This window comes from Rhizobium sp. B21/90 (assembly GCF_019355815.1).
Taxonomy (GTDB): Bacteria; Pseudomonadota; Alphaproteobacteria; order Rhizobiales; family Rhizobiaceae; genus Rhizobium; species Rhizobium rhododendri.
Genome location: NZ_CP072162.1, coordinates 1,403,430 through 1,632,320, shown reverse-complemented (window position 1 = coordinate 1,632,320; position 228,891 = coordinate 1,403,430). Strand labels below are relative to the sequence as shown.

Here is a 228,891-nt window from a genome sequence, read left to right as displayed (position 1 = left end):
ATCTTTACTTGGGCGCTTCGCCTCAATGACAGCAAGGGAGGTATTTTCGTCTTTTATTGGACCGCAATATACGACGAAATCCGCTTCAAACGGCCGCCCCTTTTTTACTTGCCCCTGATGAAATTCGACACTTTTTTTTGGAACTATGTCATCATCTTTGTCGTACCCCAGCGCATGCAACAATGGAGTTACTAGCCGAGATTCGACAACGGCCTCGGTGTCATCCGGATCAAAAATGATAGCTCCAACCGAACTCCAGAAGTCGTTCATAGACAGACCCCAAACACCAGCATCATCCCCCCTCACCCCCGCCCAATCACCGCCAAAAACGCATCCCCATAGCGCTCCAGCTTCGCCTGCCCCACGCCCGAGATCGCCAGCATCTCGTCCGCACTGCCCGGCCGTTCGCTGGCCATGGCGATCAGCGTCGTGTCCGGAAACACGACATAGGGCGGCACGCCCAGCGTCTTGGCGATCTTCATGCGCTCGGCCCTCAATTCCTCGAACAGCGCCGCATCCGCTGCCGACAGGCCGGCCGTCCTCGGCGCGCCGCCGCTGGCAGCGCTCGCGCCGGCACCGCGCCTCGCGGACTTGGCCGTGGCCGGGCGGTCCTTGCGGAACTGGATGCTGCGTTCCTTCTTGAACACGGCCTTCGCATCCGGCGTCAGTTTCAGCGCGCCATAGGCTGCATGATCGACGCTGACGAGGCCGGCGGCGAGCAGCTGGCGGAAGACGGATTGCCAGGTGCGGACGGGGATGTCCTTGCCGACGCCGAAGACCGGCATGTCGGCATGGCCGAAGCGCTGGGTCTTCTCGTTGACGTTGCCGACCAGCACGTCGATGACGTGGCCGGCGCCAAAACGTTCGCCGGTGCGGTAGATGGCCGCCAGCGCCTTGATCGCCGCTTCCGTGCCGTCCCAGGTTTCCACCGGCTTCAGGCAGGTGTCGCAATTGCCGCAGGCGCCAGCGTGGCTTTCGCCGAAATGGGCAAGGATTGCCTGGCGGCGGCAGCCGGAGGTCTCGCAGATGGCGAGCAGCGCGTTCAGCTTGGCGCGCTCCACCCGCTTGATTTCAGGTGCCGACGCGCCTTCGTCGATCATCTTGCCGCGCTGGATGACGTCGGCCATGCCATAGGCCATCCAGACGTTGGATGGCAGGCCATCGCGGCCGGCGCGTCCCGTTTCCTGATAATAGGCCTCGACGGAGCCCGGGATGTCGAGATGGGCGACATAGCGGACGTTCGGCTTGTCGATGCCCATGCCGAAGGCAACCGTCGCAACAAGGCAGAGGTCTTCCTCCTTCAAAAATGCATCCTGGTTGGCATCGCGCACAGACCGGTCCATGCCGGCGTGATAGGCGAGCGCCCGGATGCCCTGCCCGTTCAGCCATTCGGCGGTGTCCTCGACCTTGGCGCGCGACAGGCAGTAGACGATGCCGCTGTCGCCCTTGTGGCCGGAGAGAAAGCGCAGCAGCTGCTGGCGCGGCTGGTCGCGCTCGACGATCTCGTAGGCGATGTTGGGGCGGTCGAAGCTGGTGGAGAAGATTTTTGCGGTGTCGAGCTGCAGCCGGGCGATGATGTCGTCGCGGGTGTGCGGATCGGCCGTCGCCGTCAGCGCGATGCGCGGCACGCCCGGAAACTGCTCGGCGAGCTTGCCGAGTTCGCGGTATTCCGGCCGGAAATCATGTCCCCACTGCGACACACAATGGGCCTCGTCGATGGCAAACAGCGCGATCTTCGCGTCGCCGATGGTCTGGCGGAAATTGTCGGTAAGGATACGCTCGGGCGTCATGTAGAGCAGTTCGAGCGTGCCGTTGCGGATGTCGCGATAGATGGCTTGCGCCTCTTCGCGCGAGATCGACGAGTTCAGCGCCGCGGCGTTGACGCCGAGCTGCTTCAGCGCCTGCACCTGGTCGCGCATCAGCGCAATCAGCGGCGAGACGACAATGCCAATGCCGTTGCGGCAGAGCGCCGGGATCTGGAAGCACAACGACTTGCCGGCGCCGGTCGGAAATAACACGACCGCATCGCCGCCGGAAACGACGTGCTCGACCACCTGCTGCTGCTTGCCGCGAAAGGCCGGATAGCCATAGATCCGCTTCAGCACCTCGAGCGGCCCCTGCCCGGCGGACGACCTCGGCAACGCCCGCGAAGTGTGCGGCTCTGGCGCAGCAGACGGCTCGCCGTAGGGCTCCCATCCGGCCGCTTGATCCGGCTCAAAGACATCCCTCGGCGGTTCGAGGCCGAACAGCGCCTCGTCGGTGGAAAACCGTGGATCGTTCTTCTCCGGCTTCGACATTATCTTCCTTCGCTCGGCAGGTCTTCACGCCCGCCCTGACCATGATCGGCCTGCTGTTTCATTTCGGTCGCCGCCGTCGAATCGACGGGTTGGAGGCACCCCCGAGGCTGGCCCACCATGGCATGTTTCGAAGTCGACTGCACCCGCTGCACTTCCCTTCTCCCCTCGGGGAGAAGTGCCGAGCGAATGCGAGGTGATGAGGGGGTCTTCGCGCCGTCGCCGTCGGCTCAAGGCCCCTCATCCGCCCTTCGGGCACCCTCTCCCCCGAGGGGAGAAGGGGAAACGTCCTTCCCGATCAGATCAGCGGCGGCAGCAGGTTCATGAGCAGCACCATGACCAGCCCGACCACCGAGACGATGGACTGGACCACGGAGATCGTCTTCGTCGCTTCGCCCATAGACATGCCGAAGGATTCCTTCACCAGCCAGAAGCCGGCATGGTTGGCATAGTTGAAGAACAGCGAGCCGCAGCCGATCGAGAGCGCCAGCAACGGCACATTCAGCCCCTCGCCGCCCGCTAGCGGCCCGAGCAGGCCGGATGCTCCGACAATGCCGACGGTGGCCGAACCCGTCGACACCGACAACAGCATCGAGATGATCCAGCCGAGGATAAGCGGCGACAGAGAGAACTGCTGGCTGAGATGCATGATCGCGTCGCCGACCTTGGCGTCGGTCAGGACGTGCTGGAATGCGCCGCCGCCAGCGATGATCAGGAGCACGTTGGCGACCGGCTTGACGCTCGCCGACATCGAGCTGCGCAGCGTCTCCGTGTTTCCATTTCCGATGTAGACAAGCATCAGGGCGGCAAACAGCACGCCGATCAGCATGGCAATGGCCGGCTCGCCCAGAAACCCGGTGACATGCACGAGTGCCGCGTCCTTGGGGAACACCAGTTCGGCAATCGCGTTCGCCAGCATCAGCAGCGCCGGCAACAGGGCGGTGAGCAGGCTGAGCGCGAGGCCAGGCGGTGTATGGTCTGCACCGTCGACGGGGCCTTCGGACGAGAACTGGTCGATGAGCGCCTGATCCGGCCGAACGGACAGTCGCGGCGTGATGAAGGCGCCATAGACCGGTCCGCCGAGAATGATGGCCGGGATTGCGGCGAGAAAGCCATAGAGCATTGTCGCGCCGATATTCGTATGCAGCGAGGCGATGGCGGTGAGCGGTCCCGGATGCGGCGGCACCATGCCGTGCATGGCGGCGAGCGCAGCGATCACGGGAACGCCGACATAGACATAGGCCGAGCCGCGAACGCTGGAGGCCGCATCGAGCTTGCGCGCCACGCTGAAGATTAGCGGCAGCAACACGACCAGCCCGACCTCGAAGAACATCGGGATGCCGATGATGAAGGCCGCCCCGGCCATCGCCCAGGGAAGCAGGCGCACGGAGGTCTTGCGGATGATGATATTGGAGATGCCCTCGGTCACCCCGCCATCTGCCAGTATCCTGCCCAGCATCGCCCCCAGCGCAACGACGAGACCGACAGCGCCAAGCGTGTTGCCGGCACCCGACTCGATGGACTTGATCAGCTTGTCCGTCGGCATCCCCGTCAGCAGTCCGACAGCGATGGAAGTGATGATCAGCGCGATCAGCGGATGCAGACGCGCGCGGGAAACGATGAGAACGACGAGAAAAATGACGCCGCCAAGGGCGGTCAGCAAGAGCGCAATGTCCGAGTTTTGCATGGTCTGTTCCAGCGCCCCCACGGGCCTCGGCGGCTGTCCGCCCGGGCTCGGGAAGCGAATCCTTGATGCCTCGACGATAATGTCGGCCCCTCTTCGCAGAGAGCCCGGTTTCTGTAAACCGTAGTTGCGCGAACGATCTATTCCGACTTCGAGCTTTCCGCATCGGAGGCGCCACCGCAGAAACTGCGGCACAAACGGCGTGTCAACGCTGGTGAGCTGAGCCACAGACCGATCGGGATCGTCGGTGATCGAAGGGAACGGGAGACGCATGATGATGGGGCGGTGACCGCAATGGATTGTGAGTTTGCGGCGGCGCCCCCCTCTGTCCCACCGGGACATCTCGCCCACAAGGGGGAGATTGGCCGAGAGGCCCGAGCCCGCAAGCGAAAAGAATGATCTCCGCCCTTGTGGGGGGAGATGTCAGCGCAGCTGACAGCGGGCGGTGAAGCCCATAGTCATCAGCCGCCGTGGGTGACGGCTGCCTTGACGCGGCCCGACAGCAGGCCGAAGCCGTCGATGATGGCTTCCTGGTTTTCCATGCGGGAGATTTCCAGCTGGATCTCGTTCAGCGCCCGCATCAGTTGATCGATGTCATCCTCGGCACCGGCCTCGGTGGCATCGGCAATCTCGCGCTCGAGCTCGATCTTCTGCCAGCGCAGTGCCTTGGTGCGCTTGTGCAGCCCGAGCGCCTGACGATATCCCTCGCGGGCATCCTCGATGGCGGCCTCCTCGGTGGCAGTCCAGAGCCGCGCATTGCGCACCTGCTGGTCCAGCCCCTTGATCAGCGCCGCAAACCCCTGCGCCTCCAGCCTCTCGACCAGATGCTCGCGGGTCAGGTGCGGGCCAGCCAGTGCCGCCGCGGTGCCGAGCATGGCCGACCACAGGCGCTGCAGATCACGGTTGTCGTAGTCGATCGAGGCGATCTCGTCATATTCATCCTGCAGCAGCAGCGGATGGTTGACGATGGTCAGCGCCAGCACGCTTTCGCGCAATGCAGGCGCAGCGCTATGGCCGCGCACCATGCCGGAGCCGGTCAGCCGGTTGGAAATGGCATTCGGCGCCTTGGTGCTGGCAGGTCCGTTGCCACGCGGATCGTTGCGGCCCGCCCGGCCACCGCTGGCGTTGCCGCTCCTGAAATTGCGGCCCTGCTGGTTGCCGCCGTTGCGAAACTGCGGCTGGAAGAAAGCATTCAGCCGGTCGCGGATATCCTGCTGGTAGTGGCGGCGGACATTTTCGTCGGCAATGACCGATACCATCTGCTTCAGTCGCGCCTCGAGCTCGGCGCGGCTTTCCGGCGTGTCGAACTTGCCGCTCGAGACCTCGCGGCTCCAGACCATCTCGGCCAGCGGCCGCGCCTGCGACATCACCTTGTCGAACGGAGCCCTGCCCTCGTGGCGGACCATGTCGTCGGGGTCCTTGCCGTCGGGCAGCATGGCAAAGCGCACCGAATAGCCGGGCTTCAAACGCGGCAAGGCCAGGTCGACACCGCGGTTGGCAGCGCGGATGCCGGCGGCATCGCCATCGAAGCACAGCACCGGCTGCGGCGTCATGCGCCAGAGCAGCTCCAGCTGGTTTTCGGTCAGCGCCGTGCCGAGCGGCGCCACGGCATTCTCGATGCCCGCCTGATGCAGCGCGATGACGTCCATGTAGCCTTCGACGGCAATGATCGTGCCTGATCCATCAGCGCCCTGGCTGGCGCGCCGGGCGCGATTGAAATTATAGAGCACGTTGCCCTTGTGGAAGAGCTCGGTCTCGTTCGAGTTCAGGTACTTGGCCGGCGCATCCGGCGCCATGGCGCGGCCGCCAAAGGCAATCACCTTGTCGCGCGACGACAGGATCGGGAACATGATGCGGTCGCGAAAGCGGTCGTAAGCAACCGGGATGTCCGACCCGTGGACGACGAGCCCGCAGGCCTCGATCTGGTCCTTGGGCACGTTCTTTCCAGCCAGATATTCCTTCAGCGCGTTGCGGCTGTCGAGCGCAAAGCCGAGCCGAAAGGTCTCGATGGTCCGGCCCGTCAGGCCGCGGTCACGAAGATAGGCCCGGGCCCGCGCGCCGCTTGGGCTCTGCAGCTGCTCCTGGAAATACTGCGTTGCCATCTCCATCACGTCGAGCAGCGAGGTCTGCTCGCGCTGGCGCTTCTCGGCAACCGGATCGGCCGCCGGCATGGCGATGCCGGCCATATCGGCCACCTGCTGCACCGCCTCGGGAAAACTCAGGCCCTCGAGATCGGTCAGGAAACGAAAATGATCGCCGGTGACGCCGCAGCCAAAGCAATGATAGCGGCCCTTGCGGTCCTCGCAGTGGAAGCTCGGCGACTTCTCGCCGTGGAACGGGCAGCAAGCCCAGTAGTCGGCCCGCGACACGTTGGTCTTGCGCTTGTCCCAGCTGACGCGCCGCGCGATCACGTCCGATATCGGAACGCGGTCGCGGATCTCGTCAAGAAAGGTCGGGGAAAATCGCATGGACACCTCTGGCTGATGCTTCTCCTATAAGCCCTAACGTCCGCCATTGCCATGAAACTCGTGGGGGTCAGTGCTGATCCACAGGATTGACAAAGCGGGTGCTGTATATACAATTTGAAATACAACAATCGAGTTTAGCGGCTGTGAGGGACGAGAGAACTCCATGCCGCTGATCCGAATACGATTTGCCTCCCACGAATGGGACGATGACAAACGCCAATCGAATTTGCGCAAACACTGAATAGATTTCGAAGATGCCGTTCTCGCTTTGCGTGAACCGCATATCGAATACGGCTTTGACAGAGAAGGAGAAGTCCGCACGGTGGCAATCTGCACCGACTCCGGAAAACTGATCGCCATTGTCTATACGATGAGAGGCGAGATATGCCGGATCATTTCAGCCCGTGCGGCACGAAAGAATGAAATCAGAGAATATCACCAGAATAACCACTGACGAAATCCTTGCGAAACGCGCCCGTGGCGAGGTGAGCGAGACAGACTGGGCGCGCGTCGATGCCATGACCGATGAAGACATCGAGCGTGCCATGCGCGACGATCCCGATTGGGCTGACTTCATCGACATCGACTGGTCGAAGGCCGAGTGGATGGTTCCCGTCGCCAAGAAAGCCGTGTCGATCCGGCTTGATCAGGATATCGTCGATTTCTTCCAGGCCAGCGGCAAGGGCTACCAGACCCGGATCAATGCTGTCCTGCGTCACTACATGAGCGAGGAAAAGAAGCGGCGCGCCAAATAGTGGCGGCATCGGTCGCAACAAGGATGCAGATCGCCGCTGCCGACACCTCGATCACGGCGCATTTGCGGCCGAACTTGCCGCGCGAAACATTATTTTTTTGTAATTTGAAAAGCATGCTGCAGCGCAATAGCTTGCAGGTACGGGCTAGGACATGCCGGCAGAGTTGATATCTTTGCGACGCGACATGTCCGGACAGCCCCGCCGAACCGGAAGCCGAGGAGAGCTTCCTGTTTAGGAGAATGGCATGCGAATACTGATCGTCCCCTTTGCCGCCGCAGCCATCTTCGCGATGGCAAACTACAGTGCCTCGGCCATGAACGACAGTCAGGCAAATAGCCTGAAATCTTTCGACCAAGCTGTCATGGCTTGGCAGATGGCGCATCACCCCGCGACACAAACGAAGGCCTCGACAAACCGCTGATTTTTCGAATTCCCGTGTGAGACACCATCCCTACCCCCGGCGCGGTCTCACATGGGTGGCTTTGCTATAGACGTCTGATTTTGGGCCCCACCCTGCGTCATCAGACGGCTGCAAAGTACAAAGGCAGGAGCTCCCCCCAGCTCCTGCCTTTTTTATGTCCTTGGGCTCGTTGGCATTATTTCAGCAAATCCTTCAGGATCCCGGAGGCTTTGGCGAAATCCATCTGGCCCGCATAGCGCTCCTTCAGCACGGCCATGCACTTCCCCATGTCCTTGATGCCGGCAGCGCCGGTCTCGGCGATAACCCCGGCAATGATCTCCCGGGCCTTGTCGTCGGAAATCTGCTCCGGCATGTAGCCTTGGATAATGGCGATTTCCTCGCGCTCCTTGGCAGCCAGTTCCGGGCGCTTGCCCTCGTCGTAGATCTTGGCCGATTCGTCGCGCTGCTTGATCATCTTGGCGAGGATCTGCAGGATCTCGTCGTCGCTGGCCGCCTCCTTGGCGACGCCGCGATTGGCGATGTCGCGGTCCTTGATGGCCGACAGGATCAGCCGCACGGTCGAAAGCCGGGCAGCATCCTTGGCGCGCATCGCATCTTTCTGGGCGTTGGCAAGCGTTTCGCGGATCATGGTACACTCCTTCAACGGGCCAGCCGCGAAAATCGGCCGCCCCTCATCTGTTTGCATGTCTCTTAGACTATCGGGTCGCGACCGATCAACGCAATTGCACGGGAATTGCCCTAGATAGATTGACCGGCGGGACACATTTGGCTATTGACCGGGACCTGCACACACATCGATATCAGGACCTGATACAGCGCGACCTTTGTCGTGCGCTCCTGTCCGCGAACCAGAATGGCGACTGCGGCCGACCTTTGCAAGGTTTGGCACGCGCACGCCGGAAACGGGATAACAATGACCGCGACTGCCCCCTGGACGACCGAACTGCCGACCGCCATGCTGGTTCTTGCTGATGGCACCGTGATCGAGGGCAAGGGCATCGGCGCCACCGGCAAGGTGCAGGCCGAAGTCTGCTTCAACACGGCGCTGACCGGCTACGAGGAAATCCTCACAGACCCCTCCTATCTCGGCCAAATCGTCACCTTCACTTTCCCGCATATCGGCAATGTCGGCGCCAATGACGAGGACGTCGAGGATCTGACGCCCGCCGGTCGCCACGGCGCCGTCGGCGTCATTTTCAAGGCCGACATCAGCAACCCTTCGAACTATCGCTCGCTCAAGCATCTCGATGCCTGGCTGAAGGGCCGCGGCATCATCGGCATGTGCGGCATCGACACAAGGGCGCTGACCGCCTGGATCCGCGAGCATGGCGCGCCCAACGCCGTCATCGCCCACGAACCGACCGGCACCTTCGACATCGACCAACTGAAGGCCGACGCCAAGGCGTGGAGCGGCCTCGAAGGCCTCGATCTCGCCAAAGTCGCGACTTCGGGCCAATCGGCCCAATGGGCGCAGACCCCTTGGGTCTGGAACGAAGGCTATGGCGAACTCGGCCCCGAAGAGGCAAAATACCACGTCGTCTGCCTCGACTACGGGGTCAAGCGCAACATCCTCCGGCTGTTTGCCGGCCTCGACTGCAAGGTGACGATCCTGCCGGCCAATGCCTCGAGCGAAGATGTGCTTGCCCTCAAGCCGGACGGCGTCTTCCTGTCGAACGGCCCCGGCGACCCGGCAGCAACCGGAGAATATGCCGTGCCTGTCATCAAGGACCTGATCGACAGCGACATCCCGATGTTCGGGATCTGCCTCGGCCACCAGATGCTTGGCCTGGCGCTCGGCGGCAAGACCGAAAAGATGCATCAGGGCCACCACGGCGCCAACCATCCGGTCAAGGACCACACGACAGGCAAGGTCGAGATCGTCTCGATGAACCATGGCTTCGCGGTCGACGCGAAGTCGCTGCCGGAAGGCGTTGAAGAGACTCACGTATCTCTGTTCGACGGCTCGAACTGCGGCCTCAGGCTTTCCGGTAAGCCGGTGTTCTCCGTCCAGCACCATCCGGAGGCTTCGCCCGGCCCGCAGGATAGCCACTACCTCTTCCGCCGCTTCATCAACATGGTGCGCGAGAAGAAGGGCGAACCGGCCCTGACTGAACGCTAAACCTTATTAAGGAACATCGATCTGAGCCCTGGCTGAATTTTCAGTCCGGGGCTTTTTTGTTGCCAGGGGCCAATTTCAGCTGGAGGTCGAGAGCGTTGAGCACGCCAAGCAGCGTGCTCAGCTTCGGATCGCCGTCGGCGCTGAGAGCTTTGTATAGCGCTTCGCGGGTGATGCCTGCCGTTTTCGATACTTCCGTCATGCCTTTGGCGCGCGCAATGACGCCCAACGCCACCGCGACATAGGATGCGCTCCCGGAATTAAAAGCATCGCTCAGCAACTCAAGCTGGGATTGGCCGCTCTGCAAATGATCTGCAGCATCGAAAGGTAGCGTCTTCACTGGCAATCAAATCTCCAAATCATTCGCCATGGCCTTGGCTTTCCGTATATCGCGGGTTTGAGAACTCTTGTCGCCGCCCCACAGTAAAATGACCAGGACAGATCCGCGCTGCACAAAATAAACCCGATACCCAGGCCCATGATCGACGCGCAACTCGCCGATGCCATCGAAGAATTTTATGTCTCCAAACAAACCGGCTTGCAGTCGAACGATACGCTGGGTGATCCGCTCAACCGCACGCTTGTCTTTCAGGCCATCGAACCAACGCCTGAACAAGATCGTCTGCCGAACTTCGGGCATCGACACAATGTAGAGACAGCTCACAGTTTTGTAAACTGTAGATTACAGCTTCTTCACAGGATTCATCCTCCGAGCCGCAAATTCAGTCAGCCAACTCGTCGCGCCCTTCCGCCTTCACCAGCAGATAAAACCGGACGCACAGCATCGTTGCTGCTGCGGCGAGACCTAGAAGGAAGCCGAGCCAGATGCCTATGCCACCGAGACCGAGCGGAAACGCCAGCACCCAGGCGAGCAGGAAGCCGATCGGCCAGTAGGCGACCAGTGCGATGATCATCGGTACCCGCGCGTCCTTCAGACCGCGCAAGAGGCCGCTGGCGATAGCCTGCAACCCATCCACCAGCTGGAAAATTCCGGCAACGACGATTAGCGGCGCGGCATAGGCGAGCACCTGCGGCGCCTCGGCGGAGGTTACATCGAGGAACCAGCTGCCGAAATATTCAGGCATCGTGGCAAACAGGATCCCGCCTATTACGGACAGCGTCGAGGAGATGATGAGCACGGTAATCGCCGCGCGTATGAGTGCGGTGCGGTCCCCACGGCCATGGGCGACACCGATCAGGACGGTGGCCGCCTGCGAAAGCCCGAGCGGGATCATGAAGGCGATGGATGCCCATTGCAGCGCGATGCCGTGGGCGGCAAGCTCGATGGTGCCGATCCTGCCGATCAGCAACGAGGCTGCGGTAAACAGGCTGACTTCGGCAAGGATGGTGATGCTGATGGGCAGGCCGAGCCGGACGACGTCCCACAAGGCATGCCAGTCCGGCCGCCAGAGGCGAACGAAAATCTCATAGCGGCGTGTCTCGGCAATGCTCTGCACATAGCCGACGATGAACAGGAATCCAGCTGTCTGCACCGCAAGCGCCACATAGGCGGCACCCCGCAGACCCATGGCAGGCAGGCCGAAATGGCCGAGCACCAGCCCGTAGGCCAGCAGCGCATTCATGGCGAGCATGGCGATGGTGACGTAGAGCACGATACTCGCCCGCCCGATGGCGCTGACCAGCGAGCGGATCACATTGTAGAGCGACGCCGGCAGCAGCGCGAAGTGGCCGATCGCGATATAGCCTGCGGCAAGTCTGGCGACATCCGGCTTCTGCCCGGCGGCAAGCAGAATGTCCTCGGCGTAGTAAAACGCCGGTTGCATGATTAGCCAGTAGGCAACGGCCACCCACAGCCCCATCCGCAGAGAGCGGCGAACGCTGATGACGTCGTCGCGCCCATAAGCCTGCGCCACCATCGGAATGACGGCGATGGAAAAGCCGGAGCCGAAGATCAGGATGGTGAACAGGAACTGGCCCGAAAGCACCATGGCGGCCAGTTGCTCGGCCCCGAGCCTGCCGACGATCATCACATCCGTCGTGTTTATACCGAGCTGCGCCAGCTGTGCGCCGATCAGCGGCACGCCAAGCATGATTGCAGCGCGGAAATGCGCTGGCCAGGAATTGTCGTCGTTATGCGCAAAACGCTGCGCAAGCAAAGGCGTATCCATGTCGAAAGTCTCGTCGTTCGCTGCGCCGGTCGACCGGATGGGTCGCAAGCGTTTCGGGCGCTGGTAGCGCAAATAGGCTTCATAAGCCAGTCGCGAGCGCAATTTTGACGAAGAATGCGGCAGATTCCATGAGGAATGACTAAGCCTTAGGCATTTTCTTCAACGTCTCGCGCTTTCGAGCGCACCCTGACCACAAAGACCAGAAGCGCCACCAGCAGGAAGACCGATGCCAGCGCATAGGGAGCCCCGGCAAAGACGATGGGTGCACTGGGCCCGGTGAACCAACCGAACAACTGGGTGAAGATCAGCGGTCCGATGATCGTCGTCAGGCTGGAAAGGCTGCTCATGGCACCCTGCAACTCACCCTGCGCCGAGGCCGGCACAGAGGCTGAGGCAATGCTGCGCAGCGGCGCATCCGCCACGCTTTCCAACGCTGTCGCAACGATGACCGCATAGACCATCCACCCCTCCCAGGCGGAGGCATAGCCGGCAAGACCAGCGGTACAGAAGGCAAGACCGACCAGCGCCGTCCGCCATTCGCCGAGGACGGGCACCAGGCGCGGCATGACGAAGCCCATGACGACGGCGCTGCCGATGCCGAACACGCCGAGCGACAGACCGATCTGCCGCTCGTTCCAGCCGTACCGGTCGGCGCTGACGAAAGGCCAGACGGCGGGATAGACGGTGTGAGCCAGCCAGTAGAGAAAAAACACCAGGCCGATCCAGCCGATACCGGGATAGCTGCGCATCTGCTTCAGCGCACCGAAAGGGTTGGCCCGCGAGAGGTCGAACCGGCGGCGGTTCTTCGCTTCCAGCGTCTCCGGCAACATGAAGCAGGCGAGCACGAAGTTGACCAGCGACACGAATGCAGCGCCGAAAAACGGCACGCGCGCACCGAACCCGCCGAGAAAACCGCCGATGATCGGCCCGAGCACGAAACCCACGCCGAAAGCGATGCCGATCAGCCCGAAATTTTTCGAGCGGTTCTGGTCATTGCTGACATCGGCGATGTAGGCCGAGCATGTGGCGATGCTGGCACCGCTGATGCCGGCCAAGATTCGGCCGACGAACAGCATCCAGTAACTTGTCGCCAGCGCGCAGATCAGGTTGTCGATGGCAAAGGTCAGTACCGACGCCAAAAGGACGGGCCGGCGCCCGAACCGATCCGAGAGATTGCCGATAAACGGCGCAAACAGGAACTGCATGCCGGCATAGGCGAGCAGCAGCCACCCCCCTTCCACCGCAGCCTCGCTGATGGAGGCCCCCGTCAATTCCTCGAGATAGGCCGGCAGCACCGGCATGATGATGGCTATGCCGATGATGTCGAGGAGCAGGATGACAAAAACGAGGAAGAGGCCGCGGCGTGCAAATGTCGGATCGATCATGAAAGGCGCCTGTGTTGATAGGCCCGGGCATCTGAAGAGACAGAACGGGAACGCAAAACCGCAGTACTTGTGAGCGCTATCGTAGCGCAGAAACAATGGGTGAACAGATCAAATTTATTGATCGATAAATCGCCAAAATTCGTTCCAGACCAGAACATTAGATATTGATTTCACGGCTGCACGGCCCGTTTCTGGTCGGCCTTCAGAAAATCCACGAAGGCGCGCAGCGGCCCGGGCATGTGGCGGCGGCTGGCATAGTAGAGAAACGGTCCGGGAAAACGGCTGACCCATTCGTCGAGAATAAGGACCAGTTCTCCCTTTTCGACGGCAGGCGCGACTATCTCCTCGAAACAGCGCAGCACGCCCAGTCCGCGCACGGCGGCACCGACCTCGATCTCGAGCGAATCGGTGATCAGCGAGGCCGGCGGCGAGAGGACGAGGCTCTCCTCGCCTCGCTCGAATTCCCAAAGTCCTACCGAACGGCTGACGAAACGGTGTCGGATGCAGCGGTGCTCGAGCAGGTCGCTCGGATGTTGCGGCGTGCCATTGGCTTCGAGATAGGCCGGAGACGCGGCGGTCACATAACGCTGCTCGCGCGGCCCGAGCGGTACCGCGATCATGTCCTGTTCCAGCCGCTCGCCATAGCGCACACCGGCGTCGAAGCCGGCGGCCAGCACGTCGATGAAGCTATCGTCGGCCGCCACCTCCAGCCGGATATCCGGATAGAGCGCCATGAAACGACCAAGCAGCCCAGGCATGATATAACGGGCAACGATGGAGGGGATGTTCAGCTTCAACGTGCCGGCCGGGTTATCGTCGGAACTGTTGATCTGGTCGAGAGCGGCAGCAACGTCGCTGAAGGCAGGCGCCAGCCGTTCCATTAGCCGCTCACCGGCTTCCGTCGGGGTAACGCTGCGGGTGGTACGGTTCAACAGCCGCAGGCCGAGCTTTTCTTCCAGCCGGCGCACCGCCTCGCTAAGCGCCGAAGGCGAGACGTTGCGGTTGCGAGCGGCGGCGCGAAAACTGCGTTCTCGGGCAACGGCATGGAAGGCGGCGAGATCGCCGAGCGGCAGGTCGTCCATTGTGCAAAATTCCGTACGGCCTGTTTCTCAATATACCGATTATCGCACAACGCGCGAGGGAGTAAACGTCTTTCGAAGACTTCAGACGGAAGTCCGCCATCAAGGAGAATGAGCATGGAAAAGGTTCGTCTGGGCACCACCGGCCCGCAGGTATCGTCAATCGGCCTCGGCTGCATGGGCATGTCCGGCATGTACGGTCCATCGGACCGGGCAGAAAGCATCGCCACCATCCACGCGGCTCTCGATGCAGGCGTCAACCTGCTCGACACCGGTGATTTCTACGGCATGGGCCACAACGAGATGCTGATCGGCGAAGCCATCAAGGACCGCAATCGCGACGACTTCCTGCTCAGCGTCAAGTTCGGTGCGCTCCGCGATCCCGCCGGCGGCTGGAGCGGCTATGACTGCCGGCCTGCGGCAATCAAGAACTTCGTCGCCTACACGCTGCAACGGCTCGGCGTCGATCACATAGACATCTACCGCCCTGCGCGGCTCGATCCGAACGTGCCAATCGAAGAGACGGTTGGCGCCATCGCCGACCTCATCAAGGCGGGATATGTCAGGCATATCGGCCTTTCGGAAGTCGGTGCAGATACCATCCGCCGGGCCGCAGCCGTGCACGAGATCGTCGACCTGCAGATCGAGTATTCGCTGATCTCGCGCGGCATCGAGGAGAAAATCCTGCCAACGTGCCGCGATCTCGGCATTGCCGTCACCGCCTATGGCGTCCTTTCCAGGGGCCTGATCAGCGGCCACTGGCAGAAGGATGGCGGCAAGTCCAAAGGGGATTTCCGCGCCTTCAGCCCACGTTTCCAGGAAGGCAATATCGATAAGAACCTCGCACTGGTAGAGGCGCTTCGCACAATCGCGAAAGCCCGGAATGCCTCGGTGGCGCAGATTGCCATTGCCTGGGTGACGGCCAAGGGCGCGGACATCGTCCCCCTCGTCGGCGCCCGCCGTCGCGACCGTCTGAGCGAGGCGCTCGGTTCGCAGGCCGTGCATCTTTCCGCCGACGATCTGGCCGACATCGAGACAGCCGTTCCGAAAGATGCTGCCGCCGGCGACCGTTACCCGACCGCAATGCTGGCACACATGGACAGCGAAAAGAGCCAGCGCTGAATTCACCAATGCGCTGGTCAGCTTCAAACAAGACTGAATTGGCAATGAGACAACGGGGCAGAAACTACGATTACCGCGTCTCTTGAAAGCCGATTTTATGAACCAGTACGTCGTGCCTTTGTCTCCCGAGCCGTCAGCCCTTTCCGCCATCCTCGGCCGAACGGCGGAATTGCTGGGCGCGGCAGACTATGATGGTGCCATTGCCCTCCTGCAGTCGGAGCACAGGCTCGTCACCGGCGAACCTGTCGCCTGCAATACGCTCGCCTATCTCCTGATCCAGGTCGACAGGCCATTGGAAGCCGTTTCCTGGTTCGAAGCATCCCTGCGCCTACGGCCGGACGACATCCAGGCGTTAAACGGCCTGGCGATGGCACTGCGATCGACGGGCGATGCGGCAGGTGCCTTGCAATGCTACGACAGGCTCGTGACCTTGAGGCCGGACGATGCTGCCTGCTGGTATAGCCGCGGCGAGTTGCAGGCCGAGGGCTGGCATCTGCAGGAAGCCCTCTCCAGTCTCGACCGGTCGATTACACTGAAAAACGATCATGCCCCTGCCTTCGTCAAGCGCAGCCATGTGCTGGAATCGCTGGGCGATCTGCCGGCGGCGATCGATGCCGCTGCCCGCGCCTGCACGCTTCAGCCGGCCGACGTCTCGTCCTGGTCGTTGCTCGGCGATCTCCTGCAGAAGGCAGGCAATCTTGGCCAGGCGATTGCGGCCTACGAACGCGCCCTGACGCTCTCGCCCGATGATATCTCATGCATGACGAACCTCGGTGTAGCCCTGAAGGCTGCGGGAAAGATGGATGATGCCCTGCTGGCCGCTCGTGCGGTTCTGGCACTCGAACCCGGCAATCAGGACGCGCTGCTTCTCTGCGGCAACGCCGAACTGCACCTCGGCAACACCGATGCCGCAAGGGCGAGCTTTCTTGCTGCCGCCAAGGCTGGCGTGGCCTGCAGCTATCCGGCATCACAGCAGCCGGCAGCCTTCCGGGCGCTGATGCTGTTCTCGCCCTTTGCCGGCAATACACCCTACGAAGATCTCATCCGGAATGTCCGCTTCGATACGGACCTCGTGATCGTGCTGGAGAACCATTACTACGATGTCGCGGCACTCGCCAAAAATGCCGACGTCGTCGTCAACCTCATCTCCGACGCCGACCTCGGCCTCGACATGATCGGCGCTCTCGGTGAACTCGTCGCTTCTCTGCGCAAACCGGTAATCAATCATCCGGCGCTGATCGTCGGAACCGACCGCCAGACAATCTCGCGGCGCCTGGTCGCCGTCCGCGATACCGTCGTGCCCGCTACCAGCCGTATCGGCGCGGCCGAACTCCTGCGCCGCCTTGCCGATGGTGAGAGCCACGCCTTTCCGCTGATCGTGCGCCATGCCGGCACGCATGGTGGCGAGATGATGGAAGTTGTGGCCAGCCGGCAAGAATTGCGGACTTTTGCCGAGCAAGCCGGCGATCAGCCGCTCTATCTCACAGACTTCGTAGACTATCGCTCGCAGGACGGTTTCTTTCGAAAATACCGGCTGATTTTCGTCGGCGACGAGATCTTTCCCTACCATCTGGCGATCGGCGAAAGCTGGAAAGTCCATCATATCTCGACACGCATGACGGAACTCGAATGGATGCGCCGGGAGGAACAAGCTTTCCTGGAAAAGCCGACGCATGTCTTCGGCCCATCCGCCATGGCAGCCCTCGAGACCATCAGGCGCATCGTCAATCTCGATTATTTCGGCATCGACTGCTCCATCGATGCAAGTGGCAAGGTCGTGGTCTTCGAGGTCAATGCCACCATGCTGGTCCATCTCCACAATGAAGGCTTCGAATACAAGACGCCGCATGTCATGAAGATCAAGGCGGCTTTCGAACAGCTCCTGGAGAAGCGGGCGTCCGCCGGCTGAAACGTCTCTCAGGCTATTCCGGCGGCGTTCAGATCGACTTTCCCTCACGAGCACGTTGACGGTCCGCGGCAAGCACGCGGATGCGGTCGGCGATACCTGGGTCGACTGGATTGTAGATGAACAGGCTGAGATCGGGCCGGCCATCGACGGCGAAGGCGGAGTATTCCAGTTCAACCAGGCCGAGGATCGGATGATGGATCCGCTTCAGGCCATCGCCGTGGATCTTGACGTCGTTTTCCCGCCATAGCGCCGTGAATTCGGGGCTGGCCTGACACAGTTCCTCGACGAGATCGGCAACCTCGGACACCGCACCTGCCCGCGCCACATCGGCCCTGAAGGCGCTGACGACAACGCGCGCGACACTTTCCCAGTCGTGCTGCTTGCCCTTAATGGCTGGGTTGCAGAACATCAGGCGCAGGATATTGCGCTGCTCGGCCGGAAGTGCGCCGTAGTCCGTCAAAACGACCGCAGAGGCCTGGTTCCAGGCGACGACATCCCAGGTGGCTGTCTTGATGAACGCAGGACTGGCGTCGAGCGTATCCAGCAGTCGTTGAAGACGGGGAGAGACGCCCTCGACCGATTTGTAGCAGACCTCGGGTGGCCGCCCGAGACCAAGCATGAACAGATGCTCGCGTTCCGGCTCTGTCAGCATCAGCCCGCTGGCAATCCGGTTCAGGACGTCGGCAGACGGTGCGCCACCGCGCCCCTGCTCCAGCCATGTGTACCATGTCGGACTGATATTGGCGCGCTGGGCAACTTCCTCCCTGCGCAATCCGGGCGTCCGCCTGCGCCCGGAGAACCCGAACGCTGCCGGGTCGAGCCGTGTGCGACGATCCTTCAGGAAGGACGCCAGTGAACCTGCGGCATTTGTCGGCATGGCGATCCCGTTATAGTTTATACCCTGATAAGGTCACTACTTTAACAGGATAAATATGTCGGCGATAGTGATTGCAACCAACAAGGAGGTCTATCGTGCGTATATTTCTGACCGGTGCTACCGGCTTCATTGGTTCGGCCCTCGTGCCCGAACTCCTCAAGGCAGGCCATCAGGTGATCGGCATGACGCGCTCGGATGCAGGTGCTGCGGCTTTGGCTGCAGCAGGTGTCGAAGTCCACCGTGGAACGCTGGAGGACACCGACAGCCTGCGCAGCGGAGCGGCAAAGGCGGACGGCGTCATCCACGCCGCCTTCGACCACGACTTCTCGCGATTTGTCGAGAACTGCGCAAAAGACGGGCGAGCCATCGAAGCGCTGGGATCGGCGCTTGCCGGTTCGGACCGGCCGCTGGTCATCACATCAGGCACCGGCATCGGTAGCCGCGGCCCTGGCGAGCCTGCCACCGAAGACGTGTTCGATGTCAGCCATCCCAATCCACGCATTGCCTCGGAGTTTGCCGGCAACGCGCTTCTGGAACGGGGGATCAACGTCTCGGTGATGCGGTTGCCGCAGGTCCACGACACGCACAAACAGGGCCTGATCACGCCGCTACTTGATATAGCGAGGCAGAAAGGCGTCTCGGCCTATGTTGGCGATGGCCGCAATCGCTGGCCTGCCGGCCATCTCCTGGATGTCGCGCGCCTCTATCGGCTCGCCATCGAAAAGGCTGAACGGGGAGCGCGCTATAACGCCGTTGGCGAGGAAGGCATCGAGAGCCGTGCAATCGCCGAAGCCCTCGGGCGGGGTCTCAACGTGCCGGTCGTCTCGATCGCACCTGAAAAGGCGTCGGAGCATTTTGGCTGGATGGGCATGTTTGTCGGCATGGACATGCCCGCATCGAGCGCCCACACGCAGGCAGCGCTCGGCTGGCGCCCAACCGGCCCGACGCTGCTGTCGGACCTCAATGCCATGAAATACGCTTAAAAAGCAAAAGGCCGGCATCGCAGTATCCCTGCAATGCCGGCCTTTATCGATACCAAACCGGACAGCGAGCGTTCGCTCAGACCGGGTTCGAAAACGTGTCGCAGGAGGTCAGCTTGCCGCTGTCGAAGCCCTGCTTGAACCATTTGACACGCTGCGCCGATGTGCCGTGGTTGAAGCTGTCAGGCACGACATAGCCCTGGCTCTTCTTCTGCAGCGTGTCGTCGCCGATCTGCTGGGCTGCGTTCAACGCCTCCTCCAAATCGCCACTGTCGAGAATGCCCTTTTGCTGCGTAAACTTGCCCCAGATCCCGGCAAAGCAGTCAGCCTGCAACTCGATGCGAACGGACATCTTGTTGCTGTCCACCTCGTTCATCTGGCTGCGCGCCTGATCGGCCTTCGGCAGGATGCCGAGCAGGTTCTGGACGTGATGGCCGACTTCGTGCGCGACGACATAGGCCTGCGCGAAATCGCCTGAAGCACCGAACTTGTCCTTCATCTCCTGGAAGAATCCCATGTCAAGATAAATCTTGCGATCGGACGGGCAGTAAAACGGCCCGGACGCGGTGGAAGCTAGGCCGCAGCCCGAGTTCAGCCTGTTGGTGAACAGCACCAGCTTCGGGTCCTCATAGGTCTTGCCCATGGATTTGAAGATGCCGCCCCAGGTATCCTCGGTCTCGGCAAGCACGGTGGCGACGAACGCCTTTGTTTCATCGTTGCCCGGGTTCTGCGGCGCCGAGTTGCTCTGCTGGTAGCTGGAGCCGGTATTGCCGGTATCACCCTGGCTGAGGATCTGCAGCATGTCGATGCCCATCGCCTTGAGAATGAGGTAGATCACCACCAGGACGACGATCGTGCCAATGCTGAGGCCGCCGCCGGCCCGCCGCATGCCACCGCCCGGAAAGTTGAAACCTCCACCACCGCCGCCAAGCGGTCCGGTGCCTCCTGAAGAGCCACGCTCATCCTCGATATTGTCGGACTGTCGACGTCCCTTCCATTCCATGACCTGTCTCCCCGGCTGCGCTCACGGATATCCCGTTAAAGCCTATATATCCGCCGCATGCCCGATGACCAGTCGCGAAGGCCAACATCGCACATCAGACGGGAATGCTCCGGGCGCCCCAGGCGGCCCATGCAAGGAATAATGCCATCGCCACCAGCAGCAGCAGGGGCATCGTCTCGTGACCGGTAAAGACCACAGCGTTCATGATCCGGTGCGGCAGCAGCGTGAAGGCGCCGGCACCCCCGATACCACCAAAATAAAGTCCCAGGACAACACGACGATGACGCGCAATGTCATGCCGGCGAGCAGCGACAATCGCCTGGACGCAGGAATAGAGGACGAAGACCGACAGAAGATGGATCGGGCTGAAGCCATGAAAGACGTTTAGTTCATGGATGAAGAAGCTGGAAAACGCCCCGACGGCCATCAGCAAAAGCCAGATCTTACCAAGCAGCCGATGCAGCCACGTCCCCTTGCGCCGCAACAGCAGGTAGGCGCCGAGCAGCGCTGATGTGACCACGGCAACCACATGGATGTGAATGGCGGGCGAAGCCGACAGCAGCGGTTCGAGGGTCATGGCACGGCACCTCACAAGGCCACCGATCCAACGTCGGCTGGCTCGATCATACCCGACGGCTGCCCGAAGTCGAGAGGCCGACGCGGACGAGAATTTGGTTATAATAGCAGCAGATAGCCTTGACGCGGCAAGGCTTTTGACGACCATTGCCCGCCAGTCCATATATCTCTCTGGGAGGAGACATCGATGCAAGCCATACGTCTCGACGCCATCGGCCAATTGACCGTCAGCGAGATCGAAAAGCCGGTGCCCGGTCGAGGCGAACTGCTCGTCCGCGTCGAGGCTTGCGGCATCTGCGGCACGGATCGCCATATCCTCCACGGCGAATTCCCGTCCGCACCGCCGGTGACGCTGGGCCACGAATTTGCCGGCATCGTCGAGGCTGTCGGCCCAGATACGACAGGCTTTGCGCCCGGTATGCGCGTCACCTGCGATCCGAACATTTCCTGCGGCCTCTGCAGCCAGTGCCGCAGCGGCCGCGTCAACCTCTGCGAACGGCTGCAGGCGATCGGCATCCACCGCGATGGCGGCTTTGCCGACTACGCGATCCTGCCCGTCTCCCAGGCCTTCGAACTGCCGCTCGGGCTCGACCCGCTGCACGGCGCCTTCTGCGAGCCTCTCGCCTGCTGCCTGCATGGCGTTGACATGGCGAAAATCGAAACCGGTGCCTCGGTGGTCGTGCTCGGCGGCGGCGTCATCGGCCTTCTGGTCGTGCAACTGGCACGGTTGGCCGGCGCCACCCGCGTCGTCCTAGTTACCCGTCACAAGGACAAGCGCGCCCTTGCCGAGCGCCTCGGCGCCACCGCGACGCTCGATCCCAGCCTCAGCGACCCCATCGCCGCCATATCGGGGCCGGATGGCCTGCTGCCCGGCGGTGCCGATGTGGTGTTCGAATGCGCCGGCGTCGCCGAGACGGTGCAGCAATCGACGCGCATGGCAAAGAGCGGCGGCACCGTTGTCATCCTCGGCGTCATGCCGCAGGGGCAGACCGTGCCGATCGAGCCCTTCGACCTTCTGTTCCGCGAACTGAAATTCATCGGCTCCTTCATCAACCCGTTCACCCACCGCCGCGCCGCCGATCTCATTGCCTCGGGCGCCGTCGACGTTGCCCCACTCATCTCCCGCGTCGTCGGCATGACAGACGGTGCCGAAGCCATCCGCCAGCCGGCCCGCCCCGGCGAAATCCGCGTCCTGGTGGTGCCCGATCACGCCGCAAGGTAGGCAGCAATCGGAATCCTGTCGATTGGACGATTTATGGGGTTCCGTTTGCAAAAACATTTGCCTATAAGCCGCTTCTAGCCTTTTGAGATGCAGAGCGCGCGCCCGGCCGGTGGACACACCTGGCTGGTTTTTGGCGCACGCAGAAAATGGATAGAGATCATGCCGAAGCGCGAAGACATCAAATCGATCCTCATCATCGGCGCGGGGCCGATTGTCATCGGTCAGGCATGCGAATTCGACTATTCAGGCACCCAGGCCTGCAAGGCACTGAAAGAGGAAGGCTACCGCGTCATCCTCGTCAACTCTAATCCGGCGACGATCATGACCGACCCGGATCTGGCCGACGCCACCTATGTCGAGCCGATCACCCCTGAAGTCGTCGCCAAGATCATTGCCAAGGAGCGTCCCGATGCGCTGCTGCCGACCATGGGCGGCCAGACCGCGCTCAATACTGCGCTCTCCCTGAAGAGAATGGGCGTGCTCGATCGCTACAATGTCGAGATGATCGGCGCCAAGCCGGCCGCCATCGACATGGCCGAGGACCGCGCGCTGTTCCGCGAAGCCATGGCCCGCATCGGCCTCGAAACGCCGAAGTCGCTGCTGGCCAACGCCACCGACATCAAGGAACTTGATCGCAACCGCCACGAAGCAGCGCGCGACGAGGTCAGGTCCCGGTTGAGTGGCGCCGAGCTCGACACAGCGCTTGACGACCTCGAAAACACCTGGAACCTCGGCGAAACGGACCGCAAGCAGCGCTACATGAGCCACGCCATGGCTCTGGCAGCCCAGGCGATCGACGTCGTCGGCCTGCCCGCCATCATCCGTCCGTCCTTCACCATGGGCGGCACCGGCGGCGGCATTGCCTACAATCGCTCGGAATTCTTCGAGATCGTCGGCTCCGGCCTCGACGCCTCGCCGACCACGGAGGTGCTGATCGAGGAATCGGTGCTCGGCTGGAAGGAGTATGAAATGGAAGTCGTCCGCGACAAGGCGGACAACTGCATCATCATCTGCTCCATCGAGAACATCGACCCGATGGGCGTCCACACCGGCGATAGCATCACAGTCGCGCCTGCCCTGACGCTGACCGACAAAGAATACCAGATGATGCGCAACGCCTCGATCGCCGTTCTGCGCGAGATCGGCGTCGAGACCGGCGGCTCAAACGTGCAGTTCGCCGTCAACCCGGCCGATGGCCGCCTCGTCGTCATCGAGATGAACCCGCGCGTTTCGCGCTCATCGGCGCTGGCCTCCAAGGCGACCGGCTTCCCGATTGCGCGCGTCGCCGCCAAGCTCGCGGTCGGCTACACGCTCGACGAACTCGACAACGACATCACCGGCGGCGCGACGCCTGCTTCGTTCGAACCGTCGATCGACTACGTCGTCACCAAGATCCCGCGCTTTGCCTTCGAGAAATTCCCCGGCGCCTCGCCTGTGCTGACGACCGCGATGAAGTCGGTCGGCGAAGTCATGGCCATCGGCCGGACCTTTGCCGAATCCCTGCAGAAGGCGCTTCGCGGCCTTGAAACCGGCCTCACCGGCCTCGACGAGATCGAGATCCCCGGCACCGAGGAAGGCGAAGGCAGCCGCAACGCCATCCGCGCCGCCATCGGCACGCCGACGCCGGACCGACTGCGCATGGTGGCCCAGGCGCTGCGCATGGGCATGAGCGCCGAAGAGGTGCACGAAGGCTGCAAGATCGACCCATGGTTCATCGCGCAACTCAAGGCCATCGTCGACATGGAAGCCCGTGTTCGCGAACACGGCCTGCCGGACGATGCAGTCAATCTGCGCATGCTGAAGGCCATGGGCTTTTCCGACGCGCGCCTGGCGACCCTCACCAACAAGCGTCCGAAGGAAGTGGCCGAGAAGCGCAATGCCCTCAACGTGCGTCCGGTTTTCAAGCGGATCGACACCTGCGCTGCCGAATTCGCCTCGCCGACTGCCTACATGTATTCGAGCTACGAGACGCCCTTCGTCGGCGAAGCGCGCTCCGAAGCCAATGTGACGTCAGCCAGGAAGGTCGTCATCCTCGGCGGCGGTCCGAACCGCATCGGCCAGGGTATCGAGTTCGACTATTGCTGCTGCCACGCCGCCTTCGCGCTGCAGGATGCCGGCTATGAAGCGATCATGATCAACTGCAACCCGGAAACCGTGTCGACCGACTACGACACCTCGAACCGGCTCTATTTCGAGCCGCTGACGGCCGAGGACGTGATCGAGATCCTGCGCGCCGAGCAGGAAAGCGGCGAAGTCGTCGGCGTCATCGTCCAGTTCGGCGGCCAGACGCCGCTGAAGCTTGCCGAAGCGCTGGAAAAGAACGGCATCCCGATCCTCGGCACAGCGCCTGACATGATCGATCTCGCCGAAGACCGCGACCGCTTCCAGAAGCTGTTGATGAAGCTCGACCTCAACCAGCCGAACAACGGCATCGCCTATTCGGTCGAGCAGGCCCGCGTCGTCGCCTCGGAAATCGGCTTCCCGCTCGTTGTCCGCCCGTCCTACGTGCTCGGCGGCCGCGCCATGCAGATCATCCATTCGGAATCGATGCTGCAGACCTACCTGCTCGACACCGTGCCGGGCCTGGTGCCCGAGGACATCAAGCAGCGCTATCCGAACGACAAGACCGGCCAGATCAACACGCTGCTCAGCAAGAACCCGCTGCTGTTCGACAGCTACCTGTCGAATGCCATCGAGATCGACGTCGATTGCCTGGCCGATGGCGAGAATGCCTTCATCGCCGGCATCATGGAACATATCGAGGAAGCCGGCATCCACTCCGGCGACAGCGCCTGCTCGTTGCCGCCACGCACGCTTTCATCGGAGATGATCGACGAACTGGAACGCCAGACCAAGGCGATGGCCAAGGCGCTGAATGTCGTCGGCCTGATGAACGTCCAGTACGCCATCAAGGACGACGTCGTCTACGTGCTCGAAGTCAATCCGCGCGCCTCGCGCACCGTGCCTTTCGTTGCCAAGGCCATCGGCGCGCCGATCGCCAAGATCGCTGCCCGTATCATGGCTGGCGAAAGCCTCGACGCAGCTTTTGCTGCCTACGGTGAAAAGCCCGATCCGCGCAACCTCAAGCACATTGCCGTCAAGGAAGCCGTTTTCCCGTTCGCCCGCTTCCCCGGCGTCGACACACTGCTCGGCCCTGAAATGCGCTCGACCGGTGAAGTCATCGGCCTCGATACCGACTTCGCTCTCGCCTTCGCCAAGGCTCAGCTCGGCGCCGGCGTCGAACTGCCGCGCGGCGGCACGGTTTTCGTAGCCGTGCGCGACGACGACAAGCCGCGCGTCCTGCCGGCCATCCGCATGCTCGTCGAACAGGGCTTCAAGGTGATGGCAACCGGCGGCACGGCCCGCTTCCTCGCCGAACACGGCATCGCCACGACCAAGATCAACAAGGTGCTGGAAGGCCGCCCGCACATCGAGGATGCCATCCGCAACCGCCAGGTCCAGCTCGTCATCAACACGACGGACAGCAACAAGGCGATCTCGGACTCCAAGTCGATACGCCGCGCAACGCTGATGCAGAAGGTGCCCTATTACACCACCATGGCCGGCGCCGAAGCCGCCGCCATGGCGATCCAGGCCCTGAAAGCCGGCAATCTGGAAGTCCGGCCGCTGCAGAGCTATTTTCGTTGAAGACACCCGAAGCATGACTGCGGTGCAGTCAGCATAAATCGCCCTGCGCAAAAACGCCTCCGATGCTATTAGCTTTGCTATAGCTTCGGAGGCGTGCGACATGGCCAAAAACATAGTCATATTATTCGACGGCACATCCAACGAGATATCGGCCGACCGCACCAATATACTGCGGCTCTTCGGCATCTTGCGACGCACCGACCGGCAGATCGTATATTACGACCCCGGCGTGGGAACGTTTGGAGCGGCAAATGCCTGGTCCAAGGCATACCGCAGGGCCGTCGAGATATGGGGTCTGGCCACGGGGTGGGGGTTCGACCAGAACGTCAAGGACGCCTACCGTTTCATCGTTGATAATTATCAACGCGCACCCCGAGGGCCGGATGGCAAACGGGTTGGTGAAGACGACCGCATCTATATTTTCGGTTTCAGTCGCGGTGCCTATTCTGCACGCGTTCTTGCTGGCTTCATTCACGCCTTGGGAATTGTCAGCAAGTACCATGTCAATCTCATCGACTACGCATACCGGACCTATAAGGGCATCCCCGACATCGAGCAGACAGTCTGTACGCCCGCCGAACGCGCGACGGACGATGCCCCATCTGCGTTCACCAGCATGCGTCTCTACGAACGGACATTGAAGACCTACAGGCCCAAGATCAAATTACTGGGCCTCTTCGACACCGTAGCCTCGATCATCGAGTCGGGAAAATGGATGCCGCAGCTTAAAACCCTGCCTTTTACCAATACCAACCCCAGTGTCGAATGGGTGCGACAGGCATTGGCGATTGACGAGCGTCGAACGATGTTCAATCCGATGCCCTGGGCCGCCGGCCAGGAATATTGGGGTGGTCCATTCCGGCCTGCGAACCCCGAGATGCAGAATTCCAAGGAAGTCTGGTTCACGGGCGTGCATGGCGACGTCGGTGGCGGATACCCGGAAAAAGAGAGCGCAATTATCAAAATACCGCTCGAATGGATGATCCGCGAAACTATGCCTACTGGGCTGGATTACAGCCAGCCAACGATTGACAAAATAGTCCTCGGAGACGATCCGAAGGAGGTTTACGTCAAACTGGATCCCTTGGCGAAAATGCACGACTCGATGACAGCCATGTGGAAGGTCCTCGAATGCGTCCCTCGCCGCGTGCCGGAGACTTCCTGGAAAAGACGCGGAAATACAAAAGGCATTTACATACCGTTTTGCGATCATCGTCTCATTCCGGACGGCGCGATCATCCATCAATCAGTCATCGAGCGAAAAGAGGGGCGACCTATGGATGGTCCATATGCACCGCTGAATTTTCCATCCCGCTATGGCGTGGAACGCGGACCAGCCTCCATCACGTCATGAGGGCCCTTATAGAACGAATCTCCGCTTGAAACCGCGCCAGTTCCTCAGCCTTGCGCCCCGCGTCGGGAATGCGCAGCAGATAGGACGGATGGACGGTAACAAACAGTTTGCTGCCATCTGCCAGCGGAACCGGACGGCCCCTCATATCCTCGAGCTTCTCCCGGCTGTCGGTTAGCGCGAACAGCGCCGTAGCGCCGAGTGCCACGGTCAGTTTCGGGCGGATCAGCGCACGCTCTCCGTCGAGCCACCAGCGGCAGTGGCGGACCTCGCCCATCGTCGGCTTCTGGTGGATGCGCCGCTTGCCCCGCAGTTCGTATTTGAAATGCTTGACGGCATTGGTCACGTAGAGCGTCGTCCGGTCTATGCCGGCATCGTCGATCGCCTGGTTGAAGACCTTGCCGGCCGGGCCAACGAACGGGCGGCCTGCAAGATCCTCGTGATCGCCCGGCTGCTCGCCAACCACCATCACCGATGCGTCGACAGGCCCCTCACCGAACACCGTTTGCGTGGCGTGGCAGTGCAACTCGCAGCGGGTGCATTGGCGGGCCGCCTCCCGCAGCCCTTCCATGCTGCCCGCTGGCGCCGCCGATACGGGCATTTGCTCGGCAGCTGCCGCCGCCTGCAGCCTCTGGTGAAACGGCAGCGGCTCGGTTGCCGCGCGCCTTGCCATCGCCAGCACGCTGGCCTCGGCGCCGGCGATGAGACCGGGAATGAGATCGGCCTCCGGCAGGTTTTTCCAATATTTTTTCGGCATCTCGGCCTGCATGGCCTTCACCTTCAATCGTGCAGGATTGAAGATATTGCTGAAATAGGTGCGCCACAGCGTGTCCGCCTCGTCTGTCAGCGATGGTTTTTCAACCGGCAGATCGGAGATCGTCAATTGGGTGCCGTCCCAGGCGGCCGAGCCGCGCGGCGTGGCGATCAGCCAGTCCATGTCGTTAAACCGGCGCTGAAAGAACGGCGCGCTGCGGGCGACGATATGATGGTCCGGCTCGAACCAGGCAACGAAGCGCCGCCGCGGCAATGCCAGCGCGGTATCCACCTCCTTGAATCGCACAAAGGCGGTCATCTTGTGACAGTCCCGACGGACAGACTTCTGCAGCATCAGCGCCCGGTGAACATCGACATCCGAGACCATGCCGAGCAGATGGCGGTCGCTGCAAAGACGAAACAGGATGCGGTAAAGCAGCGCAAAACGACCGGGATCAGAATGACAGATCACGGCCTCCGCCAAGCTGATGAAGGCTGGAGGCACGGAAACGGGTGATGAGCCTGCAGGCCTGACGCCCGCCTCGCAACCTGATGGAAGCTCCGTCGGCTCCAGCAACAGGCGCTCGCCAGCAGTGCCAAACAGGTCTCCGCCCAACGTGGCCTCGTGCCAGTCGATGGCCTCGGGCAACACACCTTCCGCAAGCAGCCGCCGCGCCACGTCGCGCCATTCGGCCAAGTCACCCCTACCCTTCAGCGTTACACGACGCATCGCTGCCGAACCCATCAGAGCAGCGTCAACTGTACGGGCTTGGGCGCAAACATGGCACGAAGATCCTGCCGGTCGGCCAGCTTTCGCGGGCTCCAGCCCTCGGCAACGATGAAAGCCTGCACCTTCTTCACGGACACTCCGAGGCGCGCGAGGTCCTCGATCCGAAGCCGGCAAAAACCACGGGCCGACAGAATGGCCTTGACCGTCTTCGTGCCGAGCCCCGGCACCCGCAGCAGCGTCTCGCGCTCAGCGGAGTTAATGTCGACCGGGAATGCGTTTCGGTTGCCAAGCGCCCAGGCCAGTTTCGGATCGAGATCGAGATCCAGCATGCCACCCGCCTGTTGGCCGGTAATCTCGGCGATCCCAAAGCCGTAAAATCGATACAGCCAGTCCGCCTGGTAAAGGCGATGCTCGCGCATCAGCGGCGGCTTGATCAGCGGCAGGTTCTTCGACGAATCGGGGATCGGGCTGAATGCCGAATAGTAGACCCGCCTCATCCCGTAGCTGCCGTAAAGCCGTGCGCTGGTCCCGAGAATGGTTGCATCGTTCGCATCGTCGGCGCCGACGATCATCTGAGTGCTCTGGCCGGCCGGCGCGAAGCGCTTGCGCTTCTTGCTCTGTAGCGTCGGATCGCTGGCTTCCTCGATCTTCAGCCGCAGCGCACCCATCGCCTGGCGGATGCCGGCAGGCTTCTTTTCCGGCGCCAGACGGGTGATGCCGACATCGGTCGGAAGCTCGATGTTAAGAGACAGGCGGTCGGCATAAAGCCCCGCCTCCTCGATCAGCTTCGGCGACGCCTCCGGAATGGATTTGAGATGGATGTAGCCCCGAAAATTATGCGTGGTCCGCAGTTCACGTGCGATCCGGACCATCTCTTCCATCGTGTGGTCGGAGGAGCGGATGATGCCGGAGGACAGGAACAGGCCCTCGATGTAATTGCGCCGGTAGAATTCCATCGTCAGCCAGACGACCTCCTCGACCGTAAACCGGGCTCTCTCGACGTTGCTTGAAGATCGGTTGACGCAATAGGCGCAGTCATAGATGCAAAAGTTGGTCATCAGGATTTTCAGAAGCGAAATGCATCTTCCGTCCGGCGCATAGGAATGGCAGATGCCGGAGCCTTCCGTTGACCCCAATCCGCCGGACTTCGCCGAACTGCGCGTCGAGGTACCGCTGGAGGCACAGGACGCATCATACTTGGCGGCATCGGAAAGAATGGCTAGACGATCGTTCAGCGACTTTTTCATATCATGTTCACTATATGTTCTATCACTAATCGTCAAGACGGACCGCTTCGGATTGTCGATAAAGTAAGCAGGCTAACGAAAAGAACCACATGCACTTGCACCGTTGCGGTGCGAATTCTCTGGAAATCGGCGGTCGTATTCTGTTATAAGTGCCCCATATAGCGGCTATTGCACGGTTCCGAAGTTTTCCTTCGGGACCTGTTTTCTTTTGTGTCGGCAGCTACGACATAGGACTGAAGGACAGAGACATGGTTGACAAGGTACCGATGACGCAGAGCGGCTTCGCCAATTTGCAGGAAGAACTGCGCTGGCGCCAGCAGCAGGAACGGCCGCGGATCATCGAGGCAATTTCCGAGGCTCGCGCCCACGGCGATCTGTCGGAAAATGCGGAGTATCATGCCGCCAAGGAAGCCCAGAGCCACAACGAAGGTCGCATCGGCGAAGTCGAGGATCTTGTGGCTCGTGCCGAAGTCATCGACCTGTCGAAAATGTCCGGCACCACAGTCAAGTTTGGCGCCCGCGTCAAACTGGTGGATGAGGACACCGAGGAACAGAAGACCTACCAGATCGTCGGCGACCAGGAAGCCGACGTGAAGGCCGGCCGCATCTCCATATCTTCGCCCATCGCACGTGCGCTGATCGGCAAGGAAGTCGGCGATTCCATCGAGGTCAATGCCCCCGGCGGTTCCAAAGCCTACGAAATTCTCTCCATCACCTGGGGCTGAGCCCGGTGGCAGCAGACCTGCGCGAGACCGAGATCGTCGCGCCGAATTTCAAGCGGCGATTGTCGGGGGTCACCTCGACCATCGTGCAGCTCATTCCCAAGCAGGTCGCGCTCGGCACCCGCATCGTAACGCTCGGCCCAGGCTTGCCGCCGCACCTGCCGAAACTTGGCTGGAGCCAGTTGCCGAGCCTCTGGGTGCGGCCACGCCGATACAAGGTTCGCGTCTGGCATGCCCGCCGCAACAATGAAATGCTGTTTGGCCTCTTGTTGCGGGCTGTGTTGCGCATGCCGATCAAGCTGCTGTTCACATCGGCAGCGCAACGGCGCCATTCGGCTTACACGCGTTTTCTGATTCGCCGCATGCACGCCGTCATCGCCACCAGCACCCGTTCCGGCAGCTTCCTGCAGGTGCCCCACACTGTCATCCAGCATGGTGTCGACCTAAAACTGTTCCATCCGCCGGAAGGGCCGGCCGACCGCATGGCCGCGACGGACCTCCCCGGCCGATACCTGATCGGCTGCTTCGGCCGCGTGCGCCACCAGAAAGGCACAGATCTTTTCGTTCAGGCAATGATTGAGCTGCTGCCCAACCATCCCGATTGGGTAGCGATCGTCTGTGGCCGTGTGACACCGGAGCATAAGGTGTTTGCCGACGGTTTGACCAAGGCCGTCGCTGACGCCGGCCTGTCGGATCGCATCCGCTTCATGGGAGAAGTCAACGACATCCGCCCCTGGTATCGCCGCGCAACGCTCTACGTGGCGCCTTCGCGCAATGAGGGTTTCGGCCTTACGCCGCTGGAAGCCATGGCCTCGCAGACGGCGGTCGTCGCCTCCGATGCCGGTGCCTATGCCGAGATGATCGTGCCGGGCGAGACCGGCATGGTCGCTCCGGCGGGCGACGGCCCTGCCCTCACGGCAGCCATCGAAACCTATCTGGCCGATCCCGACGAGGCCCGCCGCCAGGGCCAGAACGCTGTCGTCCATGTTCGCAGCAATTTTGCGCTGGAAAAGGAAGCCACCGCTATCGCCGCCGTCTATGCAGGCCTGCTGGGCGAAAAACGGTCGTCATAGCCGAAGCCGGCACCGGCCAGTGCCGACACCGGCGAATAATTGACGATCTCGATGCCCCGCTCAGCCGCAACCGCCCTGGCAAGCACGAAATGTGCAACGATGCGGGCTTCCGCGTCCGCAATGCCGGATGAAGCGGTTTCGCCAGTGGTCTCGTAGAAGCGCGGCTGATGGGCGTTGGATATGTCGATGCCGAACAGCCCGACTGTCTTCGGTTCACAATAGAGAGCAAACTGCAGGGCAGACACGGCAACCGAGCCACCACGAAAAACCCCGCGATCCGGGTCGAACGAAAGGCCGGCATTGACCGCCGCATCCCTGCGAATGAAATCGAAGGCCTGGATCGTATCGTACCGCCGCCGCCTTGCACCGTAGGGTTTACGGATATCATCGATCAGCACGATGATCCGGTCGCGCAGGAACCCCAAGTCTATCTCGCAAATAGCCCGCAACACCTCGACGGAAAACAGGCAGGGCGTATCGTCCTTCACCCGCTGTTTCAGGAGATCGAAGTGTCGCCAGATGAACCGCTCGTCCTCGACGGCAACGGCCAGCGCGTCTGCGACCGGCTGGCCGGACAGGCTGATGGCCCCGTTCAGCAGAATGGCAGTTTGCGGCGGCAGACGGGAGAGATCGTTACCGGCTATCGAGGGGCCGGAGCCGACGATCGCCACCGTGTCGCTGGAGCGGCTTCGGAGGATAGAGGCGCTCGACAGCGCCGCGACAGCAGCGCCACGATAGCGAACCTCACCCGGCGCATCCACGGTTGCCCGTGCGACGGACAGGCCCGGAAACGCATCCTGGAAATGCGCGCGCGCGCTGCCGAGCAGCAGGCGCGTGCCCGTCTTGATCAGTGAACGGTGCCAGGGGCGATCGGACATGCCTAGAGTTCCACCAATCCCAGCTTCTTGACCTGGCGGATGGTGAGCATGGTGCGGACGGTGTCCACATGCTCGTTGGCCGTCAAAACCTCGATGACGAAATCCTGGAAAGCGGTGAGGTTCTGGGCGACGCAATGCAGCAGGAAATCGCTGTCTCCGGATACCATCCACGCCTGGCGCACCAGCGGCCATTGCAGCGTGGTGGCGGCAAATGCCTTAAGATTGGTTTCCGACTGGTGCTTCAGCCCGACCATGCAGAAGGCGACAAGATCGAAGCCGAGCCGCGGGCTGTTGAGCATCGCATGGTAACCCTCGATGATGCCTGCTTCCTCGAGCTTGCGCACCCGCCGGAGACAGGGCGGCGCCGATATTCCGACTCGGTCGGCGAGCTCGACATTGGTCATGCGGCCGTCCTGCTGCAGTTCGCGAAGAATTTTTATGTCGATGGCGTCAAGTTCTGCCCGCAGCACGGTCATGCCTTTCTTTAATTCCTCCGTCGCACCTTCTATATAAAGAGCAGAAATTCGCAACAATGTTTCCCGCGCACGCCTGAATCTTGCCCGTTGGCCATTTGCCCTGTTGGTAATGCAAGGCTGCCCTTGAATAAATGCATGCGACAATCATAAATGAGGCAGCGCATGGGAAAGATCGACGGCAATGCCGCTAGCAGGCAGGGCCACCATCCCATCGCTGCCATTGAAAGGACTTCCCTCATGTCTGCCCGCCACACGAAGGTGCTCATCATCGGTTCCGGCCCCGCCGGCTATACGGCTGCAGTCTACGCTGCCCGCGCCATGCTGAAGCCGGTGCTGATCGCCGGCATGGAACAGGGTGGCCAGCTGATGATCACCACCGATGTCGAAAACTATCCGGGCTTTGCCGATCCGATCCAGGGCCCCTGGCTGATGGAGCAGATGCTGCAGCAGGCCAAGCACGTCGGCACGGAGATCGTCAACGATCTCGTCACCGAGGTCGACACATCGCGCCGCCCCTTCGTCCTCAGCACCGATTCCGGCACCGTATGGACCGCCGATACGCTGATCATCGCCACCGGTGCAAAGGCCAAATGGCTCGGCATCGAAAGCGAGCAGCATTTCCAGGGGTTCGGCGTTTCCGCCTGCGCTACCTGCGACGGCTTCTTCTATCGCAACAAGGACGTCATCGTCGTTGGCGGCGGCAATTCGGCCGTCGAGGAGGCGCTTTATCTTTCGAACATCACCCGCTCGGTGACAGTGGTTCATCGTCGCGATTTCTTCCGCGCCGAGAAAATCCTTCAGGAGCGGCTGTTCGAGAAGCCCAACGTCAAGGTTCTCTGGAATTCGGAAATCGCCGAAATCACCGGCACGCCAGCCAAACCGCCAATGCCGCCATCGGTGTCGGGCGTCAGGCTGCGCGACATCAAGGCTGGCACTGTCACCGACATGGCGATTGATGGCGTCTTCGTCGCCATCGGCCATGCGCCCGCGACCGAACTCTTCAAGGGCAAATTGAAGCTCAAGGACAACGGCTATCTCTGGACGGCCCCTGATTCGACTGCCACCGACGTGGAAGGCATCTATGCCGCCGGCGACGTGACCGACGATACGTTCCGCCAGGCGATCACCGCTGCCGGCATGGGATGCATGGCGGCGCTGGAGGCAGAGCGCTACTTGACCGGGCTTATGCCGGTCGCGATGGCTGCGGAGTGAAGCAGCCAATGAGGGGGAGCGGAATGCCATTGGATTGGGACAAGCTGCGAATTTTTCACGCGGCTGCCGAAGCCGGATCGTTCACCCATGCGGCAGACAAGCTGCATCTGTCCCAATCCGCCATCAGCCGCCAGGTCAGCGCCCTCGAGCAGGACGTCGGCATCAAGCTGTTCCACCGCCATGCCCGTGGCCTCATCCTCACCGAGCAGGGCGAACTGCTCTATCGAACCGCCCATGACGTGCTGTTGAAGCTCGAAACCGTCAAGATGCAGCTGACGGAGACCACCGACAAGCCAAGCGGCAAGCTGCGCGTCACCACGACCGTCGGCCTTGGCCAAGGCTGGCTGACGGACAAGATTCAGGAGTTCCTGCAGCTTTATCCTGACATGCAGATCCAGCTGATCCTCGACAACGAGGAGCTGGACGTCAACATGCGCCACGCCGACTGCGCCATCCGTCTTCGACAGCCGCAGCAATCGGACCTGATCCAGCGCAAGCTGTTCACCGTCCATATGCACGTCTACGCCGCCCCCTCCTACATCAACCGCCACGGCGAGCCGCAGTCCGTCGACGATCTCGACGATCACAGGATCATCTCGTTCGGCGAACCCGCTCCGCAATACCTGCTCGATATCAACTGGCTGGAAGTCGCCGGGCGCTCGTCCGATAACAAACGATTGTCGCACCTGCAGATCAACAGCCAGACCTCGATCAAGCGTGCCTGCCTGCTCGGCATCGGCATTGCCGTGCTGCCGGATTACATCGTCGGCCGCGACCCTGGCCTGATCCAGTTGTCGCTGAACGCCGACGTGCCATCCTTCGACACTTACTTTGCCTATCCGGACGAAATGAAGAACGCAGCGAAGCTCAAGGTCTTCAGGGACTTCATCGTCGCCAAGGCTCGGAACTGGAACTTCTAGCAAAGGGCAAAATCATTAGCCGCGCTAACGAGCCATGTGCCTGCCACATGGCCGATATGCACAAACAGTCATTGATGCCTGCCCATTTTACGACCATATCGATTATAGCTGATGCATACGGTGGCTTTTCCTCCCAGTTCCACCGCAGAAGCTGTTCCCCTCTGGAGGTTTTTGACCTTCATACCTACAGGGCCCTGGTTTCGACCGGCGGCCCTCTTTTTTTGCCAATTTTCCGGATTTGTCGCTGCGACGCACAAACGCATAGCTGCCGTGCACAAAAAAACATTGCCACCTGCACAAATTGAAGACATATTGCCCACAGCTGATGCACATGGTGGCTTTTACCTCCCAGTTCCACCGCAGAAGCTGTTCCCCTCTGGAGGTTTTTAACCTTCATACCTATAGGGCCCCGGTTTACCGGTGGCCCTCTTTTTTTGCCTATTTTTTAGCCTTTCTCGATCACGCCCATGTGATCGCGCCGTCCTATTGCATCGTGTCCAGCCGATATACATATCGTCTCAACACGATGCAGGTCTGGATCATGGACAGAGATGAAATTCTGAAAGCGCTGGCTCACCCCACCCGGCTGGAAATTCTCAGCTGGCTGAAAGAGCCGGAAAAGCATTTCGCGACGCAGGATCACCCGCTTGAACTCGGGGTCTGCGCCGGCCAGTTTGAGCGCTGCGGCCTCTCCCAATCGACAGTCTCGGCCCATCTCGGCACTCTGCACCGCGCCGATCTGGTGACTACCAAGCGGCTTGGCCAATGGGTCTTCTACCGACGTAACGAGGCCATCATCGCCGAGTTCCTCGCGTCGCTTCAAAAGGAACTCTAGAATGCCTTTAGCCCTATTCATCCTCGGGCTGAGCGCTTTTGCGATCGGCACGACGGAGTTCGTGGTGCTTGGCCTCCTGCCCGACGTCGCCAGCGACCTCGCGGTGACCATTCCACAGGCCGGCTGGCTGGTGACCGGCTACGCGCTGGCGGTTGCAATCGGCGCACCGATCATGGCCGTCGCCACAGCGCACCTGCGCCGCCGCTCCGCACTTATCATGCTGATGGGCGTATTCATCCTCGGCAACGTGATGTGTGCGCTTGCTCCCGACTACTGGATCATGATGATTGCCCGCGTCGTGACGGCGCTCTGCCATGGCGCCTTCTTCGGCATAGGTTCGGTTGCCGCGGCAAACCTCGTCGCCAGCGATCGCAAGGCGAGTGCCGTTGCACTGATGTTTACCGGCCTGACGCTTGCCAACGTGCTCGGCGTACCGCTCGGCACCGCCCTCGGCCAGGCCTATGGCTGGCGTGCACCCTTCTGGGCCGTCGCCATTCTCGGCGTCGCATCGATCATCGGCCTGATGCTCGTTTTGCCGAAAACGGAAACCGCCCCAAAGAGCAATATTTTGGGAGAAATCTCTGCGTTGCGCGGCGCCGGCCTCTGGCTATCGTTGCTGATGACGGTGTTCTTCTCGGCGGCAATGTTTGCGCTGTTCACCTATATCGCCCCGATCCTGCGCGATGTCACCGGCGTCTCGCCCCAGGGCGTGACATGGACCCTGTTCCTGATAGGCCTTGGCCTGACGGTCGGTAATCTCGTCGGCGGCAGGCTTGCAGACTGGCGCCTCGGTACCAGCCTTGCGCTTATCTTTGCCGCCATAGCGCTGACATCGGCGATCTTCAGCGTCACCAGCGAAGCGCTTGTTCCAGCCGAGATTACCCTGTTTGTCTGGGCTTTCGTCACCTTCGCCGCCGTCCCTGCCCTGCAGATCGGTGTGCTCCGCTACGGCAAGGACGCACCGAACCTTGTCTCGACCATCAACATCGGCGCCTTCAACGTCGGCAATGCACTCGGCGCGTGGGCCGGTGGCGTGGTGATCGCAAACGGCTTTGGGCTGACCCGCGTACCCCTCGCCGCTGCAGCGCTGGCGCTGGTCGGCCTCGGCATCGTCGCCCTCATCTTCGCAACCCCACGTGCACGTCGCAACGCCATTGCGGCTGCCGAATAAGTCACTACCTCCCAACCACCAACAACGAGGAAATACCATGACAAAACTGTTCGAACCGACCAAGCTCGGCGATATCTCCATCGCCAACCGCGTCGTCATGGCACCGCTTACCCGCAACCATTCCCCGGGCGCCGTACCCAATGACCTGAACGTCACCTATTACGTGCAGCGCGCCAGCGCCGGCCTGATCATCACAGAAGCCACCGCCATCACTCAGCAGGGTCAGGGCTACGCCGACGTACCGGGCCTCTACACCAAGGACGCCCTAGATGGCTGGCGCAAGGTCAACGACGCCGTCCATAAGGCAGGCGGCAAGATGGTCGTGCAGCTATGGCACGTCGGACGCATTTCCCACGACAGCCTGCAGCCGAACGGTGGCAAGCCGGTCTCCTCGACTGCCAAGCAGGCCGACGCCAAGACCTTCATCATCCAGGACGGCAAGGGTACCTTTGTCCCGACGTCCGAGCCACGCGCACTGGAAACCTCCGAGCTCCCCGGCATCGTCGAGGACTACCGCAAGGCTGCACGTGCCGCTATCGATGCCGGCTTCGATGGCGTCGAGATCCATGCCGCCAACGGTTACCTTATCGACCAGTTCCTGCGCTCGGGCGTCAACGACCGCACCGACCAGTATGGCGGCTCGATCGAGAACCGCGCCCGCTTCCTCTTCGAAGTCGTCGAGGCCATCACCAAGGAAATCGGCGCCGGTATCACCGGCATCCGTCTCTCGCCCGTCACCGCCGCCGGCGACAGCAGCGACCCGCACCCGCAGCCGCTCTTTACCTACGTGATCGAGGGACTGGCGCAATACGGCCTGGCTTATATCCACGTCATCGAAGGCCAGACCGGCGGCCCGCGCGACTTCCAGCAGGGCGAGACACCGTTCGATTATCAGGCACTGCACGCCGCCTACAAGGCTGCGGGCGGCAAGGCTGCCTGGATGGTCAACAACGGCTACGACCGCGAAATGGCGATCGAAGCTGTCGACAGCGGCAAGGCCGATATCGTTGCCTTCGGCCGTCCCTTCATCTCCAACCCCGACCTCGTTGCACGGTTGAAGCTGAATGCCGAGCTGACGCCGATGGATCCCGCCAAGCTCTACGGAGCCGTCAACGGCGCTGAAGGCTATACGGACTACCCGACGCTCGACAGCGCCGCCTGATCGCAAACCATATACAAGGAAAATCCCGCCGCGATGGCGGGGTTTTTTTTTTGGCGACCGGCTCAAAGACTGCCTATCGATTCCAGCGTCGCACGAACCGCCACATCGATGGGTGTCTGCGGCTCCTCGCCGATCGCAGCCACGAGCCGGTTGTTCGGCATCTGCAACGGTTCCGACCACAGATAGCGCATCTCGCGCAATTCGCGCATGAAGCCGACAAACGGCGCTGCCAGGGGAAGCAGCCACCAGGGGAAACCTCCCCGCTTCAACGGCCGGCCGGCGACCCGCTCGATCGATGCCACCATCTGCCGCCCGTCGGCATCCCAGAAACCCCGCATGTGGTAGACGGCAAAGACCGGCAGGCTATCGCCCCGCTCGAGAAGCCGGATCATCGTCTCCGCAACATCCGGCACATAGGCCCACTGATGACCGATGCCAGGCTTGCCGGGATAGGTGACCGACGCAACCGGCTTGCCGGCCTTGACCAACCCTTGCGAAAACCAGCTGCTATCCGCGTGCGGCCCGAAATAGTCGCCCGCCCTGACGATGATGACAGGCACGCCCTGCCCCGCCGCCACCTGCAGGCGCCGTTCCATCTCGACGCGGATCGCGCCCTTTACGCTTGTCGGATGCTGGGGGCTTTCCTCGGTGATTTCCGGGAAGGTATCGGGACCGAAATTGTAGATCGTACCGGGCAACACGATCCTGGCACCAACGGCCTTTGCGGCTGCGACCGTATTATCGATCATCGGCAGGACCAGCTTGCCCCAGTTGACATAATCGGGGGGATTGACCGCATGGACGATGACACTGACGCCCTGCGCTGCACGAAGCACATCGGCGGCATTCATCGCATCGCCTTTCACCCAGAGAAAGTCCGGCAAGCGCGAGGCGGCCTTTTCCGGGTCACGGTTCATCGCCACGACCTGCCAACCCCGTGCGGAAAGCCCGCGCGCTACCGCACCGCCGATACCACCCGTTGCGCCGAGTACCAGTGCCGTTTTCTTCATGTCCATCTGATTTTGCATCGTCGTCTCCATTGGTTCGATGAGGAGACAATGCGCCCAAGGCCGCATAAACGAAATTGCCGAAATATGTGGACATGCTATACGAATATGCATGAACAGGAACGAACCCAGCTGGGACCTCTATCGCAGCTTCCTCGCCGTGCTCCAGCATGGATCGCTGTCAGCGGCAGCGCGCGAGCTCGGACTGACGCAGCCGACCATCGGACGCCACATCGACACGCTGGAACAAACGATCGGCGCGGAGCTATTCACCCGCTCGCAGCTCGGCCTGCTGCCGACGGATGCCGCAGCCGACTTGAGACCCTATGCCGAGGCGCTGCAATCGACTGCAGCCGCCTTGCTGCGCAGTGCCTCCGCGCGGCGCGACCGCGTGTCGGGCACGGTCCGCATCAGCGCCAGCGAAGTCATAGGCGTCGAAGTCCTGCCGCCGATCCTGGCCGGCCTGCAGGAGGCCCATCCCGACCTGACGATAGAACTCTCGGCCTCCGACACGGTGGAGGACCTGCTGCACCGACAGGCCGACATCGCCGTGCGGATGGCCGAGCCGTCGCAGGCAGCCCTCGTCGTCCGGCGCATCGGCGATATCCCGATAGCGTTCTTCGCCCATCGCCGTTACCTCGAGCGCCATGGCGTACCCACCACTCTCGAGGAGCTGGCCGGGCACAGGCTGATCGGCTTCGACCGCCAGAGCGCCTATATCCGTTCGATGATCCGCCGTTACCCTATCCTCGATCCCCAGCGTTTTTCGTTTAAAGCCGACAGCACGCTGGCGCAGATTGCCGCCATCCGCGCCGGCGTCGGCATCGGCCTCTGCCAGTCTCCGCTTGGAAATGCCCATCCGGACCTCGTTCGCCTGCTGCCGGAGATAAGCCTGCCGCTCGGCACTTGGGTCGCCATGCATGAAAACCTGAAGGGATCGCCGCGGTGCCGCGTCACCTTCGATGCGCTCGTGGCGGGATTGCTGGCCTATGTCGGGGAGAAACGGATGGATGACCCCAGAAGAGTGACTTGAAGCCCGCCATCGCGGCAGGCCGTCACTCGCTCAAGCGTCGGGCGATGCGCCCTCGCCGCTTTTTGTCCAGTTGCTGTCGACGACCTCGGTTTCCGGCCTGTCGCCGCCGTCGGTATATTCCTCGTGCCACTTGCCCTTGTCATCCTGATAGCTGATCTCGGCCGGCTCGCCGCCCACCTGCTGTTCCGCAGCCACGATGCGCGCCGCCTGCAGCGCATCGGAGTGCGTCGGAAATGTCTCCGAGTAGACGTCCAGAAACTTGTAGGCCCAGCCGCCATCATGAGGAACGACTTCGTAGGTGACCTTGACCATATCCATGTCTCCCGTTTCCTGCCCATAACGTCTGTCTTCCCGATAAATCGAGCAGGCAGACAAGGCCCTCCCAAGCCTGTTAGCACTATCCCACCAAATGCCCTCAACTTCAACTTGAGCGGCGGCCGACGCTTGATGTAGCGCCTCATTGCTTTAGATAGGACGAAACATTGAAGGGGCCGGGGCCCCAACAAAGGGGCCGGGGCCGTTGACGATATCGACTATTCTGAAGGAAGAGCGGCTGTTGCTGGTCGCCGTCGCCGTGGCTGTCGCCGCGTATTTCCTCGAGCATGCCGTGCTCGAGATGGGTCAGATGGCAGCTGTAATCGGCGCGGTCGTCTTGATCGCTACCATCGTCATCGCCTCGATGCGCGTCGCCCACCATGCCGAAGTCCTGGCGACAAAGGTCGGCGATCCCTACGGCACGATGATCCTGACACTGGCCGCCGTTGCCGTCGAAGTCATCATCCTCGCCATCCTGATGACCGGCGAAAGCTCGCCGACGCTGGTGCGCGACACGATCTATTCCGCAGTCATGCTCGACATCAACGGCATTCTCGGGCTGGCCGCCCTGCTGGGCGGTCTGAAGCACGGCGAGCAGTCGTACAACGACGATTCCGGCAAGACCTACGGCGTGATGATCCTCACGGCCATCGGCATATCGATGATCGTCCCGGAATTCGTGCCGCATGACAAATGGCACTATTATTCCGCCTTCACGATCTTCGCGATGATCGCGCTCTACGCCCTCTTCCTGCGCATGCAGGTCGGCCAGCACAGCTATTTCTTCAGCTACAGCTATCCGCGCGCCGAGAAGAAGCGCAGCACGCACGAGGCCGAGGAGACGGAAGATTCGACCACCGCGTCGATCGTCACCATCCTCGTCGGCGTCGTCATCATCGGCGTGCTAGCGGAATTCATGTCGGCCTTCATGAGCGTTGGCCTGAAGGATACCGGTGCGCCACCGGCCGTCGCCGCTGTAGTCGTCGCGGCAATCTCCGCCGCCCCCGAAATTCTCACGGCCCTCCGCGCAGCTCTGCGAAACCGCATGCAGGCGACCGTCAACATCGCCATGGGCGCCTCTCTGTCGACAGTCATTCTCACAGTGCCCGTCATGGAAGGCATCGCCCTCTACACCGGCCAGCCCTTCGTCATGGCGATGTCCCCGGTGCAAACCGTGATGGTCGTCATCACCCTCGTCGCCGCCGCTATCAATCTCAACGACGGCGAGACAAACGCCATCGAGGGCATGACCCATTTCATCCTCTTCGCCACCTTCGTGATGCTCACGGGATTAGGGCTTTGACTGCGATATCAACGCGATAGCTGCGCGGGCGGAATCAAGCCGGCAGCGAGTTCATGCGGGATGGCAGGTTGGACACCCGGCTTGCATTTGGATCCCCGGATCAAGCCCGAGGATGACGACGCGGCGGGGATGGCGGCGCTGTTGGCTTCGGTAGTGTGGTGCGCAGTTCGCGTGGGACTTGCCAGGCGAATGAACGTCCGTAAATCGCCGCCTCGCCCGATGCCTATTTTTGCCAAGCCAAGACCACCGAACTTCGTCATCCTCGGGCTCGACCCGAGGATCCACGCCCAAGCGCTGCGGGATATCAATACGCTCTGTCGTCAATTCGACGCATAGACACGCATCGGCCATCGTTGCGGACGGTTTGTCGAGATCGGACACCCGTTGCGCGCAATGTGCGGCGGCCATCGAGTCAGCGTATTTGGCGTTCCACAGAAGCCGACCAACGGGCTTGCGTATGGATCCTCGGGTCAAGCCCGAGGATGACGATGCCGAGGGGGTGGCAGCGCTGCTGTTGGCTTCGGTGGTGTGGTGCGCAGTTCGCGTGAAGGACTCGCCAGACGGAAAAACGTCCGTAACTCGCCGCCTCGCCCCGACGTCTCATTCTGCCAAGCCAAGACCACCAAACTTCGTCATCCTCGGGCTCGACCCGAGAAAGCGCATTTATACCAAAAAGGCCGCCATCGCTGACGGGCCTTCAAAATCTCGAGAGATCTGAAGCTTACTTGCAGGCGCCGCAGAAGCGCTGGATACGGCGGCAGGCTTCTTCGAGCAGATCTTCGGACGTCGCGTAGGAGATGCGGAAGTTCGGGCCGAGACCGAAGGCCGAACCGTGAACGACGGCAACGCCTTCGGACTCCAGCAACTCCGTGACGAAATCCTCGTCGTTGGTAATGACCTTGCCCGATGGCGCGGTCTTGCCGATCAGGCCGGCGCAGGACGGATAGACGTAGAATGCGCCTTCCGGAACCGGGCAGGAAATGCCCTTCGCCTGGTTGAGCATGCCGACGACCAGATCACGGCGGCCCTCGAAGATCTTCTTGTTTGCGGCAATGAAATCCTGCGGACCGTTGAGCGCCTCGACAGCCGCCCACTGGGCAATCGACGAAGCACCGGATGTCTGCTGGCCCTGGATCATGTCCATGGCCTTGATAAGCGACAGCGGGCCGGCAGCGTAGCCGATACGCCAGCCGGTCATCGCATAGGCCTTGGAGACACCGTTCATCGTCAGCGTCCGCTCATAGAGCGAAGGCTCGACCTCCACCGGAGTGACGAATTTGAAATCGCCGAAAGTCAGGTGCTCGTACATGTCGTCGGTGAGGACCCAGACATGCGGATGCCGGACCAGCACGTCCGTCAGCGCCTTCAACTCGGCGTGGCTGTAGGCCGCGCCTGTCGGGTTGGACGGCGAGTTGAACAGGAACCACTTCGTCTTCGGCGTGATCGCCTTTTCGAGATCGGCCGCCGTCAGCTTGAAATTGTTTTCCTGGGTCGCCGCCACGAAGACGGGCGTACCGCCGCACAGTGCCACCATCTCCGGGTAGGATACCCAGTAAGGTGCCGGGATGATGACTTCATCGCCCGCGTTCATCGTTGCCATGAAAGCATTGAAAAGAATCTGCTTTCCACCGGTGCCGACGATTGTCTGCTCCCAGCTGTAGTCGAGGCCGTTCTCGCGCTTGAACTTCGCCGCAATAGCCTTGCGCAGTTCAGGGATGCCGGAGACAGGCGTGTACTTCGTCTCGCCGCGATTGATCGCGTCGATGGCAGCCTGCTTGATGTTGTCCGGCGTGTCGAAGTCCGGCTCGCCGGCGCCAAGCCCGATCACATCGCGTCCCTTGGCTTTCAGCTCGCGCGCTTTCTGGGAAACGGCGATGGTGGCGGAAGGCTTCACACGGGAAAGAGCGTCGGCAAGAAAGGCCATGATGATCGGTCCTATTCGGTTGAGACAACAGAAACGCTGTGGGACCAGTTTTCTGCGGTAAGGTCTATGTCGAATGTACAGCCGCGTTTCAAGCAGAAAGGCGTCACCGGGACGTTATTTGTGTAACTCGCGCGCGCGGCCTATCACACGATGGCGTGAGACGCGACGGCAATGGCTTGAACCTGCCCTCTCCGCCCCCAGATCTCTCTGCTATCGATCCCGGGAGAAACAGATGACCCTTTCCACCAGAATGCGCGTCGCGATGCTATCTGCAGCTCTGCTGTCGGCCGGACCTCTGGCGGCGGCCGACGACATGGAGGTCATCAAGACGGACAAGGTCCGCGTCCAGGTCGAAACGATTGCCAGCGGACTGGACCACCCCTGGGCAGTCGAAGTTCTCCCCGACGGCGCCTATATCGTGACCGAAAGGCCGGGCGCGCTCAGGATCGTCCGCAACGGCACGATCGAGGCACCGATCTCCGGCCTGCCGAAGATCGCGGCAACCGGTCAGGGCGGGCTGCTCGACATCGCCCTCGATCCGCAATTTGCCACCAGCCGCACCCTGTATTTTACCGCCACCATTGCCGGCCCCGGAGGAACAGGCACCGCTGTTTACAGCGCACGTCTCTCCCCGGACGAAAAGCAGCTGACGGACGTCAAGCGCCTGTTCCTGATGAACCGCCTCAGTGGCGGCGGGCTGCAATTCGGCGCTCGCATCGCCATAGCGGCCGATGGCAGCCTGTTCGTCGGCCTTGGCGACCGTGGCGAGATGGATCGCGCGCAGGATTTCGAGGATGACGCCGGCTCCATTATCCACATCAATACCGACGGCAGCATACCGGTCGACAATCCGTTCAGGAAAAATCCAAAGGCACTGCCGGAAATCTGGTCCAAGGGTCATCGCAACCCGGAAGGCCTCACCTTCGACAGCGCCGACGGAACGCTGTACAGCGTGGAGCACGGCGCAAAGGGCGGCGATGAGATCAACCACCCCGAGGCCGGCAAGAATTACGGCTGGCCTGTCATCACCTACGGCCGTGACTACTCCGGCGAAAAGATCGGCGTCGGCACCGAAAAGGAGGGCATGGAGCAGCCACTGTTTTACTGGGATCCCTCGATCGCGCCTGGCGGACTTGCCGTTTATCGCGGCAAGATGTTCCCCGAATGGAACGGCGACTTCCTGGTGGCCGCGCTGAAATTCAAGCTGCTTTCGCGGCTGGAAAAGGATGCCTCCGGAAAAATAGTCGAGCGCGAAAGGATGTTCACCGGCGCGTTCGGACGGCTGCGGGATGTCATCGTTGCCCCCGACGGCGCATTGCTTCTTACAACCGACGCAACCGACGGCGCGCTCATCCGGATTTCCCGCGCCGTCGATTGAGCCCTGCAGCCGCACAACCTGACCTTGCCTGCCTGAAAAGCAGCTGCTAACAAGCCGCACTCCATCAGGGTGCACTCGCGCCTAGTCTGCTCTCCCCATAAGTTCCAGTTGCATGACATGACGCGCGTTCAGGCGAATCTTCTTCTATTGCTCGCAGCCGCGATCTGGGGCGGCGGATTCGTCGCCCAGTCGACGGCGATACAGGCCATCGGGCCGCTCTGGTTCATCGGCCTGCGCTTTGCCGTGGCCGCAGTCGTCATCCTTCCGTTCGCTTGGTTCGAAAACCGCCGCGCCGCCACGCCCGTCAGCCCGAAACACTGGCGCGCCTTTATCCTGATCGGTCTTGCGCTGTTCGGAGGTGCTGCCACGCAGCAGATCGGGCTCCTGACCACCAGCGTCACCAATTCGAGCTTTATCACCGGCCTCTATGTTGTCTTCGTGCCATTGATCGCCGTCGGCATTCTCCGGCGTCCGCCACACTGGATCGTCTGGCCGGGCGCCCTGATGGCGCTGCTGGGCATTTTCCTGTTGTCCGGCGGCGCGCTGTCGCGGCTGACGGTCGGCGATATGCTGACGGTCGTCTGCGCCATCTTCTGGGCCATCCAGATCACTCTCGCCGGCACCGCCGTGACCGAGAGCGGCCGCCCGCTGATGCTGTCCGCCGTACAATTCGCCGTCAGCGCCGTGGCCGGGCTTGTTATCGCTGCGGCGCTGGAGCCGATCAGCTTCGACATCATACGCGCCTCGCTCGGTGAAATCCTCTATGTCGGCGTTTTTTCGTCGGGGCTCGCCTTCGCGCTGCAGGTCATCGGCCAGCGCTATACGACGTCGTCGCAGGCAGCGATCTTCCTATCGTCGGAAGCGCTGTTCGGCGCCTCGCTTGGGGCGCTTCTCCTGGGGGAAACCATCTCGCCGATCGGCTATGTTGGCTGCGCCCTGATGTTTGCCGCCATGCTCGTCGTCGAGATCGTCCCCGAGGTCCTCCGGCGACGGGATCGAACCGGCTGAATTCGCGAAAAAATTTGCGCACGAAATCCGTTGTCGACGATGGAAAAAAGCTACGCGTAGCCTGGCTGGTGAAAAATTGCCGCCGACGGCAGCACACTCCGCGCAAGTCATGGGATCGAGGCGCTTCCGACGCTTTAAAGTTTCCCTTGCCAAAGGCGAACAAAGACAGCACACTTGACCCGTTCAGGCGTTTTACGAGCTTGGAAAGTCCTAAAAAGAATTGCGCACCGGGAACGCAAATATTCCGGTCCGCCTCGTCCAAGAGCGATGTTTACAGGTCGTCTTTGGGCAAGGCTCGAGAGACGGGACAATTCCTTAAAATTCGAGAACCGCCTGAAAACTCCCGCAAGGGGTTGAGACACTGGTGCTGTCCGCGGGCATGGCGGGCAGCGAGAGAGGGACATAAGGCATGGCCGAGACTGGCATCGTGAAATTTTTCAACATCGACAAGGGCTTCGGCTTCATCAAGCCTGACAACGGTGGCGCGGATATCTTCGTGCATATCTCTGCCGTACAGGCCTCCGGCCTGGATGGACTGACTGAAAACCAGAAAGTCAGCTTCGACACGGAGCCGGATCGTCGTGGCAAGGGGCCGAAGGCCGTCAACCTGCATGTTTCCGCGTAAACCGGGTCTCTGCCTTTACACGAAACTCAGGCAGAGAGAGCCATCAATATTCAGTCTGGGTTCACCTTGCTGCCGCTAGATTGGCACAATCGAAGCATACGAAACAATTGTTCAAGTTTCTCTGCAAGGACAGGACCATGAAGACTCTCGGAAAGACCATTATCTTGTCGGCCGCTGCTGTCGCATTGACGGTGGCGTCCTTGACACCGGCTGCTGCCGACGATCGCTGGCATCATCACGGCAACGGCTGGGGCTTCGGCGCTGCTGGCCTCGCCACCGGCCTGATTGTCGGCTCGGCTATCGCCAGCCAGCCACGCTATGTCGAACCCGGCTACTACTATGACGACGGCTACGCGCCGCCGCCCCCGCCGCGCTACTATTACCCGCGTCGCGCTTACTACGCACCGCCACCCCCGCCGCCGGCCTACTACGCTGGCGGCCTGCGTCCGTGGTCGCCTCAGTGGTCGCGGTATTGCTATGACCGGTATGCCACTTTCGACGGCCGGACCGGCACCTATGTCGGCTACGACGGCGCACGTCACTTCTGCACCGCCGGCTGAGCGATCATCCGCCATCATACAAAAGCGTCGCCCTCCGGCGGCGCTTTTTTTATGCCGAGGTCACAGACCTCGCAGGTAGGGATTGCTGCGGCGCTCCTCGCCGATCTGCCCGCCCGGCCCATGGCCGCAGATGAAGCCGACGGCATCGCCAAGCGGCAGCACCTTGTCGCGAATGGAGTCCAGCAGCTGCTGGTGATTGCCGCCCGGGAGATCCGTACGCCCGATCGAGCCGTGAAACAGCACGTCGCCGACATGGGCGAAATTCTGCACCTTGTTGAAATAGATGACGTGGCCAGGCGAATGGCCGGGCGTGTGGAACACCTGGAACTCGTGCTCGCCGAAGGAGACGATATCGCCGTCCTTGAGGAAGCGGTCCGGAATGACGTTCTGGACACCCTCGATGTTGAAGGCCCGACCGCGAGCCTCAATCTGCCCGAGCAATGGCAGATCGTCCTCGTGGGGTCCGATAATCTCCAGCCCCAGCGCCTCCTTGACCTCCTTGGCACCGCCTGCGTGGTCGATATGGCCGTGGGTCAGCCAGATCTCCTTCAGCGTGATGCCGTTTTCCTTGACGGTCTGCAGGATCACGTCGACATCGCCGCCGGGATCGACCAGTACCCCCTCCTTGGTGTCGGGATCGAACAGGATGGTGCAGTTCTGCTGGAAGGGAGTTACCGGAATGATGCCGGCCTGGAGCATGCCCATGGACGCCTCGCGCGTTGAGTGACGATAAGGATCGATATAACGTCAAATGCCGGTCGGGGCAGCCCAGAGACGATAGAAAAGAATGCTCTGTCCTATCCTCTCCTCCGCCGACAGGTGAGCAGCCAGGCTAAAACCCTGCAAACACTGGATGACGTTCATTCCGTGAACGACACCGCCGCCGCTCTGCGCTAGGTTATCCCTGTCCCAAAAGAGGAAGGATGTGCCAAGGTGCCACGCCAGACGAACGAGAACGAGAAATCGGACCTGCTGTCGACGCCGCTTCAGGATACCGGGGGCATCGATTTCGAGATCATTGAGCTTCTCTTCTTCGCCTATCGCGATTTCGTCTCGGATCCGGACGCAATTCTGGCCATCGGCGGCTTTGGCCGGGCTCATCACCGCGTGGTGCATTTTGTTAACCGTGAACCGGGCATGACCGTTGCGGACCTTCTGGAAACTCTCAAGATCACCAAGCAGAGTCTGGCGCGGGTGCTCAAACAGTTGATTGATTCGGGTTATATTCATCAGGTTGCCGGCGACGAAGACCGGCGACAGCGCAGGCTCTATCCAACCAGAACAGGGCGCGACCTCGCGCTGGCGCTGGCCGAGCCGCAATCGCGCCGTATTGAAAAGGCATTCGAAGGAAGTTCGGCTCCGGCGCGAGACAGCGTCAAGGCCTTCCTGCGGGGGATGCAGGATCGACAGAAAAACGAGACGGATTGAATGACGACAAAAATGCCCATTTCGGACGATGCCCCGCACCTTCTGGTGGTGGACGACGACACCCGTATCCGGGTCCTTCTCAACCGCTACCTCATGGAGAAAGGCTTTCGCGTGACTGTTGCCGCCGAAGGCGCAGAGGCCCGGCGCAAGCTCGAAGGTCTGGATTTCGACCTGATCATCATGGACGTCATGATGCCCGGCGAATCCGGCATATCGCTCACCGCAGCCCTGCGGGAGATAAAGAATATCCCGATCATCATGCTGACGGCTCTCGCCGAATCCGATTCCCGCATTGCCGGTCTGGAGGCAGGCGCCGACGACTATCTCTCCAAACCCTTCGATCCGCGCGAACTGGTGCTTCGCATCACCAACATCTTGAAACGAAACTCGCCGGCCGATGCACCGAAGATCGAACAGGTGATGTTCGGCCCCTATACCTTCTCGCTGTCGCGCAAGGAATTGAAGCGCGCCTCCGAGGTCATACGCCTGACCGACCGCGAGCAGGACATCATGCTGCTGTTTGCAAGGAAAGCCGGCGAAACCATTCCGCGCCATGAATTGATTGGCGATGATGCCGATGTTGGCGAGCGCACCATCGACGTCCAGATCAACAGACTGCGCCGCAAGATCGAGGACGATCCTGCAAACCCCGTCTGGCTTCAGACGGTGCGCGGTATAGGCTACCGTCTCAGCATCGACTAGACTGAAGCGGACAGAGCCGGCAGGACCCGTAACGATGGCAGCATTCGACACGATCAGGCGCAACCACGAGCACGTGCCGACGTCGCGCATCAAGTCGGCAAACCGCTGGCTGCGCCGCCGCCTGCCGACCGGTCTCTATACGCGCTCGCTGCTGATCATCATCATTCCGATGATCCTGCTGCAGGCCGTCGTCGCCGCCGTGTTCATGGAGCGCTACTGGCAGATGGTGACGCAGCGGTTGTCGATGGCGACGACGCGCGATATCGCCAGCATCATCGACATCATCCAGACCTATCCGCAGGATGCCGACTACACCGAAGTCACCCGCATCGCCCGCGACAAACTCGGGCTCAGCATATCCATCGAGGCGAACAGCGAACTGCCGAGGCCGCTTTCGAAACCGTTCTTCTCCATCCTCGACGATATCCTCAGCGAGGAAATCCATGAGCAGATCAACCTGCCCTTCTGGATCGATACGGTCGGTGATTCCGGTGTTGTCGAAATCCGCATCAAGCTGAAGGACAAGGTCCTGCGGGTCTTTGCCCGCCGCAGCCAGACCTATGCCTCCAACACCCAGATCTTCATCTTCTGGATGGTCGGCACCTCGTTGGTGCTCATCATTATCGCGGTGCTATTCCTGCGCGGCCAGATCAGGCCTATCGAGGCGCTGGCCAGGGCTGCCGAGAGCTTCGGCAAGGGCCAGAAGATGGAAACTTTCCTGCCTCGCGGCGCCGACGAAGTCCGCCGTGCCGGCCTCGCCTTCATCCTGATGCGAGAGCGCATCGAGCGCCAGATCGAGCAGCGCACGGCGATGCTGAGCGGCGTCAGCCATGACCTGCGCACTGTCCTCACGCGGTTCAAGCTGCAACTGGCGCTGGCCGGCGACAATCCCGACCTCGCGGGCCTCAACGAGGACGTCGAGGACATGCAGAGCATGCTCGAGGGCTACATGGCCTTTGCTCGTGGCGAAGCGGAGGAGGACGTCGGAAGCCTGAAGCTGACCGATCTTTTCGATAGACTGGAGGTCGATTTCAGCCTGCATGGCAAGTCGTTCGCTTATGAACTCGAAGGCGACAACGTCGTCTCCGTGCGCCCCAACGCCTTCAACCGGCTGGTTACCAACCTTGCCTCGAATGCACGGCGCTACGCCAATACCCTGCGTATCGACGCCAAGCACAGCGCCCGCTGGCTGACGGTCGTTTTCGACGACGACGGCCCCGGCATTCCAGCGGCCAACCGCGAGGACGTCTTCAAGCCGTTCTTCAGGCTCGACGCCGCACGCAATCTGGACAATTCCGGCACGGGCCTCGGTTTGTCAATCGCACTCGACATCGCCCGCAGCCATGGCGGCAACATCACACTCGGGGACAGCCCGCTGGGCGGCCTGAGAGCCACCGTCCGTATTCCTGCCTGAGGAGGCCTTATGACGTTCGATCTTACAGCCATGACCTGGCTGAATGAGCCGCCTTTATCGGAAGTGCGTGACGGACGACTGTTCGTCCGGTCCGGCGAAAAAACCGACTTCTGGCAGGGTACCTATTACGGCTTCCACCGAGACGATGGCCACTTCCTGCACCAGCCGCGCCACGGCGATTTCACCGCCAGTGTTAGCTTTTCGGGCCGTTACGAACATCTCTATGACCAGGCAGGCCTGATGATCCGCCACGACGCGACGCACTGGGTCAAATGCGGCATAGAATTTACCGATGGTGCCAAGCACTTCAGCGTCGTCGTCACCAACGGGCATTCCGACTGGTCGGCCTTCAGGCTGGATCAGGATTTCGATGCTTTGTCGGTGCGCGTGACCCGCAACGGCGACGCGCTGTTCATCCAGTACCGCACGGACGCAATGACCGACTGGCACATGGCAAGGCTCGCCTATTTCGACCCGGCGATCGCGGAGTTGATGGTTGGCCCGGCCTTCTGCTCACCACAGCGCACCGGCTTCGAAGCCGAATTCTTCGACTTCAGCGTCACCGACCCGGTGTCGCGGGATATCCACTGAACGGCAATGCCGTTTACATCATCCGGCGCCCGTTCGGCGTGCCACGCTCGACAGCGGCAAGCACGATGGCGCCCGCCTCATCCTCGAAACCGAGGGTGAGCACTTCCGAGCGGAATGGCCCGATCTGGCGGGGCGGGAAATTGACGACGCCGAGCACCTGGCGACCGATCAGCGTTTCAAGGGTGTAGTGGACGGTGATCTGCGCCGAGGATTTCTTGATGCCGATTTCCGGGCCGAAATCGATTTTCAGCTTGAAGGCCGGCTTGCGTGCCTGCGGAAAATCCTCAGCCTCGACGATCGTGCCGACGCGGATGTCTAACTTCTCAAAATCGCCATAGGTGATCTCTTCGGTCATGGGGAACTCCGTTGGGTCAGCCAGCCAGTTCCTGCGCGCGCAGGCGGGCAGCGGCAATCGCCTCGTCGAACAACGGCTGCATGCCGTCCTCGGCCATCAGGACGGCGAGTGCCGCGGCAGTGGTTCCGCCCGGCGAGGTGACGTTCTGGCGCAGCCTCGAAGCATCGTCGGGGAGCTGGTGAAGAAGTTCGCCAGCTCCCGCGACGGTTTCCCGTGCGAGACGCATTGCGAGGTCCGCCTGCAGGCCGAGCTTGCGACCTGCCTCCGCCATGCATTCCACGAGATAGAAGACATAGGCCGGACCGCTGCCTGAAACAGCCGTTACGGCATCGATATCGGCTTCCTCGGGCACCCATTCGACAGGGCCGGAGACTTTCAGGAGATTCTGGACGATCTGCCGTCGGCGCTCGTCTGTCTCCTCGTTGGCATAGGCGCCGGTGACGCCACGACCGACCATGGCCGGCGTGTTCGGCATGGCGCGGACCATGGCTGCCTTGCCGAGATGGGTCTCCAGAAATGCCAGCGTCTTGCCGGCCGCGACGGAGACGATGACTGTCTCAGTGCCCACGGCATGGCGCAGCGACGGCAAGACCGCCTCCATCACCTGCGGCTTCAGCGCCAGAAAAAGAACGCCGGCCTCTATACCCTCGGGCAAACTGGTAACATGCCGGGCGCCGGCTTCCGCAATCATTGTCAGCATCGGGGCTGCCGGACCCGGATCGACGACGATCACCGACGAGCCGGCAACACCGCTCTTCAGCCAGCCGGTCAGCAGCGCGCCGCCCATGTTGCCAGCACCGACCAGAACGATCGGACCTGAAGAAGAGGCGGAAGCGGCGGCAGGCGTCATATCAGCACTCACCGACGGTTTCGAACAACACAGCTTCCATCGCGCTCTTGGCCTCCATGCCGGACCAGACGACGAACTGGAAGGCCTGATAATAGGCTTCGCAGGTCTCAAGACCGTTGGAAAGCAACACTTCGACCTGGCGGTTGGTAGGCTCGGCACCGCCGGCAAGGAGCAGCGACTGGCGGAAGATCACTACGTCTTCCTGGCGCCACAGGTCGAAATGGCCCATCATCACCTGGCCGTTGATGCAGGAGAGCAGACGGATGACTTCGTTGACGCGGGTTTCTGCGACCTTGATGTCGAACGCGCAGGCAATGTGCAGAGCCTCGCACTCTTCCATCCATGAAAACGACACGTGATAATCGGCCCAGTGGCCGGCTACGGTCATGGCGATCTCGTCTTCGCCCGACCTCTCGAAGGACCAGTCGTTATTGGCAGCGACGAACTCGATCATGTCGACCGGGTTGGACTGGCGCTCAAGTTCAATTTCCATCAGGCTCATACAGCACCTTTTCAACCGGAGTGAATGCAGCTGCTTGTGCTTCAACACACTACCCTGCAGACAGTAACTCCGGCACAACCACTGGGATGATGTTGAACGGGGCCAGTATATCGTGACCACCATGCCCGGAGCTTACCAAGGCCGTTCCGAATCATCATTTAAAATCAGTGTATAGGCGCTGTAGGCCGGCGCCATCCCCTCAAATTACAAATCCCCGATCCGCCTGTGGAAAGGTGTTGCGAGATCGATTCAGAAGCGAGTCATAAATGACTCTGGCGATTGAGTTTTTTGTACATGTCCACAGGTCTTAAAAAATTCGTTCAAATGATAACAAAACGGGCATGGTGGAGATCCACCATGCCCGTCGGACCAGCCTTGGGGGCTGAAATCACTTTGCCTTGGCGGAAAGCTTCGCCTCGAGCGCTTCGATACGGGCCTTGAGCGCATCGTTTTCGTCACGCGCCTTGACCGCCATTTCGCGCACGGCTTCGAACTCCTCGCGCTTGACGATGTCCATGCTGTTAAGCCAGCGTTCGGCCTGGGCATTGAAGGCGGTTTCGATTTCGCGGCGGACGCCCTGCGCGGCGCCAGCGGCATCGGTCATCAGCTTGGCGAATTCATCCATGATGCGGTTCGGTCCTGTGGTCATGCTGCTCTCCTTTGCGGCCAACGGCCCGGTGAAGGGTTTTCACCTCCAAGATAGTGTTGAGTTAGGATTTCGGAAGTCCCGTTGCAAGCGGTTTAAGCCGTGGGCAACTCAGCACAGCGCTTGCAATTGTCATGGTTCGGTTTAATCGACATCATCATGCCTCGTTTCGGCAGCATGTTCAGCGCGCATTATTGGATCGATCACCTTGCAGACACCCGCCCTTCTTATGGCAATGATTCCCTTCCCGGATATCGATCCGGTGGCCTTCTCCATAGGTCCGCTGGCGATACACTGGTACGGACTTGCCTATGTCATCGGCATCCTGCTCGGCTGGGGCTATGCGAGGCGTCTGGTCACCAACGAACGACTGTGGCGTGATGGCAAGGCGCCGATGACCATTGCCCATCTCGATGACTTCGTTGTCTGGATTGCACTCGGCATCGTGCTTGGCGGTCGCATTGGCTACGTGTTGTTCTACGACATGCAAGCCGTCAGCGAAAATCCGCTGCGCGCATTCGAAATCTGGAACGGAGGAATGTCGTTCCATGGTGGCCTTATAGGCTCGACCGTCGCGATGATCCTGTTCTCCCGCCGCAATGGCATTCCGATGTGGAGCCTGTTCGACGTCATCGCCACCGTCGTGCCGATCGGACTGTTCTGCGGACGCATCGCCAATTTCGTCAACGGCGAACTCTGGGGTCGCGTCTCGACGGTGCCGTGGGCTATCGTCTTTCCGACAGGCGGGCCGCTCAGCCGTCATCCGAGCCAGCTCTACGAGGCAGGCCTCGAGGGCATCGTGCTGTTCCTGGTGCTGTTTGTCATCACCCATTGGCTGCTGACCCTGAAGCGACCGGGCCTCACCAGCGGCGTTTTCGTCACCGGCTATGCGCTGTCGCGCATCTTCGTCGAGTTCTTTCGCGAACCGGATGCGCAGCTCGGCTATCTCCTCGGTACCGACTGGCTGACCATGGGTATGGTGCTGTCGCTGCCGATGATCCTGCTCGGTCTCTGGGCTGCCATACGCGCTGTTCGGGCTGTCCGGGCCGATACCATCCAGCGACATCCAGTCTGAGCGTTTCGGGGGAGATGCGATGACAACCGCGCTAGGGGAAAAGATCAAGACAATCATCCGCGCCAACGGGCCGATCAGCGTCACCGATTATTTCTCGCTGTGCCTCGCGGACCCGCAGCACGGCTACTACCGCACGCGCGAACCCTTCGGCCCTTCCGGCGACTTCGTGACCGCGCCAGAGGTCAGCCAGCTGTTCGGCGAGATGATCGGCGTCTTCATGGTGCATGCCTGGCAGCGCCACGGCACGCCGCCGGGTGTGCGCCTTGTCGAGATCGGCCCCGGTCGCGGCACGATGATGTCGGACATGCTGCGCGTCATTCGGCGCCTTGCACCGCTGCTCTACGACAGCATGCAGGTGCATCTGGTCGAAACCAGCGAACGACTGCGCGACATCCAGCAGGAGACGCTGCAGTCCCATGGCGCCAAGGTCGCCTGGCATGTGGATTTCAACGACGTCCCCCATGGCTTCACGCTGCTGGCCGCCAACGAGCTGTTCGATGCCATCCCGATCCGCCAGTTTGTACGCACCGCAACGGGCTTTCGCGAGCGGGTGGTGGTGCTCGACATCGATGACGAGCTCAGCTTTGCTGCCGGCGTCGCAACCCTCGATCCAGCACTGATGCCCGAATCCGCGCCCAAAACGCCGCTCGGCACCGTCTTCGAAATCGCCACTGCCCGCCAGGCGGTGATGAGCGCCATCTGCGAGCGGCTCGGCAGCAACGGCGGCACTGCCGTCATCATCGACTACGGCCATCTGTCGACGGGTTTCGGCGACACGCTGCAGGCCGTGCGGATGCATGAATACGATCCGCCGCTCGCCCATCCCGGCGAAGCGGACCTCACCAGCCACGTCGATTTCCAGAGCCTTGCCGAAGCAGCGCTCGCCGAAGGCATCCACGTCAACGGTTGCGCCTACCAAGGCGATTTCCTGATAGGGCTCGGACTGGCGGACCGCGCCGGTGCGCTTGGCCGGGGACAGGACGGCACGGTGCAGCGCGATATCCAGCTAGCCGTGGACAGGCTGGCCGGCGCTGGCGAAGGCAAGATGGGGGAACTGTTCAAGGTGCTGGCAGTTTCCAGTCCGGCCATCGACCTGATGCCGTTCCGCCCGGTGGATTGACAGCCCGCCTGCCGTGGGGAAAACATCTGCGCCATCGAAGCAGCGGACCGCACGCCAGGCAACGGCTGCGCAAGCCAGACGAAACCGGACGTGAAGGACGACTCATTGCTGCAACCCCTGGAAAGCCCGCTGCTGGCGGCAATCGGCCGTCCCGGCATCCGCCACGGCTACTTTACCCGACAAGGCGGCGTCTCCGAGGGTATCTATCGTGGCCTCAATGTCGGACTCGGCTCCCGCGATGAGCGGGCTGCGGTCGAGGAAAACCGCCATCGGGTCGCTGCGTGGTTCGGCCAGCCGGTCGAAAGGCTCGCCACCGTCCATCAAATCCACTCCGCCGACGTCGTTACCATCGATGCCGGCTATGACGGCACAAGACAGCAGGCCGACGCGCTGGTGACAGCCGTGCCCGGCATAGTGCTCGGCGTGCTGGCAGCCGATTGCGGCCCGATCCTTTTTGCCGATGCCAAGAACCGGGTGATCGGTGCAGCCCACGCGGGATGGAAGGGTGCGCTGACAGGCGTACTCGAAAACACCATCGACGCGATGGTGTCGCTTGGCGCAGAGCGCAGATCGATCGTTGCCTGCCTCGGCCCGTCGATCAGCAGCAGCAGCTACGAAGTCGGCCCGGAGTTCGTCGAACGCTTCCTCGCCCATGATCCGGCCTACACGCGCTATTTCTCGGGGTCGGCCAATCAGGGCCACGCGATGTTCGACCTGCCGGCCCTCACCATCGACCGGTTGACGGCAGCCGGCGTCACGGCCGAAAGCCTGGGCCTTTGCACCTACCCCGATGCCGACCGCTTTTTTTCCTACCGCCGCACGACCCATGAGCGCCAGGAAGACTATGGCCGGCAGATCTCAGCCATCGCAATCGAGGACACGTTTTAACATGGCCCTGCACTTCGAACGCACCGAATTCGCCGACCGCCTCGCAAGGTTGACGGCAAAGATGGAAGAGGAGAAGCTCGACGCGATGCTGCTCTTTGCCCAGGAGAGCATGTACTGGCTGACAGGCTACGATACCTTCGGCTACTGCTTCTTCCAGACGCTGGTGGTAAAGGCGGACGGCACCATGACGTTGCTGACCCGCTCGGCAGACCTGCGCCAGGCGCGCCAGACTTCCATCATCGAGGACATCCACATCTGGGTCGACCGCATCAACGCCGACCCGACGCTCGATCTGAAGAACCTGCTGAGCGAAATGGACCTGCTCGGCGCCCGCATCGGCGTCGAATACGATACGCACGGCATGACCGGCCGCGTCGCACGCCTGCTCGACGATCAGCTGACATCGTTCGCCCAGCTGGTCGATGCTTCCTACCTCGTCGGCCGTCTCCGGTTGGTAAAGAGCCCGACCGAACTTGCCTATGTCGAGCGCGCGGCAGCCCTTGCCGACGATGCGCTGGATGCGGCGCTGGCATTGACCGGGCCCGGCGGCGATGAAGCCGCGATCCTTGCAGCCATGCAGGGAGCGGTATTTTCCGGCGGAGGCGACTATCCGGCCAACGAATTCATCATCGGCTCCGGCATCGATGCCCTTCTCTGCCGCTACAAGGCGGGCCGTCGCAAGCTGGATGCCAACGACCAACTGACGCTGGAGTGGGCCGGTACCTACGCCCACTACCATGCTGCCATGATGCGCACGATCGTCGTGGGCGAGCCGACACATCGCCACCGCGAGCTGTTCAGCGCCTGCCTCGAAACTATCCAGGCCATCGAGACCGTGATGAAGCCGGGCCATAACTTTGGCGACGTGTTCGACATGCATGCGAGGATCATGGACGAGCGCGGCCTGGCGCGGCACCGGCTCAACGCCTGCGGCTATTCCCTCGGCGCCCGCTTCTCGCCCTCCTGGATGGAACAGCAGATGTTCCACATCGGCAATCCGCAGGAGATCGAGCCCGGCATGTCGCTGTTCGTTCACATGATCATCATGGATTCCGACACCGGCACGGCGATGACCCTCGGCCAGACCTACCTGACGACCGCGGACGCTCCCAAAACTCTTTCGCGCCATCCGCTCGAATTTCTTAACCGGTAGGGGCGTATCCTGTTTCCTTGAGCGGGAACGTGGATCAAGCCGATGCTGTCCAGTCACCCGCCGGCTCAACCGGGCGATGAAGGGACGCAGGAACCATGGTGTCTGTCAGGTCGATACCGATCATCGTGGTCGCATTCGCGACCTTGTCCGCCTGTAACACGACCGACGCGCTGACACCTCGGGTCGGTATCGGCGACGATGTCGCCTCCGCCCCGGTCACCCAGCGCGAGGTCGAGCGGATGGCGGCGGCGCCTCACCAGCCGACTTACGGCGCCCAGACCCGGGACAGCTATCAATCCAGCTACCAGCAGCAGGGCTACAGCACCACCGGCAGTTCATCCGCAACGCTGGATGAGCAGGCCGATGCGCTGCGCAGCGGCGGCCGCAACCCGGTTGCGTCCAAGCCGCTCCACGATAGCATGTCGCAAGGTCACGATGACGCGGAAAATTCCCTGCCGTCGCAATCCGACGAGCAACGCGAGGCCGAGCGCCGACTGAGCGACCCGCAGCCTGCGCAAGAGCAACAACAGGCCGCCGAGCAGAGCGATCAATCCGACGCCGGGCAACAACAGCCCGATGGCGAGCAGCAGCAAGCATCGCTGCCGCCGGCTGCAGCGAGCGACGGCAACACCATCCGCTTCCTGCCGATCATCGGAGGACCGGTTGAGGCCGTCACGCCCCTGTCGCGACAGCTGGGCGTTGAGGCGCGCGCCAACGGGCTGACGATCAAGGGATCGGGCGACACCGCCGCCGCCTACATTCTGAAAGGCTACCTCACGACCTTTGCAGACGGCCCCCAGATCACCGTCTCCTACGTCTGGGACGTGCTGGACAGCACTGGCGGACGCCTGCACCGTATCCAGGGCACGGAGAGCGTACCGCTGAAGCGCGGCGATCCGTGGGCCGCTGTTCCGCCCTCCGTCATGCAGAAAATCGCCTCGAAGACGATCGCCGAATTCAATGGCTGGCGCCAGACACGCGGTGGATAGCATCCCCCCTACACACAATTCTGGGCTTCACTTGTCCTAAGCCCTTGCATTCGAGACCGGGGCGGTTAAAAGCGCGGCTATCAAACTGGAAATGGGCGGACCAAAATGAAGGTTTTCGCAGGGAACTCGAACCGGCAACTTGCCGAAGCGATCTGCAATTATCTCAACGTGCCCTTGGGCAGGGCAACTGTCCGCAGGTTCGCAGACCAGGAGATCTTCGTCGAGATCCAGGAAAACGTCCGCGGCGAGGACGTCTTCCTTGTACAGTCTACTTCATATCCTGCTAATGATCACCTGATGGAACTGCTGATCATGATCGACGCAATGCGTCGGTCTTCCGCTCGGCGCATTACTGCCGTTCTTCCCTATTTCGGTTATGCCCGCCAAGACCGCAAGCCCGGTCCGCGCACGCCCATTTCTGCGAAGCTGGTGGCCAACCTAATCACCGAGGCCGGGGCTGACCGTGTTCTCACACTCGACCTTCACGCCGGGCAAATTCAGGGCTTCTTCGACATCCCGACAGACAATCTTTACGCCTTGCCAATCCTGACGCGGGACATCAAGGCGCATTACGACATCAGCAACATCACTGTTGTTTCCCCTGATGTCGGCGGCGTAGTTCGCGCACGGGCGCTTGCCAAAAGATTGGACTGTCTGCTCGCGATCGTTGACAAGCGGCGCGACCGCCCGGGCGAATCCGAAGTGATGAACATCATCGGCGACGTCCATGGCAAAGATTGCATCTTGATCGACGATATTGTTGATTCCGGCGGTACGCTAGTCAACGCCGCCGAAGCATTGTTGAAGAACGGCGCCCTTAGTGTAACCGCTTACATTACCCATGGGGTGTTGTCCGGTGGCGCCGTCACGCGCGTGACATCGTCGAAACTGAAAGAGCTGGTCATCACCGACTCGATCCAGCCGACGACAGCTGTACAGTCTGCCCACAACATCCGCGTCATCTCGACGGCGAGCCTCATGGGCGAGGCGATAAACCGGACCAGCCTGGAAGAATCGGTTTCCAGCCTGTTCGACTGAGACTGCTGTCACCTCGAAGCCATCGTTCCTAGACCCTTTTCACCAAGGGGATCGCGCAGGCTTCGCCTCCGTCGAACATTCGTGAGCGCGTCAAAAACCTTTTCTCGCGGCCATTGTCGAGCGAGAACATGCCGCCCCTGCCCGGCACCACGTCGATGATCAGCTGCGTGTGCCGCCAGGCTTCGAACTGGCTGCCGGATATGTAGACCGGGACGCCGCCGATCTCGCCGAGCTTCACGTCATGATCCCCGATCATGAATTCCTCCACCGGGTAGCACATCGGCGACGATCCATCGCAGCAGCCGCCGGACTGGTGGAAGAGCACGTGGGGATGGTCGACCTGGATTTCGCGGATCAACTCCAGCGCCGCATCGGTCGCCAGAACCCGCGGTTCGCCATTGATTGTTTCGGACATCTCGCCTCCTGCGAACGCATTGCCCTCCCCCCTTGTCAGGGAGAGGGCCGATACCTTCAGCCATTCGACATGGCTCTCAGAAGAAACCGAGAGCCTTTGTGCTGTAGCTCACCAGCATGTTCTTGGTCTGCTGGTAGTGATCGAGCATCATCTTGTGGTTTTCACGGCCGACGCCCGATTGCTTGTAACCGCCGAATGCCGCATGGGCCGGATAGGCGTGGTAGCAGTTGGTCCAGACACGTCCCGCCTGGATCTCGCGGCCAAAACGGTAGCAACGGTTGGCGTCACGGCTCCAGACACCAGCACCGAGGCCGTACAGCGTGTCGTTGGCGATCTCTAGCGCTTCCTTGTCGTCCTTGAATGTCGTCACCGAGACCACGGGGCCGAAGATCTCTTCCTGGAACACCCGCATCTTGTTGTGGCCCTTGAAGATCGTTGGCTTGACATAGAAACCGTTGGCGAGTTCGCCGCCGAGGTCGTTGCGCGAGCCGCCAGTCAGCACTTCCGCGCCTTCCTGCCGGCCGATGTCCAGATAGGCCAGGATCTTTTCCAGCTGCTCGCTGGATGCCTGCGCGCCGATCATCGTGGCGCTGTCAAGCGGATTGCCCTGCTTGATCGCCTCTACGCGCTTGACGGCCTTTTCCATGAACCGGTCATAGATGGATTCCTGGATCAGCGCCCGGCTGGGGCATGTGCAGACTTCGCCCTGGTTGAGCGCGAACATCGCAAAGCCTTCCAGCGCCTTGTCGAGGAAATCGTCGTCCTGCGACATGACGTCGTCGAAGAAGATGTTCGGCGACTTGCCGCCCAGTTCCAGCGTCACGGGGATGAGGTTCTGGCTGGCATATTGCATGATCAGCCGGCCTGTCGAGGTTTCGCCGGTAAAGGCGATCTTGGCGATGCGCGGGCTGGTGGCCAGCGGCTTGCCAGCTTCGAGGCCAAAGCCATTGACGATGTTGAGAACGCCGGCAGGAAACAGGTCGCCGACCAGCTCGGCCCAGATCAGCAGCGACGCCGGCGTTTGTTCGGCAGGCTTGATGACCACGCAATTGCCGGCGGCAAGCGCCGGCGCGAGCTTCCACGCGGCCATCAGGATCGGAAAGTTCCATGGAATGATCTGGCCGACGACACCGAGCGGTTCATGAAAATGGTAGGCGACGGTGTCGTGGTCGATCTCGCCGATCGAGCCTTCTTGTGCACGGATGCAGGCTGCGAAATAGCGGAAATGGTCGATCGCCAGCGGAATGTCGGCCGCCATGGTTTCGCGGATCGGCTTGCCGTTATCCCAGGTCTCGGCCTTGGCGAGCAGCTCGAGATTGTCCTCCATACGCTGCGCCACCTTCATCAGGATGTTCGAGCGCTCCGTGGTGGACGTCTTGCCCCAGCTATCCTTGGCGGCATGGGCGGCGTCGAGGGCGGCGTTGATATCCTTCTCGTCGGAGCGGGGAATTTCGCAGAGCTTGCCGCCGGTCACGGGCGTGGTGTTGTCGAAGTATTTTCCGGAGATCGGCTCGCGCCACTGGCCACCGATGTAGTTGCCGTATTTCAGCTTGAACGGCGACTCGACGATTTTCTGATGCAGCATGTCATTCTCCCTGGGTGAACTGATCCTGCGGATCGATGGGAGGAACCTGCACCCGGAAAGGCGCCTGAGGTAGAGCCGGCAATCAATGCCGCAGTGCACAGTGTTTCACTTGTGAGACAAGATGGTGCCTATGCGACAGGCAAACGATCACACGATAGGCAACATCTACCCGGTCGGCTCGATCCACACAGCCTCTTGAGACTGCGTTCGAGCCGTATTGCCCATCGTCACCTCCGAATGAAATGTCAGTGAAGCGCGAGCTTCTTCATCTTGCGGTGCATCGTCGCGCGACTGATGCCGAGCTGCTGGGCTGCCTGGGAGACGTTGCCGTGGTTGCGCGACAGCACGCGGCGCAGGGCTGCGCGTTCGGCCTCCATGAGGTCTGCGCCATCGTCGCTGCGGTCCTCGTGCAAGGCATCGGATGCCGGCAGTCCAGCCTTTATCCGGGCATCGTCGAGTTTGAGCGCCAGCCTTGCAGCGCGGGTGGCGCCGAGAATGAGGTCGTCCTTGTCGACGGCCAGAAGCGCTGCCGCCGGATTGCTGCCGCTTGGAACCATGACGATCCGGGAGCCGCGAAACGCGCTGCGGAAGAGATTGGTCTCGATGCGCAGCGCGGCATCGCGCACCGCCTGCGACAGGATGGCCAGCGCCATTTCGTTGACGTCCTCGCGGCAGGTCGAAATATCGAGCGCGGCCGTCAGCTGCCCGCGATGGTCGCGGATCGGCGCGGACGTACAGCTGAGATTGATGTTCGAAGAGAGAAAATGTTGGTCGCGGTACACGGTCACCGAACGCTCGTCGGCGAGTGCCGTGCCGATGCCATTGGTCCCGGCACTGGCCTCGCTCCAGACGGCGCCAGGCCAAAGCCCGAGGCTGCGAAAATCCTTGTCCTCGCTGCCGGTTCCGCGCCGCTCCAGCGCAACGCCCTTGCTGTCGGTGAGAAGCAGGCAACAGCCGGCCTTGCCGACCGTCAGGAACAGGCGGTCGAGCTCGTCGGTCGCTTCGACGATGAGTTGCGCCGATTGCTCCCTTGCCAGCCGGAACTCCTCATCCGTCAGCCGCAACGGTGCGCGGTTCTGCTCCGGCGCCAGCTGATACATCGACATGCAGCGGTGCCAGGAGGCTATAATCGGCGAACTCGCCGCAGCCGATTTCAGCTGCGCGCTGGCGTAGACCCGCTCCGCATGAGCCATCTCATTGTGCATGCGCCCCTCCCAAGGCTTCGAAGCTGAAATCTTCGCGCGAAACGCCGGCAAGCGCAATGCCTAAGTGCAGCAGGCAGATGGTATCGGACCTTGCAGGCAAGCTCCGCCAAAAGCCGTCGTCATTTTGCCGGGGTGATCACCTGGCCATTGACGGTGAAGGCGCCATCCTCGGTCACCGTGACATCCCAACGCTGCCGGCCGTCCGGATCGGTCTTGGCAAACCCCTTCGCCATCATCATCCCGAAAGAAATCTGGTTGAGCTCAGCGTCGGTCTTTGCGGCATTCTGGACGAAGGCAATAGTCTTGTCGTAGTCGCGGGCAAGCACGCTCATCTGCAACGCGTAGCGATTGGTTTGCTGGAGATTGGAGACAACCTTGCCGGAGACGGCGATATCATAAACGCTGGAAACCGCGCTGATCTCGGGGAAATCGATCGTCAGCTTGTCGTTTGGAAAGATGGCACTGCCGATCTTCCGGCCGCTTTCGGTGGACAGGCCCTCCGGCGTCGAGAAATCGGTGTTCAGCAGTATGTCGGCAGCCGCCGCGAAGTTCATGTCGGGGATACCGACTTCCACCACGGTCGTGTCGGGCACCAGCGCCTCGTAGCCCTCTGGCACCAGGCCGGAAGCAAGCTTCAGCTTTTCCGCCCTCAGCCCGAAGCCGATGCTGGACGCTTCGGTCAGGCCGTTCATCTTGAAGGAGTAGGTGAGCTTGTCCAGCGACGCCGTCCCGACATCGGTCAGTACCGAGAGATTGCTGGCGACGGCGGTTTCCTCGAGCGAGCCGAACAGCGGCAGCGCATTGCGCACCAGCGTCTGGAATTTTTCGCCACCGCGCTTCGACAGCTTCTTGGCTTCGGCGTGTTCGAAAACAAAGCGGATGAGATCGCGCAATGCATTGATCGGTACGCCGGTCGCCTTGGCGTCGAATGTCATATTGTCCGCCTTGATCTCGGCATTGCCCGAGGCCTGGCCAGCGATCTTCTCGTAAAAGCTGGGCATCGCGCCGCTGGCGAGCATATCGACGGTGCCCGGCCTTGCCGTATCGATGGACGAGAACTTGTAGGTCATGCCGGCAGCGCCAGCCTCGACCTTCTGAGCCCCTGAGATCGAGGACATTCTGAAGTCCCTCGCCGTCGCATCCAGCGAGCGCATGTAACTGATCGCAGGATCGAACACCCCGCTATAGACCATCGACCCCATCTGATATTGGATATCGGTCGCCGGCCCGTCGCCCAGCTTGGAATGAGCGGAAATATCGAGGGAATTGTCGCCATCGATGTTCCACAAGCCCTTCTCCGCAGGCGCCGCGAACATCGTGAGCGGCTTAAGGCCGGAAATCGTGAAATCAGGGGAAGGAAACCGGTCGAGCAACTTCGTGAGGTCGTAGGTAACCTCGTAACGATTGCCTACCGGCTTGACGGAGAGGAACGTGCTGGCGACATCGTGGGGAAGGAACGCGCTGAGCGAGTTACGCAGATCCTTGGCACCCTGCTCGTTCACCTCGGCGCCGTAGGATGCGCCCGAAAGACCGGTTGTCAGAACGATTGCAGCAGCGATGGTCCGGTAACGCATAACAACTCTCCCTATGCCGTTGCACCGGGCGACTGTGAAAGACGACGCTACAACCTGTCAACCGTCGATCCGCTGAAACCCCAACCGCCTCCGATATTATCCCGTGTGCCGCGGATCGGTTCTGAACTTCGGTGAATGCCCAAGTCTCGCATTTCGGAGAAACCGTAACCGATTTTCCGTAGAATACCCGGCGCAAATAGCCTGACATTCCCGCCTCCAGAAGACGAGGCCAAACCGCTTTTCGGCATCAATATCGCGCTTTCGTCGCGATGCGGCCGGTAGTCTTGCGTTTTACAGTCTTTTGCCCTATACGCCACGCGTCCGCGCAGACACCCTTGGAGGCAATGCGGATGGGGCCGGTTTCGGCCGTCCTCCGGTCTTGCCACGCGGTTCACCGCAAAGGCCAAGACTCTCCAGTAATCTTGAAAGGAATTGCCATGAGCAACCAAAGCTATCAGCTCAAGGCCGACGCACGCGAACGGGTCGGTAAGGGGTCCGCCCGTGAACTTCGCCGCAAAGGTCTCATTCCTGCTGTCATCTATGGCGACAAGCAGGCTCCCGTTTCCATCACCTTGAACACTAATGAAGTCACCAAGCGCGTTCACGCCGGTGGCTTCCTGACAACGATCGTAACGGTCGAAGTCGACGGCAAGTCCTACCGCGTCCTGCCGAAGGACTACCAGCTCGACCCGGTCCGTGACTTCGTTCTGCACGTCGATTTTCTGCGCGTCTCCGGCAACACCCAGGTGACCGTTGAAATCCCGGTTCACTTCCTCAACGACGACAAGGCCCCTGGCATCAAGGTCGGCGGCGTGCTCAACATCGTTCGCCACGCCGTTGAAGTTACCTGCCCTGCCGACAAGATCCCGGAATCCTTCTCGGTCGACCTGACCGGCCTGAAGATCGGTGACAGCATCCACATTTCGGACGTTACACTGCCGAAGGATGTACAGCCTGTGATCACCGATCGTGACTTCACGATTGCCACGATCGTTCCGCCGGTAGTCGACGTCGTTGAAGACGAAACGACAGAAGAAGAAGGCACTTCGGAAGAGTAAGCTTTTCCGAAAACGTCGAAGAGATCAGAACCCGCCATCCTCAACGGACGGCGGGTTTTTTCGTGCCTGCAACCAAGTTGGGACCATTGGCCTCGGGCACCGCAGTACCACACCGTTAACCCCGCCGTTTCAGCAACCCTTAACAAATCTGTGAAACTTTACGCCACAGAGTTGCAGCCGTCCGATCGACATCGCTCGAGCGCCACCTCAACCAGGGGAAGATTCGGACGCGATGAACAATTCCGTCGAAAACAGGTTTTTTGCGATCGTCTGCGGCGCCCTTCTGGTCTTCGTCGCACCGCTGTTCGTGCTGTTCCTGTTTCTCTCGTCGGAACGCGCCGAGAAGGAAATCCGCGATCACATCACGGTCTTGCTGGCCGCCAATGCACAGGCGCTTGCCAAGCCTCTCTGGGATCTGGACGAGGATACCATCACCCAGGTCAGCGCCACCACCGTCTCCGAGGGCGAGCAGGTTCAGGTCAATGTCCGCGATACATCCGGCCAGTTGGACATCACCCAGTCGACCATTCCCAAATCCTTCGACGGCAAGCTGGAATCGATCTCCCGCGCCATCACCTACAACACGGTGGACGGCAAGAAGACACTCGGCACCATCACCGTTCTCTACCCGCAACTCGGCATCTTCGACGGCCTGAAGCACGAAGAGATCGTCTTCATCTCGATTTTCATCTTCGCCGTACTGACCGTTTTCGGAACAGCCCTGATCGGCAACCGGATATTCGTCATCCAGCCGCTGATGCGGCTCGCCCATGCCATCGAGGCGACACGCCAGCTCGGCTCCCGCCACCACGTCGACTGGCAGTCGAACGACGAAATGGGACGGCTGGCGCGCAGCTTCAACGAGATGCAGATCAAGCTGGAGCGCGAGGAGACGGAGCTGAAGCTCGCCCATCGCGGCGCAACCGATACCTACAACCTCACCCCCGCCATGCTGTTCTCCCTCGACGAGAACGATTGCATTTCCGCCGTCAGCGATTACTGGCTGGCCGCGACAGGCTACCGAAGGGAGCAGGTGCTCGGCCGCCCCTTCGCCAGCCTGCTGATGGAACAGTCCCGCGAGAAATACATTCAGCGAAAGCAGCAACACGGCCGGGCCGCACCGCAGATCGATGTGACGGTCAAGTTCCCCTGTATCGACGGCCGGATCATGGACCTGCTCATCCTGGAATCGACAGCCGTCAAGGGCGGACGGTCGCTGTCGGTCATGACGGATGTCACCGAACTCAAGCAATCCGAAGACCGCAATCTGCGCCAGGCGATCACCGATCACCTGACCGGCCTCCTGAACCGCCAGGGTTTCGAGACCGCGCTCGATGCCAAGATCAACGAGGCAGACCTGCGTCACCGGGAACTCGCCTGCCTGTTTATCGATCTTGACCGTTTCAAGTGGATCAACGACAATCTCGGCCACGCTGCCGGCGATGCAGCACTGTGCGAACTTGTCGCGCGCCTGCAGGCCCACCTATCGCCGGGTGACATCGCAGCCCGCCTCGGCGGAGACGAATTTGCAATTCTGATCTTGTCCGAAGACGCGGAAGAAAAGGCACTCGCCATGGCAGCCAGCGTCGCAGAGATCTTTGCAGCCCCGTTCGTCGGCGACGCCCGCCTGAGCGCCAGCATCGGTATCGCTATCTATCCGCGCCACGCTGCCAACGCCTCCGAATTGCTGCAGAAGTCCGACATGGCGATGTATGCCAAGAAACGCGAGGGCAAAAATGGCGCGCAGATCTTCGACAACAGCATGCTGGACGACGCACGCGGCCGCGCCGAGGTCGAAACCTTCATCGAGACTGGGCTGACCGAAGACTGGTTCGAGGCTTACCTGCAGCCGATCGTCAACATCGAGGATCGCGCGATCGCCGGCTTCGAGGCGCTCATGCGCCTGCATCATCCGCAGAAGGGCATCCTGCCGCCAAAGCCGATCATCGATATCGCCGAGGAAACGGGATCCATCATCCGCATCGGAACGCGGATCATGGAAAAAGCCATCGCCAACCTCGCCCGCATTTCCAAGCTCGACGGGATGCAGGATGTCTATCTCGCGATCAACTTCTCGCCACTGCAGTTCGAGCCGGCACTGCCCGCCCTGATCGCCGGTTTGCTGATGCGCCACGAAATCAAGCCACAGCGGATCGTTATCGAGATCACCGAGGCGGTCCTGATGGACGACAATCCCGAGGTCCGCAACATCATCAACGAGATCTGCAGTTTCGGATGTCGCATCGCACTGGACGATTTCGGGACGGGCTATTCGTCGCTGAGCTACATCAATCGATTTCCAGTCGACATCATCAAGATCGACCAGTCGTTCACCAAGGCCATCAACGACGCGTCTCCGGACGTCCGTCGCAAAAGCCGGATGCTGGTCGAAAGCATCACGACCCTGTCGCACAAGATGAACTGTACGGTGATCGCAGAAGGAATAGAGACCGAAGACGAGTGTGCGACGCTGATCGCCATGGGTATCGACTATGGCCAGGGCTATCTCTTCCACAGGCCACAGCATCCGGATGCGCTGATGGAAACGCTGGCGGGCCGCATGCCCGGCGGTCGCGGCAGCATGGCCATCGCATCCTGAACCTCGCGCGGGAGAAGCCCATGATCAAAATGCTTTTGCCTCTCCTGATCGCCTCCCATCTCACCGTCACGGCCGAGGCGCAGACCGTATCCTTCGTGACAGAAGAATATCCGCCCTTCAGCTACCGCGAAGGAAGCGACATCAAGGGCGCTGCCGTCGACCAGATCAAGCTGCTGATGCGCGGATTGAACGACTTTACCATCGATGTCGTCCCTTGGGCTCGCGCCTATTCACAAGCCCGCACCACACCGATGAACTGCGTATTTGCAACTGCCCATACAACCGAGCGCGACGCCCTGTTCAAATGGGTGGAGCCGCTGCTGATCGACCGCAATTTTCTCGTCAAGCATACCGGCACCGCGGTAAACGCTGCAACCCTCGAGCAAGCAAGGCAGTTTTCCGTCGGTACCTGGCGCGAGGACTATACGGAGACCCTGCTGCGCAATCTCGATTTCCCGAAGATCGACGTTGCCACCACCATGTCGGCGACGCTGAAAAAACTGATGAACGACCGCATCGACATGATGCCGCTGTCAGAACCTTACATGGACAAGCTGATCAAGGAGGGCAAGCCGCTGGAGCGCGTCGTCCTCTTATCGCGCCAGGTGATTGGCATCGCCTGCCACAAGGATTTTCCGGAGGATTTGCGCCAGAAGATGCAGGTTGCCTTGACCGCACTGATCGCCGACGGAACGCAGAAGCAACTCTTCCAGCAATACGGCATGGCGCTCGAAAACTAACGCTTGGCCCACTCACCCGTCAGAAAATCCGTCTTGACTTGACGACCCATTCGCGTCGATGAACGGCTCCGTCATCTGCGAAAGGACGACAGCCATGCTTCTTATCGCCGGCCTCGGCAATCCCGGCCCCCAGTACAAAGCCAATCGCCACAACATCGGCTTCATGGCTGTCGATGCCATCCACCGTCGCCACAGCTTCTCGCCCTGGACGAAGAAGTTCAAGGCCGTCATTGCCGAAGGTGAACTCGATGGCCAGAAGGTGCTGCTGATCAAGCCGCAAACGTTCATGAACCTGTCGGGCGAGTCCGTCGCCGAGGCGATGCGCTTCTACAAGCTGCAGCCCGCAGATCTCGTCGTCATCTACGATGAACTCGATCTCGTTCCGGGCCGCGCACGGCTGAAGACGGGCGGCGGCCATGGCGGCCACAACGGCATCAAGTCTATCGACGCGCATGCCGGGCGAGAATATCGCCGCCTTCGTCTCGGCATCGGCCATCCCGGCGTCAAGGACCTGGTACAGAGCTATGTGCTCGGCGACTTCGCCAAGTCCGACAAGACCTGGCTCGAGCCGCTCCTGGAGACGCTGGCCGATCACGCCGACATGCTGGTGCGCAACGAGGATTCGCAGCTGATGAACAAGCTGGCACTCGCTGTCGGCGACAAGTCGTCGGAAGAAAAGGCACCGAAGCTGGCCGCATCGGGAAAGCCATCAGGCCAGTCGCATATCCGCGCTGCACGCAATTTCAACCAGCCCAAGGCCCTGCCGACGACCGGCCCGATGGCGGACATGCTGAAGAAGTTGTTTGGCGGTAAGGACGGCGACCAATGACCGGCAGTGGGGAAGCAGGGTTTGCCGTACGCCAGGCCGAAGCTTCGGACCTTGACCAGCTTCTCGCCCTCTACCGGGAACTAAACCCCGCCGATCCCGAACCGACGGCGGATGCGACGCAGACAGCTTACGCAGAAATGCTGGCGCAGCCGGGCCTCCGCGTCTTTCTTGGGACCGCCGACCATCGACCGGTGTCCACCGCAACGCTTCTGATCGTCCCTAACCTTACCCGTGAAACTCGACCTTACGCTCTCATCGAAAATGTCGTGACGCTGGAGGAGCAGCGCGGCAAAGGTTATGGGCGCACTGTTATCCTGCACGCCATCGATGTCGCCTTTACCGCCGGCTGTTACAAGGTGATGCTGCTGACAGGGCGGCAGCGCGAACATATTCATCGCTTCTATGAAAGCTGCGGCTTCACCCAGAACAAGGCCGGCTTCCAGATCCGCAACGATTGAACGTCAAAAGAGGATAGCCTCCCAGGCAATAATGCTCTCCCCGCCTATTCCTCCGGCTCGGTGGTGAACATCAGCGGGAAGCCGGCTTCCTTGCCGTAGTCGGTGGCTTCCTTGGCCTTGGTCTCTGCAATGTCCTTGGCGCATACGACGATGACGCAGGAACCCAGTTGATGGGCTGTCATCATCATCCTCGCTCCGGTTTCCTCGCTCATGCGGAACACGGCCTTCAGCACCATGATCACGAAGTCGCGCGGCGTAAAATCGTCGTTGATCAGGATGACCTTGTACATCTTGGGCTGCTCAAGCTTGGGCTTGGTCACGGTCTTGGGTTTGAGGTTTGTACTGCTGGCACTCATGGAAAATCCGTCTCCTGAAGACGCCGGAGCTCTGCTGGGCTCGACTTGGCCTTATATTGCGCTGCGACAGGCTGTGTTCAAGCGGACAATGTTCAAGAACGAACATGCGTGTCTTACAAGCTGAGGCCCCTGCTCGATAACCAGCGCGGCCGATGGGCAAACCATAGCGCCCCCGATAGAATCGGCTGGCCTTTTGACGTTATCGCGCCGCCGTTCAATCCCATCGCCTCGCCCTGGATTGTAGGGCAAATCCGCCATACCTTCAAGACAACGGCCCTGCAGGTGCCGAAAGGCTTGACCGCCCTGCTCCTTTATCTCATACGCACAGCCAAACATTTCCAGTAAATCAGGTGTCACAGCCATGGGCTTCAAATGCGGTATCGTCGGCCTTCCGAATGTCGGTAAGTCCACACTCTTCAATGCGCTGACCAAGACGGCGCAGGCTCAGGCGGCCAACTATCCGTTCTGCACCATCGAACCGAACACCGGCGAAGTCGCCGTGCCGGATCCGCGCATGCAGAAGCTGGCCGACATTGCGGGCTCGAAGGAAATCATCCCGACCCGCATTTCCTTCGTCGACATCGCAGGCCTCGTACGCGGAGCCTCCAAGGGCGAAGGCCTCGGCAACAAGTTTCTCGCCAATATCCGCGAAGTCGATGCTGTCGTGCACGTGCTGCGCTGCTTCGAAGACGACGACATCACCCACGTCGAAGGCCGCATCAATCCGGTCGGCGATGCCGAGACAATTGACACGGAACTGATGCTGGCCGATCTCGAGAGCCTGGAGCGCCGCACCGAGCAGACTCGCAAGCGCGCCAAGAGCAACGACAAGGAATCGATGACGCTGTTGCCGATGATGGACGCGTCGCTCGCGCTCCTCAACGAAGGCAAGCCGGTCCGCACCCTGCTGCCGAAACTCGACGCCGAAGAGCTGGAGATCCTGAAGGGGCTGAACCTGCTGACGTCGCACCCGGTACTCTACGTCTGCAACGTCGCCGAAAGCGATGCGGTCAGCGGCAACGCTCACACCAAGGCCGTGGAAGAAATGGCCAAGGCGCAAGGGTCGCAATGCGTCATCATCTCGGCTGCTATCGAATCCGAAGTAGCGCAGCTGCCGGATGAGGAATCCAAGGAGTTCCTGGAGGCCCTCGGTCTAGAGGAAGCCGGTCTCGACCGCCTGATCCGCGCCGGCTACAGCTTGCTCGACCTTATCACCTACTTCACTGTCGGCCCCAAGGAAACGCGCGCCTGGACGATTGCGCGTGGCACGAAGGCACCGGCAGCGGCCGGCGTCATCCACACCGATTTCGAACGCGGCTTCATCCGCGCCTTCACCATCAGCTACGACGACTACATCAACTTCAAGGGTGAAGTCGGCGCCAAGGAAGCTGGAAAGGGCCGCGACGAAGGCAAGGAATACGTGGTCCAGGACGGCGACGTCATCCACTTCCGCTTCAACACCTGATCCGGCGCAAGCCGTATCGCGCGAAACGGGAGGAGACCGCGATGGGTGACGAGAGACTTGCATTCGAAGATTTCACCGTCGGCCGCAGCTTTCCGCTCGGCCCGATGGCGGTGACGTCGGCGGAAATCATCGCATTCGCTGAGGAATTCGATCCGCAGCCGATGCATCTTGATGAGGAAGCCGCCCGCGCCAGCATCCTCGGAGGCCTTGCAGCGTCGGGCTGGCATACCTCGTCGATGTTCATGCGGATGATGTTCGACAGCTTCCTGTGCCGTTCGCTCTCCGAAGGCTCGCCGGGCATCGACCTCATGGAATGGCGCAAGCCGGTCCTCGCCGGCGATACGCTGTCCGGCCGCTCCACGGTGCTCCAGTCCCGTCCCATGCGGTCCCGCCCGGGGATCGGTATCGTCAAATTCCGTCACGAGGTGGAGAACCAGCGCGGCGAGATCGTCAGCCTCGGGGAAAACTCCATCATGTTCCGCATTGAGACTGCGGCGGGGGGTCCGGCATGACCATGGCGGAGACCTATGCCATCGGCCATAAAGTCGATATCGGCACCTACACCTTCGACGCGGATCGCATCGTCGCCTATGCGACGCGCTTTGACCCGCAGCCTTTCCACGTCGATCCGGAAGCGGCGAAACAATCGCTGTTCGGCGGCCTCTGCGCCTCTGGCTGGCATAGCTGCTCGGCCTGGATGAAGACCTTCGTCGCCTTCTGGACCGAAGAGACCGTCCGCCTCGAAAGCCAGGGCCTGACGGCGCCGAAGCTCGGCCCCTCGCCCGGCTTCAAGAACCTGCAATGGCTGCGACCGATCTTTGCCGGCGACACGGTGCGCTATTCGGTGACGCTGTTGTCGAGCCGCAGCCTAGCCTCGCGCCCGGGATGGATCATCAACACCATCCTCTGCGAAGGCGAGAACCAGGACGGCATCCCGGTTCTCCGTTTTGAAAGTGGCGTCCTCGAATTCGAGTGACGAGGCTCTCGACGGCTCGGGAACCGACTAGTGGCCCGAGAATTCCACCAGCGTGTGCACGGCCACATCCAGCGCTTCGAGCTTGCGGCGACCGCCGAGATCCGGCAGGTCGATGACGAAGCAGGCTGCCACCACCTCGGCGCCCATCTGTCGGAGCAACTGCGTCGCCCCGACAGCGGTGCCGCCTGTGGCGATAAGGTCGTCGATGAGGATCAACTGTTCGCCAGGCATGACCGCATCGCGGTGCATCTCCATTTCATCGAGGCCGTATTCGAGGCTGTAGGCGATGCTGACCGTTTCATGGGGCAGCTTGCCCTTCTTGCGGATGGGAATGAACCCGGCAGACAGCTGGTGAGCCACGGCGCCGCCGAGAATGAAGCCACGCGCTTCCATGCCGGCGACCTTGTCGATCTTCATACCGGCACAGATCTGCACGAGTTCATCGACGGCACGCCGGAAAGCACGGGGATTGCCGAGCAGCGTGGTGATGTCACGGAACATGATGCCGGGCTTCGGATAATCCGGGATGGAACGGATCGATCGGATGAGTTCATTGTCACGGGTCGTCATTGGCGAAGGAGCCCTGCTGCTGTTCGTTGCAAAAAGCCACCAATAGGGTGGAGCAGCCAGCCATGTCCAGCCGAAAGCGTAATCGTCATTGCGCAAGCAGAGACAGCTTCGAACCTAGCAATGACGAGGCCGCCCGAAGCGGCCTCGTCTTGAACCTACCGTCCTGCTCAGTGCTCGGTCTTGGCGTAGACCGACCGCTTTACCAGGTAGATCAGGACGGTGAAGATGAGCAGGAACACCATGACCATGAAGCCGGTGTGCTTGCGCTCCTCCAGATGCGGCTCGGCGGCCCACATCAGGAAGGAAGAGACATCGTGGGCGTACTGGTCGACGGTCTGGGGCGATCCGTCGTCATAGGTCACCTGGCCATCCGACAGTGGTTTCGGCATAGCCAGCACAGCTGCCGCGTGGAAGTACGGATTGTAGTGCCCGTTCGGCGGCACCTGGAAACCGGCCGGAGGCTCCTCGTAGCCTGTCAGCAGCGAGTAGATGTAATCCGGCCCGTTCTCCTGATATTGCGTGAAAATATCGAAGACGAAGCGCGGGAAGCCGCGCTCGACTTCACGCGCCTTGGCAAGCAGCGAGAAGTCCGGCGGTGCGGCACCGTGGTTGGCAGCCTCAGCCGCTTCCTTGTTGGGGAAAGGCGACGGGAAATGATCGGATGGCACAGCCTTCCGGGTATACATCTCACCTTGCGCGTTCGGTCCGTCCTGCGTCTCGTAGTTGGCGGCGAAGGTCTTTACCTGCGCCTCCGAATAGCCGAGATCGCCGAGCATGCGGAACGGCACAAGGCTCATCGAATGACAGGCGGAACAGACCTCAGCATAGACCTTCAGCCCGCGCTGCAGCTGCGTCTTGTCATAGTAGCCGAAGGGTCCGGCGAACGTCCACTTCTGCTCTCGCGGCTCCTTGAGCGGATAGACCGGCGTCGCCTCGGCGGGCGGCTTGGTGTCCTCGGCATGAAGTGCCGTGCCTGCGCCGGCGAGGAGTGCCAGCGTCAGAAAGCCGGCAGCAAACTTGCTCATCATCGTCTTCCCCATCGCCGCGCTCATGCCCCGACCACGACCGCTGGAGCGGACTTGCGGTTCTGCTTCTCGAGTACCGCCTCGGTGATCGAGTTCGGTATTCGTCGCGGTGTCTCGACCAGGCCGAGGACCGGCATGATCACCAGGAAGAAGCCGTAGTAGAAGAGTGTCCCGAACTGCGAGTAGGCGACATAATTGCCCCTGAGGTCGCCATGGAACAAGAGGCCGAAAAGCCCGGTCCCCTCCGCCGGCATAGCTCCGAGCCAACCGAGAAACATTGCGTTGGCGACGAACAGCCAAAAGCACACCTTGTACCAGGGACGGTAGACAGCCGAGCGAACCTTCGACGTATCGAGCCACGGTACGAAAAACAGCACCAGGATCGCGCCGAACATGGTGAGCACGCCGGCCAGCTTCGAGTCGATAGGCCCGATGTTGAAGGTAATCGAGCGCAGCATGGCGTAGAACGGCAGGAAATACCATTCAGGCACGATATGCGCTGGCGTTTTCAGCGGATCGGCAGGAATGTAGTTGTCGGCGTGGCCGAGATAATTCGGCAGATAGAAAACGAAATAGGCGTAGACCAGCAGGAACACGGAGACGCCGAGCGCATCCTTCATCGTCGCATAGGGCGTGAAGCGCACCGTATCCGTCTTGGTCTTGATCTCGACGCCGGTCGGGTTCGTCTGGCCCGCAACATGCAGCGCCCAGATGTGCAGCACGACGACGCCGGCGATCATGAACGGCAGCAGGTAGTGCAGCGAGAAGAAGCGGTTCAGCGTCGGATTGTCGACGGCAAAGCCGCCGAGCAGGAACTGCTGGACCCACTCGCCGACGTAAGGCAGCGCCGAGAAGAAGCCGGTGATCACGGTCGCGCCCCAGAACGACATCTGCCCCCAGGGCAGCACGTAGCCCATGAACCCGGCCGCCATCATCAGCAGGTAGATGATGACGCCGAGGATCCACAGAACCTCGCGCGGCGCCTTATAGGAACCGTAATACAGCCCGCGAGCGATGTGCAGGTAGACAGCGACAAAGAAGAACGAGGCACCGTTGGCATGCATGTAGCGCAGCAGCCAGCCATGGTTGACGTCGCGCATGATCTTTTCGACGGAGTTGAACGCCACGGTCGTCTCGGCGGCGTAATGCATCGCCAGCACCACGCCCGTCAGGATCTGCAACACCAGCATCACTGCCAGCATTGCGCCGAACGTATAGGCATAGTTCAGGTTGCGCGGCACCGGATAGGCGACAAAGCTGTCATAGACCAGGCGCGGCAATGGAAGCCGCGAGTCGATCCACTTTTCAAGTCCGGTGGATGGCTCGTAGGTTGATTGACCACTCATGATTCAGTATCCCCCTCAACCGATCTTGATCACTTTGTCGGATGTAAATGCAAACGTCGGTATGGCGAGGTTCATGGGTGCGGGACCCTTCCGGATACGACCGGCAGTGTCGTAGACCGACCCATGGCAGGGACAGAACCACCCGCCATATTCCCCCGACGTGCCGAGCGGCACACAGCCGAGATGGGTGCAGGAGCCGATCATGACGATCCAGTTCTCCTTGCCCTTGCCGGCTGAGCGGGCGATATCGGTTGCTTGTTCTTCGGGAGGCAGGTTGGCGTTGCGCGCGACGGGATCTTTGAGGTCGCCGATCGGGGCGGAATTGGCCTCGGCGATTTCTTTTTCGGTCCGGTTGCGGATGAAGACCGGTTTGCCACGCCATTTGACTGTCAAGGACATGCCGGGCTCAAGGCTGGAAACATCGATTTCGACGGAAGCAAGCGCCAGTGTGGATTGATCCGGCCGCATCTGGTCGATAAATGGCCAGACGGCCGAAACGGCACCGACCACGCCGGCCATGCCGGCTGCTATATATAGAAAATCGCGCCGCGTCGGCTCGCCCAAGGTCTCGCTCTTCGTGTCGTTCTCGCTCACGCGGCCCCTCCTCTTCACGCAGAACCGCGGATGTGCCGCGGCAATCCTTCAACTCCGGCGAATCGCCCAGGCCACAATTCTGCCATAGATTTTCTCCGCCCCCAGCCGGTTTCTAAGCTTGATCGAACGCCATGTCCAGTCTTGCCAGCGGAGGTGGGCACAATGTCGCGGGCAAAACTACAGTTTTATGGGCGCATGACAGATCAAAACCGTCTACGCTTGGGCTATTGTGGTAACCGCATGAATTGCCGACGAATTCGCAAAGCAAATCCTCGCGTTGCACTGCAAAAATAACTATCGCAAACTTGCTGCGTTGCAACAACAGGGGCACCGTGCTAGTCGCTCCGCAGAAGCGCGCATCCAGAGGTTACCCAGGGTCATGAGAGATACCATCTACTGCGTGATATCGGTGGTGACCACCTGTATTCTCGGCATCCTGGCGGCCCGTTATGTCACGCACCTGTGGATCCTCGCCTTCTTCGAGAGCCTGCAGACCCACATCGGCATCGCCTGCATTGTCGGAGCGCTGCTGGCGCTTGCCGTGCGGCGCCACCGGTACGCCATCGCCATGCTGGTCGTGGCGATCGCCATCACCGGCCATTCGATCGTCCTGCTTCAGGCCCGCGCAGAAACGCCAGCGCCTGCTGACGCGCAGCCATCCTACCGGCTGCTGTCGTTCAACATCGACGGCGACAACTTTGCTAATTCGGAAAAAATTGCCGATCTCGTTCTCAACTCCAAGGCCGATGTCGTGGAAATGTTCGAGGCGCCGCCGATGCTGTCGCAGATGACGCGACTGGCTGCCGTCTATCCCTACCGCATCGGATGCGGCGTGATGGAGGACAATTGCGACAGCCTGTTGATGTCCAAGCGGCCGTTCCTCTCGCAGTCGATCGGTAGCCTCAGCGGGCTGTGGAGAAACCGGTTCATTCTGGCGACCATCGACATCGATGGCCAGAAGATCGCCTTCGCCTCCGCCCATCTGAGCAAACCCTATTTCGACGATTTCCATGCCGACGAACTGGCCGCCCTGTCCGATGCCTTGAACGCAGTCCGGGAGCCGCTGCTGCTCGCCGGCGATTTCAATGCGGCCGTGGTCGAACCCGACATGCAGGCGTTTCTCCGCCGCAGCAATCTGGCCCACGTTTTCCCGGAGCCCGCGACCTGGCCGATCGAGACCGGCGCCTTTGGCATCGCTATCGATCACGTATTTGCGAGGCCGCCGCTGCAGCTGAAATCCGTGCGTCGGATCGAGGATGCCATGGGGTCGAACCATTACGGGCTCATCACCGACTTCACCATCGTCCGTTAGTCCGACTATTCCGCATCGACGGCAATGAAGCCTCCGGATTGCCTCGCCCAGAGCTCGGAATAGAGACCGTTGCGCGACAGCAGTTCCGCGTGGCTGCCATCCTCGATGATCCGCCCCTTCTCGATGACAACGAGGCGGTCGAGGGCTGCAATCGTCGACAGCCGATGGGCGATTGCCAGAACCGTCTTGCCCTCCATCATCGCCAGCAGGTTGGATTGCAGCGCGGCCTCCACTTCGGAATCCAATGCCGAGGTCGCCTCGTCGAGCACCAGGATCGGCGCATCCTTGAGCATGACCCTGGCAATGGAGATGCGCTGACGCTGGCCGCCGGACAGCTTGACCCCACGCTCACCGACATGGGCGGAGAAGCCTTTGCGGCCATTCTGGTCCTCGAGATCGGCGATAAACGTGTCGGCCTCGGCCCGGCTGGTAGCCTGCAGCAGCAGGTCGGCGCCCGCATCAGGCCGACCAAACAAGATGTTGTCGCGGATGGAGCGGTTGAGCAGCGCCGTATCCTGCGTCACCATGCCGATCGCCGCGCGCAGCGATTCCTGGGTGACGCGGGAAATATCCTGACCGTCGATCAGGATGCTGCCCGCTTCCAGATCGTAAAAACGCAGCAGCAGGTTGACCAGCGTCGTCTTGCCGGCACCGGAGCGGCCGACGATACCGACCTTTTCACCGGGCTTGATGACCAGCGAGAAATCGTCGATTACGCCGCTGCCACGCCCATAATGAAACCTGACCTTCTCGAAGCGAATCTCCGGCCGCGACACCACCAGCGCCTTGGCGTCCGGCCGGTCGACCAGCCCGATCGGCTGAGAGATCATCTCCGCGGCGTTCTGGATGGTCCCCAGATTGCGCATGATCGAGTTGAACTGCGTCATCATCCGGCCGAACAACATGTTGAGGCGCAGCACCATGCTGAGCGTAAAGGCCACCCCGCCCGTCGTGATTGCGCCGGAGAGCCAAAGCTGGATCGCAAAGGCGGCAATGCTGGTGATCATCACACCCGACAGCAAGGCGAGCGACGAGCGCACCCCGGTCAAGAGCCGCGTGAAAGGCATGACCGCCGCCTGGAAGCGGTCGAAGCCGTCGCGGATATAGAGATCATTGCGATCCTCGCGGCCGAAGAGCTTGAGTGTCTGGATATTGGCGTAGGCATCGACCATGCGGCCGTTGAGCATCGACGAGGCCTCGGCGGCATCGCGGGCATGGCGGCGGATGCGCGGGACGAAAAAGCGTGCCAGCAGGCAGAACAGCCCAATCCAGACGGCAACGATCAGCGCCAGCCTCCAGTCCAGACCGCCAACAAGGGCGACCGTGGACGCCGCATAGATGATGATGAACCACACAACCTGCAGCAACGACACCACGAGATCGCCGGTCGACTGGCCGGCAGACCAGACTTTGGTGACGATCCGCCCGGAAAAGTCGTTCTGGAAGAAGCTCAGCGATTGGCGGGCGACATGCACATAGGCCTGCCAGCGAACCAGGTTGAGAAAGCCCGGCACGACCACCTGCTCCTCGACCAGTGCGCCAAGGCTGACGACGATGAAACGCACGACGAGCACGACGAAAACCATGCCCAGCAACGACCACCCGTGACCGGACAGAAGCCCGTGCCAGCCATCGCCTTTGGGAACCGTGTCGAGGATGTCAACGAGATGGCCGACAAACCAGAACAGCGCCGCCTCGAGCATCGCCACGGCACCACCGAGCACCGCCATCGCCAGAAACGGCCCTTTGGCCTGGCGGACATAGTACCAGATGAACGCGTAAAGCGACTGCGGCGGCCGCAGTTCGTCATTGCGATAGAACGGATCGAGCCATGTCTCGAAAAGGCGAACGACGGTGCGGATCAACATGCGTGCGATATAGGCAGTTTTCTACGGAGGGCAAAGGGTTGGTTGGCCCCAAGCGGCTTCACGTCCGTCACGTTTGCGACCGCCTTTCCGCTCGGGAGCAGCCTGCGAACCTAGCGTGATTTTGCCCATTTTCGGCACAAATTCGCGGGCAGACCAGTCAGCCGGACATCGAGAGTTCACCAAAATCGGACAATGACGCTTGCACTCGAGCGGCGCGCAAACGAAGACGACCTGCCCATCCTCAAGGAGATTTGCCGATGGCCGACGAAATCCTACTCGCCAGGCCAGACCGCAACACATCCATAGATGCGATGCGCTATGTGTTCTCGTTCGTTATCGTTCTGCTGCATTGCCTGCCTCCGGCGCAGCATCCGCCTCACCCCGCATGGGCAGCCCTCGTCGCCATCGCCTGTCGCGTTTCGGTGCCGTTCTTCTTCATCACCAGCGGCTATTTCCTGAAACCCTTGGCGAGGCTCGATCTATCGGTGGTCGTCAAGCCGCTGAAACGCCTGCTGCCGATCTACCTGTTCTGGATGTTCGCATACTTCGTCTTCCTGCAAATCTGTCCGATCCAGCAATGGTCTTTCGGCCCGCGCGACCTGATCTCGGGAGGCACCGCTTTCCACCTCTGGTTTCTGCCGGCACTGGGACTTGCGCTGGTGCTGGTATCGGCGGGGACGAGCCTCATCGGCATCAGGACCACGGGCGCCCTATGCGTCGTCCTTGCAGCCATCGGCGTGATTTTCAGCAGCTATCACAATGTGCTTCACATGCCAGGCAATCCTCAACGCGGGGGCCTGTTCATAGCACCGCTGTTCGTCTACCTCGGCCTCTGCGCCAAGGTCGGAAACTGGAAGCTGGGCAGATGGGCGGCCCCGGCGATCTGTCTCTCCTACATTGGCCTCATCCTGGAGGAATGGATGATCTACCGCGCTTCAAATGCGGCCGTTTTCATCAGCCACGACTTCACCATCGCCACCTATCTGGTCGGCCTGACGTGTTTTCTCGGGGTGCGCCAGATACCGCGTTCACAGTTTGTGGATCGGCTCGCGTGGGCTGGCCGGATTAGCCTGACTGTCTATGCCAGCCACGTCTTCTTCCTCTGGCTGCTCGCGCCCGTCATCGGCAACGATGAGATCTGGAGAGTTGGGCTCCTGACCCTCCTGTGCTTCGGGCTGGCAACACTTCTGAGCCTTGCGCTCATGCGCGTTCCGGGCCTGCAGCGCGTCATCGTGTGACGACGCGCTGCCTTGTCGTTACCGCGCCTATTCCGCAGCCGCTTCCGTCGAATGGTCGGCAAGGAAGCCGCCGGACTGGCGGTTCCAGAGATCGGCGTAGATGCCGCCCCGGGTGATCAGGTCGGCGTGGCTGCCGGTCTCGATCAGCTTGCCCTTGTCGAGAACGACGACCCGATCCATCTCCGTCAGCGTCGACAGCCGGTGGGCGATGGCGATGACCGTCTTGCCCTGCATCAGCGCGAACAGGTTCTCCTGGATGGCCGCCTCGACTTCGGAATCGAGCGCCGAGGTTGCCTCGTCGAGGATCAGGATCGGTGCATCCTTGAGGAACACCCGGGCAATCGCCACCCTCTGCCGCTGGCCGCCGGAGAGCTTGACTCCACGCTCGCCGACCTGTGCATCCAGACCCTTGCGGCCGTTCAAGTCGACGAGGTTCTCGATGAACTCCCATGCATTGGCACGCTTGGTCGCCTCGATGATCTCGGCGTCGGTGGCATCTGGGCGACCGTAGGCGATGTTATCGCGGATGGAGCGATGCAGCAGCGACGTATCCTGCGTCACCACGCCGATCAGCGCACGCAGGCTCTCCTGCGTCACCCCGGCGATATCCTGCCCGTCGATGGTGATCTTCCCGGACTCCAGTTCGTAGAAGCGCAGCAGCAGGTTCATGAGCGTCGTCTTGCCGGCGCCGGAGCGCCCGACAAGGCCGATCTTCTCGCCAGCGTGGATATCCAGCGTCAGATCCTCGATCACACCCTTCGCCTTGCCGTAATGAAAGCGGATATGATCGAAACGGATCGCCCCCTTCTGCGCCACCAGCGTTGGCGCTGACGGACGGTCAATGATGTCGTGCTTCTTTGTCATCATCTCCATGCCGTCATAGACCGTGCCGATGTTCTCGAACAGCGCCGAGACTTCCCACATGATCCACTGCGACATGCCGTTGACGCGCATCGCCAGACCGATGGCAATTGCAATCGAGCCGACCTCGATGGCGCCGTTCAGCCAGAACCAGATGGAAATCGCCGAGATGACGAAGAGCGCCACGCAGTTGTTGATGTAGACCGACGCCTGGAAAAGGCTGACGTAGCGCATCTGCCCGTAAACCGTCTGCAGGAACAGATCCATGCCCGCCTTGGCATAGGATTCCTCGCGGCCGGCATGGGAGAACAGCTTCACGGTCGCGATGTTAGTGTAGCTGTCGACCACCCGACCGGTCATCGTCGAGCGCGCGTCGGCCTGCGTCGCGGCAATCTTGCGCAGCTTGGGCACGAAAAAGCTGACGATCCCGATATAGATCGCCAGCCAGACCAGCAGCGGCAGCAGGAGCCGCCAGTCCGCCGTTCCGACGATGACGATCATCGTAATGATGTATGTGACGACATAGACGAATACGTCGAGCAGCTTCATCACCGTTTCGCGCACGGCAAGTGACGTCTGCATCACCTTGGTGGAAACGCGTCCGGCAAACTCGTTGGCAAAGAACGTCATGCTGTGGCGCAGCAGGAAGCGGTGCATCTGCCACCTGGCGATCATCGGATAGTTGCCGAGCAACACCTGGTGCATGATGATGGAGTCCAGCACGGCTGCGACCGGCAGGCCGACGAGCACCATCGCCGCCATCCAGAACAGCGTCGCGCCTTCCGTCTGCAGGAAGGTCGCCTTGTCGGCATGCGACAGCCAGTCGACGATCTGGCCAAGAAACCGGAAAAGCGTGACCTCGCCGATGGCTATCAGCATCGTCAGGACGCCCATGGCGGCAAGCCAGGGGGCTGCAGGCTTTGTGTAGTGCCAACAGAAAGCAAATAGCCCGTGCGGCGGAACACTGGGTTCCTCGATCGGGAATGGGTTCAGACGCCGTTCAAACCAGCCAAACATGAAATGCTCCAGAAACGTCGAAGCCGCATCCCGCCGCTGCGTCCAATGGTTTCGCAGCGTCATATGGGAGCGGTCGCGGAAAGAACGAGGCCGTATCAGCCGCGCAATGGTTCAAAAAGGGAGAAAGTCGTCAGATCCTGACGGAGACGACCGGATGAGACACCGGCGTACGCACCGGGAGACGAACAGCCAAAAATCGATCCATTAGCGCCTCCTGCTGGTTTGCGTTGTGAACAAGGCGTCTTTTATCGCAAAAGCGACGTCTGCAAAAGCCCCAAAGGAGGTCCGAACACGCAGAACTTGCGATGGGACGCATCACAGACGTTGATGAAAGCACATTTCAGTTGCGGGTTTTGCTGCCGATCGGATAGTCGAGGAGCCATGACCGCCCTGCACATCGCTCTCTACCAGCCGGATATCGCCGGCAACACCGGCACGATCCTGCGGCTTGCCGCCTGTCTCGATCTTGCCGTCGACATCATCGAGCCCGCCGGCTTCGACATCTCCGACCGCAACCTCAAGCGCGCCGGCATGGACTATCTCGCCGCGGTCTCCCTGACCCGTCACATCAGCTGGACGCATTTCGAGGCGTGGCGACGCGGCACCGGGCGCCGCCTGATCCTTGCCTCGACGAAGGCCGCGGACCGCTACACCGATTTCGTCTTCCGCTCCGACGACATCCTGCTGTTCGGTCGGGAAAGCGCCGGCGTTCCGGATGCGGTCCACGAGGGAGCCGATGGTCGCATCCTCATCCCGATGGTAGAGGGCCAGCGGTCCATCAACGTCGCAATGTCGGCAGCAATGATCGCGGGCGAGGCGTTGCGCCAGACACGCTGGGGCTGACGGCACTCGACCATCAGTGACGCAAATTTGACCCCCAGTTGTCGCTACAAGCGTTGATTTACAGCAGGTTTTGTCCATATAATAGTTAGCCGACGAGCAAATTTTGCCGGGTACGGCTCTCTCCAACGCTGAAATTACGTGCCTTTTCAGTCTCCGGTCGATGCCGGAAGCCTACGGCATGAGAAGGAAATCCCGCGAAAAATGGACTCAACCACGGTCATGATCAACCTGTTCGGCGCAGTGGCGTTGCTGCTGTTCGGCCTGTCGCAGGTAAAGGACGGCGTCACCCGCGCTTTCGGTGCCCGCCTGCGGACCGGGCTGGCGACCGGGACACGCAGCAGCGGCCGTTCCTTCGTCTCCGGCTTCGTCGCGACGATCGCGCTGCAGAGTTCGACCGCGACCGCGCTAATGGTCGCATCTTTCGTCGAACGTGACCTGGTGATCCCGTCCATGGCACAGATCGTGCTGCTCGGCGCCAATGTCGGCACCGCCGTGACCGCATGGATCGTCGCAACCGGCATCGAATGGCTGTCGCCGCTGATCATACTGATCGGCATCGTCCTTTACCGCCGCTCGTCGAGCAATCAGCAGGGCGCAGGCACGGCGCTAATTGGCATCGGCCTGATGCTGCTGTCGCTGCAACTACTGAGCATGGCAACGGCACCGATCCGCGAATCCCAGGCGCTTGCCGCCTTCATCGGCCTGCTCGACGGCGCCCTGCCGGTCGCGTTGATTTTCTCGGCCGCCCTCGCCTTCATCTCGTCGTCCAGCCTTGCCGTTGTCGTGCTGATCCTGTCGCTCGCCTCCACCGGCATCCTGTCGCCCGCTCTCTCCATTGTCCTGGTGCTCGGCGCCAACCTTGGTGGCGCCATTCCGCCCGTCGTCGCGACCATGTCCGGTCCCGCAACCGCCCGCCGCGTGACGCTTGGCAACCTCATCGTGCGCGCCATCGGCTGCGCCATTGCCATGCCATTGGCCGGCCACGCTGGCGCCCTTCTACAAGGCCTCGGCTTTGTGCCCGCAAAACTGCCCGTCGACGCGCATCTCATGTTCAACATCGCGCTTGCCGCCCTCGCCTGGCCGTTTTCTCCCCTGATTTCAAGGCTGATGCTGCGGCTGGTGCCCGCCGATGCCGCGACCGATGACAGCCCGAGGTTCCTCGACGAACAGGCTCTCGGGACCCCTGTGGTTGCCGTCGCCAGTGCAACCCGCGAAGTTCTGGCCGTCGGTGATCTCATCGAACGCATGTTGATCCGCACGCAGACCGCATTCGATAACAACGACCTGGCATCGTTGAAGGAAATCCCGCTGCTGGAAAAGCGCGTCGACCGGCTGCACCAGGAGGTCAAGGTCTACCTCTCCAGGCTAGGCCGTGGCGGGCTCGACGAGGAAACCAGCCGCCGTTCGATCGTCATCATCGACTACGCCATCAATCTCGAACATATCGGCGATATCATCGAGAAAGGCCTTTCGGAGCAGGTAGCAAAGAAGATCGGCCACGGCCTCGCCTTTTCCGACGACGGATTTGCCGAGCTGCAGCGCTTGTTCACCATGACCATCGACAATCTGAGGGTAGCCCAGACGATCCTCGTGACGCGCGATTTCAATCTCGCCCGCCAGATGATGGAAGTGAAGGTCGATGTTCGCCGGCTCGAGAAGCAGTCTTCGGATCGCCATATCGCCCGGCTGCGTGACGGTCGAATGGACAGCCTGCAGACCAGTTCGCTGCATCTGGACATGCTGCGCGACCTCAAGCGGATCAATGCGCACATCGTCTCCGTCGCCCACCCCATCCTCGATGAGAGCGGCCTGCTGATCGAAAGCCGCTTGCTGAACGCAGCTGAGTGATAGCTAGCGGGATGAGCCTGGAAATCGGTTGCTAACGAATGAGCTTCAAACGCCGGCGCAAAAAAGCGATCAGTCTGCGGTCGGCAGGCGGCGCATGGTGAATTCGATGCGGTCGCCTTCGACCTGTCGCCAGCTTTCGACTTCCGTCCAATAGGCGGCCTTCGGAAAATCGTCGAACCATTGGCGGGCTTTTTCGCGCGCGTCGGGGCGGCTGAGGCAATAGGTTTCGCGCACGAAATCTCCCTTGCCGCCTGCAAGCTTGCTGCGGCGGTGGCGGTCGATCTGGCGCTTGAGCCCATCAAGGGGCGGCGATCCCGTAATCTTCATGATAAACCTTGCCTTTGTGCCCAAGATAATACCAGACGGTTCATTTTGCGAGTCGATTATGCCGGTGTTCAAGCGGGGGATGCTGGCTGCCACCTTGCTTTGCTGTTATGCAAAAACCGATTTTGAAGGCCGTGCGAGTCGTGGCCGCTGCACACATGGCGCCGGAGATACTTATGGAAAGACCACAGCTTCCAACCGGATTGCCTGACGACATCGAGGAAAAGAAGCTTGCTGCGCGCGGCTGGTTCGAAAGCCTGCGCGACACGATCTGCACGGAATTCGAGGCGCTGGAAGACGAGTTGACCGGCCCGCTGGCCGACCAGGAACCGGGCCGCTTCGTTGCCAAGGATTGGCAGCGCGAAAGCGATGGCGGCGGCGGCAGGATGTCGATGATGGAAGGCCGCGTTTTCGAGAAGGTCGGCGTCCACACCTCTACCGTGCACGGCGAGTTTGCCCCCGATTTTCGCAGCCAGATCCCTGGTGCCAATGAGGATCCGCGCTTCTGGGCCTCCGGCATCTCGCTCATCGCCCATCCCGTCAATCCCAACGTGCCGGCCGTGCACATGAACACCCGCATGGTGGTCACGACCAGCCGCTGGTTCGGCGGCGGCGCTGATTTGACGCCCGTCCTTGATAGCAGACGAACACAGGAAGACCCAGACAGCCAGCTTTTCCATCGTGCCATGGAGATCGCCTGCGGCCGTCATAAGGTTGCAGACTATCCGCGCTATAAGGCCTGGTGCGAAGAATATTTCTTTCTGAAGCACAGAAACGAATCACGCGGCATCGGCGGGATTTTCTACGACTGGCTTCATTCGAGCGAGGAGGACGGCGGCTGGGAGGCCGACTTTGCCTTCACGCGTGATGTCGGACGGGCATTTTCGATGGTCTACCCGCGGATTGTAAGGTCGAACTTCAACAAGCTGTGGACAGAGCAGGACCGGGACGAACAATTGATTCGCCGCGGACGCTATGTCGAGTTCAATCTTCTGTACGACCGCGGCACGATCTTCGGCCTGAAGACCGGCGGCAATGTAGAGTCTATCCTGTCGTCCCTGCCGCCCGTGGTTCGTTGGCCCTGATGTCAACAAAACGTGAGGGTCTTACAAAGTAACGCGTTGCTACTACTTTAACTTGAACATGGTACAGTCAGAGGAGGATTGTCATGTCTACGAAGAGCAGTGCAGCCCCTACCCCGACCACAGCGAGTGCGATGGATACTCCTGATTTTATCAGGAGGCTGGCGGAGGACCAGCGCATCCGAAGCGGCTCCGATCTACCTTTATCCTGCTTCATCGAGCAGGTGAAGATGCAACTGAAAGGCCGGCCGGCCAACGATGTATCCCGTATTCCGCAGGACCGCATCGCCAGGCGCTCCGTCGCCCATGTCCACCAGACGTCGGAGCTTTTCAAAGCCTGGGCAATGCCTGAATAGGCGGAGCGGGCTTCACGACGCATATCGGGCGCAGCTTCCGCGATGAGGCGGAAGCTGCCCTAAAAATCACACCATTTCCCGCAGCCGCGACAGCAGGGTCGCCTTGTCGGTCGTGAAATTCTCTTCGATCCAGTGGCGTTCAAGATCGCCCAGCACCTCGCCCACACGCGGGCCGGCAGCAATGCCTGCCTTCAGCGCATCGGCTCCGCTAATAGGAAAGACCGGCTTCTGCCAGCCGTCTGTGCGATCCAGCAGCTTGCCGATACGCGCTGTGCGTGCCATCTCGGCAAAGTCGCCCTCCGCCTTGCCCCGTGCCACCGCAAGCGCGAGCTTCAGCCTGGTACGGATACCCTCCGCTCCATGGCGGTACAGCAACCTTTGAAATGTTGTATCGGACATCTCGTCGTCGATGACGGGTGCGGCGGCCCATGCGGCAAGCCTCGCCGCCTCTGCCTTCGACAGGCGCAACCGGATCGCGAGCTTTGCCAGCCTGTCGGCATCCGGCGGCACGATGGAAGCAAGCCGCAGCAATGGATCCGGCGACCAGCCAAGCGCCCGTTCGGTGGAAACAAGCGCCGGGATGGCGTCGATGCCCCACTTCTCCGTTTCCGGCAGGATATCGGTGAGCACGCTGATCTGCCGCATCCAAAGCAGCGCACGCCCCGGATCGGGTGCTCCCAGCAACTTCTTCATTTCCGACCAGATGCGCTCGGCCGACAGCGATCCCAGTGTGGCGCGCGCGCCGGCACAGGCCCTGAGGCCCGCAGCATCGGGCCGACCGGTGCCATAGAAGGCAAAGAACCGGAAAAAGCGCAATATGCGCAAATGATCCTCGGCGATCCGCGTCGCCGGCTCGCCGATGAACCGAATGGTCTTGGTCTCTATGTCCGCGAGGCCGCCAACGAGATCGATGACCTCGCCGCTAGCCGTTGCATAGAGCGCATTGATCGTCAGGTCGCGGCGTTCGGCATCCGCCTGCCAATCCGTGCTGAAAGCCACCTCGGCATGACGCCCGTCGGTGTCGACGTCGCGGCGCAACGTCGTTACCTCGAACGGCTTGCCATCGATCACCAACGTCACTGTGCCATGCGCGATGCCGGTCGGTACGGCCTTAATGCCGGCCGCCTTGGCACGGGCGACGACCGCGTCGGGCAGCAGCGTCGTCGCGACGTCGATGTCGGCGACATCGAGCCCCATCAGGCTGTTGCGGACTGCCCCGCCAACGATGCGCGCCTCACCGCCGTCGCTGTTCAGCAGCGCCAGAACCTGTCCGAGCGCCGCATCCGCAAACCACGTCTCTCCGGCAACAGTCGTCATGCGTAAAGCCTCTCGTACAATGTCCGGACGATCCCGGCGGTAATGCCCCAGATCATCCATTGACCGTAGGGCATGCGGTAGAAATGACGCTCGCTGCCCTTCCACTCCATGCTGTCGCGCATATGGTGCGTCGGGTCCATCAGAAACGACAGCGGCACTTCGAAAGCATCCTCGACCTCGGTCGGGCTTAGCGTCAGCTCGAAACCCGGCTTGACGACCGCCAGGATCGGCGTGATGCGGAACCCGGTCGCAGCCAGATAATGCGGCAGGCGGGCCACAGGTTCGACGAACAGATTGGCAAGCCCGATCTCCTCCTCAGCCTCGCGCATCGCGGCAGCCTCCGGCGACGCATCTTCCGGATCTATGGCGCCCCCCGGAAAGGCGATCTGGCCGGAGTGCTTGCGCAGATTTGTCGTGCGCTGCGTGAAGATGACCCGTGCGTCGTCTCCCTCGTCGATGACCGGCACCAGCACCGCGGCGTCGCGCAGCGTCATCCCCTCGACGTCGAGAATTCTCTCGCGGTTGAGAAGGTGATCGCCGTGCTCACGCCAGGCAAGCTCGACGGGGTTACCCGTCTGGTTGAGCGCGCGGCGGCGGAATTCGGCTGCCGAATAAAGCGGAAACTCACTCATCTGCCAGGGCATTCAGCGTCAGCGCCGGCATGATCGGGAAAGTCGCGCCGCCGGAGCGGACGCAGAACATCGCGACGCCGTCGATGTCGAGCGTTTCGCCGAGAGCCGCCAGATCGTACATGACGGCCCGTGACACCAGCGCCTCCAGCCGACCGCGCACATGCAGATAGGGCTTGAGTTCGTTGTTGTCGCCATGCACGACAAAGCGCAACGGATGGGCCTCGCCTGCCTCCACGACGTCCCCAACGTTCGTCCGGAATGTCAGTAGCGGATGGCCGTCAACCTGCGTCATGGTCATCTCGACCGCCAGAAACGGCGCATCGACGACGCGGATGCCGACTTTTTCCACAGGCGTCACGAGATAGGTCTTACCGTCCTCGTCTTTGCGCAACACCGTCGAGAACAATCGCACCAGCGGCGCACGGCCGATCGGCGTCCCCATGTAGAACCAGGTACCGTCGCTGCGGATTTCCATGTCGAGATCGCCGCAGAAGGGCGGGTTCCACTTGTCGACCGGTGGCGGCCCCTTGGTGTGGTCTCCGGCATCTCCGGCGGCGCGCGAAATCAGGGCAGCCAGGCCTGCCGCGTCGGTCGTCGCGCTGATTTCCTCGGCTGCCATTGTTCCGTCCCGGTTCGTCGCTAGTTCTTGCTGTCACACGAGATAGTCATTCGGGACGCGCTTGTCAGCATTGTTGTGAGGGATAAATTCTCTTGAGTATGGGGCAAATCTGTATGAACTGCGAATCGACAAACCCGTCTTTCAGCCGCCGGAGATGCACATGGGCATGATCAATTCGACAGAGGCTAGCCTCGACGACAAGGCCATGATTGCGTCTGCAGAGCGTGCGCTTGCCGATATCGCCGCAATTCGCGACCAGGTATCGAAGGTCATTTTCGGCCAAGAAAGCGTCGTCGAGAAGACTGTGCTCGCGGTTCTGGCCGGCGGTCACGCGCTGCTGGTCGGCGTTCCCGGCCTCGCCAAGACCAAGCTGGTGACGACGCTCGGCGACGTCCTCGGGCTGGGAGCCAGCCGCGTACAGTTTACCCCTGACCTGATGCCATCGGACATTCTGGGCTCGGAAGTGATGGACCAGGACGACACCGGTCGCCGTTCATTCCGCTTTCTCAAGGGCCCTATCTTCGCACAGTTGCTGATGGCCGACGAAATCAACCGCGCCTCGCCCCGCACCCAGTCGGCGCTGCTGCAGGCGATGCAGGAATACCACGTCACCATCGCCGGCCAGCGCTACGACCTGCCGGCGCCTTTCCACGTGCTTGCCACCCAGAACCCGCTGGAGCAGGAAGGCACCTATCCGCTGCCGGAAGCCCAGCTAGACCGGTTTTTGCTGCAGGTCGACGTCGGCTATCCGGAACTCGCCGACGAGCGCCGCATCCTGCTCGACACGACCGGCATGTCGGAAGCCAAGGCCAGTGCTGCCATCGATGCCGGCAGGCTGTCCGAAATCCAGAAGCTGATCCGCCAGATGCCGATCAGCGACAGCGTCGTCGATGCCATCCTGTCGCTGGTCCGCTCCGCCCGACCGGGCCAGGGCAACGCCACGACAGACAAGCACGTCGCCTGGGGACCGGGCCCGCGCGCCGGCCAGGCGATGATGCTCTGCACCCGCGCCCGTGCTCTATACCAGGGTCGCCTCGCACCATCGCTGGACGATGTACACGCGCTCGCCGAACCGATCCTGCAGCACCGCATGGCGCTGACATTCGTCGCCCGCGCCGAAGGCATGTCAGTGCGCGACGTCATTTCCGACTTGGTCAAGCAGGCCAGGACCTAGGGAGAGAGCGCCGCGTGGCATCCATCGGACAGATCGTCAATCCGACATCCGGCAGTGATGCCCTTTCCCGCGCCCGGCAACGGGCAGCTCTCGTCCCCGATTGCCTGGTCGAGGCGAAACGCATCGCCAACACCGTGATTGCCGGCTGGCACGGCCGCCGCAAGCGCGGCATCGGCGAGAATTTCTGGCAGTTCCGCCCCTACAGCGATGGCGAGAGCCTGTCGCGCATCGACTGGCGGCGCTCGGCCCGCGATGACCATACCTATATCCGTGACCATGAATGGGAAGCGGCGCACACCATATGGCTCTGGGCCGACATGTCGCCGTCGATGATGTTCAGGTCGTCGCTCGGTCATGTCTCCAAGGAAAGCCGGGCGCTGGTCGTCATGCTGGCATTGGCCGAAATCCTCGCCCGCTCCGGCGAGCGCATCGGCTGCCCCGGCATCATGGAACCGATTTCCGCCCGCAACGCTGCCGAACGACTGGCGACGGCACTGATGCACGCGCCGCTGGGCGGTGGGCTGCCGCAGACGGCGATGATCCGCGGCTGGAGCGACGTCGTGCTGATCGGCGATTTCCTCGACGATGCCGATAGCATCATGGCCCGTCTCGGCCCACTTGCCCGGCGCGGATTGCGCGGCCATGTGGTCGAGATCGCCGACCCTGCCGAGGAAACCTTTCCCTATAGCGGCCGCACCGAGTTCACCGATCCGGAAACCGGCGAAAAGCTGGTGGCCGGCCGCGCCGAGACCATTCGCGAGGATTACCAGCGTGCCTACCTGGCGCGTCGCGACAGCCTCGGAGAGACGCTGCGCCACCTCGGCTGGACCTTCGTCACCCACCGCACCGACCACCTCGCCTCCGAGGCGCTTGTCGCCGTGCACACCTACCTGTCCGGCATGCCGACCAGAGCCACCCATGGTGGTCAGTTGTGAGCGCGCTGGGCTTTGCCTATCCGGCGATGCTGGCAGCTCTGATCGCCCTGCCGGCGATATGGTGGCTGCTGCGCATGACGCCGCCGCGCCCGCAGACGGAGGTCTTTCCGCCCCTGAAGATTCTGGCCAAGGTGCTCAGACGAGAGGAAACCCCGGCCAACAGCCCGTGGTGGCTGACGCTGCTGCGTATGCTGATGGCGGCAGCCGTGATCCTTGCAATCGCCGATCCCGTCTTCAATCCGCGCACCAACACCTTGTCCAAGGCGGGACCTCTGGTTCTGCTGATCGACAACAGCTGGGCGAGCGCTGCCGATTGGGATCGCCGCGTGCAGACCGCCGACGCGCTGATCGGCGATGCCGATGCCAGCGAGACGCCCGTCGTCATCGCCTTCACCGCCAACCAGACCAACGATGCGATCCCCGGCACCGCGATGGCAGCGCGCGACAAATTACATGCCGCCGCCCCTATGCCGCTGGTACCGGATCGCCCACGCGCCGTGCAGTCCCTGAAGTCGGCTCTCGCTGGCGCCCATCCCGGTACCCTCGTTTTCCTGTCCGATGGAATTGCTGCCGCCGACAAGGACGATACTGTTCAGCAGCTAGCGTCCCTCGCTCCTGCAGACCTCCGCCTGCTGGAGGGCGATGCCAGCGAAGCCATCGTGCTGACCAGAGCCGCCAACGCCGCCGACGCCATGACCGTTACCGCGAGCCGCCTCGATAGCGCCGGCCCCGCCGGTTTCACGCTCAGCGCGCAGGACGCCCAGGGGCGCCCGATCGCTGCCGGCAAGCTCGCCTTTACCGCTGGCCAATCGGTCGCATCGGGCACGATCACCGCGCCCTTCGAGATGCGCAACGACTTTGCCCGGGTCAGCATCGATGGACACACGACCGCAGGCTCGGTTCATCTCCTCGACGACGGCTTCAAGCGTCGCCGCGTTGCTCTGCTCTCCGGCCAGGCCGTCGACGAGTTCCAGCCGCTGCTTTCGCCGCTCTACTATATCCAGAAGGCACTTTCGCCTTTCGCCGACCTCGTCAATCCGGAGGCCGACGATCTGGCAAAATCGATTACCGAGCTGCTGGCTGGCAATCCGTCTGTCATCATCATGGCCGACATCGGTCGCCTGCCGGCAGACGCCTATGCCCCGATGCAGCGCTGGATCGCCAATGGCGGGACGTTGATCCGTTTCGCCGGTCCGCGCCTTGCTGCAGCACCTGCCGACGATCCGCTGGTGCCTGTGATCCTGCGCCAGGGTGAGCGGGCGCTGGGCGGCGCCATGTCCTGGGCCGAGCCTCAACCACTCGCCGATTTCCCGGCTTTCGGGCCGTTTGCCGGCATGCCGAAACCGTCAAATGTGCTGGTCAAGCGCCAGGTTCTGGCCGAGCCGACGCCAGATCTGGCCGAGCGGACATGGGCAAGCCTTGCCGATGGAACACCGCTGGTCACCGAGAAAAACGTCTCCGCCGGCCGCATCGTGCTGTTTCATGTCAGCGCCGAGGCGTCGTGGTCGGATCTGCCGATTTCCGGCGATTTCGTCGAGATGCTGCGCCGTATCGTGCAGATGTCCCGCTCCGGCGGCGTCACTGCCGCCGATGGCTCCGCCAAATCATCCGCCGGTACGCTGCCGCCGTATCGGCTTCTGACGGCCAAGGGGGCGCTGAACGGTGAGACCGGCAGCGCCCGGCCGCTCGACACCGGCAAGAAGGGGCCTCTGCTCGCAAGCTTCGACAACCCGCCGGGTCTCTACGGCTCGGAAGAAGGGTTTACCGCATTGAATGTCCTGCCCGAGGGCGCCGAACTGAAGCCTCTCGACGCATCCGCTTCCATGGTGGTGCAGCGCGAAGGATTGATCGGCGGACAGGCCTGGTCCGCCAAGCCGGTACTGTTTACCATCGCCCTCCTTCTGCTGCTCACCGACAGCATTGCCGTGCTGTTCATGAACGGCGCCTTCAGCGGCATCCGGGGGCTATCTCGCTCAGCCGCAAAGACCGCCGCAATTCTCGCTATCGCGTTCTCTACGGCGGCTTTCCTGCACCCGGTCGACATGCGCGCCGACGATGCGAGGCCCGGCGACGACGTCAACCAGTCACGACTCGACAAGACGCATCTGGCCTATATCGTTACCGGCGAGGACGAAGTCGATCGGATTTCCGAGCGGGGACTTGCGGGCCTCACCGACTTCCTCACCTACCGCACGACGCTCGAACCCGGACCGCCTGTCGGCGTAGATCCCGCCAAGGACGAACTGGCGCTCTTCCCCGTGCTCTACTGGCCGGTGACCTCGACTGCACCGATGCCCAGCACTGCCACGATGAACCGCATCGACGCCTACATGCGCGCCGGCGGCACGGTGCTGTTCGACACGCGCGATGCATTGAGTTCCGTCGGCGACAATTCGGCTCCCGGCCCGAACGGCGAACGGCTGCAGGCGATCCTTGCCAATCTCGACATACCGCCGCTCGAGCCGGTTCCCGCCAAGCACGTGCTGACGAAATCCTTTTATCTGCTGTCGAGTTTTCCGGGGCGCTACACCGGCAGCCCGCTGTGGATCGAATCCCATCAGGACAACCGCGCAGACACCGGTACCAAGCAGGCAGCCACATCGGACGGCGTGACACCGATCATCATCACCGGCAACGATTTTGCTGGAGCCTGGGCTGTCGACGACAACGGCACACCGCTGCTGCCAACGGTGCCGCAGGACGATATGCAGCGAGAATATGCCTTCAGAACCGGCGTCAACATCATGATGTATATGCTGACCGGCAACTACAAATCCGATCAGGTCCACGTTCCGGATCTGCTGGAACGGCTGGGGCAATAGCATGACGCTGGATTTCCAACCCTTTCTCCCCTGGCCCGTCATTATAGTCTTCGCCGCGGTCGTCGCCGTCATCGCCGCCTTTGCCATCTGGCGTCGCCTGCGTGGGGCATGGCTCCGCGCACTCGCAGCCCTCGCATTGCTGGTAGCACTCGCCAACCCGCTGCTGATGCAGGAAGATCGCGACCGGCTCTCGACCATCGTTCCCGTCATCATCGACCGCAGCCAGAGCCAGCTGACGCCCGAACGCATCAAGATGACCAACGATGCCCTGGCGCAACTTAAAGACCGGCTGGCCGCCTTCCCGCGCATCGAGCCGCGCTATGTGGAGGCCAAGGATACGGCGGAAACCGATGCCCCGGCGACGCGGCTGTTCTCGGCGCTTGCCGGTGCCATCGGCGATGTTCCGCCGGCCCGCATCGGCGGTGCCATCTTCCTCACCGATGGCCAGATCCACGATATCCCCTCGACCGCCCAGTCGCTCGGCTTCAACGCTCCCATCCACGGGCTGATCACCGGCAAGGCCAACGAATACGACCGTCGCATCGAAGTGGTGCGCGGCCCCCGCTTCGGCATCGTCAACGAAGAACAGCAACTGACCCTGCGCGTCGTCGACGATGGCCCGAGCCCCGGCGGCGCGGCCCCCGTTACCGTCAAAATGAACGGCAACGAGATCGCCACTCTTCAGGCGACCCCCGGCCAGGAAACGCCCTTCAGCTTCAAGGTGCCGCGTGCCGGCAACAATGTGCTGGAGTTTTCCGTCGCCGAACTGCCCGGCGAGATCACGCTTGCCAACAACCGCGCCGTCCATCTGATCGAGGGCATCCGCCAGAACATGCGGGTGTTGCTGGTATCTGGCGAGCCGCACGCCGGCGAGCGCGCCTGGCGCAATCTGCTGAAATCCGATGCCTCGGTCGATCTCGTGCACTTCACCATCCTGCGTCCGCCGGAAAAACAGGACGGTACGCCGATCAACGAGCTGTCGCTGATCGCCTTTCCGACGCGGGAACTGTTCGTCGACAAGATCAAGGATTTCGACCTGATCATCTTCGACCGTTACCAGCATCGCGGTGTGCTGCCGATCCTCTACTACGACTACATTGCCCAGTACGTTCAGAACGGTGGGGCACTGCTGATTGCCGCCGGACCGGAACATGCCGGCCAGGATTCAATCGCCCTGACGCCGCTGCAATCCGTCCTGCCGGCAGAGCCGACCGGCGAGATGATCGACAAGGCCTTCTATCCCCGCCTGTCGGAGGAAGGCCGCAAACATCCAGTCACCCGCGGCCTCGACGGCTCGGATGTCGAGCCGCCGCATTGGGGCCGCTGGTTCCGCACGGTCGATGTCGAGCCGCCGCAGGGCCAGACCGTGATGGTCGGTGCCGACAACCATCCGCTGCTGGTGCTGAACCGTGCCGGCGAAGGACGCGTCGCCATGCTGCTGTCCGACCAGGGCTGGCTGTGGTCACGCGGTTTCGAGGGCGGTGGCCCGAGCGTGGCGCTCTACAGGCGCATCGCCCACTGGCTGATGAAGGAACCGGCGCTTGAAGAAGAAGCGCTGACCGCCACCGCATCCGGCCGCACGCTTCAGATCGCCCGCCAGACAATCGGCGACGATCCCGGCAGTGCGACGATCAAATATCCTTCCGGCAAGTCGGAAACCGTCAAGCTGGCACAGGGCGAGCCCGGCCTCTATCGTGCCGAGAAGCACACCGACGAGATCGGGCTGTTCCAGATCACAAATGGCAACTTGTCGACACTCGTCCACGTCGGCGCCGTCGATGCACCGGAATTCAAAGCGATGATCTCGACAACGGAGACGCTGAAGCCGCTGGCCAGCCAGACCAAGGGGCTGGTGACGCGCGTGGCTTCGGCCGGCGACAGCGTCGTCGTGCCGCCGGTCCTGCCGGTGCGGGGTGCAGTGCGCATCGCCGACGACCAGCGCATGAGCATCCGGCTGACAGACGAGACGGTTCTGCGCGGCATCAACACACTGCCGCTGTTTGCAGGGTTCCTCGGTCTCGCCGCCCTGCTCTTCCTGTTGACGGCGACCTGGTGGCGCGAAGGACGATAGCCATGGCAACCCTGGACCTGACCGACGCGCCTCTGGACGGCGACATGGCCGTGATCATGAGCGGGTTGATGTCGTTCAACGCATCGGACGTCGGGCCTCCCGAGCGTCGCTCGCTGGCCGTGTTCATTCGCGGAGACGACGGCAAGGTGATCGGCGGCCTGCTGGGCGTGACCGCCTGGGGCTGGCTGTTCACCCAATGGCTGTTCGTTCCCGAAGCGCTGCGCGGCCAGGGAATGGCCGGCAGGCTGCTCGCCAAGGCGGAAGCCGAAGCCCTGGAACGCGGATGCCACGGCGCCTGGATCGACACCTTCAATCCGCACGCGCTGCGAGCCTATGAGCGCCAGGGCTATGTGGCCTTCGGTGCACTCGCCGACTTCCCGCCCGGCCGCAGCCGGACGTTCCTGCAGAAGCAGCTCGCCGTAACATCCTGATAAGCTATGTTATTCCGTCCAGCCGATGGGCCCCTTGAGCCGCGCATGGACGTCATCAGCCATCGGCACGACGAGCACCCGGCGCGGATCGACCGGCCCCGGAAAGGCAAGCGCGTTATAGGCCACCTTCTCGAAACCGAGCGGCTCGTAGTAAGGCGGATCGCCGACGAGGATGACCGCCTCCGAGCCCTTCCGCCGTGCAGCTTCGACGGCAATGCGCACCAGTTCCCGGCCGATGCCCCGGCTCTTGTGCGACGGCCGGACAGCCAGTGGGCCTAGAAGATGGCCCCTGACGCTACCCGCCAGGACGGCCGTCATCCGGACGGATGCCACTGTCTCACCGTCGTCGGCGCAGATGAACGACAGTGACCGGTCGTGCGGACCCTGCTCGCGGATACGCGCTGCCGCCCGGACGAACCGTCCTGGACCAAAGGCTTCTTCGTTGATGAGTTCGATGACGGCGTCGTGGGACGCGTCCTCGGTGAGGTAGACCAGATCGTGCTTATGCATGAAACGTAACAAACCAGATGACAAAAAGGGATGGGTCTCGGAAACGCCGGATGCGGCGTTCGGGTCCATCAGCGTCGTCGCAGGTCTCTGGTTACGGTCATCGATCACAGTCCTTGAAGTGTGCCGAGGCCGATAGCAGGAAATATTTGCCTCGTCCAACGTAAAATGCGGCAAACGCGACAGCAACGGACTGTTCAATCTTTGCACGCTCGAAAATTCCGCCCGGCAGCGTATGTATCGTTCTGGGCAATTCGAAAGGACGATGACATGGGCATGCTGGTTGACGGCGTCTGGCAGGACGTATGGTACGACACCAAGGAAACCAAGGGCCATTTCAAGCGGGCTGCATCGCAGTTTCGCAATTGGGTGACCGCCGACGGAAGTGCCGGCCCATCCGGCACTGGAGGCTTCAAGGCCGAGGCCGGTCGGTATCACCTCTATGTGGCGCTCGCCTGTCCATGGGCCCACCGGGCATTGATCTTCCGCAAGCTCAAGAAACTGGAAAACATCATTTCCGTCTCGATCGTCGATCCGCTCATGCTGGAGAACGGCTGGGAATTCAAGAACCGCGACGGCGGCACGGTCGATCACCTGTTCGGAGCCAATGCCATGTGGGAGATCTATACGAGGGCGGATCCTCATTATTCCGGGCGCGTCACCGTACCCGTCCTCTGGGACACCAGGACCGGCACGATCGTCAACAACGAGTCCTCCGAAATCATCCGGATGTTCAACGGCGCTTTCGACAGTCTTACCGACATAACGCTGGACTATTATCCGGAGCCCCTGCGGACAGAGATCGACGAGATCAACGCCATCGTCTACGACACGGTCAACAACGGCGTCTACAAATCCGGCTTTGCGACGACGCAGGACGCCTATGAAGAGCACGTGCAAAAACTCTTCGCGACCCTAGACAGTCTCGACGCCCGCCTGGGGAAAAGCCGCTACCTTGTTGGCAACACGATCACGGAAGCCGACTGGCGGCTGTTCACGACACTGGTTCGCTTCGACGCCGTCTATGTCGGCCACTTCAAGTGCAACATCCGGCGTATCGAGGACTACCGCAACCTACCCGGCTACTTGCGCGAACTCTACCAGGTGCCGGGCATCAGTGAGACGGTCAACATGGCGCACATCAAGCGGCACTACTACGCCAGCCACAAGACCATCAATCCAACCGGCATCGTGCCTCTGGGCCCGGCACTCGATTTCAACCGGCCACACGGTCGCGGCGCGCTGTAGCGCCCGGCGCCTACCAGTAGCCGGTGGGTGCGAGGTTGCCGTTGATTTCCTGCAGCCGCCGGTGGGTGGCGGCCGTGGTCGTGGGCGGTAGGGCGTCGAGGGCGAAGAAGCCGCTCTCGACAATCTCCCAGTCAGGGTCGCGCAGCGCCGTCTGCTCGACGTCGGCGCGGTAGAAGGCCACGTGGTCACGGCGGCTGACGGAGCGGTTGAAATAGATGCCTATCAGGGTCGGTGTGCCCAGAATGGCCAAATTGCCTTCCTCCCGCAGCTCCTTGGCCAACGCCTGGTCCACGGTCTCGTGCCTTTCGACACCGCCGCCAGGCATGTACCAGCCGGGCAGGTATGAATGGCGAACCAGGAAAATTCGCCCCTCGCTGTCGAAGCAGGCAGCCCGCACCCCGAGCGTCATGCCGCGCGACAGTGCAAAATAGAGATGCGCAAGGGGGCCGGCAAGCCTGTGCTTCCACCCGCGCCCTTCCTGTACCAGTTCGTCGTCCATGCCATCCCTCTCTTAGCGGCCCGTTGGGGCGGGCCTGCCAAAACTTCCCCTTGTGCAGGCATACGAAGCATTTGATTTGAAACGAGACTGTTCTATGTCTCACCCATGTTCAAACTCGCGCATATCTCCGATATCCACCTCGGCCCGCTCCCACGGCTTTCCCTCTGGGAGCTTGCCTCGAAGCGCATCACCGGATTTGTGAACTGGCACCGGAACCGGCGCAAGCACTTGTTCGGCGGCACTCTGGATCTTCTGCTGGCAGACATCAAGGCGAAGGAGGCGGACCATCTTTGCGTCACCGGCGATCTAGTCAACCTCGGCACAAAGATAGAGATCCGCACCGCTGCGGAGTGGCTTGCAACCATCGGGCCGCCGGCAACGACCTCGGTCGTGCCAGGCAACCACGATGCCTATGTGCCGGGCTCCTATGAGAAATCCGTACGCGCCTGGTATCCCTACGTGCGCGGCGATCTCGCACCCGCTGCCTGGGAGGAAGACATGCACGTCTTCCCATACCTGCGCATACGCGACCGCGTCGCCATCATCGGCTGCTCGACGGCCGTTGCCACCTTGCCGTTTTCCGCGAGCGGATTTTTCGGATCGCGCCAGGCGCGCGAAACTGTACATATGCTGCGGGCTGCAGGCGAAGCCGGACTGTTTCGCGTGCTGATGATCCACCATCCGCCGATCCGCGGGGCCGCGTCGTTCCACAAGCGCATGATCGGCATCCGCCGCTTTGCCGCCGTCGTCTCGACCGGTGGCGCGGAACTGGTGCTGCATGGCCATACCCACCTCAACACGCTTCACTGGCTGCGCGGGCCGATAGGCCGCGTCCCGGTGGTCGGCATTGCCTCCGCGTCGCAAGGCGTCGGCGGGTCCAAGCCTCCCGCCGCCTACAACATGTTTTCGATATCGGGCGGTCCGGGCGCCTGGAGCCTGAAAGCCGAGCGCTTCAGCCTCAACCACCGGGGCGATGGCATCTCGGCTGAGGGCACTGATATATTTGCGTCCTGAAGCAGCCATGATAGCCGCTGGATTCTTGCCGGAAACAACAGTTTTATGGTCACCGCGCCTTTTACTTCGGAAAGACTGCGATATCTCCTGCCAATGGTCGTCTGCATCTGAGATCATCTGTCGCACCGGTCAACGAAGCCTTTATGCCGACTTGCGAAACGGGTCGGGAAGTGGTCATATCGCTGTCATGGATGTCTTCTCGATGCGTGGACCGACATCAGCCTTGCAAGGGCTGGTGCGAACGTCCGATGCATTTATCACGTAGTCGAAAATTCAAACCCGCGTCCGGTGACGGTCACTTCATCGTGGAAAGACAATGCGCGCTCCCATCCCTGCCCCGGACATTCGTCGCGACCTCGTCGGCCTGCTGCCAAAATTGCGACGCTTCGCAGTGACGCTGACCGGAGACGTGGCAGATGCCGACGAATTGCTGCAAAAGGTCTGTCAGCGCAGCGTCGCGAAAATCCATCTCTGGAATACGGAAGAGCGGCTGGACAGCTGGCTCTACGCGATGACACGGCAGGTGTGGGTCGAAGAATCTCGCCGGCACCGGGTCCGCGCCGGCGCTCCGAGAGCCGTCGCCGGCCAGAAAGGCGACACCGCAGTGCAGCAGCCGCGCCCGACCGAAGGCAGCGAAAGCCATCAGGCGATAACAGCGCTCCCAGAGGGCCTTGCCAGCGTCTTCCTGCTCGCCGATGTCGAAGGCCACAGCTACAAGCAGACCGCCGATATCCTCGGTATCCCGCTGTCGATCGTCGCCTCCCGGCTTGCCAATGCCCGCCTGGCCTTTGCCGCCGCCGGGCGCAATCGTCTCAGCCAGAGGTCATGACCATGCAGGATATCCGCAAGACACCGATCGAAGCGCGGCTAGCCGCCTATATCGATGGCGAGGCCAGCCCTGAAGAGAGGCGCACGCTGGAGGATCTGATTTCCGCCGATGCCGACACCGGTCGCGTCTATGAAAACCTTCGGCAGGGATCCGACATAGGACGCAAGGTTTTTGACGACCTCCTGAAGGAGCCGGTGCCGCTGGCGCTCGTCCGCTCGATCAAGAGCGCTCCGGCACCGAAGGTCCGCGAAACGCGGCGGCTTTCGCGGCCGGCCGTCAAACTCGCGCCATCGGGCAAGCAGGCGCTGGCGGCGGCCCTGATCCTCTTCGTCATCGGCGGCGGCATCGGATATCTCTTCGGCACCCAGCCGGGCGCTGGCCGCCTCACCCTCCCCTTGGTCCCGAACCAGGCACGAACCTGGCCCGACGACCTTGCCGCTGCCCAACGCATCTATCTGCGCCAGTCCAGCCATATCGTCGAACTCGGCGCCACAGAGAGCGATGAGATCATGACGTGGCTGACCTCGACCGTCGGCGTCAAGTTCAACCTGCCCGATCTGTCGAGCCAGGGCCTGGTTTTTCAGGGCGCGCGTCTGCTGGTAGCGGGCGGCAAGCCGACCGGACAGCTGGTCTACCGCAACATCGACGGTGAAATCGTCTCGGTCTGCTTCTTCAAGGACAGCGCCGGCACCGATGGCAGCGATTTCAACGAGATCATCAAGGACGATATCGGCATCGTTCCCTGGCACCGCGCCGGGGTCGGCTATGCCATCGTCGGCGCATCCTCGGACGCATTGCTCGACGATATCGCCAACCGCGTGTCGGTGGCGATCTGAACTGTGCCAGACGCAAAAATGGCGGCCTGCCGGGCCGCCATTTCGATGAGATGATGTTTCAAGCTGCGAGCGATGGGCTTCAGGAGCCGGCTTTCAAGGCGAGAACCCGGTTGGCGGCCGAGACTATGGCCTCCAGCGACGCCGCAACGATGTTGGTGTTGACGCCGGCGCCGAACAGTTTTCCACCCGGATAGGACGTCTCCACATAAGAGATCGCAGCAGCGTTAGAGCCGTGCTGGAGCGAGTGCTCGGAGTAATCCTCGACCGACATTTCAACGCCGAGATAGGCCGACAGGGCATTGATGAAGCCATCGATCGGCCCGTTGCCACGACCCTCGATCTTCCTGAGCTCTCCACCGTCGGTGATTTCGGCCGTGATGATCCGTTGCCCCTTGTGCTCGGGATCGGCGAAGATGTGGTGATCGACGAACCGGATGCGGGCATCCGGCTGTTGAACGTAAAGCTCCATGAAGCGATCGTAGATACGCTTGGCCGGCAGCTCCTTGCCCTCGACATCGGTGATGTTCTGGATTTCCTGCCGGAACTCGACCTGCAGGTTGCGCGGCAGGTTCAGCCCGTAGTCCTGCTGCAGGATGTAGGCGATGCCGCCCTTGCCGGACTGCGAATTGATGCGGATGATCGCCTCGTAGGAGCGTCCGACATCCTGCGGGTCGATCGGCAGATAGGGAACTTCCCACACCGAGGTATTCGCGACCTTGCTCGCCTTCATCCCCTTGTTGATGGCGTCCTGGTGCGAGCCGGAAAAGGCCGTGTAGACGAGTTCGCCGACATAGGGATGACGCTCGGCAATGGTCATCTGGTTGGAATATTCGTAGACTTCCTTGATACGCTCGATGTCGGAGCAATCGATCTGCGGGTCTACCCCTTGTGTGAACATGTTCAGCGCCATGGTCACGACATCGACGTTACCCGTACGCTCGCCGTTACCGAACAAGGTACCCTCGACGCGGTCGGCGCCGGCCAGCAGGGCCAGTTCGGCAGCGGCAATGCCGGTACCGCGGTCGTTGTGCGGATGCAGCGAGATGATCAGATTTTCGCGATTGTCGAGGTTGCGGCACATCCACTCGATTTGGTCGGCATAGACATTCGGCGTGGCCATCTCGACGGTCGACGGCAGGTTGATGATCAGCTTGTTTTCGGCTGTCGGCCGGATCTCGGCGATGACGGCGTTACAAATCTCCAGCGCCACCTCCAGCTCGGTGCCGGTGAAGCTCTCAGGCGAATATTCGAAGCGATAGTCGCCGCCGGCCTTGGCCGCCATGTCGGTGATCATCTTGGCCGCATCGACGGCAATCTGCTTGATGCCGTGCACATCCTTGGCAAACACCACGCGACGCTGCAGCTCGCTGGTAGAGTTATAGAAGTGCACGATCGGCCGGTTTGCACCCTCCAACGATTCGAAGGTGCGGGTGATCAGCTCGGGCCGGCACTGCACCAGCACCTGCAGCGAGACGTCGTCGGCTACATTGCCTTCTTCGATGCACCAGCGGGCGAAGTCGAAATCGGTCTGCGAGGCTGACGGGAAGCCGATCTCGATTTCCTTGAAGCCCATTTCCAGCAACAGCTGGAACATGCGCGCCTTGCGGTCATGACCCATAGGGTCGACCAGAGACTGGTTGCCGTCGCGCAGATCGACCGAGCACCAGATCGGCGGCTTGGTGAGCGTCTTCGAGGGCCAGGTACGGTCGGGGATGTTGACCTGCGGATAGGCACGGTATTTTTCGGCAGCTTTGGCCATGCCCTTGAAGCGGGACATGGTTGCAGGAGACTTGCCAGCGGGGGAATGAGTCTGCTCGTCCATCGTCTTTTCCTCGTGCCGTCGATTGCCCGCCTCATAGCCGATCGGCTGGGGCTTGGCGATGACAAAAGCGGCTTTGAATGTGGGCCTTGAATGATTGTCGGATGCTAGGTCGAGGAGCGAATGCCGGGCGGGCTTGTCGGCCGCCGGGCGCTCCTCAACGGACCCGGCAACCGCGCGTAAGGCCGAGGAGAAGAAGCGAGGTGAAGGCGCGCGAGTTGTCACGCAGGGCGATGCGGCCGCGTGCAATCTGGCTGGAAATTTTTGCGCCTGTAGACTTCATGATTGGTTGTATAGCGTCGGGGCAAAAAAGAAGCAAGCCCTGCTCAAGACTCGCGCATCTGCACGACTTCTGGCTTCAAGATACCTTTCTCTAATCCTGAGCGGCGGACAGACGCTCTTCGATCCACAAATTGATCAGTGATTGCCGTGTCAGCCCGAGTCGGGCTGCTTCCTCGTCGAGGCTATTGACCACTGAGGTTGCAAAATCCACGCTGACCTTTTGGGTCGCCATGTTTGGGCGGGTTGCCTTGGTGAGGTCGAGATAGTCGAGTATATCCTCGCCATTGTCGAATTTCTCGTCGAGTTCACTTGCCTTCATAGAGAGCTATCTCCTCTTTCCTCGACCTGCGAACCGAAATGATCCTGATATTGTCATGACGTCTCGTGCAAATCGCGGACCAATGCTTCCCGTCTATTTGACCGACCGCGACAAACCGGCTTTCAAGTCCGCCCCGAGCGGGGAATGAAATCAAAAAGCGATCGATCCAAAGACGCTGCGCCTCCACAAGATCAATACCGTGCTTGATTTTGTTTGTTCTGCTTTTGTCGGGATCAAACTCAAAAGCCATGACCGAGAATAGCACCTAAGCGGCAATGCTTCCAGTCTACTTAGACGCGGGACGGGCAGCCACCAAACGCTGCAGCACCAGCATCAGCCCACCAGCAATCAACCCCCAGAACGCGCCCGAAATGCCGCCGAAGGAGACGCCGGAGGCGGTGACCAGAAATGTCACCGCTGCGGCCTCTCGCGTTTCCACCTGCTGGAAGGCTGCCATTGCGGAGCCGGAAAATGCGCCGATCAGCGCCAGTCCCGCCACGGCCTCGATCAGGATAGGCGGTGCCAGCGCGACGAAGGCGGTGACCGCGCCGGCAAGCAGCCCGAAGACGATATAGACGATGCCTGCGACCACGGCCGCCCAGTAACGACGGTCTGGATCGGCGTTGGCATCCTTGCCCGCACACATGGCGGCCGTTATTGCGGCAAGATTGACCGCATGCCCACCGAACGGCGTGCTCGCCAGCGAAAAAAGGCCGGTCATGGCAAACAGCGGACCGGGTTTCGGATCGTAATGGTTAACCTTGAGCACGGCGATGCCGGGAATATTTTGCGATGCCATGGTGACGATGAACAGCGGCAGCGCGATCGACACCAGCCCGGCCATGGTGAACAGCGGCCGAACCAGTTCGACGCGCGGCATGAGCGACTGCTCGAGCGACGATAGCGCTCCAGCCGGCATCTGCACCCCGAACGCCAGCACGGCGACAAAAGCCGCAAGCGCAGCGGGAACCGCCCAGAGCCGCCGGAAAGCGCCGACGACGACCCAGGCAAGCACGATCGGCAAGCCCAGCAGCGGATCGAAGGCGATGGCCTTCACCGGCGCGAAGCACAGGCCGATCAGCACGCCTGCAAGCATCGCATTGGCGAGAGGTGCCGGGATCGATGCCACAGCCCGCCCCAGCGGCCGGAACAGCCCTGCAACGATAATCAACGCCGCACAGACGACGAAGCCACCCACCGCCGCCTGGAACCCGCCGGCAATCGCGCCGGAGCTTGCCAGCAGCGCCGCACCCGGCGTCGACCAGGCAATGCTCACCGGCAACCGCGTCGTCAGGCTGAGCACAATGGCACAGAGCCCCATCGAGATCGACAGCACCGTCAATCCCGAAGCCGCCTGCCCCGGCGTTGCCCCAACCGCCTGCAGCCCATGCAGCACCACTGCAAAGGAACTGGCAAATCCAACGAAAGCGGTGAGGCAGCCCATAAAGACGGCTTGGGCGGAAAGATCTTTGAGCATGGCGGCGGTAATGACTCGTAAGGGCGTGAGAGCTCAATGGAGCATTACAGGCCGGATTGGCGCAAGAGCACTTCACCGTCATTTTGTAACGAAGATGGCTGTTTGAAACGTAAGATCAAAAGGACGAGACGGTGAGTTCGGTGCAGAATAAACGATGCAGCCGAGCACATTGCCAAAAACAAAAAAAGCGCCCTCGCCCGCATTATGCAGGCAAGGGCGCTTGGTGTGCAACGATCAGAGTTCGCTTTGCGATGTCACGATGCGGGAGACCAGACCGTAGGTCTTGGCGTCTTCGGCCGAGAGCCAGTAGTCGCGGTCGGTGTCCTTGGCGATCTTTTCCAGCGGCTGGCCGGTCGCGGCTGCGAAGATCCGGTTCAGGCGCTCGTTCATCTTGATGATCTCGCGGGCCTGGATCTCGATATCCGATGCCATGCCGCGTGTGCCGCCCGAGGGCTGGTGCAGCAGGAAGCGGGTGTTCGGCAGGCAAAGCCGACGTTCCTTGGGAACGCTGACGAAGATCAGAGCGCCGGCAGATGCAACCCAGCCGGTGCCGATGATCCAGACCTTCGGCTTGATGAACTTGATCATGTCGTGGATCGAATCGCCTGATTCGACGTGGCCGCCGGGCGAACTGACATAGATGCGGATGTCTTCGTCGCTGGCAGCAGCGAGAGCGACCAGCTGCGAGCAGACCTTCTGGGCCAGTTCCTGCGTAATGCCGCCGTAGATGAAGATCGAACGCGACTTGAAGAGGTTCGCCTCCGTTTCCTTGCCGAGCGGCAGTTCCGTCTTCTTGTCTTCCTGTTCGTCGTCGTTCATGAACAACTCTCCACCGTGATTTGTCGTATGCCGCACATAATGCTGTTCCATGCGTAAAACAATGCGGGAAAAAGACAAGCCACGGAACCGGTGAAGATATCCTTGCCGCTTTGCCCGATTACCGACCCGATTACCGAAATGTAACTTGGCAGGGCTTTGAAAAGCCGAAATCCCTTCCTACGTCAGGTGATGCGATCCAGAATCGCGTCAAAGTTTTCATGGAGCCGTCATGTCGCCCGAAGAACGTCAACTGCTTAGCTCTCTCTTCGACCGCGTCAAAGCCGCAGCGGCGACCCCGCGCGATGCAGACGCCGAAGCCTTCATCAACCAGTCGGTGCGCGACAATCCCACCGCGCCCTACCTGCTCGCCCAGGCCGTCATCGTCCAGGAGCAGGGCATGAAAGCGGCGGCAGACCGCATCAAGCAGCTCGAGGATCAGGTCAAGGAACTGCAGGACAGTGCCGAACACCAGCCCGCCGCCTCGCAAGGTGGCGGAAGCTTCCTCGGCGGCCTAGGCTCCATCTTCGGCGGCGGACAATCCGCAGCACCGCAGCCACAGCGTGCCGCCCCGCCCCAGCAGGGTTATGGCCAGCAGCAAGGCTATTCGGCTCCACAGCAGGGCTATGGGCAACCGCAGCCGGGCCCCTGGGGCCAACAGAGCCAACAGCAGCCAGTCGGCCCGTGGAGCCAGCAACCGCAGGCCCAGTCGGGCGGTGGCGGGTTTCTGCGCGGTGCGCTCGGCACGGCAGCCGGCGTTGCCGGCGGCGTGATGCTGGCGAAATCGCTGAGCAGCCTGTTCAGTCCGCATATCGGTGGCGCAGCGGCAGGGCTCGGCGGGCTCGGTGCTGCAGCGGCGGCACCGGCGGCGGCGCCCGCCGTCGAGGAAACGGTCGTCAACAATTATTATGGCGACAGCAACGGCAACAACAACGACCAGAACGCCGGAAACGACGACAACGCCAATGACCAGAACCTGGTCAGCGACGACCTCGACAGTGATTTCGACAATTCCTTCGACAGCGGCGGCGACGACAGCTTCAACGTCTGACGTTTTCGCACAGCCCTGATGCAACGCCGCGCTTCACCCGAAGCGCGGCGTTTTCAATGCGGGTCAGCCGCGACCGCGATAGGTCGGGACGCCCTGGTCCGGCAACCATAGGCCCTCCGGCGGCTTACCGGTCTGCCAGAAAACGTCGATGGGGATGCCGCCGCGCGGATACCAGTAAGCGCCGATCCGCAACCATTTCGGCTGCAGCAGGTCGACGATGCGCTTGGCGATATAGACGGAGCAATCCTCGTGGAAGGCGCCGTGATTGCGGAATGCATGCAGGAACAGCTTTAGCGACTTCGATTCCACCAGCCATTCACCGGGCACGTAGTCGATGACGATATGGGCGAAATCCGGCTGGCCGGTCATTGGGCAAAGCGAGGTGAACTCGGGCGCGGTGAAGCGCACGAGGTATTCGGTACCCTGATGGGTGGCAGGCACCTTTTCGAGGATTGCGGTCTCGGGGCTGGTGGGCGTTTCGGTGTGGCTGCCGAGCATGGACAGGCCGGAAACATCGGTATTGGGCATGGCTTCAAGCCTCCTTGTTCGTTCTGACGCTGCGCCCTGGCTTGACCGCCTGGCGCCGTGCTTGTTACTTCGCGGGTCGCTTGGCTATCCCCTATGGCATCTTCGAGGCGATCGCAAATACAAGCGATAGCCTTGGCAAGGTATCGAACCCCTGCCCGCTGAAAAGTGATATGGCCGAAGCGAAAAGCGAAAATCAGGAGAAATCGCCGTGGCGCATATACTCGACCGGCCTGTCTGGAACACGCTGCAGACGAGCCATGCGCCGCTGGCGATCGGCGGCCCCCTTGCCAAGCGGTTTGCGCCATCGACCGTTCCCTTTGCCGCCGCTGCCGACAACGCGTCGGAAAGCCTTCAGGCGCTGGCAAACCTGCCCACTGGAGACGAAAGGATAGTCCTCGTGGAAGCCGGTCCGATTGTGATTCCCGAGGGAATTGTCGTCCTTGCGGAAGGCGAACTCTACCAGATGACAGCCGACCGGCCGCATGAGCGGATCACCGATCCCCGGATCGAGTTGCTGGACGAAAGCGACGCCGACGAGATGCTGGAACTGGCGCTGCTGACCAAGCCCGGTCCATTCACGCTTGGCGCACAAAGGCTCGGCCCATTCTGGGGTGTCAAGATCGAGGGACGGCTGGTGGCCATGGCCGGCCAGCGCATGCGCCTGCCCGGCTTCGGAGAGCTCAGCGGTCTCTGCACCCATCCGGATTTCCAGGGTCGCGGTCTCGGCAGCCTGCTGTTTCGCTTCGTTGCCGGTGAAATCGCCGCCCGCGGCGAGGTAGCCTTCCTGCATGCCTATGTCGGCAACACGGCGGCGATCGCGCTCTACCAGGCACTCGGCTTCAGCATCCGCGCAACGATGAACATGCGCGCCGTGCAGCGGCAGGAATAGCGGCTCCGTCGAGGCGGCGGGATCGTCCGCCGCCTTTCAGAGAAACCTCAGGCCGCCTTGGTCTTTGTCCGCCGCGCGAGGTTTGCCACGACATTCTCGATCATTCGCATGCCGGCATCGCCACCGAGCGTCATGATCGATTCCGGGTGGAACTGCACCGCTGCAACCGGCTCCTTGATATGCTCGATACCCATGATCGTGCCGTCCTCGCTTTCCGCCGTGATCATGAATTCACGCGGCAGGGTCGAGGGGTCGGCGAAGATCGAGTGGTATCGCCCGACGGTCACTTCCCTGGAAAGGCCTGAAAACACGATACCGGGCTCGAGCACGCGGATGCGCGACGGCTTGCCGTGCATCGGCACGGCCAGTTGCCGGAGATCGCCGCCATAGGCTTCGGCCAGTGCCTGCAGGCCGAGGCAGACGCCGAAGATCGGCAGGTTGCGGGCCCTCGCCTTCTTGATCGTCGCCTTGCAATCGAAATCCTTCGGGTTACCGGGCCCCGGCGAGAGCACGACGAGATCGGGGTCGAGGCGGTCGAAGACTTCTTCCGACACGGGCGTGCGGACCGTCGAAACGGTGGCACCGGTCTGGCGGAAGTAGTTGGCGAGCGTATGGACAAAGCTGTCCTCGTGGTCGACAAGCAGGATGCTGACTCCCTTGCCGACCGCAGCAACATCGCGCTTGGTCTTAGCGGAACCGGCAGACTTTGCATCGCGGATGGCAGAGAGCATGGCAGACGCCTTCAGTTCGGTTTCGGCTTCTTCCTCTTCGGGGATGGAGTCGTTGAGCAAGGTAGCGCCGGCTCGCACCTCGGCAATCCCGTCCTTTATACGCACGGTGCGCAGCGTCAGACCGGTATTCATGTCGCCGTTGAAGCCGACCATGCCGATGGCGCCGCCGTACCAGGCGCGCGGGCTCTTTTCGCGGCTTTCGATGAAGCGCATGGCCCAGAGCTTCGGCGCACCGGTGACGGTGACGGCCCAGGCGTGCGACAGGAATCCGTCGAACGCATCCATGTCGTCGCGCAAGCGCCCCTCGATGTGGTCGACGGTGTGGATCAGGCGCGAATACATCTCGATCTGACGGCGGCCGATGACCTTGACCGAGCCCGGTTCGCAGACGCGGCTCTTGTCGTTGCGGTCGACGTCCGAGCACATGGTCAGCTCGGATTCGTCCTTCTTCGAGTTCAGAAGCTTGAGGATCTGCTCGCTGTCGGCAATCGGGTCCTCGCCGCGCTTGATCGTGCCCGAGATCGGGCAGGTCTCGATGCGACGGCCGGACACGCGCACGAACATTTCTGGCGATGCGCCGACCAGATATTCCTGGTGGCCGAGGTTGATGAAGAAGGAATAGGGCGACGGATTGATCGCCTTCAGACGCTTGGAAATATCCGACGGCTTGGAATCGCAGCGCTCCATGAACTTCTGCCCGGGAACGACCTCAAACAGGTCGCCCTTGCGAAAGCTCTCCTTCGCCTTGTTTACCAGTTCGGCAAATTCGCCCGGGCGATGGTCGCTCTTCGGCGGAATGGTGTCCGTGTGGTGGAAGGGTTCCGGCGGGATATCACCGGCCTTGCCCTCGGTGGTCAGCCCGCCTTTTTCGAAGTCGTAGCGGTCGATCCAGGCCTTGGCGGCGTAGTTGTCGACCACGAGGATCTCGTCGGGCAGGTACAGCACCATATCGCGCTGGTCGGCGGGACGCGTCAGTTTCAGGTCGATGGCGTCGAACTGGAAAGCGATATCGTAACCGAAGGCACCGTAGAGCCCGAGGGCCGCGTCAGCCTGCGAGTAGAACAGGTCGGTGACGGCGCGCAGCACGGTGAACACCGTCGGCATCTTCGACCGTTCTTCCTCGGTAAACACCCGGTCGGGCGCCTTGACGGTGAGGTCGAGCCGACGCGGCGTCGACGCACCGAGGGCCACTTCGCGCACGGTTTGCAGCCGCGCCTCGATAAAACCGAGGATGACCTCGCCACGCTCGTTATAGGCTTCGATCCAGACATTGCGGCCAAAGCAGGAGATGCCGATGGGCGGGTCGACGACGGCAGTGTCCCAGCGCGTGTAGCGGCCCGGATACTCGTAGTTGGAGGAAAACACCGCGCCGCGCCGCTCGTCCAGCTTGTCGATGTAGGACGAGACCGCGTCGTCATAGGGGATTGGCCGACGCTGGCGCGTCACGGTGATGCCGCCCTTGGTCTCGTAGATTTCCGCACCGTCATCCCGCAGGATCGTAACCATGACCGTCTCTCCGCTTCTTCAGGCCCGGATGACAGGCGCTTTACATACAAAAAAAGCCGCCTGAAACTCTCGGGCGGCTTACTCGTCGTCTTTGAACACGATTGATCGAGGCCGCTGTTAGCGAGCCCACCACCAAGATGCACTGTTCGAAGACATGTTCATGGACAAATTGTTAGCGCGAGATGCGGCGATGCGCAAGCGCCAATTCGGCTGAAAGTTTCGGGCGGGCGACCGCCGCCCGAAACCGCGCGAACTCAGGCCGACGGCTGTGCCGAGGCGAAAAACGCCTCGGGTCCATCGACCTCGACCAGCTTTTTTCGCTCGATCTGCCAGAAGCGGTTGCCGACCGCCCTGACGAAGCTGCGATCATGCGATACCAGCAGGCAGGTGGAACCCTCCGCCAGCAATTCGCTTTCCAGTGCCTCCTGTCCTTCGATATCAAGATGATTGGTCGGCTCGTCCAGGAGATGGAAATTGGGTTGGCGCAGGTGCAGCACCAGCATCGCCAGCCGCGCCTTCTGCCCGCCCGAGAGCCGGCCGATTGCCCGTCCCTGCATCTCGACACCGATGCCTGCTCCGGCAAGCAGACTGCGCGCCCGGGGCTCACCCAGCGCAAACAGCCGCGACAGCGTTGCCAGCGGCGTATCGGCGTCGGCAAGATTGGCGAGCGACTGGTCGCTGTAGCCGAGCACCAGCGAAGGCGTGGCGCGCACCGGCGCCGCCCCATCGCCTGCCACCTCTATCGCACCCCTGATCATCTCCATCAGCCGTGTCTTGCCGGCACCGTTGGCCCCGAGCAACACGATGCGGTCGCCCTGGCGGATCCAGAGCTTGCCGGTCTTGAAGAGCGGCGTTCCATCCGGTGTGGCAACGGTGGCGTCGTCGAGGGTCACGAGGATCTTCGCCTGGCTGGCGCTGCTGCCAAGCCTTATGGCTCCGGCCGAGCGCTCACGGTGGCCCGGCCGGGACGCATCCTCGAGGCGGTCGGCCCGCTCCTTCAACTGCCTGGTCTTGACGGTCAGCAAGTCGCTGCCGGAGTTGATACCGATATTCTTGAGCTTGGCCGCCTGCCGCCGTAATTGTTGCGCGGCTTTCACATCCTTCTCGTAGCGCTGCTCCTGCGACGCATCGATATTATCGAGCGCGGCCCTCGCCATGCTGTAGGGAAGCTGGAACTGCTGCGACTGCACGGCCCTGAGGAACAGCGTGCGGTTGGTGACGGCATCCAGGAACGCCCGGTCGTGGCTTGCGACAAGCACCGAGACGGTGCGCGGGAGAGCGTTCAGCCAGTTCTCCAGCAGCGCAATCTTGAACAGGTCCAGATGGTTGGTCGGCTCGTCCAGCAGCATCACGTCCGGCTCGGTGACGGCGACGCGGGCCACCAGCGCCAGCCGCTGCCAGCCACCGCTCAGCTGTGCAAGCGGCCGCTCCCGCAAGGCCTCGGGTACGTCGAGCGCATCGAGCACCACATCGACGCGCCAGCTCTCGCTGTCGGCCTGCCCGGGTGCAAGTGCCTGCGCAACCGCCGCATGAAACGGCAATTTCGCCAAGGCGGGCGCGACGTTCTGTTCGACATACCCGATTGTCAGCCCGCGCGACCGCGTGACGTCGCCCGCCGTCGGTTCGAGACGGCCGGCAATGCAGTTCAGAAGCGTGGATTTACCCCGGCCGTTGGCCGCAACGATGCCGACCCGATCTCCGCCATTGAGGCTGAAATTAAGATTGGAAAACAGCGGCTCGCCAAGGGTAACGGCGAGATTGTGCAAGGTGATCGAAGACATTTTCAGTTCTCTGGTCTGACCGGGCAACGACCACCAACCCGCGTCGGCAGTTCGTCTCGGTCGTTATCAGGATGCAGCGCGAACACGAGAGCTCGGCTGCAGGCCAAAAGGGCAGACCAGAAAGGGTATGGGAAAGTGACAGCCTCTGATCAGCCCTGCAAACGCATCCGCAGGGCATCGGTCGGGCCGAACTGGCGATTGCGCCAGAGTGTCGTGATCATTGCGGCCCTCCTTTCTCAAAAGACTGAACCAGATCGATAGCATTCGAGGGCCCGCGAAACAACTGCGGTCGAAACCGTAAAGCGGCAAAGGGCGGCACCATGGCGCCGCCCTTCACCTGCTGGTTTCTAGAACCTCTGCGAAATCGCCAGTTTGATGTAGCGACCGGATTCCGAGTAGATTTCGGTCGCATTGGTGACGTCCTTGACCTCAAGGGCATCGTAGTAGGTCTTGTTGGTCAGGTTGTAGACGCCTGCCTGGAGGGTCATGCCCTTCAGCGTTTCAGGCTTCCACCAGCCGGTGAGGTTGAAGATACCGTAGCCCGGAGGCTTGGACGATGCCGAGGACTTATCGGAGACGGCCGCAGAGGCGACCATGCTCAGATCCGTACCCCATGTCTCGCGCTCGAAGCCCACACCGAGGATGGCCTTGAGCGGAGCGACGGACGATAGAAGTTCATCGGTATCCATGTTCGTCCCGCGGGCGTAAAATGCTGCGGCGTGGACGTTGATACCGTTGTTGAACTTCTTGTGCCCATCGACCTGGATCCCGTTGATGCGGACATTGTCGATGTTGATGTACTCAGCCGTGCCGACCGCATATCCCGGCGTGGGAATAAAGTCGGAGGTGTCGATGAAGTTCTTGTAGCGTGTGCTGTAGGCGCTGACATGACCACCGAAGTCGTCGTCACCAAGGTTGGCACCGCCTTCGAAGCCCCAGCTGGTTTCAGCCTTGAGATCGGGATTGCCGATCGAGCGGTACATCGGCGTATTGTCGTAGTCGACGTAGAGCTGGTAGGCATTCGGGGCCTTGTAGGCCGTGACGAACTGCGCATAGAGCTCGACATCAGGCGTCGCCTGCCAGGCAGCCCGGAGCTTCGGCGAGAAATGGCTACCATTCTGGCCATCCGGCGTGTTGGTGGGATAGGATGCCGTATCCTGCGGGTCCTGCTTGTACCAGTCGAAGCGCAGGCCGGGCGTCAGCGAGAACGGGCTGCCGCCAACACTGATCTTGTCCTCGGCATAGGCACCGAACTTGTAGCCGTTCACATCTGGCGCATAATTCTGGTTGGTGTGGAAAAAGGCACACGAGCCAACCGGCGGCGTGGTGCATGAATCGACGCCCTTCAGATAATAGCTGCTGCTGGCAAACTGGAAGTCGCTACCGAACGTCAGCTTGTGATCGAGCACGCCGGTCGTGAAGTCCGAATTCGCCCAAGCCGTATAGCCGAGATCGCGCTCGTCGCTTTCCATGATGCGATCGTATTCACCCTTTGGCGTCGTCAGCCGGTTTGCAAGGATACCTTCCTCGCGACCGCTTTTCTGCCAGTAGAGGGTAGCAAAGGCGCTGTCGATCCAGCTGTCGGCGGAGGTCGCATCATATTTGTAGTCGAGCGAAACCCGGTCGCGAGACTTGTCCTGCTTGTATTTGTAGTCGTTGTAAGTCGTGCCGTAGAGCGAATAGGACAGGTAGTCCCGGGTCGAGTTATAGCCATAGTGTTCCGCCGTCAGGCCGATCGTATGACCACCTTCGAGTTCCTGGCGGATCTTGAACAGCAGGTTCCGCTGATTGTAGTCCACCGGATCGGCAACTGTTCTCTTGCTGCCGACACCACCGACATCGCCGTTCGATTCTGACTCGTGCCCGTACTTGTAGGAAGACTGGAACAGCACGGACGTGTTCTCGATCTTCTTGGCGACCGCACCGGAAGCGGTGATCGAGTGATCGGAGCCATCGAAGCTGAGCTTGAACATTCCGCCAAAGGTCTGGCCGTCGCCAATCACGTCGTCCGGCTCCAGCGTATGGAGCATCAGCGCGCCACCCAGCGCACCCGAACCGGCGCGGCTGGAATCGGCGCTGTGCAACACGTCGACGGAAGAAAGCGATGTGAAATCGTAGGTGTCCGCGCCGCCGCCGTAGCTGTAGACGTTGTCGAAGAAGTACGGCAGGGGGATGCCGTCGGTGGTCGTCAGCACGCGATCCGCCTCGAGCCCGCGGATGTTGACGCTCTTCGAAACGTCATTATAGGACACGCTCGGATCGACGGTGTTGCCGAAATCCTTGAGGTCGTCGACCTGCTTCTTCTCCAGGGTCTCCCTCGTGGTGTGCGCCGCCAGTGGCGAGTCCGCTACCGAGCCTTTCTGCACCGTGTTGCGGGCGTTCTTCACGACGATTTTCTGCAGCGTCGTGCTGTCAGTCTGCTCTGTGGCAGTAGACGCCGAAGCCGCAGTCCCTGCCTGCTGGGCCAAAGATGCGGTGGGAATGCCGAGCGCTAGAAACGCCGTGCACGTCAAGAGAACCGAGCGGGATCGCCGGAGCACCATAACCAATTCCTTTCAAGGTGATGTACCGGGCTGGCTGGTTGGCACGCTGCAAGGCGCCCAAGGGGCTGGCTAGGCGGACGGAAAGAGGCAGAAATATCCGCCTCCTTTCTGCCCGATAAAAAACATGACTAAGATTGTCAATATATAGCGTCGATATAATCATGAATGCAATGATCATGTTTTAACGACTGCCCAGCTTGTTGCTGATCTGCAACGAATTTGGCTTAGAAACGTTGCGTCCCGTGAGATATCGAAACGGGTGAAACCATATGCTTTTCCGGATTGCCACCGCTGTCGCCTGCCTGACGCTGCTGACTGCTGCATCGCTGCCACAAACCGGCCCGCTGCCAGAGACGCGACCGGACGACAAGCCTGCGGAGACAGCGCAGCCGGTTGCTCCCATCCCCGAGCCAAAACCGCAGCCGGCACCGGCACCGGAAACACCCGCTGCAAAGCCTGGCACCGAAGCCTCGCCCTCCGATGGCACGACCAGCGGAAAGCAAAGTGGCGACGCGCCTGCCACGAAGGCAACGACACCCGATGCCGATACAGGCAAGCCCGATGCCGACGCCGGCAAGGACGACAAGAAATCACCGGTGTCGAACGCCACCGATGGCAAGGGAAATCCACCGGCCGAGCCGCTCACCATCGAACCGGAATCTGACGCGGAGCATCAGGCCTGCCTGAAAGACCTGCAGGCCATGGGCGCGGTATTCAAGGATCTGCCCCGCATCGACGACGGCGAAGGCTGCGGCATCGACAAGCCCATCAGCCTCTCGGAAGCGTTGCCAGGCGTGAAATTCAAGCCTGAAGGCACGCTGCGTTGCGAGGCGGCGCTGGCCCTCTCCCGCTGGATGAAAGAAAGCGTCATTCCGGCAGGCGAGGCTGCGCTAAAGGCCGCCGGCCCGATCGTCACCATCAACCAGGCGTCGACCTATATCTGCCGCCTGCGCAACAACGCGAGCACTGGCAAGATCTCCGAGCACGCCCGGGGCAACGCCATCGACATCGCGAGTTTCACATTCAAGGATGGTACGACTGTCGAGGTACAGCCGCGCAAGGAGGATTCGACGCTTGCCGGTGCCTTCCAGCGTGCCGTCAGTGCTTCAGGCTGCCTTTACTTCTCGACCGTCCTCGATCCCGAAAGCGACGCCGCCCATGAGCATCATTTCCACATGGACGTCCTGAAACGCAACGGTGACTTTCGTTATTGTCACTGAATATCAGGGACTTGGCAGCGCCGCCAGACTCATTTTGGCAGCGTCTTGAATCGATGGATCAAGCCTAGAACAGACCTTCGATACAGCCCTGCTCGTTCAGCATGATCCGCTCGGCGGCAGGCGAGCGTGGCAGGCCGGGCATTGTTCGGATCTCACCCGTGATGGCGACGACGAAGCCTGCGCCGGCCGACAGTCTCACCTCGCGCACATGCACGACATGGCCTTCCGGAGCGCCGCGCAGATCCGCGTCGGTCGAGAACGAATACTGTGTCTTGGCAATGCAGACCGGCAGGTGGCCATATCCCTGGTCCTCCCAGCTCTTAAGCTGGTCGCGAACGGCCTTGTCCGCAGTCACCTCGCCGGCATGGTAGATTTCGGTCGCCACGACGTCGATCTTCTGCATCAGCGGCAGATCGTCCGGATAGAGCGGCGCAAATTTCGCTTCGCCGGACTGTGTAAGCGCCACGACCTTGTGCGCCAGTTCCTCGATGCCGGCCGAGCCATCCGCCCAATGGCGGCAGAGGATAGCCTCGGCACCGAGACCGGCAACATAGGCCTTGACCGCTTCGATCTCGGAGTCCGTATCGGAGGTAAAGTGGTTGATTGCGACGACGACGGGCACGCCAAACTTCCGCACATTCTCGACATGGCGCCCGAGATTGACGCAGCCGGTGACCAGCGCCTCGACATTCTCGCGGCCGAGATCGTCCTTGGTGACGCCGCCATTCATCTTCAGCGCCCGTACCGTGGCGACGACCACCGCCGCATCCGGCTTCAGCCCCGCTTGGCGACATTTGATGTTGAAAAACTTCTCCGCCCCGAGATCCGCGCCGAAGCCGGCCTCGGTGACCACGTAGTCTGCAAGCGTCAGTGCCGTCCGGGTGGCAATGACCGAATTGCAGCCATGGGCGATATTGGCAAACGGGCCGCCATGCACAAGCGCCGGGTTATTCTCCAGGGTCTGCACCAGGTTCGGCTGCAACGCGTCCTTCAGCAGAACAGCCATGGCGCCGTCCGCTTTCAGATCACGCGCGAAAACCGGCGACCTGTCGTAGCGGTATGCAACGATGATGTCGCCCAACCGCTTTTCCAGGTCGGCAAGGTCCGATGCCAGGCACAGGATGGCCATCACCTCGGAGGCAACGGTGATGTCGAAGCCGCCTTGGCGCGGGAAGCCGTTGGCCACGCCGCCAAGCGACGAAACGATATCGCGCAGCGCCCGGTCGTTCATGTCCATCACCCGGCGCCAGGTAATCCGACGGATGTCGATATTCAGCGCATTGCCCCAGTAGACATGGTTGTCGAGCATCGCCGCCAGCAGATTGTGGGCCGAGGTGATGGCATGGAAGTCGCCGGTGAAATGCAGGTTGATGTCTTCCATTGGCACGACCTGCGCATAGCCACCGCCGGCAGCCCCGCCCTTGGTACCGAAACAGGGCCCGAGCGACGGTTCGCGCACGCAGATCATTGCCTTCTTGCCGATGCGGTTCAGCCCATCGCCCAGACCGACCGTCGTCGTCGTCTTGCCCTCGCCCGCCGGCGTCGGATTGATCGCCGTCACCAAGATCAGCTTGCCGGTCTTCTTGCCCGCCTGCCCGGCAATGAAGTCGGCGTTGATCTTTGCCTTGTCGTGACCGTAGGGCACCAGTTGCTCAGGCGGAATGCCGAGCGCTGCCCCGATCTCGTAGATCGGCTTCTTCGTCGCGGCGCGCGCGATCTCGATATCGGATTTTACCGTAGCCATCAGTCAATCTCCATGCGACCGCGCCGTTTATCTCGCTTGCGCATAAACGAATAGCAAACCGCTGTGAACCGGCATGCCGCAGACTTGGGTGAGAAAAAGTCGGCAGCGGACCAAGGAGCGCCACTGGCTTGTTACGGCATAACCATATGGCTAATGCTGCTTCGGAAAATCAAAACCCGTGAGGTCGTCCGTGAAATCCCTGGAAATAATCGTTGAACGCATCATCCTATCGAGCCGCTGGTTGCTCGTCATTTTCTATCTCGGGCTGGCCGCGTCTCTTGCAATGTACGCCCTCTCCTTCTGCTACAAGTTCTACAAGATCGCCATTAGCGTCTTTTCGCTGGAAGAGTCGGACATGATCCTTGCCATGCTCGGCCTGATCGATGCGGCTCTGGTGGCAAGTCTCGTCGTCATGGTGATGATCTCGGGCTATGAGAATTTCGTCAGCCGCTTCGATGAAGCCAATGAAGAGGACGATGAGGTATCGTTCCTCGGCAAGCTCGATTCCGGCAGCCTGAAAATCAAGGTCGCCTCCTCGATCGTCGCCATCTCCTCGATCCACCTGCTGCAGGTGTTCCTGAACATGGCGCAGTTCGAAACCGCCCAGATCATGTGGATGACGCTGATACACCTCGCCTTTGTCGTCTCGGCCCTGATGCTCGGCTACCTCGAGAAGATCATGGGACAGGCGAAGGGCAAGGATAATGCCTAGGCAGCCCGGCCCGACAGAGAATGGACGACCGGCAGCAAAGCCTGCCGCTCGAGCGGCTGCGGCATGCCAGGCTCGGGCTCGTCGGGCAGCGGCTTGGACTGCGGCGTGCTGGGCGGCGGCGGGGGTGGCGCCGGCATCATGGATACGACGCAGTCGGAGATCGTCTTCTCGCGCGGGCAGGCACCGGCTGCGGCGAGCTGGCCGGCGGAAGATTGCTCGGTCATCATTTTCAGATTGAGCGCCTCGACCTGCGTCAGCAAACGGATCGACTGCGGGTTGGCGCTCATCATCAGGTCGAACAGATCCGGATCGACCCCCATCTTGGTGAGGTAGGCGATCAGCGCCGCCTTCTGCTTGTTGCCGAGCTTCGTGGTGTCGTGTTGCCCAACCATTTTCCGGCCGACTTCGCGTTGCGACAGTATCTTCTTCTTGCCGTTCAGCATTTCGTACTCGGTGCGATACTGAACGCGCATTTCCCGGTATGTGGTGGTGATCTGGTGGACGCCGATCAAGGCAAAGGGACTTGCGATCCGCCTGACGCCTCCGGCCAGTAGCAACGGACAGGCCGACAGGCAAACCGCGCCGTTCGAATAGATCTCGCCGGTCATCGAGCCGTCTTTTTGCCGCGCCGCGTCGCATAGCGGTTCGCTGCCGTCGCAGGCATCGGCGCGTGTCCCGCCAACAGCCACTGAAAGCCCCTGGCGCCGGATGATCAGCCCCATCTGCATGGCGGCCGCAACATCCCCGCCCGGCGAGCGGACGACGATCGGCAGCGATTTCTTGCCGATTTTCTTCAGCAGCTTCTGCAGCTTGCGGGGCGAGTCCGACATGATCTGCCCTTCGGCTGCAATCCAATCGGCACAGGATCCGCCATCCCGGCAGTAAGGCGTTCCGCCATGGATCAAAACGAAGTCCATGGGACGATCGATGGGAGGCTCGGCCGCATTTGCCGCTTCAAGGCCGGCGAGCACGAAAACAACGGTCGCCACAATGCGCAAGACCTGGTTTAACCGCGAAGGAACGGCCCGCGTCAGCGAAGTCAGCATCATCAATCGGCTCGGAGGTGATGTTTCGGAGGACAATCGATAGCAACGACGGCGCTGATTTGCAAGGTTGGCAAGCGATCGGTGACAACAGACACTCAGGATGCCGCCGCCGTCCACCCCACCCGCAAAGAGCTTATTCACAGGGAGCGAACGAGGCACCCTGTTGCAAAAGTTGTTTTTTAGCGCAAATGCACCAATTGCGTTACCGCAAGCTTTTTGACTCGTATTCCGGCCTGTTTCGCGTATTTGATAGCGGTAACACAAACTGAATGAGCCGCGCTCGAATGTCATACATGACAGCTTCTGGACGACAAACGTTTCTGTCCGCCGAATTGGCGGCGGCGCGCACCCGCGCCATGCTTCATCAGGCGCTGAACAGGACAGCGGAGTCGTTCGGATTTGCGTCTTTCATGCTCTACAACGCGCCATCGTCCTCGGACATGCTGCTGACACCGCTGATTATCGAGACGTCGGCCCCAGCCCAGAATTTGCGCGACTTCGATCGCGGCCACCTGCTGCGCATCTACCCTCTGGTCGGTCGAGACCGCGATTCGGCAATTCCGCGCTGCTGGAACCTGGCGGAACGGGCACCCTCACCGGAAATGGAATTCCCCCGCGAACTCCGGACGTTTCTCGAAAGCCGCGGCCTGACGATGGGCATGCATTTTCCGGTCAACGCGTCGGACGGCGAGCGGTTGGCTTTTTCGATGGCGGGAAATCGCAACAACCTCTCCCAGGCTGAACTCAACGAACTCTGCATTATCCTGCTGCATGCCGCCACGGCCTACAACAGCATCAAGCGCAACGGCAACGAGCCCGCAGCCATGCTGTCGGCGCGCGAAATGGAAGTCGTTCGCTGGACTGCGCAAGGCAAGACTTCGGTGGAGATCGGCCAGATCCTGACGCTGTCCGACCACACCGTCAACGCCTACATGACCAATGCCATCAAGAAGCTCAATTGCGTCAACCGCACGCAACTCGTGGCCAAAGCCATCCGGCTCAAGCTCATCAGCTGACATAAGCTTCCCGCCAAGAACTTAGCAGCAGACTACCGCCCGCCGAGTACCGCGCGTGTTTCGACCAGGTTGGAGCGCACCCTCAGGATATAGAACCCCATCGTCGCCAGATGGCTGGGCATGATCAGGCCGTCTTCGCGCCCGTTCGAGACGATCCAAGGCTGGATGCGCAGCGCCGCCTGGAACTGCTTCATCGTATCGCCCCAGAGTGCCCCGACGTTGCGCTCGGCGATGACCTTTGAGAAATCGGCGCCGGCAGCGCTGAGGATGCCGTAATATCCGTAGAGCTGTCCGTAGGCGAACCAGAAGCGGTCGTCGGCGCGCGTGTCGAACCAGCCAAAATTATGGTTCTCGGAGCGCTCGGCCAGCACGTCCGACGTACTGCCGAGATCGTTTGAAATGCGGTCGATGAATTCGATCAGGTTGTCGGCACGGCCGTCGAAGGTGGCGTTGCAGGCGCCGAGATCGACATTGAACTTGCGCAGGCTGTTGATCGAGGCGCGATAGTAGCTCGGGGTCGGCGTTTTAGGCCCGAACGGCTGGAAACCGAAATACCAGCTGGACTCGTCGAACTGGAGATTGCCGCGCGCATTCTGAAGGTCCGAATTGATACCCGATGTTCCGCGTACGCGGCCCAGCGCATCTACCAGCTCGATCGAGGTCCTGCGAACCGCTTGGTTGACACCGCGCTGGAAGGACGCCTTGTTGTCGAGGAATGGCGTATCGTCCCAGCTCAGGCCAAAAAACCCGAGCTTGAAGAGGAGCATGGACGAAATCCACGCATTGCGGTTGACGTTGAAATCCACAAGGTCGGCTGTGACATCGACGATAGCGGATGTCTCGCAACGCTTCGGCGTGGCGGCTGCGACCGGCTTCGCATCGGTCGCGACAGGCACCGGGGTCAGATCCTGGCCGGCAGCCTTGCGGTCGGCAAGCTTGTAGCTGTCGATGTAGTGGGTGTTGAAGCCCGTCCAGGACTGGGTCTGAACGAGGAAGTAGCCGTAGAGGCAGACCAGCAGCACGACGAGAGCGGCAACCGGCACCTTGATGATCCAGTTGCGCTGCCGGTACCAGCCATGCGCTGCAAGAAAAGGCCACGTCACCCAGACAAACAGGAGCCCAAGACCACGTCGAATTGCCTGGAGCATCCGTGCAAAAAAGGCAATGATCGGATCAAGCATGCAATGTCTCCTAACGGGCGTGGTGCTCCAGCAGATATGACCTCCCCGGCCACAGGGCAACCGCGTCGGCTGAATTAAATCGTCGCCGGTTGCTGCTGCGGCGCCGCAGGCACATCTTCCTCGTCGTCGACTGCCGGCTCTCGAGGCGACGGCGCCACCTCCAGACGGCGCGCGAAAGCCTCGTCAGCAGCCTGTTTACGAAGCAGCATATCATGTCCGGCAAGGAGGTTGGCCTCGAACGCGGCAACAAGATCCTCGACCCCGGCCGGCAGGTCCTCGCCTTGCGTCGCCGATTGTTCGTTTGCAGCCTTCAGCAACGCGACGCGCTGTTCGACATCGATCGCGAGCTTGGCAGCCATGACGTTCACAGCCGCGATCCCGCTGTTCAACACATCCAGGAAATCCTCGTCGTCTGTCATCAACCGCAACAAGGTCTCGTGCTCTGACCGCAGCATCTTATCCTTAACCTCGGCCGCCTGCCGATCGAGCGCCAGCTCTTTGCGTTCTTCCTCGGATATCGCATCCAGTGACGGACCACGCTGCGGCAGGGTCGCCGAGGCGCGCTCGTGCGTCCGCGCCTTCAGGGACGAAAGCCGCCGACCCGCCTCGTCCAGCTCGCCGTCCAGCTGCCGCCGACGAGTGACCAGTTGCTGCAGGTGGGCTTCGCAAACGCGGTGATGCAGGGCGAGAAAGGGCTTCGCCTCGCCCAGCATCCTGTCCAGCGCTGCCGATACCGAAAGCAGCTCGACCACATCGAGCGCTATCGCTTCCGGCGCCGCATTGCCGAGATGCACGCGTCGTCTGAGAAAACCCTGAGATTGACGCCCCGCAGTCTCGTCGAACAATCGTTCATATTGCAGCAAGGCTGCGGCCGTCTGGGTATCGAGCTGACGCAGAAGGGCTGCTACTCGGTCCCTCCACTCGCTCCATAAACCAACGGCTTCGCCGAGGAGCGTTTCTTCGAGAGGAAAGTTGATTGCCGTCAGCCGCGCCTCCGGCCGCGAGTGATGCGCCAGCGCCGCCTCGGCAGCAGCTATTCCCTTGCAGGCATCGTCCAGCAGTCGCCGAAGCTGTGCGATGTCACGTTCCGGAAAATGGCCGTGCGCCATGAGGGCTCCTGCTGATCGCGGCGGGTGGGTGGATCCAGAGTAGCGCAAACCATCCCCCGATGGCAGGCCTATTGAGCCGCCGCCGGGTTTTTGAGATAGGCGATCAGATTGTCGAGATCGCTGTCGCTTTTGACGCCGGCAAAGCTCATGCGGGTGCCCTTGACGACAGCCTGTGGGCTCGACAGGTATTTGTGCAGCAGCGCCTCGTCCCACACCTTGCCATCGGCCCCGAAGGTCTTCATCGCAGCCGAATAGCTGTAGGTGGCAACCGACGCCACCGGGCGCCCGACCACGCCCATCAGCGAAGGTCCGACCTTGTTCACCGGCTCGGTCGCAGTGTGGCAGGCGGCGCACTTCTTGAAGACGCCCGCCCCGAGCTTCGGGTCTCCATCGGCGAGGGCAGAGGTCGCCGACAGCAGCGCCGCAACGATAATGGTGGAACAGCAGAACGTCTTCATATCGCCTCCCGATTTCAATCCGCGCGAGCCCTGTGACGCTCAACGATAACGGTCCAGCCGCCAGAGCGTTTGACCTCAGACGTCGCCCATCGCCTCTTCCCAATGGCGACGGCAGAGCGAGACATATCGCTCGTTACCGCCAACCTCGATCTGCGCGCCCTCGTGGAGCACCTTGCCGTCGCTGTCGAAGCGCACCACCATGGTTGCCTTGCGGCCGCAATGGCAGATCGTCCGCACTTCACGCAGCTCGTCGGCGATGGCGAGGAGCTCCTGCGAGCCCGGAAACAGCTTGCCGCGAAAATCCGTGCGCAGTCCGTAGACCATGACGGGAATATTGAGGCGGTCGACGACATGCGCCAGCTGCCAGATCTGCGGCGCCGTCATGAAATGCGCCTCGTCGACGAAGACGCAGGCAAGCGGACCCTCGGCGTGCATTGCTTCGATTGTCGCAAACAGATCGTCATCCCGGTCGAATGGCACGGCATCGGCCTCGAGGCCAATGCGCGAGGCAATCTTGCCGCTGCCGGCCCGGTGATCGAAAGCTGCGATCAGGATCGCCGTGCGCATGCCGCGCTCCTGATAGTTGTAGGAAGCCTGCAGCAGCATCGTCGATTTGCCGGCATTCATTGCGGAATAGTGAAAATACAGCTTCGCCATCAACGTCTCCTTTGCGCACTTCATGGAATCGCGAAGCGCCGAAGGAAAGCCATGGCCGACGTAAGCCACAGGAAATCACGCCGGCTGGCTCCACAGCGTGCAAATGCCTGCGCATCAAGCACTGTGAAAATTGGAGGTGTCGCATTCCATACCGCCAAAGCGCCGCAAATGCAGCGAGACCGCTTGTAAATGTCGGTTATTGGTGATTGCTTGGGAACGTAAAACTGGGAGTACACAATGATGAAATTGACTTTGTTCACTTTAAGCCTCAGCACCGCGCTTTTTTCAGCGGTCATCGCCCCCTCTGTCGCATCGGCGGCGGAGCCGGCAAGTTGTTCGACCGTCCATTTCGCCGAAGTCAGCTGGACCGACATCCAGGCCACGACCGGAACTGCAACTTATATCCTCGACGCACTCGGCTATAAGACGGACATCAAGGATCTCGACGTTCCGATCGTGTTCCAGTCGCTTGCCAACAAGCAGCTCGACGTTTTCCTCGGCAACTGGATGCCGTCGCAGGCGCCGATGATCAAGCCGTATACGGACGCCAAGACGATCGACACGGTTCGCGCCAACCTTGAAGGCGCCAAGTACACGCTCGCCACCAATGAGTTCGGCAGCAAGCTCGGCATCAAGGACTTCTCCGACATCGCCAAGCACGAAAAGGAACTGGACGGCAAGATCTACGGTATCGAGCCCGGCAACGACGGCAACAAGCTGGTGCTGGACATGATCAAGGGTCACAAGTACGGCCTCGACGAGAAGGATTTCAAAGTCATTGAATCCTCCGAGCAGGGCATGCTGTCCCAGGTGACCAAGCTCGACAAGTCGAAGAAGCCTATCATCTTCCTCGGCTGGGCCCCTCACCCGATGAACACCAAATACAAGATGACCTACCTGACCGGTGGCGATGACGTTTTCGGGCCGAATTTCGGCGGCGCCAATGTCTTCACCAACACCCGCGCCGGCTATGTCGCCGAGTGCCCGAACGTCGGCAAATTCCTGCAGAACCTCTCCTTCACGCTGCCCATGGAAAACGAGATCATGGGCCTCATCATGGACAAGGGCCTGCAGGGTAAGGCCGCCGCCAAGACATGGCTGAAAGCCCATCCTGAAACCATCAAGCCATGGCTTGCAGGCGTGACGACCGCCGATGGCGGCGATGCAGAAGCGGCCGTGAAGAAGTCGCTCGGCCTCTGAGCCCGACAGCAGAAAGGGCGGCCCCGCCGTCCTTATTCTTGCCGGAAACAATGCGTGTCACCGCTTCAGCCATCACGGAGTGAAGGCTGTGACGCGCATCTATCCGGTGCTGCAGATCTCAGCGAGGGAACGCGATGGATTGGCTCCATACATGGCTACTTGACGAAAACAACAAGATCCAGATCGGCAAGGGCGCACAGGTCGTCGTCGACTGGCTGACGGGAAACCTTAGCGGCTTCTTCGACACGGTGTCCGCCATCCTCGGCGGCGCTATCGACGGGTTGCTCTACGTGCTGCTCGGCACCTTCACCGAGGGCACCGCCTTCGAGGCCTACTACCCCTTTTTCATGATCGCCGTTTTCTGCCTGATTTCCTGGCTAATCCGCCGCCATGTCGGCGTGGTGATCTTCACCGCCCTCGGGATGCTGCTGATCTACAACCAGCTCTACTGGACGGAGGCGATGGAAACTCTCGCTCTGGTGCTGGCGGCGACGCTCGTATCGATGGTGATCGGCGTCCCTCTCGGCATCCTGGCGGCGCGGCGGGCCTGGTTCTACACCATATTGCGACCGATTCTCGACCTCATGCAGACCATTCCCACCTTCGTCTATCTGATTCCAGCCCTTATCCTTTTCGGCCTCGGCGCCGTCTCTGGCCTGGTGGCCACGGTGATCTTCGCGGTGCCCGCACCGATCCGGCTGACACGACTGGGCATCATCTCGACGCCGCCGGCGCTGATCGAGGCCGCACAGGCCTTTGGCGCGGCCCCGCTGCAGGTGTTGACCAAGGTGGAGCTTCCCTTTGCCCTGCCTCAGATCATGGCGGGCGTCACCCAGACGATCATGCTCTCGCTGTCGATGGTGGTCATCGCCTCGATGGTGGGCGCTGCCGGTCTCGGCGCCCTCGTCCAGCGCGCGCTCGGTCAGATGAACGTGCCCATGGGCTTTGATTCCGGCATGAGCATCGTCATTCTGGCGATCGTCCTCGACCGCACCTTCAAATTCTTCGACGAAGGGGAAACCGTATGACGGCCGTGGTCAAGTTCGACAATGTCAGCATCGTCTTCGGCGACCGCCCGCAGGCAGCCATGGCGCTGGTAGACCAGGGCAAGACGCGCGACGAGATCGGCGCCCAGACGGGTCTCGTTCTGGGTGTCGCCAATGCCTCGCTCGAGATCGAGGAAGGCGAAATCCTCGTGTTGATGGGGCTGTCCGGCTCCGGCAAATCGACGCTGCTGCGTGCCGTCAACGGCCTTGCCCCCGTGGTGCGCGGCGGTGTCACGGTGGAGAGCAAGGACGGACCGATCGATCCCTACAAATGCAGTGCCAAGGCGTTGCGCGACCTGCGCATGCATACGGTCTCCATGGTGTTCCAACAATTCGCGCTGCTACCCTGGCGGACGGTGGCGGACAACATAGGTTTCGGCCTCGAACTCGCCCGGGTGCCGGAGATCGAGCGTAAGGAGCGTGTGGCGGAGCAGCTGGAACTGGTCAACCTGACGCAATGGGCCGGCCGCCGCGTCAACGAACTCTCCGGCGGCATGCAGCAGCGTGTCGGCCTTGCCCGCGCCTTTGCCACCGGCGCGCCGATCCTTCTAATGGACGAACCCTTCTCGGCCCTCGACCCCCTGATCCGCACCCGGCTGCAGGACGAGCTTCTGGAGTTCCAGCGGCGGCTCAAGAAGACCATCCTGTTCGTCAGCCACGATCTCGACGAGGCGTTTCGCATCGGCAATCGCATCGCAATCATGGAAGGCGGCCGGATCATCCAGTGCGGCACGCCGCAGGAGATCGTCAGGAACCCGGCCGACCAGTATGTCGCCGATTTCGTCCAGCACATGAACCCGATCAGCATGCTGACGGCCGGGGACGTCATGCAGCCGGGCGTCGGCCACTCCGCCACGCCGGGCACCGTGACGGCAACGGCAAAGGCTTCAACGCCGCTGATCGACATTCTGGATGCGCTCGCCCGCCAGCCCGGCAGCATCGGCATTGTCGATAACGGCGCGATCATCGGCACCATCACCGCGCAGGACGTGGTGGCCGGCCTCACCAGCCATCGCCGTTAGAGGCAAATTTGGGATAGGCCCAGCCGAAAGCGGAGTATCGGAGGAGACAGTTGGCGACTGAAAAACCACTCTCCGTGCTCCGCAAGACGGATGAGGATGCTCGCAGGCTTGGCCGCATCCTGATGCGGTCCGCGCCCTATGCGGCGATGGCCGTCATCGCCCCCGACACCGGGTTTCCGGCCATCAGCCGTGTGCTCGTCGGCACCGATTGGGACGGCGTGCCGGTGATCCTGGTCTCCACCCTTTCAGCCCACACCAGAGCCCTACAGGCGGATCCGCGCGCATCGCTGCTGATGGGGGAGCCCGGCAAGGGCGACCCCCTCGCCCATGCCCGCCTCAGCGTCGAGTGCCTGGCAGAACAGGTGGCACGCGACATGCAAAGTCACCATCTGCTTCGCGACCGCTTTCTCGCCCGTCATCCCCGCGCCAGGCTCTATATTGATTTTACGGATTTCCAGTTTTTCCGTCTGGTTCCGCAGGCCGCAAGCCTGAACGGCGGCTTTGGAAAAGCCTATCGGCTGAGTGGCGACGACCTGGTGATTCGTGGCGTTCTGCCAGAGGCGGAGACGGCCGTTTGGCGTGCGGGAGTACAAGATTTGCTGGGTGCATACCCACACCTTGCGAGCCATATCGCAGCCACGTTAAAGCTTGAAAAACACGAAGCGTGCCACATATATGGCGCGGATTTGGCTGGTTTCGACCTTTTTTGGGGGGATAGGCTGCTTCGCTACGAGTTTAGCGAGCCGGTACAAGATCTTGCGGATCTAGAATTCGTTATCGCTAAAATAGCAAACCGAGTACCTTAAATTTAGGTATATACAATCTTTGCCGCGATTTAGTATCTTTCGGCGTCAGTTGATTTCGCCAATGAGATATTCACCCGCTTCTGATGTACGATCCGCATTGGGAAGATTTGAAAAAATGAAAACAATTAATTTGTCCGACCATTCCACCGTGGCGGCAGCCCTGCTGTCCGCAATGGCAAATCCGAAAAGACTCATGATCCTGTGCAGCCTGGTCAAGGGCGAGGTACCGGTTGGCGTTCTCGCAACCCAGGTAGGGCTTAGCCAATCCGCCCTGTCGCAGCACCTGTCGAAGCTGCGGGCACAGAAACTAGTCAAGACGAGACGTGATGCTCAAACGATTTACTACTCCAGTTCTTCCGAACCCGTCATGAAGGTTCTGTCGACTCTGGAGGACATTTATAGCGAGGCCGAGAAAAGCAAATCTGCTGCCTGACGGCCGGAGATTGGCTTTCGACGGTGAATTGTTTCAGGTTCGACAACAGGCGCCCGCGCCTGTTTTTGCGCCGAGTATGATTGCAGACTGGACCGGCAAGTTCCCCTTGCCGGTCTTTTTCGTTCAGGCCGATCGATCATCCCAGATCGCGGCGTTATAAATGCCGGCATCGGCTTGACGACCCCGGGCCGGCTGATATTTTGACCGAACGATAAATAATCAGCTGCGTCGCCGATCCGGATGACCAGCGGCCGTGGAGAACAGCATGTCCGACCGTATGAACGCAGCGCCCAACGATCTCAGGGCTTTCTGGATGCCGTTCACGGCAAACCGCCAGTTCAAATCGGAGCCGCGGCTTTTCGTCGGCGCCAAGGACATGCACTACACCACCCACGACGGACGCCAGGTGCTGGACGGAACGGCTGGCCTCTGGTGCGTCAACGCCGGACATTGTCGGCCGAAGATCACCGAGGCGATCCGCCAGCAGGCAGGCGAGCTCGACTATGCCCCGGCCTTCCAGCTTGGCCATCCCAAGGCCTTCGAACTCGCCAACCGCTTGGTCGACCTCGCACCCGGAGGCATGAACCATGTGCTCTACACCAACTCCGGCTCGGAGTCGGTCGAGACGGCCCTGAAGGTCGCGCTGGCCTATCACCGGGTCAAGGGCAATGGCTCCCGCTTCCGCCTAGTCGGTCGCGAGCGCGGCTACCACGGCGTCAATTTCGGTGGCATATCGGTCGGCGGCATCGTCTCAAACCGTAAGATGTTCGGCACATTGCTCACCGGCGTCGACCACATGCCGCATACCCATTTTCCGGACAAGAACGCCTTTACCAAAGGACAGCCGGAATTCGGCGGCGACATCGCCTCCGAACTGGAGCGTATCGTCACCCTGCACGACGCCTCGACCATCGCCGCCGTCATCGTCGAACCGGTTTCCGGCTCGACCGGCGTCATCCTGCCACCGAAGGGCTACCTGAAAAAGCTGCGTGAGATCTGCACCAAGCACGGTATCCTGTTGATCTTTGACGAGGTCATCACCGGCTTCGGTCGCCTCGGCACCCCCTTTGCAGCAGACTATTTCGACGTCATGCCTGACATGATGGTGACGGCCAAGGGATTGACCAACGGCGTCATCCCGATGGGCGCAGTGTTCGTGACCTCGGAGATCCACGACGCGTTCATGAACGGCCCCGAGCACATGATCGAATTCTTCCATGGCTACACCTATTCGGGCAACCCGATGGCATGTGCCGCAGCGCTCGGCACGCTCGACACATACAGGGACGAGGGCCTTCTGACACGCGGCGCCGAACTTGCGTCCTACTGGGAGGAGGCAATCCACTCGCTGAGGGATTGCCCCCATGTCATCGACATCCGCAACATCGGACTGATCGGCGCCATCGAGCTTGCCCCGATCGCCGGCGAGCCGACCAAGCGCGCCTTCAGCGCCTTCCTCAAAGCCTACGAGAAAGGCCTGCTCATCCGCACCACCGGCGACATCATCGCCCTCTCCCCGCCGCTGATCATCGAAAAACACCACATCGACCAGATCTTCAGCACCCTGCGGGAGGTTCTGCAGAACAATATCTGAAGGTAGCCTAGAAGCGGGTCGCGACGAGATCTCGGCCCGCCTTTTCGTTACCAGCGAACGACCTCGATCGCGTTATCGGTCTCCGCTGTCAGGCTTTACTGGCAGGAACTTGCTTCCAAACAATGGGAGCGCTTCATGCTGAACCGAATTTTCATCCTCCTTCTTTTACTCGTGGCTTCTTGCTCGGCCCATGCATCCGACGATGTGGGCTTTCGACAGACAACGCTTGCGGGTGATGAACCCCAACGACCGTTGCAGATCGCAATATGGTATCCGACGGACACGGGACAGCAGGCGACCGTCGTCGGGGAAACACCCGCATTTTATGGCCAGCGCGTTATATTGAACGGGGCAATTAAAGCAGGAATTCGCCCGCTGGTAGTGCTGTCTCACGGCTATGGGGGAAGCTGGCGAAATCTCGCCTGGATTGCAGCGGCGCTTGTCTCCAAAGGCTATGTCGTGGCTGCCCCCGACCATCCTGGCACGACGACATTTGACCGCCGACCCGAGGAGGCCGCAAAACTCTGGAAACGGCCAGAAGACCTCAGTCGTGTTGCCAGTGCGATGCTGCAGGATGCGAGTTTGGGCGGCAAGATTGACGCGCACAGAATCGCTGGTATTGGCCACTCACTTGGCGGCTGGACGGTTGTCGAACTCGCCGGCGGACAGTTCGACCCCGCTCTCCTCATGACCCACTGCGCAGAGCAGTTTGGTACCGTCGCGTGCAAAGTCTTCGAATCCCTTGGCTTGCGAGACCCTGCGAACGCTTCGCACTTGGTCGGCACAGGCATGAAGGACCAGAAATTCAGAGCTGTTGTCTCCCTCGACCTCGGGCCGTCCCGGGGCTTTACTCAGCAAAGCCTCGCTGCAGTACAAGTCCCCATTTTGGTGCTCGCAGCGGGGGAGGATATCGGCACAGACGTCGCAAGGACCGCGATGATCGCGGCCACAAACAAGGACTCCGCGTATCTGGCAGCCCAATTGCCGCAGATATCGACGACCTACATGACGATACCTGGAGCCCTGCACTTCAGTTTTATGCAGTTATGCAAATCTGGCGCCGCTGGGAAGATCGAGCAACAATCTCCGGGCGACGGAATCGTCTGTCAAGATGCCGGCGGGCGGGATCGGGAAGCCATTCATAGGCAGGTGCTGGAGCTCATTTTGGACTTTCTCGGCAAAACGATACCAGAAGAATCTTGAGGCTGACGCTACGGCTGCACCGGCTGGGACACAGCGAGGCAGAGGATGAATTTCTTGAGCAATTGGCTGTCGAAGTGACCGTCTCGCTTGATCATCCACTTCAGCGCCTCTCCCGACGACCAGGGCTTCCGGTAAGGCCTGACCGAGGTGACGGCATCGTAGACGTCGCAGATCGCGGCCAGCCGCGAAAAGTAGGTCAGGCTGCGGCCCGAGAGCTTGTCCGGGTAACCCTTGCCGTCGACGCGCTCATGGTGGTGGCGGCAGATGTCCGTGACCATTGGCTGGATGTCTTCCTGCTGGGTCAGAATATCGTAACCCAGCATTGGGTGGTCGCGCATTACGCGCGTCTCGGCTTCATCCAGCACGCCGGGCTTGCAGAGGATCGAGCGGGGCACCTTGATCTTGCCGATGTCGTGCAACAATCCAGCGACGCCGAGCAATTCGACGGTTGCCTCGTCCAGTCGGAGATAGCGGCCGAAATGGATCATCAGCGCGCTGACCGCGACCGAATGGACAAACGTCGCCTCATCCTTGTCCTTCAGGCGGGTGACACTGATGAAGACTGCGGGGTTGTCATCGACCGACTTGGAGATTGCGCTCGCAATCGCCTTGGTCTGATCGACGCTCACCGGGCCGTCGCTGGCAGCTGACGAAAACAGGTCCTTGAGTTGAGTTACCGACTGTCGCACGGTCTGCATTGCGGCAGCGGCTTGCTGCAGGCAGATCTCGCCAGCCCCGCCATGGCGGCTGTCTGACGCTGGGGCCGATGACAGGTCGGCGCCCCTGGCGGTGTTGATCACGACGCCACTGACCTTGCTTGACCGGAGTTGCCTCGCTGCGACGGCATCGAGAACAAACCGCCTCTTCTGCAGGGGATTGCTGGCCCAACTGCCTTCCATGTCCTCGATGAACATTCCGGCCCGCACCTGATCGAGAGCGATACGCTTCAGCATCGGGAGCACGACAGCGCATCGGCTGAGCCGGCCATCAAATTCGGCGAATCCAAGCCATCGTCAATCATCGGCCTGGCACCCTTCTGCAATCATCAAACCTTCTAAAGGTCGACGTATACAATAGAAAGCTTAACAAGCTTGATATCGAACATCTAATTTAACAGGCATTGAAACAGGAGCAGTCGCGGGGGATGCACGTCAGGGGCCGCCCGGCGCTGACAATATTTCGCTCCCCGGCTGGCTGATTACAGGCTAGACTCGCGACGAACGTCCATACTGATTGAAAGCGTATCGCCATGACCAAGCCTCTCGAAGACTTCATCGACCAGGGTGTCGGCAGAAAGCCTGCAGACATCGTCCTCAAGGGCGGGAGGTTCTTCGATCTGGTGACCGGCGAACTCGTTGCCTCCGACATCGCCATCTGCGGCGACCGCATCGTCGGCACCTGCGGCGATTACAAAGGTGTCGAGGAGATCGATATCACCGGTCGCATCGTCGTGCCCGGCTTCATCGATACGCACCTGCACATCGAATCCTCGCTGGTGACGCCGCATGAGTTCGACCGCTGCGTGCTCCCCTACGGCGTGACGACAGTCATCTGCGATCCGCACGAAATCGCCAACGTGCTTGGCACCGAGGGCATCCAGTTCTTCCTCGATTCGGCGCTCGAGACGATCATGGACATCCGCGTTCAATTGTCGTCCTGCGTGCCCGCCACCCATCTGGAGACTTCGGGTGCCGACCTGCCGATCGAGCGGCTATTGCCGTTCCGCGACCATGAAAAGGTCATCGGCCTTGCCGAGTTCATGAATTTCCCGGGCGTGATCCACAAGGATCCCATCTGCATGGCCAAGCTGGAGGCCTTCCAAGGCGATCATATCGATGGCCATGCTCCCCTCCTGCGAGGTAACGACCTGAACGGCTACATCGCAGCCGGCATCCGTACGGAACACGAGGCGACATCCGCCGAAGAGGCAATGGAGAAAATCCGCAAGGGCATGCACATCCTGGTGCGAGAAGGCTCCGTGTCCAAGGATCTGCACGCGCTGATGCCTATTATCACCGAGCGCCTTTCGCCCTTCATCGCCCTCTGCACCGACGACCGCAATCCTCTCGACATCGCCGAGCAGGGCCATCTCGACTACATAATCCGCACGGCCATCGCCGCCGGCGTCGAGCCACTGGCGATCTATCGCGCCGCCTCGATCTCGGCGGCCCGGGCCTTCGGTCTGCGCGACCGCGGACTGGTGGCGCCCGGCTGGCGCGCCGATCTGGTGGTGGTCGACAGCCTCGAAAGCTGCAAGGCAGGCATGGTCTTTGCCGGCGGCAGGCTGGTGACCGATGCGCTGTTTGCCACCCGCAAAAGCATCGCTCCCGTCGGCCTCGACAGCGTCAAGGCGCGCACGGTCAATGCTGCCGATTTTGGTGTCCCCTTCACCGATGGCGAAACCTCGGTCATCGGCGTGCTGCCTGGCAAGATCATCACCGAGCATCGCCGCTTCCGCCTGCCCTCGGTCGGCAACCAGACGACAGTCGACCTTGCCCGCGACATCATCAAGGTCGCCGTCATCGAGCGCCACGGCAAGAACGGCAATCACGCCAACGCCTTCGTCCAGGGCTTCGGGCTGAAGAAGGGCGCAATCGCCTCCACCGTCGGCCATGACAGCCATAACATCTGCGTCGTCGGCGTCAGCGAGGACGACATGGCACAGGCCGTCCAGCGCCTGAGCGAGATCAAGGGGGGCTTCGTCGTCGTCGAGGACGGCAGGATCACCGGCGAGATCGCGCTGCCGATCGCCGGCCTGATGAGCCTGGAACCCTACGAGCGCGTCCGCGACACCTTGCATTACCTGCGCAACGCTGCTTTCGCGCTGGGCTCGACACTGCAGGAGCCCTTCCTGCAACTGGCCTTCCTGCCCCTGCCCGTCATCCCCCACCTGAAGATTTCGGACAGGGGACTGGTGGATGTCGATGCATTCAGGCTGATCGGGTAAACGGGCCTGCAGGGCCTTCAAGCCATGCTTGTTTGGTGGTATCTTCCGTCCATGTTCATCGTCACCAGGATGCTGGATATCTAACCTACGCCAGCATCGGACTGGCGAGGCCGCTGGAGCACAAATGAAAAAGCTTGAGCATATAGAGCGGACCGTCGAGGAACTCGATCCCACGGAATTCGAGGCCTTCAGTAACTGGTTCGAGGCCTTGCAAGCCAGGCGGTGGGACGGTCGCATTGAGGCAGACGAGAAAGACGGAAAGCTCGATCGGCTGGCAGCTGGCGCCCTTTCCGCATTTCGGTCAGGGAAGACCAGGCCGCTTTGAGGCACGTCGCCACTGCTGAATTCTGGCAGGCATACGAGGCTCTGCCAGAACGTGTGCAGAAGGTGGCTGACCAAAATTTCGAATTATTGAAGACAAGCCCGATGCATCCTTCTCTTCATTTCAAGAAGGTCGGCAACCTTTGGTCCGCCCGAGTGGGCTTGTCGTGGAGGGCTCTTGCAGCGCAAGACGGCCAGACCATCATCTGGTTCTGGATTGGATCCCACACAGACTACGACAAGCTGCTGCGCTGACTTTTTTCACACCAGCCCGCAAAACACATCCATCGCCTCCAGCGTCACTGTCGTCGGTGTCGATTTCGGGTTGAAGCCGGGCATCGGCATGGCAGCCTTGACCGTCAGCCCCTGTGGCAGCGAAAGTTCGATCATCGTCCGTCCGAGATTGAAAACGAAGACCAGCGTTTCGCCATTCTTTTCCCGCGTGAAGGCGAGCACATCCTCGTTTGTGGCGAGGAAAGTCAGGTCGCCGTCGAACAGCATCGGGTGCTGCCGTCGGAAGGCCAGCGTCTGGCGATAATGGGCGAGCACGGAAGATCCATCCTCCTCCTGCCGGTCGACCGCCAGTGTCGCATGCTGGTATGGCACCGGCAGCCACGACTTCTCCGCTGTCGAGAAGCCCGCATGGACGCGGGCAGCTTCCCAGGGCATCGGCGTCCGGCATCCGTCGCGTCCCTTGAACGCCGGCCAGAAGCGGATGCCGTAGGGATCGCGCAGGTCCTCGAAGGCAAGGTCGGCTTCGGGTAGTCCGAGTTCCTCGCCCTGGTAAAGGCAGATCGAGCCCCGCAACGTTGCCAGCAGCGAGATCGCCAGTTTTGCGACCCGTGCCCGCTCGGCCTCCGTCTCTGCAAAGCGGCTGGCATGGCGAACGACGTCGTGGTTGGAGAACGCCCAGCAGACCCAGCCGTCGGTAACGCTCTCCTGGAAGGCGCTGACGCAGCGGCGGAAATGCGCCGGCGTGAATTCCGGCCCGAGCAGGTCGAACGTGTAGCACATGTGCAGCTTGTCGCCGCCGGACGTATAGGCAGCCAGCGTCTGCAACGAGCGGGCGCCATCGCCGACCTCGCCGACCGTCGCGCGGTTCTCATAGGTGTCGAGCAGCGCTCGCAAGCGCTTCAGGAAGTCGATGTTTTCCGGCTGTGTCTTGTCGTAGAGGTGGCTTTGCATGCCGTAGGGGTTGGTATCGGGAGCATCCAGCCCGGCGGCATCGTCGCTCGGCAAGGCAGGCGGATTGTCGCGCAACTGCTTGTCGCAGAAGTAGTAGTTCACCGTGTCCAGACGAAATCCGTCGACACCGCGATCGAGCCAGAATTTGACGGCGGCAAGCACCGCATCCTGGACACGCGGGTTGTGGAAATTGAGATCCGGCTGCGATGTGAGGAAATTGTGCTGGTAATACTGGCGGCGGATACCGTCCCACTCCCAGCCGGGGCCGCCGAAAATCGACAGCCAGTTGTTCGGCGCCGTGCCGTCTGGCTTGGGGTTGGCCCAGACGTACCAGTCGGCTTTCGGATTGTCGCGGCTCGTGCGGCTTTCGACGAACCAGGGATGGACGTCCGATGTATGAGAGATCACCTGGTCGATAATCACCTTGATCCCGAGCGCATGGGCGGCGGTCATCATCTCGTCGAAATCGGCCAATGTCCCGAAAATCGGGTCGACATCGCAATAGTTGGAGACATCGTACCCCATGTCTGCCATCGGCGAGGTGAAGAACGGCGCCAGCCAGATCGCGTCTACCCCGAGCGAGGCGATGTAGGGCAAACGCAGCGTGATGCCCTTGATGTCGCCAAGTCCGTCGCTGTTGGTATCTTGGAAGGATCGTGGATAGACCTGATAGATTACCGCACCACGCCACCAGTCCTTCGCCGCCGTTCCGCTCGTTGAATTCATGTAACAATGCGCCTTCGCTTCAATATCCAGGTGTGTCCGCACACTAGCCTGCGGCCGCAAAATTACAAATCGAAACAATCGCGCTGGTGAATTCCCATCCCAGAACGGTTCGTTAAAGCAACAGAAACGCCGTCCACAGACAAATGCATGTCGTTTTCCATATCGCGGTTTTAGGGGTTGAATCGTCGGTAGGCTGCGATACGTTGCGCTCTTGCTTGCGTGACCAGTTCACCTGCGGGAACAAGAACGACCTTGCTAACAAGGCGAACATAGAAAGATCGGCTCCATGACATATCTGACCAAGGTATTTTACGCGTCCGCGCTCGTCGGATCGCTATTGTCCCTTTCGGCGCATGCCGCCACGCTCAACGTCCAGAACGGTGGCGATCCCCAGTCGCTCGATCCGCAAAAGATGTCCAGCGACTACGAGAACCGCATTGCCGGCGACATCTTCGAGGGCCTCACCACCGAAGACGCCAAGGACAACGCCATCCCGGGCCAGGCCGAAAGCTGGACGATTTCTCCGGATGGCAAGGTTTATACGTTTAAGCTGCGCGACGGCATCAAGTGGTCAGATGGCCAGCCGGTAACGGCCGAAGACTTCGTCTTCGCCTTCCAGCGCCTCGTCGATCCCAAGAACGCTGCCGAATACGCTTATCTGCAGTTCACCATCAAGAATGCCGAGAAGATCAACAAGGGCGAGATCACCGATTTCAGCCAGCTCGGCGTCAAGGCCATCGACCCGAAGACCCTCGAGATCACCCTCGACAACGCAACCCCCTATTTCCTCAATGCGCTGACGCACTACACAGCCTATCCTCTCCCCAAGCACGTCATCGACGCCAAGGGCGCCGACTGGGTCAAGATCGGCAACATCGTCACCAACGGCCCATACAAGCCGACAGAATGGGTCCCGGGCTCCTATGTAACGACGGTCAAGAACGATCAGTACTGGGATGCCAAGAACGTCAAGATCGACGGCGTGAAGTTCTTCGTCATGGAAGACCAGTCGGCCGCTCTCAAGCGTTACCGCGCCGGCGAATTCGACATCCTGACGTCCTTCCCTGCAGACCAGTACCAGTGGCTGAAGACCAACATGCCCGGCCAGGCGCACGTTGTGCCGTTCCTCGGCACCTACTACTACGTCGTCAACGCCACCAAGCCTCCGTTTAACGACAAGCGCGTCCGCCAGGCCCTGTCGATGGCCGTCAACCGCGAAGTCATCGGCCCGAAGGTTCTCGGTACCGGCGAACTGCCGATGTATTCCTGGGTCCCGCCGGGCACTGCCCATTACGGCGAGCCGGCCCAGATCAAGTGGAAGGACGAGCCCTACGCCCAGAAGGTCGAGGAAGCCAAGAAGCTGCTGAAGGAAGCAGGCTTCGGCCCCGACCATCCGCTGCACGCCCAACTCCGCTACAATACCAACGACAACCACAAGCGCATCGCAGCCGCGATCGCCTCCATGTGGAAGCCGCTCGGCGTCGAGATCGAGCTCTATAACACCGAGACCAAGGTGCATTACGACGAGATGCAGCACGGCAAGGTCGAAATCGGCCGCGCCGGCTGGCTCGCCGACTACAATGACCCGATCAACTTCCTCAACCTCCTGTCGACGGGCGTCGACATGAACTACGGCCGCTGGAGCAATGCGGAATACGATGCGTTGCTCAAGCAGGGGAATGCGGAGACCGATCTCGACAAGCGTGCTGCCCTATTCAAGCAGGCAGAACAGATCGCGCTCGACGACAGCGCGGCGATCCCGATCTACTACTATGTCTCGCAGAGCGTGGTGTCGCCGAAGATCGCTGGATATGAAGACAATATCCAGGACATCCACCGTACCCGCTGGCTGTCAATCAAAGAGTAAGGGACACGGGCTCCCTTTGGCCTTGCCGGAGGGAGCCTATCCACGCCCATGATCAAATATGCATTTCGTCGTCTTTTATCGACAATCCCAGTCATGTGGATTGCCGTGACACTGAGCTTTTTCGTCCTGCGCCTGGCGCCGGGCGGGCCTTTCGATGGCGAGCGCCCTTTGCCGCCTGTCATCCTGAAAAATCTGGCGGCTCATTACAACCTCGATAAGCCGCTGATCGAGCAGTACTTCATCTACATGTACGACGTCCTCCACGGCGATCTTGGCCCCTCCTTTGCCAACCAGGACTTCACCGTCACCCAGCAGATCATGTCCGGCCTGCCTTATACGCTGACCATCGGCAGCATCGCTTTTGTCGTCGCCGTACTGGTCGGCGTTCTCGTCGGCTGTCTCGGGGCGCTGTACCAGAACCGGCAGGCCGACTACTGGCTCGGCGGCACCCTGCTGATCGGCCTCGTTCTCCCCGGCTTTCTGATTGCGCCGATCCTGCAACTGCTGTTCGGCATCAAACTCGGAATCCTGCCCGTCGGCGGCTGGGGCGACGGCTCGATCAAGTTCCTGATCCTGCCCGTCACGGTCCTGTCGCTGCCCCACGCGGCGCGGATATCGCGGCTGATGCGCGGCTCGATGATCGAGGTGATGAACCAGAACTTCATCCGTACCGCCAAGGCAAAAGGCATCGGTCCGAGACTTACGGTCATGCGTCACGCGCTGAAACCAGCCCTGATGCCGGTCATATCCTATCTCGGCCCGGCGGCCAGCTACCTGCTGACCGGATCGCTGGTGGTTGAAAGCATCTTCGGCCTGCCCGGCATCGGCCGCTACTTCATCACGGCCGCGCTCAACCGCGACTACGGCATGGTTCTCGGCACGGTGATTTTCTACATGGCGCTGATCGTCGTGCTCAATCTGCTCGTTGATATCGTCTACGCCTGGCTAGACCCGAAAGTGAGAACCCAATGATCCTCAATCTCGCTCGCCGCGAACAGCTGGAAGAGGAATTGCGGGCTGCAGAAGGATTGGCTCCCGAAAGCCGGTCGCTGACCCGCGACGCCATGCGCCGGCTGCTGCGCAACAAGGCTGCTGCCATTTCCCTCGTGGTGCTCACGCTGCTGATCCTGGCTGCCCTCATCGCCCCCGCCCTCATTCCGTACGGCTATGAGGATCCCGATTGGGCAGCCTTCCGCACGCCTCCGGATTTCGCCAGCGGCCATTATTTCGGCACAGACCAGAACGGTCGCGATCTGCTTGCGCGCACCCTCTACGGCACCCGGGTGTCGCTTGCGGTCGCCCTCGTCGCCACCCTCGTCTCGGTGATCATCGGCGTCCTCTACGGCGCCGTCTCCGGCTATTTCGGCGGCAAGCTCGACAGCATCATGATGCGCTTCGTCGATATCATGTATGCCCTTCCCTACATCCTCTTCGTCATCCTGCTGATGGTGATCTTCGGCCGCAATGTCTACCTGCTGTTTGCCGCCATCGGCGCGCTGGAATGGCTGACCATGGCCCGCATCGTGCGTGGTCAGACGCTGTCGCTGAAGCACCGCGAGTTCATAGAGGCGGCGCGTGCCTCCGGCCAGCGCCCGTTCAAGATCATCCTGAAGCACATCGTCCCCAACCTTGTCGGCCCGGTCGTGATCTATGCCGCCCTGACTGTGCCAGAAATCATCGCGACGGAAAGCTTTCTCTCCTATCTCGGCTTCGGCGTGCAGGAGCCCCTGACATCGCTGGGGACTCTGATCGCCGACGGTACCAACGCCATGGAAACCGACCCCTGGCTGCTGGCTTTTCCCGCCGCTTTCCTCGTCGCCCTGCTGATGAGCCTGCTGTTCATCGGCGACGGCCTGCGCGATGCATTCGACCCCAAGGACCGCTGACATGTCGGAAGCCAAAAAGAGCGAGACGCTGCTCGAACTCAAGGACTACTCCATCCGTTTCCAGACCCCGGAAGGGGACGTCGCTGCGGTCAACGGCCTCAACCTGACGATCCGCCGTGGCGAGCGCATCGCCATCGTCGGCGAAAGCGGTTCGGGCAAGAGCCAGACCTTTCTGGGCCTGATGGGTCTGCTGGCGAAGAACGGCCACACCAGCGGCGAGGCGCTGCTGGAAGGTCGCGACGTATTGGCGCTGAAGCCCCGCGAACTCGACCAGATCCGCGGCAAGGACATGGCGATGGTCTTCCAGGACCCGATGACCTCGCTCAATCCGACGCTGAAGATATCGCGGCAGCTGACGGAGCAGCTCGAAGTCCATGGCGGACTGACGGCGCGCGCTGCCTCCGCCACTGCCCTCGACATGCTGAAGCGCGTCGGCATCCCCGACCCGGACCGCCGTTTCAATCTCTTTCCGCATGAGCTCTCCGGCGGCATGCGCCAGCGCATCGTCATCGCCATGGCGCTGCTCACCAAGCCGAAGCTGCTGATTGCCGATGAGCCGACGACGGCGCTCGACGTCACCATCCAGGCACAGATCCTCGACCTGTTCAACGACCTGACGTCGGAGATGAACACCGCTCTTGTCATCATCACCCACGACCTCGGCGTGGTCGCCGGCCTCGCCGAGCGAGTGGCCGTCATGTATGCCGGACGGATCGTCGAGGATGCGCCGGTGGACGACCTGTTCGACGATCCGGCCCATCCGTATACGGCTGCGCTGCATGCCTCGATCCCCCGCCCCGATCAGGATGTCGACGATCTCGCCGTCATTCCCGGCCGTCCGCCGAACCTCAAGCACCTGCCGCGCGGCTGCAGCTTCTCGCCGCGTTGCGCCCATGTCGAGGACAACTGTCTCGATGCGCGCCCGCCGCTTGGGCTTCTGGCACCTCAACGCCGCGCGGCCTGCTTCCATCCGCTTATCGGTCACCAGCAACGGAGCCCTGTCCATGGCTGAACAGACCCTGCTCAAGGTCGAGCATCTCACCACCCAGTTCGAGATCCCGTCAAAATCCTTCTTCAAGCCGGCAACCATGCTGACGGCCGTCAACGATGTAAGCTTCGAGCTCAAGGCCGGGCGCACGCTCGGCATCGTCGGTGAATCCGGTTGCGGCAAGTCTACCCTCGGCCGCTCGATCCTGCGCCTGATCCACGCCCAGAAAGGCCGTATCCTCTGGCAGGGCAAGAGCCTGCTCGACCTTTCCAGCGAGGAGATGCGCGCCGCCCGCCGCGACATGCAGATCATCTTCCAGGACCCGATCGCCTCGCTCGATCCGCGCATGACCGTCGGCGACATCATCGCCGAGCCGCTCACTGTGTTCGAGCCGAAGCTGAGCCGCGCAGAACGGCAGGGCCGTGTCCGCGAGATCATGGCCGCCGTCGGGCTGGTGCCCGAAATGATCAACCGCTACCCGCATGAATTCTCCGGCGGCCAGGCGCAGCGCATCGGCATCGCTCGCGCCGTTGTCACCCGCCCTAAACTGATCATCTGCGACGAGCCGGTTTCAGCCCTCGACGTCTCCATCCAGGGCCAGGTGATCTCGCTGCTGCGCAAGTTGCGCAAGGAATTCGGACTGACGCTGATCTTCATCAGCCACGACCTCTCGGTCGTCCGGCTGATCTCGGACGACGTACTGGTCCTCTATCTCGGCCGCATCGTCGAGGCCGGCGATTGCGCCACGGTGTTCCAGCGTCCGGCCCATCCCTATACCCAGGCGCTGTTCTCGGCCGCCCCCGTGCCGGACCCAAAGGTCGCCCGCACCCGCAAGCGCATCCGCCTGCAGGGCGATCCGCCGTCGCCGATGAACCCGCCGCCCGGTTGCGTCTTCGAGCCGCGCTGCTGGAAAGCCACCGATATCTGTCGCACCGCCATGCCGGCGACAGAGCCTGTCCGCCCCGGCCAGACTGCCGCCTGTTATCACATGGATAGCCCGGAAAACTGATCGCCGCTTCCGGTGCACGGCGGCCTTGCCCGCCCTGCGTCGAAGGCCTACAGCAGGCGCAGGAATGCGATGAGGGAGAGTATCGTGGGCGGACATTTTTTGTCGATCGGCGAGTGCATGGTGGAACTGTCGCAGGCGGGCAACGGCCTGCTGCGCAAAGGCTTTGCCGGCGACACGTTCAACACCGCCTGGTACGCCAAGGCCTGCCTACCATCGGACTGGTCCATCGATTATTTTACGGCCGTCGGTGACGATCCGATGTCGGACGAGATGCTGGCCTTTATGAGCGGCGCCGGGATCGGCACATCCTATATCCGCCGCATCCGGGGTCGCACTCCGGGCCTCTATCTCATCAATCTGAAGGACGGCGAGCGCACCTTCAGCTACTGGCGCGAATCCTCGGCCGCACGCCAGCTTGCCGTCGATGGCGACCGTCTGCGCGAAGCCATCGAAGCCTCCGACGTCGTCTATTTCTCCGGCATTACGCTTGCGATACTCGCCCACGACAGCGCCGAAACCCTGCTCTCGGAACTGCGCCGCGCCAAGGCGATCGGCAAGCTGGTGGTGTTCGACCCGAACCTGCGCCCAAGGCTTTGGACCAGCCTCGACACCATGCACGCAACCATCAGCGAGGGCGCCCGCGCCGCAACGCTTGTCATGCCGAGCTACGACGACGAGGCCGCCCATTTCGGCGACCCATCGATTGCCGCCACCATCCGCCGCTACCGGCAGCTCGGCGCTCCCCTGGTCGTCGTCAAGGACGGTGCCAAGGGCGTGACCGTCAGCACGGTCGCTGGCGACACCCTGGTCGAAGCCGAACACGTTGCCGAGGTCATCGACACAACCAGCGCCGGCGACAGCTTCAACGGCGCATTCCTCGCCGAATACCTGAAGAGCAAGGATCTTGTCGCTGCAGCCCGCTTCGCCGTGAAGATCGCCGCCCGCGTGATCTGCGAGCACGGCGCATTGGTGGAGCGAGAGAAGCTCGGACTTGGTTAAGACGTCTTGCCGTCAAGCTGCGCCTCAATGGCTGTCTTGTCGATGACCGACCAGACATGCCGGATCTTGTCGTTGCGAAATTCGTAGAAGACGTTTTCCGAAAACGAGACCTTCCGTCCGTTCACCGCAAGGCCGAGGAACGTTCCCGCTGGCGTGCAGTCGAACTGCAGTCGTGCGGCGATCCTCGGCGGATCGGCGATCAGTAGATCGATGATGAATTGCAGGTCGGGTATTTGCCGGAAATCGTTTTCCAGCATCGCGCGATAGCCGGAAAGACCGATCTGCCGGCCATTGTGCTCTACATCATCGTCAACGAACTCACCGAGGAGCGTCCAATCCTGCCTGTTGAGACAGTCGATATAGCCTCGGTAGAGGGTCGCAAGTTCGGCATCGGCCATGAGATTGACTTCCTTTGCGCATTCCAGAGTACACCGAAGAGACCTAAAGCTGCATTGCCATCGAAGCAAACCGAAGGGTGTAATATTTTCATCATCGACGGTCGTCACAATGGCTAGGCCCGGAATCATCGGATGGCGTGGGATGTTCCGCGCCGCCGCGATCGACCGGGATGGAACAGTCGACCCATGCTGCAACGTCTATCGAACATCGCCGCCGGGAAATCGCCGGCGCCGGACATGGCCCTGGGCGAACGACTGCTCATCGTCACCGATGCCTGGCACCCGCAGGTCAATGGCGTCGTGCGCTCCATCGAGAACACCAATCGTGAGCTGACGCGCATGGGCGTCACCGTCTCCATGCTGACGCCAGAGGGGTTTCGCAGCATCCCCTGCCCGACCTATCCGGAGATCAGGCTCTCGCTTGCAAGCTATCGGCGCGTTGCCGCTGCGATAGAGGCAACGCAGCCATCCTACGTACACATCGCCACGGAAGGTCCGCTGGGGCTGACGGCGCGGCGCTGGTGCGTGCGCAACGGCATGCAGTTCTCGACCACCTACCACACCCGCTTTCCCGAATATGTCGCAGCCCGCCTGCCGATCCCTAAGTCCTGGCTCTATGCCTTCATCAGGTGGTTCCACAATGGCGGCTTCGGCTGCATGGTGGCGACACCGAGCCTTGCCGCCGAGCTCAAGGCCAAGGGTGTGCGCAACCTGCTGCCGTGGAGCCGCGGCATCGATGCGACGCTGTTCAGGCCTCAGGCACAGGAAGATTCGCCCTTCGGCCTGCCCCGGCCGATCTTCATGACCGTCGGGCGCGTCGCCACGGAGAAAAACCTCCCGGCATTCCTGGATCTCAACCTGCCGGGCTCGAAAGTGGTGGTGGGTGGAGGACCTGATCTGGAGGATCTGAAGAAGCGCTACCCGGACGTGCTGTTCACCGGCGCGAAATTCGGCGAAGAACTGGCCAGCGCCTATGCGCAGGGCGATGTCTTCGTCTTTCCATCGGTGACAGACACCTTCGGCAATACCATTCTCGAAGCGCTTGCGAGCGGCGTTCCGGTCGCAGCCTACCCGGTCACCGGCCCGGCCGATATTCTCGGCGATCATCCGACCGCCGGCGCCGTCGACAAGGACCTCAGGAGCGCCTGCCTGCGAGCGCTCTCATGCTCGCGAGAGGCCGCCCGCAAACTGGCACTCACCTATTCCTGGGAAGCCGCAACGCAGCAGTTCCTCGACAACGTGCGGATCGCAAACGGCAAGATCAGACGGCGCTGAGGACCGACGCAGAGGCGCACCGGTCCCGAAGGATCAGCGTTCCTTCTTGCGCTTGCTCGGATAGGGGTTCTTCCGCTTGCGGTTCTCGAACGGATTTTCCGACGCATGGAAATGGATCCGGATCGGCACGCCCGGCATCTCGAAATCCTCGCGCAACCCGTTGGTCAGGTAACGGATATAGGATTCCGGCAATGAGTCCGGCCGGGTGCACGAGATCATGAAGCCCGGCGGACGAGCCTTGACCTGCGTCATGTATTTCAGCTTCAGCCGGCGGCCGGACACGGCGGGTGGCGGATGCTGGACCTGGCGCGCATCCAGCCAGCGATTGAGCTTGGCGGTGGCGATGCGCTTGTTCCAGACCTTGTCGGTATCGATGATCGACTGCATCAGCCGGTCGAGGCCATCGCCGGTCTGCCCGGCAATCGTCACGGCACGAATGCCGCGCGCCTGCGGCAGCAGCCGGTCGGTCTTTTCGCGCAGGTCGGCGAGCACGGTCTGCCGGTCCTCGATCAGGTCCCACTTGTTGAAGGCGATGACGGCAGCACGGCCTTCGCGGATGACGAGGTCGACGATCTGCAGGTCCTGCTTTTCGAACGGGATCGTTGCATCGAAGACGATGACCACCGTCTCGGCAAAGCGGATTGCCCGCAGCGTGTCGGCAACCGACAGCTTTTCGAGCTTCTCGGTGACGCGTGCCTTCCGGCGCATGCCGGCGGTGTCGAACAGCTTGATGGTCCGGCCGCGCCAGGCCCAGTCGACGGAGATCGAATCGCGGGTGATGCCGGCCTCGGGGCCGACCAGCAGGCGGTCCTGGCCGAGGAAGCGGTTGATCAGCGTCGACTTGCCGGCATTCGGGCGACCGACGATGGCGACGCGCAGCGGCTTCGTCTCGTCGTAATCGGGCTCTTCTTCCTTCTCGTCGTCGAACACATCGTCGCCGTCGAGCGGCAGCGAGACATCCGTCTCGGCCACGTCGTCCTCGTCTTCCTCGATTTCCGGCGGATAGGCGCGGTCCTGGCCGATGGCTGCGACGATTGCGTCGTGCAGGTCGATCATCCCCTGGCCGTGTTCGGCCGAAATCGGGCAAGGATCGCCGAGCCCGAGGGTGAAGGCGTCATAGAAACCGCCATCGGAGCCCTTGGCTTCCGACTTGTTGGCAACCAGCACGACCGGCTTGCCGCGCCGCCGCAGAAGCTCGCCGAACACCTTGTCGAGCGGCGTCAGGCCATATTTGGCATCGACCACGAACAGCGTCAGGTCTGCCTCCTCGATCGCAGCTTCGGTCTGGGCGCGCATCCGGCCCTCGAGCGAATCCTCATGGGCTTCTTCCAGACCGGCCGTGTCGATGATGGTGAAATGCAGGTCCATCAGCTTGGCATCGCCCGGACGACGGTCACGGGTGACGCCCGGGGTGTCATCGACGAGCGCCAGCTTCTTGCCAACCAGGCGGTTGAACAAGGTGGACTTGCCGACGTTCGGGCGACCGACGATCGCAACCGTGAAATTCATGGCGATTGGTGTTCCTTTAGCCCTGGGCCTGCGGGGCTTTGCCCGAAGCTTCGATATTATCAAGCATCATCTGGGCACGATTGGCAATATTGCGGGGTGACTGCTGGTCGCTGACGATGGCCTGGAACCACTGCCGGGCCTTGGCGAAATCGCCGGCCTTGTAAGCGGAAAGACCCAGGACTTCGCGTGCGGAATGGCGGAAGGCACTAGCCGGCACGGCCATCTCCTCGGCGAGCGCGGAGACCTGTTGATAAGTCCCGGTGTCGACCAGCAGGAAGGCGGCGCGCAGGCGGGCGGCGTCAGCGATGACGGAGGGAACGCCGGACTGCTTGCTGATCGCGGTGAACGCGGCCACGGCACCGGCCGTGTCGCCCTTTTGCGCCTGCAGCGAGGCGGCACGCATGCTGGCGAGCAGCGGATAGGCGCCCTTGCCGTCTTTTTCGATGGCAGAGAGGGCTGCCAGTGCATCGTCGGTCTTGTTCTGGTCGGCCAGCGCCAGCGCGGCGAGGAACTTGTCGCCGTTGTCGCCGGCCTGATGGGTTGCCCAGTAGCGATAGCCGACATAGCCGGCCGTCCCGATAACGACCAGCACTGCGAAGCCGATGATCAGGCGGCCGAAACGGCGCCAGACGAACTGCATCCGGTCGGAGCGCAGTTCCTCGTTGACTTCGCGGATGAAGCTGTCGTCGTTGAATGCCATTCTCGTCTCCGGCTCCGGCCAAAACTTGCATGCATAAAAGGGAGCGCGCCGGCAGGATGCAGCGCATGAACGCGCCTTCTACCCGATTTTGCGCCCGTTGTAAGGGGGAACCGCAGAAATCACATCATTGCCAGCGGCGAAACGCCGATAAGCCACTCATGCAGCTTCCAGATGATGGCGCCCCAGAGCACGATGCCGAGGACGACCGCCGCCGCATCGTATTTCACTGACACGAACGGGCGTGGGGTGATTTCGCCGGCCCGAGCCCGGCGCTTCAGCGATATCCGCACGACAACGCCCCAGGCGAGGAAGGATGCAAACAGCAGCACGCCGGCGCTGTCGCCGTTTGCCAGAAGATGAGCGAGCGCCCAGATCTTCACCGCCAGCACCGTCGGATGCTTCGTCCTGGCGGCGATATGACCGGCCGGCAGCAGGCCGGCCACGAGACAGATGCTGGCGATCAGCATCAGCGTCAGCGTGATGTGCGAGGCCCAGGCCGGTGGCGAATACAGCACCGTCGTCTCGTAGCGGGCGATGCTGAAGGCATAGATCAGCAAAACCAGCGTCAGGAGGCTGGCGACCGACTGCAGGACGATCCAGGCGGGACGCCCGAGGCGCTCGATCATCGACAGCCGGAACCCCGGCGCCAGCGCCTGGATCAGGTGAACGCCTAGAAAAAGTATGATGCTGACGACAAGCAAAGCCATGGAGAAATCCTTTGAATCAAGACCACCATCCCTATCGGCTCGGGTTGAAAATTGAAAGCAGCATCAAAGCTTCGCCGCATTCCTCATCCAATGGCGTCCATCGAGCAAACTGACACGGTGCTTCTTTTGCGTTTCATCCCCGCCTCCGCCCTCGCCCTTTCCCTCGTGCTGCCGATAGCAGCCCAGGCAGACGAGAAACCGAAGCAGATCGTGCTGATTTCCTTTGACGGCGCCCATGACAACGCGCTCTGGACGAAGAGCCGAGACATGGCCCGGCGCAATGGCGCTCACTTCACCTATTTCCTCTCCTGCACCTTCCTGATGAACCGCGATCAGGCCAAGGCCTATCAGGGACCGGGACACAGGCCCGGCAAGTCGAATGTAGGGTTCGCCCATAGCAACGAGGAAATCCGCACCCGCATCGCCAACATCTGGGGCGCCCACCAGGAAGGCGCCGACATTTCCAGCCACGCCTGCGGCCATTTCGACGGCAAAGATTTCAGCAAGGCCGACTGGCTGCAGGAATTCAAGGCAGCACAGGTAGCGCTTCGCGATGCCTGGGAGAATTCCGGCGTCCCGACCGACGAACCTGAGGGCTGGGAGGACTTCGCCACCCACGACGTCAAGGGATTTCGCGCGCCCTATCTCTCCACCAGCGATGGCCTCGTTGCCGCCGAGAAGGAAATGGGCTTCGTCTACGACGCCAGCCTCGTCACCCGTGGACCCATGCTGCCGAAGACCGAAAATGGCCTGCCGCGTTTCGGACTGCCCCTCATCCCGGAGGGTCCGGACCATCATCTGGTGATCGGCATGGACTACAATCTCTATGTCCACCACTCAAAAGGCGTCGAGGACCCCGCCAATTCGAAAGTCTATGAGGATCGCAGCCTCAACGCCTACGAAGCCGCGTTCAAGACGCAATATGAAGGCGACCGCATCCCCCTTCAACTTGGTTTTCATTTTGTCGAAATGAACGCCGGCGCCTACTGGCGGGCCCTCGACCGCTTCGTCGGCGACGTCTGCCACAAACCGGACGTCGCCTGCGTCAGCTATTCGGAAGCCCTGCCCATGATCGCCGCACGGGGGGGCAAAACGGCGTCCGGGCTTTGAAGCGTCGTACCGTTTGCAGACTCCACGAAAAAAGGCTCCGTCTCCGGAGCCTTTTTGCATTGTCGCTGGAATTCTCAGGTTTCCGGGTTCTCGCTCTGCGCCTGACGCTCCAGATAATGGCGATCAATCGCCGGCAGGGGCTCGTCGTCGATGGCTGCCTCGAAGGACTTGAGGCGCTTGTGGATCGATAGCAGCTCGATGATCGTCGTCCAGGAGTTGACGAGATACTGGAAGGAGTTGCTGACCTGTCCAAACGCTGTCGAGATCTGCTGGAAGATGCCGTAGGTGATGGTACCGGCGACAATCGTCGGCACGAGCATGAAGACCACGAAAAGCGCGTCCGCCTGGACATAGAAATAGCGGGCGACGTTGAAGTACAGGTAGTGGAAATACATCCGGTAATAATTGCGCCGGACGTTTCCGAACAACTCCGTCAGCGTTGCCGGCTGGGCGCGATCCGCGTGGTCCTCGCCGTAGACGAGTTCCTTGCGATAGGCTGCCTCGACACGCTGGTTGCGGAAGTTCAAGCCAGGCAGCTTGATGCCGGCGACAGCCAGCAGCACGGTCCCGAACACAGACCAGAACAAGGCCAGCCAGAACAGCGAATTTGGCACTTTTCCGATAAATGGCAGATCGGTGACGTAGTTCGACAATGCGAGCAGGATAGGCAGGAACACCACCAGCGTCATGACGGAATTGATGAGCGTGATGCCGAGCCCTTCGAGCGTGCTCGAAAAGCGCATCGTGTCTTCCTGAACACGCTGCGATGCACCTTCGATGTGCCGCAACTTTTCCCACTTGGACGCATAGAAATTGTTCATCGCCGTGCGCCAGCGGAAAATGTAGTGGCTGGTGAAGAAGTCGGTGACGATCGAGACGAACATGCTGAGAAACGCGATCTGCGCGAACACAATCATCAGGTCGTAGAAATTCTCGACTGATATACCGGGTTTCTTGGACAACGCATTCTGCAGTAGGTCCCCGAACGGCCGGCGCCAGTTATTGACGACGACGCTGATCTGGACGCCGAAATAAGTCACGAAGATGATCAGCGCAGAGCCCCAGACCGACCACAGCTTCCATGGGTGATTGATCGCCTTCAGATGCCAAAAACCACAGAAGATTATGCCCGAAAGGAAGAAGTAACCGTAGAACCAGAGATTCTCGCGCAGCAGGAAGAACGACAGGTCGATCGGCTGTTGATCTTCCGGAACGGGTCCGAAGCCTAACGTCACACCGAGATGCGCTGCGCCAAGATACCAGCCAAAGATGGCAACCAGCGTCCAGACGATGAGGGAGGTGAAGAACACCTTGGGCTGAGGAAAGAAGGAATGAAACACAGAGATCGCTTTCCTGAACGGGAAGATGGGAAGCATCAGCCGATGCTGATTTTGCGGGAACCTAAGACAGTTCCAAAGCAGCGGCAACGCTCTTCCCGCTTTCTTACACATTTGTAACGGCTTGTTCCCAGGATATCATCCGATTGCTGAGCGCATCGGCGCCACGCACCGCCGGGAGGTTGCATCTGGCTTCGCGTGCCCGCGTTTCCGAGCGTACGCGCCGATCGGGGCAGGCGCCTTATTCGTCCGCTAGCGTCAAAATCACGGGCCCGTTTCGGGTGGCGATGACGGTGTGTTCGAACTGTACGGTAGGCGCGCGCGGATCGCTGTAGAGGGTCCAGGCATCGTCGCCGCCCTCGGCCCAGCTGGCGCCGAGCGACAGGAAAGGCTCGACGGTGAAGACCAGCCCGTCCTGCATGATCCGCGTCTCGCTCGGATCGGCCCAGGTCGACACCTCGGCCGGCTCCTCGTGCAGCGAGCGGCCGATGCCGTGGCTGGCCAGATTGGCGATCAGCGTGTAGCGGTGCTTTGCAGCAAAGGCGCCAACGGCCTTGCCGATCTGCAGGAAAGGCACGTCGCTGCGCACCTGGTTGAGGCCAACCCACAGCGCCCGCTTGCCATCGCGGCAGAGACGCTCGATCTTCGGCTTGACCGGCGGCACCGTGAAGGATGCGCCCGTATCGGAAAAGAACCCGTCCTTTTCGGCAGACACATCCAGATTGACGAGATCGCCGGCCGCAATGACGCGTGGGCCCGGAATTCCGTGCGCCACTTCTTCGTTGACGCTGATGCATGTCGCGCCGGGAAAGCGATAGACGGTCTCGGGCGCCGACCGTGCACCGGCGTCTTCAAGCGCCTTGCGGCCGATAGCATCGAGCTCCAGCGTCGTGATCCCCGGCTCGAGAGCTGCAGCCATCACCTTCAGCGCATTTGCGCAGATACGGCCGATGTCCTTCATCTTGGTGAATTCGTCGTCGCTTGAAATGATCATCGAAACAGGATTCCGGCTCTAGCGGCCCTGTCGGGCCAAACGGATGGAGCGCTGGCTTTCGCGCCTCCTCACTCGTCCGTCAATGCCTTTTTCCCTGTGCGCCCGTCATTTGCGGCCTATCCAGCACTCAGAGCGTCGCCACCAGCGACGCCAGCTGGTCGGCGCACTGGCCCCAGCCCTCGTAAAAACCCATGTTCTCATGGGTTTCGCGGTCCTCCGCGCTCCAGTGCAGCGCCCGAGCGGTGTAGCGCGTCTGGCCGTTGCCGATGTCGTCGAACGTGACGATGGCGGTCATGAACGGCTTGGCAGAGGGTATCCAGGCGCTGGTGAAGGCGTCGGTGAAGACCAGCTTGCGGTTTTCGACGACATCCAGGTAGACGCCGCGGTTGGGATACTCCACGCCATCCGGCCCGAGCATCACGATAAAACTGGTGCCGCCCGGACGAGGATCGAGCTCGGCAGTCGTGGTCCTGAACGGCAGCGGGGCAAACCATTGCTTCAGCAGTTCCGGCTCCGTCCATGCCCGGAACAGCTTGTCGGGCGTCGCTGCAATGACCCGCGTCAGCGACAACTCGTGACGGACGATATCGGCTTCGCGGACCGTATCTTCTTCGCTCATGGGACATTCCTCCTCGGTGATTGCCTGGACATATGCAGCAGCGGAAGTCTAGGACAAGTCCGGGATCTCGCCAATGGCTGCATGCCTGGACGCAGTGCTTGCACCTTTCCCCGTCAAGCGCGAGAAGAGGCAGAAATCCAATCGGTGAGACGATGACCAGAAAACAAATTGCCATCATAGGCGCCGGCCCCGCAGGTCTCATGGCCGCTGAGGTGCTGGCCAGTTCCGGCCACGCCGTCACCGTCTATGACAGCATGCCGACGGTCGCGCGCAAATTCCTGCTGGCCGGCAAGTCCGGCCTCAACATCACCCATTCAGAGGACCATGCCGCGTTTGCCAGCCGCTTCGGCGGCTCCATTCCCGGGCTTCGCCCTGCCCTCGACGCCTTTGGCCCGGATGCGGTGCGGCAATGGGCGGCAGATCTGGGCATCGAAACCTTCGTCGGCTCCTCCGGCCGCGTCTTTCCCCGCGCTATGAAAGCCTCGCCCCTGCTGCGCGCCTGGTTGAAGCGCCTGCAGGCCGCAGGCGTCACCATCCTTGCGCGACATCGCTGGATCGGCTTTGCCGATAACGGCCATGTTTTCGAGACGCCGGAGGGCAAACGCACGCTACCGTCAGATGCGACATTGCTGGCATTCGGCGGAGCCAGCTGGCCAAGGCTCGGTTCGGACGGCCAATGGACGACAGCGCTCGCAGACTCAGGCGTCGAGATAGCGCCATTCCGCCCGGCAAACTGCGGCTTCGATGTCGAATGGAGCGAGGATATCGTCACCCGCTTTGCCGGCGCACCGCTGAAATCCGTGACGGCCACCTCGGATGCCGGCACGTCTCCGGGCGAATTCGTTATCGGCCAGCATGGCATAGAGGGTAGCCTCGTCTATGCCCATGCCGCAGCCCTTCGCGACCGCCTCGAGAGAACCGGCCGCGCCAGCCTCACGATAGACCTTGCACCCGGGCGAAATGCAAACCGGCTGGCAAAGGACCTGGCCCGCCAGGGCGCTAAAGCCAGCCTCTCCAATCGCCTCCGCAAGGCAGCCGGCATCGAGGGCGTCAAGACCGCGCTACTGCGGGAATTCGTGCCCGCCGCCGATCTTGCCGATCCGGACCGTCTCCCCGGCTGGATCAAGGCGCTGCCGATCCCGGTTCTCCGGCCGAGGCCGATAGCCGAGGCGATCTCCTCTGCCGGCGGCATCGCTTGGGCTGCCATCGACGAGGACTATATGCTGAAGGCCCGCCCCGGGACCTTCGTCGCCGGCGAGATGATCGACTGGGAGGCGCCGACCGGCGGTTACCTGCTGACGGCCTGCTTTGCGACCGGCCGCGCCGCCGCCACCGGTCTGGATGCCTGGCTCAAGCGCTGAATGAAGCAGTTGAATCGGCCTTCCCGCCGAGTGACGCAAGCGATTCATACGATTCGGTTTTTTTCAGATCCTGCGGGGCTTGAGCTCCCGGCCTGACTACCCGCCGCTCAGGGTGCGACGCACAGCGTCCTTCCAGCCCTTGAGCTTGACCGCGCGCGTCGCCTCGTCCATCTCGGGCACGAATTGCCGGTCGACGGCCCAGGCCTTGGCGAAGGCCTCGCGCTGTGGCCAGACGCCGGCGCGGCTGCCGGCAAGCCACGCGGCCCCGAGAGCCGTCGTCTCGAGAATCGTCGGGCGATCTACCGGCGCATCGAGCAGATCGGCCAGCCGCTGCATGGTCCAGTCGGAAGCGACCATGCCGCCATCGACCCTGAGCACCGTCTCGTCCGCGCGCTTCTTCCAGTCCTTGTGCATGGCGTCGAGCAGATCGCATGTCTGGTAGCAGACTGCTTCCAATGCCGCATGGGCAAATTCGGCAGGGCCCGTGTTACGCGTCAGCCCGAAAATCGCGCCGCGTGCATGGGCATCCCAGTGCGGCGCCCCGAGCCCGGTAAAGGCCGGCACGAGGTAGATATCCTGTCCGGGATCGGCCTTGGCCGCCAACTTGCCCGATTCCTCGGCCGAACCGATCAGGCCCATGCCATCCCGCAGCCACTGCACCGCAGCCCCTGCGATGAAGATCGAGCCTTCGAGCGCATAAGTGGTCTTGCCATCGAGCCTATAGGCGATGGTGGTGAGCAGCCGGTTCTTCGAGCGCACCCTGTCCGAGCCGGTGTTGAGCAAGGCGAAGCATCCGGTGCCATAGGTCGATTTCATCATGCCGGGCTCGAAACAGGCTTGCCCGATCATGGCCGCATGCTGGTCGCCGGCAACGCCAAGAATGGGGACCGCCGCGCCGAAGATGTCGGGATCGGTGACGCCGAAATCGGCGGCGCAATCCTTGACTTCGGGCAGCATCGCCGCTGGCACGCGCAGGATGTCGAGCAGCTCCTCGTCCCACTCGTTGTCGGCAATGTTGAACATAAGGGTCCGAGACGCATTGGTGGCGTCGGTGACGAAACTTTTGCCCCCGGTCAGTCGCCAGATCAGGAACGTGTCTATCGTTCCGAAGCAGAGTTCGCCCCTTGCCGCCCGCGCACGGGCGCCTTTGACATTGGCCAGCATCCAGGAAAGCTTGGTCCCCGAAAAATACGGATCGAGCAGCAGGCCGGTGCGCTTCGTGAACAGTTTTTCCAGGTCCTGGCGTTTCAGCTTGTCGCAATAGGCCGCCGTCCGCCTGTCCTGCCAGACGATGGCGTTCTGGATCGGCTTGCCGGTGTCGCGCTCCCAGACGACAACCGTCTCGCGCTGGTTGGTAATGCCGATCGCGGCGATCTGCCCGGCCTCGATGCCGGCAGCGGCTATGGCATCGCGCACGGTCGAAAGCACGCTTTGCCAGATATCCTCCGGATCGTGCTCGACCCAGCCGGATTGCGGATAGATCTGCGGAAACTCTATCTGGCCACCACCTGCCACCTTCATCTTGTCATCGAAGATGATCGCCCGCGTCGAGGTTGTTCCCTGGTCGATTGCCAGAATATAGCCGCTCATATGATGTCCGTCCTTCTCCCGAGACGACACCAATAGGACAGGCTCGCCCGTCTGAACAGAAAGCAAATGGTAAAATTATTGCCGCCGGCGGCAGGTTGTCAGTTGCAGGACTTTGGGACTAACCTCAAATTAAAGTAGCACCGCACGGACAGAGAGCAGAGCATGGCCAGAACAGTCGTCGTCACCGGTTCCACCAGCGGCATAGGCCTTGCCATCGCCAGCGCCTTTGCCGGCAGGGGCGACAATGTCGTCATCAACGGCTTCGGCGAAGCTGACGAGATCGAGGCCATCCGCGCCCGCCTCGAGGCGCCCGGCGGCAGCGTCCTTTACCATCCGGCCGATATGACGAAGCCTGCCGAAATCGCCGACCTGATCGCCAACGCTGCGGCAGCCTTTGGCGGGATCGACGTGCTGGTCAACAATGCCGGCATCCAGCATGTCGCCCCGATCGAGGACTTCCCGATCGACCAGTGGGACCGGATCATCGCCATCAACCTGTCCAGCGCGTTCCACACCATGCGTGCGGCAATTCCCTTCATGAAAGCTGAGCGCTACGGCCGGATCGTCAACATTGCCTCCGCCCATGCACTGGTCGCCTCGCCTTTCAAAAGCGCCTATGTCGCCGCCAAGCACGGCATTCTCGGCCTCACCAAGACGGCGGCGCTGGAACTTGCCGAATTCGGGGTGACGGTGAATGCCATCTGTCCCGGCTACGTGCTCACTCCGCTGGTGGAGAGCCAGATCCCCGACACGGCAATGGCGCGCGGCATGACGGAGGAGCAGGTGAAGACCGAGGTGCTGCTCAAGGCCCAACCGACGCGCGAGTTCGTCAAAGCAGAGGAGATCGCTGCTTTGACGCTCTATCTGGCCAGCGACGAGGCGCGCCAGGTCACCGGAACGCACGTCTCGATTGACGGAGGATGGACTGCAGCCTAACCATGGCAGGTTGAAAGTTTATGACAAACGGCAAGAGGCTCCATGAACGACACGATCCGGTTCATCCTGAATGGCGAAGACATCGCCCTGTCGAGCCTGCGGCCGACGGAGACGCTGCTGGATTTCCTGCGCATCGGCAGGCACATGACCGGCACCAAGGAAGGATGCGCCGAGGGTGACTGCGGTGCCTGTACTGTGCTGGTCGGGAGGCTGATCGACGGCGGCCTGCATTACGAATCGGTCAACGCGTGCATCCGCTTCGTCGGCTCGCTTCACGGTACCCATGTCGTCACCATCGAGCATCTGGCGGCAAAGGATGGCACGCTCCATCCCGTGCAGCAGGCGATGGTCGATTGCCACGGCTCGCAATGCGGTTTCTGCACACCCGGTTTCGTAATGTCACTTTACGGCCTCTGGCTCGCCAACGAAAAGCCAGGCCGCGCCGCCATCGAGAAGGCCTTGCAGGGCAATCTCTGTCGTTGCACCGGCTACGAGCCGATCGTCAAGGCGGCCGAACAGGTGAGCCTGCTGCGCCCGAGCGCGCTGTTCGATCCTTTGCAAAAGACCCGAGCCGACATCATGGCACGGCTCTGGGCGCTGCAGAGCCGCGAGACGATCACCGTATCTTCGGGCGATGAGCGCGTGATCGTCCCCGGCTCCATGGACGATCTCGCCCGCATCCTGGCACAGGAGCCGGATGCCACCGTGGTTGCCGGCTCCACCGATGTCGGCCTTTGGGTCACCAAGCAGATGCGGGTACTGAACCCGGTGGTCTTCATCAATCATCTCACCGAAATGCAGTCGATCACCTCAGGTGACGGCGGCTTTACCATCGGCGCCGGCGTCACCTATACGCGCGCCTTCGAGACTATCGCCTCCCGCGTACCGACACTCGGCCGGCTGATCGACCGTATCGGTGGCGACCAGGTGCGCAATATGGGCACCATCGGCGGCAACATCGCCAACGGCTCGCCGATCGGCGACAGCCCGCCGCCGCTGATCGCTCTCGGCGCCACCGTCAAGCTGCGCTCCGCTGCAGGAACCCGCCAGTTGCGACTGGAAGACTTCTTCATCGCCTACGGCAAGCAGGACAGGCATCCGGACGAGTTCGTCGAGAGCATCTTCGTGCCCTACCCGGCCGACGATGCCAAATTCGCCGTCTACAAGATCACCAAGCGCCGCGACGAGGACATCACCGCCGTGCTCGGTGCCTTCTACCTGACGCTGGACGCTAACAACGACGTTCACGACATCCGCATCACCTTTGGCGGCATGGCCGGAACGCCGAAGCGGGCCCGCACCGTCGAGGCCGAACTGATCGGCAAACCCTGGACCGAGGCCACCGTCGAGGCGGCGCGTCCCGCCTTCGATGCCGACTTCCAGCCCTTGACCGACTGGCGCGCCACCGCCGAATACCGACAGCTGACGGCCAAGAACCTGCTGCTGCGCTTTTATCTTGAGACCACGGGCGAACCGCAGGAACTCAGGCGCTTCGAGGAGATGGCGTGATGGACAAATCCACATTCGAGAAGCGCAAGATCATCAACGGCGCCATGCACGCGTCGCTGAAGCATGATTCGGCTCACAAGCATGTCACCGGCGCTGCCGACTACATCGACGACATTCCGGAGCCCGCCAACCTCCTGCACGGGGCGCTGGGCCTGTCCGACCGGGCCCATGCGGAGATCGAGGGCATCGACCTTTCCGCCGTTGCCGCCGTCCCCGGCGTGATCTGGGTGATGACCGGCGCCGACGTGCCTGGGATTAACGACGTCAGTTCGAACGGCAAGCACGACGAGCCGCTGCTCGCCGAAACAAAGGTCGAGTTCCACGGCCAGCCAATCTTCGCCGTCATCGCCACGACGCGCGAGATTGCGCGCCGCGCCGCACGGCTGGCCAAGATCGACTATCGCGACCTGCCGCACTGGAGCGACATCGATGGCGCGCTGGCCAACGGCGGCCCCGTCGTCTACGAGCCGATGACCCTCAAGCGCGGCGAACCCGAGACCGAGATGGCAAAGGCACCGCAGCGGCTGAAGGGCCAGATGCGGATCGGTGGCCAGGAGCATTTCTATCTCGAAAGCCATATCGCTATGGCTATCCCCGGCGAGGACGACGAGGTGACCGTCTGGTCCTCGACCCAGCATCCGAGCGAAATCCAGCATATCGTCGGCCACGTCCTCAACATTCCGTCCAACGCCGTGACCGTCAACGTTCGCCGCATGGGCGGCGGCTTCGGCGGTAAGGAGACTCAAGGCAACCAGTTTGCAGCGCTCGCCGCCATCGCCGCGAAAAAACTCAACCGCGCCGTCAAGTTCCGCCCAGACCGCGACGAGGACATGATCGCCACCGGCAAGCGCCACGATTTCCTGGTCGATTACGAGGTCGGCTTCGACGAAGACGGCCGCATCCACGCGCTCGACGCCACCTTTGCGGCGCGCTGTGGCTTCTCCTCCGATCTCTCCGGCCCGGTCACCGACCGTGCTCTCTTCCATGCCGATTCCAGCTATTTCTACCCGCACGTCCATCTGGTCTCAAAGCCGCTGAAGACCCACACCGTCTCGAACACCGCCTTTCGCGGGTTCGGCGGGCCGCAGGGCATCGTCGGCGCCGAGCGCGTCATCGAGGAGATCGCCTATGCTGTTGGCAAGGATCCACTGGATATCCGCAAGCTGAATTTCTACGGTCAGCCAGGCTCCGGCCGGACGCTGACCCCCTATCACCAGGAGGTCGAGGACAACATCATCGGCCGTCTCGTCGACGAACTCGAAGCCTCCGCCGACTACCGGGGCCGTCGCCAGGCGATCGTCGAATTCAACCGCAGCAGCCGCTACATCCGCAAGGGCATCGCGCTGACGCCGGTGAAATTCGGGATTTCCTTCACGATGACCGCGTTCAACCAAGCCGGTGCGCTCGTGCATGTCTATCAGGATGGCTCGATCCACCTGAACCACGGCGGCACCGAGATGGGCCAGGGCCTCTATACCAAGGTGGCCCAGGTGCTGGCCGAGGCCTTCCAGGTCGACATCGAGCGGGTAAAGATCACCGCGACGACAACGGCCAAGGTGCCGAACACTTCGGCCACGGCCGCCTCTTCCGGTTCCGACCTCAACGGCATGGCGGCCTATGATGCAGCCCGGCAGATCAAGGAGCGGCTGGTCGCCTTTGCTGCCGCTAAGTGGAATGTCGAGCCGGCAGACGTCATATTCCTGCCGAACCGGGTTCGGGTCGGCGAGATCGAGATCCCCTTCCCCGATCTCATCAACCAGGCCTATTTCGCCCGCGTCCAGCTTTCCGCCGCCGGCTTCTACAAGACACCGAAAATCCACTGGGACCGCAAGGCAGGGCGTGGCACGCCGTTCTACTATTTCTCCTATGGTGCCGCCTGCTCGGAAGTCTCCATCGACACGCTGACCGGCGAATATCTGATCGACCGCACCGACATCCTCCACGATGTCGGCAGGTCGCTGAACCCGGCCATCGACATCGGCCAGATCGAAGGCGCCTTCGTGCAGGGCATGGGCTGGCTGACAACGGAAGAGTTATGGTGGGACGCCAAGGGCCGCCTGCGCACCCACGCGCCCTCGACCTACAAGATCCCGCTCGCGTCCGACCGGCCGAAAATCTTCAACGTCAAGCTCGCCGAATGGTCGGAAAATAGCGAGCCGACCATCGGCCGCTCAAAAGCCGTCGGCGAACCCCCCTTCGTGCTCGGCGTTTCCGTGCTCGAAGCCCTCTCCATGGCCATCGCCAGCGTCGCCGACTACCGCCTCTGCCCCAGACTCGACGCTCCCGCTACGCCCGAGCGGGTGCTGATGGCCGTAGAGCGGCTGAAAGGCCGATGAGGACGAACGACTTGCCGATATCCCGCCCCGGACCGCAACAACCGTGCCGGGAAGCCGAAGCCGCACCGAAAAACCCTCGGCAAATCAACACCTCCCCTCATTCCTGTGCTGGCAACAGGAATCCAGCCACGGCGCGTCTGCGCCGTGAGGGCACGCTTCCACTAGCAACAGAAGATCTTTCGCGCCCAAAGACTTGGGCGCACTGGATTCCTGTGACAGGCACAGGAATGAGGGTAGTGGGAGGCGCTTGTTCCCCTCTCTCCTTGTACGCCGGGGACGGCCGCATTGCACTTATTGTCCAGATCCGCCGCTTGCGCATCACACCGATAAATCTACGGCACACTCACCTCTTCACTCATTCCTGTGCTCGTCACAGGAATCCAGCCATGGCGCGTCTGCGCCGTGAGGGGATGCTCTTCCGGGCCACGATAAGCCCCCCGCGCCCAAAGACTTGGGCGCACTGGATTGCTGTGACTGGCACAGGAATGAGGGAGACCGGGGGGACTTCCTTGATGCTCTCCGTCTATCCGGAGGCCAGGCCATGATCCCCTCCCTTGCCGCCTTCCTCGCGCAAAATCCCGCTGCCGTCCTCATTGAGATCACCGGCACGCAAGGATCTGTTCCGCGCGAGACGGGCACGTTCATGCTGGTTTCGCAACACGACATCTGGGGCACCATCGGTGGTGGGCAGTTTGAGTTTCTGGCGATTGCCAATGCCCGCGCGATGCTCGGCGGCGGTGGCATCGAGGTGATGGATATTCCGCTCGGCCCTGAGATCGGCCAGTGCTGCGGTGGCCGGACGCAGTTGCGCTGCCGTCTCGCCAGTGCAGAGACCATCGCGGACCTCCACAGGCGGCTGGATAGGGAGGCGGAAGCCTTCCCGCAGGTGACGCTGTTCGGCGCCGGCCATGTCGGGCGGGCGCTGACGGCGGCGCTGAGACCGCTGCCGGTCGCAACCCTCGTCGTCGAGACCCGCAGGGAAGAACTGGATGAGCTGCCCGATGGCACCGCGACACGGCTGCTCGCCATGCCGGAAGCGCTAGTTGCTGAGCTTCCACCCGGCAGCGTGGTGCTGATCCTTACGCATGACCATGCGCTCGATTTCCTGATCGCCCGGGAGGCTTTGGCACGATCCGACCTCGCCTATGTCGGCATGATCGGCTCTGCCACCAAGCGCGCCACCTTTGCCCATTGGCTGACGCGCGAAGGCGGCGACAAATCCTCGCTCGAACGCCTGACGCTGCCCATCGGCGGCGGGGCCGTCAAGGACAAGCGCCCCGAGGTCATCGCCGCCATGACCGCTGCCGAAATCCTGACCGCGCTCGCCGCTTACCGCAGCCACGGGTCCTGATAGCGCGGATCGCGACCGTCGAGGAAACCGAGATCGCGCTTGACGCGGTCCGGCGTGGCATCGAGGTCTAGCTTCCCGCCAGCAGGCAACAGTCTGGTAAAAAAGTGCAGCAATTTTCCACGAATTGATATCCTCCGTCTTGCCATTCCAAGCGGCGAGACTGCATTGCAGGCCATGACTTCACCTTTGTTTAATTGATCTCAGGGATTGCAGTGTGCCGCCGCAAATGCTGCAGTTCCAATCGAACAACCGTCTGTATGCATAAAGAGATCTGATCCATGAAGTTATCGAGGCAGTTTCCCCTCAATGCGCTGCGCGTGTTCGAAACGGTGGCGCGGCTGGGCAGCTTCACGAAGGCGGGCGAAGAGATCGGCATGACGCAGACGGCCGTCAGCTACCAGATCAAGCTGCTCGAGGAGAATATCGGCGAGGCCCTGTTCCTGCGGCGACCACGGCAGATCAGCCTCACTGAAACCGGGCTAAGGCTGCTGCCAAAGGTGACCGAGGCCTTCGGGATATTGAACGAGGCGATGGCGTCCGTGAGGGAGGCGGCCGAGGAGACGCTGATCATTCACTCAACGCCGACATTTGCGTCGCAATGGCTCGCGCGCAATCTGGGCTCGTTTCAAATTCTTCATCCAACGATCGCCGTTCGGCTTAAGACCTCGGATGACCTCATCGATTTCAGCCGCGAAACTGCGGACGTTGCCATCCGAAGCGGTGGCGGAAATTGGCAGGGTCTTGCTGCCAACCGGCTCATCAAGGTCGATTTTACCCCGATGCTCAGCCCACGCCTTGCGGAGGACATTGGCGGGATCCATGCGCCGGAAGACCTGCTGAAGCTCAGGATCATCGATGCCGGCGATCCCTGGTGGGTTATCTGGTTCAAGGCGGCAGGCGTAGAAAACCCTGACCTGGAAAGCCGGCCCCGCAGCCGGCTGGGCGCGCAGTCGTTCGAGGCGAGCGCCGCAATTGCAGGCCAGGGGGTGGCTATCCTGACACCCGAATTCTACCGGGACGATCTGGCCTCCGGACGGCTGCTGCAGCCCTTTCCGCTGGTTTGCGACGATGGCCACGATTACTGGCTGGCCTATCCCGAAAGCCGGCGCAACACGCCGAAAATCAGAGCCTTCCGAAACTGGCTGATGACCGCAATTCACGGCCCGACCGCATGAAAGGCAGGCGCCATCGGCAATCGCCCGGCACGCGTCGCACCAACGACTGTAACCGAACCGTCACATCTTGCCGCCGCGTGTTCGCAGGCGCAACAAACAGCATGGTATTCGCTGCCTTCCCCTTCCCTCCGGGCTGAAAATTTTCCAATGTGAGGCGACTGCGACAGGGGACGAATATGTACGAATACGCCATCGCGTGGGAATGGCTGGCCTTTGCGGCCCGCTGGTTTCACGTCATCACCGCCATCGCCTGGATCGGTTCGTCCTTCTATTTCATCGCGCTGGATCTCGGCCTGGTAAAGCATGCCAATCTGCCTGCCGGCGCCTATGGCGAGGAGTGGCAGGTGCACGGCGGCGGCTTCTATCACGTGCAGAAATACCTGGTCGCGCCCGCCAGCATGCCTGAACACCTAACCTGGTTCAAATATGAGAGCTATTTCACCTGGCTCTCCGGCTTCCTGATGCTGGCGATCGTCTATTACGGCGGCGCCGACCTGTTTCTGATCGATCGGCATGTGCTCGATGTCAGCGCCCCCGTCGCCATCCTGATCTCGCTGGCCTCCCTCGCCGTCGGCTGGATCGTCTACGACCAGCTCTGCAAATCGCCGCTCGGCAAGAATACCTGGGTGCTGATGGGGCTGCTCTACGTCGTGCTGGTCTTCATGGCCTGGGGCTACACCCACCTCTTTACCGGCCGCGCGGCCTTCCTGCATCTCGGCGCCTTCACGGCGACGATCATGTCGGCAAATGTCTTCTTCATCATCATGCCCAACCAGCGCGTCGTCGTCGCCGACCTCATCGCCGGCCGCACGCCGGATGCGAAATACGGCGTCATCGCTAAGCAGCGTTCGCTGCACAACAACTACCTGACCCTGCCGGTCATCTTCTTCATGCTGTCGAACCACTATCCGCTGGCTTTCGGCACCGCCTACAACTGGATCATCGCCGCCCTGGTGTTCCTGATGGGCGTCACCATCCGCCACTGGTTCAACACCACCCACGCCCGCAAGGGCCGTCCGACCTGGACATGGCTCGTCACCGTCATCCTCTTCATCGTCATCATGTGGCTGTCGACGGTGCCGAAGATCCTGTCCGGCGATAAGGACGCAGCAGCCGTCGCGCCGGCCTTCCAGCAGTTCGCCGCTGACGCCCATTTCCCGGCGGCAAAGGCCATCGTTACGACGCGCTGTTCGATGTGCCATGCGGCAGAACCCGCCTACGAGGGGATCGTTCGGGCACCGAAGGGCGTGATGTTCGAGACCGATAGCGAGATCGCCATGCATGCCCGCGAAATCTACATCCAGGCCGGCCGCAGCCACGCCATGCCGCCGGGCAATGTCACCGACGTGACGCCGGAGGAGCGCAAGGTGCTGGTCGCCTGGTTCGAAAGCTCCGTCAATCAAGGCAAGACGCAATGACCTCCACACTTCTGCGCGGCCGGCTTCTCTCCTTCAGCCGCGCGCCGCACGACCTCTCCGACACCGGAAGCTACGTCTACGAAAGCGATGGCGGCCTGCTGCTCGAAGGCGGCCTGATCGTCGCACGCGGCCCCTACGATGCGATTAAGGCCAAGGCCCCAGTCGATGCGGTCGAAATCGACCATCGACCACACCTGATCATGCCGGGCTTCATCGACACCCACCTGCATTTTCCCCAAATGCAGGTCATCGCCTCCTATGCCGCCAATCTGCTGGAATGGCTGAACACCTACACATTCCCCGAGGAGTGCCGTTTTGTCGAAAGCGCCCATGCCGAGCGTATTGCCACCCGTCTCTACGACGAACTGATCCGCCACGGCACGACCACTGCCGTTGCCTATTGCTCGGTCCACAAGACCTCCGCCGATGCCTTCTTCCGCGAGGCGCTTCGGCGCAACATGCGCATGGTCGGCGGCAAGGTGATGATGGACCGTAACGCCCCTCAGGGCCTGCTCGATACGCCGCAGCTCGGCTATGACGAGACCCGCGCCGTCATCGCCGAATGGCACGGCAAGGGTCGCAACCACGTCGCCATCACGCCGCGCTTCGCCATCACCTCGACACCGCAGCAGATGGAGGCGGCAGGCGCGCTTGCCCGCGAATTCCCCGAGCTGCACATCCAGACCCACCTGTCGGAAAACCACGACGAGATCAAGTTCACCGCAGAACTCTACCCCGAGGCGCTGGACTATACCGACATCTACGCCCGCTACGGCCTGCTCGGCGACAGAACGCTGTTCGGTCACTGCATCCATCTCTCGGAGCGCGAGGCGGATGCCATGAGCGAGGCCGGCGCCATCGCCGTGCATTGCCCGACGTCCAACCTCTTCCTCGGCTCGGGCCTGTTTCCGCTGAAGGCGCTGGCACGTCGTGAAAAACCGGTTCGCATCGGTGTTGCCACGGATATTGGCGGCGGATCGAGCTACTCGATGCTGCGCACCATGGACGAGGCTTACAAGATCCAGCAGTTGCTTGGCGAACGGCTGAACCCGCTGGAGAGCTACTACCACATGACGCTTGGCAACGCTGAGGCGCTTGCTCTTGCCGACCGCATCGGCACGCTCGACCCCGGCAGCGACGCCGACCTCGTGGTTCTCGATGCAGCGGCTACGCCTGCCATGGCGTTGAAAATGGAGGTGGTGAAAAGCCTGGTCGAGGAGCTTTTCCTGCTGCAGACCATGGGCGACGACCGGGCCATTGCGGAGACCTATGTTGCCGGCTTAGCATCAAAGACAGCACTGTGACTATTTGGTACCAAATTTAAAAAAGCTCTTATAAAGCAAGTCAGCATTTACCCTTATTTAAAGCCGGCTGACCTAATGGTCTTAGCGGCAAGGGATCGTTTTCGGCCGCCATGATGGCACCTGCCGCTTGCCATTTCACTCATCATTTCGCCGGATCCCCGAGTTGCCCGCTTCGTCAAGAGCCGGAGGCATCGCCTCCTGCTGCCGACGTTTGCGGCCCATTCGTTGCCCGCCCACTCCTCCGAGGACAAATGTCAATTCTCAAGAACGCCAGCATCCGCACCAAGATCCTGTCGCTGATTATCCCGCTTTGCATCGTCGGCATTGGAGCAACGGCTTTCGTCGCAAGCCGCTATAAGGCCGCCGATACGGACTACTCCAAGTTTATTGCGACCGACAACGTTGCGTCCGTCGAAATGGCAAGGGCAAACCGCAACCTGGGTGCGACCGCCTACAATGCTTATCGGGCACTTACCTACTCCGCGAAGGATCCAGCGTTCGGCGCGGCTGTAAACCTCTACGAAACCAGCAAGTCGCAGCTTTTCGGGAAGCTGGATTTTGTGAAGACCAGTCTTCCGGATCGCGCCCGACAGGTCGATGCGCTGATCGTCAGGATCAAGGAAATCATTGCCCTGACAGACGCGTCGGTGCGTGCGAGCCAGGCGGGCCAGAGCGACGAAGCCAAGGCCCTCATGGGCAAGGCCGACAGCCTGATCACTCCCGTTGCCATGGACACAGTAGCGCTCAACGATGAAATCATAGCGGCGGTCGGCGCCAAGAGCGACGAGCTCACGGACCAGACAAACCACACAATCTTGACGTCCCTAACCGTTGTCGGAATCACTTTCGCGCTAGGTATCCTGGCTGCTCTATTCGTGGCCGCGAAAGGCATCACAGCACCGATCGTTCGCCTGCGCGACCGGATGACGTCGCTGGCCCAAGGGCATACCGAGGCCCCGGTCGAAGGTCAGGATCGCCGCGACGAAGTGGGCCAGATGGCAGAGGCTGTCTCCGTGTTCCGCGACAATGCCATCGAGCGCCTTCGCCTTGAAGCCGAGGCAGAGAGCAACCGCAGCATGTCGGAGCGCGAGCGGATGGCACGCGAGGCACAGAAAGCGGAGGAAGCAGCCAACGTGCAGTTCGTCGTCGATCAGCTGGGCGCAGGGCTGGACCGGTTGGCCGGCGGGGATGTCGCCTATCGCATCGAAACACCGTTCGTCAGCCACCTCGATGGTCTTCGCGCCAATTTCAACGGCTCGGTCGCAAACTTGCAGGAAGCATTGCAGGACGTCGGCCGGAATGCGCGCGGAATTGACGCCGGCGCCAACGAAATCCGCTCCGCTGCCGATGACCTGTCGAAGCGAACCGAGCAGCAGGCGGCCTCAGTTGAGGAAACTGCAGCAGCCCTCGAGGAAATCACCACCACAGTCAAGGATTCGAGCCGCCGCGCGGAGGAAGTTGGAAACCTTGTATCAAAGGCCCGGGACGGCGCGGAAAAATCCGGTGCCGTTGTCCGGGAGGCCGTAATTGCCATGAACGAGATCGAACGGTCGTCGGGGGAAATCTCCAACATCATCGGCGTAATCGACGAGATCGCATTCCAGACCAATCTTCTCGCCCTCAATGCCGGCGTCGAAGCCGCCCGCGCCGGAGAAGCAGGCAAGGGCTTCGCCGTCGTTGCCCAGGAAGTCCGCGAACTGGCCCAGCGGTCTGCCAAGGCCGCCAAGGAAATCAAGGCGCTTATCACGGCTTCCGGCGAGCACGTTCGCTCCGGCGTCCAACTCGTCGGCCAGACGGGTCAGGCCCTCGAGGTCATCGTGACCGAAGTTCAGGAGATCAATCGCCATATCCATGCGATGGTCGAATCCACCCGTGAGCAATCCGTCGGCCTTCAGGAAATCAATACCGCTGTCAACACGATGGATCAGGGCACGCAGCAAAATGCCGCCATGGTCGAGCAATCGACCGCCGCAAGCCACAGCCTGGCGCGCGAGGCTGCATCGCTCAACGAACTCCTGGCCCGCTTCAATGTCGGCGGCGAGGCTGTCAGCGCCAAGCCTGCTGTTCGCAGCGTCTCCGCCTCATCCCGCCCCGCACCCTCTCCCGCGCGAGCCTTGGGCCGCAAGGTCGCCAGCGCCTTTGGCGGACGCGCATCGGCCGCCGCTGAGAACGCCTCCTGGGAAGAGTTCTGAGCCGTTATCAGCCAAACGTGAAAGCGGGCAGACCTTGCCCGCTTTCACAGGGACTACCCATGCGGAAACTGCTTTTCTCGAAGACAACCCCGGAGTCGGCACCAAAGCTCGCATTTGCCCTTGACCCGGCGCTCGCAGCGGAAGAAATTCGGCCAGCAAAATCGCCGGAATTATGCATAGGCGAAGCCACCTTTTACCCATGAAGGCAGTTTTGATGTCCACACCGCTCACGATCGCCGATCTCAAGGCCCTGGCGAAGCGCCGCGTTCCCAAGATGTTTTTCGACTATGCCGATTCCGGCGCCTGGACGCAGTCGACCTATGACGCGAATGAGAGCGATTTCCAGAAGATCAAGCTGCGTCAGCGGGTTCTGGTCGACATGACGAACCGATCGCTGCACACGACCATGGTCGGACAGACGGTGTCGATGCCGGTGGCACTGGCGCCAACCGGACTGACGGGCATGCAGCATGCAGACGGCGAGATGCTGGCGGCGCGCGCCGCAGAAGAGTTCGGCGTGCCTTTCACCCTGTCGACCATGAGCATCTGCTCGATCGAGGATGTCGCCTCGGTGACGACGAAGCCCTTCTGGTTCCAGCTCTACGTGATGCGGGACAAGGACTTCGTCATGAACCTGATCAACCGCGCCAAGGCCGCAAATTGTTCGGCGCTGGTGCTGACGGCAGACCTGCAGATCCTCGGCCAGCGCCACAAGGACCTGCGCAACGGTCTGTCCGCACCGCCAAAATTCACTCCGAAACACATCTACCAGATGGCGACGCGGCCGATGTGGTGCCTGCGCATGGCCGGCACCAAGCGCCGTTCCTTCGGCAACATCGTCGGTCACGCCAAGAACGTATCGGACCTCTCCTCCCTGTCATCCTGGACGGCCGAACAGTTCGACCCCAAGCTCTCCTGGGACGATGTCGCCTGGATCAAGAAGCAATGGGGCGGCAAGCTTATCCTCAAGGGCATCCTGGACGTCGAAGATGCAAGGGCTGCGGCAGAAACCGGTGCCGATGCCATCGTCGTCTCCAACCACGGAGGCCGCCAGCTCGATGGCGCTCCTTCGTCGATCTCGATGCTGGGACGGATCGTCGATGCGGTCGGCGACAAGATCGAGGTCCATCTCGACAGCGGCATACGCTCCGGCCAGGACGTGCTGAAGGCAGTCGCACTGGGCGCCAAGGGCACCTATATCGGCCGCCCCTTCCTCTATGGCCTCGGGGCGATGGGCAAGGAAGGCGTAACACTGGCTCTCAGCATCCTGCGCAAGGAAATGGACGTCACCATGGCACTCTGCGGCAAGCGTGACATCAACGATGTCGATAGGTCGATCATCTCGGAGTTGTCGCAAATCTGAGGCTTCGGCCCAACTGCTACCTCAGCCAGCCCGTGGCAAGGCCGCTCGCCCAGTCCGGCCGTCCGTTGGCGAGCGCGAGCCCTGCAGCGGCCATGTGATCGTAGGCAACATTGCGGAAGGTCGCCGTCCAGCCGGTTTCCAGCTTTTCGAGGATCGCGTAGGACGCCAGCGGATGACCCGCCTCCACCTTGTGCGGATAGGGCGCGTCATGATCATAAGCCGGGCAGCCGACACTGCCGGGATTGACGATCAGGCGACCATCGGGCAGGCGCACCATGCGCGGAATGTGGCTGTGCGCGGCAAGTATAAGAGGCTGCGGGATATCGACGGCCAGGGCTTCGATCGCCTCGCTCGGCTTCAGGGAAACCCTTCCATCCGGCGACACCTGCTCCAGCCAGTATAAATTGTCGTCCTCGGGCGTCGCATGGCAGAGATAGGCCTCGCCCTTATAGACGAGGCTCGTCGGCAGGGCGCGGATCCACTCAAGATGGGCCGGCGACATCTGGCGATAGGCGACGCTGTCGGAGATCTCCATCTCGGATAAGGGACGGTCGATCAGATAGCGATCGTGATTGCCAAGCACGGTGACCATGGGCCTCGCCAGCAGCAGGTCGCCGACCTTGCCGGCGTCCAGCGGCCCGCTGAAGCAGTCGCCGAGATTGACGATATCGGAAATGCCCAATGCCGCGATGTCGGCAAGCACGGCCTCGAGCGCAAGGAAGTTGCCGTGGATATCGGCGATCGCGGCAAATCTCATTCTCAGCTTCCCCGATATGTCGAATAGCCGTAGGGCGAGATCAGCAGCGGCACGTGATAATGGGCAGTCGTATCGGCGATGCCGAAGCGGATCGGCACGACATCGAGAAACGCAGGCTCGGGCAATTGGCAACCCGTGCCGCGCAGATAGTCGCCGGCGTGAAACAGCAGTTCGTAGGTGCCCGCTACGAAACTGTCGCCAACCAGCATCGGTCCGCCATCGACCCGGCCATCTGCGTTGGTGACGAGCGTCTTCAAGACCGTCCGCACCTCCCCGCCGATCCGGGAAAGAACGATGTGCAGGCCTTCTGCAGGCTTGCCGAGCGCCGTGTCGAGCACGTGGGTCGTCAGTCCGGTCATGGCGTCGGTGCTCCGATGATATAGGGGGTCTCGAAAAAGAATTCCTGCAGATTGTTGTCCGGCCCGTCCCGGTCGACCACGAGAAAATCGCTGGCCTCTCCGAGCGTCATCAGCGGATGATGCCAGACATTTCTGGCATAGTTCACACCCTGGTCACCTCGGGCGAGAAACACGCGCGGCCGGCCGGGTCGCCCACCCTCGTCATCGGAAACGACCACGAGGAATGGCCTTCCGGACAGGGGCGAAAAGCTCTGGCTGCCGAATGGATGTCGCTCCATCATGTCGACTGCGTAGGGAAAAGCACGAGGCTGGCCCCGAAACAGGTTGATGATGACAACCGCGCCATCCCCATCGACCTCCGCCGTGGCAAGCGCATGGAACCGCTCCGTCGTGCCGCCATTGATGAGGCGCATCCTGGCAGGATCGGCTTCGATGACATCGCCAAAAGGTGCAAAGGCGGATCGGGTGAGAGGCCGAATATCGAGAGATCGGGAAAGGGTCATCATTCGCCTTGAGCACGCCAGTTGCGCAGGCCTTGCAATTGATCGAGCAACTCGGGAAGCATGGTTGCGGCGGTGTACCAGACGGTATCCAGATCCACCTGGAAATACTGATGGGCAATGCGGTTACGCATATCCCGGATGTCGCGCCACGGAATGTCGCTATGCTGGGCAACAAAGTCGGGATGGCCATTCATGATCTTAACGACGCACTCGCTGATCGCCATGATATTCATCACCACCGCGTCCTGAGTTCTCTCGTCCAGCAGAAAAGCGTCGTGCCCTACGTCGGAGGCGTATTTTGACGCCTTGGTTGCGGCTGACTGCATGCGATCGAGATAGGTGGCGAGCCTGTCACCGCTCATATGGCAACCGCCTCGGCGATGATGCGATCCCTGATCCCGGGCGGAAAATCGCCCGGCACCTTGACGTCTACACGTACACCGAGTGCAGCCTCCAGATCACCCTGCAGGCCGCCAAGCGTCAGCAACGTCGTACCGGGCATCGCGTCGACAAGAATATCGAGATCGCTATCGGTCCTGTCCTCACCCCGCAGCACGGACCCGTAGACGCGCGGATTTGCCAGCCGACGATTGGATACGATTTCTCGTATCACTTGTCTGTTGTCTCGAAGGGCATCCGATGGCTTCATATCTAAGCTCCTGACGCCGACATTATAGGCAACAACCCACAGGAACGAAAGGCACGCCGATCAAGCCTTGGTCCCAAACAACCGCAGCCGCATGATGCCGCCGTCCGGGTGCATCGCCAGCCTGACGTGGGTGACCGGGCCGATGTCGGCCAGTGCCTCGTTGCCGAACGGATGGATGTGATCCATCTGCAGCTTGGTGCGTGGCAGGAGCGGCTTCCACTGTTCGGAGGCGGCGATATCGGCCTCCGTCAGGCTATCGCCGAGGTCGGGCAGATAGGCGCCAAGAATCTCGCAGGTATCGGGGAAATTGCCCTTGTAGAATGCCGTATCGACGATGGCGCGATGGATTCTTCCGGCATGGCCGAGGCGAATGATTGCCCAGTCATGGCCAGGCCCGCGACGACGCTTGGTTTCCCAGCCATCGCCCATATTGCGACCGCGGCCCGGGCCGAGCAGCTTGTCCGGATGGCCGTAATGGGCGTCGGACCAGGCCAGTGCCTTGGCACCGTGGAAGACGTAGGCAAGATCGACTTCCTCGGAAGCGCCGACCTTCGACCAGTCGAAATAGGCTGTGCCGTAGACCCGCAGCCGGGCAATGCCGCCATCCGGATAGATGTGCAGCCGCAGATGCGTCCAGACTTTCTGCTTGTCGTCCGTTTCGAAGAAGTGGTGGGCGCTGGGGCCGAGCGGCGACTTTGCCAGCAGTTCCGTCCAGGCGGTCGTTGCATCCGGTTCGCCTGCCTCGACGAAGGCTGCCTCGATCGAGCAATGGGGCGGATAGTTGCCGGTGAAATAGCCGGTATCGACGTCGAAACCGAAGATCTTGCCCGGCATGGCAAGGCGGATTATCGCCCAGTCATGGCCGGCAACGCGCTTGCGGCGGCTTTCCCAGCCATCCATCCACTTGCCGTTGTCGTCATAAGCCGTCGCATCCCAGTGGGGCGGCTCGTCCTGGAGCATGCGGCTGAGCGGCGCGAAGAATTCGTCGGAGACATCGATACCCTTGGCACCGAGGCGGGCGGAGGCAAGGTTGATGGCACCCTCGGTGAAGGATGGCATGTCGGGCAGGTCGGTGTAGGTCATTCAAGTCTCCGGAAGCATGGTTTTAAGGCGCAGCAGGGCAATCTTCTCCACCTGCACGCAAGCGGTCGCGAACTCCGTGTCGCGGTCGTTGTTGATACGCATCTCGAACGCATCGAGTATGTCGTCCTTGGTCAGGCCTTTAACGGCGATGATGAAGGGAAAGCCGAATTTCGAAACGTAGGCCTTGTTCAGTTCGGAAAAGCGAGCGTGTTCATCAGGGCTCAGCCGGTCGAGCCCCGCTCCCGCCTGTTCCTGCCGGCTTTCCATCGTCAGCTTGCCGGCAATGGCCAGCTTGCCGGCGAGATCGGGATGGGCGCGCAGCACGGCCAGACGCTCGGCATGGGTAGCATCACGAAAAACCGACACCATGGCGCCGTGGATGCCAACCGCCGTCAGCGGCTCCTTGATGATGCCGGCATCGACGGCGCGCTCGGCGATATAGGGCGAATGCTCGAAGACGCCGCCGAAGCGCGTCACGAAGTCGTAGCGCATGATCATCTACAGCGTTCCCGGCTGGTGGTGCGCGTGCCAATGGCGGGCGATCTCGATACGCTGCGGGATCCAGACCTTCTCATGGCCGAGAACATATTCGATGAACCGCTTCAGGGCCGCTGCGCGCGCCGGACGGCCGACGAGGCGACAGTGCAGCCCGACCGAGAGCATTTTTGCGCTGCCGGCCTTGCCCTCCTGATAGAGCGTGTCGAAGGCATCCTTCAGATAGGCAAAGAACTGGTCGCCCGAGTTGAAGCCCTGCGGGGTCGCAAAGCGCATGTCGTTGGTATCGAGCGTGTAGGGGATGATGAGGAAGGGCTTCTGGTCGATGCCCTTTACCCAGTAGGGCAGATCGTCGGCATAGCTGTCGGAGGAATAGAGAAAACCGCCCTCCTCCATGACCAGCCGCAGCGTATTGTCGGACGGCTTGCCCTGGTACATCCCGTAGGGCCGCTCGCCCGTCAGTTCCGTATGCAACCGCACGGCTTCGACGATATGCTTGCGCTCGACCTCCTCCGGAAAATCCTTGTATTCGAGCCACCGGTAGCCGTGGCTGGCAATTTCCCAGCCCGCCTCCTTCATCGCTGCTACGGCCTCCGGGTTACGCGCCATGGCCATCGTTACGCCATAGACGGTCGCCTGCACGTTGAGATCGGTAAACATCCGCCAAAGCCGCCAGAATCCGGCCCTCGAGCCGTATTCGTAGATCGATTCCATGTTCAGATTGCGCTGGTTGGGCCAGGCTGCCGCACCGACGATTTCCGAGAGAAGATTTTCCGAGGCCGGATCGCCGTCGAGAATGGAGCTTTCGCCGCCTTCCTCGTAGTTGATGACGAACTGCACCGCGATACGCGCGTCACCCGGCCATTTCGGATCGGGCGTTGTCCGGCCATAGCCGATCAGATCGCGCGGATAGATATCGGATACCATCGAACCACCTCATGAAGTCAGGCAGACGGTAAGCATCGAAAGCGGAGTTGTCGAGACGGAAAGTGAGCGCCTGCAGCACGGCAGACGACGGTTCGTCAGGCGGATTTCCGCGCACTGACCTTGCCCATCGGATGCAGCGAGTGGACGCGGAACGGACCGTCGTTGCTCTCTTCCATCATCAGCGCGATATTGGAGACGACAATCGGTTCAGCCAGAACAGGCTCGAAGAGATCGCGCAGGACCCGTTCCATGCGCGGCATGTCTGCTGAATGCACTGGTCCCGTCAGCGCCATCCTGAAACGGAATTCATCCATCACGTCGGCGCATCCCCAACGATGGAGGTTGGCGAACTGCGTCGCCGACAGCAGGTCGGGATCGCAGCGATCGATTTCCGCCTCGGTCAGCGGTGCGCGGAAATGATCGAACTCCTGCGTCAGCGCCGAAGCGAGATAATTCAGCGCACTAAGCGGATAAGACGGCACGAGCCCAAAGGCATTGCCGAGCCGTGCGACTTCGAGGCGCGGGATTTGAAATGGCTCGAATGTCCCTGAATAGCGCATGAGGTCGCGCAGCAATGCGGCTTCAGCCGTCGGCTCTGCCAGTCGGAACGGTGCTTTGAGCGCTGCATGGAATCCATAGCGACGCGGCAGGGCGGTATGAAAGGCGACCTCGCGCAGGCCGAGACCGCCGATCTCCGGCTCCTCGACCCGTTCGCCCGTATAGACGTTCCGACCCAGCCAGCTCGCCGCAACCATCGTCAGCGGATCGCGCGGAGGTGGTGTAAATCCAATGATATAGCGCATGATCCCTCCTCCGGGCCGCGGCCACACGGATAGGTCCATGCGCAACGATGCAGATAAGCGATTTGCGTGACAGAATGACGAAGCGCGGCCGGCAAATTTCACGCAGTGCGCGAAGCCACGCGAATGTGATTCACCAGGGTGAAGCTTTCGGGCATTTCAGATGCGAAAGCCGGGGCACCGGAGATCTCGCCGATGGCAATGGCAGCAAGCCGGTGTGCCAGTCCGAAGGTGATCTTGAAGCCGCCGGTCAAAGCGATCAATGAAGGGTGATCCGGATGCGGCCCTACCATTGGATCGCGGTCAATGGCTTTCGGGCGTAACCCGGCCCATCGCTCCACGAGTTCCGCTTGTGCCAGCAGCGGCACCATGGCTCGCACCGATGCCAGCAGGGTATCGAGCAGCGCATCGGTCGACAGGGGATCGTCGAACTGGTTTTCGCTGGTGCTGCCCACCGCCACATGACCGCCCTCGTGCGGCACGATGTAAAGACCGTCGCGAAAGATAACAGGGAGATTGGGGTCGACATCCACCTTCATAAGCGCTGCCTGTCCCTTGACCGCCTGCCCCAGCGGCTTTTGCAGATCCGCCGTCAACTGTCCCAGCAATGGAAAGGCAGCATGTCCGGCCGACAGGATGCAATGTCCAAAGCGAATTTCGCCTGCCGTCGTATGCGCCAAGCCGCGGACAGGATCGAGGTTCTCGACTGCCACGCCCTCGAGGATGCGGACATGCCGCGCGCGTTGCAGGAAGGCCGACAGAACCGCGATCAGCCCACGCGGCGCGACCCGCGCGGCCAGCGTATCATGCACAAAGCCGCTTTCCCCCGATGCCGGATCGATCCAGCCTTCTCCGGGATCGTCGATGACATTCCAGTGGAATTGTCTGTCTCCCTCGCGCCAGTTGGCATCGGCATCGCGCGAGTGGCCTTCGGCGATCTTGCGCAGGTGTGGCTTCGGCAAGGGGATAAAACGGCCGGAGCGACGATAACCTGCCGAAAGGCCGGTTTCGAGCTCGAGTTCGGCGATATCGCCTTCGAGCGCCACGAGCGAGGCCAGCTGGAATTGCTTCTTGTTGTCCCAGCGATCCGGCATGTAGGGCATCAATGCGCCGAGCACGCCGCCGCTGGCGCCGGACCCCAGAAGGCCGCAATCGACAAGCAGCGTCTCGATGCCCTGGCGTTCCGCATGGACCGCAGCCCAGAGGCCCATGATGCCGCCGCCGACGATCAGCAGTGCGGTAGACGATTGACCGGCAGGCTTTGCCGGATTAACGGCTCTTGGCATGACAGATCCAGTTTCCGATGACGCGTCGCAGACGATGAGCCAGCCGCTCGAATGGCGCGACGGCGATATGCCTTATTCGTCTGCCTTTGGCGATCATTTTTATTGCCAGACCGATGGCCGCCTCGAATGCAGCCACGTCTTTCTCGACGGTAACAGCCTGCCGGCGCGCTGGCGCGACCGGTCAGAATTCCGCATCGGCGAACTAGGCTTCGGCACCGCCCTCAATTTTTGTGAGACGTGGCGCCAATGGAAGACGGAGCGTTCGGCTGGCGCGACCCTGCATTTCATCTCCTTTGAACTGTATCCGATGCAGGCACAGGAGATCGACCGGGCTTTGTCCCGCTGGCCGGAAATCGATGACGAACGAAGGGCGCTGGTGACCTGCTGGCCCGAGACGCCGGAAGGCATCGTCTCGCTGCAACTGGACGAACAGACGCGACTGAGTGTCGTTTGCGGCCCCGCGCTAGATGGAGTAGGTGCCGCGGAAACGGGTTTTGACGCGTGGTTCCTCGATGGCTTCGCGCCGTCCCGCAACGGCGACATGTGGTCGCCTGAACTGATGCAACTGGTCCACGACAAGACGTCGCAAGGCGGCACATTCGCCACCTACGCCGCCGCTGGTTTCGTGCGCCGCAATCTGCAGGCTGCTGGCTTCGCCGTCGAACGACGCAAGGGCTTTGCCGGAAAGCGCGAAATGCTCTGCGGTGTCAGGGGCCTATCAGACGCTTGATTGCTGATCGGAGCCTTTGGCGTTTCTCATCCACAGCCCGATCTTCGCTTCAAGCAGTTCCGGGCTTATTGGCTTCGACATGTAGTCGTCCATCCCCGAGGCAATGCACAGTTCACGGTCACTTTCGAGCGCATGGGCGGTGACGCCGATGATCGGCACGTGGCGTCCGGCACCGTCCCCCGCTTCGATATCGCGGATGGCACGGGTCGCCTGCAGCCCGTTCATGATCGGCATCGAGACATCCATCATGATCAGCGACGGAGTGCACCGGCGGTAGGCAGCGACCGCCTCCTCGCCGTTCCTGACAATCAGGAAATGAGCGCCGGCCGCTTGCAGGATTTGCGTGAAGACGATCTGGTTGACCTCGTTATCCTCTGCCACCAGGATATCGACACTCTCCGCTGGCCTATCCGTCGCAAAAACTGCAGCAGCCGAGACGGACTGCCCCGCGACGGCCTCCGGGGCCTCGGACACCAACGGGCGCGGCGCCTCGCCGGTCGAGCGACGCTGACGGGCCGTGCGCACGACCTCGATCACTGTGTTGCGGAGTACATTTGCGCGCGCCGGCTTCATCAGGTGGGCGTCGCCGCTCAGCGCTGCATATTCCCTGTCAGCACCGGCAACATCCATCGATGTCAGGAAAATCAGCGGTACCCCGTCGAAACGTCGATCCTGTCGCATCGTGCGCGCAATATCGGCTCCGGTCATGCCCGGCATATTGTAGTCGAGTATGACGGCATCGACCGCGACCCCGATGTCGGCGGCCTCCGACAGGATCGCGAGGCCCGTCCGACCATCGGCAACCGCGACGCTCCGGAATCCCCATTCGGCAAGCTGTTCGGTGAGAATCTGGCGATTGATGGCGTGATCGTCGATGACCAGAATCTGGGCACCCTTGACGTTGACCGGAACCTGCCCTTTGCCACGCGAGCCGGTTGCAGTCGGCAACGGCAGGTGGATCTTGAAGGTCGAGCCGCTGCCAAGGGCGCTTTCAACTTCCAGATAACCCCCGAACAGATCCACGAGCCCAGCGGTGATCGCAAGGCCGAGGCCGGTACCCTCGTGGCGGCGTGTCGACGACGAATCGACCTGCGAGAATTTGTCGAATATCGAGCCTAGCCGATCCTTCGAGATGCCGATGCCGGTGTCGGTCACACGGATGGTGACCATGGTGGCCCTGCCCGGCCCAGGGTCCGCATCGACATCGACAAGCACATGACCGTGCTCGGTGAACTTGACCGCATTTCCGACGATATTGGTGAGGATCTGACGGAAACGCCCGGCGTCGCCGATCACCATCGACGGCAGGCGCGGTGAGACGCGCACCAGTAGTTCGACATTCTTCTCGCCGGCCTGAGACGAAAGCAGCGTCGCGACATCTTCGACCGCTTCCGCCGGATCGAAGCTCGTCTGCCGCAACTGCATCTGCCCGGCATCGATCTTGGAGAAGTCGAGGATGTCGTTGATGATCGTCAGCAGCGCGTTGCCGGATTTGGAGATGATGTCGACGAACGTCGTCTGGCGCGCATCGAGCCCGGTCTTGCCCAGCAATTCCGCCATTCCCAGCACACCGTTCATCGGGGTCCGAATCTCATGGCTCATGTTGGCCAGAAACTCTGACTTTGCCCGGTCCGCGGCTTCGCTGCGGGCAAGCAGGCGCTGCAATTCCGTCTCGCGGTCTTTCATGTCCGTGACGTCGGTGAAAACCACCAGCCATCGGCCGGAAGGGCCCATGGATGCGTTCATGTGCAGCCACGTCTCGCCACGGATATTGAAGTTTGCCGAAATCGGCTGGTGACGACGGATCCTGTCGGCCCAGGCAGCGAGTGCCTCCTGCGGCGCGGATCCAAGGTCGCCCCGCGCGGCACAATGGCGGAAGATCTTCAGCCATCGCCTGCCGACGGACAGCGATGCCGCCTCGATCTGCAACATACCGGGCAACGCATCGTTAGAGAGCATGATGATGCCGTCCTCGACGATCATCAGCCCTTGCGACATGGCATGCGTCGCGTCGGTCATCAGTTCCCCCAGGCGCTCCAGCGCCTCGCGCCCTTCCGATAGCTCCCTCTCCTTGCGGCACAGCGATGAAACGTCGGCGTAGCAGAGCAAGGTCCGGTTGCCGGAAAGCTTGCGACCATCCACCAGCACCCGGCGGTCCACGCCAAAACTGATTTCGGACTGGAGACTGCCGTCCGGCCCGGAAATCGCCTCGATTCGCGCTTTATAGAGCGTTTCCCAGTCAGGGGCGTCCGGGCCGAAATAGCCGCGCGCATGGTTTCGGCGCATCACCTCGCGAAGCGACGTCGCCTCCCGGCGATCCTCCTCGGACATTCCCCATATCTCGTAGAAGGCATCGTTGGCATATTCGAGGTCGAAATTCTGATCGAAGATCAGCACGCCTGTCGGCAGCGAACCTATGATGTTTTCCAGATCCTGACTAAGCTGCTCGGCGCGCGCGCGCGTCTCCGTAAGCTGCCTCTCGCCCAGCTTCAGCGTCGATACGTCATCCATCGAGCCGACGACATAGTGATTGCCAGTGGAGGTGGAAACACCCTTCAGCCGCGTAACGACCGCATGCTGGCGCCCCGGGGCGTAGGCGACCTCGTCCTCGAATTCGAGATGCTGCTGGCTGCGCAACATGGCTTCGTTTTCCGCGAAGAAGGCCGTTCCCTCCTCGCCGAACATTTCCACTTCTGTCTTGCCGAGCGACGCCTCCGCTGTCAGGCCGGTCATCCGGAAATATGCCTCGTTGCCGTACAGGAGCCGGTGATCGGCACCGCGCACGAAGGCAGAGACGGGAAGATCGTGCAGGAGAGTGCGATAAAGCGTCGCCTCGTCGATCTTGTTGCGCAACAGCGCCTCACCTTCCTTGATCGCCGTCACGTCGATGCGCAGCGCGACGATGGATCCATCCGGCAGGCGCTTGTGGATGCAGCGCAGCCATTCCCCATCCGGCGTCCGCTCTACGAGATCGCTATGCTCGGCGCGAAGGATCGACAGTCGCTTTTCGATCCAGCCCTGCTTGTCCTCAGTGATCGAATCGGGGCTCTTCCCGGACCAGAAATCGAAGACGGACGAATAGACGTCGCGCGCGTTCATGCCGAGCGTCGGCCCGCCCACCAGGCGCCGATAGAGGTCGTTCCAGCGTCCGTTGCAGTAGGCAAGCTGCAGATCGGCAGTGTAGATGCCGACTCCCATGTCGAGGAGACCGAAGATATCCTCGACCACGCCCGAACGAAGCAGCGACGTGTCGGCGGCGGCGATTAACCCGGTTTCCAGAGCAACCGCAGGGTCTGCGAGCTGCATTATCGATGTCGCGACATCACCGGGCGAAACACGTTCCACCGAGCGGCTGGCACCGATCGGGGGCGGCGCCTCGGTAAAGATGCCGAAGATATAAGCCCGGTCTTCCGCCGGCATGAAGCTTTCGATCTGCACCTCGAACGCCGACAGGCGATCCCGAGCGAAGCAGATCGACGTTTCTTCCGTTCCGAAGACGATGGCGCGGCGCTCTTTATCCTCGCGGTCTGCATCTTCGACGCGATGGGAGAGCTCGTGACTGCGACAACCGATGAAATCCGAGATTTCGCGGCCGAAAAATGCCGCATAAGCCTCGTTTACCGCGACATATCGAAGATCGCTGTTTTTGACATAGGCAGGCCGGTCGGTCTCTGTGATCCGATGACAGGCAATATCCAGCAGTTCACCACGGCTCTTCAAGAAAGCCTCGCTCGTTCGACGCATACAGTCTGTCTTTTTACCAAGCAGGCCGCTAACAATGCGTTAACCATACGCGTTCTGGTCTTTTGGGCGTGGATCGATGGCATCGGGCTGCGACACAAAGCGCTGCTGCCGACAGCTGGTTTATCGAAGCTGACAGTTGACTTCAGCGACGAATAGGGCCATATGCCCCTCAGCTTTCACCTTCCCGGCCGCCGCGTGAGCGTGCCCTGCGAAAAAAGACGACCCGCAAGAGAAGGACAAAAGCGCTCGAAAAACGACTGCCGAATGGCGGCAGTCCCATGCGCTGGAAAGCTATTTTCCAACTTACAAGTTCCCACTTCACGCGGGGTTCTTGACGCCAGAGACCGACCGGACCGCAAGACGCGTTCCGGCGAACTCGTTTTTGGCGCCTCGAAAGGCAATTGAATTGACCACTTTTAGCGATCTTGGCTTGTCCGAACAGATTGTGACGTCTCTGACCCAACAGGGATATTCGACCCCTACCCCGATCCAGGCGGAAGCCATTCCGCTCGTTCTCCAGGGCCGCGACCTCGTCGGCCTCGCCCAGACAGGCACCGGCAAGACGGCCGCTTTCGGCCTGCCGATCATTGAAATGCTGATGAAGGACGGCAAGCGTCCTGAACACCGCAGCACCCGCACGCTGATCCTCGCGCCGACCCGCGAACTGGTGAACCAGATCGCTGCCAGCCTGAAGGAATACACCCGCAAGACGCAGCTGAAGATCGGCCTCGTCGTTGGCGGCGCTTCAATCAACAAGCAGCAGATGCAGATGGAACGCGGCGTCGACATTCTCGTCGCAACGCCTGGCCGCCTGCTCGACCTGATTGCCCGTCGCGCCCTGACGCTCGGCCATGTGTCCTACCTCGTCCTCGACGAAGCCGACCAGATGCTCGACCTCGGCTTCGTGCATGACCTGCGCAAGATTTCGAAGATGGTGCCTGCCAAGCGCCAGACGCTGCTGTTCTCGGCCACCATGCCGAAGGCCATCGCCGATCTCGCTGCCGACTTCCTGAGCAATCCGGCCCGTGTCGAAGTTTCGCCTCCCGGCAAGGCTGCGGACAAGGTCGAACAGTTTGTTCACTTCGTTTCCGGCCAGAACCATAAGACCGAGCTCCTCAAGGAATCGATGAACGCCAACCCGGACGGCCGCGCCATGGTCTTCCTGCGCACTAAGCACGGCGCCGAGAAGCTGATGAAGCATCTCGAGCACGTCGGCTTCGCGGCGGCCTCGATCCACGGCAACAAGAGCCAGGGCCAGCGCGAGCGTGCTTTGAAGTCCTTCAAGGACGGTGAAACCCGCGTTCTCGTCGCCACCGACGTCGCTGCCCGTGGCATCGACATCCCGGGTGTCAGCCACGTCTACAACTACGACCTGCCGGAAGTACCGGATGCCTACGTTCACCGCATCGGCCGTACGGCCCGTGCCGGTCGCGACGGCATCGCCATCGCCTTCTGCGCTCCGGACGAAATCCGTCTTCTGCGCGATATCGAACGCCTGATGTCCATCGACATTCAGGTTGCCAGCGGCGAAGCCCCGGCAGACCGTGCTCGTCCTGCCCGTGGTGGCGGTGGCGGCAATCGCTCGGGCGCCGGTGGCAACCGTGGTGGTGGCCAGGGCCAGGGTCGTGGCGCCGGATCTGGCGCTCCCCGCTCCGACGGCCGTCCAGCCCGTCGTCCGCGTCCAGACGGTGATTTCCGCAGCGAAACCCGCGGCGATCGCCCGGCAGCAGCGCGCGAAAACAACCGCACTGCCGATTTCCGTGGACAGCGCCCCGCGGAACGCGCCCCGCGTGAGATCGACAACGATCTGGCCTCGACATCGGACTTCCGCCCAGCCAAGGCGCCGCAGCGTGCTCGGCCAGCCGGCGACAACGGCGCACCACGCAGCCGTCCGCCGCATGGCCGCCCAGCTCACAAGGCTGGCGAAGCCCGCGGTCGTCCAGACGGCAACAACGGCCAGGCCCGCAAGCCAGCCGGCGGTCGCCCAGGCCCCCGTCGCGAACAGGCGTAAGCCAGACCATCTGACCTAACGAAGCGGCGGGAGCAATTCCGCCGCTTTTTCTTTACCTGGCGCATCGACCTCCGGCTGCTGCCGGCAGGGCATCCTGCAGCAAAAATAGCCAGCTGCGCAAAGGATGTGCAGAGCAAACATGCCAGCCGGAACGCTTCGCATATTAGTTATTCTGTCTATGCCAGCTTTTTCAGCGCTTGCCGGGCTTTCCCATTGGTTCCGAAATTCTATCTCCAACTGCGCATGCTTCTTGCATTGCTTCCGCCATTGTATTCAAATGAGAAAAAACGGGGACCGCAGCTTTGGCATTTGACGAAATGATAACGGCCGGTGAAAGCCCGCGCGCGCCTTATCAAACCTATTCGGAATGGTTCAACAACCAAGATCGCGCCCATCTGATTGCCAAGTCCCGCGACGCCGAGAACATCTTTCGCAAAACAGGCATAACCTTCGCGGTCTACGGACACGAAGATTCATCGGAAAAGCTGATCCCCTTCGATATCATCCCGCGCATCATCTCCGGCCGTGAATGGCGAAAGCTCGCGCAGGGCATCGAACAGCGCGTCATCGCACTGAATGCCTTCCTCGACGACATCTACCACAAGCAGGAAATCATCCGCGCCGGTCGGGTGCCGCGTGAACTGATCGAGAAGAATATCGCCTTCATCCCCGAGATGATCGGCTTCCGGCCTCCGGGCGGCGTTTATACCCACATCGTCGGCACCGACATCGTGCGCACCGGCGAAGACCAGTTCTATGTGCTGGAAGACAATGCCCGCACGCCGTCGGGTGTCAGCTACATGCTGGAAAACCGCGAAACCATGATGCAGATGTTTCCGGAGCTGTTCCATCAGAACAAGGTGCGCCCGGTCGAGGACTATCCGAACCTCCTGCGCCAGAGCCTTGCGTCGCTGGCCCCTCCCGGCTGTTCGGGTAAGCCGCGCGTCGCGGTCCTGACCCCCGGCATCTACAATTCCGCCTATTACGAACACTCGTTTCTTGCCGACATGATGGGCGTGGAGCTGGTCGAGGGCTCCGACCTCCGCGTCATCGACGGCAAGGTGAAGATGCGTACCACACGCGGCTATGAGGCAATCGACGTTCTCTACCGCCGCGTCGATGACGAATACCTCGATCCCCTGACCTTCCGGGCGGACTCTGCGCTCGGCATTCCCGGCATCATGGATGTCTATCGTGCCGGCCACATCACCATCGCCAATGCACCCGGCACCGGCATCTCTGACGACAAGGCGATCTACTCCTACATGCCGGAGATCGTCGAATTCTATACCGGTCGCAAGCCTCTTCTGGAGAACGTGCCGACCTGGCGCTGCTCCGAACCCGACAGCCTCAAATACGTGCTCGAGCATCTGTCCGAACTGGTGGTCAAGGAAGTCCATGGATCCGGCGGCTACGGCATGCTGGTCGGCCCGACCTCCTCCAAGAAGGAATGCGCCGAGTTCGCCGAGAAGCTGAAAGCCAGGCCGAACAACTATATTGCCCAGCCGACACTGTCGTTGTCGACCGTGCCGATCATGGTCAACAAGGGCATCGCGCCACGCCACGTCGACCTCAGGCCCTATGTGCTGGTTTCCGACAAGGTGCAGATCATTCCCGGCGGACTGACCCGCGTGGCGCTGAAGGAAGGCTCGCTGGTCGTCAACTCCAGCCAGGGCGGCGGCACCAAGGATACCTGGGTACTGGAGGACTGATACGGACATGCTTGGAAGAACCGCCAATGGCCTCTACTGGATGTTCCGTTACATCGAGCGCGCCGAAAACATTGCCCGCCTCGTCGATGCCGGAATGCGCATGTCGCTGACCCGCATGGGTGCTGTCGAAGACGATTGGGACGGCGTGCTGCAAAGCGCCGGCGTCCGCGAAACGTATGACGCCGGCCACGCCAAGCTCACCGGCGCCGACGCCATCGACTACCTTTTGCGCGACCGCAACAATCCCTCGAGCGTCATGTCCTGCATCGATGCCGGCCGCAACAATGCCCGCATGGTGCGAACCGCGCTGACACGCGAGACCTGGGAAGCGACCAACGAGTGCTGGATCGACCTCAAGGCGCTGCTCGGCAAACGGCTGAAGGCGGCGGAAATGCCTGAAGTCATCGATGCGATAAAGCGTCGCGCCGGACTGATTCGTGGCGCATTCCACGGCTCCATGCTGCGCAACGAACTCTACAACTTCGCCCGCATCGGCACATTCATCGAGCGAGCGGACAATACGGCACGCATCCTCGACGTCAAATATTACGTCCTGCTGCCATCCGTCTCGGCGGTCGGTTCTTCACTCGATAATGTCCAGTGGGAATCGATCCTGCGCTCCGTTTCCGCCCACCGCTCCTACAGCTGGGTCTACGATGCCGAATACAAGCCGTCGAATATTGCCGACTTTCTGATCCTCAACAGCCAGATGCCGCGCTCGCTCGCCTATTGCTACGAGAAGATCGTCAGCAATCTCAGCTATCTCGCCCGCGAGGATGGCGAACGTCTCGCTGCCCATGACACCGGTGAGAGCATCCGCAAAATGCTGCAGACGCTGGAGATCAAGGATATCATGAACAACGGCCTGCACGAATTTCTCGAGAACTTCGTCTGGCGCAATAACCAGCTCGGCCAGGAAATATCCGACGGTTATCGTTTCAATCAATAAGCGGGTTTGATCATGAGACTGAAGATTAGTCACGTCACCGAATACCGCTACGACGAACCGTCGCAATTCTCGTTGCAGAGGCTACGGCTGACGCCGCTCACCGGCCCCGGTCAGACAGTGGTCGACTGGTCGCTGACCGTCGAAGGCGCCAAGACGGAGGTCGAATATGACGACCAGTTCGGCAATCGTACCAACCTGATGTCGCTCGATGGCGCGCAGGATCGCACCCGCATCGTCGCTATGGGCGAGATCGAGACGCACGAGCTGAATGGTGTGATCGGCCCACACTCCGGCTATTGCCCGCTCTGGCTGTTCCTACGCGACACGCCGCTCACCAAGGCCGGCAAATTGACCAAGGAACTGGTGCGTTCGGCGACCGGCGAGAGCGAGATCGGTCGCATGCACGCGCTGATGGGCACCATCAACCGGACTGTCGAGTATATCCAGGGCACCAGCGATACCGAGACGACAGCCGAGCAGGCGCTGGAGAGAAAGAGCGGCGTCTGTCAGGACCACGCCCACATCTTCATCGCTGCCGCCCACGCCATGCGCATCCCTGCCCGCTATGTCTCGGGCTACCTGATGATGGAAGGCATTACCGAGCAGACGGCGACCCATGCCTGGGCAGAAGCCTACATGCCGGGCCTTGGCTGGATCGGCTTCGACCCGGCAAACGACATCTGCCCGGACGAACGCTATGTCCGGATTGCGACAGGCCTCAGCTACCGCGACGCCGCTCCCGTCTCAGGGATGCGCATCGGCACGCCCGGGGAAAGCCTGACGGTGAAGGTAACGGTCGAAGCAGAACAAATGCAGAGCCAGTCGCAAAGCTGAATGCTGCACCACTTCCTTTAGCAATATCACCGCACCATAATTGTATACGCCTGCCAGAAAACCCCTTAAGTTGAATTTTACCGAATTTCTACTATGGGAAGTGTAAGCGATGTCTTTGGTATTTATTAGCCACGCAGCAGTCGATAAGCAGATAGCGAACCAGTTTCAACAGGACGTCAAGGCTGATTTTTTAGGCTTGTGCGACGTTTTCGTTTCCTCGAACCTGGATAGCATCCAAGCGGGTTTCGAATGGAATCAGGTTATTAAGGCTAAGCTGATTGAATGCTCCATCCTCATTGGTCTGCTTTCACCGATCGCTCTTACGCGCGGGTGGGTGTATGCGGAATTTGGAGCCGGATGGGTGCGCGGAATACCCACTGTTCCTGTTTGTCACTCTGGACTTGATAGAGGTCAACTACCTGAACCGATTTCAGCATTCCAGGCATTGAACCTCTCGGAGCCCGACCATCTCGCCCATCTTTACACTTTAGTCGCCAAGGCGGTCGGATGTAATGTTCCGCAGATCGATTTCGTGGGCCGCACGAGCTCATATCTTGAAACAACGGAAGGAATTCGCACTCGGAGATTGGTCACAGATTGGGCAAAGCAGCTCATAAACTGGAATCCTACAATGATGGAATCTCTCAAATTAAATGGCTCAGAAGAAGGAATCATGGTGCCAGCCAATCTTGATCAAGCTTTCCAAGATTTCGTCACGGAAGCGATGTCGCGCGGCTACTTAGTGATAAAGCGGGCGGGAGTTGCGATAGGAACGCGGGTTGGGCCCCAAGCGTCAGTGTTCGATGTCTCCAGAGGAGAAAAATTTGACGAATTGGTAGCCTCTCTCAATTAATGAAGCGTTCCGCCTCGCTGGAATGCTCCATGACACGGACCAACAATTCGTAACAAGCTGCTGGTCGTGGGGCATTTTGATAATGTCGCAGACAGGCTTCAGTCGACCCGCCGCTTGTTCTAATGTCGCCTCACAACACGAAGCGGAGTGGCATTCATGGCAGAGTTCCCGAACAAGGCGAAGGTCGTTATCATCGGTCTAGGGGGCATCGTCGGTGCCTCCATCGTCCACCACCTGATTGAGCGCGGTTGGGACGATATCGTCGGGATCGACAAATCGGGCGTGCCTACCGACATAGGCTCCACTGCCCATGCCTCGGACTTCTGCTACGCCACCAGCCATGATTTCCTCTCCTGCTGGACAACCCTCTATTCCATCGATTTCTACGAGAAGATGGGCCATTACGCCCGCGTCGGCGGCATCGAGGTCGCGCGTGTCGGCGACGACAGCCGCATGGACGAAATCAAGCGCAAGGTCGCCTCGGGCAAGGCCTTCGGTACCCGCGCCGAATTGATCGGCCCGGCCGAGATCAAGGCGAAATTCCCGCTGATCGAGGAAGACCTGGTCCAAGGCGGCCTTTGGGATCCGGATGCCGGCCTCGTCATTCCTCGCTCGCAGACGGTCGCCGGCAAGCTGGTCGACCAGGCCGAAGCCTCCGGCAAGCTCAAGGTGTTCGCCAATACCTCGGCGCGCTCGCTAGTGGTGGAGAATGGCCGGATCAAGGCCGTCGTCACCGACCGGGGCACCGTCGAGGCCGATTACGTCGTCGTCTGCGCCGGCATCTGGGGCCGCCTGATCGCCGAGATGGTCGGCGAGGACCTGCCGGTCATGCCGATCGACCATCCGCTGACCTTCTTCGGCCCCTACACCGAGTTCGCCGGCACCGGCAAGGAGATCGGCTGGCCGCTGATGCGCGACCAGGGCAACTCCGCCTACATGCGCGACACCGGCGACCCGAAGACAGCCGAAGGTGGCCAGATCGAGTGGGGGTATTACGAGGAAACCAATCCGCGCCTCTGTCATCCCCGTGAACTGCTCGAAAAGCACCAGACCCGCCAGTCCCCATCGCAGCGCGATCTCGACCTCGAGCAGGTGCTGGCGCCGCTGGAACGCGCCATGGAACTGACGCCGATCCTGGCCGAACTCGGCTACAACGAAAGCCATTCGTTCAACGGGCTGCTGCAGGTGACATCGGATGGTGGCCCGTCCATGGGCGAAAGCCAGAAAGTGCGCGGTCTCTGGTATGCCGTTGCCATCTGGGTCAAGGACGGCCCCGGCATGGGCAAGCTGATCGCCGACTGGATGACTGACGGACGCACCTCCATCGACCATCACGCCGTCGACTATTCGCGCTTCTATCCGCACCAGATGGAAGAGCAGATGATCTGGGATCGCTGCTCGGAAACCGCCACCAAGGTCTACAATCCCGCCGTCCACCCGCGCGAGCCCTTCTCCAAGGGCCGCAATGTCCGCCGTTCGCCGTTCTGGGAGCGCGAGAAGGAACTGGGCGGCTACTTCATGGAACTGGGCGGCTGGGAGCGCGCCCATGGCTATGCAGCCAACGAGCATCTGCTGGAAAAATACGCCGACCGCGTACCGGTACGCGAGAACGAGTGGGACAACCGCCATTTCTGGCGCGTCTCCAACGCCGAGCATCTGGCGATGAGCGAGGATTGCGGCATCGTCAACCTGTCGCATTTCGCCATGTTCGATATCGAAGGTCCGGATCACGTCGAACTGATGGAATGGCTCTGCGCTGCCAAGATCGGCGGCGACGGCAATATTGGCAAAGGCATCTACACCCACTTCCTCGACGAGGAGGGCATGGTTCGCGCCGACTTTACGGTGATCCGCATGGCTGATCGCTGCCGGATGATCGACGGCGCCGACGCTGGCCCGCGCGATTTCCACTACATGCGCCGCGTCGCAGAGGACAAAGGCTTCGATGTCACCATCACCGACGTCACCGAGAAATACATCACCATCGGCATCTGGGGACCGAATGCTCGAGAGACGCTGCAGAAGGTGGTCGAAGATCCTGCCGCGCTCGCCCCTGAAAACTTCCCATTTGCAGCCATCAAGCCGCTGAAGATCGGCGGCAAAAACGTTACGGCGTTCCGTATCTCCTACGTCGGCGAACAGGGCTGGGAGTTGCACATGGCCTATGACGACGGCCTTGCCGTCTGGGATGCCTTGCGCGCAACCGGCGTGATGGCCTTCGGCGTCGAGACCTATGCCAACTCCCGCCGCATGGAGAAAAGCCTGCGCTTGCAGAATGCCGATCTTCTGACGGAGTACAATCTTCTGGAAGCAGATCTGGCTCGTCCCAAGGTCAAGGAAGCGGATTTCGTCGGCAAGGCAAAGCATCTGGAATATCGCGCCAGAGACCATCAGCCAGCCATGCTCTGCACGCTCGTGATGACGGACAACATCGATGCCAAGGGCGTGGCGCGCTACCCCGTTGGCATCCTGCCGGTCATGGATCCCGAAACCGGCGAGACGCTGGTCGACGAACTCGGCCGACGCTCCTTCACCACCTCCATCTCCTACGGCCCGACGATCGGCAAGAATATCGCGCTTGCCTATCTGCCATGGTCCCATGCCGAGATGGGTCGCAAACTTATAGTCGAGTATTTTGGCAAGACCTACCCGGTCGAGGTGGTCGCCGTCGGCTACAAGCCGCTTTACGATCCCGACAACCTCAAGCCACGAAGCTGATGGGCAATCGGGCACTCCGCAACCGGAGTGCCCGCGCTGCTAACGCCTTCCGGCAAAGAGCTCTCGTTCTTCCACTTCGAAATGCTCCAGAAGGAGCTGGACATTGCGCCGGTTGGATTTGAAATAGACGTCGAAGAGATCGCCGATCAGCGGCACGCTCCCGGCGACCGTATCGAGCCCGATATTGCCCAGCATTTTCAGAAGCAGCTGGTTCGAAACGCCCAACCGTCTCGCCTCGTTGACGATAACGAGGCCGATCAGCGCACCGCCAGCGTCGCCGATGCCCGGGACAAGCCCCATCACCGAGTCGGCGCCGAAGCTTATGCCGGTGCCCGGTATGCGGATGGCGCTGTCCATCAGCCGGGCAATGCCGTGGGCGCGGCGCAATCGGCTGACCAACTCGTGGCGTTGCATCGCCTGGCCCGTGTCAGTTCTTGTCATGAATACCTCTGTCAGCCGCCAGCACGGCGGCAATTTGTGATAGCCTCACTGGGCGCCGGCGTTCGGCGCCGGCTCTTCCGTGGAGATTGCATCCGTCGTCCGCCCAGGCTTCTCGCCGGACCCGTCCGCATGCTCGACGGTGATCTTCACCGGACCGGGCTCCATTTTGCCGAAGGGAGACGCAAAGGCGATTTCAGCCGCGTCACGCCCGACGCCGATCCGCACCAAACCATCGAGATTGGCCTGGCGGGTGGCATCGAACAGCCACCATCGGCCACCCATGTAGGCTTCGAAAACAGCATGGAAATCGCGAGGCTCGAGCCCGTATGCGTAACAGGACACAAAGCGGGCCGGAATATTCAGAGCGCGGCAGAAGGCAATGCCGATATGCGCGAAATCGCGACACACGCCGGCCCGCAACAACAGGCTTTCGTCGGCCGTCGTCTGCTCGTTCGACGCACCCCGGCGGTAATCGATATTCTCATGGATCCAGTTGCAGATCGCCGTCACACGTCTGTGCCCACCAGGCATCGCTCCAAACTCTCGGTTGGCGAAGGCAGCCAGCCGGTCCGAGGGCACGAACCGCGACGGCAGCAGGAACGGCACGATATCGAGCGGCAGTTCGGACAGCGGCGTCTCGTCGATGGTCTCCGGGTCGGCGCGGAAGACATCGAGCGTCACCTCAGCCTCATATGAAAGGTGGAGCGGACCCGGCGACGCGTCGATGCTGAGATAGCGATTGTTGATATCTGGAACCACATGGGTCCGGCGCTTCAGATCAGGGGTGATGATCAAACGTTCGGTGAGCTGCTGATGACGCATCAGTCTCGCAACTTCCAGATTGAAGATGAACGTCGTCGGCTCGAGAACCTCGTACGACAAATCGCAGCCGAGCCTGTATCGTACGGTCATTTCCAATCCCTGACAGCGTGTGTTGTGCAACGCTCCCAAACAGTTCACCCGCCATTTTGTTCCAGCCGATATCAGCGCATGACCTGCAATTATCAGGGCTCAGCGAGTGGCCTCCTTATATTAGACACTTATCGGCGGATTGAAGGAAAGCGATTTAAAACAACGCCCTATGGAACAAAATTCATCTTCAGGAATTTCTTATCCGCACTGGCCGACACGTCGTCGGCCTACATAATCCTAGGGAGTCCTTTATGAAATTCCGTTCGCTCGTTGCCGGTCTGACGCTCACACTCATCGGTGGTGCAGCCTTTGCTCAGACGTCGGCAGCTACCGGGGCAGATGCCACGATGGCAGGCCCAGGCATCACCATGGGCAAGATGGCTAGCGGCCCCCTGAAGTACGTCAACATTCAGGACACCGACATCGTCACTTCGAAGCTGATCGGCGTCGACATCTACAACAAGCAGAATGACAAGATCGGCGAAGTCTCCGACATCGTCATCGGCGGCGGCAAGTCCGTCATCGGCATCGTCGCCAGCGTCGGCGGCTTCCTCGGCCTCGGCGAAAGCTATGTCGTGCTCGACCCATCGTCTGTCGCCCTCGCCGACGATAACGGCACCTGGAAGGCCTATGTCGACACCTCCAAGGAAGACCTGACGAAGGCTCCGAAGCTCGACTACTCCAAGTTCAAGAAATAATCGCCGACAACCGAATTGGGCCAGCCATTGTGCTGGCCCTTTTCGCGTCTCCCGACCCACCTGAAACGCAGCGGAAAGATTAATCCCATGACCTACAAGACATTGATCCTCGCCACCGTCGCCGCTGCCTTTCTGGTGACACCGGCGCTCGCCCAGACCAAGGAAGATCCTGCAGTGACCGCATGCAAGGCCACCGGCCTGATCGCTCTGCAGGCAAAATCGCCCGACATCACCGACATCGTTTTTGACATGGAGAGCCTGGCCGTCAGCGCCGCGGATACCAAGGTCGAGGATGTTTCGGTGAAAACGGTGCTGCTCGGCGAGGCCTATCTCTCGCGCAAGGGCGTGACCGGTAAATCCGACCGCTTCGTCTGCCTTCTCGGCGACAAGGGCAAGGTCCTGCTGACGTTCTTCACCGCGCAGTAAGGTATCAGGCCAGCCGGACCAACGGCTCGGCAGCGATTTTGAACGTCTGAATGGCATCGACTGCAAAACTGTAAGCGGTGCCATTTTCTGTTGCGCCGCAATATCGAGTCTGGCTATAAGAGCTTATTCGACTGGACCCGGTGAAAATCCGGGTGGCTATTCCGGCCGCCGATCCGCCGGACCACGCAAATATGTGCATGCCAGGATACGACCGCATTTTCAGCGGCGATCGCCATGCTTTGCGAGAATTCATCCCATGATCCTATCGTCCTTCAGCCGGGACTGGTCTGCCCGTCCCACGCGTGAAATGCTGGCCGGTGCAGTTGCCACCTTTGCCCTCATTCCGGAAGTCATCGCCTTTTCCTTCGCGGCCGGCGTCGATCCGCAGGTCGGCCTGTTTGCCTCCTTCGTCATCGGCATCGTCATTGCCTTTACCGGCGGCCGCCCCGCGATGATCTCGGCTGCGGCCGGCTCCGTCGCCCTCGTGGCGGCTCCGCTGGTCCACAGCCACGGCCTTCCCTACCTTCTCGCCGCCGGACTGCTCGCCGGCGTAATCCAGATCCTCTTCGGCCTTCTCCGCCTCGGCGTGCTCATGCGCTTCGTCTCGAAGTCTGTTCGGACGGGCTTCGTCAACGCCCTTGCGATCCTGATATTCTCGGCCCAGATGCCGCAAGTCATCGGCGCCGGATGGGCAACCTATGCGGTGCTTGCCGCAGGCCTTGCGCTCATTTACCTGCTGCCCCTGATAACAACGGCTATCCCCTCGCCGCTGATCTGCATCGTCGTTTTGACAGTCGCGTCGGTGATGCTGCACCTGCCGGTGAAGACCGTCGCCGATCTCGGACGGTTGCCCGACAGCCTACCGATCTTTGCCTGGCCCTCCGTACCGTTGACGTTCGAGACCCTCGGCATCATCGCCGGCCCGGCGCTTGCAATTGCCATGGTCGGGCTGCTGGAATCGATGATGACCGCCAGCGTTGTCGACGACCTCACCAATACGCCGAGTTCGAAGAACCGTGAAGCCACCGGTCTCGGCCTGGCCAACGCGGCTGCCAGCCTGTTTGGCGGCATCGCCGGCTGCGGCATGATCGGCCAGACGGTGAGCAATATCAAATATGGCGGTCGCGGCCGCCTCTCGACGCTGTTTGCCGGTGCGTTCCTGCTCATACTGATGGTGCTCCTGAAACCATGGGTATCGCAGGTACCGGTTGCCGCGCTGGTGGCGATCATGGTCATGGTCTCGATCGACACATTCGACTGGTCCTCGCTCAGGGCCATCGTCATCCATCCGAAAATGTCGAGTACAGTGATGCTGGCAACCGTGGCCGTGACTGTCGCCACGTCGAACCTGGCGATGGGCGTCGCGGTCGGCGTGCTCCTTAGCGGCGTGTTCTTCGCCTTCAAGGTGGCGCGACTGATGGACGTGACGCTGGAACCGGCGGCGGTTGACGGTCAATCCACCTTCCGAGTGACCGGACAGGTGTTCTTCGCCTCGGCCGATCTGTTCGTCGATGCCTTCGACGTCGCGGAGTTTGCCGGCAAGTCGGTCGTCATCGACGTGTCGCGCGCACATTTCTGGGACATTACCGCAGTCGCAGCGCTGGACCGGGTAGTTGCCCGCTTCAGGGCGCAAGGCGCGAACGTGGATGTCCGCGGCATGAACAAGGCCAGTTCGACGCTGGTCGAAACGCTCGACCGGCCATCAACCGACAACGCCTCCTGAGGAGCACATCAACAAAAAAGGGCCCGCTGGCAGTTACCAGCGGGCCCTTTGAAATAAGTCCTAAGCTCAGGCGGCCTGCGTCCGGCGCGGCAGCTTCCAGTTCGGACGGATGAAATGGCACGTATAGCCATTCGGGATCCGCTCCAGATAATCCTGGTGCTCAGGCTCGGCCTCCCAGAAATCGCCGACCGGCGAGACTTCGGTGACGACCTTGCCGGGCCATAGCTTGGACGCATCGACATCGGCGATGGTGTCTTCGGCGATCCGCTTCTGCTCGTCGTTGACATAGAATATCGCAGACCGGTAGCCTGGGCCGACATCGTTCCCCTGCCGGTTCGGCGTCGACGGATCGTGGATCTGGAAGAAGAACTCCAGGAGATCGCGGTAGCTGATTTTCGAAGGATCGAAGTTGATCTCGATGGCCTCGGCATGGTTTCCGTGATTGCGGTAGGTCGCATTGCGCACCTCGCCGCCGGAATAGCCGACGCGCGTCGAGACGACGCCGGGCATCTTGCGGATCAGATCCTGCATGCCCCAGAAGCAGCCACCGGCAAGAACAGCACGTTCGGTCATTGGACTTCCTCCGTCTGGTTGATATAGGCGCCGTAGCCTTCAGCCTCCATCTGGTCACGATGGATGAAGCGCAGCGACGCGGAATTGATGCAATAGCGAAGACCGCCGCGATCTTGCGGCCCATCGGGAAAGACGTGGCCCAGATGGCTGTCGCCATGCTTGGAGCGCACCTCGATGCGGACCATGCCATGCGACGAGTCGTGCACCTCGCTCACATAGGCAGGCTCGATCGGCTTGGTAAAGCTCGGCCAGCCGCAATGGGAATCGAACTTGTCGGACGAGGCAAACAGCGGCTCCCCGGAAACGATATCCACATAGATCCCCGGTTCCTTGTTGTTCAGCAAAGGGCCACTGCCCGGACGTTCCGTTCCGCTTTGCTGCGTCACCCGGTATTGCTCCGGCGTCAGCTTGGCCACGGCTTCTGCCGTTTTCCTGTATTCCGTCATTGTAACCTCCAACGGTTTCTTCTGACCAGAGATGGCGATGCAAAGCCGATTTTTCAATCGCCGATGCCAGCAGGATAATGCAATTGCTTATATGCGACAGCAGTTGTTGCGTCGAAGAAGATGCAGTTACCCCCGGTGATGGCTGGCAGAGACAGAGAAGTATATCGATGGCTAATCCGAACCTCTTACGCTTATGCCATTCAGGAACAAGTCCACCAGATGGCCGATACGCGATTTCGATGGATCGTCATTTTCGATGGCAATGGAGATGGCAGTTACAACGTAGATGAAATCCTCGTAAGTGACATCGCGGCGGATGGTGCCAGCTTCTTGTCCACGCTGCAGCAGCCGACGCCCTTCCGCGGTAATCGCATTACATCCGGGCGTCCCGCATTGGATAACAGTCCCGATCGAAACAGCAAGGCTCTGATACGTGCTCGTGTTCCTGGCAAGATCTTCAAGATAAGCTCGCACCGCATCGCCTGGAGTTAGATCTGGGTCGCGCTTACGGCTGGTCTCGGCCAGCGACAAGAAACGCTCGTTGCTGGTAGCTGCCAAAAGTGCCTCACGCGTGGGAAAGCGACGATAAAGCGTGCCGATACCGACGCCTGCGCGCTTGGCAACCTCTTCCAGCGGAACACCAGCTCCTTTTTCGAGGAAGAGCTCCTCTGCGGCAGAAAGGATAAGTTCGCGGTTTTTTTTCGCGTCAGCCCGGAGGGCGGGTTCATCACTCAACTTATTTTCCTCTATCGCTTGCCAAGTGGAGGCTACCTCCATATTACAAGTGGAGCAATCCTCCACTTGTCAAAAAAGGGCAAATAAGAAATGACAAAACGTTTCGAAAACAAAGTCGTGGTGATAACGGGAGGTAGCGACGGCATCGGCCTCGCAACGGCCAAACTTTTCGCCATCGAAGGTGCGCACGTGTACATCACAGGGCGCCGGCAAGAACTACTCGCCGAGGCCGTGAAAGAGATCGGCCACGGGGCGGTCGGCGTGCAAGGTGACGTCACCAAGTCTGCCGACGTCGTGCGGCTTTACGAACGGATCCAAAGCGACCACCAAAGGGTCGATGTCGTCTTCGCCAATGCGGGCATTTACGAGGTCGTTCCGCTCGATGCAATCGACGAAACGCATTTCGACTCGATCTTCAACGTCAATGTGAAAGGTATGGTGTTCACAGTGCAGAAAGCACTGCCACTGATGACAGCAGGAAGTGCCGTCGTCCTCAACGGCTCCATTGCTGGCAGCAAAGGCCTGCCAAGCCAGTCTCTTTATAACGCCAGCAAGGCAGCGGTGCGCTCGTTCGCCCGAAGCTGGACGAATGAGCTTAAGGAGCGAGGCATCCGCGTCAACGTCGTCTCGCCTGGTGGAACAGAAACACGGCTGATACGCAGCTACCTTGACACGCAACCCGAAGTCGAAGAGGCTCTCAATAGAAGCGTGCCGCTTGGGCGGTTGGGGGAACCGGACGAGGTGGCACGCGCAGTCCTTTTCCTGGCATCAAGCGAGAGTAGCTTTGTCGCTGGACATGAACTCTTCATCGATGGCGGTGTTGCCGCGGTTTAGGCCTCGGGCGTCGCAATGCCATTGCAATCCCGGCCTCGCAACAACTATCTGTGATTGCGCTAGTCCGTCTTGCGGTTCCGCAATGCCTCGGCCTGGGCGTAGAATTTCTTTTCCCACTCCTTGTGGTTGTCGAGACCTTCGCGGATGAACGGGGTGAAGATCGCCAGGTTCATCAGCATCCAATTGATGAAATTGGCCGGGAAACGGGTAGGCTTGTTGAAGTCGACAAACAGCACGACGCGGGTCTTGTCGGTGTGGTTCCAGGCCTCGTGCTCATAGGCGTCGTCGAAAATGAGGACCTTGCCTTCCTGCCAGTGGCAAATCTGGTCCTTGACGCGGATCGCCAGTTTGTCAGCCGGTTCAGGCACGATCAGCCCCAGATGAAGGCGCAACACGCCATTATAGGGGCCGCGATGGGCCGGCAGGTGCTTGCCCGGCTCGAAGATCGAGAACATCGCCGTTTTCATGCCGGGAATTTTCTGCACGACCCGCCAAGTATCCGGGCAGGCCTGGATGTTCTGCTCGGATTTCAGCCCGAAGCCGGCGAGAAAGAATGTCCTCCAGTGGCTGTCCGTCGAGATCGTCTTCACATCCGTGGAAATTTCCTGGAAGGTCGGCAATTCGCTCTGGCGCAGCAACACGCGGTCGAGTTCGGCGCGAATCAGCGGCCAGTCCTTCTCGATCTCGGCGACCCAGGGAAAGATCGCATTATCGTAGACGGGGGGATTGCCGAGCTTGGCATATTTCAGGTTCAGCCGTTCGGCCCAGGCAACGATGCCCATGAAGAAGCGCGTCATGGCTCCCGGGCGCTCCATTGGCGCGATGCCGGTCGTGGCGAAAGTCTGGTCGGAAGGCTTTGGCTCTACGGAAGAGGAATTGGTCAGGGTATCGGTCATATCTATCAATTTCTGCTGGAAAGACGATCGTCGAGCGTCGGAGTTGGGCTTATCGAGCCATTCGGTTTGCGGCTAGTATGTATGCAATCGGCTATGATGCGCAAGCATCGCAGTCCGCGATCCCGGCACGCATCACCGCATTCTGATCGCCTCAGACTTTCAGTTCGCGGCGCTCGAGTTCCGTCACAAGCGCCAGATCCAGGACCTTCTGCAGATTGGCGGCATGGCGGAAATTCGGATCCTGAGGCACGCCGGTCCGCACAGCCTCGACAAAGCGCTGGTAGTTGGTCAGCACCGAGGGCACGTCGACGACTTTCCACTCTGCCGTTTCCACGTCGTCGCCAGTGCAGACACGTAGCTCCGAACCGTCCGGACGGTGGATGACTTCAAGCCCGCCGCGCTCGCCATAGACCCGCAACTTCAGTTCGTTGAGATGCCCCGTCGCCCAGCGCGTCGCATGCACGACGCCGAGGGCGCCGTTGGCAAAATCCACCGACATCGCAAAGCTGTCATTGGCATCGAGCCGGTATTCGCCGATCTGGCCGCCCGGGGCCTTGTTGAAGGTCTTCAGTCGCGCAAACACGTGATCGATATCGGTCGCCGCACCATAGGCGGCAAAATCGAGAATGTGGATGCCGATATCGCCCAGCACGCCGTTAGACCCGTGGCCGGTCGATAGCCGCCATAGCCAGGTAGATTCGCTGCGCCAATCTCCCCAAGCCTTGGAAACGAGCCAGCTCTGCAGATAGGACGCCTCGACGTGCTTGACTGTGCCGATCTCGCCGGCGATCACCATCTCGCGGGCCCGCTGCAGCGGCGCGACGTTGCGATAGGTCAGGTTGACCATGTTGATGACGCCGGCCCGTTCAGCCGCCTCCGTCATCTCGAGCGCCTTTTCGTAGTTCTCGGCGAGCGGCTTTTCACAAAGCACATGCTTTCCGGCCGCCAGCAGGGCGAGCGTCGTCGGGTGGTGCATGCGATCCGGCGTGACGTTCGTCGCCGCGTCGAATTCCCCCCAGGCAATCGCCTCGTCCAGCGACGTGAACCGGGTTTTGATATTGAACCGGTCGGCAAAGGTGGCAAGCCGGGTGGCATCGCTGTCGACAGCCGCGACCACCTCCACGCCGTCTATGCGCGCAAAATGATCGAGCTGGTTCTTGCCCATGACGCCGGTGCCAACGATGATGAGACGCATATTCGACCTCAGCGGTAACCGGCTTCGCCGGCCTGGTGCAGTTTCGGGCCACGTTCGGTAATCGGCTCCAGCGCCTGCTCGACGGGAACGTTCGGCGCGTCATGGATGCCGGTCCATGCCGCCTGCGGATTATAGGCCCAGGCAACGGCGTTGATCAGCACGGTCTTGATATTCGGGTCGTAGTAGGTCGGATAGGTCTCATGACCCGGGCGAAAATAGAAGATGTTGCCGGCGCCACGCTTCCAGGTCATGCCCGACCGGAAAACCTCCCCGCCCTGGAACCAGGAAATGAACACCGTTTCGAGAGGTTCCGGCACCGAAAAGGCCTCGCCGTACATTTCCTCGTTTTCGAGCACGAAATTTTCCGGCAGACCGGTAGCGATGGGATGGCTCGGATTGACGACCCAGACGCGCTCCCGCTCGCCGGCCTCGCGCCATTTCAACGCACAGGGCGTGCCCATCATCCGCTTGAAGATCTTGGCGAAATGGCCGGAATGCAGGACGATGAGCCCCATGCCCTCCCAGACGCGCTTGGCGACGCGCTCGACGATCGCGTCGTCGACGGCTCCATGGTCGGCATGGCCCCACCAGACGAGGACATCGGTGTCGTGCAGCCGCGCTTCGCTCAATCCGTGTTCCGGCTCCTGCAGGGTGGCAGTCGTTGCCTCGATGCGCGCATCGCTATTCAGCGCCGCGGCAATCGCCGTGTGCATGCCCTCCGGATAGACCTTGCGAACCACGTCGCTTGTCTGCTCGTGGATGTTCTCGCCCCAAACCACTGTTCGAATTGTTTTTGCCATAGCATCTCTCCCGTGAGTCTCTGTTGTATTGCGGCATTCCCGCCTTTTTCGGGGCATGCCGCCAGCTCGCATGATGTTGAAGCAAATAGAGCGGCCATCCGAGTTGAGAAAGGGCGCCAGGCCTTGCGCTCAATGCGAAATCGATTTGGAAAACAGGTTGACGACGAGCACTCCGGCGATGATCAGCACAAGCCCGATGACGGCCGGCAGATCAAGCCGCTGACGGAAGAACACCAGCCCGACAACCGAAATCAGCACGATGCCGAGCGCGCTCCAGATGGCATAGGCAACGCCGACGGGTATGGCCTTGAGCGTGATCGACAGACAGTAGAACGAAGCTGTGTAGCACGCGACGAGGACGACGATCGGCCAGGGTCGCGTGAACTGCTGCGACAGTTGCAGCGCCGTCGTGCCGATCACCTCCAGCACGATGGCGACCAGCAGCAGGCCATAAACGGATGCATTCGCCATCGGGCCCTCTTCTTTCTATTTGTGCGTGAGACTGACAAGCCGGTCGACGAGCGCCTGTCGGGATGCGGGTGTTGCATCGCCACTGCCGAGAACCTCGGCAAGCCAGATCCCGTCTATGGCAAACCGCACGATCCGGGCATCGACGGACGAATCCGTACCGACGAAATTCTCGCTCTGCTTTTCCACCCAGTCTCGCCAGCGCTGCCGCAGCGCCGGGTCGGTCAGCAGCGTCAGCGTCGCCTGCCCCCAGTCCCCGGAGGCCTCGGTACGCTCTCTAAGATCGACGACCGCACGCAGATAGCCACGGGTGAAACGGCCATAAGGCACTGGGTCGTTGCGCATCTGCCCATCGATAGCCGCATCCAGCTGGTCCAGCAGGCTGTCGAGCATGGCCTCCAGCAAGCTGGCCTTGGTCGGGAAGTGATGCAGGAGCCCACCCTTGCTGACGCCAGACGCAGCCGCCACGGCATCCAGCGTCACAGAGGCGACGCCGCGCTCAGCCGCCAAACGCGCGGCAACCGCGAGCAGTTGCTGGCGGATAAGCAAGGGTTGCTTTTTTCTGTGATGTGCGTCGGACATTCCGCATGACATACCGTCCAGACGGTTTTGTCAATCGTGTAAACCTGTCAACTTGCCGACCTCACCTCGATGCGCCTTTCCGTCGTGACATCGAAAAGATGCACCTGCGATGGGTCGATGGACAGGCCGATGCGATCCCCCGGCCGTACGCCCCGACGGGAGGTCTCGACGATAGTCAGTTCCGGGACCGTGACTGTCGTCAGGAACGTCGAGGACCCCGTCGATTCGACGGTGTCGATGCGGATATCGAACGTCCCTTGCCCTTCGGGCGCGGTGACGAGATGTTCGGGTCGCAAGCCGGCAAGCACCGGTTGGCCGGGGTGCAACTGGCCGGAGATCGGCAGCGTCCGCTGACCTTCTGCAAAATCGAGCACCACGCTCCGGCCATCGGCAGCGGCGCGTGCCGGCACGAAATTCATCGCCGGTGAGCCGATGAAACCTGCCACGAAGCGATTGACCGGCCGGTCGTAGAGATCGAGCGGGGCACCCTGCTGCTCGATAACGCCGTCCTTCATGACAACGACATGATCGGCCATTGTCATTGCCTCGATCTGGTCATGGGTCACGTAGACGAACGTTGCCTTCAGCCGCTCGTGCAGCATGCGGATTTCCTTGCGCATATGGACGCGCAACGCCGCATCGAGGTTCGACAGCGGCTCGTCGAACAGGAAGGCCTTCGGATGGCGGACGATGGCGCGGCTCATGGCAACACGCTGCCGCTGGCCGCCGGAGAGCTCGCGCGGGTAGCGTTTCATCAACGGCGTCAGCCCGGTCGTGGCTGCAACATCGGCAGCGGCCTTGCGGGCCTCGGCTTTCTTCACGCCACGGATGCGAAGGCTGTAGGTCAGGTTCTCCTCGACCGTCATGTGGGGATAGAGCGCATAGGACTGGAACACCATGGCAATGTCGCGCTTGCGCGGCGGCACGTTGGTCATCAGTTCGCCGGCAATGCGCATGTCGCCCGCAGAGATCTTCTCCAGCCCCGCCAGCGACCGCAGAAGCGTGGACTTGCCGCAGCCGGACGGCCCGACCAGCGCGACGAAGGTGCCATCCTCGATGGCCAGATTGATATCCTTCAATGCGTGGAAGGCACCGTAGTACTTGTTGACGCCGCTGAGTTCGATTTGAAGGGTCATTTGAGGGCTCCCGATGTGAGGCCGGAAACGATGCGGCGCTGCAGAAGAACGAAGATGGCAAGGATGGGCGTCACATAGATCGTCGAATAGGCCATGATCTTGTTCCAGTCGGTGGTGTTGGGGCCCATGAAGCTGTTGAGCCCGACGCTGGCGGGCTGCAGGTCCGCCGCCTGGATCATCGACTTCGAATAGACGAACTCGCCGAAGGCCTGCATGAAGATGAGAATGGCGCTGACGAGGATACCGTTGCGGGCCAGCGGCAGGACGATGTTGAAGAAGGCACCGATGCGCGAATTGCCGTCCACCAGCGCAGCCTCCTCCAGTTCCATCGGCACGCTCATGAATGTAGCGCGCACGAGCACCACGAAGAACGGCATCTTGTTCGCGGCGATGGCGATGATGACGGACAGACGCGGGTAGTCGAGCAGTCCGATCTGCGAGAAGCCGACAAATATCGGCGTGATCATCAGCGACGGCGGCAGCACCTGCAGAAGCAGGATCAGGAACAGCCCGACGTCGATCCAGTGGTTGCGGTACCGCGCCAGCACGTACGCGCATCCGCAGCCGAAGATCGAGATCAGCACCACGGCACCGACGGCGATGACCAGCGAGTTCCAGAGATAGCGGGCCATGTTACGGCTCGCCCACACCTCGCCGTAGATGCTCCATTGGGGATCGTGCGGCCAGAAGCTGGGCGGCGTGACATACATCGCCGAGCCGCTTTTCAGGCTGGTGACATACATCCAGTAGAGCGGGAAGAGGTAGATGACGGCAAGCACGATGGCGGCAAACAGCATCAGCCTGTTGCGGAAAGTGTCACTCATCCCCGCACCTCATGGCGTGTTGACCGGACATAGATCACCGAAGCGACAATGACGAAGACCAGCATGATGACCGAAATTGCAGCTCCCTTGGCGAAGTCGTACTGACGGAACGACAGGTCCCAGGCCCAGAACTGCGCGACGTTGGACGAGTTGTTCGGCCCTCCGTCGGTAATCGCCGCAAACAGGTCGAATTGCTGTAGCGTGAAGATCAGCCCCAGCGAGACCACGGCACCGATGGTCGAGCGCATCATCGGCAGCGTGATCGTCCAGAAGCGCTGGAAGACATTGGCGCCATCGAGTTCGGACGCCTCGAACAGATCCTTCGGGATAGCGGCAAGGCCGACCGACAGCAGGATCATGTTGAACGCCGCGCCCAGCCAGATGTTGGCGAGAATGACGGCCCACAGCGAGAAATTCGGGTCCGATCGCCAGAAGATGTTGCTGCTGATGATGCCGGTTTCGCGGAGTATGAAGTTGAAGATGCCGAAGTCGCCGGACAGCATCCAGTTCCAGACCGCGCCGACAACAAGACCGGGCATCACCCACGACACCAGGAACAGCCCGCGCAGCCAGGAGGCACCGGGAAAATTCACCCAGAAGAACAGTGCGAGGCCAAAGCCGATGGCAAACTGGCCGGCAATCGATGCCACGACGAAGATCGCCGTGTTGAAAAGGATGCTGCGCGTCTGCGGCAGCTGGAACAGGTCGATATAGTTCTGAAGACCGGCAAACGGCCTGATGAAGGTGCCCATGCTGAACATGTCGACCTGCTGGAAGCTCATCAGCACATTGTAGATGAGCGGCAGTCCGGACAGCAGGAACAGGAAGGACAGCGGAAAGACGACAAGGGTGATGTCGAAACCGCGACCATCGGTGAGACTGGATAGGATTTTGCGCATGGTCTCCCTGTGGGTCAGCACGGCGGTGCTGCCTTGCAATCTCGAAATGGGGCCATCTCTACATTGGCGACGAGACGGCCCCTTCCGGGAGGAAACTGTGGGGATGGCGGATCTACACCGCCATCCGGCTAGAGTGCTGGTATCAGCCGAGCGCCTTGATCTTTTGGGCTGCCTGGTCGAGCGCGTCCTTCGGCGACATCTGGCCGGTGAGCGCCGCCTGGATGGCATCCTGGATCGCCTTGGAGATCTTCGCCCATTGTGGCGACGGACCACGCGGCTTGGCATATTTCAGCTGTTCGACGAAGGTCTTCAAAGCTGCGTCTTTCAGAGCATTGCCGGTCGGCGGGATGGTGATGTCGGAGCGGGCCGGCAACTGGCCGAAATCCTTGAACATCGTCGGGTCCTGGGACACGAAATATTCCACCACCTTGAAGGCCTCTTCCGGGTGCTTGCTCTTCGAGAAGATCGCCCAGTTATAGTCGCCCATGGCCGACGAGCGTTGCGCACCTTCCTCAGGAACCGGCAGGAGCGCGGTGCCCCAGTCGAACTTGGCATCCTTCAGCATGCGATCGATTTCCCACGGGCCGGAAATGACCATGGCGGCATTGCCGGAGTTGAACGTGGCGGTCGAATCCCATTGCCCGCGTGTCAGCGAATCGCGCGAGGCAAGCTTTTCGTCGATGATCTGCTTCCAGATGGTCAGTGCCTTTACAGCGCCATCCGTGTTGATGTGGTCGTAGGTGGCGCCGCCCATCTGTGCCCAGGGCAGGAACTGGAACGTCCCCTCTTCACCAGCCTTCGCTGAAAACGCCAGGCCGTAGACGTTCTTTGCCGGATCGGTCAGCTTCTTTGCATCCGCAACCAGTTCGTCCCAGGTCTGCGGCGGCTTGGCGGGATCGAGTCCGGCTGCCTTGAACATGTCCTTGTTGTAGTAAAGCGCGATGGTATTCGTCGCCTTCGGAACGCCGTAGTATTTGCCGTCCCACATCACCGACTTCAGCGGACCGGGGAAGTAATTGGCGGGCTTGACGATCGTCGATTTGGAAATCATGTCGGTGAGATCGAGAAAGGCGCCATGCGAGGCGAACAGCGCATGGTCCGGATTGTCTATGGCAATGATGTCGGGCGCCTTGCCGGTCGAATAGGCGCGCATCGCCTCGCTGACCACGTCGTCGAACTGGATTTCGCGATATTCGATCTTGATGCCGTTGTTGAGCGCATTGAACCGCTTCGCAAGATCGGGGGCCGGTTGCCCATCCTTGTCCAGCGACCAGACGGTGATGACTGTGTCCTCCGCCCTCGCAGACAGCCCGAATGCGGACACGCTGGCCAGAGCCAGGACGCCAAGCAACATGATTTTACGGATACCCATGGTTCTCCTCCTTCTTGGTTATCCATTGGACCGGCGTCCTCCCGCCGGCCTTATGCACGTCTTCAGTATCCTGCTAACCTCAGGCGGCGATCGCGACGAAATCGCCACCGCGGCTCTTCTTCAGGTAATTCAGTCCGTGGACCTGGCCGGTCATCTCCAACTCGTTGCGGTAGACCGGATCATGCCAGCCTTCGATGTCGATCGAGCCGGACCAACCTGCCATCCGCAGCTCGGAGATGATGTCGGTCCAGTTGCTGTCGCCAAAACCGGGCGTGCGCATGAGGACGAATTCTTCCTTACCGAAAATGCCATGCTCCTTGATGACATCCCAGCGGATCGTCGCGTCCTTGCCGTGGACATGAAAGATCTTCGACGCCCACTTGCGGATCTGCGGCAGCGGCTCGATCAGGTAGACCATCTGGTGGCAGGGTTCCCACTCGAGCCCAATGTTTTCATCCGGGGTCTCGTTGAACATCAGCTCCCATGCATCTGGATTGTGGGCAATGTTCCAGTCGCCGGTCGCCCAGTTGCCTTCCATGGCGCAGTTTTCGAAGGCTATCTTGACGCCCTTGTCGGCGGCGCGCTTGGCAAGCTCGCTCCAGATCTGCTTGTAGCGCGGCAGGCTGTCGGTCAACGGCTTGTTGCGGACGCGGCCGGTAAAGCCGGCAACGCAAGTAGCGCCAAAATGATGGGCGTTGTCGATGCAATCCTTCCAGCCCTGCAGCGTCTGCAGGTCCATGTCGCCTTCCTCAAGCGGATTGCCGAACATGCCGAGCGTCGACATGGTGATATCGCGATTGCCGATGGCATCGATACAACGTTTGCCGAGCTCGGCAAGGTTCTGGCCGTTTGTCGTCTGCCAGAAGAACGGCTCGAAACTTTCGAAGCCGAGATCGGCGATCTTGGAGATGCGGGCCGCAGCGTCCTCGTCGGAGGCCTTGACCATGGTGCCGATACGGATGGAATTGGCTGGATTATTCACGATCTCTGTCCTTGTACTGAAGGTCTTCAGGCTGAAATGTCGATGCGTTGGCCGGACCTGGCGCTCTCGATGGCGCCAAGCACCATGGCAAGGCTGCGGATATTGTCGCTGCTCACCGTCTCAGGAGGCCGCCCGGTCTTCACGGCCTCGAGGAAGCTGGCGATGACGCTGGCATGACCATGGGTCTCCGCCTCATGCTCGGGTCCTGGCACCTCGATCGGGGTAAAGCCATGCAGCAGCCCCTCCTCGTTGCCGGCGACCGTCGCCTCGAAAGCGTCCTCGCCATCCCAGGTCAGCATGCCCTTCGAGCCCGTCAGCCGCCACTGGCTTTCCCAGCTCGTCCGCCGCCCCTCGGCACACCAGGAGCCGCGATAGGTGAAAGTGACGTCGTCCGAAAATTCGAAGATGGCGTGGGCAGATGCACCGTCGCGGTACCATGAGCCTTTCGGGTTCGTCTCTACGCAATAGACGGCCAGCGGCTTGCGGTCGGCAACGAAACGCGCCGCATCGAAGGTGTGGATCGCCATGTCGAGCAGCAGCACGTGGTCCATCTCATCGCGGAAACCGCCGAAATGCGGCCCGAGGAAGAAATCGCAGTGTATGCCGGTCAGTTCGCCGATGGCACCGCTTTCCACAAAGCGCCGCAGGCGCCGGATGCCGGCGATATAGCGGCGGTTCTGGATGATGGCGTGCACCTTGCCGGTCTCCGCGGCCAGTTCGATCAGTGCCGCGCCTTCCGCCAGCGATGTCGCCATCGGCTTTTCCGAGAGCACATGGCAGCCGGCTTTCAGCGCCGTCGACACGACGCCGAAGCGCGCAGCCGGAATGACGACGTCGAACACCATGTCCGCCTTCGTCCGGGCGATGACATCGCCGAGATCGGAACCTATGACGGTACCTTCGAGACCGAACTCCTTGGCAAGGTTCTCAGCCGTCTCGCGGTTGAGATCGACGAGGCCGACAATTTTTATGGCAGCGGCTACTGCCGGGTCAGATGCGATGGCGCGCAACCAGCCTTTGGACATAGCTCCGCACCCGCACAAAATGGCATTGAATGTCAAAATCTTTTCCTCCGCCGGAGCGCGTCATCTCCCATGACAATGGCTCCGTAAACGTTTACGAGACTAGTCGGAAATGTTTTGCTGTGTCAAGAGAGGGAAAAACGGAATTTGCCGACCGAAGGAAAAACGCCGCCGATGAAGGGTATCCGACAGCTCGCCAAACACCTCGATATTTCGATCGGCACGGTCTCTCGCGCCCTAAATGGCAAGGCCGATGTCAATGCCGAGACGCGTCAGCGTGTGCTCGCAGCAGCCGTCGAACTCGGCTATGTCGCCAACCAATCCGGCAGAAGCTTGCGCCAGGGAACGACCAACGTTATCGGCCTGATGATGGAATCGAGCAAGGAAACCAACGAGAACGGTGACAACTTCTTCCTAGGCCTGACCAGCGGGCTGCAGAGCGTGCTGTCGCGTCACAAGCTCGACCTTATCATGCTGCCCTGCCCCAGTGAGGAGGATCCGACCGAATACCTGCAGCGCATGGTCGCCCGCGGCATCGTCGACGGCATGATCATCTCTGCCACGCAGCGAATCGACCATCGTCTGGACCTCCTGTCGCGCACCAAGATCCCTTTCGTCACGCTTGGACGCAGCCAGTCCGGCGGTGAATATTCCTGGGTCGATCTCGATTTCGACGGTGTCGCAAACAGCTCAGTCGATCGGCTGATCGCCAAGGGCCATCGCCGCATTGCCGTCGCGGCACCATCGAACGACGTCAATCTCGGCTACATCTTTCTCGACGGCTACCGGAATGCCCTGAAGCGCCACGGCATCGCATATGACCCGTCGCTGGTTTTCAGGGTCAAATCCAGCGAGCAAGGCGGCTACCAGGCGGCACACGAGATGCTGTTGCTTGACGACCGGCCAACGGCGATCATCCTCATCTACGAACTGATGGCGATCGGCCTTTACCGCCGGCTGACGGAGGCAGGCGTCATTCCCGGCCACGACCTCGCCGTCATCGGCTTTCGCGAAGAGCCGCGCGCAAAATTCCTGCAGCCAACGCTGACCTGCTTTCGCATGTCCGTGCGCGATCTCGGTGTCGAACTGGCCGAGACCCTGCTGGCCACCATGCCCGCCTACGCGTCCTTCTATCCGAAAGGCGCCTGCAACACGATATGGCCGCTGGAACTGGTGCCGGGCGAAAGCGATGGCTTCGAGCGGAAACCCTGACCGCAGCGCCGAAACGCCGCAGTCAGCCATCTAAGCTTGCGGGATTGTCGACCGCGCGGCATTTAGGATGCAAAGCAGGAGCCGGCGGTGAGCGAAGAGACGACCACATTGTATGAAGCCATCGGTGGCGCGCCAACGGTGCAGGCGCTGACCGATCGCTTCTATGCGCTGATGGATACGCTCCCCGAGGCCGCCCGCTGCCGCGCCATCCACCCGCCGAGCCTCGACGGCAGCCGAGAGAAATTCTACGAATACCTGACCGGCTATCTCGGCGGCCCTCCGCTCTACACAGACAAGCGCGGCCATCCCCGCCTGCGCAGCCGCCACTTGCCGGCAGCTATCGGACCACTTGAGCGCGACGAATGGCTGCTCTGTTTTCGCCGCGCACTGGATGAGACGATTGCCAGCGAGCAACTCAGGGGCATCATCTGGGAACCGGTCGAGCGCCTTGCCCACCACGTGCAGAACAAGGAATAGCAGCCCGATGAACGCCTATGTCCGCCCAACCCTTCTGCTTATGTCCGGTATCTTCGGCTGCGCAGGCGTTGCCTTGGCCGCAGCCTCCGCGCATGCCGGTGGCGATACGCACCTGCTGGCGTCGGCATCGGCAATGTGCCTTGCCCACGCGCCGGCCCTGCTGGCGCTCTACGTCGGATATCGCAGCCTTCGCACCGCGCCGCTTGGCGGCCTGATGATGGGGCTCGGCACACTGCTGTTCACAGCCGATCTGCTGGCTCTTTATGCAAGGGGAACCGGGCTGTTTCCGATGGCGGCCCCCATCGGCGGCTTTGCAATGATGGGCGGGTGGCTGGTCGTGGCAGCAGGCGCCTTCTTGCGGACAACACCTAAGCCCGATTGAGATCAGCCAGACGGCTCAGATGCCTTGGACCACTTTAAAACCCTCGAACACGGGATGGCCGATATAGACCGCCTTGTGATCGCCGGCATTGCGGTGGGACTTCCGAAAGCTCTCGGATTTGGTCCAGTTGATGAAATCAGCCTCGTTGGCCCAGGTCGTGTGCGAGGAAAACAGGGTGTAGCCCTCTTCCTCGTTTGTCTTGCTGCGCAACAGCCGGAACTCGACGAAGCCCGGAACTTCCGGCAGGCTGGAATCGCGATTTCTCCAGATGGATTCGAATTCCGCCTCGGAGCCGACGGCTACCTTGAAGCGGTTCATGGCGATATACATGGTCATCCCTTTCGAGTCCTACGGGCCTTTCAAGCCTTGGAAGAATATCGCCGATGTTTGCCCGATGCAGCGGCAAAGGCAACCACATTTCTCCCCGTCGCGGCATCGCGTCCGAAGGCTGCGACTGGCACCTCGCCCGGCGGACGGGCGGCCTCACGTGGAAAGACAATGACATCAGGCGCATGGGCCGCTGTACCCCGCCGCGCCATCAGCGCAGAAATCTCAGGCACTGCAGCGCCGCCCTCACCAGTCGGCGCCAGCCTGTGTAGGCCGATCATATTCACGCTGTCGGAGCTATCGGTCATTGTGTCGTGACCCGGTCGTTCATGGTGTGAAGGGCGCGCTCGAGGCTGGATTTGCTGCCGTTGCGCAAGGGGATAAAGGTCTTTCCGTAGCGCTTGCAGCCGGTCTTGACCCTGAGGCAGGCGTCGTGGCTGATACAGTCGATCGGGCAGAAGACGCAGTCTACTGACTGCAGTGCGGTGTCGATGCGCGAAACTGCTTCCCGCAGTCCGCCGTCATGGTGCAACAGTTCGGCGCCGAAATTGCTGGCGATCTGGCGAAGATGGGCAACCTGACAATCGCGTCCGCCGACATAGAGAAAGCTGCGGCCGTCCAATCGGGATTTGCCCGTCGCTAGCGGCGCAGCCTCGGTGATCGCCACCTCGCGGTTATCCCTTTTGCTCTTGCGCGCCATGCCATCACTCCGTTTTTCTGGTTTCATTTCGGCCCGATTTCGGCGGGCCTGGAGCGACCTTATTAAACTGGAGTATTCGAGTAAAGTATAAACTTGATTATTTTACTCATCTTATTTGCCTCCCCTAATTGCCTGTGACCTGCACCTCCTGGGTGAAGGTCCAGCTGGGCTTTCCCCACTCCGGCGGCAGCGATGGAAACGGTGCGGCACGGCGAACGCCGTCGAGCACCACACTATCTATTTCGGGAACGCCGGAACTACGCGCGAGCGACAAAGAGGTCAGCTCACCGCTGACGCCGATGGTCAGCCGCACACGCACTGTCAGCGCTGTCGTGATACGGCGATATTGCGATGGCGGCCGCACCGAGCGGCGGATGCGCGACTGTACCTTGCCGGGATAGTTCGCCACGGCGGCGCTGCCCGATCCCTGGCGATTGCCGACTGCTGCCGAATTGCTGTCGGAGCGGGCTGTTTCGGTGCCTTCCGACGAGCCGCGCTTGGTATCCTGCTCGTTTTCCCCCTTCGAGCCAGACTTCATCTTCGCAGCTTTCGGCGGCGGCTTCTTCACCACGTCCTTCGGCTTCTGTACCTTCGGCGGTGGCGTCGGCTTCTCGATAGGCTTAACCGTCGCCTCCGGCGGAATGATCTCCGCTGGCGGCGCGGGCGGGACAGGAGCACTCGCCGCATCTGTCGGAGGTGCTGCCGGCGGTTTCGTTTCCTCGAGTGGGATCTCGGTCGCTTGCGGCTGGACGACGGTGGGTTCGGCCGGCACTTGCGCCGCCAGTACCTCCGGTTCGGGAGAAACGACGGTCTCCGGAGAGACCTGGCTCAACGCCTGCGTCGGCTGCACCGGATCAGGCTGAATAGCTTCCGGCACCGGTTCAGACGGCTGGACAGCGGGTGCGGGTTCCGTCTGTTGCGGCTCGACCGGCGTGACTTCGGCCGTTTCGGTCTTGCTCGGCTGGACGGCCTGGGCAACGATCTCGTCGGGCTTAGGAGGTTCCTTGTTCTCTTCGCCCGAGGCCTGCTGGTCTGCGTCGCCGTTTCCAAGCATGACGACACTGACACTGTCGCCGGCATCCTCGACAGGATCTTCCGGCAACGTCACGACGGCCGTCATCAGCGCCGAAAAAACCGCTACGTGAAAGAGCAGAGAACAAAGGCTTGCCGCAAAACCTGCCGCCCTCCTTTTCGCGCGGACCGTTCTTGGCGCGTCCGGCAGCGAATCGATCGGCGGCGCTGCCGTGCCTGATTCCGTAGCGGCGTCAGGGTGAGCCGGATAGGAGGCGATGCGGGTAACGCGCGCATAGTGGACGACCGCCTCGGCAGCGGGCGGACGCGGGAGTTCGTCTAGTCCCGACAACTCGTGAGCCAGAAAGGTCGGCGGCGTGTTGTCGTTGACAACGGCTCCCATGCGCGGATCGATGCCGGCAAATGGTCTGGATCGGGACTTGGCTGGACTGGTCATGCGCTGCATCCGCCGTTCGGGGAATAGGCGGGCAGCCGGGATCTACCCCGACGCCCGGGATTTCAACCCTCGAAGGGGATTGGCGTCTGCGACCGGGTCGTCAGCGCTGCCTTGCATTCTCCGGCGGCCGGCCCGTCACAAACCGGCGTGTCGTTGACGATGACCCGGGTGACCGCCTCGCACTTGAGGTTCGGCATATCGAACTGCCGCACCCGCTTCTTGCCCACCGGCAACTCGCGGAAATCGAGCACGGTCACTTTGTCGACGGCGTTCTTTTCGTTGAAAAATGCCAGTTCAAAGGAGATCTTCGCAATCGGCGTCGCCATGTCGTTCTCGGCGACGAAGGTCATCATGCATCCCTTTGCCGATGGCGTAAGGGCATTGAGCTCGACATTAAGCCGAGCGGCAACCGGTGTCTGTTGCTGGGCCGAGGCGGATCCCCCCGCCGCCGCGATGACAACATTGCAGACAAATAAACAGACCATCGTCTTCAAGCGCATAGGGCTCTCCCGCACCGGTTCAGGGCGGCAACGACCATGAGGTGCGTCGCCTGCAAATTTAAACTTGACTCAGTTAGTATCCTATTGCGTCTTTAGAAAACCATGACTATGAGAGTCAAGATAAAACTCCGGGTAGACCGGCCCGATCCCATGATTTTGCAGGCAAAAACGAGCCAGATGATTGCTGATAAGACGCCAGCGACCCCGCCGCCGCATGCGGTGCAGACGGTCAGGACGATCGAGAGCGCGGAGATCTTTCGCGGTCAGAACGAGATCGTCATTCGGCATGAAGATTTCACCTACCGACTGAAAATCACCCGACAGGGCAAACTGATACTCAACAAATAGGGCATTTGACGATGACGACCCCAACCCGACCAAGCCCCGCCGAAATCCGCAGCTTCCGCGCCGAAAACCCGAAGATGCGCGAACGCGATATCGCAGCCCGTCTCGGCATCTCCGAGGCCGCCCTCGTGGCTGCCGAAGTAGGCCTCACGGCCATCCGTATCGACGCCAGCGCCAATCGCTTTCTGGAGCATGTGGAAAGTCTCGGCGAAGTGCTCGCCCTGTCGCGCAACGAAAGCGCCGTGCACGAAAAGATCGGCATCTACGAGAACATCAAGTCTGGCAAGCATTCCGCCATCGTCCTGGGGGAAAACATCGACCTCCGGATTTTCCCGTCACGCTGGGTGCACGGCTTTGCAGTCACCAAGACCGGCGGCGATGACATCAGGCTGAGCCTGCAGTTCTTCGACAAGGCCGGCAGCGCTGTCCACAAGGTTCACCTGCGCCCCGCCTCCGATGTTGCCGCCTATCATGCGATGGTGGCGGCACTGCGTATCGAGGACCAGTCCCAGGAACTCGTCGAGGACATGTCCGGCTATGACAAGGGCAGCGTCGACGGCGAGGTCACGCGTGACGAATTGCGCGACCATTGGGGCCAGATGAGGGATACCCACGAGTTCATCGGCCTGCTGAAGAAGCTGAAGATCGGTCGCCAGTCGGCGCTCCGGACTGTCGGCGACGATTATGCCTGGAAGCTCGACGGCAGCGCCGTCGAAACCATGCTGGAGGCCGCCGCCGCAGATGGCCTGCCCATCATGTGCTTCGTCGGCAATGACGGCATCATCCAGATCCATTCCGGCCCAGTCGCCAGCATCAAGACGATGGGACCGTGGATCAACGTGATGGACCCCACCTTCCATCTCCATCTACGCCTGGACCACATCGCCGAGGCATGGGCGGTGCGCAAGCCGACCGCCGATGGCCATGTCAGCTCGCTCGAAGCCTATGGCGCCGATGGCGAGATGATCATTCAGTTCTTCGGCAAGCGCAAGGAAGGCTCCGACGAGCGCCCTGAATGGCGGAAGATCATCGAGGCCTTGCCGAAAATGGCAGCCGAAAGCGTTGCAGCCTGAGGATACGACGATGAAGTCCATTCGGAATTTGTACCGGATCAAGGCCTGGCAGGCAGCCCTCACCCTCAGCGTCATGCTGATGCCGACGATCCCCGGAGCGACGGCATTCTACCACGTCGCCGGTCAGGCCCGTGCGGAGGAGGCGCGCAAGCTGGACACATCGCGGCTCGTGTCGATCGGCGGCGACATCACCGAAATCGTCTATGCGCTTGGCGAGGAACATCGGCTGATCGCCCGCGATTCGACCAGCGTCTATCCGGAAGCCGCCACGAAACTGCCGGATGTTGGCTACATGCGGGCGCTATCGCCGGAGGGCATACTGGCTGTCAATCCGACTGCCATCATCGCCGTCGAGGGATCCGGCCCGCCGGAGGCCGTCGCAGTGTTGCGCAATGCCAGCCTGCCATTCGAAACCGTGCCGCAGGGCTACGACCGGGACGGCATCCTGAAGAAGATCGCCGCCGTCGGCACCCTTCTCGGCGTTCCCGACAAGGCCCGCGCGCTGGATGACAAGGTCGCCGCCGATCTCGACGCCGCCATCGCGGCATCGGACAAGCGGCCGGCCACCGAGCGTAAGCGCGTCCTGTTCATCCTCAATGCGCAGGGCGGCAAGATCATGGCATCCGGCACCGGGACCGCCGCCGACGGCATCATCACGCTCGCCGGCGCCATCAATGCGGTCGGCGTCTTTCCCGGCTACAAGCCGCTGACCGACGAGGCGATCATCGAGGCCAAGCCCGACGTGATCCTGATCATGAACGGCGGCGGCGGACACGCTTTGAGCGACGAGGACCTGCTGAAGCAGCCGGCCCTCGCCCTGACGCCTGCAGCCGAACACAAGGCAATCGTCCACATGGACGGGCTGCACCTTCTCGGTTTCGGGCCGAGGACTGCCAGCGCGATCCGCGACCTCAACCGCGCAATTTACGGAGGCTGAGCCATGGCGATCAGCGATACCGCCGGACACTCGCTCGGGATCGCGGCCAGGAGCCGCGATTGCCTCGCCCGTTATCGTGCCGGCGATCGGTCGCAGATCGCCGTCGTGGTCATCGGCACGCTGACCGCGCTTGCTGTTTTCGCCCTGCTGTTCTCGATCACGACCGGCGCATCCGATGCCTCCGCATTCGATGTGGTCCACGATCTCTTTCGCGGGACCGGAGCCGCCACCGCGCTCAGCATGCGCGACCACATCATCGTCTTCGACATCCGCCTGCCCCGTGCCATCCTCGGCTTCCTGATCGGCGCCTCCCTCGCCGTTTCCGGCGCCATCATGCAGGGCCTGTTTCGCAATCCGCTGGCAGACCCCGGCCTAGTCGGCGTGTCCTCCGGCGCAAGCTTCGGCGCGGTGGTGATGATCGTTCTCGGTGGCACGCTGGCAGCCCCGATCTACGCAGTGCTTGGCATCTACGCCCTGCCGCTCGCAGCCTTTGCCGGAGGCCTCGTGACCACCCTGCTTCTCTACCGCATTGCCACACGGGACGGCCAGACATCCGTTGCAACCATGCTGCTCGCCGGCATCGCGCTTGGCGCGCTGGCGATGGCGGCCACCGGCGTGCTTGTCTACATGGCCGACGACAGGCAACTGCGCGACCTCACCTTCTGGAGCATGGGCTCGCTGGCAGGCGCCACCTGGACGAAAATCGCTGCCGCCGCGCCAATCATCGTCCTCTCGCTTCTCGCCATCCCGGTGATCGCCAGGGGGCTCAATGCGATTACGCTGGGAGAAGCCGCAGCCTTCCACATGGGCGTGCCGGTGCAGCGGCTGAAGACGGTCGCCATCCTCGTCGTTGCTGCGGCAACCGGCGCATCCGTCGCCGTCAGCGGCGGTATCGGCTTCGTCGGCATCGTCGTACCGCATGCCCTGCGCATGGTGATCGGCCCCGACCATCGCTACCTGCTGCCAGCCTCGGCACTGCTCGGCGGAACCTTGCTGATTTTCGCCGACGTGCTCGCCCGCACCATCGTCTCGCCGGCGGAAATGCCGATCGGCATCATCACCGCAGCCGTTGGCGGTCCTTTCTTCCTGTGGATCCTGCTGCGCAATCGCACCCGGCTCAGCCTGTAAGGACAATAAGTGATCGACGTTTCCAACCTCTCCGTCCGGCTTGCGGGCAAATCCGTGGTCGATGGCGTGAGCTTCACCGCCCGCCCCGGCCAGCTGACGGCAATCTGCGGGCCGAACGGCTCCGGCAAGACGACGGTGATGAAAGCGATCTCCGGCGAGCTTGCCTATGGCGGCTCGATCCGGCTTGGCGAGCACGAGGTCAAGACGATGAAGCCTTGGGCGCTCGCACTCTCCAGAGGCGTCCTGCCGCAGGCGAGCACTCTCTCCTTCCCCTTCTCGGTGCGCGAAATCGTCCTGATGGGCCTTACCGCAGGCGCCAACAGCAAGCCGCAACACGCGGAGAGGATCGCCATGGAGGCTCTCCGCGCCGTCGATCTCGCTGGTTTCGAGGGGAGGCTCTATGAGCAACTGTCCGGCGGTGAGCAGCAGCGTGTGCAGTTTGCCCGCGTGCTCTGCCAGATCCCGCAGCCTGTCGTCGACGGCAAGCCCTGCTGGCTGCTGCTCGACGAACCCGTGTCCAGTCTCGATATCAGCCACCAGCTGGCGATAATGCAGCTGTCGCGCGCCTTCTGTGCGGCCGGAGGCGGCGTCATTGCGATCATGCACGATCTCAATCTGACGGCCCTGTTTGCCGACCAGATCGTCCTTCTGAAGGCAGGTCGGCTGGCCGCCACCGGTGCCGTTTCATCCGTTCTCAGCGACGAAAACCTGCATGCGGTGTTCGGCTGCGAGCTCCGCGTCAACCGTGTACCTGACAAGGCGATCCCGTTTGTTCTGCCACACAGCGTGTTCGCCGAAGCAGGCGCCTGAGATGGAACTTTTCCACCGTCGTCGCGTTCAGTTGTCAACGACATAGGTCAATGCCGACGGCTCAGTTTTGCCGTTGGTAGTGGCCTCCCACAAAGAGACGCATTGGCGCGTTGACAATAAGGAGAACAAAAATGGCAAACTCCCTCCTCGATACCATCCGCAGCAAGCGTAACGGTGCTATGAGCGACATTGAAAACACCATCGAAAATCAGATGGACAACCTGCGCGGCGAGATCGCTGAGCTAACCAAGCTCATCAGCAAGAACGGCGCCAGCCAGAGCAAGCGCATCCGTGCGCAGGCCGAATCCGGTTACGAGGACCTGCTTGCCCGCAGCGAAGACCTGATGCACCAGCTGCAGGATGGCTACGCTCGCAGCGCCAAGGAAGTCCGCGCCACTGTACGCGCGCATCCGACGACCTCGATCGGCGCAGTTGCAGCCATCGGCCTGTTGTTTGTCTTGCTCGCACGCCGCTAAGGAGCATCAATGCTGGGTCCCATCCTTGGCTTGCTGCTATCGGGCTCCGTGAAGAACACCGTTGCGCGTACCAAGCGCAACGGTATTTTCATTGCTATTGCAGCAGTCTTCATCCTCACAACATACGTGTTCGGCCTGTCTGCCCTGGCGCTCTGGCTTGGCACGATCTACGGCCCGCTCCACGCGTCGTTGATCATAGGTGGCGGCTGCCTGCTGATCGCAGTTGCCATCCTCATCGTTATGGCTAGCATCAACGCCCAGGAAGCTCGCCGGGCGCGCGAAAAGCGGCTGGCTGCGCAATCCATGGCCACGGTCGGCCTCGGACTGTTGCGCTCGCAGCCCATGCTTGCTGCAGCGGTTGCCGGCGCGTTTCTGCTCAGCACCGTGATGGGCTCGCGCGACGACGACTGAGCGATCTCGCTCAAGCAATCCCGCTAAGCCAATAAAAAACCCGCCGCACCTTAACGTGCGGCGGGTTTTTTTGTTAGACGTCGAAGCTGAAAACAGTCAGTTGATTAAAAGGCGAACGCCCTTGACGTTAGCGGCGAGGATGTTGCATCCGGGCCGAAGTCTGCCTCACCTGTGATCTGCAACAGTTCCTGCAGACGTTGGCGGGCACGATTGACGCGGCTCTTGATCGTGCCGACTGCGCATTCGCAGATTTCTGCAGCTTCTTCGTACGAGAAGCCCGAAGCGCCGACCAGGATGATTGCTTCACGCTGGTCAGCAGGAAGTTGCTCGAGCGCCTTGCGGAAGTCCTGAAGATCGAGGGCGCCGTACTGCGACGGATGGGTCGCCATCGATTCCGTGAACAGACCATCGCTGTCCTGGATTTCCCGGCCGCTCTTGCGCATCTGGCTGTAAAGCTCGTTGCGCAGGATCGTGAAGAGCCAAGCCTTCATGTTGGTGCCCATTTCGAAGTGGTCCTGCTTGGCCCACGCCTTCATGATGGTGTCCTGGACGAGATCGTCAGCGCGGTCGTGGCGACCGATGAGCGATATCGCAAATGCACGCAGGCTTGGCAGCGCAGACAGCATCTCGCGTTTGAAACTTGGTTGCACTTTATCCATGAGCCTACTCCCGCTCGGCCGACTTTGCGGACGCCATTTCGACCTGGTCGAGTTTCTCAAGCAAATCGAGGAAGCGGTTCGGGATGGCTTCGTCCTGTGCAGCGGCATAAAGGCTGCGGAGACGGCTGCCTATCTGGCTGTTTGGATCGAGGAGGTCCGCAACTCTAACATCGGGCCTTGGCTGTTCCGTGTCTTCCTGATGGGACGCTGTCATATATATTTCACTCTCGGACGTGTTGGCGTTAGGCTTGTTTCCGGGTGACACCGGAAACGCGGATTAGGGATGTCAAGGACCGCATTTACGTTGTCATCGAGGCTGGACATGCTAGATCCAATATCACGTGGACGCATAATGCATGCAGCGAAAAAAAGTTCCAGCACCTCGGAACATTTCTGGTTGCCGCCGGTTATAATCCTATTAAAGACGGTTAAACATGCCACGGCTACTGACGGGAGCTATTTTATGACACTTTCCACTCGAATTGCTCCGCATCTCCCCTACTTGCGTCGCTATTCCCGGGCACTTACAGGCACTCAGACCTCCGGCGACGCCTATGTAGCAGCCGTTCTGGAAGCCATTATTGCCGATATCTCCATCTTTCCGGACACTTCGAACGATCGCGTCGCGCTCTACAAGCTTTTCACCACCCTGTTCGGTTCGAGCTCGGTCCAGGTTCCGGAACCGACTTCGCCTTACGCCTGGGAGAAGCGTGCCTCTGCAAACCTTTCGAAGGTTTCGCCGGTAGCCCGGCAGGCCTTCATCCTGGCATCCGTCGAGAATTTCCGCATGCCTGAGATCGCCGAAATTCTTGGCCTCGACGAAGCCGAAACGGCTCGCCTGCTTGACAGGGCGTCTACCGAGATCTCCCGTCAGGTAGCAACCGACATCATGATCATCGAGGATGAGCCGCTCATCGCCATGGACATCGAGCAGATGGTCGAGAGTCTCGGCCACCGCGTGACCGGCATTGCCCGTACCCACGCCGAAGCCGTTGCACTCTACAATGCGACAAAGCCGAGCATGGTTCTTGCCGACATCCAGTTGGCAGACGGCAGCTCTGGTATCGATGCGGTCAACGACATTCTGAAAAACGCCAGCGTGCCGGTCATTTTCATCACCGCCTTCCCGGAACGTCTGCTGACAGGCGAACGCCCCGAACCGACATTCCTGGTGACGAAGCCGTTCAACCCGGACATGGTGAAGGCACTGATCAGCCAAGCGCTGTTCTTCAACGAATCGACGAAAGTCGCGGCCTGACATTCGATCCACGGAACAATAGAAAAGTGAAAGCGTTCCGTCAGCCCGGAGCGCTTTTACAAAACGACTTGCGATTTGGCTGATGTGCCCGCCTAGTCGGACACCCCGGGTTTCAATCCGGTTAGGCGAAGGAAAGGCATCTTGGTGAATAACGTTGATCCATCGTCCAGCTCACCGCTCGGGTTCGAGGGTAAGGCTGCTATGATGGAACGCGCACTCGGAAGTGCGGGCGTTTCGATAATCTATCAGGACGCCTGTCTTCTGGTATCCTATTTCGAGAACCTTCCCGAACATCTGACCGGCATCGCAGCCCTCGGAATTGACGATATCGCGTTGTTCGGCGAGAAGGATGGAAATCACATCCTGGGCCTGAAGCGCGACGTGCTCAGCAGCGGCAAACAGGCCAAGGCGGAAATCTCGATTCCCTCTGCAGAGGGCATAAAGATCTATGAAATCAAGATGGAACGGACCGATGGTGCCAGCCACGGCATCCTTTCCGTGATCTTCGAGGTGACTGAAAGCCGTCATCGCGAAAAGGTCCTGAAATCGCTTCTGCGCGAGCTGTCGCATCGCTCCAAGAACCTGCTTGCCATTATCCAGGGTATCGCCACCCAGACAGCGCGCAACACCCTGTCGCTCGATAACTTCCTGATCAAGTTCCGGGGACGCCTGCAATCGCTGTCGAACTCGCAGGACCTCATCACCGATTCCAGCTGGCGCGGCGCCTACCTGTTCGAGCTCGCCCAGAAGCAGTTTGCCCCCTACTGGCCGGATGCGAGCATTCCCGTTCCGATCCACGGCATCAACGCCCACCTGACGCCGAACGCCGCCGTCCATCTCGGCCTGGCATTGCACGAGCTGATCGTCAATTCCGCCACCCATGGCGCCATCGCCGCTGGCACGACCAGCATCACGCTGGACTGTCAGGCCGTCGAATGGGAAGGCAAGCAGGCCGTCGAAATCGTCTGGTCGGAAACGATCGTGACACCTGGCGCCGCCAATGATTTTGAAGACAACAGTTTCAGCAAGACGGTGCTGGAGCGCGTCGTACCGACGTCGATGAACGGCCGCGCCAAGCTCGGCGTCAGCCCCGAGCATCTCGACTACCGCTTGACGATTCCGGAAACGGAATACGAGATCCTGAAGCAATCCTGATCTCACAGACGCCCCAGAAATAATGCATTTGAAGACGCAGAAAATCAGCCGTTGCGAGGGCGCGCAACGGCTGATTTATGACTCACCGGGAGGGGGACCGTGAGTAGACGTCCGACGACGCTTTGAAGGGGCGCGCACCTGGGTGGGTGCATTCATCATCAGGACACACTTATAACTGTCCAGCGTACCGCTGGTTCCACCGTATTCGAAATAATTCGCTCTTCTGGACAGGAACCGGCTCGGCGCGTCTGCCGTGCAGGACCCGACAGCCGCATGCGGGGAATGGAGAGCGGAGAGCTCTCTAAACATAAGTCAATAAAAACAGATACCTAGAGAATAAATCCCTTCGCTCGGCCGGATTAAAATCTCCAAAAATTTACCGTTTGATAAATTTTTTTTCCTGAGTTAGCTTTTACGCACTGGCCGTTGATAAGAGGGAACTTAAAATGGGACGACTGGAAGCTGGGATTAAAAGTGGCCGACTGACCGCGGCGGAATACGGTCGAAACTTTTCCGACCTGCATCCGCGGCTCGGCGACCACGAGGCGCTCGTCGAATCCGATCGCTGTTATTTCTGTTACGATGCACCGTGCATGACGGCCTGTCCTACCTCGATCGACATCCCATTGTTCATTCGCCAGATCTCGACCGGGAACCCTATCGGCTCTGCAAAAACGATCTTCGACCAGAATATCCTGGGCGGCATGTGCGCCCGCGTCTGTCCCACCGAGCAGCTCTGCGAGGACGTCTGCGTCCGCAACACGGCCGAGGAACGACCAGTGGCGATCGGCCGCCTGCAGCGCTACGCGACGGATGCGGCGATGGCGGCTCAAAAACAGTTCTATACGCGCGCCGAGCCGACCGGCAAAACCATCGCCGTGGTCGGTGCCGGCCCCGCCGGTCTCGCCTGCGCCCATCGGCTTGCCGTCAATGGCCACGCCGTCGTCATCTTCGATGCCCGTGAAAAGGCTGGCGGCCTCAACGAATACGGCATCGCCACCTATAAGGCCGTCGATGATTTTGCCCAGCAGGAAGTCGATTACGTCCTGTCGATCGGCGGCATAGAAGTCCGCAACGGCCAGATGCTCGGCCGCGATTTCACGCTCGGCGAACTCAGCGCCAAATACGACGCCGTCTTCCTCGGCCTCGGCCTTACCGGCGTCAATGCCTTGAGGGCTGAAGGCGAGGATCTCGAAGGCGTGGCGGACGCTATTTCCTATATTTCGGACCTCCGCCAGATTGCCGACAAGGCGGATATCGCTATCGGCCGCCGTGTCGTCGTCATCGGCGGCGGCATGACGGCAATCGATGTTGCCGTACAGGCCAAGCTGCTCGGTGCCGAAGAGGTGACGATCTGCTACCGTCGGGGCAAGGAACACATGAACGCCTCAGAGTGGGAGCAGGACCTGGCCGCCTCGAAGGGCGTCATGATCCGCCATTGGCTGGCACCGAAGCGCATCATCGAAAAGGATGGCAAGGTAGCCGGCATCGAGGTTGAATATACCGAGCTTCGCGATGGCCGCCTCACCGGCACCGGCGATACCGGCGTCATCGCTGCCGACCAGATTTTCAAGGCCATAGGCCAGACGCTTGTGGCGTCCGGCATCGACACGCTGCAGATGGAAGCCGGACGCATTGCCACCGACGCTGACGGAAAAACCTCGGTCGACGGCATCTGGGCCGGCGGCGACTGCATTGTCGGAGGAGACGACCTGACGGTGTCAGCCGTGGCACAGGGCCGCGACGCTGCCGAATCCATCAACCGCACGCTGGCTGCCGTCGCGCACCCCGCCGCTGCCGTCGCCTAAGGGGAGAGTGAACAATGGCTGATCTGCGCAATAATTTCGTCGGCATCAAATCTCCCAACCCCTTCTGGCTGGCCTCGGCGCCACCGACGGACAAAGCCTACAACGTCAACCGCGCCTTCGAAGCCGGCTGGGGCGGCGTCGTCTGGAAAACGCTCGGCGAGGACGGGCCACCGGTAGTCAACGTCAACGGACCGCGCTATGGCGCCATCTGGGGCGCCGACCGCCGTCTGCTCGGGCTTAACAACATCGAACTCATCACCGACCGCGACCTCCATACGAACCTGCGGGAGATGAAGGAGATCAAGATGAAATGGCCGGATCGGGCGCTGATCGCCTCGATCATGGTTCCCTGCGAGGAGCAGGCCTGGAAGGCGATATTGCCGCTGGTCGAGGAAACCGGCTCCGACGGCATCGAACTCAATTTCGGCTGTCCGCACGGCATGTCGGAGCGCGGCATGGGTGCTGCGGTCGGACAGGTGCCGGAATATATCGAGATGGTCGTTCGCTGGTGCAAGCAATACACGCGAATGCCGGTCATCACCAAGCTGACGCCGAATATAACCGATATCCGCAATCCCGCCCGCGCTGCCAAATCCGGCGGAACCGACGCGGTATCGCTGATCAACACCATCAACTCGATCGTTTCGGTGGATCTCGACAATTTCGCCCCGAACCCGACTGTCGGCGGCAAGGGCAGCCACGGCGGCTATTGCGGCCCCGCCGTCAAGCCGATCGCGCTCAACATGGTGGCTGAGATCGCCCGCGATCCGCAGACCCACGGCCTGCCGATTTCCGGCATCGGCGGCATTACCACATGGCGCGACGCCGCAGAATTTCTGGCTCTTGGCGCTGGCAACGTGCAGGTCTGCACCGCCGTCATGACCTACGGCTTCAAAATCGTACAGGAAATGATTACCGGCCTCTCCGACTGGATGGACGAAAAGGGTCACCGGACGCTCGACGATGTCATAGGCCGTGCTGTTCCGAATGTCTCCGACTGGCAGTATCTCAATCTCAACTACATCGCCAAGGCCAAGATCGATCAGGATGCCTGCATCAAATGCGGCCGCTGCTACATCGCCTGCGAGGACACCTCCCACCAGGCGATCACCAACATGGTCGATGGCATACGGCATTTCGAGGTCAAAAACGAGGAATGCGTTGGCTGCAATCTCTGCGTCAGCGTCTGTCCCGTCGAAAACTGCATCACCATGGAGGAACTCCCGGCTGGCGCTCTCGACACGCGAACCGGCAAGATTGTCGACCCGAACTACGCCAACTGGACGACGCATCCCAACAACCCGATGGCACGCCAGGCGGCCGAATAGGCCCCCGTCGTCAGTCAACTGTTACCGATCTTGGAACGGGCCCCACCACATCGTTTTACAACGTGGGGGCCCTTCCTGTATGGTCGACCCTCACGGGAATGCCAGGCCGATAATCGAGACAGGCCTTATACAATTGATAATTCCATGAAAAGTAACCGAAAACTCGGCTTTGACTGGATATAATCCAGCCCTCAGGTATACCGGGTTCTTGGTGCTCTCACTGGGCAGTAAATATGCTGTTCGGACCGACTGAATGACCTTTCGAAATGCCCTCCGTGCCGGCACTGCCGAGTACCATGATGTTGTCGACCATCTGTTTGGTCGCTTCGACATGACCGATCGCGTCCAATATACTGCATTTCTGGCAGGCCACGCGCGCGCCCTTCCGGCAACCGAGCAAGCTCTGGAGGCCGCCGGAATTGCCCGCATCTTCCCGGATTGGCCGGAGCGTCGCCGTAGCCATCTGTTGCGAGCCGACATGGCGACGCTGGAGCTGGTCATGCCCCCGCCTGTCACCTTGGCTGCCTTCTCCTCCGACGATGAAGTCTGGGGCGCAGCCTATGTCATCGAAGGTTCGAAACTGGGCGGCGCGATGCTTGCAAAGCGCGTACCGGAACATTTTCCCTCCGCATATCTCTCCTACCAGGGACCCAAAGGCGCCATGAAAGCGTTTATGGATAGGCTGGATGCGGCTGCACCCGTTGACAGGGAGCGCGCGATAGCGGCGGCTAGGTCTGTATTTGCCGCTTTCAGGGCCGCCGCCGAACTCGAACTGGAGAAATCCGCCTTTTGACCGATGAATTGCAGCGTATCGACCTAACCAATTGCGATCGTGAGCCGATCCACCAGCTCGGCACGATACAGCCGTTCGGCTTTCTCCTGGCATTGTCGTCCGATTGGTTGATTGCACGGGCCTCTGTCAATCTCGGCGAGTTCATCGGCGTGGAGCACGAGCAGATCCTGGGCCGGCCGCTGACGGAATTGTTTACCCCGGACGCTGTGCACACGCTGCGCAACCGGATGGCCGTGATCCGCGGGCAGGATACCGTCGAACGCCTGTTCGGCGTCGTGCTGCGTGAAGGTGGCGCACGCTTCGACATTGCGCTGCATATTTCGGATAGACAGATAATCATCGAGGCAGAGCCGTCGCCTGCGGCCGACGAAAGTGGGGCGATATCGATTCGCAGCATGACCGCGCGCCTCGACCAGACGGACACACAGCAGGCCTTCTTCCGCGAAGGCGCACGGCAGGCGCGCGCACTGACCGGCTTCGACCGCGTTATGATCTATCGTTTCGACGAGAGCGGCGCAGGCGAAGTCGTGGCGGAAGCGGCGCGATCGGGCATCGGCTCTTTTCTCGGATTGCACTATCCTGCCTCCGACATTCCAGTCCAGGCGCGTGCACTCTATCTCCGCAACCTGTTCAGGATCATCTCCGACGTCGATGCCGTTCCTGTGCCGATCGCACCGCAGCTGACCGAACATGGACAGCCGCTCGATCTTTCCATGTCGGTTCTGCGCTCGGTATCGCCGATCCATATCGAATATCTGAAGAACATGGGTGTGGAAGCATCGATGTCGATTTCGATCGTTGTCGAGGGTTCCCTGTGGGGCCTGTTTGCCTGCCATCACTACAGCCCTCGCCTGCCCTCGCTGGAACGACGCGCCAATGCCGAATTGCTCGGGCAGATGTTCGCCTCGCGCCTGGAAAGCCGCGAACGGCGGATTGCGCTTGAATACGAGCGCAAGGCTAAGCAGATCGGCGATCGCCTGCTGACATCGGTCGCCGGCAATACCAGCTTGCTCGATGACCCCGCTTGGCTGATCGACGCTCTCGCCGATGTCATTCCGGCAGACGGAGTGGGCGTCTGGATCGACGGGCGCATGGCTCTGAGCGGCGCCACCGTCTCCGAAGATCAGGTCGCCGAACTGACGTCGCTACTCAATCGAAATGCCGCAGGCAGGGTCTTCGCGACGGACAGCATTCGCAGCTGGTATCCGGACTGGGACGAGAGCACCCATGTCTGCGGCCTTCTGGCTATCCCGATTTCCCGCTCTCCCCGGGACTATGTCATCCTTTTTCGCCAGGAGATCATCCGCTCGGTACGCTGGGCAGGCGATCCTAACAAACCTGCCGAATATGGTCCGGGCGGTCCACGCCTTTCGCCGCGCAAGAGCTTCGAGAGCTGGTCGGAAATGGTGCGCGGCCACTCCCTCGCCTTCACCACCCCTCAACTGCGCGTCGCCGAGACAATCCGAGTGGCCCTGATCGAAGTGATCCTGCGCCTCTCCGAGGAAGCAAATGCGGAGCGGCGTGTTGCGAGCGAGCGTCAGGAACTGCTGATTGCCGAGCTCAACCACCGCGTCCGAAATATCCTCAGCCTGATCGGAGGGTTGATTCGTCACTCGAAATCCGCCGATCTTTCTGTCGACGGCTACATCGAGCAGCTTCAGGGACGCGTGCAATCGCTCGGCCGCGCCCACGACCAGCTGACCCAGGACCAATGGGCGCCGGCCTCGTTCAGGCAGTTGCTCGAAGCGGAAAGTGCCGCGTATCTCGGCAAGACCTCCGGCCGACTGGATATCAACGGCCAGGAGGTGCTGCTGGACCCGAAAGCCTTTACGACATCGTCGCTGGTCTTCCACGAACTCGTTACCAACAGCGTCAAGTACGGCAGCCTTTCGGCTGCGGGCGTCGTTGCGATCGACTGGGATCGGGATGCCGAGGGCAATCTGCGCATCCAGTGGCGTGAAAGCGGCGGCCCTGCCGTGACCACACCAACGCGCGTCGGCTTCGGATCGACGATCATCCGACGCTCGTTCATCTACGATCTGGACGGCGAGACCAGCATCCGCTTTGCCGAAGGCGGCCTGGAAGCCGATTTTGTCATTCCGGCGAAATTCGTGACCTTTGTCAGCGTCGCCGTCCTCACCGCTCCGCAGAAAGAAATGATCGACAGCCAGATTGCTTCCGCGCCGCTCGGCCAACAACCACTCGCCGGAATGTCAGTGTTGCTTGTGGAAGACAATCTGATCATTGCCATGAACGGTGAGGATATTCTGAAAAGCCTCGGCGCTGCCGAGGTCATCGCCGTCCCCAACGTGTCGCAGGCGCTCGCCGCCCTAGACCAGCAGCCGCTCCAGATGGCGCTGCTGGACGTCAATCTCGGCGTGGAGACGAGCTTTCCCATCGCCGACCGGCTAATAGGCATGAATATCCCGTTCGGCTTCGTGACCGGCTACGGAGACAGCATCCCACAGGGCGACACCTATGCGGAGATCCCCGTCCTGCAGAAGCCCTACACCTGGGAGAGCATCGAGGCATTTCTGGCAGTCGTCCTCAGGCCGCGCGACGAGTGAATGCCGGTGATTACGCCTTCTTCTGCGGGATCATCAGTCCGTTGACGAAAAGCTGCTCGAGATAACGGGCGGCATCCTCGAACCGGCCCTCGCCGGAGCTCCCCTGCCCGAGGACCGCGCGCACCTGGACGTCGAAGTCGGCATAGTGCTGCGTGGTCGACCATATCGAGAAAATCAAGTGATATGGGTCGCATTTGGCGATCTTGCCGGCCTTCGCCCAGGCGCGGATCACCGCCGCCTTCTCGTCGACAAGGCTCTTCAGCGGCCCCTTCAGCTCGTCCTCGACATGCGGTGCACCCTGCAGCATCTCGTTGGCAAACAGCCGGCTTTCGCGCGGAAAATCCCGGGCCATTTCCAGCTTGCGACGGATATAGCTGCGGATCTCGCTCTCGGGATTTCCTTCCGGATTGAAGACGCGCAGCGGTTCGAGCCAGGTGTACATAACGCGATCGATCAGGGCTCGGTGGATCGCCTCCTTGGTGCGGAAATAATAGAGCAGATTGGGCTTCGACATGCCGGCAACCTCGGCAATCTGGTCGATGGTGGAACCGCGAAAACCATGCATTGAAAAGACATCGAGGGCGGCCTCGAGAATGACCTCTTCCTTTACTTCCTGGATGCGGGTGCGGCGCTGCGTCTTCGCCGCTCTGGGGGTGGCCATGTCGATTTCGCTTCTCCTTGAAACCCGCGCAGTTGTCACTTCCGCCACGCGCCGGCGCCAAATCTGATCGTCCGGGTATCTGCCTGTATTTTGTCGCCGCTTTTCGCGATTTTCATCTTGAGCACCGGCGTGGAAGCTGTAATGTTTACCAATCGGTCAAATTATCGATGAGTTGCCATACAAAGGCAACCGTCGATTTTCCGGAGCAAGAAAAACAAAAAACGCTCCGCAGCAAGACCAAGGGAACGACCGGTCATGCCGCTCGCATGGCCGCGACAAAACGGGCGAGGATTATCATATGGTGGCCGCACCAGGCGAAAACATGCGTATCAATGGCGACCGCCTTTGGGATGCGCTGATGGATATGGCGAAGGTCGGACCAGGCATTGCCGGCGGCAACAACCGCCAGACGCTCACCGATTCCGATGGCGAAGGCCGCCATCTCTTCCAGCAATGGTGCGAAGCAGCCGGAATGACTGTCGGCGTCGACCGCATGGGCACAATGTTTGCCACCCGGCCCGGTACCGATCCCGACGCACTTCCGGTCTACGTCGGCTCGCATCTCGACACCCAGCCGACCGGCGGCAAGTACGACGGCGTTCTCGGCGTGTTGGCCGGTCTCGAAGTCGTGCGCACCATGAACGATCTCGGTATCAAGACAAAGCATCCAATCGTCGTCACCAACTGGGCCAATGAAGAGGGCGCCCGCTTTGCTCCGGCGATGCTGGCCTCTGGCGTCTTTGCCGGCATTCACGATCTCGACTACGCCTACAGCCGCAAGGATCCGGACGGAAAGACCTATGGCGACGAACTGAAGCGTATCGGCTGGCTCGGCGACGAGGAAGTCGGCGCCCGCAAGATGCACGCCTACTTCGAATACCATATCGAGCAAGGCCCCATCCTCGAAGCAGAAAACAAGGCGATCGGCGTCGTCACCCACTGTCAGGGCCTATGGTGGCTGGAGATCACGCTCACTGGCCGCGAAGCCCATACCGGCTCGACACCGATGGCGCTGCGCGTCAACGCCGGCCTTGCCATGTCAAGAATTATCGAGATGGTCCAGGCCGTGGCGATGGAGAACCAGCCGGGCGCTGTTGGTGGTGTCGGCCAGGTATTCTTCTCTCCCAACTCCCGCAATGTGCTGCCCGGCAAGGTCGTCTT

At 61.2% G+C, this 228,891-nt stretch carries 219 protein-coding genes and 1 other annotated feature (2 of these 220 running past the window's edge); of the genes, 116 read left to right on the top strand and 103 right to left on the bottom strand.

The window, feature by feature from the left end; translation table 11 throughout:
- The 4 genes from J5278_RS07770 to dnaG all read right to left on the bottom strand — a co-directional run.
- Positions 1–270: the beginning of an NACHT domain-containing NTPase gene (locus J5278_RS07770; RefSeq protein WP_209184281.1), read on the bottom strand. 2,550 nt of this gene lie to the left of the window's left edge; only the first 270 of its 2,820 coding nucleotides appear in the window; it begins with the start codon at positions 268–270; its stop codon lies off the left edge, out of view.
- Between the two features lie 32 nt (positions 271–302).
- Entirely contained in the window at positions 303–2,297 is a 1,995-nt protein-coding gene (recQ, locus tag J5278_RS07765) for a DNA helicase RecQ (RefSeq protein WP_209206502.1), read from the bottom strand.
- 295 nt (positions 2,298–2,592) lie between these two features.
- Positions 2,593–3,981: a GntP family permease gene (locus J5278_RS07760; protein WP_209184283.1), complete on the bottom strand. Its 1,389-nt coding sequence runs from the start codon at positions 3,979–3,981 to the stop codon at positions 2,593–2,595.
- Positions 3,982–4,439: 458 nt separating this feature from the next.
- On the bottom strand, positions 4,440–6,446 hold the full coding sequence (gene dnaG, locus J5278_RS07755) for a DNA primase (protein WP_209184284.1): 2,007 nt from the start codon (positions 6,444–6,446) through the stop codon (positions 4,440–4,442).
- A 268-nt stretch (positions 6,447–6,714) separates the two neighbouring features.
- On the opposite strand from dnaG, the gene J5278_RS30900 reads away from it, so the two are divergent.
- The 3 genes from J5278_RS30900 to J5278_RS07740 all read left to right on the top strand — a co-directional run bounded on the left by J5278_RS30900 (position 6,715) and on the right by J5278_RS07740 (position 7,622).
- Positions 6,715–6,900, top strand: coding sequence for a BrnT family toxin (locus J5278_RS30900; protein WP_247749157.1), 186 nt, complete (start codon positions 6,715–6,717; stop codon positions 6,898–6,900).
- Positions 6,866–7,201 carry a BrnA antitoxin family protein gene (locus J5278_RS07745; protein ID WP_209184285.1) on the top strand — a complete coding sequence of 112 codons (336 nt, stop codon included), beginning with the start codon at positions 6,866–6,868 and terminating at the stop codon, positions 7,199–7,201. The genes J5278_RS30900 and J5278_RS07745 overlap by 35 nt, the downstream gene beginning before the upstream one ends.
- A 244-nt stretch (positions 7,202–7,445) precedes the next feature.
- Positions 7,446–7,622 carry a hypothetical protein gene (locus J5278_RS07740; RefSeq protein WP_209184286.1) on the top strand — a complete coding sequence of 59 codons (177 nt, stop codon included), beginning with the start codon at positions 7,446–7,448 and terminating at the stop codon, positions 7,620–7,622.
- 175 nt (positions 7,623–7,797) lie between these two features.
- Here the strand turns inward: J5278_RS07740 and J5278_RS07735 are convergent, their stop codons facing one another.
- A complete protein-coding gene (locus tag J5278_RS07735) occupies positions 7,798–8,250 on the bottom strand; it encodes a GatB/YqeY domain-containing protein (protein WP_142823290.1) in 453 nt (150 codons plus the stop codon).
- A gap of 285 nt (positions 8,251–8,535) precedes the next feature.
- Here J5278_RS07735 and carA point away from each other — a divergent pair, with 285 nt between their 5' ends.
- Positions 8,536–9,741, top strand: a complete 1,206-nt coding sequence (gene carA / locus J5278_RS07730) for a glutamine-hydrolyzing carbamoyl-phosphate synthase small subunit (protein ID WP_209184287.1) — start codon at positions 8,536–8,538, stop codon at positions 9,739–9,741.
- 40 nt (positions 9,742–9,781) lie between these two features.
- Here carA and J5278_RS07725 read toward each other — a convergent pair whose 3' ends face one another.
- From J5278_RS07725 to J5278_RS07705, 5 genes are all read right to left on the bottom strand, one after another.
- Positions 9,782–10,078 (bottom strand): addiction module antidote protein, encoded by a 297-nt coding sequence (locus tag J5278_RS07725; protein ID WP_307877418.1) that lies wholly within the window; start codon positions 10,076–10,078, stop codon positions 9,782–9,784.
- Positions 10,079–10,084: 6 nt separating this feature from the next.
- Positions 10,085–10,354: a type II toxin-antitoxin system RelE/ParE family toxin gene (locus tag J5278_RS07720; RefSeq protein ID WP_307877405.1), complete on the bottom strand. Its 270-nt coding sequence runs from the start codon at positions 10,352–10,354 to the stop codon at positions 10,085–10,087.
- 106 nt (positions 10,355–10,460) lie between these two features.
- Positions 10,461–11,867, bottom strand: a complete 1,407-nt coding sequence (locus J5278_RS07715) for an MATE family efflux transporter (RefSeq protein ID WP_209184290.1) — start codon at positions 11,865–11,867, stop codon at positions 10,461–10,463.
- A 146-nt stretch (positions 11,868–12,013) separates the two neighbouring features.
- Positions 12,014–13,252, bottom strand: a complete 1,239-nt coding sequence (locus J5278_RS07710) for a TCR/Tet family MFS transporter (RefSeq protein WP_209184291.1) — start codon at positions 13,250–13,252, stop codon at positions 12,014–12,016.
- Positions 13,253–13,422: 170 nt separating this feature from the next.
- Positions 13,423–14,334 (bottom strand): LysR family transcriptional regulator, encoded by a 912-nt coding sequence (locus J5278_RS07705; protein ID WP_209184292.1) that lies wholly within the window; start codon positions 14,332–14,334, stop codon positions 13,423–13,425.
- A gap of 114 nt (positions 14,335–14,448) precedes the next feature.
- Between J5278_RS07705 and J5278_RS07700 the strand changes: the two genes are divergently transcribed.
- Positions 14,449–15,453 (top strand): aldo/keto reductase, encoded by a 1,005-nt coding sequence (locus J5278_RS07700; RefSeq protein WP_209184293.1) that lies wholly within the window; start codon positions 14,449–14,451, stop codon positions 15,451–15,453.
- Between the two features lie 97 nt (positions 15,454–15,550).
- Positions 15,551–17,362, top strand: a complete 1,812-nt coding sequence (locus J5278_RS07695; protein ID WP_209184294.1) for a tetratricopeptide repeat protein — start codon at positions 15,551–15,553, stop codon at positions 17,360–17,362.
- 28 nt (positions 17,363–17,390) lie between these two features.
- Here the strand turns inward: J5278_RS07695 and J5278_RS07690 are convergent, their stop codons facing one another.
- Positions 17,391–18,239: a helix-turn-helix transcriptional regulator gene (locus J5278_RS07690; protein WP_209184295.1), complete on the bottom strand. Its 849-nt coding sequence runs from the start codon at positions 18,237–18,239 to the stop codon at positions 17,391–17,393.
- 95 nt (positions 18,240–18,334) lie between these two features.
- Here J5278_RS07690 and J5278_RS07685 point away from each other — a divergent pair, with 95 nt between their 5' ends.
- Positions 18,335–19,222 (top strand): SDR family oxidoreductase, encoded by an 888-nt coding sequence (locus tag J5278_RS07685; protein ID WP_209184296.1) that lies wholly within the window; start codon positions 18,335–18,337, stop codon positions 19,220–19,222.
- Positions 19,223–19,298: 76 nt separating this feature from the next.
- On the opposite strand, the gene J5278_RS07680 is transcribed toward J5278_RS07685, so the two are convergent.
- Positions 19,299–20,222: a neutral zinc metallopeptidase gene (locus J5278_RS07680; protein WP_209184297.1), complete on the bottom strand. Its 924-nt coding sequence runs from the start codon at positions 20,220–20,222 to the stop codon at positions 19,299–19,301.
- 94 nt (positions 20,223–20,316) lie between these two features.
- Positions 20,317–20,799, bottom strand: a complete 483-nt coding sequence (locus tag J5278_RS07675) for a DUF2306 domain-containing protein (RefSeq protein WP_209184298.1) — start codon at positions 20,797–20,799, stop codon at positions 20,317–20,319.
- Between the two features lie 186 nt (positions 20,800–20,985).
- Between J5278_RS07675 and J5278_RS07670 the strand changes: the two genes are divergently transcribed.
- From J5278_RS07670 to J5278_RS07660, 3 genes are all read left to right on the top strand, one after another.
- Positions 20,986–22,020 (top strand): zinc-dependent alcohol dehydrogenase family protein, encoded by a 1,035-nt coding sequence (locus J5278_RS07670; RefSeq protein WP_209184299.1) that lies wholly within the window; start codon positions 20,986–20,988, stop codon positions 22,018–22,020.
- A gap of 159 nt (positions 22,021–22,179) precedes the next feature.
- Positions 22,180–25,668, top strand: a complete 3,489-nt coding sequence (gene carB, locus J5278_RS07665; RefSeq protein WP_209184300.1) for a carbamoyl-phosphate synthase large subunit — start codon at positions 22,180–22,182, stop codon at positions 25,666–25,668.
- Positions 25,669–25,768: 100 nt separating this feature from the next.
- The gene (locus J5278_RS07660) at positions 25,769–27,022 is read left to right on the top strand and encodes a DUF2235 domain-containing protein (RefSeq protein WP_209184301.1); all 1,254 of its coding nucleotides are present in this window, start codon (positions 25,769–25,771) and stop codon (positions 27,020–27,022) included.
- On the opposite strand, the gene J5278_RS07655 is transcribed toward J5278_RS07660, so the two are convergent.
- Positions 27,012–28,502, bottom strand: coding sequence for a UdgX family uracil-DNA binding protein (locus J5278_RS07655; RefSeq protein WP_209184586.1), 1,491 nt, complete (start codon positions 28,500–28,502; stop codon positions 27,012–27,014). The genes J5278_RS07660 and J5278_RS07655 overlap by 11 nt on opposite strands.
- A 14-nt stretch (positions 28,503–28,516) precedes the next feature.
- Positions 28,517–29,749 (bottom strand): putative DNA modification/repair radical SAM protein, encoded by a 1,233-nt coding sequence (locus J5278_RS07650; protein WP_209184302.1) that lies wholly within the window; start codon positions 29,747–29,749, stop codon positions 28,517–28,519.
- 248 nt (positions 29,750–29,997) lie between these two features.
- Between J5278_RS07650 and greA the strand changes: the two genes are divergently transcribed.
- Positions 29,998–30,474: a transcription elongation factor GreA gene (greA, locus tag J5278_RS07645; protein WP_142823305.1), complete on the top strand. Its 477-nt coding sequence runs from the start codon at positions 29,998–30,000 to the stop codon at positions 30,472–30,474.
- A 17-nt stretch (positions 30,475–30,491) separates the two neighbouring features.
- The gene (locus J5278_RS07640; protein ID WP_209184587.1) at positions 30,492–31,544 is read left to right on the top strand and encodes a glycosyltransferase family 4 protein; all 1,053 of its coding nucleotides are present in this window, start codon (positions 30,492–30,494) and stop codon (positions 31,542–31,544) included.
- Here J5278_RS07640 and J5278_RS07635 read toward each other — a convergent pair.
- Together J5278_RS07635 and J5278_RS07630 are read right to left on the bottom strand one after the other, a co-directional pair.
- Positions 31,508–32,422: a glycosyl transferase gene (locus tag J5278_RS07635; protein WP_209184303.1), complete on the bottom strand. Its 915-nt coding sequence runs from the start codon at positions 32,420–32,422 to the stop codon at positions 31,508–31,510. The two genes, J5278_RS07640 and J5278_RS07635, sit on opposite strands and share 37 nt — an antisense overlap.
- A gap of 2 nt (positions 32,423–32,424) precedes the next feature.
- Positions 32,425–32,892, bottom strand: coding sequence for an Lrp/AsnC family transcriptional regulator (locus J5278_RS07630; protein ID WP_111223008.1), 468 nt, complete (start codon positions 32,890–32,892; stop codon positions 32,425–32,427).
- Between the two features lie 243 nt (positions 32,893–33,135).
- Between J5278_RS07630 and trxB the strand changes: the two genes are divergently transcribed.
- The 5 genes from trxB to J5278_RS07605 all read left to right on the top strand — a co-directional run bounded on the left by trxB (position 33,136) and on the right by J5278_RS07605 (position 38,198).
- Entirely contained in the window at positions 33,136–34,110 is a 975-nt protein-coding gene (trxB, locus tag J5278_RS07625; protein WP_111222731.1) for a thioredoxin-disulfide reductase, read from the top strand.
- Positions 34,111–34,133: 23 nt separating this feature from the next.
- The gene (locus J5278_RS07620; protein ID WP_111222730.1) at positions 34,134–35,030 is read left to right on the top strand and encodes a LysR family transcriptional regulator VtlR; all 897 of its coding nucleotides are present in this window, start codon (positions 34,134–34,136) and stop codon (positions 35,028–35,030) included.
- 541 nt (positions 35,031–35,571) lie between these two features.
- A complete protein-coding gene (locus tag J5278_RS07615) occupies positions 35,572–35,865 on the top strand; it encodes a helix-turn-helix transcriptional regulator (RefSeq protein WP_142823308.1) in 294 nt (97 codons plus the stop codon).
- Position 35,866: 1 nt separating this feature from the next.
- Entirely contained in the window at positions 35,867–37,036 is a 1,170-nt protein-coding gene (locus J5278_RS07610) for an MFS transporter (protein WP_209184304.1), read from the top strand.
- 37 nt (positions 37,037–37,073) lie between these two features.
- The gene (locus J5278_RS07605) at positions 37,074–38,198 is read left to right on the top strand and encodes an alkene reductase (protein ID WP_209184305.1); all 1,125 of its coding nucleotides are present in this window, start codon (positions 37,074–37,076) and stop codon (positions 38,196–38,198) included.
- A 62-nt stretch (positions 38,199–38,260) separates the two neighbouring features.
- Here the strand turns inward: J5278_RS07605 and J5278_RS07600 are convergent, their stop codons facing one another.
- The gene (locus J5278_RS07600) at positions 38,261–39,226 is read right to left on the bottom strand and encodes an SDR family oxidoreductase (RefSeq protein WP_247749160.1); all 966 of its coding nucleotides are present in this window, start codon (positions 39,224–39,226) and stop codon (positions 38,261–38,263) included.
- Between the two features lie 91 nt (positions 39,227–39,317).
- Between J5278_RS07600 and J5278_RS07595 the strand changes: the two genes are divergently transcribed.
- Positions 39,318–40,238, top strand: a complete 921-nt coding sequence (locus J5278_RS07595) for a LysR family transcriptional regulator (protein ID WP_209187510.1) — start codon at positions 39,318–39,320, stop codon at positions 40,236–40,238.
- Positions 40,239–40,268: 30 nt separating this feature from the next.
- Here the strand turns inward: J5278_RS07595 and J5278_RS07590 are convergent, their stop codons facing one another.
- Positions 40,269–40,550, bottom strand: coding sequence for a DUF2188 domain-containing protein (locus J5278_RS07590; RefSeq protein WP_209184588.1), 282 nt, complete (start codon positions 40,548–40,550; stop codon positions 40,269–40,271).
- Between the two features lie 304 nt (positions 40,551–40,854).
- On the opposite strand from J5278_RS07590, the gene J5278_RS07585 reads away from it, so the two are divergent.
- The gene (locus J5278_RS07585) at positions 40,855–41,856 is read left to right on the top strand and encodes a calcium:proton antiporter (RefSeq protein WP_374108279.1); all 1,002 of its coding nucleotides are present in this window, start codon (positions 40,855–40,857) and stop codon (positions 41,854–41,856) included.
- A 721-nt stretch (positions 41,857–42,577) separates the two neighbouring features.
- On the opposite strand, the gene J5278_RS07580 is transcribed toward J5278_RS07585, so the two are convergent.
- Positions 42,578–43,780 carry a pyridoxal phosphate-dependent aminotransferase gene (locus J5278_RS07580; RefSeq protein ID WP_142823315.1) on the bottom strand — a complete coding sequence of 401 codons (1,203 nt, stop codon included), beginning with the start codon at positions 43,778–43,780 and terminating at the stop codon, positions 42,578–42,580.
- 232 nt (positions 43,781–44,012) lie between these two features.
- Here J5278_RS07580 and J5278_RS07575 point away from each other — a divergent pair, with 232 nt between their 5' ends.
- The 4 genes from J5278_RS07575 (at position 44,013) to J5278_RS07560 (ending at position 47,351) form a co-directional block, all read left to right on the top strand.
- Positions 44,013–45,158 carry a PQQ-dependent sugar dehydrogenase gene (locus tag J5278_RS07575; protein ID WP_247749161.1) on the top strand — a complete coding sequence of 382 codons (1,146 nt, stop codon included), beginning with the start codon at positions 44,013–44,015 and terminating at the stop codon, positions 45,156–45,158.
- A 117-nt stretch (positions 45,159–45,275) separates the two neighbouring features.
- Entirely contained in the window at positions 45,276–46,166 is an 891-nt protein-coding gene (locus J5278_RS07570; protein WP_209184310.1) for a DMT family transporter, read from the top strand.
- 409 nt (positions 46,167–46,575) lie between these two features.
- Entirely contained in the window at positions 46,576–46,791 is a 216-nt protein-coding gene (locus J5278_RS07565; protein ID WP_142823317.1) for a cold-shock protein, read from the top strand.
- A 137-nt stretch (positions 46,792–46,928) separates the two neighbouring features.
- Positions 46,929–47,351, top strand: a complete 423-nt coding sequence (locus J5278_RS07560) for a BA14K family protein (protein WP_142823318.1) — start codon at positions 46,929–46,931, stop codon at positions 47,349–47,351.
- Between the two features lie 60 nt (positions 47,352–47,411).
- Here the strand turns inward: J5278_RS07560 and J5278_RS07555 are convergent, their stop codons facing one another.
- On the bottom strand, positions 47,412–48,056 hold the full coding sequence (locus tag J5278_RS07555; RefSeq protein ID WP_209184311.1) for an MBL fold metallo-hydrolase: 645 nt from the start codon (positions 48,054–48,056) through the stop codon (positions 47,412–47,414).
- Between the two features lie 228 nt (positions 48,057–48,284).
- Between J5278_RS07555 and J5278_RS07550 the strand changes: the two genes are divergently transcribed.
- Genes J5278_RS07550 through J5278_RS07535 form a run of 4 tightly spaced genes read left to right on the top strand, consistent with a single transcriptional unit; the run spans position 48,285 to position 51,486 of the window.
- On the top strand, positions 48,285–48,779 hold the full coding sequence (locus J5278_RS07550) for a MarR family winged helix-turn-helix transcriptional regulator (RefSeq protein ID WP_111222719.1): 495 nt from the start codon (positions 48,285–48,287) through the stop codon (positions 48,777–48,779).
- Complete coding sequence (locus J5278_RS07545) at positions 48,780–49,481, top strand: response regulator (protein ID WP_142823319.1); 702 nt, start codon at positions 48,780–48,782, stop codon at positions 49,479–49,481. It begins immediately after the preceding gene.
- A gap of 34 nt (positions 49,482–49,515) precedes the next feature.
- The gene (locus J5278_RS07540; protein WP_209184312.1) at positions 49,516–50,895 is read left to right on the top strand and encodes an ATP-binding protein; all 1,380 of its coding nucleotides are present in this window, start codon (positions 49,516–49,518) and stop codon (positions 50,893–50,895) included.
- A gap of 9 nt (positions 50,896–50,904) precedes the next feature.
- The gene (locus J5278_RS07535; RefSeq protein ID WP_209184313.1) at positions 50,905–51,486 is read left to right on the top strand and encodes a DUF1349 domain-containing protein; all 582 of its coding nucleotides are present in this window, start codon (positions 50,905–50,907) and stop codon (positions 51,484–51,486) included.
- A 13-nt stretch (positions 51,487–51,499) separates the two neighbouring features.
- Here J5278_RS07535 and J5278_RS07530 read toward each other — a convergent pair whose 3' ends face one another.
- The 4 genes from J5278_RS07530 to J5278_RS07515 all read right to left on the bottom strand — a co-directional run bounded on the left by J5278_RS07530 (position 51,500) and on the right by J5278_RS07515 (position 53,842).
- On the bottom strand, positions 51,500–51,841 hold the full coding sequence (locus tag J5278_RS07530; protein ID WP_209184314.1) for a tRNA-binding protein: 342 nt from the start codon (positions 51,839–51,841) through the stop codon (positions 51,500–51,502).
- 16 nt (positions 51,842–51,857) lie between these two features.
- Entirely contained in the window at positions 51,858–52,691 is an 834-nt protein-coding gene (proC, locus tag J5278_RS07525) for a pyrroline-5-carboxylate reductase (RefSeq protein ID WP_209184590.1), read from the bottom strand.
- 1 nt (position 52,692) lies between these two features.
- On the bottom strand, positions 52,693–53,193 hold the full coding sequence (locus J5278_RS07520) for a YbjN domain-containing protein (RefSeq protein WP_111222713.1): 501 nt from the start codon (positions 53,191–53,193) through the stop codon (positions 52,693–52,695).
- Positions 53,194–53,581: 388 nt separating this feature from the next.
- Positions 53,582–53,842 carry an accessory factor UbiK family protein gene (locus J5278_RS07515; RefSeq protein WP_142823324.1) on the bottom strand — a complete coding sequence of 87 codons (261 nt, stop codon included), beginning with the start codon at positions 53,840–53,842 and terminating at the stop codon, positions 53,582–53,584.
- A gap of 205 nt (positions 53,843–54,047) precedes the next feature.
- On the opposite strand from J5278_RS07515, the gene lgt reads away from it, so the two are divergent.
- The 6 genes from lgt (at position 54,048) to J5278_RS07485 (ending at position 60,102) form a co-directional block, all read left to right on the top strand.
- Positions 54,048–54,914, top strand: coding sequence for a prolipoprotein diacylglyceryl transferase (gene lgt, locus J5278_RS07510; RefSeq protein ID WP_142823325.1), 867 nt, complete (start codon positions 54,048–54,050; stop codon positions 54,912–54,914).
- Between the two features lie 19 nt (positions 54,915–54,933).
- On the top strand, positions 54,934–56,034 hold the full coding sequence (locus tag J5278_RS07505) for a class I SAM-dependent methyltransferase (RefSeq protein WP_209184315.1): 1,101 nt from the start codon (positions 54,934–54,936) through the stop codon (positions 56,032–56,034).
- 105 nt (positions 56,035–56,139) lie between these two features.
- Positions 56,140–56,922 carry a peptidoglycan editing factor PgeF gene (gene pgeF / locus J5278_RS07500; protein ID WP_247749182.1) on the top strand — a complete coding sequence of 261 codons (783 nt, stop codon included), beginning with the start codon at positions 56,140–56,142 and terminating at the stop codon, positions 56,920–56,922.
- Between the two features lies 1 nt (position 56,923).
- The gene (locus tag J5278_RS07495) at positions 56,924–58,075 is read left to right on the top strand and encodes a Xaa-Pro peptidase family protein (protein ID WP_142823328.1); all 1,152 of its coding nucleotides are present in this window, start codon (positions 56,924–56,926) and stop codon (positions 58,073–58,075) included.
- A 95-nt stretch (positions 58,076–58,170) separates the two neighbouring features.
- Positions 58,171–59,064 (top strand): hypothetical protein, encoded by an 894-nt coding sequence (locus J5278_RS07490; protein WP_209184316.1) that lies wholly within the window; start codon positions 58,171–58,173, stop codon positions 59,062–59,064.
- A 105-nt stretch (positions 59,065–59,169) separates the two neighbouring features.
- Positions 59,170–60,102 (top strand): ribose-phosphate pyrophosphokinase, encoded by a 933-nt coding sequence (locus J5278_RS07485; RefSeq protein WP_142823330.1) that lies wholly within the window; start codon positions 59,170–59,172, stop codon positions 60,100–60,102.
- A 28-nt stretch (positions 60,103–60,130) separates the two neighbouring features.
- Here J5278_RS07485 and J5278_RS07480 read toward each other — a convergent pair whose 3' ends face one another.
- From J5278_RS07480 to J5278_RS07465, 4 genes are all read right to left on the bottom strand, one after another.
- Entirely contained in the window at positions 60,131–60,517 is a 387-nt protein-coding gene (locus J5278_RS07480) for a DUF779 domain-containing protein (protein ID WP_142823331.1), read from the bottom strand.
- A 76-nt stretch (positions 60,518–60,593) separates the two neighbouring features.
- Complete coding sequence (gene adh / locus J5278_RS07475) at positions 60,594–62,102, bottom strand: aldehyde dehydrogenase (protein WP_209184317.1); 1,509 nt, start codon at positions 62,100–62,102, stop codon at positions 60,594–60,596.
- Between the two features lie 245 nt (positions 62,103–62,347).
- Positions 62,348–63,307 (bottom strand): helix-turn-helix domain-containing protein, encoded by a 960-nt coding sequence (locus J5278_RS07470; protein WP_209184318.1) that lies wholly within the window; start codon positions 63,305–63,307, stop codon positions 62,348–62,350.
- 119 nt (positions 63,308–63,426) lie between these two features.
- Positions 63,427–64,881, bottom strand: coding sequence for a hypothetical protein (locus J5278_RS07465; RefSeq protein WP_209184319.1), 1,455 nt, complete (start codon positions 64,879–64,881; stop codon positions 63,427–63,429).
- Positions 64,882–65,318: 437 nt separating this feature from the next.
- Between J5278_RS07465 and J5278_RS07460 the strand changes: the two genes are divergently transcribed.
- From J5278_RS07460 to J5278_RS07440, 5 genes are all read left to right on the top strand, one after another.
- The gene (locus tag J5278_RS07460; protein WP_142823335.1) at positions 65,319–65,939 is read left to right on the top strand and encodes a 50S ribosomal protein L25/general stress protein Ctc; all 621 of its coding nucleotides are present in this window, start codon (positions 65,319–65,321) and stop codon (positions 65,937–65,939) included.
- Positions 65,940–66,171: 232 nt separating this feature from the next.
- Positions 66,172–68,538: a bifunctional diguanylate cyclase/phosphodiesterase gene (locus J5278_RS07455; protein WP_209184320.1), complete on the top strand. Its 2,367-nt coding sequence runs from the start codon at positions 66,172–66,174 to the stop codon at positions 68,536–68,538.
- A gap of 23 nt (positions 68,539–68,561) precedes the next feature.
- Positions 68,562–69,278 (top strand): substrate-binding periplasmic protein, encoded by a 717-nt coding sequence (locus J5278_RS07450; protein ID WP_374108278.1) that lies wholly within the window; start codon positions 68,562–68,564, stop codon positions 69,276–69,278.
- 94 nt (positions 69,279–69,372) lie between these two features.
- A complete protein-coding gene (gene pth, locus J5278_RS07445) occupies positions 69,373–70,107 on the top strand; it encodes an aminoacyl-tRNA hydrolase (RefSeq protein ID WP_209184322.1) in 735 nt (244 codons plus the stop codon).
- A complete protein-coding gene (locus J5278_RS07440) occupies positions 70,104–70,565 on the top strand; it encodes a GNAT family N-acetyltransferase (protein WP_209184323.1) in 462 nt (153 codons plus the stop codon). The genes pth and J5278_RS07440 overlap by 4 nt, the downstream gene beginning before the upstream one ends.
- Positions 70,566–70,609: 44 nt before the next feature.
- Here J5278_RS07440 and clpS read toward each other — a convergent pair whose 3' ends face one another.
- Positions 70,610–70,921: an ATP-dependent Clp protease adapter ClpS gene (clpS, locus tag J5278_RS07435; protein WP_142823340.1), complete on the bottom strand. Its 312-nt coding sequence runs from the start codon at positions 70,919–70,921 to the stop codon at positions 70,610–70,612.
- 361 nt (positions 70,922–71,282) lie between these two features.
- On the opposite strand from clpS, the gene ychF reads away from it, so the two are divergent.
- The 3 genes from ychF to J5278_RS07420 are packed head-to-tail and all read left to right on the top strand — an operon-like array spanning position 71,283 to position 73,362.
- Positions 71,283–72,386: a redox-regulated ATPase YchF gene (ychF, locus tag J5278_RS07430; RefSeq protein ID WP_209184324.1), complete on the top strand. Its 1,104-nt coding sequence runs from the start codon at positions 71,283–71,285 to the stop codon at positions 72,384–72,386.
- A 41-nt stretch (positions 72,387–72,427) separates the two neighbouring features.
- Positions 72,428–72,898 (top strand): MaoC family dehydratase, encoded by a 471-nt coding sequence (locus J5278_RS07425; protein ID WP_209184325.1) that lies wholly within the window; start codon positions 72,428–72,430, stop codon positions 72,896–72,898.
- On the top strand, positions 72,895–73,362 hold the full coding sequence (locus J5278_RS07420; RefSeq protein ID WP_209184326.1) for a MaoC family dehydratase: 468 nt from the start codon (positions 72,895–72,897) through the stop codon (positions 73,360–73,362). The genes J5278_RS07425 and J5278_RS07420 overlap by 4 nt, the downstream gene beginning before the upstream one ends.
- A gap of 27 nt (positions 73,363–73,389) precedes the next feature.
- Here the strand turns inward: J5278_RS07420 and J5278_RS07415 are convergent, their stop codons facing one another.
- The 4 genes from J5278_RS07415 to petA all read right to left on the bottom strand — a co-directional run bounded on the left by J5278_RS07415 (position 73,390) and on the right by petA (position 76,897).
- Positions 73,390–73,932 (bottom strand): adenine phosphoribosyltransferase, encoded by a 543-nt coding sequence (locus J5278_RS07415; RefSeq protein WP_209184327.1) that lies wholly within the window; start codon positions 73,930–73,932, stop codon positions 73,390–73,392.
- Between the two features lie 167 nt (positions 73,933–74,099).
- A complete protein-coding gene (locus J5278_RS07410; RefSeq protein WP_209184328.1) occupies positions 74,100–74,957 on the bottom strand; it encodes a cytochrome c1 in 858 nt (285 codons plus the stop codon).
- A 23-nt stretch (positions 74,958–74,980) separates the two neighbouring features.
- Positions 74,981–76,303 carry a cytochrome b N-terminal domain-containing protein gene (locus tag J5278_RS07405; protein WP_209184329.1) on the bottom strand — a complete coding sequence of 441 codons (1,323 nt, stop codon included), beginning with the start codon at positions 76,301–76,303 and terminating at the stop codon, positions 74,981–74,983.
- Between the two features lie 15 nt (positions 76,304–76,318).
- On the bottom strand, positions 76,319–76,897 hold the full coding sequence (petA, locus tag J5278_RS07400) for a ubiquinol-cytochrome c reductase iron-sulfur subunit (protein ID WP_111222689.1): 579 nt from the start codon (positions 76,895–76,897) through the stop codon (positions 76,319–76,321).
- 379 nt (positions 76,898–77,276) lie between these two features.
- Here petA and J5278_RS07395 point away from each other — a divergent pair, with 379 nt between their 5' ends.
- Positions 77,277–78,209 carry an endonuclease/exonuclease/phosphatase family protein gene (locus tag J5278_RS07395; protein WP_209184330.1) on the top strand — a complete coding sequence of 311 codons (933 nt, stop codon included), beginning with the start codon at positions 77,277–77,279 and terminating at the stop codon, positions 78,207–78,209.
- A gap of 5 nt (positions 78,210–78,214) precedes the next feature.
- Here J5278_RS07395 and J5278_RS07390 read toward each other — a convergent pair whose 3' ends face one another.
- Positions 78,215–80,077: an ABC transporter ATP-binding protein gene (locus tag J5278_RS07390; protein WP_209184331.1), complete on the bottom strand. Its 1,863-nt coding sequence runs from the start codon at positions 80,075–80,077 to the stop codon at positions 78,215–78,217.
- Positions 80,078–80,334: 257 nt separating this feature from the next.
- Here J5278_RS07390 and J5278_RS07385 point away from each other — a divergent pair, with 257 nt between their 5' ends.
- Entirely contained in the window at positions 80,335–81,315 is a 981-nt protein-coding gene (locus tag J5278_RS07385; protein WP_209184332.1) for an acyltransferase, read from the top strand.
- A 27-nt stretch (positions 81,316–81,342) separates the two neighbouring features.
- On the opposite strand, the gene J5278_RS07380 is transcribed toward J5278_RS07385, so the two are convergent.
- Entirely contained in the window at positions 81,343–83,193 is a 1,851-nt protein-coding gene (locus J5278_RS07380; protein WP_209184333.1) for an ABC transporter ATP-binding protein, read from the bottom strand.
- A gap of 381 nt (positions 83,194–83,574) precedes the next feature.
- Between J5278_RS07380 and J5278_RS07375 the strand changes: the two genes are divergently transcribed.
- Together J5278_RS07375 and J5278_RS07370 are read left to right on the top strand one after the other, a co-directional pair.
- The gene (locus J5278_RS07375; protein ID WP_209184334.1) at positions 83,575–84,036 is read left to right on the top strand and encodes a tRNA (cytidine(34)-2'-O)-methyltransferase; all 462 of its coding nucleotides are present in this window, start codon (positions 83,575–83,577) and stop codon (positions 84,034–84,036) included.
- A 201-nt stretch (positions 84,037–84,237) separates the two neighbouring features.
- Complete coding sequence (locus J5278_RS07370) at positions 84,238–85,884, top strand: Na/Pi cotransporter family protein (protein WP_209184335.1); 1,647 nt, start codon at positions 84,238–84,240, stop codon at positions 85,882–85,884.
- 69 nt (positions 85,885–85,953) lie between these two features.
- Here J5278_RS07370 and J5278_RS07365 read toward each other — a convergent pair whose 3' ends face one another.
- Positions 85,954–86,211, bottom strand: a complete 258-nt coding sequence (locus J5278_RS07365) for a hypothetical protein (RefSeq protein WP_142823354.1) — start codon at positions 86,209–86,211, stop codon at positions 85,954–85,956.
- A gap of 173 nt (positions 86,212–86,384) precedes the next feature.
- Between J5278_RS07365 and hemF the strand changes: the two genes are divergently transcribed.
- Positions 86,385–87,293 (top strand): oxygen-dependent coproporphyrinogen oxidase, encoded by a 909-nt coding sequence (gene hemF / locus J5278_RS07360; protein WP_209184336.1) that lies wholly within the window; start codon positions 86,385–86,387, stop codon positions 87,291–87,293.
- Between the two features lie 83 nt (positions 87,294–87,376).
- Positions 87,377–87,646, top strand: a complete 270-nt coding sequence (locus tag J5278_RS07355) for a hypothetical protein (RefSeq protein ID WP_209184337.1) — start codon at positions 87,377–87,379, stop codon at positions 87,644–87,646.
- 66 nt (positions 87,647–87,712) lie between these two features.
- On the opposite strand, the gene J5278_RS07350 is transcribed toward J5278_RS07355, so the two are convergent.
- From J5278_RS07350 to J5278_RS07340, 3 genes are read right to left on the bottom strand one after another with little or no spacing between them, the layout of a single operon-like run.
- Positions 87,713–88,963: a CCA tRNA nucleotidyltransferase gene (locus tag J5278_RS07350; protein ID WP_209184338.1), complete on the bottom strand. Its 1,251-nt coding sequence runs from the start codon at positions 88,961–88,963 to the stop codon at positions 87,713–87,715.
- Positions 88,960–89,595: a CoA pyrophosphatase gene (locus tag J5278_RS07345; protein ID WP_142823357.1), complete on the bottom strand. Its 636-nt coding sequence runs from the start codon at positions 89,593–89,595 to the stop codon at positions 88,960–88,962. The genes J5278_RS07350 and J5278_RS07345 overlap by 4 nt, the downstream gene beginning before the upstream one ends.
- Complete coding sequence (locus tag J5278_RS07340) at positions 89,588–90,214, bottom strand: DUF1285 domain-containing protein (RefSeq protein WP_209184339.1); 627 nt, start codon at positions 90,212–90,214, stop codon at positions 89,588–89,590. Before J5278_RS07340 ends, J5278_RS07345 begins: the two co-directional genes overlap by 8 nt.
- A 160-nt stretch (positions 90,215–90,374) precedes the next feature.
- On the opposite strand from J5278_RS07340, the gene J5278_RS07335 reads away from it, so the two are divergent.
- Genes J5278_RS07335 through J5278_RS07315 form a run of 5 tightly spaced genes read left to right on the top strand, consistent with a single transcriptional unit; the run spans position 90,375 to position 97,647 of the window.
- On the top strand, positions 90,375–91,388 hold the full coding sequence (locus tag J5278_RS07335; RefSeq protein WP_209184340.1) for a MoxR family ATPase: 1,014 nt from the start codon (positions 90,375–90,377) through the stop codon (positions 91,386–91,388).
- Between the two features lie 14 nt (positions 91,389–91,402).
- Entirely contained in the window at positions 91,403–92,323 is a 921-nt protein-coding gene (locus J5278_RS07330; protein ID WP_111222677.1) for a DUF58 domain-containing protein, read from the top strand.
- Positions 92,320–95,145, top strand: a complete 2,826-nt coding sequence (locus J5278_RS07325; RefSeq protein WP_209184341.1) for a DUF4159 domain-containing protein — start codon at positions 92,320–92,322, stop codon at positions 95,143–95,145. The genes J5278_RS07330 and J5278_RS07325 overlap by 4 nt, the downstream gene beginning before the upstream one ends.
- Position 95,146: 1 nt before the next feature.
- A complete protein-coding gene (locus J5278_RS07320) occupies positions 95,147–97,216 on the top strand; it encodes a hypothetical protein (protein ID WP_209184342.1) in 2,070 nt (689 codons plus the stop codon).
- Positions 97,217–97,218: 2 nt separating this feature from the next.
- Positions 97,219–97,647, top strand: coding sequence for a GNAT family N-acetyltransferase (locus J5278_RS07315; RefSeq protein ID WP_209184343.1), 429 nt, complete (start codon positions 97,219–97,221; stop codon positions 97,645–97,647).
- Positions 97,648–97,656: 9 nt separating this feature from the next.
- On the opposite strand, the gene J5278_RS07310 is transcribed toward J5278_RS07315, so the two are convergent.
- Positions 97,657–98,226, bottom strand: a complete 570-nt coding sequence (locus tag J5278_RS07310; RefSeq protein WP_209184591.1) for a GNAT family N-acetyltransferase — start codon at positions 98,224–98,226, stop codon at positions 97,657–97,659.
- Between the two features lie 198 nt (positions 98,227–98,424).
- Between J5278_RS07310 and J5278_RS07305 the strand changes: the two genes are divergently transcribed.
- Positions 98,425–99,402, top strand: a complete 978-nt coding sequence (locus J5278_RS07305; RefSeq protein WP_209184344.1) for a glutathione S-transferase family protein — start codon at positions 98,425–98,427, stop codon at positions 99,400–99,402.
- A 10-nt stretch (positions 99,403–99,412) separates the two neighbouring features.
- On the opposite strand, the gene J5278_RS07300 is transcribed toward J5278_RS07305, so the two are convergent.
- A complete protein-coding gene (locus J5278_RS07300) occupies positions 99,413–99,901 on the bottom strand; it encodes an NUDIX domain-containing protein (protein ID WP_209184345.1) in 489 nt (162 codons plus the stop codon).
- Between the two features lie 105 nt (positions 99,902–100,006).
- On the opposite strand from J5278_RS07300, the gene J5278_RS07295 reads away from it, so the two are divergent.
- The 3 genes from J5278_RS07295 to J5278_RS07285 all read left to right on the top strand — a co-directional run bounded on the left by J5278_RS07295 (position 100,007) and on the right by J5278_RS07285 (position 102,580).
- Positions 100,007–100,915: a metallophosphoesterase gene (locus tag J5278_RS07295; protein WP_111222671.1), complete on the top strand. Its 909-nt coding sequence runs from the start codon at positions 100,007–100,009 to the stop codon at positions 100,913–100,915.
- A 316-nt stretch (positions 100,916–101,231) separates the two neighbouring features.
- A complete protein-coding gene (locus J5278_RS07290) occupies positions 101,232–101,744 on the top strand; it encodes an RNA polymerase sigma factor (protein WP_209184346.1) in 513 nt (170 codons plus the stop codon).
- Between the two features lie 2 nt (positions 101,745–101,746).
- The gene (locus tag J5278_RS07285; RefSeq protein ID WP_209184592.1) at positions 101,747–102,580 is read left to right on the top strand and encodes an anti-sigma factor; all 834 of its coding nucleotides are present in this window, start codon (positions 101,747–101,749) and stop codon (positions 102,578–102,580) included.
- A gap of 79 nt (positions 102,581–102,659) precedes the next feature.
- Here the strand turns inward: J5278_RS07285 and leuA are convergent, their stop codons facing one another.
- The 5 genes from leuA to J5278_RS07260 all read right to left on the bottom strand — a co-directional run bounded on the left by leuA (position 102,660) and on the right by J5278_RS07260 (position 107,296).
- Positions 102,660–104,402: a 2-isopropylmalate synthase gene (leuA, locus tag J5278_RS07280; protein WP_209184347.1), complete on the bottom strand. Its 1,743-nt coding sequence runs from the start codon at positions 104,400–104,402 to the stop codon at positions 102,660–102,662.
- A gap of 370 nt (positions 104,403–104,772) precedes the next feature.
- Positions 104,773–105,000 (bottom strand): type II toxin-antitoxin system BrnA family antitoxin, encoded by a 228-nt coding sequence (brnA, locus tag J5278_RS07275; protein WP_209184348.1) that lies wholly within the window; start codon positions 104,998–105,000, stop codon positions 104,773–104,775.
- Complete coding sequence (locus J5278_RS07270) at positions 104,987–105,250, bottom strand: BrnT family toxin (protein WP_209184349.1); 264 nt, start codon at positions 105,248–105,250, stop codon at positions 104,987–104,989. The genes brnA and J5278_RS07270 overlap by 14 nt, the downstream gene beginning before the upstream one ends.
- Before the next feature lie 36 nt (positions 105,251–105,286).
- A complete protein-coding gene (locus J5278_RS07265) occupies positions 105,287–106,477 on the bottom strand; it encodes a benzoate/H(+) symporter BenE family transporter (protein ID WP_209184350.1) in 1,191 nt (396 codons plus the stop codon).
- 234 nt (positions 106,478–106,711) lie between these two features.
- Positions 106,712–107,296 carry an ATP-dependent Clp protease proteolytic subunit gene (locus tag J5278_RS07260; protein ID WP_142823370.1) on the bottom strand — a complete coding sequence of 195 codons (585 nt, stop codon included), beginning with the start codon at positions 107,294–107,296 and terminating at the stop codon, positions 106,712–106,714.
- Positions 107,297–107,525: 229 nt separating this feature from the next.
- Here J5278_RS07260 and J5278_RS07255 point away from each other — a divergent pair, with 229 nt between their 5' ends.
- Entirely contained in the window at positions 107,526–108,344 is an 819-nt protein-coding gene (locus tag J5278_RS07255; protein ID WP_219258328.1) for a DUF2076 domain-containing protein, read from the top strand.
- A gap of 63 nt (positions 108,345–108,407) precedes the next feature.
- On the opposite strand, the gene queF is transcribed toward J5278_RS07255, so the two are convergent.
- Positions 108,408–108,872 carry a preQ(1) synthase gene (gene queF / locus J5278_RS07250; protein ID WP_142823372.1) on the bottom strand — a complete coding sequence of 155 codons (465 nt, stop codon included), beginning with the start codon at positions 108,870–108,872 and terminating at the stop codon, positions 108,408–108,410.
- Positions 108,873–109,080: 208 nt separating this feature from the next.
- Here queF and J5278_RS07245 point away from each other — a divergent pair, with 208 nt between their 5' ends.
- Positions 109,081–109,761, top strand: coding sequence for a GNAT family N-acetyltransferase (locus J5278_RS07245; RefSeq protein ID WP_209184352.1), 681 nt, complete (start codon positions 109,081–109,083; stop codon positions 109,759–109,761).
- A gap of 47 nt (positions 109,762–109,808) precedes the next feature.
- Here J5278_RS07245 and J5278_RS07240 read toward each other — a convergent pair whose 3' ends face one another.
- The 3 genes from J5278_RS07240 to J5278_RS07230 form a co-directional block, all read right to left on the bottom strand.
- On the bottom strand, positions 109,809–111,998 hold the full coding sequence (locus tag J5278_RS07240; RefSeq protein WP_209184353.1) for an anthranilate synthase: 2,190 nt from the start codon (positions 111,996–111,998) through the stop codon (positions 109,809–109,811).
- Positions 111,999–112,252: 254 nt separating this feature from the next.
- A complete protein-coding gene (locus J5278_RS07235; RefSeq protein ID WP_209184354.1) occupies positions 112,253–113,779 on the bottom strand; it encodes an ABC-F family ATP-binding cassette domain-containing protein in 1,527 nt (508 codons plus the stop codon).
- Between the two features lie 347 nt (positions 113,780–114,126).
- Positions 114,127–116,322: a TonB-dependent hemoglobin/transferrin/lactoferrin family receptor gene (locus J5278_RS07230; protein ID WP_209184355.1), complete on the bottom strand. Its 2,196-nt coding sequence runs from the start codon at positions 116,320–116,322 to the stop codon at positions 114,127–114,129.
- Positions 116,323–116,591: 269 nt separating this feature from the next.
- Between J5278_RS07230 and J5278_RS07225 the strand changes: the two genes are divergently transcribed.
- Positions 116,592–117,542 (top strand): extensin family protein, encoded by a 951-nt coding sequence (locus tag J5278_RS07225; RefSeq protein WP_209184356.1) that lies wholly within the window; start codon positions 116,592–116,594, stop codon positions 117,540–117,542.
- 64 nt (positions 117,543–117,606) lie between these two features.
- On the opposite strand, the gene J5278_RS07220 is transcribed toward J5278_RS07225, so the two are convergent.
- Positions 117,607–119,286 carry a formate--tetrahydrofolate ligase gene (locus tag J5278_RS07220; protein WP_209184357.1) on the bottom strand — a complete coding sequence of 560 codons (1,680 nt, stop codon included), beginning with the start codon at positions 119,284–119,286 and terminating at the stop codon, positions 117,607–117,609.
- A 190-nt stretch (positions 119,287–119,476) separates the two neighbouring features.
- Here J5278_RS07220 and J5278_RS07215 point away from each other — a divergent pair, with 190 nt between their 5' ends.
- A complete protein-coding gene (locus J5278_RS07215; protein WP_142823379.1) occupies positions 119,477–119,998 on the top strand; it encodes a TIGR00645 family protein in 522 nt (173 codons plus the stop codon).
- On the opposite strand, the gene J5278_RS07210 is transcribed toward J5278_RS07215, so the two are convergent.
- The gene (locus tag J5278_RS07210; protein ID WP_209184358.1) at positions 119,995–121,047 is read right to left on the bottom strand and encodes a hypothetical protein; all 1,053 of its coding nucleotides are present in this window, start codon (positions 121,045–121,047) and stop codon (positions 119,995–119,997) included. The two genes, J5278_RS07215 and J5278_RS07210, sit on opposite strands and share 4 nt — an antisense overlap.
- Positions 121,048–121,328: 281 nt before the next feature.
- On the opposite strand from J5278_RS07210, the gene J5278_RS07205 reads away from it, so the two are divergent.
- Positions 121,329–122,060 (top strand): LuxR family transcriptional regulator, encoded by a 732-nt coding sequence (locus J5278_RS07205; protein WP_209184359.1) that lies wholly within the window; start codon positions 121,329–121,331, stop codon positions 122,058–122,060.
- 32 nt (positions 122,061–122,092) lie between these two features.
- Here the strand turns inward: J5278_RS07205 and J5278_RS07200 are convergent, their stop codons facing one another.
- From J5278_RS07200 to J5278_RS07185, 4 genes are all read right to left on the bottom strand, one after another.
- Entirely contained in the window at positions 122,093–123,241 is a 1,149-nt protein-coding gene (locus J5278_RS07200; protein WP_209187517.1) for a DUF2333 family protein, read from the bottom strand.
- A 74-nt stretch (positions 123,242–123,315) separates the two neighbouring features.
- Positions 123,316–124,350, bottom strand: a complete 1,035-nt coding sequence (locus tag J5278_RS07195; protein WP_209184361.1) for a hypothetical protein — start codon at positions 124,348–124,350, stop codon at positions 123,316–123,318.
- Positions 124,351–124,418: 68 nt separating this feature from the next.
- Positions 124,419–124,808, bottom strand: coding sequence for a cytochrome c family protein (locus J5278_RS07190; protein WP_209184362.1), 390 nt, complete (start codon positions 124,806–124,808; stop codon positions 124,419–124,421).
- Positions 124,809–124,883: 75 nt separating this feature from the next.
- Positions 124,884–125,465 carry a thymidine kinase gene (locus J5278_RS07185; protein WP_142829274.1) on the bottom strand — a complete coding sequence of 194 codons (582 nt, stop codon included), beginning with the start codon at positions 125,463–125,465 and terminating at the stop codon, positions 124,884–124,886.
- Positions 125,466–125,702: 237 nt separating this feature from the next.
- On the opposite strand from J5278_RS07185, the gene J5278_RS07180 reads away from it, so the two are divergent.
- From J5278_RS07180 to J5278_RS07150, 7 genes are all read left to right on the top strand, one after another.
- Positions 125,703–126,665 (top strand): choline ABC transporter substrate-binding protein, encoded by a 963-nt coding sequence (locus J5278_RS07180; protein WP_209184363.1) that lies wholly within the window; start codon positions 125,703–125,705, stop codon positions 126,663–126,665.
- 134 nt (positions 126,666–126,799) lie between these two features.
- Entirely contained in the window at positions 126,800–127,693 is an 894-nt protein-coding gene (gene choW, locus J5278_RS07175; protein ID WP_142823387.1) for a choline ABC transporter permease subunit, read from the top strand.
- Positions 127,690–128,733, top strand: a complete 1,044-nt coding sequence (gene choV / locus J5278_RS07170; protein WP_209184364.1) for a choline ABC transporter ATP-binding protein — start codon at positions 127,690–127,692, stop codon at positions 128,731–128,733. Before choW ends, choV begins: the two co-directional genes overlap by 4 nt.
- Before the next feature lie 50 nt (positions 128,734–128,783).
- Positions 128,784–129,539 (top strand): HugZ family protein, encoded by a 756-nt coding sequence (locus J5278_RS07165; RefSeq protein ID WP_247749163.1) that lies wholly within the window; start codon positions 128,784–128,786, stop codon positions 129,537–129,539.
- A 115-nt stretch (positions 129,540–129,654) separates the two neighbouring features.
- Complete coding sequence (locus tag J5278_RS07160) at positions 129,655–129,972, top strand: helix-turn-helix transcriptional regulator (protein ID WP_142823389.1); 318 nt, start codon at positions 129,655–129,657, stop codon at positions 129,970–129,972.
- A gap of 265 nt (positions 129,973–130,237) precedes the next feature.
- On the top strand, positions 130,238–131,566 hold the full coding sequence (locus J5278_RS07155; RefSeq protein ID WP_209184365.1) for an aspartate aminotransferase family protein: 1,329 nt from the start codon (positions 130,238–130,240) through the stop codon (positions 131,564–131,566).
- Positions 131,567–131,701: 135 nt separating this feature from the next.
- Entirely contained in the window at positions 131,702–132,769 is a 1,068-nt protein-coding gene (locus J5278_RS07150) for an alpha/beta fold hydrolase (protein ID WP_209184366.1), read from the top strand.
- 8 nt (positions 132,770–132,777) lie between these two features.
- On the opposite strand, the gene J5278_RS07145 is transcribed toward J5278_RS07150, so the two are convergent.
- Positions 132,778–133,722 (bottom strand): HD-GYP domain-containing protein, encoded by a 945-nt coding sequence (locus J5278_RS07145; RefSeq protein ID WP_209184367.1) that lies wholly within the window; start codon positions 133,720–133,722, stop codon positions 132,778–132,780.
- Between the two features lie 296 nt (positions 133,723–134,018).
- Between J5278_RS07145 and ade the strand changes: the two genes are divergently transcribed.
- Positions 134,019–135,716, top strand: coding sequence for an adenine deaminase (gene ade / locus J5278_RS07140; RefSeq protein ID WP_209184368.1), 1,698 nt, complete (start codon positions 134,019–134,021; stop codon positions 135,714–135,716).
- Between the two features lie 124 nt (positions 135,717–135,840).
- The gene (locus J5278_RS07135) at positions 135,841–136,041 is read left to right on the top strand and encodes a hypothetical protein (RefSeq protein WP_142823394.1); all 201 of its coding nucleotides are present in this window, start codon (positions 135,841–135,843) and stop codon (positions 136,039–136,041) included.
- Positions 136,042–136,298: 257 nt separating this feature from the next.
- Here J5278_RS07135 and J5278_RS07130 read toward each other — a convergent pair whose 3' ends face one another.
- Entirely contained in the window at positions 136,299–137,948 is a 1,650-nt protein-coding gene (locus tag J5278_RS07130) for an alpha-glucosidase (protein ID WP_209184369.1), read from the bottom strand.
- A gap of 286 nt (positions 137,949–138,234) precedes the next feature.
- Between J5278_RS07130 and J5278_RS07125 the strand changes: the two genes are divergently transcribed.
- The 6 genes from J5278_RS07125 (at position 138,235) to J5278_RS07100 (ending at position 144,697) form a co-directional block, all read left to right on the top strand.
- The gene (locus tag J5278_RS07125) at positions 138,235–139,815 is read left to right on the top strand and encodes a peptide ABC transporter substrate-binding protein (RefSeq protein ID WP_142823397.1); all 1,581 of its coding nucleotides are present in this window, start codon (positions 138,235–138,237) and stop codon (positions 139,813–139,815) included.
- Between the two features lie 48 nt (positions 139,816–139,863).
- The gene (locus J5278_RS07120) at positions 139,864–140,787 is read left to right on the top strand and encodes an ABC transporter permease subunit (protein ID WP_111222638.1); all 924 of its coding nucleotides are present in this window, start codon (positions 139,864–139,866) and stop codon (positions 140,785–140,787) included.
- On the top strand, positions 140,784–141,701 hold the full coding sequence (locus J5278_RS07115; RefSeq protein WP_209184370.1) for an ABC transporter permease subunit: 918 nt from the start codon (positions 140,784–140,786) through the stop codon (positions 141,699–141,701). Before J5278_RS07120 ends, J5278_RS07115 begins: the two co-directional genes overlap by 4 nt.
- Before the next feature lies 1 nt (position 141,702).
- Positions 141,703–142,713, top strand: a complete 1,011-nt coding sequence (locus tag J5278_RS07110; protein ID WP_209184371.1) for an ABC transporter ATP-binding protein — start codon at positions 141,703–141,705, stop codon at positions 142,711–142,713.
- Positions 142,706–143,698 carry an ABC transporter ATP-binding protein gene (locus J5278_RS07105; RefSeq protein WP_209184372.1) on the top strand — a complete coding sequence of 331 codons (993 nt, stop codon included), beginning with the start codon at positions 142,706–142,708 and terminating at the stop codon, positions 143,696–143,698. Before J5278_RS07110 ends, J5278_RS07105 begins: the two co-directional genes overlap by 8 nt.
- Before the next feature lie 84 nt (positions 143,699–143,782).
- The gene (locus tag J5278_RS07100; RefSeq protein ID WP_142823401.1) at positions 143,783–144,697 is read left to right on the top strand and encodes a sugar kinase; all 915 of its coding nucleotides are present in this window, start codon (positions 143,783–143,785) and stop codon (positions 144,695–144,697) included.
- On the opposite strand, the gene J5278_RS07095 is transcribed toward J5278_RS07100, so the two are convergent.
- Entirely contained in the window at positions 144,694–145,095 is a 402-nt protein-coding gene (locus tag J5278_RS07095; RefSeq protein ID WP_209184373.1) for an ester cyclase, read from the bottom strand. The genes J5278_RS07100 and J5278_RS07095 overlap by 4 nt on opposite strands.
- A gap of 237 nt (positions 145,096–145,332) precedes the next feature.
- On the opposite strand from J5278_RS07095, the gene J5278_RS07090 reads away from it, so the two are divergent.
- Entirely contained in the window at positions 145,333–146,370 is a 1,038-nt protein-coding gene (locus tag J5278_RS07090) for a glycosyltransferase family 1 protein (protein WP_224127808.1), read from the top strand.
- 33 nt (positions 146,371–146,403) lie between these two features.
- Here J5278_RS07090 and der read toward each other — a convergent pair whose 3' ends face one another.
- The 3 genes from der to J5278_RS07075 all read right to left on the bottom strand — a co-directional run bounded on the left by der (position 146,404) and on the right by J5278_RS07075 (position 149,286).
- Entirely contained in the window at positions 146,404–147,879 is a 1,476-nt protein-coding gene (der, locus tag J5278_RS07085; RefSeq protein WP_142829266.1) for a ribosome biogenesis GTPase Der, read from the bottom strand.
- 16 nt (positions 147,880–147,895) lie between these two features.
- The gene (locus J5278_RS07080; RefSeq protein WP_209184375.1) at positions 147,896–148,579 is read right to left on the bottom strand and encodes a tetratricopeptide repeat protein; all 684 of its coding nucleotides are present in this window, start codon (positions 148,577–148,579) and stop codon (positions 147,896–147,898) included.
- 119 nt (positions 148,580–148,698) lie between these two features.
- Positions 148,699–149,286: an NnrU family protein gene (locus J5278_RS07075; RefSeq protein WP_142823406.1), complete on the bottom strand. Its 588-nt coding sequence runs from the start codon at positions 149,284–149,286 to the stop codon at positions 148,699–148,701.
- A 90-nt stretch (positions 149,287–149,376) separates the two neighbouring features.
- Here J5278_RS07075 and J5278_RS07070 point away from each other — a divergent pair, with 90 nt between their 5' ends.
- The gene (locus J5278_RS07070) at positions 149,377–150,396 is read left to right on the top strand and encodes a polysaccharide deacetylase (RefSeq protein ID WP_209184594.1); all 1,020 of its coding nucleotides are present in this window, start codon (positions 149,377–149,379) and stop codon (positions 150,394–150,396) included.
- Between the two features lie 74 nt (positions 150,397–150,470).
- Here J5278_RS07070 and sbmA read toward each other — a convergent pair whose 3' ends face one another.
- The 3 genes from sbmA to J5278_RS07055 all read right to left on the bottom strand — a co-directional run bounded on the left by sbmA (position 150,471) and on the right by J5278_RS07055 (position 153,346).
- Entirely contained in the window at positions 150,471–151,736 is a 1,266-nt protein-coding gene (sbmA, locus tag J5278_RS07065) for a peptide antibiotic transporter SbmA (RefSeq protein WP_142823407.1), read from the bottom strand.
- A 238-nt stretch (positions 151,737–151,974) separates the two neighbouring features.
- Positions 151,975–152,727 (bottom strand): type I methionyl aminopeptidase, encoded by a 753-nt coding sequence (gene map / locus J5278_RS07060; RefSeq protein WP_111222625.1) that lies wholly within the window; start codon positions 152,725–152,727, stop codon positions 151,975–151,977.
- Positions 152,728–152,854: 127 nt separating this feature from the next.
- Positions 152,855–153,346, bottom strand: a complete 492-nt coding sequence (locus J5278_RS07055; protein WP_209184376.1) for an SRPBCC family protein — start codon at positions 153,344–153,346, stop codon at positions 152,855–152,857.
- A gap of 152 nt (positions 153,347–153,498) precedes the next feature.
- On the opposite strand from J5278_RS07055, the gene J5278_RS07050 reads away from it, so the two are divergent.
- Positions 153,499–154,707, top strand: coding sequence for a TIGR03862 family flavoprotein (locus tag J5278_RS07050; RefSeq protein WP_209184377.1), 1,209 nt, complete (start codon positions 153,499–153,501; stop codon positions 154,705–154,707).
- A gap of 96 nt (positions 154,708–154,803) precedes the next feature.
- Here J5278_RS07050 and glpK read toward each other — a convergent pair whose 3' ends face one another.
- The gene (glpK, locus tag J5278_RS07045) at positions 154,804–156,297 is read right to left on the bottom strand and encodes a glycerol kinase GlpK (RefSeq protein WP_209184378.1); all 1,494 of its coding nucleotides are present in this window, start codon (positions 156,295–156,297) and stop codon (positions 154,804–154,806) included.
- A gap of 162 nt (positions 156,298–156,459) precedes the next feature.
- Between glpK and J5278_RS07040 the strand changes: the two genes are divergently transcribed.
- From J5278_RS07040 to xdhC, 4 genes are all read left to right on the top strand, one after another.
- Entirely contained in the window at positions 156,460–157,233 is a 774-nt protein-coding gene (locus J5278_RS07040) for a 3-hydroxybutyrate dehydrogenase (RefSeq protein ID WP_209184379.1), read from the top strand.
- Between the two features lie 42 nt (positions 157,234–157,275).
- Entirely contained in the window at positions 157,276–158,742 is a 1,467-nt protein-coding gene (xdhA, locus tag J5278_RS07035; RefSeq protein WP_209184380.1) for a xanthine dehydrogenase small subunit, read from the top strand.
- Positions 158,742–161,078, top strand: coding sequence for a xanthine dehydrogenase molybdopterin binding subunit (xdhB, locus tag J5278_RS07030; RefSeq protein WP_142823413.1), 2,337 nt, complete (start codon positions 158,742–158,744; stop codon positions 161,076–161,078). The genes xdhA and xdhB overlap by 1 nt, the downstream gene beginning before the upstream one ends.
- Before the next feature lie 544 nt (positions 161,079–161,622).
- Positions 161,623–162,429 carry a xanthine dehydrogenase accessory protein XdhC gene (gene xdhC / locus J5278_RS07025; RefSeq protein ID WP_374108277.1) on the top strand — a complete coding sequence of 269 codons (807 nt, stop codon included), beginning with the start codon at positions 161,623–161,625 and terminating at the stop codon, positions 162,427–162,429.
- Here xdhC and J5278_RS07020 read toward each other — a convergent pair.
- On the bottom strand, positions 162,408–162,605 hold the full coding sequence (locus J5278_RS07020; protein ID WP_111222617.1) for a hypothetical protein: 198 nt from the start codon (positions 162,603–162,605) through the stop codon (positions 162,408–162,410). The genes xdhC and J5278_RS07020 overlap by 22 nt on opposite strands.
- A 102-nt stretch (positions 162,606–162,707) precedes the next feature.
- Between J5278_RS07020 and J5278_RS07015 the strand changes: the two genes are divergently transcribed.
- The 5 genes from J5278_RS07015 (at position 162,708) to J5278_RS06995 (ending at position 169,881) form a co-directional block, all read left to right on the top strand.
- On the top strand, positions 162,708–163,604 hold the full coding sequence (locus J5278_RS07015; RefSeq protein WP_209184382.1) for a LysR substrate-binding domain-containing protein: 897 nt from the start codon (positions 162,708–162,710) through the stop codon (positions 163,602–163,604).
- Positions 163,605–163,780: 176 nt separating this feature from the next.
- Positions 163,781–165,022: a urate hydroxylase PuuD gene (locus J5278_RS07010; RefSeq protein WP_142823417.1), complete on the top strand. Its 1,242-nt coding sequence runs from the start codon at positions 163,781–163,783 to the stop codon at positions 165,020–165,022.
- Positions 165,019–166,326, top strand: a complete 1,308-nt coding sequence (gene guaD, locus J5278_RS07005; protein WP_209184383.1) for a guanine deaminase — start codon at positions 165,019–165,021, stop codon at positions 166,324–166,326. Before J5278_RS07010 ends, guaD begins: the two co-directional genes overlap by 4 nt.
- Positions 166,327–166,577: 251 nt before the next feature.
- Positions 166,578–168,518 (top strand): methyl-accepting chemotaxis protein, encoded by a 1,941-nt coding sequence (locus tag J5278_RS07000; protein ID WP_209184384.1) that lies wholly within the window; start codon positions 166,578–166,580, stop codon positions 168,516–168,518.
- Positions 168,519–168,732: 214 nt separating this feature from the next.
- Complete coding sequence (locus J5278_RS06995; protein ID WP_209184385.1) at positions 168,733–169,881, top strand: alpha-hydroxy acid oxidase; 1,149 nt, start codon at positions 168,733–168,735, stop codon at positions 169,879–169,881.
- A gap of 16 nt (positions 169,882–169,897) precedes the next feature.
- Here the strand turns inward: J5278_RS06995 and J5278_RS06990 are convergent, their stop codons facing one another.
- From J5278_RS06990 to J5278_RS06945, 10 genes are all read right to left on the bottom strand, one after another.
- Positions 169,898–170,638, bottom strand: coding sequence for a metallophosphoesterase (locus J5278_RS06990; RefSeq protein WP_209184386.1), 741 nt, complete (start codon positions 170,636–170,638; stop codon positions 169,898–169,900).
- A 2-nt stretch (positions 170,639–170,640) separates the two neighbouring features.
- Positions 170,641–170,997: a hydroxyisourate hydrolase gene (gene uraH / locus J5278_RS06985; RefSeq protein ID WP_209184387.1), complete on the bottom strand. Its 357-nt coding sequence runs from the start codon at positions 170,995–170,997 to the stop codon at positions 170,641–170,643.
- Positions 170,994–171,500: an ureidoglycolate lyase gene (locus tag J5278_RS06980; RefSeq protein WP_209184388.1), complete on the bottom strand. Its 507-nt coding sequence runs from the start codon at positions 171,498–171,500 to the stop codon at positions 170,994–170,996. The genes uraH and J5278_RS06980 overlap by 4 nt, the downstream gene beginning before the upstream one ends.
- Positions 171,500–171,862 (bottom strand): DUF86 domain-containing protein, encoded by a 363-nt coding sequence (locus tag J5278_RS06975; protein ID WP_209184389.1) that lies wholly within the window; start codon positions 171,860–171,862, stop codon positions 171,500–171,502. Before J5278_RS06975 ends, J5278_RS06980 begins: the two co-directional genes overlap by 1 nt.
- The gene (locus J5278_RS06970) at positions 171,859–172,149 is read right to left on the bottom strand and encodes a nucleotidyltransferase family protein (RefSeq protein ID WP_209187523.1); all 291 of its coding nucleotides are present in this window, start codon (positions 172,147–172,149) and stop codon (positions 171,859–171,861) included. Before J5278_RS06970 ends, J5278_RS06975 begins: the two co-directional genes overlap by 4 nt.
- Before the next feature lie 60 nt (positions 172,150–172,209).
- Positions 172,210–173,232 (bottom strand): allantoicase, encoded by a 1,023-nt coding sequence (alc, locus tag J5278_RS06965; protein WP_209184391.1) that lies wholly within the window; start codon positions 173,230–173,232, stop codon positions 172,210–172,212.
- On the bottom strand, positions 173,233–173,730 hold the full coding sequence (uraD, locus tag J5278_RS06960; protein WP_209184392.1) for a 2-oxo-4-hydroxy-4-carboxy-5-ureidoimidazoline decarboxylase: 498 nt from the start codon (positions 173,728–173,730) through the stop codon (positions 173,233–173,235). It lies immediately after the preceding gene.
- Positions 173,731–174,654, bottom strand: a complete 924-nt coding sequence (gene puuE, locus J5278_RS06955; RefSeq protein WP_209184393.1) for an allantoinase PuuE — start codon at positions 174,652–174,654, stop codon at positions 173,731–173,733. It abuts the gene before it with no gap.
- 95 nt (positions 174,655–174,749) lie between these two features.
- Positions 174,750–175,457: a DUF1045 domain-containing protein gene (locus tag J5278_RS06950; RefSeq protein WP_209184394.1), complete on the bottom strand. Its 708-nt coding sequence runs from the start codon at positions 175,455–175,457 to the stop codon at positions 174,750–174,752.
- 98 nt (positions 175,458–175,555) lie between these two features.
- Positions 175,556–176,740 carry an FAD-binding oxidoreductase gene (locus J5278_RS06945; RefSeq protein WP_209184395.1) on the bottom strand — a complete coding sequence of 395 codons (1,185 nt, stop codon included), beginning with the start codon at positions 176,738–176,740 and terminating at the stop codon, positions 175,556–175,558.
- On the opposite strand from J5278_RS06945, the gene mnmD reads away from it, so the two are divergent.
- Positions 176,739–177,470, top strand: a complete 732-nt coding sequence (gene mnmD / locus J5278_RS06940) for a tRNA (5-methylaminomethyl-2-thiouridine)(34)-methyltransferase MnmD (protein ID WP_209184396.1) — start codon at positions 176,739–176,741, stop codon at positions 177,468–177,470. The two genes, J5278_RS06945 and mnmD, sit on opposite strands and share 2 nt — an antisense overlap.
- Here the strand turns inward: mnmD and J5278_RS06935 are convergent.
- Positions 177,459–181,190: a response regulator gene (locus tag J5278_RS06935; protein ID WP_209184397.1), complete on the bottom strand. Its 3,732-nt coding sequence runs from the start codon at positions 181,188–181,190 to the stop codon at positions 177,459–177,461. The two genes, mnmD and J5278_RS06935, sit on opposite strands and share 12 nt — an antisense overlap.
- Positions 181,191–181,644: 454 nt before the next feature.
- On the opposite strand from J5278_RS06935, the gene J5278_RS06930 reads away from it, so the two are divergent.
- The 6 genes from J5278_RS06930 to J5278_RS06905 all read left to right on the top strand — a co-directional run bounded on the left by J5278_RS06930 (position 181,645) and on the right by J5278_RS06905 (position 190,291).
- On the top strand, positions 181,645–183,225 hold the full coding sequence (locus J5278_RS06930) for a DEAD/DEAH box helicase (protein ID WP_247749165.1): 1,581 nt from the start codon (positions 181,645–181,647) through the stop codon (positions 183,223–183,225).
- 302 nt (positions 183,226–183,527) lie between these two features.
- Complete coding sequence (locus tag J5278_RS06925) at positions 183,528–184,937, top strand: circularly permuted type 2 ATP-grasp protein (RefSeq protein ID WP_142823435.1); 1,410 nt, start codon at positions 183,528–183,530, stop codon at positions 184,935–184,937.
- Between the two features lie 7 nt (positions 184,938–184,944).
- Positions 184,945–185,886 carry an alpha-E domain-containing protein gene (locus tag J5278_RS06920; protein ID WP_209184399.1) on the top strand — a complete coding sequence of 314 codons (942 nt, stop codon included), beginning with the start codon at positions 184,945–184,947 and terminating at the stop codon, positions 185,884–185,886.
- Between the two features lie 12 nt (positions 185,887–185,898).
- Positions 185,899–186,720: a transglutaminase family protein gene (locus tag J5278_RS06915; protein ID WP_209184400.1), complete on the top strand. Its 822-nt coding sequence runs from the start codon at positions 185,899–185,901 to the stop codon at positions 186,718–186,720.
- 109 nt (positions 186,721–186,829) lie between these two features.
- Positions 186,830–187,573: a TIR domain-containing protein gene (locus J5278_RS06910; RefSeq protein ID WP_209184401.1), complete on the top strand. Its 744-nt coding sequence runs from the start codon at positions 186,830–186,832 to the stop codon at positions 187,571–187,573.
- Between the two features lie 156 nt (positions 187,574–187,729).
- Positions 187,730–190,291, top strand: coding sequence for an FAD-dependent oxidoreductase (locus tag J5278_RS06905; RefSeq protein WP_209184402.1), 2,562 nt, complete (start codon positions 187,730–187,732; stop codon positions 190,289–190,291).
- Positions 190,292–190,330: 39 nt separating this feature from the next.
- Here J5278_RS06905 and J5278_RS06900 read toward each other — a convergent pair whose 3' ends face one another.
- Positions 190,331–190,732 (bottom strand): DUF4112 domain-containing protein, encoded by a 402-nt coding sequence (locus tag J5278_RS06900; RefSeq protein WP_247749166.1) that lies wholly within the window; start codon positions 190,730–190,732, stop codon positions 190,331–190,333.
- A 45-nt stretch (positions 190,733–190,777) separates the two neighbouring features.
- Entirely contained in the window at positions 190,778–191,644 is an 867-nt protein-coding gene (locus tag J5278_RS06895; RefSeq protein ID WP_209184403.1) for a transglutaminase family protein, read from the bottom strand.
- Positions 191,645–191,895: 251 nt separating this feature from the next.
- On the opposite strand from J5278_RS06895, the gene J5278_RS06890 reads away from it, so the two are divergent.
- The 3 genes from J5278_RS06890 to J5278_RS06880 all read left to right on the top strand — a co-directional run bounded on the left by J5278_RS06890 (position 191,896) and on the right by J5278_RS06880 (position 194,491).
- Positions 191,896–192,342 (top strand): PRC-barrel domain-containing protein, encoded by a 447-nt coding sequence (locus tag J5278_RS06890; RefSeq protein WP_142823440.1) that lies wholly within the window; start codon positions 191,896–191,898, stop codon positions 192,340–192,342.
- An 87-nt stretch (positions 192,343–192,429) separates the two neighbouring features.
- Positions 192,430–192,768 (top strand): hypothetical protein, encoded by a 339-nt coding sequence (locus tag J5278_RS06885; RefSeq protein ID WP_209184404.1) that lies wholly within the window; start codon positions 192,430–192,432, stop codon positions 192,766–192,768.
- Between the two features lie 130 nt (positions 192,769–192,898).
- Positions 192,899–192,954: a sequence feature (sul1 is cis-regulatory element that is thought to sense ions involved in sulfur or methionine metabolism; They are found in Alphaproteobacteria), on the top strand.
- A 70-nt stretch (positions 192,955–193,024) separates the two neighbouring features.
- Positions 193,025–194,491: a SulP family inorganic anion transporter gene (locus tag J5278_RS06880; protein ID WP_209184405.1), complete on the top strand. Its 1,467-nt coding sequence runs from the start codon at positions 193,025–193,027 to the stop codon at positions 194,489–194,491.
- 66 nt (positions 194,492–194,557) lie between these two features.
- Here the strand turns inward: J5278_RS06880 and msrA are convergent, their stop codons facing one another.
- The 3 genes from msrA to J5278_RS06865 all read right to left on the bottom strand — a co-directional run bounded on the left by msrA (position 194,558) and on the right by J5278_RS06865 (position 196,245).
- The gene (gene msrA / locus J5278_RS06875) at positions 194,558–195,064 is read right to left on the bottom strand and encodes a peptide-methionine (S)-S-oxide reductase MsrA (RefSeq protein WP_209184406.1); all 507 of its coding nucleotides are present in this window, start codon (positions 195,062–195,064) and stop codon (positions 194,558–194,560) included.
- On the bottom strand, positions 195,061–195,510 hold the full coding sequence (gene msrB, locus J5278_RS06870) for a peptide-methionine (R)-S-oxide reductase MsrB (RefSeq protein ID WP_209184407.1): 450 nt from the start codon (positions 195,508–195,510) through the stop codon (positions 195,061–195,063). The genes msrA and msrB overlap by 4 nt, the downstream gene beginning before the upstream one ends.
- Before the next feature lie 171 nt (positions 195,511–195,681).
- Positions 195,682–196,245, bottom strand: a complete 564-nt coding sequence (locus J5278_RS06865) for a TetR/AcrR family transcriptional regulator (protein WP_209184408.1) — start codon at positions 196,243–196,245, stop codon at positions 195,682–195,684.
- A gap of 90 nt (positions 196,246–196,335) precedes the next feature.
- Between J5278_RS06865 and J5278_RS06860 the strand changes: the two genes are divergently transcribed.
- Positions 196,336–197,079 (top strand): SDR family NAD(P)-dependent oxidoreductase, encoded by a 744-nt coding sequence (locus J5278_RS06860; protein ID WP_209184409.1) that lies wholly within the window; start codon positions 196,336–196,338, stop codon positions 197,077–197,079.
- Between the two features lie 59 nt (positions 197,080–197,138).
- Here J5278_RS06860 and J5278_RS06855 read toward each other — a convergent pair whose 3' ends face one another.
- The 11 genes from J5278_RS06855 to J5278_RS06805 form a co-directional block, all read right to left on the bottom strand.
- Positions 197,139–197,975, bottom strand: coding sequence for an aspartyl/asparaginyl beta-hydroxylase domain-containing protein (locus tag J5278_RS06855; protein ID WP_209184410.1), 837 nt, complete (start codon positions 197,973–197,975; stop codon positions 197,139–197,141).
- Between the two features lie 151 nt (positions 197,976–198,126).
- On the bottom strand, positions 198,127–199,170 hold the full coding sequence (locus J5278_RS06850; protein ID WP_209184411.1) for a Gfo/Idh/MocA family protein: 1,044 nt from the start codon (positions 199,168–199,170) through the stop codon (positions 198,127–198,129).
- 8 nt (positions 199,171–199,178) lie between these two features.
- Positions 199,179–199,970: a ThuA domain-containing protein gene (locus tag J5278_RS06845; protein ID WP_209184412.1), complete on the bottom strand. Its 792-nt coding sequence runs from the start codon at positions 199,968–199,970 to the stop codon at positions 199,179–199,181.
- A gap of 129 nt (positions 199,971–200,099) precedes the next feature.
- Positions 200,100–200,441, bottom strand: coding sequence for an SMR family transporter (locus J5278_RS06840; protein ID WP_142823450.1), 342 nt, complete (start codon positions 200,439–200,441; stop codon positions 200,100–200,102).
- A gap of 15 nt (positions 200,442–200,456) precedes the next feature.
- The gene (locus tag J5278_RS06835) at positions 200,457–201,020 is read right to left on the bottom strand and encodes a TetR/AcrR family transcriptional regulator (RefSeq protein WP_209184413.1); all 564 of its coding nucleotides are present in this window, start codon (positions 201,018–201,020) and stop codon (positions 200,457–200,459) included.
- A 47-nt stretch (positions 201,021–201,067) separates the two neighbouring features.
- Positions 201,068–202,156 carry an ABC transporter ATP-binding protein gene (locus J5278_RS06830; RefSeq protein ID WP_209184414.1) on the bottom strand — a complete coding sequence of 363 codons (1,089 nt, stop codon included), beginning with the start codon at positions 202,154–202,156 and terminating at the stop codon, positions 201,068–201,070.
- Positions 202,153–202,980, bottom strand: a complete 828-nt coding sequence (locus tag J5278_RS06825) for a carbohydrate ABC transporter permease (protein ID WP_209184415.1) — start codon at positions 202,978–202,980, stop codon at positions 202,153–202,155. Before J5278_RS06825 ends, J5278_RS06830 begins: the two co-directional genes overlap by 4 nt.
- Complete coding sequence (locus tag J5278_RS06820) at positions 202,977–203,879, bottom strand: carbohydrate ABC transporter permease (protein WP_209184416.1); 903 nt, start codon at positions 203,877–203,879, stop codon at positions 202,977–202,979. Before J5278_RS06820 ends, J5278_RS06825 begins: the two co-directional genes overlap by 4 nt.
- A gap of 142 nt (positions 203,880–204,021) precedes the next feature.
- The gene (locus tag J5278_RS06815; RefSeq protein ID WP_209184417.1) at positions 204,022–205,251 is read right to left on the bottom strand and encodes a sugar ABC transporter substrate-binding protein; all 1,230 of its coding nucleotides are present in this window, start codon (positions 205,249–205,251) and stop codon (positions 204,022–204,024) included.
- 79 nt (positions 205,252–205,330) lie between these two features.
- Positions 205,331–206,233 (bottom strand): sugar phosphate isomerase/epimerase, encoded by a 903-nt coding sequence (locus J5278_RS06810; RefSeq protein ID WP_209184418.1) that lies wholly within the window; start codon positions 206,231–206,233, stop codon positions 205,331–205,333.
- A gap of 26 nt (positions 206,234–206,259) precedes the next feature.
- On the bottom strand, positions 206,260–207,294 hold the full coding sequence (locus tag J5278_RS06805) for a Gfo/Idh/MocA family protein (RefSeq protein ID WP_209184419.1): 1,035 nt from the start codon (positions 207,292–207,294) through the stop codon (positions 206,260–206,262).
- 135 nt (positions 207,295–207,429) lie between these two features.
- Between J5278_RS06805 and J5278_RS06800 the strand changes: the two genes are divergently transcribed.
- The 3 genes from J5278_RS06800 to J5278_RS06790 all read left to right on the top strand — a co-directional run bounded on the left by J5278_RS06800 (position 207,430) and on the right by J5278_RS06790 (position 209,326).
- Positions 207,430–208,467 (top strand): LacI family DNA-binding transcriptional regulator, encoded by a 1,038-nt coding sequence (locus J5278_RS06800; RefSeq protein WP_209184420.1) that lies wholly within the window; start codon positions 207,430–207,432, stop codon positions 208,465–208,467.
- An 87-nt stretch (positions 208,468–208,554) separates the two neighbouring features.
- Positions 208,555–208,944, top strand: coding sequence for a group II truncated hemoglobin (locus tag J5278_RS06795; protein WP_209184421.1), 390 nt, complete (start codon positions 208,555–208,557; stop codon positions 208,942–208,944).
- 7 nt (positions 208,945–208,951) lie between these two features.
- Positions 208,952–209,326: a DUF423 domain-containing protein gene (locus J5278_RS06790; protein ID WP_209184422.1), complete on the top strand. Its 375-nt coding sequence runs from the start codon at positions 208,952–208,954 to the stop codon at positions 209,324–209,326.
- Between the two features lie 15 nt (positions 209,327–209,341).
- Here the strand turns inward: J5278_RS06790 and J5278_RS06785 are convergent, their stop codons facing one another.
- The 5 genes from J5278_RS06785 to J5278_RS06765 form a co-directional block, all read right to left on the bottom strand.
- The gene (locus J5278_RS06785; protein WP_209184596.1) at positions 209,342–209,656 is read right to left on the bottom strand and encodes an antibiotic biosynthesis monooxygenase; all 315 of its coding nucleotides are present in this window, start codon (positions 209,654–209,656) and stop codon (positions 209,342–209,344) included.
- A 29-nt stretch (positions 209,657–209,685) separates the two neighbouring features.
- Positions 209,686–209,961 (bottom strand): hypothetical protein, encoded by a 276-nt coding sequence (locus J5278_RS06780; RefSeq protein ID WP_142823461.1) that lies wholly within the window; start codon positions 209,959–209,961, stop codon positions 209,686–209,688.
- Positions 209,958–210,353 carry a DUF2325 domain-containing protein gene (locus J5278_RS06775; protein WP_209184423.1) on the bottom strand — a complete coding sequence of 132 codons (396 nt, stop codon included), beginning with the start codon at positions 210,351–210,353 and terminating at the stop codon, positions 209,958–209,960. The genes J5278_RS06780 and J5278_RS06775 overlap by 4 nt, the downstream gene beginning before the upstream one ends.
- A 124-nt stretch (positions 210,354–210,477) precedes the next feature.
- Positions 210,478–211,821, bottom strand: coding sequence for a TonB family protein (locus tag J5278_RS06770; RefSeq protein WP_209184424.1), 1,344 nt, complete (start codon positions 211,819–211,821; stop codon positions 210,478–210,480).
- 62 nt (positions 211,822–211,883) lie between these two features.
- Positions 211,884–212,306: a hypothetical protein gene (locus J5278_RS06765; RefSeq protein ID WP_247749191.1), complete on the bottom strand. Its 423-nt coding sequence runs from the start codon at positions 212,304–212,306 to the stop codon at positions 211,884–211,886.
- A gap of 192 nt (positions 212,307–212,498) precedes the next feature.
- Between J5278_RS06765 and hemP the strand changes: the two genes are divergently transcribed.
- The 7 genes from hemP (at position 212,499) to J5278_RS06730 (ending at position 217,501) form a co-directional block, all read left to right on the top strand.
- Entirely contained in the window at positions 212,499–212,669 is a 171-nt protein-coding gene (gene hemP / locus J5278_RS06760; protein WP_209184426.1) for a hemin uptake protein HemP, read from the top strand.
- Between the two features lie 11 nt (positions 212,670–212,680).
- Positions 212,681–213,739 (top strand): hemin-degrading factor, encoded by a 1,059-nt coding sequence (locus J5278_RS06755; RefSeq protein WP_209184427.1) that lies wholly within the window; start codon positions 212,681–212,683, stop codon positions 213,737–213,739.
- A gap of 10 nt (positions 213,740–213,749) precedes the next feature.
- Complete coding sequence (locus tag J5278_RS06750; RefSeq protein ID WP_209184428.1) at positions 213,750–214,676, top strand: hemin ABC transporter substrate-binding protein; 927 nt, start codon at positions 213,750–213,752, stop codon at positions 214,674–214,676.
- A 3-nt stretch (positions 214,677–214,679) separates the two neighbouring features.
- A complete protein-coding gene (locus tag J5278_RS06745; RefSeq protein WP_209184429.1) occupies positions 214,680–215,804 on the top strand; it encodes an iron ABC transporter permease in 1,125 nt (374 codons plus the stop codon).
- Between the two features lie 9 nt (positions 215,805–215,813).
- Positions 215,814–216,614: a heme ABC transporter ATP-binding protein gene (locus J5278_RS06740; RefSeq protein ID WP_209187529.1), complete on the top strand. Its 801-nt coding sequence runs from the start codon at positions 215,814–215,816 to the stop codon at positions 216,612–216,614.
- Between the two features lie 131 nt (positions 216,615–216,745).
- On the top strand, positions 216,746–217,090 hold the full coding sequence (locus J5278_RS06735) for a YqjD family protein (RefSeq protein WP_209184431.1): 345 nt from the start codon (positions 216,746–216,748) through the stop codon (positions 217,088–217,090).
- Positions 217,091–217,099: 9 nt separating this feature from the next.
- Positions 217,100–217,501 carry a hypothetical protein gene (locus tag J5278_RS06730; RefSeq protein ID WP_209184432.1) on the top strand — a complete coding sequence of 134 codons (402 nt, stop codon included), beginning with the start codon at positions 217,100–217,102 and terminating at the stop codon, positions 217,499–217,501.
- Between the two features lie 104 nt (positions 217,502–217,605).
- Here J5278_RS06730 and J5278_RS06725 read toward each other — a convergent pair whose 3' ends face one another.
- The gene (locus tag J5278_RS06725) at positions 217,606–218,160 is read right to left on the bottom strand and encodes an RNA polymerase sigma factor (RefSeq protein WP_111222568.1); all 555 of its coding nucleotides are present in this window, start codon (positions 218,158–218,160) and stop codon (positions 217,606–217,608) included.
- A gap of 4 nt (positions 218,161–218,164) precedes the next feature.
- A complete protein-coding gene (locus J5278_RS06720; protein ID WP_209184433.1) occupies positions 218,165–218,374 on the bottom strand; it encodes a NepR family anti-sigma factor in 210 nt (69 codons plus the stop codon).
- A gap of 249 nt (positions 218,375–218,623) precedes the next feature.
- Here J5278_RS06720 and J5278_RS06715 point away from each other — a divergent pair, with 249 nt between their 5' ends.
- The 6 genes from J5278_RS06715 to J5278_RS06690 all read left to right on the top strand — a co-directional run bounded on the left by J5278_RS06715 (position 218,624) and on the right by J5278_RS06690 (position 227,069).
- Positions 218,624–219,418, top strand: a complete 795-nt coding sequence (locus J5278_RS06715) for a response regulator (RefSeq protein WP_142823471.1) — start codon at positions 218,624–218,626, stop codon at positions 219,416–219,418.
- 201 nt (positions 219,419–219,619) lie between these two features.
- Entirely contained in the window at positions 219,620–220,573 is a 954-nt protein-coding gene (locus J5278_RS06710; RefSeq protein WP_142823619.1) for a sensor histidine kinase, read from the top strand.
- Between the two features lie 446 nt (positions 220,574–221,019).
- The gene (locus J5278_RS06705; protein WP_209184434.1) at positions 221,020–222,381 is read left to right on the top strand and encodes an NAD(P)-dependent oxidoreductase; all 1,362 of its coding nucleotides are present in this window, start codon (positions 221,020–221,022) and stop codon (positions 222,379–222,381) included.
- 14 nt (positions 222,382–222,395) lie between these two features.
- Entirely contained in the window at positions 222,396–223,709 is a 1,314-nt protein-coding gene (gene preA, locus J5278_RS06700) for an NAD-dependent dihydropyrimidine dehydrogenase subunit PreA (protein ID WP_209184435.1), read from the top strand.
- A gap of 253 nt (positions 223,710–223,962) precedes the next feature.
- Positions 223,963–224,502, top strand: a complete 540-nt coding sequence (locus tag J5278_RS06695; protein ID WP_209184436.1) for a biliverdin-producing heme oxygenase — start codon at positions 223,963–223,965, stop codon at positions 224,500–224,502.
- Complete coding sequence (locus J5278_RS06690; RefSeq protein WP_209184437.1) at positions 224,499–227,069, top strand: HWE histidine kinase domain-containing protein; 2,571 nt, start codon at positions 224,499–224,501, stop codon at positions 227,067–227,069. The genes J5278_RS06695 and J5278_RS06690 overlap by 4 nt, the downstream gene beginning before the upstream one ends.
- A gap of 10 nt (positions 227,070–227,079) precedes the next feature.
- Here the strand turns inward: J5278_RS06690 and J5278_RS06685 are convergent, their stop codons facing one another.
- Positions 227,080–227,730, bottom strand: a complete 651-nt coding sequence (locus tag J5278_RS06685) for a TetR family transcriptional regulator C-terminal domain-containing protein (RefSeq protein WP_209184438.1) — start codon at positions 227,728–227,730, stop codon at positions 227,080–227,082.
- A gap of 298 nt (positions 227,731–228,028) precedes the next feature.
- Between J5278_RS06685 and J5278_RS06680 the strand changes: the two genes are divergently transcribed.
- Positions 228,029–228,891, top strand: partial view of a Zn-dependent hydrolase gene (locus J5278_RS06680; protein ID WP_209184439.1) — the 5' portion only. The gene runs 391 nt beyond the window's last position; the window shows 863 of its 1,254 coding nt (coding positions 1–863); its start codon is at positions 228,029–228,031; its stop codon lies beyond the right edge, outside the window.

Excerpts from the sequence above, each read along its gene's own strand:
- recQ (WP_209206502.1), bottom strand. The coding sequence starts at position 2,297 with ATGTCGAAGCCGGAGAAGAACGATCCACGGTTTTCCACCGACGAGGCG.
- J5278_RS07760 (WP_209184283.1), bottom strand. The coding sequence starts at position 3,981 with ATGCAAAACTCGGACATTGCGCTCTTGCTGACCGCCCTTGGCGGCGTC.
- dnaG (WP_209184284.1), bottom strand. The coding sequence starts at position 6,446 with ATGCGATTTTCCCCGACCTTTCTTGACGAGATCCGCGACCGCGTTCCG.
- J5278_RS07745 (WP_209184285.1), top strand. The coding sequence starts at position 6,866 with ATGAAATCAGAGAATATCACCAGAATAACCACTGACGAAATCCTTGCG.
- J5278_RS07740 (WP_209184286.1), top strand. The coding sequence starts at position 7,446 with ATGCGAATACTGATCGTCCCCTTTGCCGCCGCAGCCATCTTCGCGATG.
- J5278_RS07735 (WP_142823290.1), bottom strand. The coding sequence starts at position 8,250 with ATGATCCGCGAAACGCTTGCCAACGCCCAGAAAGATGCGATGCGCGCC.
- carA (WP_209184287.1), top strand. The coding sequence starts at position 8,536 with ATGACCGCGACTGCCCCCTGGACGACCGAACTGCCGACCGCCATGCTG.
- J5278_RS07715 (WP_209184290.1), bottom strand. The coding sequence starts at position 11,867 with ATGGATACGCCTTTGCTTGCGCAGCGTTTTGCGCATAACGACGACAAT.
- J5278_RS07710 (WP_209184291.1), bottom strand. The coding sequence starts at position 13,252 with ATGATCGATCCGACATTTGCACGCCGCGGCCTCTTCCTCGTTTTTGTC.
- J5278_RS07705 (WP_209184292.1), bottom strand. The coding sequence starts at position 14,334 with ATGGACGACCTGCCGCTCGGCGATCTCGCCGCCTTCCATGCCGTTGCC.
- J5278_RS07700 (WP_209184293.1), top strand. The coding sequence starts at position 14,449 with ATGGAAAAGGTTCGTCTGGGCACCACCGGCCCGCAGGTATCGTCAATC.
- J5278_RS07695 (WP_209184294.1), top strand. The coding sequence starts at position 15,551 with ATGAACCAGTACGTCGTGCCTTTGTCTCCCGAGCCGTCAGCCCTTTCC.
- J5278_RS07690 (WP_209184295.1), bottom strand. The coding sequence starts at position 18,239 with ATGCCGACAAATGCCGCAGGTTCACTGGCGTCCTTCCTGAAGGATCGT.
- J5278_RS07680 (WP_209184297.1), bottom strand. The coding sequence starts at position 20,222 with ATGGAATGGAAGGGACGTCGACAGTCCGACAATATCGAGGATGAGCGT.
- J5278_RS07675 (WP_209184298.1), bottom strand. The coding sequence starts at position 20,799 with ATGACCCTCGAACCGCTGCTGTCGGCTTCGCCCGCCATTCACATCCAT.
- J5278_RS07670 (WP_209184299.1), top strand. The coding sequence starts at position 20,986 with ATGCAAGCCATACGTCTCGACGCCATCGGCCAATTGACCGTCAGCGAG.
- carB (WP_209184300.1), top strand. The coding sequence starts at position 22,180 with ATGCCGAAGCGCGAAGACATCAAATCGATCCTCATCATCGGCGCGGGG.
- J5278_RS07660 (WP_209184301.1), top strand. The coding sequence starts at position 25,769 with ATGGCCAAAAACATAGTCATATTATTCGACGGCACATCCAACGAGATA.
- J5278_RS07655 (WP_209184586.1), bottom strand. The coding sequence starts at position 28,502 with ATGCGTCGTGTAACGCTGAAGGGTAGGGGTGACTTGGCCGAATGGCGC.
- J5278_RS07650 (WP_209184302.1), bottom strand. The coding sequence starts at position 29,749 with ATGAAAAAGTCGCTGAACGATCGTCTAGCCATTCTTTCCGATGCCGCC.
- greA (WP_142823305.1), top strand. The coding sequence starts at position 29,998 with ATGGTTGACAAGGTACCGATGACGCAGAGCGGCTTCGCCAATTTGCAG.
- J5278_RS07635 (WP_209184303.1), bottom strand. The coding sequence starts at position 32,422 with ATGTCCGATCGCCCCTGGCACCGTTCACTGATCAAGACGGGCACGCGC.
- trxB (WP_111222731.1), top strand. The coding sequence starts at position 33,136 with ATGTCTGCCCGCCACACGAAGGTGCTCATCATCGGTTCCGGCCCCGCC.
- J5278_RS07620 (WP_111222730.1), top strand. The coding sequence starts at position 34,134 with ATGCCATTGGATTGGGACAAGCTGCGAATTTTTCACGCGGCTGCCGAA.
- J5278_RS07615 (WP_142823308.1), top strand. The coding sequence starts at position 35,572 with ATGGACAGAGATGAAATTCTGAAAGCGCTGGCTCACCCCACCCGGCTG.
- J5278_RS07610 (WP_209184304.1), top strand. The coding sequence starts at position 35,867 with ATGCCTTTAGCCCTATTCATCCTCGGGCTGAGCGCTTTTGCGATCGGC.
- J5278_RS07605 (WP_209184305.1), top strand. The coding sequence starts at position 37,074 with ATGACAAAACTGTTCGAACCGACCAAGCTCGGCGATATCTCCATCGCC.
- J5278_RS07600 (WP_247749160.1), bottom strand. The coding sequence starts at position 39,226 with ATGCAAAATCAGATGGACATGAAGAAAACGGCACTGGTACTCGGCGCA.
- J5278_RS07595 (WP_209187510.1), top strand. The coding sequence starts at position 39,318 with ATGAACAGGAACGAACCCAGCTGGGACCTCTATCGCAGCTTCCTCGCC.
- J5278_RS07590 (WP_209184588.1), bottom strand. The coding sequence starts at position 40,550 with ATGGTCAAGGTCACCTACGAAGTCGTTCCTCATGATGGCGGCTGGGCC.
- J5278_RS07585 (WP_374108279.1), top strand. The coding sequence starts at position 40,855 with ATGGGTCAGATGGCAGCTGTAATCGGCGCGGTCGTCTTGATCGCTACC.
- J5278_RS07580 (WP_142823315.1), bottom strand. The coding sequence starts at position 43,780 with ATGGCCTTTCTTGCCGACGCTCTTTCCCGTGTGAAGCCTTCCGCCACC.
- J5278_RS07575 (WP_247749161.1), top strand. The coding sequence starts at position 44,013 with ATGACCCTTTCCACCAGAATGCGCGTCGCGATGCTATCTGCAGCTCTG.
- J5278_RS07570 (WP_209184310.1), top strand. The coding sequence starts at position 45,276 with ATGACGCGCGTTCAGGCGAATCTTCTTCTATTGCTCGCAGCCGCGATC.
- J5278_RS07565 (WP_142823317.1), top strand. The coding sequence starts at position 46,576 with ATGGCCGAGACTGGCATCGTGAAATTTTTCAACATCGACAAGGGCTTC.
- J5278_RS07560 (WP_142823318.1), top strand. The coding sequence starts at position 46,929 with ATGAAGACTCTCGGAAAGACCATTATCTTGTCGGCCGCTGCTGTCGCA.
- J5278_RS07555 (WP_209184311.1), bottom strand. The coding sequence starts at position 48,056 with ATGGGCATGCTCCAGGCCGGCATCATTCCGGTAACTCCCTTCCAGCAG.
- J5278_RS07545 (WP_142823319.1), top strand. The coding sequence starts at position 48,780 with ATGACGACAAAAATGCCCATTTCGGACGATGCCCCGCACCTTCTGGTG.
- J5278_RS07540 (WP_209184312.1), top strand. The coding sequence starts at position 49,516 with ATGGCAGCATTCGACACGATCAGGCGCAACCACGAGCACGTGCCGACG.
- J5278_RS07535 (WP_209184313.1), top strand. The coding sequence starts at position 50,905 with ATGACGTTCGATCTTACAGCCATGACCTGGCTGAATGAGCCGCCTTTA.
- J5278_RS07530 (WP_209184314.1), bottom strand. The coding sequence starts at position 51,841 with ATGACCGAAGAGATCACCTATGGCGATTTTGAGAAGTTAGACATCCGC.
- proC (WP_209184590.1), bottom strand. The coding sequence starts at position 52,691 with ATGACGCCTGCCGCCGCTTCCGCCTCTTCTTCAGGTCCGATCGTTCTG.
- J5278_RS07520 (WP_111222713.1), bottom strand. The coding sequence starts at position 53,193 with ATGAGCCTGATGGAAATTGAACTTGAGCGCCAGTCCAACCCGGTCGAC.
- J5278_RS07515 (WP_142823324.1), bottom strand. The coding sequence starts at position 53,842 with ATGACCACAGGACCGAACCGCATCATGGATGAATTCGCCAAGCTGATG.
- J5278_RS07505 (WP_209184315.1), top strand. The coding sequence starts at position 54,934 with ATGACAACCGCGCTAGGGGAAAAGATCAAGACAATCATCCGCGCCAAC.
- J5278_RS07495 (WP_142823328.1), top strand. The coding sequence starts at position 56,924 with ATGGCCCTGCACTTCGAACGCACCGAATTCGCCGACCGCCTCGCAAGG.
- J5278_RS07490 (WP_209184316.1), top strand. The coding sequence starts at position 58,171 with ATGGTGTCTGTCAGGTCGATACCGATCATCGTGGTCGCATTCGCGACC.
- J5278_RS07485 (WP_142823330.1), top strand. The coding sequence starts at position 59,170 with ATGAAGGTTTTCGCAGGGAACTCGAACCGGCAACTTGCCGAAGCGATC.
- J5278_RS07480 (WP_142823331.1), bottom strand. The coding sequence starts at position 60,517 with ATGTCCGAAACAATCAATGGCGAACCGCGGGTTCTGGCGACCGATGCG.
- adh (WP_209184317.1), bottom strand. The coding sequence starts at position 62,102 with ATGCTGCATCAGAAAATCGTCGAGTCGCCGTTCAAGCTGAAATACGGC.
- J5278_RS07470 (WP_209184318.1), bottom strand. The coding sequence starts at position 63,307 with ATGCACAATGAGATGGCTCATGCGGAGCGGGTCTACGCCAGCGCGCAG.
- J5278_RS07465 (WP_209184319.1), bottom strand. The coding sequence starts at position 64,881 with ATGCGTTACCGGACCATCGCTGCTGCAATCGTTCTGACAACCGGTCTT.
- J5278_RS07460 (WP_142823335.1), top strand. The coding sequence starts at position 65,319 with ATGAGCAACCAAAGCTATCAGCTCAAGGCCGACGCACGCGAACGGGTC.
- J5278_RS07455 (WP_209184320.1), top strand. The coding sequence starts at position 66,172 with ATGAACAATTCCGTCGAAAACAGGTTTTTTGCGATCGTCTGCGGCGCC.
- pth (WP_209184322.1), top strand. The coding sequence starts at position 69,373 with ATGCTTCTTATCGCCGGCCTCGGCAATCCCGGCCCCCAGTACAAAGCC.
- J5278_RS07440 (WP_209184323.1), top strand. The coding sequence starts at position 70,104 with ATGACCGGCAGTGGGGAAGCAGGGTTTGCCGTACGCCAGGCCGAAGCT.
- clpS (WP_142823340.1), bottom strand. The coding sequence starts at position 70,921 with ATGAGTGCCAGCAGTACAAACCTCAAACCCAAGACCGTGACCAAGCCC.
- ychF (WP_209184324.1), top strand. The coding sequence starts at position 71,283 with ATGGGCTTCAAATGCGGTATCGTCGGCCTTCCGAATGTCGGTAAGTCC.
- J5278_RS07425 (WP_209184325.1), top strand. The coding sequence starts at position 72,428 with ATGGGTGACGAGAGACTTGCATTCGAAGATTTCACCGTCGGCCGCAGC.
- J5278_RS07420 (WP_209184326.1), top strand. The coding sequence starts at position 72,895 with ATGACCATGGCGGAGACCTATGCCATCGGCCATAAAGTCGATATCGGC.
- J5278_RS07415 (WP_209184327.1), bottom strand. The coding sequence starts at position 73,932 with ATGACGACCCGTGACAATGAACTCATCCGATCGATCCGTTCCATCCCG.
- J5278_RS07410 (WP_209184328.1), bottom strand. The coding sequence starts at position 74,957 with ATGAGCAAGTTTGCTGCCGGCTTTCTGACGCTGGCACTCCTCGCCGGC.
- J5278_RS07405 (WP_209184329.1), bottom strand. The coding sequence starts at position 76,303 with ATGAGTGGTCAATCAACCTACGAGCCATCCACCGGACTTGAAAAGTGG.
- J5278_RS07395 (WP_209184330.1), top strand. The coding sequence starts at position 77,277 with ATGAGAGATACCATCTACTGCGTGATATCGGTGGTGACCACCTGTATT.
- J5278_RS07390 (WP_209184331.1), bottom strand. The coding sequence starts at position 80,077 with ATGTTGATCCGCACCGTCGTTCGCCTTTTCGAGACATGGCTCGATCCG.
- J5278_RS07385 (WP_209184332.1), top strand. The coding sequence starts at position 80,335 with ATGGCCGACGAAATCCTACTCGCCAGGCCAGACCGCAACACATCCATA.
- J5278_RS07380 (WP_209184333.1), bottom strand. The coding sequence starts at position 83,193 with ATGTTTGGCTGGTTTGAACGGCGTCTGAACCCATTCCCGATCGAGGAA.
- J5278_RS07375 (WP_209184334.1), top strand. The coding sequence starts at position 83,575 with ATGACCGCCCTGCACATCGCTCTCTACCAGCCGGATATCGCCGGCAAC.
- J5278_RS07370 (WP_209184335.1), top strand. The coding sequence starts at position 84,238 with ATGGACTCAACCACGGTCATGATCAACCTGTTCGGCGCAGTGGCGTTG.
- J5278_RS07365 (WP_142823354.1), bottom strand. The coding sequence starts at position 86,211 with ATGAAGATTACGGGATCGCCGCCCCTTGATGGGCTCAAGCGCCAGATC.
- hemF (WP_209184336.1), top strand. The coding sequence starts at position 86,385 with ATGGAAAGACCACAGCTTCCAACCGGATTGCCTGACGACATCGAGGAA.
- J5278_RS07355 (WP_209184337.1), top strand. The coding sequence starts at position 87,377 with ATGTCTACGAAGAGCAGTGCAGCCCCTACCCCGACCACAGCGAGTGCG.
- J5278_RS07350 (WP_209184338.1), bottom strand. The coding sequence starts at position 88,963 with ATGACGACTGTTGCCGGAGAGACGTGGTTTGCGGATGCGGCGCTCGGA.
- J5278_RS07345 (WP_142823357.1), bottom strand. The coding sequence starts at position 89,595 with ATGAGTGAGTTTCCGCTTTATTCGGCAGCCGAATTCCGCCGCCGCGCG.
- J5278_RS07340 (WP_209184339.1), bottom strand. The coding sequence starts at position 90,214 with ATGGCAGCCGAGGAAATCAGCGCGACGACCGACGCGGCAGGCCTGGCT.
- J5278_RS07335 (WP_209184340.1), top strand. The coding sequence starts at position 90,375 with ATGGGCATGATCAATTCGACAGAGGCTAGCCTCGACGACAAGGCCATG.
- J5278_RS07320 (WP_209184342.1), top strand. The coding sequence starts at position 95,147 with ATGACGCTGGATTTCCAACCCTTTCTCCCCTGGCCCGTCATTATAGTC.
- J5278_RS07315 (WP_209184343.1), top strand. The coding sequence starts at position 97,219 with ATGGCAACCCTGGACCTGACCGACGCGCCTCTGGACGGCGACATGGCC.
- J5278_RS07310 (WP_209184591.1), bottom strand. The coding sequence starts at position 98,226 with ATGGACCCGAACGCCGCATCCGGCGTTTCCGAGACCCATCCCTTTTTG.
- J5278_RS07305 (WP_209184344.1), top strand. The coding sequence starts at position 98,425 with ATGGGCATGCTGGTTGACGGCGTCTGGCAGGACGTATGGTACGACACC.
- J5278_RS07300 (WP_209184345.1), bottom strand. The coding sequence starts at position 99,901 with ATGGACGACGAACTGGTACAGGAAGGGCGCGGGTGGAAGCACAGGCTT.
- J5278_RS07295 (WP_111222671.1), top strand. The coding sequence starts at position 100,007 with ATGTTCAAACTCGCGCATATCTCCGATATCCACCTCGGCCCGCTCCCA.
- J5278_RS07290 (WP_209184346.1), top strand. The coding sequence starts at position 101,232 with ATGCGCGCTCCCATCCCTGCCCCGGACATTCGTCGCGACCTCGTCGGC.
- J5278_RS07285 (WP_209184592.1), top strand. The coding sequence starts at position 101,747 with ATGCAGGATATCCGCAAGACACCGATCGAAGCGCGGCTAGCCGCCTAT.
- leuA (WP_209184347.1), bottom strand. The coding sequence starts at position 104,402 with ATGGACGAGCAGACTCATTCCCCCGCTGGCAAGTCTCCTGCAACCATG.
- brnA (WP_209184348.1), bottom strand. The coding sequence starts at position 105,000 with ATGAAGGCAAGTGAACTCGACGAGAAATTCGACAATGGCGAGGATATA.
- J5278_RS07270 (WP_209184349.1), bottom strand. The coding sequence starts at position 105,250 with ATGGCTTTTGAGTTTGATCCCGACAAAAGCAGAACAAACAAAATCAAG.
- J5278_RS07265 (WP_209184350.1), bottom strand. The coding sequence starts at position 106,477 with ATGCTCAAAGATCTTTCCGCCCAAGCCGTCTTTATGGGCTGCCTCACC.
- J5278_RS07260 (WP_142823370.1), bottom strand. The coding sequence starts at position 107,296 with ATGAACGACGACGAACAGGAAGACAAGAAGACGGAACTGCCGCTCGGC.
- J5278_RS07255 (WP_219258328.1), top strand. The coding sequence starts at position 107,526 with ATGTCGCCCGAAGAACGTCAACTGCTTAGCTCTCTCTTCGACCGCGTC.
- queF (WP_142823372.1), bottom strand. The coding sequence starts at position 108,872 with ATGCCCAATACCGATGTTTCCGGCCTGTCCATGCTCGGCAGCCACACC.
- J5278_RS07240 (WP_209184353.1), bottom strand. The coding sequence starts at position 111,998 with ATGGTTACGATCCTGCGGGATGACGGTGCGGAAATCTACGAGACCAAG.
- J5278_RS07235 (WP_209184354.1), bottom strand. The coding sequence starts at position 113,779 with ATGTCTTCGATCACCTTGCACAATCTCGCCGTTACCCTTGGCGAGCCG.
- J5278_RS07230 (WP_209184355.1), bottom strand. The coding sequence starts at position 116,322 with ATGGTGCTCCGGCGATCCCGCTCGGTTCTCTTGACGTGCACGGCGTTT.
- J5278_RS07225 (WP_209184356.1), top strand. The coding sequence starts at position 116,592 with ATGCTTTTCCGGATTGCCACCGCTGTCGCCTGCCTGACGCTGCTGACT.
- J5278_RS07220 (WP_209184357.1), bottom strand. The coding sequence starts at position 119,286 with ATGGCTACGGTAAAATCCGATATCGAGATCGCGCGCGCCGCGACGAAG.
- J5278_RS07210 (WP_209184358.1), bottom strand. The coding sequence starts at position 121,047 with ATGATGCTGACTTCGCTGACGCGGGCCGTTCCTTCGCGGTTAAACCAG.
- J5278_RS07205 (WP_209184359.1), top strand. The coding sequence starts at position 121,329 with ATGTCATACATGACAGCTTCTGGACGACAAACGTTTCTGTCCGCCGAA.
- J5278_RS07200 (WP_209187517.1), bottom strand. The coding sequence starts at position 123,241 with ATGCTTGATCCGATCATTGCCTTTTTTGCACGGATGCTCCAGGCAATT.
- J5278_RS07195 (WP_209184361.1), bottom strand. The coding sequence starts at position 124,350 with ATGGCGCACGGCCATTTTCCGGAACGTGACATCGCACAGCTTCGGCGA.
- J5278_RS07190 (WP_209184362.1), bottom strand. The coding sequence starts at position 124,808 with ATGAAGACGTTCTGCTGTTCCACCATTATCGTTGCGGCGCTGCTGTCG.
- J5278_RS07185 (WP_142829274.1), bottom strand. The coding sequence starts at position 125,465 with ATGGCGAAGCTGTATTTTCACTATTCCGCAATGAATGCCGGCAAATCG.
- J5278_RS07180 (WP_209184363.1), top strand. The coding sequence starts at position 125,703 with ATGATGAAATTGACTTTGTTCACTTTAAGCCTCAGCACCGCGCTTTTT.
- choW (WP_142823387.1), top strand. The coding sequence starts at position 126,800 with ATGGATTGGCTCCATACATGGCTACTTGACGAAAACAACAAGATCCAG.
- choV (WP_209184364.1), top strand. The coding sequence starts at position 127,690 with ATGACGGCCGTGGTCAAGTTCGACAATGTCAGCATCGTCTTCGGCGAC.
- J5278_RS07160 (WP_142823389.1), top strand. The coding sequence starts at position 129,655 with ATGAAAACAATTAATTTGTCCGACCATTCCACCGTGGCGGCAGCCCTG.
- J5278_RS07155 (WP_209184365.1), top strand. The coding sequence starts at position 130,238 with ATGTCCGACCGTATGAACGCAGCGCCCAACGATCTCAGGGCTTTCTGG.
- J5278_RS07150 (WP_209184366.1), top strand. The coding sequence starts at position 131,702 with ATGCTGAACCGAATTTTCATCCTCCTTCTTTTACTCGTGGCTTCTTGC.
- J5278_RS07145 (WP_209184367.1), bottom strand. The coding sequence starts at position 133,722 with ATGCTGAAGCGTATCGCTCTCGATCAGGTGCGGGCCGGAATGTTCATC.
- ade (WP_209184368.1), top strand. The coding sequence starts at position 134,019 with ATGACCAAGCCTCTCGAAGACTTCATCGACCAGGGTGTCGGCAGAAAG.
- J5278_RS07135 (WP_142823394.1), top strand. The coding sequence starts at position 135,841 with ATGAAAAAGCTTGAGCATATAGAGCGGACCGTCGAGGAACTCGATCCC.
- J5278_RS07130 (WP_209184369.1), bottom strand. The coding sequence starts at position 137,948 with ATGAATTCAACGAGCGGAACGGCGGCGAAGGACTGGTGGCGTGGTGCG.
- J5278_RS07125 (WP_142823397.1), top strand. The coding sequence starts at position 138,235 with ATGACATATCTGACCAAGGTATTTTACGCGTCCGCGCTCGTCGGATCG.
- J5278_RS07120 (WP_111222638.1), top strand. The coding sequence starts at position 139,864 with ATGATCAAATATGCATTTCGTCGTCTTTTATCGACAATCCCAGTCATG.
- J5278_RS07115 (WP_209184370.1), top strand. The coding sequence starts at position 140,784 with ATGATCCTCAATCTCGCTCGCCGCGAACAGCTGGAAGAGGAATTGCGG.
- J5278_RS07110 (WP_209184371.1), top strand. The coding sequence starts at position 141,703 with ATGTCGGAAGCCAAAAAGAGCGAGACGCTGCTCGAACTCAAGGACTAC.
- J5278_RS07105 (WP_209184372.1), top strand. The coding sequence starts at position 142,706 with ATGGCTGAACAGACCCTGCTCAAGGTCGAGCATCTCACCACCCAGTTC.
- J5278_RS07095 (WP_209184373.1), bottom strand. The coding sequence starts at position 145,095 with ATGGCCGATGCCGAACTTGCGACCCTCTACCGAGGCTATATCGACTGT.
- J5278_RS07090 (WP_224127808.1), top strand. The coding sequence starts at position 145,333 with ATGGCCCTGGGCGAACGACTGCTCATCGTCACCGATGCCTGGCACCCG.
- der (WP_142829266.1), bottom strand. The coding sequence starts at position 147,879 with ATGAATTTCACGGTTGCGATCGTCGGTCGCCCGAACGTCGGCAAGTCC.
- J5278_RS07080 (WP_209184375.1), bottom strand. The coding sequence starts at position 148,579 with ATGGCATTCAACGACGACAGCTTCATCCGCGAAGTCAACGAGGAACTG.
- J5278_RS07075 (WP_142823406.1), bottom strand. The coding sequence starts at position 149,286 with ATGGCTTTGCTTGTCGTCAGCATCATACTTTTTCTAGGCGTTCACCTG.
- J5278_RS07070 (WP_209184594.1), top strand. The coding sequence starts at position 149,377 with ATGGCGTCCATCGAGCAAACTGACACGGTGCTTCTTTTGCGTTTCATC.
- map (WP_111222625.1), bottom strand. The coding sequence starts at position 152,727 with ATGATCATTTCAAGCGACGACGAATTCACCAAGATGAAGGACATCGGC.
- J5278_RS07055 (WP_209184376.1), bottom strand. The coding sequence starts at position 153,346 with ATGAGCGAAGAAGATACGGTCCGCGAAGCCGATATCGTCCGTCACGAG.
- J5278_RS07050 (WP_209184377.1), top strand. The coding sequence starts at position 153,499 with ATGACCAGAAAACAAATTGCCATCATAGGCGCCGGCCCCGCAGGTCTC.
- glpK (WP_209184378.1), bottom strand. The coding sequence starts at position 156,297 with ATGAGCGGCTATATTCTGGCAATCGACCAGGGAACAACCTCGACGCGG.
- J5278_RS07040 (WP_209184379.1), top strand. The coding sequence starts at position 156,460 with ATGGCCAGAACAGTCGTCGTCACCGGTTCCACCAGCGGCATAGGCCTT.
- xdhA (WP_209184380.1), top strand. The coding sequence starts at position 157,276 with ATGAACGACACGATCCGGTTCATCCTGAATGGCGAAGACATCGCCCTG.
- xdhB (WP_142823413.1), top strand. The coding sequence starts at position 158,742 with ATGGACAAATCCACATTCGAGAAGCGCAAGATCATCAACGGCGCCATG.
- J5278_RS07020 (WP_111222617.1), bottom strand. The coding sequence starts at position 162,605 with ATGGCCTGCAATGCAGTCTCGCCGCTTGGAATGGCAAGACGGAGGATA.
- J5278_RS07015 (WP_209184382.1), top strand. The coding sequence starts at position 162,708 with ATGAAGTTATCGAGGCAGTTTCCCCTCAATGCGCTGCGCGTGTTCGAA.
- J5278_RS07010 (WP_142823417.1), top strand. The coding sequence starts at position 163,781 with ATGTACGAATACGCCATCGCGTGGGAATGGCTGGCCTTTGCGGCCCGC.
- guaD (WP_209184383.1), top strand. The coding sequence starts at position 165,019 with ATGACCTCCACACTTCTGCGCGGCCGGCTTCTCTCCTTCAGCCGCGCG.
- J5278_RS07000 (WP_209184384.1), top strand. The coding sequence starts at position 166,578 with ATGTCAATTCTCAAGAACGCCAGCATCCGCACCAAGATCCTGTCGCTG.
- J5278_RS06995 (WP_209184385.1), top strand. The coding sequence starts at position 168,733 with ATGTCCACACCGCTCACGATCGCCGATCTCAAGGCCCTGGCGAAGCGC.
- J5278_RS06990 (WP_209184386.1), bottom strand. The coding sequence starts at position 170,638 with ATGAGATTTGCCGCGATCGCCGATATCCACGGCAACTTCCTTGCGCTC.
- uraH (WP_209184387.1), bottom strand. The coding sequence starts at position 170,997 with ATGACCGGACTGACGACCCACGTGCTCGACACGGCGCTCGGCAAGCCT.
- J5278_RS06980 (WP_209184388.1), bottom strand. The coding sequence starts at position 171,500 with ATGACCCTTTCCCGATCTCTCGATATTCGGCCTCTCACCCGATCCGCC.
- J5278_RS06975 (WP_209184389.1), bottom strand. The coding sequence starts at position 171,862 with ATGAGCGGTGACAGGCTCGCCACCTATCTCGATCGCATGCAGTCAGCC.
- J5278_RS06970 (WP_209187523.1), bottom strand. The coding sequence starts at position 172,149 with ATGAAGCCATCGGATGCCCTTCGAGACAACAGACAAGTGATACGAGAA.
- alc (WP_209184391.1), bottom strand. The coding sequence starts at position 173,232 with ATGACCTACACCGACCTGCCCGACATGCCATCCTTCACCGAGGGTGCC.
- uraD (WP_209184392.1), bottom strand. The coding sequence starts at position 173,730 with ATGATCATGCGCTACGACTTCGTGACGCGCTTCGGCGGCGTCTTCGAG.
- puuE (WP_209184393.1), bottom strand. The coding sequence starts at position 174,654 with ATGGTATCCGATATCTATCCGCGCGATCTGATCGGCTATGGCCGGACA.
- J5278_RS06950 (WP_209184394.1), bottom strand. The coding sequence starts at position 175,457 with ATGCGCTATATCATTGGATTTACACCACCTCCGCGCGATCCGCTGACG.
- mnmD (WP_209184396.1), top strand. The coding sequence starts at position 176,739 with ATGACAGATCCAGTTTCCGATGACGCGTCGCAGACGATGAGCCAGCCG.
- J5278_RS06945 (WP_209184395.1), bottom strand. The coding sequence starts at position 176,740 with ATGCCAAGAGCCGTTAATCCGGCAAAGCCTGCCGGTCAATCGTCTACC.
- J5278_RS06920 (WP_209184399.1), top strand. The coding sequence starts at position 184,945 with ATGCTTGGAAGAACCGCCAATGGCCTCTACTGGATGTTCCGTTACATC.
- J5278_RS06915 (WP_209184400.1), top strand. The coding sequence starts at position 185,899 with ATGAGACTGAAGATTAGTCACGTCACCGAATACCGCTACGACGAACCG.
- J5278_RS06910 (WP_209184401.1), top strand. The coding sequence starts at position 186,830 with ATGTCTTTGGTATTTATTAGCCACGCAGCAGTCGATAAGCAGATAGCG.
- J5278_RS06905 (WP_209184402.1), top strand. The coding sequence starts at position 187,730 with ATGGCAGAGTTCCCGAACAAGGCGAAGGTCGTTATCATCGGTCTAGGG.
- J5278_RS06900 (WP_247749166.1), bottom strand. The coding sequence starts at position 190,732 with ATGACAAGAACTGACACGGGCCAGGCGATGCAACGCCACGAGTTGGTC.
- J5278_RS06895 (WP_209184403.1), bottom strand. The coding sequence starts at position 191,644 with ATGACCGTACGATACAGGCTCGGCTGCGATTTGTCGTACGAGGTTCTC.
- J5278_RS06890 (WP_142823440.1), top strand. The coding sequence starts at position 191,896 with ATGAAATTCCGTTCGCTCGTTGCCGGTCTGACGCTCACACTCATCGGT.
- J5278_RS06885 (WP_209184404.1), top strand. The coding sequence starts at position 192,430 with ATGACCTACAAGACATTGATCCTCGCCACCGTCGCCGCTGCCTTTCTG.
- J5278_RS06880 (WP_209184405.1), top strand. The coding sequence starts at position 193,025 with ATGATCCTATCGTCCTTCAGCCGGGACTGGTCTGCCCGTCCCACGCGT.
- msrA (WP_209184406.1), bottom strand. The coding sequence starts at position 195,064 with ATGACCGAACGTGCTGTTCTTGCCGGTGGCTGCTTCTGGGGCATGCAG.
- msrB (WP_209184407.1), bottom strand. The coding sequence starts at position 195,510 with ATGACGGAATACAGGAAAACGGCAGAAGCCGTGGCCAAGCTGACGCCG.
- J5278_RS06860 (WP_209184409.1), top strand. The coding sequence starts at position 196,336 with ATGACAAAACGTTTCGAAAACAAAGTCGTGGTGATAACGGGAGGTAGC.
- J5278_RS06855 (WP_209184410.1), bottom strand. The coding sequence starts at position 197,975 with ATGACCGATACCCTGACCAATTCCTCTTCCGTAGAGCCAAAGCCTTCC.
- J5278_RS06850 (WP_209184411.1), bottom strand. The coding sequence starts at position 199,170 with ATGCGTCTCATCATCGTTGGCACCGGCGTCATGGGCAAGAACCAGCTC.
- J5278_RS06845 (WP_209184412.1), bottom strand. The coding sequence starts at position 199,970 with ATGGCAAAAACAATTCGAACAGTGGTTTGGGGCGAGAACATCCACGAG.
- J5278_RS06840 (WP_142823450.1), bottom strand. The coding sequence starts at position 200,441 with ATGGCGAATGCATCCGTTTATGGCCTGCTGCTGGTCGCCATCGTGCTG.
- J5278_RS06835 (WP_209184413.1), bottom strand. The coding sequence starts at position 201,020 with ATGTCCGACGCACATCACAGAAAAAAGCAACCCTTGCTTATCCGCCAG.
- J5278_RS06830 (WP_209184414.1), bottom strand. The coding sequence starts at position 202,156 with ATGACCCTTCAAATCGAACTCAGCGGCGTCAACAAGTACTACGGTGCC.
- J5278_RS06825 (WP_209184415.1), bottom strand. The coding sequence starts at position 202,980 with ATGAGTGACACTTTCCGCAACAGGCTGATGCTGTTTGCCGCCATCGTG.
- J5278_RS06820 (WP_209184416.1), bottom strand. The coding sequence starts at position 203,879 with ATGCGCAAAATCCTATCCAGTCTCACCGATGGTCGCGGTTTCGACATC.
- J5278_RS06815 (WP_209184417.1), bottom strand. The coding sequence starts at position 205,251 with ATGGGTATCCGTAAAATCATGTTGCTTGGCGTCCTGGCTCTGGCCAGC.
- J5278_RS06800 (WP_209184420.1), top strand. The coding sequence starts at position 207,430 with ATGAAGGGTATCCGACAGCTCGCCAAACACCTCGATATTTCGATCGGC.
- J5278_RS06790 (WP_209184422.1), top strand. The coding sequence starts at position 208,952 with ATGAACGCCTATGTCCGCCCAACCCTTCTGCTTATGTCCGGTATCTTC.
- J5278_RS06785 (WP_209184596.1), bottom strand. The coding sequence starts at position 209,656 with ATGTATATCGCCATGAACCGCTTCAAGGTAGCCGTCGGCTCCGAGGCG.
- J5278_RS06780 (WP_142823461.1), bottom strand. The coding sequence starts at position 209,961 with ATGACCGATAGCTCCGACAGCGTGAATATGATCGGCCTACACAGGCTG.
- J5278_RS06775 (WP_209184423.1), bottom strand. The coding sequence starts at position 210,353 with ATGGCGCGCAAGAGCAAAAGGGATAACCGCGAGGTGGCGATCACCGAG.
- J5278_RS06770 (WP_209184424.1), bottom strand. The coding sequence starts at position 211,821 with ATGACCAGTCCAGCCAAGTCCCGATCCAGACCATTTGCCGGCATCGAT.
- J5278_RS06765 (WP_247749191.1), bottom strand. The coding sequence starts at position 212,306 with ATGGTCTGTTTATTTGTCTGCAATGTTGTCATCGCGGCGGCGGGGGGA.
- hemP (WP_209184426.1), top strand. The coding sequence starts at position 212,499 with ATGATTGCTGATAAGACGCCAGCGACCCCGCCGCCGCATGCGGTGCAG.
- J5278_RS06755 (WP_209184427.1), top strand. The coding sequence starts at position 212,681 with ATGACGACCCCAACCCGACCAAGCCCCGCCGAAATCCGCAGCTTCCGC.
- J5278_RS06750 (WP_209184428.1), top strand. The coding sequence starts at position 213,750 with ATGAAGTCCATTCGGAATTTGTACCGGATCAAGGCCTGGCAGGCAGCC.
- J5278_RS06745 (WP_209184429.1), top strand. The coding sequence starts at position 214,680 with ATGGCGATCAGCGATACCGCCGGACACTCGCTCGGGATCGCGGCCAGG.
- J5278_RS06735 (WP_209184431.1), top strand. The coding sequence starts at position 216,746 with ATGGCAAACTCCCTCCTCGATACCATCCGCAGCAAGCGTAACGGTGCT.
- J5278_RS06730 (WP_209184432.1), top strand. The coding sequence starts at position 217,100 with ATGCTGGGTCCCATCCTTGGCTTGCTGCTATCGGGCTCCGTGAAGAAC.
- J5278_RS06725 (WP_111222568.1), bottom strand. The coding sequence starts at position 218,160 with ATGGATAAAGTGCAACCAAGTTTCAAACGCGAGATGCTGTCTGCGCTG.
- J5278_RS06720 (WP_209184433.1), bottom strand. The coding sequence starts at position 218,374 with ATGACAGCGTCCCATCAGGAAGACACGGAACAGCCAAGGCCCGATGTT.
- J5278_RS06715 (WP_142823471.1), top strand. The coding sequence starts at position 218,624 with ATGACACTTTCCACTCGAATTGCTCCGCATCTCCCCTACTTGCGTCGC.
- J5278_RS06710 (WP_142823619.1), top strand. The coding sequence starts at position 219,620 with ATGATGGAACGCGCACTCGGAAGTGCGGGCGTTTCGATAATCTATCAG.
- J5278_RS06705 (WP_209184434.1), top strand. The coding sequence starts at position 221,020 with ATGGGACGACTGGAAGCTGGGATTAAAAGTGGCCGACTGACCGCGGCG.
- preA (WP_209184435.1), top strand. The coding sequence starts at position 222,396 with ATGGCTGATCTGCGCAATAATTTCGTCGGCATCAAATCTCCCAACCCC.
- J5278_RS06695 (WP_209184436.1), top strand. The coding sequence starts at position 223,963 with ATGACCTTTCGAAATGCCCTCCGTGCCGGCACTGCCGAGTACCATGAT.
- J5278_RS06685 (WP_209184438.1), bottom strand. The coding sequence starts at position 227,730 with ATGGCCACCCCCAGAGCGGCGAAGACGCAGCGCCGCACCCGCATCCAG.